Annotated in this window: 208 protein-coding genes, 1 tRNA gene and 1 other RNA gene (2 of these 210 only partly in view); 127 read left to right on the top strand and 83 right to left on the bottom strand. The window is 59.3% G+C overall.

Features of this window, described 5'->3' with window-relative positions; all coding sequences use genetic code 11:
• Positions 1-1,334: the 3' portion of an ABC transporter ATP-binding protein gene (locus ACP90_RS26420; protein ID WP_062490987.1), read on the top strand. Its footprint begins 319 nt before the window's first position; the window shows 1,334 of its 1,653 coding nt (coding positions 320-1,653); its start codon lies off the left edge, out of view; the stop codon is at positions 1,332-1,334.
• A 95-nt stretch (positions 1,335-1,429) separates the two neighbouring features.
• Here ACP90_RS26420 and ACP90_RS28855 read toward each other — a convergent pair whose 3' ends face one another.
• The gene (locus ACP90_RS28855; protein WP_022999159.1) at positions 1,430-1,552 is read right to left on the bottom strand and encodes a hypothetical protein; all 123 of its coding nucleotides are present in this window, start codon (positions 1,550-1,552) and stop codon (positions 1,430-1,432) included.
• A gap of 242 nt (positions 1,553-1,794) precedes the next feature.
• Here ACP90_RS28855 and ACP90_RS28470 point away from each other — a divergent pair, with 242 nt between their 5' ends.
• The 3 genes from ACP90_RS28470 to ACP90_RS26410 are packed head-to-tail and all read left to right on the top strand — an operon-like array spanning position 1,795 to position 4,329.
• Positions 1,795-1,947: a hypothetical protein gene (locus ACP90_RS28470; RefSeq protein ID WP_158514224.1), complete on the top strand. Its 153-nt coding sequence runs from the start codon at positions 1,795-1,797 to the stop codon at positions 1,945-1,947.
• On the top strand, positions 1,944-3,041 hold the full coding sequence (gene nspC / locus ACP90_RS26415) for a carboxynorspermidine decarboxylase (protein WP_062490984.1): 1,098 nt from the start codon (positions 1,944-1,946) through the stop codon (positions 3,039-3,041). The genes ACP90_RS28470 and nspC overlap by 4 nt, the downstream gene beginning before the upstream one ends.
• A gap of 49 nt (positions 3,042-3,090) precedes the next feature.
• Positions 3,091-4,329 (top strand): saccharopine dehydrogenase family protein, encoded by a 1,239-nt coding sequence (locus tag ACP90_RS26410; RefSeq protein ID WP_062490982.1) that lies wholly within the window; start codon positions 3,091-3,093, stop codon positions 4,327-4,329.
• Positions 4,330-4,693: 364 nt separating this feature from the next.
• Here the strand turns inward: ACP90_RS26410 and ACP90_RS26405 are convergent, their stop codons facing one another.
• Positions 4,694-5,629 carry a site-specific integrase gene (locus tag ACP90_RS26405; RefSeq protein WP_158514223.1) on the bottom strand — a complete coding sequence of 312 codons (936 nt, stop codon included), beginning with the start codon at positions 5,627-5,629 and terminating at the stop codon, positions 4,694-4,696.
• A gap of 65 nt (positions 5,630-5,694) precedes the next feature.
• On the bottom strand, positions 5,695-6,018 hold the full coding sequence (locus tag ACP90_RS28570) for a helix-turn-helix domain-containing protein (protein WP_201030434.1): 324 nt from the start codon (positions 6,016-6,018) through the stop codon (positions 5,695-5,697).
• A 420-nt stretch (positions 6,019-6,438) separates the two neighbouring features.
• On the opposite strand from ACP90_RS28570, the gene ACP90_RS26395 reads away from it, so the two are divergent.
• From ACP90_RS26395 to ACP90_RS28465, 3 genes are all read left to right on the top strand, one after another.
• Positions 6,439-7,323 carry an Arc family DNA-binding protein gene (locus tag ACP90_RS26395; protein ID WP_062490976.1) on the top strand — a complete coding sequence of 295 codons (885 nt, stop codon included), beginning with the start codon at positions 6,439-6,441 and terminating at the stop codon, positions 7,321-7,323.
• A gap of 192 nt (positions 7,324-7,515) precedes the next feature.
• Positions 7,516-8,688: a Fic family protein gene (locus tag ACP90_RS26390; RefSeq protein WP_082809863.1), complete on the top strand. Its 1,173-nt coding sequence runs from the start codon at positions 7,516-7,518 to the stop codon at positions 8,686-8,688.
• A gap of 372 nt (positions 8,689-9,060) precedes the next feature.
• Complete coding sequence (locus tag ACP90_RS28465; protein ID WP_158514222.1) at positions 9,061-9,198, top strand: hypothetical protein; 138 nt, start codon at positions 9,061-9,063, stop codon at positions 9,196-9,198.
• A 188-nt stretch (positions 9,199-9,386) separates the two neighbouring features.
• On the opposite strand, the gene ACP90_RS26385 is transcribed toward ACP90_RS28465, so the two are convergent.
• Together ACP90_RS26385 and ACP90_RS26380 are read right to left on the bottom strand one after the other, a co-directional pair.
• Positions 9,387-10,304 (bottom strand): ImmA/IrrE family metallo-endopeptidase, encoded by a 918-nt coding sequence (locus ACP90_RS26385; protein WP_062490972.1) that lies wholly within the window; start codon positions 10,302-10,304, stop codon positions 9,387-9,389.
• Positions 10,301-10,627 carry a helix-turn-helix transcriptional regulator gene (locus ACP90_RS26380; RefSeq protein ID WP_062490970.1) on the bottom strand — a complete coding sequence of 109 codons (327 nt, stop codon included), beginning with the start codon at positions 10,625-10,627 and terminating at the stop codon, positions 10,301-10,303. The genes ACP90_RS26385 and ACP90_RS26380 overlap by 4 nt, the downstream gene beginning before the upstream one ends.
• Before the next feature lie 128 nt (positions 10,628-10,755).
• Here ACP90_RS26380 and ACP90_RS26375 point away from each other — a divergent pair, with 128 nt between their 5' ends.
• Genes ACP90_RS26375 through ACP90_RS26365 form a run of 3 tightly spaced genes read left to right on the top strand, consistent with a single transcriptional unit; the run spans position 10,756 to position 13,594 of the window.
• Positions 10,756-11,226, top strand: a complete 471-nt coding sequence (locus ACP90_RS26375; protein ID WP_062490968.1) for a hypothetical protein — start codon at positions 10,756-10,758, stop codon at positions 11,224-11,226.
• A 7-nt stretch (positions 11,227-11,233) separates the two neighbouring features.
• Positions 11,234-11,854: a hypothetical protein gene (locus tag ACP90_RS26370; protein ID WP_062490966.1), complete on the top strand. Its 621-nt coding sequence runs from the start codon at positions 11,234-11,236 to the stop codon at positions 11,852-11,854.
• A 39-nt stretch (positions 11,855-11,893) separates the two neighbouring features.
• Positions 11,894-13,594 (top strand): MazG nucleotide pyrophosphohydrolase domain-containing protein, encoded by a 1,701-nt coding sequence (locus ACP90_RS26365; RefSeq protein WP_062490964.1) that lies wholly within the window; start codon positions 11,894-11,896, stop codon positions 13,592-13,594.
• On the opposite strand, the gene ACP90_RS26360 is transcribed toward ACP90_RS26365, so the two are convergent.
• The 7 genes from ACP90_RS26360 to ACP90_RS26325 all read right to left on the bottom strand — a co-directional run bounded on the left by ACP90_RS26360 (position 13,540) and on the right by ACP90_RS26325 (position 22,853).
• Positions 13,540-14,664, bottom strand: a complete 1,125-nt coding sequence (locus tag ACP90_RS26360) for a nucleotide kinase domain-containing protein (protein WP_201030433.1) — start codon at positions 14,662-14,664, stop codon at positions 13,540-13,542. The genes ACP90_RS26365 and ACP90_RS26360 overlap by 55 nt on opposite strands.
• 126 nt (positions 14,665-14,790) lie before the next feature.
• A complete protein-coding gene (locus ACP90_RS26355) occupies positions 14,791-15,432 on the bottom strand; it encodes a restriction endonuclease (RefSeq protein WP_088665187.1) in 642 nt (213 codons plus the stop codon).
• 1,846 nt (positions 15,433-17,278) lie between these two features.
• On the bottom strand, positions 17,279-19,252 hold the full coding sequence (locus ACP90_RS26350; protein ID WP_062490960.1) for a PatA/PatG family cyanobactin maturation protease: 1,974 nt from the start codon (positions 19,250-19,252) through the stop codon (positions 17,279-17,281).
• A 522-nt stretch (positions 19,253-19,774) separates the two neighbouring features.
• Complete coding sequence (locus ACP90_RS28065; RefSeq protein WP_082809861.1) at positions 19,775-21,412, bottom strand: relaxase/mobilization nuclease domain-containing protein; 1,638 nt, start codon at positions 21,410-21,412, stop codon at positions 19,775-19,777.
• Positions 21,402-21,734 carry a plasmid mobilization relaxosome protein MobC gene (mobC, locus tag ACP90_RS26335; RefSeq protein WP_062490955.1) on the bottom strand — a complete coding sequence of 111 codons (333 nt, stop codon included), beginning with the start codon at positions 21,732-21,734 and terminating at the stop codon, positions 21,402-21,404. Before mobC ends, ACP90_RS28065 begins: the two co-directional genes overlap by 11 nt.
• Positions 21,735-21,859: 125 nt before the next feature.
• Positions 21,860-22,618, bottom strand: a complete 759-nt coding sequence (locus ACP90_RS26330) for a helix-turn-helix domain-containing protein (protein WP_062490953.1) — start codon at positions 22,616-22,618, stop codon at positions 21,860-21,862.
• A gap of 158 nt (positions 22,619-22,776) precedes the next feature.
• A tRNA-Arg gene (locus ACP90_RS26325) sits at positions 22,777-22,853 on the bottom strand.
• 311 nt (positions 22,854-23,164) lie between these two features.
• On the opposite strand from ACP90_RS26325, the gene ACP90_RS26320 reads away from it, so the two are divergent.
• Entirely contained in the window at positions 23,165-24,721 is a 1,557-nt protein-coding gene (locus ACP90_RS26320) for a cryptochrome/photolyase family protein (protein WP_062490951.1), read from the top strand.
• Positions 24,722-25,079: 358 nt separating this feature from the next.
• Here the strand turns inward: ACP90_RS26320 and ACP90_RS26315 are convergent, their stop codons facing one another.
• The gene (locus ACP90_RS26315) at positions 25,080-25,496 is read right to left on the bottom strand and encodes a septal ring lytic transglycosylase RlpA family protein (protein ID WP_062490949.1); all 417 of its coding nucleotides are present in this window, start codon (positions 25,494-25,496) and stop codon (positions 25,080-25,082) included.
• A gap of 341 nt (positions 25,497-25,837) precedes the next feature.
• Between ACP90_RS26315 and ACP90_RS26310 the strand changes: the two genes are divergently transcribed.
• Complete coding sequence (locus ACP90_RS26310; protein WP_062490947.1) at positions 25,838-27,931, top strand: GGDEF and EAL domain-containing protein; 2,094 nt, start codon at positions 25,838-25,840, stop codon at positions 27,929-27,931.
• Positions 27,932-27,996: 65 nt separating this feature from the next.
• Here the strand turns inward: ACP90_RS26310 and gyrB are convergent, their stop codons facing one another.
• The 8 genes from gyrB to mutM all read right to left on the bottom strand — a co-directional run bounded on the left by gyrB (position 27,997) and on the right by mutM (position 38,128).
• Positions 27,997-30,450 (bottom strand): DNA topoisomerase (ATP-hydrolyzing) subunit B, encoded by a 2,454-nt coding sequence (gyrB, locus tag ACP90_RS26305; protein WP_062490945.1) that lies wholly within the window; start codon positions 30,448-30,450, stop codon positions 27,997-27,999.
• Positions 30,451-30,582: 132 nt separating this feature from the next.
• Positions 30,583-31,731, bottom strand: coding sequence for a DNA replication/repair protein RecF (gene recF / locus ACP90_RS26300; protein WP_062490943.1), 1,149 nt, complete (start codon positions 31,729-31,731; stop codon positions 30,583-30,585).
• Between the two features lie 38 nt (positions 31,732-31,769).
• Complete coding sequence (gene dnaN / locus ACP90_RS26295; RefSeq protein WP_022999149.1) at positions 31,770-32,888, bottom strand: DNA polymerase III subunit beta; 1,119 nt, start codon at positions 32,886-32,888, stop codon at positions 31,770-31,772.
• A gap of 260 nt (positions 32,889-33,148) precedes the next feature.
• Positions 33,149-34,624 (bottom strand): chromosomal replication initiator protein DnaA, encoded by a 1,476-nt coding sequence (gene dnaA / locus ACP90_RS26290; RefSeq protein WP_022999148.1) that lies wholly within the window; start codon positions 34,622-34,624, stop codon positions 33,149-33,151.
• Between the two features lie 154 nt (positions 34,625-34,778).
• On the bottom strand, positions 34,779-35,189 hold the full coding sequence (locus ACP90_RS26285; protein WP_081713168.1) for a rhodanese-like domain-containing protein: 411 nt from the start codon (positions 35,187-35,189) through the stop codon (positions 34,779-34,781).
• A gap of 674 nt (positions 35,190-35,863) precedes the next feature.
• On the bottom strand, positions 35,864-36,130 hold the full coding sequence (gene rpsT / locus ACP90_RS26280) for a 30S ribosomal protein S20 (RefSeq protein ID WP_022999146.1): 267 nt from the start codon (positions 36,128-36,130) through the stop codon (positions 35,864-35,866).
• A gap of 175 nt (positions 36,131-36,305) precedes the next feature.
• Positions 36,306-37,079 (bottom strand): enoyl-CoA hydratase, encoded by a 774-nt coding sequence (locus ACP90_RS26275; protein WP_062490942.1) that lies wholly within the window; start codon positions 37,077-37,079, stop codon positions 36,306-36,308.
• A gap of 155 nt (positions 37,080-37,234) precedes the next feature.
• Positions 37,235-38,128 carry a bifunctional DNA-formamidopyrimidine glycosylase/DNA-(apurinic or apyrimidinic site) lyase gene (mutM, locus tag ACP90_RS26270; RefSeq protein ID WP_062490941.1) on the bottom strand — a complete coding sequence of 298 codons (894 nt, stop codon included), beginning with the start codon at positions 38,126-38,128 and terminating at the stop codon, positions 37,235-37,237.
• A 241-nt stretch (positions 38,129-38,369) separates the two neighbouring features.
• Between mutM and ubiE the strand changes: the two genes are divergently transcribed.
• Together ubiE and ubiB are read left to right on the top strand one after the other, a co-directional pair.
• Positions 38,370-39,173 carry a bifunctional demethylmenaquinone methyltransferase/2-methoxy-6-polyprenyl-1,4-benzoquinol methylase UbiE gene (gene ubiE, locus ACP90_RS26260; protein WP_022999142.1) on the top strand — a complete coding sequence of 268 codons (804 nt, stop codon included), beginning with the start codon at positions 38,370-38,372 and terminating at the stop codon, positions 39,171-39,173.
• A 3-nt stretch (positions 39,174-39,176) separates the two neighbouring features.
• Entirely contained in the window at positions 39,177-40,757 is a 1,581-nt protein-coding gene (gene ubiB, locus ACP90_RS26255) for a 2-polyprenylphenol 6-hydroxylase (protein ID WP_062490940.1), read from the top strand.
• 23 nt (positions 40,758-40,780) lie between these two features.
• Here ubiB and ACP90_RS26250 read toward each other — a convergent pair whose 3' ends face one another.
• Entirely contained in the window at positions 40,781-41,401 is a 621-nt protein-coding gene (locus tag ACP90_RS26250; protein WP_062490938.1) for a GntR family transcriptional regulator, read from the bottom strand.
• An 81-nt stretch (positions 41,402-41,482) separates the two neighbouring features.
• Here ACP90_RS26250 and ACP90_RS26245 point away from each other — a divergent pair, with 81 nt between their 5' ends.
• On the top strand, positions 41,483-41,953 hold the full coding sequence (locus ACP90_RS26245) for an OsmC family protein (RefSeq protein WP_062490935.1): 471 nt from the start codon (positions 41,483-41,485) through the stop codon (positions 41,951-41,953).
• Positions 41,954-42,014: 61 nt separating this feature from the next.
• On the opposite strand, the gene ACP90_RS26240 is transcribed toward ACP90_RS26245, so the two are convergent.
• From ACP90_RS26240 to ACP90_RS26230, 3 genes are all read right to left on the bottom strand, one after another.
• The gene (locus tag ACP90_RS26240) at positions 42,015-42,326 is read right to left on the bottom strand and encodes a hypothetical protein (protein ID WP_062490933.1); all 312 of its coding nucleotides are present in this window, start codon (positions 42,324-42,326) and stop codon (positions 42,015-42,017) included.
• A 97-nt stretch (positions 42,327-42,423) separates the two neighbouring features.
• A complete protein-coding gene (locus ACP90_RS26235; protein ID WP_062490931.1) occupies positions 42,424-43,047 on the bottom strand; it encodes an alpha-ketoglutarate-dependent dioxygenase AlkB in 624 nt (207 codons plus the stop codon).
• Positions 43,048-43,066: 19 nt separating this feature from the next.
• Entirely contained in the window at positions 43,067-43,900 is an 834-nt protein-coding gene (locus ACP90_RS26230) for a hypothetical protein (protein ID WP_062490929.1), read from the bottom strand.
• A gap of 355 nt (positions 43,901-44,255) precedes the next feature.
• Here ACP90_RS26230 and dnaK point away from each other — a divergent pair, with 355 nt between their 5' ends.
• The 29 genes from dnaK (at position 44,256) to pnp (ending at position 75,773) form a co-directional block, all read left to right on the top strand.
• Positions 44,256-46,178, top strand: a complete 1,923-nt coding sequence (gene dnaK / locus ACP90_RS26225; RefSeq protein ID WP_022999135.1) for a molecular chaperone DnaK — start codon at positions 44,256-44,258, stop codon at positions 46,176-46,178.
• 162 nt (positions 46,179-46,340) lie between these two features.
• Positions 46,341-47,471, top strand: a complete 1,131-nt coding sequence (dnaJ, locus tag ACP90_RS26220; RefSeq protein ID WP_022999133.1) for a molecular chaperone DnaJ — start codon at positions 46,341-46,343, stop codon at positions 47,469-47,471.
• A gap of 105 nt (positions 47,472-47,576) precedes the next feature.
• Positions 47,577-48,239, top strand: coding sequence for an rRNA adenine N-6-methyltransferase family protein (locus ACP90_RS26215; RefSeq protein WP_082809860.1), 663 nt, complete (start codon positions 47,577-47,579; stop codon positions 48,237-48,239).
• 125 nt (positions 48,240-48,364) lie between these two features.
• Positions 48,365-48,940 carry an NAD(P)H-dependent oxidoreductase gene (locus tag ACP90_RS26210; RefSeq protein ID WP_055657064.1) on the top strand — a complete coding sequence of 192 codons (576 nt, stop codon included), beginning with the start codon at positions 48,365-48,367 and terminating at the stop codon, positions 48,938-48,940.
• A 174-nt stretch (positions 48,941-49,114) separates the two neighbouring features.
• A complete protein-coding gene (gene hslV, locus ACP90_RS26205; RefSeq protein WP_006935406.1) occupies positions 49,115-49,675 on the top strand; it encodes an ATP-dependent protease subunit HslV in 561 nt (186 codons plus the stop codon).
• 6 nt (positions 49,676-49,681) lie between these two features.
• A complete protein-coding gene (locus tag ACP90_RS26200) occupies positions 49,682-50,200 on the top strand; it encodes a GNAT family N-acetyltransferase (protein ID WP_062490927.1) in 519 nt (172 codons plus the stop codon).
• A 3-nt stretch (positions 50,201-50,203) separates the two neighbouring features.
• The gene (gene hslU / locus ACP90_RS26195; protein WP_062490925.1) at positions 50,204-51,508 is read left to right on the top strand and encodes an ATP-dependent protease ATPase subunit HslU; all 1,305 of its coding nucleotides are present in this window, start codon (positions 50,204-50,206) and stop codon (positions 51,506-51,508) included.
• Between the two features lie 89 nt (positions 51,509-51,597).
• Entirely contained in the window at positions 51,598-52,092 is a 495-nt protein-coding gene (locus ACP90_RS26190; RefSeq protein ID WP_031268712.1) for a universal stress protein, read from the top strand.
• 190 nt (positions 52,093-52,282) lie between these two features.
• Entirely contained in the window at positions 52,283-52,840 is a 558-nt protein-coding gene (locus ACP90_RS26185) for a NifU family protein (RefSeq protein ID WP_031268711.1), read from the top strand.
• A 180-nt stretch (positions 52,841-53,020) separates the two neighbouring features.
• Positions 53,021-53,698, top strand: a complete 678-nt coding sequence (tsaB, locus tag ACP90_RS26180) for a tRNA (adenosine(37)-N6)-threonylcarbamoyltransferase complex dimerization subunit type 1 TsaB (protein ID WP_062492022.1) — start codon at positions 53,021-53,023, stop codon at positions 53,696-53,698.
• Positions 53,695-54,183, top strand: coding sequence for a ribosomal protein S18-alanine N-acetyltransferase (rimI, locus tag ACP90_RS26175; RefSeq protein WP_022999124.1), 489 nt, complete (start codon positions 53,695-53,697; stop codon positions 54,181-54,183). Before tsaB ends, rimI begins: the two co-directional genes overlap by 4 nt.
• A 54-nt stretch (positions 54,184-54,237) precedes the next feature.
• Positions 54,238-54,687, top strand: a complete 450-nt coding sequence (locus ACP90_RS26170) for a Fur family transcriptional regulator (RefSeq protein ID WP_062490922.1) — start codon at positions 54,238-54,240, stop codon at positions 54,685-54,687.
• Complete coding sequence (locus ACP90_RS26165; protein WP_062490920.1) at positions 54,680-55,546, top strand: lysophospholipid acyltransferase family protein; 867 nt, start codon at positions 54,680-54,682, stop codon at positions 55,544-55,546. The genes ACP90_RS26170 and ACP90_RS26165 overlap by 8 nt, the downstream gene beginning before the upstream one ends.
• Before the next feature lie 234 nt (positions 55,547-55,780).
• A complete protein-coding gene (miaB, locus tag ACP90_RS26160; RefSeq protein WP_286145773.1) occupies positions 55,781-57,196 on the top strand; it encodes a tRNA (N6-isopentenyl adenosine(37)-C2)-methylthiotransferase MiaB in 1,416 nt (471 codons plus the stop codon).
• An 84-nt stretch (positions 57,197-57,280) separates the two neighbouring features.
• Positions 57,281-58,342, top strand: coding sequence for a PhoH family protein (locus ACP90_RS26155; RefSeq protein WP_022999120.1), 1,062 nt, complete (start codon positions 57,281-57,283; stop codon positions 58,340-58,342).
• A gap of 16 nt (positions 58,343-58,358) precedes the next feature.
• Positions 58,359-58,874, top strand: coding sequence for an rRNA maturation RNase YbeY (gene ybeY, locus ACP90_RS26150; RefSeq protein ID WP_062490915.1), 516 nt, complete (start codon positions 58,359-58,361; stop codon positions 58,872-58,874).
• Positions 58,875-58,909: 35 nt separating this feature from the next.
• Positions 58,910-60,106: a hemolysin family protein gene (locus ACP90_RS26145; protein WP_022999118.1), complete on the top strand. Its 1,197-nt coding sequence runs from the start codon at positions 58,910-58,912 to the stop codon at positions 60,104-60,106.
• 157 nt (positions 60,107-60,263) lie between these two features.
• Positions 60,264-61,880: an apolipoprotein N-acyltransferase gene (lnt, locus tag ACP90_RS26140; RefSeq protein WP_208993408.1), complete on the top strand. Its 1,617-nt coding sequence runs from the start codon at positions 60,264-60,266 to the stop codon at positions 61,878-61,880.
• Between the two features lie 190 nt (positions 61,881-62,070).
• Complete coding sequence (locus ACP90_RS26135; protein ID WP_023014432.1) at positions 62,071-62,475, top strand: helix-turn-helix transcriptional regulator; 405 nt, start codon at positions 62,071-62,073, stop codon at positions 62,473-62,475.
• Positions 62,476-62,587: 112 nt separating this feature from the next.
• Positions 62,588-63,760 (top strand): methionine adenosyltransferase, encoded by a 1,173-nt coding sequence (metK, locus tag ACP90_RS26130; RefSeq protein ID WP_022999115.1) that lies wholly within the window; start codon positions 62,588-62,590, stop codon positions 63,758-63,760.
• Positions 63,761-63,840: 80 nt separating this feature from the next.
• Complete coding sequence (locus ACP90_RS26125) at positions 63,841-64,527, top strand: tRNA (guanine(46)-N(7))-methyltransferase TrmB (RefSeq protein WP_062490913.1); 687 nt, start codon at positions 63,841-63,843, stop codon at positions 64,525-64,527.
• A 301-nt stretch (positions 64,528-64,828) separates the two neighbouring features.
• Positions 64,829-65,422 carry a ribosome maturation factor RimP gene (gene rimP, locus ACP90_RS26120; protein WP_031268707.1) on the top strand — a complete coding sequence of 198 codons (594 nt, stop codon included), beginning with the start codon at positions 64,829-64,831 and terminating at the stop codon, positions 65,420-65,422.
• 67 nt (positions 65,423-65,489) lie between these two features.
• Entirely contained in the window at positions 65,490-67,145 is a 1,656-nt protein-coding gene (gene nusA, locus ACP90_RS26115; RefSeq protein ID WP_062490911.1) for a transcription termination factor NusA, read from the top strand.
• Between the two features lie 140 nt (positions 67,146-67,285).
• Positions 67,286-67,921: an RNA-binding protein gene (locus ACP90_RS26110; protein WP_062490909.1), complete on the top strand. Its 636-nt coding sequence runs from the start codon at positions 67,286-67,288 to the stop codon at positions 67,919-67,921.
• 29 nt (positions 67,922-67,950) lie between these two features.
• Positions 67,951-70,683: a translation initiation factor IF-2 gene (infB, locus tag ACP90_RS26105; protein ID WP_062490907.1), complete on the top strand. Its 2,733-nt coding sequence runs from the start codon at positions 67,951-67,953 to the stop codon at positions 70,681-70,683.
• A gap of 243 nt (positions 70,684-70,926) precedes the next feature.
• Entirely contained in the window at positions 70,927-71,352 is a 426-nt protein-coding gene (gene rbfA / locus ACP90_RS26100; RefSeq protein WP_055657070.1) for a 30S ribosome-binding factor RbfA, read from the top strand.
• A 515-nt stretch (positions 71,353-71,867) separates the two neighbouring features.
• Complete coding sequence (gene truB, locus ACP90_RS26095; RefSeq protein WP_062490905.1) at positions 71,868-72,812, top strand: tRNA pseudouridine(55) synthase TruB; 945 nt, start codon at positions 71,868-71,870, stop codon at positions 72,810-72,812.
• Positions 72,813-73,021: 209 nt separating this feature from the next.
• Positions 73,022-73,291, top strand: coding sequence for a 30S ribosomal protein S15 (gene rpsO, locus ACP90_RS26090; RefSeq protein WP_006935430.1), 270 nt, complete (start codon positions 73,022-73,024; stop codon positions 73,289-73,291).
• 352 nt (positions 73,292-73,643) lie between these two features.
• Positions 73,644-75,773, top strand: coding sequence for a polyribonucleotide nucleotidyltransferase (gene pnp, locus ACP90_RS26085; RefSeq protein ID WP_031268705.1), 2,130 nt, complete (start codon positions 73,644-73,646; stop codon positions 75,771-75,773).
• Between the two features lie 81 nt (positions 75,774-75,854).
• Here the strand turns inward: pnp and ACP90_RS26080 are convergent, their stop codons facing one another.
• A complete protein-coding gene (locus tag ACP90_RS26080) occupies positions 75,855-78,611 on the bottom strand; it encodes an EAL domain-containing protein (protein WP_062490903.1) in 2,757 nt (918 codons plus the stop codon).
• A 500-nt stretch (positions 78,612-79,111) separates the two neighbouring features.
• Between ACP90_RS26080 and dapB the strand changes: the two genes are divergently transcribed.
• The 6 genes from dapB (at position 79,112) to ACP90_RS26050 (ending at position 84,979) form a co-directional block, all read left to right on the top strand.
• Entirely contained in the window at positions 79,112-79,924 is an 813-nt protein-coding gene (gene dapB, locus ACP90_RS26075) for a 4-hydroxy-tetrahydrodipicolinate reductase (protein ID WP_201030432.1), read from the top strand.
• Between the two features lie 29 nt (positions 79,925-79,953).
• On the top strand, positions 79,954-80,574 hold the full coding sequence (locus ACP90_RS26070) for a 2,3-bisphosphoglycerate-dependent phosphoglycerate mutase (RefSeq protein ID WP_022999102.1): 621 nt from the start codon (positions 79,954-79,956) through the stop codon (positions 80,572-80,574).
• Positions 80,575-80,856: 282 nt separating this feature from the next.
• Positions 80,857-81,780 carry a hypothetical protein gene (locus tag ACP90_RS26065; RefSeq protein ID WP_062490901.1) on the top strand — a complete coding sequence of 308 codons (924 nt, stop codon included), beginning with the start codon at positions 80,857-80,859 and terminating at the stop codon, positions 81,778-81,780.
• Between the two features lie 14 nt (positions 81,781-81,794).
• A complete protein-coding gene (locus ACP90_RS26060) occupies positions 81,795-83,780 on the top strand; it encodes a VWA domain-containing protein (RefSeq protein ID WP_158514221.1) in 1,986 nt (661 codons plus the stop codon).
• On the top strand, positions 83,777-84,454 hold the full coding sequence (locus ACP90_RS26055; RefSeq protein ID WP_145915849.1) for a hypothetical protein: 678 nt from the start codon (positions 83,777-83,779) through the stop codon (positions 84,452-84,454). The genes ACP90_RS26060 and ACP90_RS26055 overlap by 4 nt, the downstream gene beginning before the upstream one ends.
• A 132-nt stretch (positions 84,455-84,586) precedes the next feature.
• Positions 84,587-84,979 (top strand): hypothetical protein, encoded by a 393-nt coding sequence (locus ACP90_RS26050; RefSeq protein ID WP_022999097.1) that lies wholly within the window; start codon positions 84,587-84,589, stop codon positions 84,977-84,979.
• Positions 84,980-85,022: 43 nt separating this feature from the next.
• Here the strand turns inward: ACP90_RS26050 and ACP90_RS26045 are convergent, their stop codons facing one another.
• The 4 genes from ACP90_RS26045 to ACP90_RS26030 all read right to left on the bottom strand — a co-directional run bounded on the left by ACP90_RS26045 (position 85,023) and on the right by ACP90_RS26030 (position 89,404).
• Positions 85,023-86,762: an alpha/beta hydrolase gene (locus ACP90_RS26045; RefSeq protein ID WP_286145772.1), complete on the bottom strand. Its 1,740-nt coding sequence runs from the start codon at positions 86,760-86,762 to the stop codon at positions 85,023-85,025.
• Between the two features lie 218 nt (positions 86,763-86,980).
• A complete protein-coding gene (locus ACP90_RS26040; protein WP_062490895.1) occupies positions 86,981-88,000 on the bottom strand; it encodes a hypothetical protein in 1,020 nt (339 codons plus the stop codon).
• On the bottom strand, positions 87,997-88,572 hold the full coding sequence (locus tag ACP90_RS26035; protein ID WP_062490893.1) for a LemA family protein: 576 nt from the start codon (positions 88,570-88,572) through the stop codon (positions 87,997-87,999). The genes ACP90_RS26040 and ACP90_RS26035 overlap by 4 nt, the downstream gene beginning before the upstream one ends.
• A 121-nt stretch (positions 88,573-88,693) precedes the next feature.
• Positions 88,694-89,404 carry a LuxR family transcriptional regulator gene (locus tag ACP90_RS26030; protein ID WP_158514219.1) on the bottom strand — a complete coding sequence of 237 codons (711 nt, stop codon included), beginning with the start codon at positions 89,402-89,404 and terminating at the stop codon, positions 88,694-88,696.
• Between the two features lie 148 nt (positions 89,405-89,552).
• Here ACP90_RS26030 and ACP90_RS26025 point away from each other — a divergent pair, with 148 nt between their 5' ends.
• On the top strand, positions 89,553-90,878 hold the full coding sequence (locus tag ACP90_RS26025) for a hypothetical protein (protein ID WP_062490889.1): 1,326 nt from the start codon (positions 89,553-89,555) through the stop codon (positions 90,876-90,878).
• A 114-nt stretch (positions 90,879-90,992) separates the two neighbouring features.
• Complete coding sequence (locus ACP90_RS26020) at positions 90,993-91,460, top strand: hypothetical protein (RefSeq protein ID WP_062490887.1); 468 nt, start codon at positions 90,993-90,995, stop codon at positions 91,458-91,460.
• A 42-nt stretch (positions 91,461-91,502) separates the two neighbouring features.
• On the opposite strand, the gene ACP90_RS26015 is transcribed toward ACP90_RS26020, so the two are convergent.
• The 3 genes from ACP90_RS26015 to ACP90_RS26005 form a co-directional block, all read right to left on the bottom strand.
• Positions 91,503-92,225: a transporter substrate-binding domain-containing protein gene (locus ACP90_RS26015; RefSeq protein WP_077291034.1), complete on the bottom strand. Its 723-nt coding sequence runs from the start codon at positions 92,223-92,225 to the stop codon at positions 91,503-91,505.
• A 131-nt stretch (positions 92,226-92,356) separates the two neighbouring features.
• On the bottom strand, positions 92,357-94,531 hold the full coding sequence (locus ACP90_RS26010; RefSeq protein WP_062490882.1) for a xanthine dehydrogenase family protein molybdopterin-binding subunit: 2,175 nt from the start codon (positions 94,529-94,531) through the stop codon (positions 92,357-92,359).
• A gap of 1 nt (position 94,532) precedes the next feature.
• Positions 94,533-94,994: a (2Fe-2S)-binding protein gene (locus ACP90_RS26005; protein ID WP_062490880.1), complete on the bottom strand. Its 462-nt coding sequence runs from the start codon at positions 94,992-94,994 to the stop codon at positions 94,533-94,535.
• Between the two features lie 300 nt (positions 94,995-95,294).
• Between ACP90_RS26005 and ACP90_RS26000 the strand changes: the two genes are divergently transcribed.
• Entirely contained in the window at positions 95,295-96,014 is a 720-nt protein-coding gene (locus tag ACP90_RS26000) for a response regulator (protein ID WP_062492018.1), read from the top strand.
• Positions 96,011-97,417, top strand: coding sequence for a HAMP domain-containing sensor histidine kinase (locus tag ACP90_RS25995; protein WP_201030431.1), 1,407 nt, complete (start codon positions 96,011-96,013; stop codon positions 97,415-97,417). Before ACP90_RS26000 ends, ACP90_RS25995 begins: the two co-directional genes overlap by 4 nt.
• Positions 97,418-97,441: 24 nt before the next feature.
• Here ACP90_RS25995 and ACP90_RS28850 read toward each other — a convergent pair whose 3' ends face one another.
• The 5 genes from ACP90_RS28850 to ACP90_RS25975 form a co-directional block, all read right to left on the bottom strand.
• Positions 97,442-97,570: a hypothetical protein gene (locus ACP90_RS28850; RefSeq protein ID WP_286145711.1), complete on the bottom strand. Its 129-nt coding sequence runs from the start codon at positions 97,568-97,570 to the stop codon at positions 97,442-97,444.
• The gene (locus tag ACP90_RS25990) at positions 97,567-99,813 is read right to left on the bottom strand and encodes a xanthine dehydrogenase family protein molybdopterin-binding subunit (RefSeq protein ID WP_062490878.1); all 2,247 of its coding nucleotides are present in this window, start codon (positions 99,811-99,813) and stop codon (positions 97,567-97,569) included. The genes ACP90_RS28850 and ACP90_RS25990 overlap by 4 nt, the downstream gene beginning before the upstream one ends.
• 12 nt (positions 99,814-99,825) lie before the next feature.
• Positions 99,826-100,272 carry a (2Fe-2S)-binding protein gene (locus ACP90_RS25985; protein ID WP_062490876.1) on the bottom strand — a complete coding sequence of 149 codons (447 nt, stop codon included), beginning with the start codon at positions 100,270-100,272 and terminating at the stop codon, positions 99,826-99,828.
• Between the two features lie 294 nt (positions 100,273-100,566).
• Positions 100,567-101,934 carry an MFS transporter gene (locus ACP90_RS25980; protein ID WP_062490874.1) on the bottom strand — a complete coding sequence of 456 codons (1,368 nt, stop codon included), beginning with the start codon at positions 101,932-101,934 and terminating at the stop codon, positions 100,567-100,569.
• The gene (locus ACP90_RS25975; RefSeq protein ID WP_062492015.1) at positions 101,918-102,631 is read right to left on the bottom strand and encodes a dihydrofolate reductase family protein; all 714 of its coding nucleotides are present in this window, start codon (positions 102,629-102,631) and stop codon (positions 101,918-101,920) included. Before ACP90_RS25975 ends, ACP90_RS25980 begins: the two co-directional genes overlap by 17 nt.
• A 439-nt stretch (positions 102,632-103,070) precedes the next feature.
• Here ACP90_RS25975 and ACP90_RS25970 point away from each other — a divergent pair, with 439 nt between their 5' ends.
• Entirely contained in the window at positions 103,071-103,913 is an 843-nt protein-coding gene (locus ACP90_RS25970) for an alpha/beta hydrolase (RefSeq protein ID WP_228148114.1), read from the top strand.
• Between the two features lie 48 nt (positions 103,914-103,961).
• On the opposite strand, the gene ACP90_RS25965 is transcribed toward ACP90_RS25970, so the two are convergent.
• From ACP90_RS25965 to ACP90_RS25955, 3 genes are read right to left on the bottom strand one after another with little or no spacing between them, the layout of a single operon-like run.
• On the bottom strand, positions 103,962-106,058 hold the full coding sequence (locus ACP90_RS25965; RefSeq protein WP_062490870.1) for a PAS domain S-box protein: 2,097 nt from the start codon (positions 106,056-106,058) through the stop codon (positions 103,962-103,964).
• A 14-nt stretch (positions 106,059-106,072) separates the two neighbouring features.
• The gene (locus ACP90_RS25960; RefSeq protein ID WP_022999083.1) at positions 106,073-106,444 is read right to left on the bottom strand and encodes a response regulator; all 372 of its coding nucleotides are present in this window, start codon (positions 106,442-106,444) and stop codon (positions 106,073-106,075) included.
• Complete coding sequence (locus ACP90_RS25955; protein ID WP_062490867.1) at positions 106,434-107,096, bottom strand: response regulator transcription factor; 663 nt, start codon at positions 107,094-107,096, stop codon at positions 106,434-106,436. Before ACP90_RS25955 ends, ACP90_RS25960 begins: the two co-directional genes overlap by 11 nt.
• Positions 107,097-107,260: 164 nt before the next feature.
• On the opposite strand from ACP90_RS25955, the gene ACP90_RS25950 reads away from it, so the two are divergent.
• From ACP90_RS25950 to ACP90_RS25925, 6 genes are all read left to right on the top strand, one after another.
• Positions 107,261-108,121 carry an alpha/beta hydrolase gene (locus ACP90_RS25950; protein WP_062490866.1) on the top strand — a complete coding sequence of 287 codons (861 nt, stop codon included), beginning with the start codon at positions 107,261-107,263 and terminating at the stop codon, positions 108,119-108,121.
• Between the two features lie 228 nt (positions 108,122-108,349).
• The gene (locus tag ACP90_RS25945; protein WP_055657103.1) at positions 108,350-108,799 is read left to right on the top strand and encodes a DoxX family protein; all 450 of its coding nucleotides are present in this window, start codon (positions 108,350-108,352) and stop codon (positions 108,797-108,799) included.
• A gap of 127 nt (positions 108,800-108,926) precedes the next feature.
• Entirely contained in the window at positions 108,927-110,036 is a 1,110-nt protein-coding gene (locus ACP90_RS25940) for an alpha/beta fold hydrolase (protein ID WP_201030430.1), read from the top strand.
• Between the two features lie 102 nt (positions 110,037-110,138).
• Positions 110,139-111,026, top strand: coding sequence for a DMT family transporter (locus ACP90_RS25935; protein ID WP_062490864.1), 888 nt, complete (start codon positions 110,139-110,141; stop codon positions 111,024-111,026).
• 308 nt (positions 111,027-111,334) lie between these two features.
• On the top strand, positions 111,335-112,426 hold the full coding sequence (locus ACP90_RS25930; RefSeq protein ID WP_158514218.1) for an efflux RND transporter periplasmic adaptor subunit: 1,092 nt from the start codon (positions 111,335-111,337) through the stop codon (positions 112,424-112,426).
• A 15-nt stretch (positions 112,427-112,441) separates the two neighbouring features.
• Positions 112,442-115,609, top strand: a complete 3,168-nt coding sequence (locus tag ACP90_RS25925) for an efflux RND transporter permease subunit (protein ID WP_062490860.1) — start codon at positions 112,442-112,444, stop codon at positions 115,607-115,609.
• A 118-nt stretch (positions 115,610-115,727) separates the two neighbouring features.
• Here ACP90_RS25925 and ACP90_RS25920 read toward each other — a convergent pair whose 3' ends face one another.
• The 6 genes from ACP90_RS25920 to ACP90_RS25895 all read right to left on the bottom strand — a co-directional run bounded on the left by ACP90_RS25920 (position 115,728) and on the right by ACP90_RS25895 (position 120,154).
• On the bottom strand, positions 115,728-116,123 hold the full coding sequence (locus ACP90_RS25920) for a cupin domain-containing protein (protein ID WP_022999075.1): 396 nt from the start codon (positions 116,121-116,123) through the stop codon (positions 115,728-115,730).
• A gap of 28 nt (positions 116,124-116,151) precedes the next feature.
• Positions 116,152-116,790, bottom strand: coding sequence for an NAD(P)-binding domain-containing protein (locus ACP90_RS25915; RefSeq protein WP_062490858.1), 639 nt, complete (start codon positions 116,788-116,790; stop codon positions 116,152-116,154).
• Between the two features lie 50 nt (positions 116,791-116,840).
• Positions 116,841-117,602, bottom strand: coding sequence for a carboxymuconolactone decarboxylase family protein (locus ACP90_RS25910; RefSeq protein WP_022999073.1), 762 nt, complete (start codon positions 117,600-117,602; stop codon positions 116,841-116,843).
• A 112-nt stretch (positions 117,603-117,714) separates the two neighbouring features.
• Complete coding sequence (locus tag ACP90_RS25905; protein ID WP_062492011.1) at positions 117,715-118,611, bottom strand: LysR family transcriptional regulator; 897 nt, start codon at positions 118,609-118,611, stop codon at positions 117,715-117,717.
• A gap of 87 nt (positions 118,612-118,698) precedes the next feature.
• Positions 118,699-119,709 carry a PQQ-dependent sugar dehydrogenase gene (locus ACP90_RS25900; RefSeq protein ID WP_082809855.1) on the bottom strand — a complete coding sequence of 337 codons (1,011 nt, stop codon included), beginning with the start codon at positions 119,707-119,709 and terminating at the stop codon, positions 118,699-118,701.
• Entirely contained in the window at positions 119,699-120,154 is a 456-nt protein-coding gene (locus ACP90_RS25895; RefSeq protein ID WP_062490854.1) for a cupin domain-containing protein, read from the bottom strand. Before ACP90_RS25895 ends, ACP90_RS25900 begins: the two co-directional genes overlap by 11 nt.
• 277 nt (positions 120,155-120,431) lie before the next feature.
• Between ACP90_RS25895 and ACP90_RS25890 the strand changes: the two genes are divergently transcribed.
• Together ACP90_RS25890 and ACP90_RS25885 are read left to right on the top strand one after the other, a co-directional pair.
• Positions 120,432-120,887 (top strand): cyclophilin-like fold protein, encoded by a 456-nt coding sequence (locus tag ACP90_RS25890; RefSeq protein ID WP_208993406.1) that lies wholly within the window; start codon positions 120,432-120,434, stop codon positions 120,885-120,887.
• A gap of 185 nt (positions 120,888-121,072) precedes the next feature.
• Entirely contained in the window at positions 121,073-121,825 is a 753-nt protein-coding gene (locus ACP90_RS25885) for an SDR family oxidoreductase (RefSeq protein WP_062492006.1), read from the top strand.
• Between the two features lie 64 nt (positions 121,826-121,889).
• On the opposite strand, the gene ACP90_RS28485 is transcribed toward ACP90_RS25885, so the two are convergent.
• Positions 121,890-122,117: a hypothetical protein gene (locus ACP90_RS28485; protein WP_062490852.1), complete on the bottom strand. Its 228-nt coding sequence runs from the start codon at positions 122,115-122,117 to the stop codon at positions 121,890-121,892.
• A gap of 318 nt (positions 122,118-122,435) precedes the next feature.
• Between ACP90_RS28485 and ACP90_RS25875 the strand changes: the two genes are divergently transcribed.
• The gene (locus ACP90_RS25875) at positions 122,436-123,788 is read left to right on the top strand and encodes an amidase family protein (protein ID WP_158514217.1); all 1,353 of its coding nucleotides are present in this window, start codon (positions 122,436-122,438) and stop codon (positions 123,786-123,788) included.
• Positions 123,789-123,837: 49 nt separating this feature from the next.
• Here ACP90_RS25875 and ACP90_RS25870 read toward each other — a convergent pair whose 3' ends face one another.
• Genes ACP90_RS25870 through ACP90_RS25860 form a run of 3 tightly spaced genes read right to left on the bottom strand, consistent with a single transcriptional unit; the run spans position 123,838 to position 126,538 of the window.
• Entirely contained in the window at positions 123,838-124,839 is a 1,002-nt protein-coding gene (locus ACP90_RS25870) for an adenosine kinase (RefSeq protein ID WP_022999064.1), read from the bottom strand.
• Positions 124,840-124,871: 32 nt separating this feature from the next.
• Positions 124,872-125,762: a prephenate dehydratase gene (locus tag ACP90_RS25865; RefSeq protein ID WP_022999063.1), complete on the bottom strand. Its 891-nt coding sequence runs from the start codon at positions 125,760-125,762 to the stop codon at positions 124,872-124,874.
• A gap of 29 nt (positions 125,763-125,791) precedes the next feature.
• On the bottom strand, positions 125,792-126,538 hold the full coding sequence (locus ACP90_RS25860) for a 3-deoxy-manno-octulosonate cytidylyltransferase (RefSeq protein WP_022999062.1): 747 nt from the start codon (positions 126,536-126,538) through the stop codon (positions 125,792-125,794).
• Between the two features lie 185 nt (positions 126,539-126,723).
• Between ACP90_RS25860 and ACP90_RS25855 the strand changes: the two genes are divergently transcribed.
• The 7 genes from ACP90_RS25855 to ACP90_RS25825 all read left to right on the top strand — a co-directional run bounded on the left by ACP90_RS25855 (position 126,724) and on the right by ACP90_RS25825 (position 136,838).
• Positions 126,724-127,275, top strand: a complete 552-nt coding sequence (locus tag ACP90_RS25855; protein WP_022999061.1) for a cytochrome c family protein — start codon at positions 126,724-126,726, stop codon at positions 127,273-127,275.
• Positions 127,276-127,432: 157 nt separating this feature from the next.
• Positions 127,433-128,854 (top strand): diguanylate cyclase, encoded by a 1,422-nt coding sequence (locus tag ACP90_RS25850; RefSeq protein WP_208992167.1) that lies wholly within the window; start codon positions 127,433-127,435, stop codon positions 128,852-128,854.
• A 109-nt stretch (positions 128,855-128,963) separates the two neighbouring features.
• Positions 128,964-130,844, top strand: coding sequence for an extracellular solute-binding protein (locus tag ACP90_RS25845; RefSeq protein WP_062490848.1), 1,881 nt, complete (start codon positions 128,964-128,966; stop codon positions 130,842-130,844).
• The gene (locus ACP90_RS25840; protein ID WP_062490846.1) at positions 130,841-132,736 is read left to right on the top strand and encodes an extracellular solute-binding protein; all 1,896 of its coding nucleotides are present in this window, start codon (positions 130,841-130,843) and stop codon (positions 132,734-132,736) included. The genes ACP90_RS25845 and ACP90_RS25840 overlap by 4 nt, the downstream gene beginning before the upstream one ends.
• 63 nt (positions 132,737-132,799) lie before the next feature.
• A complete protein-coding gene (locus ACP90_RS25835) occupies positions 132,800-133,924 on the top strand; it encodes a microcin C ABC transporter permease YejB (protein WP_022999057.1) in 1,125 nt (374 codons plus the stop codon).
• A gap of 3 nt (positions 133,925-133,927) precedes the next feature.
• A complete protein-coding gene (locus ACP90_RS25830; RefSeq protein ID WP_022999056.1) occupies positions 133,928-135,196 on the top strand; it encodes an ABC transporter permease in 1,269 nt (422 codons plus the stop codon).
• Between the two features lie 10 nt (positions 135,197-135,206).
• Complete coding sequence (locus tag ACP90_RS25825; RefSeq protein ID WP_055659277.1) at positions 135,207-136,838, top strand: ABC transporter ATP-binding protein; 1,632 nt, start codon at positions 135,207-135,209, stop codon at positions 136,836-136,838.
• A 93-nt stretch (positions 136,839-136,931) separates the two neighbouring features.
• Here ACP90_RS25825 and ACP90_RS25820 read toward each other — a convergent pair whose 3' ends face one another.
• The 7 genes from ACP90_RS25820 to ACP90_RS25790 all read right to left on the bottom strand — a co-directional run bounded on the left by ACP90_RS25820 (position 136,932) and on the right by ACP90_RS25790 (position 143,295).
• The gene (locus tag ACP90_RS25820; RefSeq protein WP_145915847.1) at positions 136,932-137,570 is read right to left on the bottom strand and encodes a hypothetical protein; all 639 of its coding nucleotides are present in this window, start codon (positions 137,568-137,570) and stop codon (positions 136,932-136,934) included.
• 90 nt (positions 137,571-137,660) lie between these two features.
• Positions 137,661-138,275 carry a hypothetical protein gene (locus ACP90_RS25815; protein WP_145915846.1) on the bottom strand — a complete coding sequence of 205 codons (615 nt, stop codon included), beginning with the start codon at positions 138,273-138,275 and terminating at the stop codon, positions 137,661-137,663.
• 182 nt (positions 138,276-138,457) lie between these two features.
• The gene (locus ACP90_RS25810) at positions 138,458-139,723 is read right to left on the bottom strand and encodes a SulP family inorganic anion transporter (RefSeq protein ID WP_022999052.1); all 1,266 of its coding nucleotides are present in this window, start codon (positions 139,721-139,723) and stop codon (positions 138,458-138,460) included.
• Positions 139,724-139,903: 180 nt separating this feature from the next.
• Entirely contained in the window at positions 139,904-141,118 is a 1,215-nt protein-coding gene (locus ACP90_RS25805) for a lytic murein transglycosylase (protein WP_062492004.1), read from the bottom strand.
• Positions 141,119-141,184: 66 nt separating this feature from the next.
• Positions 141,185-141,763, bottom strand: a complete 579-nt coding sequence (locus ACP90_RS25800; RefSeq protein WP_062490842.1) for a histidine phosphatase family protein — start codon at positions 141,761-141,763, stop codon at positions 141,185-141,187.
• A complete protein-coding gene (gene nudC, locus ACP90_RS25795) occupies positions 141,763-142,713 on the bottom strand; it encodes an NAD(+) diphosphatase (RefSeq protein WP_062490841.1) in 951 nt (316 codons plus the stop codon). Before nudC ends, ACP90_RS25800 begins: the two co-directional genes overlap by 1 nt.
• A 162-nt stretch (positions 142,714-142,875) precedes the next feature.
• The gene (locus ACP90_RS25790) at positions 142,876-143,295 is read right to left on the bottom strand and encodes an HIT family protein (RefSeq protein ID WP_022999048.1); all 420 of its coding nucleotides are present in this window, start codon (positions 143,293-143,295) and stop codon (positions 142,876-142,878) included.
• A 131-nt stretch (positions 143,296-143,426) separates the two neighbouring features.
• Here ACP90_RS25790 and ffs point away from each other — a divergent pair.
• The 3 genes from ffs (at position 143,427) to ACP90_RS25775 (ending at position 144,304) form a co-directional block, all read left to right on the top strand.
• Positions 143,427-143,524: signal recognition particle sRNA small type (gene ffs, locus ACP90_RS25785), an RNA gene on the top strand.
• Between the two features lie 134 nt (positions 143,525-143,658).
• Complete coding sequence (locus tag ACP90_RS25780) at positions 143,659-143,919, top strand: hypothetical protein (protein ID WP_022999047.1); 261 nt, start codon at positions 143,659-143,661, stop codon at positions 143,917-143,919.
• Positions 143,906-144,304 (top strand): hypothetical protein, encoded by a 399-nt coding sequence (locus tag ACP90_RS25775; protein ID WP_062490840.1) that lies wholly within the window; start codon positions 143,906-143,908, stop codon positions 144,302-144,304. The genes ACP90_RS25780 and ACP90_RS25775 overlap by 14 nt, the downstream gene beginning before the upstream one ends.
• A 13-nt stretch (positions 144,305-144,317) precedes the next feature.
• Here the strand turns inward: ACP90_RS25775 and ACP90_RS25770 are convergent, their stop codons facing one another.
• Positions 144,318-144,638: a hypothetical protein gene (locus ACP90_RS25770; protein WP_062490839.1), complete on the bottom strand. Its 321-nt coding sequence runs from the start codon at positions 144,636-144,638 to the stop codon at positions 144,318-144,320.
• Between the two features lie 215 nt (positions 144,639-144,853).
• On the opposite strand from ACP90_RS25770, the gene ACP90_RS25765 reads away from it, so the two are divergent.
• The 3 genes from ACP90_RS25765 (at position 144,854) to recR (ending at position 147,884) form a co-directional block, all read left to right on the top strand.
• Complete coding sequence (locus tag ACP90_RS25765) at positions 144,854-146,713, top strand: DNA polymerase III subunit gamma/tau (RefSeq protein ID WP_208993634.1); 1,860 nt, start codon at positions 144,854-144,856, stop codon at positions 146,711-146,713.
• A gap of 89 nt (positions 146,714-146,802) precedes the next feature.
• Positions 146,803-147,123, top strand: coding sequence for a YbaB/EbfC family nucleoid-associated protein (locus ACP90_RS25760; RefSeq protein ID WP_006935456.1), 321 nt, complete (start codon positions 146,803-146,805; stop codon positions 147,121-147,123).
• Between the two features lie 152 nt (positions 147,124-147,275).
• Positions 147,276-147,884, top strand: a complete 609-nt coding sequence (gene recR / locus ACP90_RS25755; protein WP_022999043.1) for a recombination mediator RecR — start codon at positions 147,276-147,278, stop codon at positions 147,882-147,884.
• 48 nt (positions 147,885-147,932) lie between these two features.
• On the opposite strand, the gene ACP90_RS25750 is transcribed toward recR, so the two are convergent.
• The gene (locus ACP90_RS25750) at positions 147,933-148,679 is read right to left on the bottom strand and encodes a class I SAM-dependent methyltransferase (protein WP_062490836.1); all 747 of its coding nucleotides are present in this window, start codon (positions 148,677-148,679) and stop codon (positions 147,933-147,935) included.
• A 183-nt stretch (positions 148,680-148,862) separates the two neighbouring features.
• Between ACP90_RS25750 and ACP90_RS25745 the strand changes: the two genes are divergently transcribed.
• The 7 genes from ACP90_RS25745 (at position 148,863) to ACP90_RS25715 (ending at position 155,211) form a co-directional block, all read left to right on the top strand.
• The gene (locus ACP90_RS25745; RefSeq protein WP_022999041.1) at positions 148,863-149,543 is read left to right on the top strand and encodes a sulfate transporter family protein; all 681 of its coding nucleotides are present in this window, start codon (positions 148,863-148,865) and stop codon (positions 149,541-149,543) included.
• Positions 149,544-149,673: 130 nt separating this feature from the next.
• The gene (locus ACP90_RS25740; protein WP_062490835.1) at positions 149,674-150,609 is read left to right on the top strand and encodes a glutaminase; all 936 of its coding nucleotides are present in this window, start codon (positions 149,674-149,676) and stop codon (positions 150,607-150,609) included.
• A 277-nt stretch (positions 150,610-150,886) separates the two neighbouring features.
• Complete coding sequence (sdhC, locus tag ACP90_RS25735; RefSeq protein ID WP_055657171.1) at positions 150,887-151,285, top strand: succinate dehydrogenase, cytochrome b556 subunit; 399 nt, start codon at positions 150,887-150,889, stop codon at positions 151,283-151,285.
• Between the two features lie 10 nt (positions 151,286-151,295).
• Complete coding sequence (gene sdhD, locus ACP90_RS25730; protein WP_022999038.1) at positions 151,296-151,679, top strand: succinate dehydrogenase, hydrophobic membrane anchor protein; 384 nt, start codon at positions 151,296-151,298, stop codon at positions 151,677-151,679.
• A 5-nt stretch (positions 151,680-151,684) separates the two neighbouring features.
• The gene (gene sdhA, locus ACP90_RS25725; RefSeq protein WP_055657173.1) at positions 151,685-153,511 is read left to right on the top strand and encodes a succinate dehydrogenase flavoprotein subunit; all 1,827 of its coding nucleotides are present in this window, start codon (positions 151,685-151,687) and stop codon (positions 153,509-153,511) included.
• Between the two features lie 12 nt (positions 153,512-153,523).
• Positions 153,524-154,369, top strand: coding sequence for an FkbM family methyltransferase (locus ACP90_RS25720; protein ID WP_031268686.1), 846 nt, complete (start codon positions 153,524-153,526; stop codon positions 154,367-154,369).
• A 59-nt stretch (positions 154,370-154,428) separates the two neighbouring features.
• Positions 154,429-155,211 (top strand): succinate dehydrogenase iron-sulfur subunit, encoded by a 783-nt coding sequence (locus ACP90_RS25715; RefSeq protein WP_031268685.1) that lies wholly within the window; start codon positions 154,429-154,431, stop codon positions 155,209-155,211.
• Between the two features lie 335 nt (positions 155,212-155,546).
• On the opposite strand, the gene ACP90_RS25705 is transcribed toward ACP90_RS25715, so the two are convergent.
• Both ACP90_RS25705 and ACP90_RS25700 read right to left on the bottom strand, forming a co-directional pair.
• Positions 155,547-156,371, bottom strand: coding sequence for a methyltransferase domain-containing protein (locus tag ACP90_RS25705; protein WP_208993405.1), 825 nt, complete (start codon positions 156,369-156,371; stop codon positions 155,547-155,549).
• Positions 156,332-157,522 (bottom strand): S-adenosylhomocysteine hydrolase, encoded by a 1,191-nt coding sequence (locus ACP90_RS25700; RefSeq protein ID WP_022999032.1) that lies wholly within the window; start codon positions 157,520-157,522, stop codon positions 156,332-156,334. Before ACP90_RS25700 ends, ACP90_RS25705 begins: the two co-directional genes overlap by 40 nt.
• A 249-nt stretch (positions 157,523-157,771) precedes the next feature.
• On the opposite strand from ACP90_RS25700, the gene creD reads away from it, so the two are divergent.
• The 5 genes from creD to ACP90_RS25675 all read left to right on the top strand — a co-directional run bounded on the left by creD (position 157,772) and on the right by ACP90_RS25675 (position 161,822).
• Positions 157,772-159,238 (top strand): cell envelope integrity protein CreD, encoded by a 1,467-nt coding sequence (creD, locus tag ACP90_RS25695; protein ID WP_062490832.1) that lies wholly within the window; start codon positions 157,772-157,774, stop codon positions 159,236-159,238.
• A 178-nt stretch (positions 159,239-159,416) separates the two neighbouring features.
• Positions 159,417-159,800: a VOC family protein gene (locus ACP90_RS25690; RefSeq protein WP_055659285.1), complete on the top strand. Its 384-nt coding sequence runs from the start codon at positions 159,417-159,419 to the stop codon at positions 159,798-159,800.
• A 34-nt stretch (positions 159,801-159,834) separates the two neighbouring features.
• Positions 159,835-160,212, top strand: a complete 378-nt coding sequence (locus ACP90_RS25685; RefSeq protein WP_062490830.1) for a VOC family protein — start codon at positions 159,835-159,837, stop codon at positions 160,210-160,212.
• 354 nt (positions 160,213-160,566) lie between these two features.
• The gene (gene msrA / locus ACP90_RS25680; protein WP_209018020.1) at positions 160,567-161,163 is read left to right on the top strand and encodes a peptide-methionine (S)-S-oxide reductase MsrA; all 597 of its coding nucleotides are present in this window, start codon (positions 160,567-160,569) and stop codon (positions 161,161-161,163) included.
• Positions 161,164-161,300: 137 nt separating this feature from the next.
• On the top strand, positions 161,301-161,822 hold the full coding sequence (locus tag ACP90_RS25675) for a hypothetical protein (protein ID WP_022999027.1): 522 nt from the start codon (positions 161,301-161,303) through the stop codon (positions 161,820-161,822).
• 29 nt (positions 161,823-161,851) lie between these two features.
• Here ACP90_RS25675 and recQ read toward each other — a convergent pair whose 3' ends face one another.
• The 3 genes from recQ to ACP90_RS25660 form a co-directional block, all read right to left on the bottom strand.
• Positions 161,852-163,735, bottom strand: coding sequence for a DNA helicase RecQ (gene recQ / locus ACP90_RS25670; RefSeq protein ID WP_082809851.1), 1,884 nt, complete (start codon positions 163,733-163,735; stop codon positions 161,852-161,854).
• Between the two features lie 155 nt (positions 163,736-163,890).
• On the bottom strand, positions 163,891-164,784 hold the full coding sequence (locus ACP90_RS25665) for a 1-acyl-sn-glycerol-3-phosphate acyltransferase (RefSeq protein ID WP_022999025.1): 894 nt from the start codon (positions 164,782-164,784) through the stop codon (positions 163,891-163,893).
• A 117-nt stretch (positions 164,785-164,901) separates the two neighbouring features.
• Positions 164,902-165,279, bottom strand: coding sequence for an MAPEG family protein (locus tag ACP90_RS25660; protein WP_022999024.1), 378 nt, complete (start codon positions 165,277-165,279; stop codon positions 164,902-164,904).
• Between the two features lie 234 nt (positions 165,280-165,513).
• Here ACP90_RS25660 and ACP90_RS25655 point away from each other — a divergent pair, with 234 nt between their 5' ends.
• From ACP90_RS25655 to ACP90_RS25645, 3 genes are all read left to right on the top strand, one after another.
• Positions 165,514-165,969, top strand: a complete 456-nt coding sequence (locus ACP90_RS25655; protein WP_022999023.1) for a hypothetical protein — start codon at positions 165,514-165,516, stop codon at positions 165,967-165,969.
• Between the two features lie 100 nt (positions 165,970-166,069).
• The gene (locus ACP90_RS25650; protein ID WP_022999022.1) at positions 166,070-166,591 is read left to right on the top strand and encodes a protease inhibitor Inh/omp19 family protein; all 522 of its coding nucleotides are present in this window, start codon (positions 166,070-166,072) and stop codon (positions 166,589-166,591) included.
• A 74-nt stretch (positions 166,592-166,665) separates the two neighbouring features.
• Positions 166,666-167,448 (top strand): hypothetical protein, encoded by a 783-nt coding sequence (locus tag ACP90_RS25645; RefSeq protein ID WP_022999021.1) that lies wholly within the window; start codon positions 166,666-166,668, stop codon positions 167,446-167,448.
• A 302-nt stretch (positions 167,449-167,750) separates the two neighbouring features.
• Here ACP90_RS25645 and ACP90_RS25640 read toward each other — a convergent pair whose 3' ends face one another.
• On the bottom strand, positions 167,751-168,308 hold the full coding sequence (locus ACP90_RS25640; protein ID WP_062490821.1) for a GrpB family protein: 558 nt from the start codon (positions 168,306-168,308) through the stop codon (positions 167,751-167,753).
• Positions 168,309-168,480: 172 nt separating this feature from the next.
• On the opposite strand from ACP90_RS25640, the gene zapE reads away from it, so the two are divergent.
• The 11 genes from zapE to lpdA all read left to right on the top strand — a co-directional run bounded on the left by zapE (position 168,481) and on the right by lpdA (position 182,505).
• On the top strand, positions 168,481-169,638 hold the full coding sequence (gene zapE, locus ACP90_RS25635; RefSeq protein ID WP_062490819.1) for a cell division protein ZapE: 1,158 nt from the start codon (positions 168,481-168,483) through the stop codon (positions 169,636-169,638).
• Between the two features lie 173 nt (positions 169,639-169,811).
• A complete protein-coding gene (gene mdh, locus ACP90_RS25630) occupies positions 169,812-170,774 on the top strand; it encodes a malate dehydrogenase (protein ID WP_022999018.1) in 963 nt (320 codons plus the stop codon).
• A gap of 75 nt (positions 170,775-170,849) precedes the next feature.
• Positions 170,850-172,043 carry an ADP-forming succinate--CoA ligase subunit beta gene (gene sucC, locus ACP90_RS25625; protein WP_022999017.1) on the top strand — a complete coding sequence of 398 codons (1,194 nt, stop codon included), beginning with the start codon at positions 170,850-170,852 and terminating at the stop codon, positions 172,041-172,043.
• The gene (locus ACP90_RS25620) at positions 172,043-172,354 is read left to right on the top strand and encodes a hypothetical protein (protein WP_062490817.1); all 312 of its coding nucleotides are present in this window, start codon (positions 172,043-172,045) and stop codon (positions 172,352-172,354) included. The genes sucC and ACP90_RS25620 overlap by 1 nt, the downstream gene beginning before the upstream one ends.
• A 31-nt stretch (positions 172,355-172,385) precedes the next feature.
• Entirely contained in the window at positions 172,386-173,294 is a 909-nt protein-coding gene (gene sucD / locus ACP90_RS25615; RefSeq protein ID WP_022999015.1) for a succinate--CoA ligase subunit alpha, read from the top strand.
• 206 nt (positions 173,295-173,500) lie between these two features.
• Complete coding sequence (locus ACP90_RS25610) at positions 173,501-176,488, top strand: 2-oxoglutarate dehydrogenase E1 component (RefSeq protein ID WP_062490815.1); 2,988 nt, start codon at positions 173,501-173,503, stop codon at positions 176,486-176,488.
• A gap of 64 nt (positions 176,489-176,552) precedes the next feature.
• Complete coding sequence (odhB, locus tag ACP90_RS25605; RefSeq protein WP_062490813.1) at positions 176,553-178,073, top strand: 2-oxoglutarate dehydrogenase complex dihydrolipoyllysine-residue succinyltransferase; 1,521 nt, start codon at positions 176,553-176,555, stop codon at positions 178,071-178,073.
• Positions 178,074-178,197: 124 nt separating this feature from the next.
• Positions 178,198-178,812 (top strand): LysE family translocator, encoded by a 615-nt coding sequence (locus ACP90_RS25600; RefSeq protein WP_022999012.1) that lies wholly within the window; start codon positions 178,198-178,200, stop codon positions 178,810-178,812.
• Between the two features lie 47 nt (positions 178,813-178,859).
• Positions 178,860-180,278: a caspase family protein gene (locus ACP90_RS25595; RefSeq protein ID WP_022999011.1), complete on the top strand. Its 1,419-nt coding sequence runs from the start codon at positions 178,860-178,862 to the stop codon at positions 180,276-180,278.
• A gap of 22 nt (positions 180,279-180,300) precedes the next feature.
• Complete coding sequence (locus tag ACP90_RS25590; RefSeq protein ID WP_022999010.1) at positions 180,301-181,059, top strand: SDR family oxidoreductase; 759 nt, start codon at positions 180,301-180,303, stop codon at positions 181,057-181,059.
• 42 nt (positions 181,060-181,101) lie between these two features.
• Positions 181,102-182,505, top strand: coding sequence for a dihydrolipoyl dehydrogenase (gene lpdA, locus ACP90_RS25585; protein WP_062492000.1), 1,404 nt, complete (start codon positions 181,102-181,104; stop codon positions 182,503-182,505).
• Positions 182,506-182,669: 164 nt separating this feature from the next.
• On the opposite strand, the gene ACP90_RS28325 is transcribed toward lpdA, so the two are convergent.
• Positions 182,670-182,978: a hypothetical protein gene (locus ACP90_RS28325; RefSeq protein ID WP_145915845.1), complete on the bottom strand. Its 309-nt coding sequence runs from the start codon at positions 182,976-182,978 to the stop codon at positions 182,670-182,672.
• 21 nt (positions 182,979-182,999) lie between these two features.
• On the opposite strand from ACP90_RS28325, the gene ACP90_RS25580 reads away from it, so the two are divergent.
• Positions 183,000-184,262: a hypothetical protein gene (locus ACP90_RS25580; protein WP_145915844.1), complete on the top strand. Its 1,263-nt coding sequence runs from the start codon at positions 183,000-183,002 to the stop codon at positions 184,260-184,262.
• Between the two features lie 99 nt (positions 184,263-184,361).
• Here the strand turns inward: ACP90_RS25580 and ACP90_RS25575 are convergent, their stop codons facing one another.
• A complete protein-coding gene (locus tag ACP90_RS25575; protein ID WP_062490809.1) occupies positions 184,362-184,781 on the bottom strand; it encodes a helix-turn-helix domain-containing protein in 420 nt (139 codons plus the stop codon).
• Positions 184,782-184,865: 84 nt separating this feature from the next.
• On the opposite strand from ACP90_RS25575, the gene ACP90_RS25570 reads away from it, so the two are divergent.
• Positions 184,866-185,504: a cation transporter gene (locus tag ACP90_RS25570; protein ID WP_031268677.1), complete on the top strand. Its 639-nt coding sequence runs from the start codon at positions 184,866-184,868 to the stop codon at positions 185,502-185,504.
• Positions 185,505-185,526: 22 nt separating this feature from the next.
• On the opposite strand, the gene ACP90_RS25565 is transcribed toward ACP90_RS25570, so the two are convergent.
• The 3 genes from ACP90_RS25565 to ACP90_RS25555 all read right to left on the bottom strand — a co-directional run bounded on the left by ACP90_RS25565 (position 185,527) and on the right by ACP90_RS25555 (position 187,412).
• Positions 185,527-186,480, bottom strand: coding sequence for a metallophosphoesterase (locus ACP90_RS25565; RefSeq protein ID WP_062490807.1), 954 nt, complete (start codon positions 186,478-186,480; stop codon positions 185,527-185,529).
• 174 nt (positions 186,481-186,654) lie between these two features.
• Positions 186,655-186,888, bottom strand: a complete 234-nt coding sequence (locus ACP90_RS25560; RefSeq protein ID WP_145915843.1) for a hypothetical protein — start codon at positions 186,886-186,888, stop codon at positions 186,655-186,657.
• Positions 186,889-187,007: 119 nt separating this feature from the next.
• Positions 187,008-187,412 (bottom strand): hypothetical protein, encoded by a 405-nt coding sequence (locus ACP90_RS25555; RefSeq protein WP_062490803.1) that lies wholly within the window; start codon positions 187,410-187,412, stop codon positions 187,008-187,010.
• Between the two features lie 124 nt (positions 187,413-187,536).
• On the opposite strand from ACP90_RS25555, the gene ACP90_RS25550 reads away from it, so the two are divergent.
• Positions 187,537-188,046, top strand: coding sequence for a GNAT family N-acetyltransferase (locus ACP90_RS25550; protein ID WP_062490800.1), 510 nt, complete (start codon positions 187,537-187,539; stop codon positions 188,044-188,046).
• On the opposite strand, the gene ACP90_RS25545 is transcribed toward ACP90_RS25550, so the two are convergent.
• Together ACP90_RS25545 and fsa are read right to left on the bottom strand one after the other, a co-directional pair.
• Positions 188,043-189,002, bottom strand: a complete 960-nt coding sequence (locus ACP90_RS25545) for a tyrosine recombinase XerC (protein WP_062491998.1) — start codon at positions 189,000-189,002, stop codon at positions 188,043-188,045. The two genes, ACP90_RS25550 and ACP90_RS25545, sit on opposite strands and share 4 nt — an antisense overlap.
• A 262-nt stretch (positions 189,003-189,264) precedes the next feature.
• The gene (fsa, locus tag ACP90_RS25540; RefSeq protein ID WP_022999000.1) at positions 189,265-189,918 is read right to left on the bottom strand and encodes a fructose-6-phosphate aldolase; all 654 of its coding nucleotides are present in this window, start codon (positions 189,916-189,918) and stop codon (positions 189,265-189,267) included.
• Between the two features lie 277 nt (positions 189,919-190,195).
• Here fsa and ACP90_RS25535 point away from each other — a divergent pair, with 277 nt between their 5' ends.
• The 6 genes from ACP90_RS25535 to ACP90_RS25505 all read left to right on the top strand — a co-directional run bounded on the left by ACP90_RS25535 (position 190,196) and on the right by ACP90_RS25505 (position 197,829).
• Entirely contained in the window at positions 190,196-192,391 is a 2,196-nt protein-coding gene (locus tag ACP90_RS25535) for a primosomal protein N' (protein ID WP_062490799.1), read from the top strand.
• Between the two features lie 478 nt (positions 192,392-192,869).
• Positions 192,870-193,430, top strand: coding sequence for a F0F1 ATP synthase subunit delta (locus tag ACP90_RS25525; RefSeq protein ID WP_022998997.1), 561 nt, complete (start codon positions 192,870-192,872; stop codon positions 193,428-193,430).
• Positions 193,430-194,959: a F0F1 ATP synthase subunit alpha gene (gene atpA / locus ACP90_RS25520; RefSeq protein WP_062490794.1), complete on the top strand. Its 1,530-nt coding sequence runs from the start codon at positions 193,430-193,432 to the stop codon at positions 194,957-194,959. The genes ACP90_RS25525 and atpA overlap by 1 nt, the downstream gene beginning before the upstream one ends.
• Before the next feature lie 31 nt (positions 194,960-194,990).
• On the top strand, positions 194,991-195,875 hold the full coding sequence (locus ACP90_RS25515) for a F0F1 ATP synthase subunit gamma (RefSeq protein ID WP_062490793.1): 885 nt from the start codon (positions 194,991-194,993) through the stop codon (positions 195,873-195,875).
• Positions 195,876-195,891: 16 nt separating this feature from the next.
• Positions 195,892-197,325, top strand: a complete 1,434-nt coding sequence (gene atpD / locus ACP90_RS25510; protein WP_173013971.1) for a F0F1 ATP synthase subunit beta — start codon at positions 195,892-195,894, stop codon at positions 197,323-197,325.
• 93 nt (positions 197,326-197,418) lie between these two features.
• Entirely contained in the window at positions 197,419-197,829 is a 411-nt protein-coding gene (locus ACP90_RS25505; protein ID WP_022998993.1) for a F0F1 ATP synthase subunit epsilon, read from the top strand.
• A gap of 158 nt (positions 197,830-197,987) precedes the next feature.
• Here the strand turns inward: ACP90_RS25505 and ACP90_RS25500 are convergent, their stop codons facing one another.
• From ACP90_RS25500 to ACP90_RS25465, 7 genes are all read right to left on the bottom strand, one after another.
• A complete protein-coding gene (locus ACP90_RS25500; RefSeq protein ID WP_062490791.1) occupies positions 197,988-201,362 on the bottom strand; it encodes a PAS-domain containing protein in 3,375 nt (1,124 codons plus the stop codon).
• 396 nt (positions 201,363-201,758) lie between these two features.
• Positions 201,759-201,965 (bottom strand): hypothetical protein, encoded by a 207-nt coding sequence (locus tag ACP90_RS25495; RefSeq protein WP_022998990.1) that lies wholly within the window; start codon positions 201,963-201,965, stop codon positions 201,759-201,761.
• A 291-nt stretch (positions 201,966-202,256) separates the two neighbouring features.
• Positions 202,257-203,873 carry a molybdopterin-binding/glycosyltransferase family 2 protein gene (locus ACP90_RS25485; protein WP_062490788.1) on the bottom strand — a complete coding sequence of 539 codons (1,617 nt, stop codon included), beginning with the start codon at positions 203,871-203,873 and terminating at the stop codon, positions 202,257-202,259.
• Positions 203,870-204,565: an XdhC family protein gene (locus tag ACP90_RS25480; RefSeq protein WP_062490786.1), complete on the bottom strand. Its 696-nt coding sequence runs from the start codon at positions 204,563-204,565 to the stop codon at positions 203,870-203,872. The genes ACP90_RS25485 and ACP90_RS25480 overlap by 4 nt, the downstream gene beginning before the upstream one ends.
• Before the next feature lie 3 nt (positions 204,566-204,568).
• On the bottom strand, positions 204,569-205,195 hold the full coding sequence (locus ACP90_RS25475) for a LysE family translocator (RefSeq protein WP_062490784.1): 627 nt from the start codon (positions 205,193-205,195) through the stop codon (positions 204,569-204,571).
• Between the two features lie 17 nt (positions 205,196-205,212).
• A complete protein-coding gene (locus tag ACP90_RS25470) occupies positions 205,213-205,548 on the bottom strand; it encodes an XdhC family protein (RefSeq protein ID WP_022998985.1) in 336 nt (111 codons plus the stop codon).
• A 244-nt stretch (positions 205,549-205,792) separates the two neighbouring features.
• On the bottom strand, positions 205,793-207,403 hold the full coding sequence (locus ACP90_RS25465) for a phosphoenolpyruvate carboxykinase (protein ID WP_062490782.1): 1,611 nt from the start codon (positions 207,401-207,403) through the stop codon (positions 205,793-205,795).
• Between the two features lie 501 nt (positions 207,404-207,904).
• Between ACP90_RS25465 and ACP90_RS25460 the strand changes: the two genes are divergently transcribed.
• From ACP90_RS25460 to ACP90_RS25390, 15 genes are all read left to right on the top strand, one after another.
• Positions 207,905-208,603: a response regulator transcription factor gene (locus ACP90_RS25460; RefSeq protein ID WP_031268674.1), complete on the top strand. Its 699-nt coding sequence runs from the start codon at positions 207,905-207,907 to the stop codon at positions 208,601-208,603.
• Positions 208,604-208,706: 103 nt separating this feature from the next.
• The gene (locus ACP90_RS25455) at positions 208,707-210,524 is read left to right on the top strand and encodes a sensor histidine kinase (protein ID WP_062490780.1); all 1,818 of its coding nucleotides are present in this window, start codon (positions 208,707-208,709) and stop codon (positions 210,522-210,524) included.
• Positions 210,521-210,988: an aldolase gene (locus tag ACP90_RS25450; RefSeq protein WP_062490778.1), complete on the top strand. Its 468-nt coding sequence runs from the start codon at positions 210,521-210,523 to the stop codon at positions 210,986-210,988. Before ACP90_RS25455 ends, ACP90_RS25450 begins: the two co-directional genes overlap by 4 nt.
• Before the next feature lie 136 nt (positions 210,989-211,124).
• Positions 211,125-211,529, top strand: coding sequence for a PTS sugar transporter subunit IIA (locus ACP90_RS25445; RefSeq protein WP_022998980.1), 405 nt, complete (start codon positions 211,125-211,127; stop codon positions 211,527-211,529).
• Positions 211,530-211,536: 7 nt separating this feature from the next.
• On the top strand, positions 211,537-211,821 hold the full coding sequence (locus ACP90_RS25440) for an HPr family phosphocarrier protein (protein WP_022998979.1): 285 nt from the start codon (positions 211,537-211,539) through the stop codon (positions 211,819-211,821).
• A gap of 105 nt (positions 211,822-211,926) precedes the next feature.
• Positions 211,927-213,234, top strand: a complete 1,308-nt coding sequence (locus ACP90_RS25435; RefSeq protein WP_055657223.1) for a cyclopropane-fatty-acyl-phospholipid synthase family protein — start codon at positions 211,927-211,929, stop codon at positions 213,232-213,234.
• Positions 213,235-213,439: 205 nt separating this feature from the next.
• Positions 213,440-214,828, top strand: a complete 1,389-nt coding sequence (gene ahcY, locus ACP90_RS25430; RefSeq protein WP_062490777.1) for an adenosylhomocysteinase — start codon at positions 213,440-213,442, stop codon at positions 214,826-214,828.
• 312 nt (positions 214,829-215,140) lie between these two features.
• Complete coding sequence (locus tag ACP90_RS25425; RefSeq protein WP_022998976.1) at positions 215,141-217,585, top strand: PAS domain-containing sensor histidine kinase; 2,445 nt, start codon at positions 215,141-215,143, stop codon at positions 217,583-217,585.
• A gap of 8 nt (positions 217,586-217,593) precedes the next feature.
• On the top strand, positions 217,594-219,120 hold the full coding sequence (tsaE, locus tag ACP90_RS25420) for a tRNA (adenosine(37)-N6)-threonylcarbamoyltransferase complex ATPase subunit type 1 TsaE (protein ID WP_062490775.1): 1,527 nt from the start codon (positions 217,594-217,596) through the stop codon (positions 219,118-219,120).
• Positions 219,121-219,159: 39 nt separating this feature from the next.
• Positions 219,160-219,894 (top strand): nucleotidyltransferase family protein, encoded by a 735-nt coding sequence (locus tag ACP90_RS25415; protein ID WP_031268670.1) that lies wholly within the window; start codon positions 219,160-219,162, stop codon positions 219,892-219,894.
• Positions 219,895-219,896: 2 nt separating this feature from the next.
• A complete protein-coding gene (gene addB, locus ACP90_RS25410) occupies positions 219,897-223,043 on the top strand; it encodes a double-strand break repair protein AddB (RefSeq protein WP_062490773.1) in 3,147 nt (1,048 codons plus the stop codon).
• On the top strand, positions 223,040-226,546 hold the full coding sequence (addA, locus tag ACP90_RS25405; protein ID WP_062491996.1) for a double-strand break repair helicase AddA: 3,507 nt from the start codon (positions 223,040-223,042) through the stop codon (positions 226,544-226,546). Before addB ends, addA begins: the two co-directional genes overlap by 4 nt.
• 85 nt (positions 226,547-226,631) lie before the next feature.
• Positions 226,632-226,952 (top strand): thioredoxin, encoded by a 321-nt coding sequence (gene trxA / locus ACP90_RS25400; RefSeq protein WP_022998971.1) that lies wholly within the window; start codon positions 226,632-226,634, stop codon positions 226,950-226,952.
• Positions 226,953-227,097: 145 nt separating this feature from the next.
• Entirely contained in the window at positions 227,098-227,721 is a 624-nt protein-coding gene (grpE, locus tag ACP90_RS25395; protein ID WP_062490771.1) for a nucleotide exchange factor GrpE, read from the top strand.
• A 309-nt stretch (positions 227,722-228,030) separates the two neighbouring features.
• Entirely contained in the window at positions 228,031-228,651 is a 621-nt protein-coding gene (locus ACP90_RS25390; RefSeq protein ID WP_062490769.1) for a trimeric intracellular cation channel family protein, read from the top strand.
• Between the two features lie 418 nt (positions 228,652-229,069).
• Here ACP90_RS25390 and ACP90_RS25385 read toward each other — a convergent pair whose 3' ends face one another.
• The 3 genes from ACP90_RS25385 to ihfB form a co-directional block, all read right to left on the bottom strand.
• On the bottom strand, positions 229,070-229,978 hold the full coding sequence (locus tag ACP90_RS25385; protein ID WP_055657231.1) for an ornithine cyclodeaminase: 909 nt from the start codon (positions 229,976-229,978) through the stop codon (positions 229,070-229,072).
• A gap of 15 nt (positions 229,979-229,993) precedes the next feature.
• On the bottom strand, positions 229,994-230,359 hold the full coding sequence (locus ACP90_RS25380) for a lipopolysaccharide assembly protein LapA domain-containing protein (RefSeq protein WP_022998966.1): 366 nt from the start codon (positions 230,357-230,359) through the stop codon (positions 229,994-229,996).
• A 64-nt stretch (positions 230,360-230,423) separates the two neighbouring features.
• On the bottom strand, positions 230,424-230,686 hold the 3' portion of the coding sequence (gene ihfB, locus ACP90_RS25375) for an integration host factor subunit beta (protein WP_006940254.1). Its footprint extends 37 nt past the window's final position; the window shows 263 of its 300 coding nt (coding positions 38-300); its start codon lies off the right edge, out of view; it ends in the stop codon at positions 230,424-230,426.

Here is a 230,686-nt window from a genome sequence, read left to right as displayed (position 1 = left end):
TCAATCCGGCACACCGGATTATCGACCAGCACACGGAAGCGCCGATCCAGTACCGCATTCAAAAGCGGGTCGAGGCGCAGGAAGACGCCATGCAGCTGTACGAGCGGCTGCGCCTTCCCAACCCGAACGAAATCGGCTTCCGCTATCCCCACCAGGTCTCCGGCGGCCAGCTGCAGCGCGCGATGACCGCCATGGCCATGGCGTGCCGGCCGGATCTCATCATCTTCGATGAGCCGACCACCGCGCTGGACGTAACCACGCAGATCGAGGTTCTGGCGGCGATCCGGGACATTGTCGACCAGTTCAACACCGCGGCGATCTACATCACGCACGATCTGGCGGTGGTGGCGCAGATGGCCGACACTATCAAGGTGCTGCTCAAGGGCGAGGAAGTCGAGGAGGCGCCGACCGAGCAGATGCTCGGGTCTCCCAAGGAGGACTACACCAAGAGCCTTTGGGCCGTCCGCAGCTTCCAGCGGCCGCAGAAGCAGCGGCCGACCGAGGCAGGTGCCATTCCGATCGTTTCCGTGCAGGGAATTGATGCGGCCTACGGCAAGACCAAGGTGCTGGACGATGTCTCCTTCGACATCTATCCGGGCATGACGGTTGCGGTTGTCGGCGAATCCGGTTCCGGCAAGTCAACGACTGCGCGCTGCATCACCGGTCTGCTGCCGCCCACCAAGGGGCAGATCCTGTTCAAGGGCGAGCCGTTGCCGCCGCGCTATCAGGATCGCAGCAAGGATCAGCTTCGCCAGGCGCAGATGATCTACCAGATGGCCGATACCGCACTGAACCCGAAGATCAGGATCAGCGAGATCATCGGCCGGCCTGCCCAGTTCTATGGCGGGCTGCACGGCGCGAAACTGAAAAACCGTGTCGACGAGCTTTTGGACCTGATCGAGCTGGACCCGTCAAAATTCTACAATCGTTATCCGCCGGAGCTTTCCGGCGGCCAGAAACAGCGTGTGGGCATTGCCAGGGCCCTGGCGGCCGATCCGGCCTTCATCATCTGCGACGAGGTAACGAGCGCGCTCGACCAGCTCGTGGCGGAAGGTATCCTGAAGCTGCTCGATCGGCTGCAGCAGGAGTTCAACCTGGCCTACATGTTCATTACCCATGACCTGGCGACGGTGCGCTCCATCGCGGACGAGGTTGTGGTGATGCAGCGCGGCAAGGTGGTGGAGCAGGGGCCAAAGGACGAGATGTTCACGCCGCCGCATCATCCCTACACGGATCTGCTGCTGTCTTCGGTTCCCGAAATGGATCCGAACTGGCTGACGACGCTTCTGGAAGAGCGTGGCACCGATGCCATTGGCGAAGCCGCCGACGTCTGATCGCAGGCGGTTTGCTTGCCTCAAAATGCAATCACCCCCGGAGGTCGCTCCGGGGGTGATTGAAACTCTGCCGACTTTTCGTCAGGCGTGCGGGATCAGCCGACCATCAGGTAGCCGGAAAGAGCCATCGCACCCACGATAACGGCGTAAACGCCGACAAGCGCCGGCCAGGAGCCGCTCTGTGCCTTGTATTCGCGAATGAGATCGTCCCGGGTCATGCCGACCTCCAGAATTTGCCCAACTCTTGAGCGGGCTGGTGAATATTTGATCTGCCGGACAAATACGGGAGGAAAGTTAAGATTTCAATGAGTGAAAGCACGAATCTCCCTCCTATTTTTGCATAACTGTTCTGCGTTCCATTCACGTAAAGCATAGCAACTCGGTGAAACCGGGAGATTGCGGTTCAACCGGCTGACTGGCAGTTGAAAGAAAGACGCCTCGGGCCCTTGCAAGGTCCTGCATGGAGACGGTATCCGTCACGCCGACAGCGAAGCTGGAACGCCTTGTGGCGAACCGGCCGGTCCGGACAACCGGGCAACCGGAAATCGCTCCCAATCACCTGTCCGCGCGGCCCGAACCGGTCGCAGGCAACGACGGCGACGGAACCAGATGATCGAGACACCCTACTATCTGATCGACAAGGCGAAGCTGCTCCGCAACATGGAGAAGATCGCCTACGTTCGAGAGCGGTCTGGCGCAAAGGCCCTGCTGGCGCTCAAGTGCTTTGCGACCTGGTGTGTATTCGACTTCATGCGCGAGTACATGGACGGCACCACTTCGTCTTCGCTGAACGAAGTCCGGCTGGGGCATGAGCGCTTCGGCAAGGAAACCCACGCCTATTCCGTGGCCTATGCCGACTACGAGATCGATGAAGTGATCTCCCATGCCGACAAGATCATCTTCAATTCCATCAGCCAGCTGGAACGGTTCGCGGACAAATCCGCAGGCATCGTGCGCGGGCTGCGCCTCAACCCGATGGTCAGCTCCTCCAGTTTCGACCTTGCCGACCCGGCCCGGCCTTTCTCCCGCCTCGGAGAATGGGACGTCGCCAAGATTGAAAAGGTCATGGACCGGATCAGCGGTTTCATGATCCACAACAACTGCGAAAATGCCGATTTTGCGCTGTTCGACCGCATGCTTGGCGATATCGAGGAAAAGTTCGGCGGGCTTTTGAGCCGGGCGGAATGGGTCAGCCTGGGGGGCGGTATTCATTTCACGGGGGACGACTACCCACTCGACCTCTTCGCCGACCGCCTCAAGGCCTTCGCCGAAAAATACGGCGTTCAGGTCTACCTGGAACCGGGCGAAGCCTCGATCACCCGGTCGACCACACTGGAGACAACGGTGCTGGACACGCTCTTCAACGGCAAGAATCTGGCTATTGTCGATGCGTCCATCGAAGCTCATATGCTCGATCTGCTGATTTACCGCGAGACCGCGAAGGTGACCCCCAACGAAGGGCCGCACAGCTACATGATCTGTGGCAAGTCCTGCCTTGCCGGCGACATATTCGGCGAGTTCAACTTCCCTGCCGAACTCAAGACCGGTGACCGGGTTTCCATTCAGGATGCGGCGGGTTACACGATGGTCAAGAAAAACTGGTTTAATGGCGTGAAAATGCCCGCGATTGCGGTCAAGGAAGTGGACGGAACAGTCCACGTTGCTCGTGAGTTTTCATACCAGGACTACGAGCAAAGTCTGTCTTGAGACTTGAACCCCGAACACCCCCAAGGTCCAAGGAAGGTATCTTTATCAAATGAAAAAGACTGTTCTCATCATCGGCGCCGGAGGTGTCGCCCAGGTGGTGGCGCATAAGTGCGCTCAGAACAATGATGTTCTCGGCGATATACATATCGCCTCGCGCACCAAATCCAAATGCGACGACATCATCGCAACCGTGCATGCCAAGAAGGCGCTGAAGCAGCCGGGTGTTCTGGAAGGACACGAACTCAACGCTCTGGACATTGCCGCCACCAGTGCGCTGATCCGCAAAACAGGTGCGCAGATCGTCATCAATGTAGGCACCGCCTTCCTGAACATGTCCGTCCTCAGCGCCTGTCTGGAGACGGGAGCGGCCTATATCGACACGGCCATTCACGAAGAGCCGGGCAAGATCTGCGAGACCCCGCCCTGGTATGGCAACTACGAATGGAAACGGACCGAGGAATGCGCCGCCAAGGGCGTCACCGCCATTCTGGGCGCCGGTTTCGACCCGGGCGTCGTCAACGCCTATGCCCGCCTTGCCAAGGACGACTATCTCGACAAGGTGACTGAGGTCGATATCGTCGACATCAACGCCGGCAGCCACCAGCGCTATTTCGCCACCAACTTTGATCCGGAGATCAACTTCCGGGAGTTCACCGGCACGGTCTATTCCTGGCAGCAGGGCAAGTGGCAGGAAAACAAGATGTTCGAGATCGGCAAGGAATATGACCTGCCGGTGGTCGGCAAGCGCATGGCCTATCTGTGCGGCCACGACGAAGTGCATTCCCTGGCAAAGAACATGGACGGTGCGGACGTCCGGTTCTGGATGGGCTTCGGCGAGCACTACATCAACGTCTTCACCGTTCTGAAAAACATCGGCCTTCTGTCTGAACAGTCGGTCAAGACGGCCGAAGGACTGGAAGTCGTACCGCTGAAGGTGGTCAAGGCATGTCTGCCGGATCCGTCTTCGCTGGCGCCTGAATACACCGGCAAGACCTGCATCGGTGATTTCGTGAAAGGCACCAAGGACGGCAAGGAGCACGAGGTGTTCATCTACAATGTTGCCGACCACAAGGAAGCTTATGAGGAAGTCGGCAGCCAGGGCATTTCCTACACCGCCGGCGTTCCGCCGGTCGCGGCCGCCATGCTGATCGCCACCGGCGAATGGGACGTGAAGAAGATGGCCAACGTGGAAGAACTGCCGCCGCATCCCTTCCTCGGTATCCTCAACCGCATCGGCCTGCCGACCCGCATCAAGGACGCCCACGGCGACCGCGCCCTGGAGTTCTAGGTCCAGGCCTTTTCCAACTTATCAACCTGCGCAGCCCCGGTTACCACCGGGGCTGTTTGCGTTTCAGTCAACCGCAAACGGGCTGAAAAGTGCCCTCAGGCCCCGCCCACGAACAGAAAGCCGTCCTTTCGCAAAAATATCCCGCAGCCTGCCTGCCCAGGCCGGTCCTCTGAGCGCCCGATTTGGTCGCTTTGAAATTCAGGTCGGGAAGGGTGTTCAAAGAAAGGCAAAAACGCCCATCGCAGCGAGCCAATGCTCTACGGCAGATTTCGATACTGAAAGTCAGAAAAATGGCGCACCCGACAGGATTCGAACCTGTGACCTCTGCCTTCGGAGGATTGTGTAAACCCGTAAGATATTGAATTCATGCGATTTCTCGATTGTCGATGTTCTCAGAATTTTCCGATTTTTCCCGGATTTCTCGTTCCGTGGAATTGGTTCCGCGAGCATTTCGCGAACGTCCCAATCGCTGCGCCATTTCCCGAATATGGTCGTTGTTGAAATGGGAATAGACCTTCTCCAGGGTCTGGAAGCTCATCGCCATGTACTCTGAGACGTCGGAGATCTTCTCGCCCGCCTGAACCAGAAGACTCACACGGGTATGGCGAAGGGTGTGCGGGGTGACCTGCTTCAAACCTGCTTTTTTGGCAGCTTGCCGAAAGCCTTTGTCGATGCTTTTGACGCGTCTGGTCGGGTCGTGTTTTTGATGAAAGACGAAGGGGGTCTTGCCGCCATAAAGGTCGAACCTGCGTTTCAGGTGCCGCGATAGCTCCGGCGGCATAGGGATGTAAGATCGGGGTTTGCCACCCTCTGAATCATCTTCCTCATCGAACTCCGCCCCGTCCTTGTTGAAATTCAGCATCCCGGCGTCGAAATCGATTTGCGCCCATTCCAGTTCCATGATCGCGTTCTTACGGGCTCCCGTGTAATAGGCAATCATCAGAAACAGCCGCAAAGTGAATTTGCTTCGGTACTCGTCGCCAGCAGCCCAAAACAGGCGGACATACTCGGACTGTGTCAGCCACCGCTTCCTGGGTTTGCCGTCCTTAGGAAGTTCGGGAAAGCGAAACTCCTGCAAGCGGTTCATTCGGATTGAATGATTGACTGCGGACCTCAGGTCCGTGAGCTCGCGGCGGCAGGTCGACCGCTTGCGAGAACTCGACCTCCAATACTGCTCGACCGTCTCCGGGTTGATCTGATCAACGGTTTTATCCTGCCAGAAGGTAAGGAGATTGGATAACGAGTAGCTCAAGCGTTCTGCCGCTTTCTTTCCCATTTTGAAGTTTGCGTAGTCGTCCAACGTTTGAGCAATCTTCATTTTGTGCGGCGGAACGGGGCGCCCTGTTCGTTGGGTACGCCTATCCCTCAGGAAGTCTTCGAGCTTTTCCTCAGCTTCGTCACGGTTCGAAGTACCTGTTGAACACTCACGTCTTTTTCCAGTCTCGGGATCGTGGAAGACAATGAAGTAGAATGGCCGATTCTTGCGCTTTTTGAGTTTTGGTGGGTCTGCGGGTCTTGGCATGGCTCAATCGTGTTTCGTTCAATCAACTCTTCAATTGCTCCTTCTGGAAGGAACAGGCTCCCATCGATCCTCACGTGCCGGATCTTGCCCTGGCTGATCCAGGCGCGGATGCGTTTCTCGGTGAAGATTGTGCGTTCAGCGGCTTGTTTTGGGGTTTCCAGATTCATTTCAGCCTTTCCCTTGAACGGAATAGGTAGGAGTGGCGCCACACAACGAATATGGACACCCATTCTTCGGCTGCTTTGGCTTTGCGGAGGACAACTGGTGAGCTCAATTGAACGGCTCCCTTAGCGAGAGGTCCGAGAAGACTTGGTTGCGGAGTGAGTGGATCTACCGAGTTCCTCCATTCGATGCCGGATGCATCGCACGATTTCGCTGTTCAACGAGGAGGCGTTCTTCTGGGTTTCCCACTCTAAAAATTGCTTGGTTTCAACAGGCAGTCGCACGAGGATCCTGGGCCAGTTTTGTTTATTCATTTGATGCTCTCCTAACTAGTAGCATTGTGCTATCTGCAGGTGCACCATATGCCAGAAAGATCGCATTGTGCTAGTATTTTCTGTATAGCACTTTGCGAGTATCAACAGGCCATGACGAGCCAGACCAAAGCCAAAGATAAAGATCAATTTGTCGTTCGCCTGCCGGACGGCATGCGCGATCAAATCGCCGAGGCAGCAAAACTCAGCAATCGCTCCATGAACGCTGAAATCGTTGCCCGGTTAGAAGAGACGTTTTTGTCCAGCGTTTCAGCTAGGTACAAATGGGCGCTTGCGCAGATCAATGATGCGGTCCATGCGAAAATATCTGTCTCGAAAGTCGCTGAAGCTGTTTCGGAAGAGACAGCAGAGCAATTAGAACGAGTCTTTGGAGGGAGCGCTTATCCACCTTTCGAGCTTTCCGACCGTGTCGCCAAATATCTGAATGTTCGGCCGGACTGGCTCAAGCATGGCGAAGGGCACCCTTTTGAAGTGCATGACTTGTACTCGTATGGCGTGAAACTAGCGGAAACGCTCGCAAAGCAGCGCCCGAAGAGAATTGCATTTATCCGAAGCATGGCGAGAGAAGGCAACGTGGCGATTGTTACGATGCATGACGGGTTCACATGCCAAATCTTCAAAACCACGCTGAATCTAAGCGAAGTGGTCGGCGGCTCGGGTGAATATGATCAAGTCAGTTTCTCAAACACATGCAGAAAGCTGAGTGCGGACTATAGGCGGTTGGACTCTTCCGGGTATCTCTTGGAGCCGGAGTCATTTGTTCAGCTCATACATGGAGATCTTAATCCCCTTCTTGCAGTCAAGCAGGCCCGCTCGTCATCCTGGTTTTCAGATTGGTGGCAACCGTCTAGTTTTGAAAAACAGGTAAATGACCATGGCTATTGGGCCGGCTATCAGGACCTTTGCAAAAGGGTCTATCGCAATCTCGAACTCAACGAGGCCTTGCGATCAGAGCGTGACCAGATTTTGAGCGAGTAGCTGCAGCGGAATTCAATCCAACTAAACTCCTCGAGTGCGATGCGCATAAGCCATCTGAAGGCGTTCCATTACAAGGAGCGTTATTTTCATCAATTTAATTAGCGATGGCGCTTATTTAACAAAATCGCTGTTTCTTTAATTAACGGGCTCCGTTATTTAAATCTACGTACTTAACGCCCAGGAGCCATTGTCGTGCCTGAAACCCGCGAATTTGATGGACGCTTAGGCAGGTTTGTCGAAACTTCGGTAGCCGGTGAGAACGTGCGCGCCTTTGTGCCCCCGCCATTGCCGCCGGAGCCGCCCATCGACCTTTCGAACCTACTGACACGCATGAGCGCTGCGGAGCGAGCATTGGGGCGACTCGATGGAGTTTCCGTGCTTCTGCCGAACAAGGAACTCTTTCTCTATATGTACGTCCGCAAGGAAGCGGTTTTGTCCTCGCAGATCGAAGGTACACAATCGACGCTGTCCGATCTCTTGCGGTTTGAAACGGAAGCTGTCGCCGGTGCACCGCTAGATGACATTCGAGAGGTTTCCAACTACGTCGATGCCATGATGTACGGCCTTGATCGGATGGCCACGTTACCAATTTCCCTTCGCCTTATTCGCGAGATGCACGGAAGGCTGCTTGACAGCGGCCGAGGTGCTACACAAAACCCTGGTGAATTTCGCAGCTCCCAAAACTGGATTGGCGGAACGCGTCCAGGCAATGCAATGTTTGTTCCCCCACCTCCAAATGAGGTGATGAACTGCCTCGGCGATTGGGAGCGCTTTCTTCATTCTGAAACTCAGGACATTCCGCCGCTCATCAAGGCGGGCTTGCTCCATGTGCAATTCGAGACGATCCATCCGTTCCTGGATGGCAACGGCAGACTAGGCCGTCTGTTGATTACGCTGTTTCTCTGCGCCGAGGGTGTCCTACAGCAGCCGCTCCTCTATCTCTCGCTCTACCTGAAAACCCACCGTTCAGATTATTACCGCCTTTTGCAGGAAGTGCGCGAACGCGGCGCCTGGGAGGCCTGGCTCGAATTCTTCCTGGATGGTGTGGCGGATACTGCCAATCAGGCTTTCGAAACCGCGAACCGGATTGCTGCTCTTTTGAGCGAGAACCGCGAGCGGATCGTCGCAGAAGCGGACCGGACCGGTTCGGTGCTCCAGGTCCACGATCTGATGCGAACGCGCCCATTCTTGACTGCGACCGCAGCCGCCGCGCAAAGCGGGCTTGCGATGCCAACGGTCAACGCTGCCCTTGCGCAGTTGCAATCGCTCGGGTTGGTGGAGGAAGTCACAGGCCGTAAGCGTGGTCGTGTTTTTGCCTACCGAGCCTATCTGGACATTCTGAGCGAAGGAGCTGCGCATCAGTAATGGTGAGATAAACTCAGCGATAACGCCTTGAGAGAAAACGATTTAGAGCCTGCTTTGGTAGACCAAGCAGTTGTCGCGATATAACCTACTGACTGACGTATCCGTGGGTGGTTGCGCATTGACGGCGACAAAAACTAAGATGAACTCGAGGACGAATAGGAACCCTTATGATCAGTATTTTTGATCGCAATATGGAACTTATTGCATGGCTCGACAACAATGCGGCGCACCTATTTGATACGCAAATGAGCTGGCTTGCCTACGTTTCAGGGGGGCATTTGTGGTCGGCCGAGACGGGAAATTGGCTCGGCCCACTTCGGGGTACTACCCTCCTGGACCAAGCCGGTAGACCGGTCGGATGGCATCCTGGTGATGGGGTTACCTCGTCTTCGCGGCCTGCGAGACCTGCCCGCGCAGCCCGCGCGGCTCGGCCTGCGAGACCTGCCAGACCAGCTCGCCCGGCTCGCCCAGCTCGACCTGCGATACCCGCTGGCGGTTGGTCTCCGATGACGTTCCCAGGCTGGTGCACGCAGTAGGTAACTGCTGCGTTCAAGGTCGCGGCTGCGCAGACAGAACGCAGCGTGGCGATCGCGACCTGGGAACAGGGTCCCAATTGCAGAACTTCCGCATGAAGTCGGAAGGACAATCGCTCGATCCGGTTGAGGAACTCAATTCCAAGGACACAATCATATCAGTGTTTAGCTATCACCGAAGAGCCCGCGTTTGCGCGGTAGGAATTGGTCAAACGTGTCGTGTTCGGCCAGCGTCTCGCCAAAATCTCGAACACTAGGCCGGTTGTTCAGATGTATTAAGGAGATTGTAAAATCAAAACGGTCAGACTGCAGCACCTGCTCGCGAGCAGGTTCGCCAAACCATACGGTAGCATCGCAATCGATCGACTGGTTTTTTCCGAAAAGCGCGTCAGCGGTAGCAGCAAGTGAGTTTGCAGGAACAGGTACCGGGGGAACATTTCTGGTACGGAAAAATGCCCCTGTCTGCAATGCCGCTTCACTTGATCGTGCCCACTTCACGAACCCATCACGAGAAACAACAAGCACAGCTCTGCGGTCTGTATATTCCAGCCAACGAAGAGTAGCTGCGAGCAGAGAGACATCGTAACGGGAAGCGCAACTGCCAATGTCATCGAGTGAAGGTTGGACGTCCGCTGCAATCTGTTGACGAAAATCGTGGAGCGGCATCAATAACCCCGCAGCGAACGCGTTGGCCTCAGATTCTACTTTAGCGTATTCGCTGTTCCAACTCATCAAAGCCTTCGGGTCACACTGGATGCCCTGGGGAAATTTTGTTCGATGGGCAAGATAGTGGCCTAATTCGTGGCCGAGGGTGAAGTTAACACGGCCGGTAGATTGGACGGAATTATTGTATAAAATCGCCCATCCTTTGCCCTTACCCTTCGGAGCGGGAAAAAGACCTCCCTCGAAGCCGGGCAAATCGGCCCCTTTGACCAATTTGATTGGACTATCTGGAAAAACTTGTCGGGAATACTCTATTGCGACTTCGGCAACCCGAACTGGATACCGGTCGTCTGCTCGAACAACGTCCAAAAGTTTCGTTAGTTGATTAGCCCATCGATGAACTGACCAATTCTGTTTCATGCGTCATCATCCCAAAGGTCGATCATCCGGCGAATTCTGGCCTTTGTTTCCGGCTGCATCTCTCGATATTTTCGATAGAAGTGCGCGTCAACCGCGTCTTCTTCGTTGAGTTTTCCGGACTCATCTAAAAGAAGTTCGACCGTGGTACCTAGGACGTCGGCGATCTTAAAGAGTTTTTCCGCAGAAGGTCTAGGAGCGGAGTCCCGATTTTCTAGCTCCCAGATATAGCTCTTACTTGATCCTGTAGCGGCAGCGAGCCCTTCTAGCGTTAGTCTTTTTTCCTTTCTTAAGCGTCTGATCTTGTCTCCCAGTCGCTCGATCACTGCGGTTCTCCTTCGCGAAATTTTCGTTCGGTATATCGGTACATAGGGTACTTGAAAAGCGAATATAAGTTGCATATGTTCGGTGCAGCGAACTTTTTGTCTGATTCTAGCGAGAAGGAGTGCGGTTCATGAGTGACGAAGCAACGGCCGGGTCTTCCGGTAAGGGATTGAGCATTTTGATCATCCACGCGGCCGGTCGTAAGCCCAATAAGGCGTCAGTTAGCAAGTTGCTCAGCGATGCCGGCGTGAAGGCGGCTTCTTTGACGTTTGCTACGCCAGCCGAGATAGCGAACGGATCAATCAATCCGAGCGACTTTGATCATGTCATAGTCCTTCTCGATGATGATCTTTCGGGTGACGATCATCTCGAAGAAGGGATGAAAGGCCTGGTTAACTGCGGCTTTGGAGCCATTGGCATTTGGGCTGAAGAGATGGACTCGGAGGACATGCATCCCGCGGTTCAGAAATATGGAGCCAAACAAATTCCTTGGGATGCGAAGGAATTGTCCCAGGCGCTAAACTCGGAAGCGCCTGAGACTTTTCAGTCAACTCGTGGCGGGAGCTCAGCGTCGCACGAAACTACCCACAATAAATGCTGAGGTCTTCATGAGGATTCACACCTATGTCGTGCAGCATGATAAGGGTTTCGCTCCGAACCCATTCTGGGGGATTTGTACGCTTGCTTGCTGCAAGCCCCGTATCCGGAAACGTGTCGACGTAGGCGATATAATAATCGGATTCGGGTCTGCCTCTAAGGAAGTCGGGCTTGAAGGACGCGTCGTTTATTGGATGCGCGTAGACGACATAATTACCTTCGATGAGTATTGGAACGATCCGCAGTACGCCGTCAAACGGCCAGTCGCCGGATCTAGCCTCATGGTTTGGTATGGCGATAACATCTACCATCGTGAAGACGACGGTGATGGATGGGTGCAAGCCTTTTCCTTCCATTCCGATGGTATCGGGCTTGGAAGTGGCAACCTTGAACGAGACACGAGCACAACCGACCGAGTGTTGATTAGTCGAGAATACGCCTACTGGGGTGGCGCTGGCCCCTTTTTCCCAGGCGAGCTTAGCTGTTTAATTCCGTCTTTTCAGGCGGAACGATGCAATTACACCGACGATCAAAAGGCGGAAATCCAAGCATGGATTGGCAGTTTGCCAGAGCGAGGCTTTCTCTCGGAGCCCGCAGATTGGGTTCGCGATCATGCCACTGATCCAGTTTGAAATTCCGAGATCCTCTAGAGCCAGTAGGGAACGCATGACATGCTGATTGCACGCTACGCGAAGCGGGTTGCTGAAACCGATCAATTTAAAGGGCGGTCATCAGAGGACCACCGAAGGATCTCTATTTATGGGCTCGTCAGCGAAATAGGTTCCGTCATTTCGGCGGTGAAGAAACAAAAACTCGGAGAAGGTGGGCAACGCGATACGACTGAAGGCATTCTCACACGGCATGAACTAAAAGAAGAACTCGGCGATGTTATCTGGTACTGCTTCGCTCTGGCAACGCAAGAGGAAGGTTCACAGGAAAATATACTCGCACAACAGCTCCAGAATTTACTTGATCAACTTCAAGGGGATGATCCCAATACCGCATTTTTTATCGAGCAGCTCGATGAAACCTCTCTGGAGGAATTTCGCAGGCAAGCTGAGATGTTTCCTTCAAAGAAGCGCCGCACCTTCGCAGATTTTCAAAAAATAGCTTATTTAACCGCCAGAACTAAATCAGATGAGCTCGTCGAGATATGTCTTGCTGTACTGATGCAACTCGGTGCTCAGCTCATGCGGCTCCTGTTGCCGGAGTCAGAACGGCGTTTGCATGATCAAGTCCAAGATCGGAAGGTATTGGATATTCTCGGAGAGATTGCTTGGCATTTGGCCGCGATTGCAACCGTTTACAAGATATCGTTGGACGAAGTTGCCGCAGAGAACATTCAGAAGGCCCAGTTGAGGCGCCCCACGACAAAGCCAACTCCACTTCATGACGAGAACAGCCCGGAATCTCAGAGGTTTCCACGTTTCTTTGAAGTAAAGTTCCTGACAGTGGGCCAAGGCCGATCACGAATGTATTTGAATGGCCGTCAATTCGGCGATGATCTAACCGACAATGCCTATGAGGAAGATGGTTACCGGTTCCACGATGTGCTTCATTTGGCAAATATTGCACATCTTGGATGGTCCCCTGTGTTTCGTGGCTTGATGAAAAGAAAACGTAAAGATCCGAGCAATCCGAAGATTGACGAAGTTGAGGACGGTGCACGCGCAAAAATTGTAGAAGAAGCACTTCTGAAGGTGATCCATTCGGAGGGGAATGACATTGCTGCAATTGTTCACCCCAATATAGCGCCTAAAAATCGTCCGATGTTCACCGACGACGTTGATATTCCACTATCGTTCTTCAAGCTCATTGCGCGATATGTGAAAGGCTTGGAAGTCGAGAAAAATTCCTTCGAAGAATGGAAGGCAGCAATAAGAGACGGCTACCGGATTTATCGGCAGTTGGCAGAACACGGCCAAGGTACCGTCGCGCTGAATCTTGAAAACAGAGAAATAACTTTTCGACCTGAGGTCTATATTGATCTTGTCGGTGCGGTCGCGGGCATTGGATCTTACGCGATACCACTTGCAGAATTCGATGAAAATTACCAGGCAAAGGCGAGGTCTGCGCTGACAAAAGCCGAGTGCGAGCGGCTTTCAGATTCGGACACTGTTCGCTTGGCTAAACACTATGCGGCCAAAAGGGCGATACTTCATTCGCTAAATATTGATGAACCAACCACAGAGTTCTTCTCGGCGCTTGATCTGACGGAAACTGAGCATGGAAAATACAGTGTTAGATCAGCTGCGCCGCTTCAAGACATGATGTGGGAAGGGAGGATAATCGCGTTTAAGACCTCAGTCGTTCGTAGTCAAAACAGCGTGTACTGTACTGCTCTCGCCTCTTCTGATATCGTGACAGGCTGATTGAGCGCAGGATCAATTTCATCGTTGATACCCCATTTGGGAGGATACCAAGGCTGCGGTGGTCGACCACTTGACGAGTACTTCTGCTTGATACGTGTCCGTCCGGAAATACCTTGAACTTCCGGAAATGCCACTCGAGCGTATTTTGAGATTTCACAAAATAAGTTCTGGCAGTCGATCAATTGAAGTGTCCGTCCCCAAAGCGAGGCAAACGGAATCTCCAAGTTGTCAAACCACTCCTCTTGATGATCTGCCATGTAGCTTATGATTGCAACGGGATCGAGTTTTTCACCATTTTCGAAACACTTACTAATGCCGTCCAGAGCACCTGGTCCCGCCACCACAAAATCCATCTCCGAAAAGTCCGTGAGCGGGCCATAATTGAGATCGGTAATAAACTGATAGGCTAGAAATGGGCCGATTGAGGGCGCTTCGGATATTATGCCAAACGCATCAGCCATTGTAGCCGCCGAGGCAATGCGTTCAGGGAAAAGCTCAGCAATCATGTGCTCGAGTAGTTTCAAATGGTTTTGATGCTTGTATCGCTTGCCGAAAATGCGCCCCGCCGACGGCATAATGTACGCTGCGGAGTAAATTCTTTCCCCCGACTCCAAGGCTGAAGTCAGAATATTGTCGAAGGCTTCATACTCGTAGCTAGCCAGGCAGAGGTGCCCGATCTCGCGCTCGAGCATTTGCCAAGTCTCGATTTTGTTGAATAATTTGAAAAGAATTGTTCGAAAAAATGTGTCAGCAGGGTCAGTGGATGCCTCGCGGTCATAAATTACTCGACGTATCAGGTATTGGCTTACCCGGTCGGACGCACGATAGCTGTTCGTGAACTTAAATGATCTTAATATCTTATCTTCGGTGAGAGGATTGATGTTTGCGCCCGAGATGCGGCGAAAGAATATATTCTGTCGCTCGGCAGCAAAATGCCAGTAAGCATAGAATACTGGTGTTAGACGGACTTTTTCGCCGCATATTTGAATGTGATGGTCCACGTCACCAACTGCATGTTTCTTGAAATAATCCGGTTGCAATTGATGAAGCAATTCAACCGGGCGACTCACACTGTAGAGGATTTGCCATTCCGAGGGAATCCACTGATTCTTAAGTTTGACAATTAGGCGAGTTTGTTCGGAGCTAACTCAAGGAGCCTCCTGTTGAATTTCTCTTTCCCCTCCGTGTCGAAAAGTTCATGAGATTGTACTACGAAGGCTTTCAAGCCTTTTTTCCAGATCATCAATAATTGGAGTGACAAAAGTCTGAAGTTCTTCTTTGTTCTGGATTAGATCGGGAATTGGAACGCCAAGTGAATGGCCGAAGTTAAGCGGATAGATAGGGAATTTATTCAAGAATGCGGCTGAAAACAGGTCCTGGCAAAACAGAATAATAACGCCGCCGGAGTAACTTGGCGCGCCGGTGTCCTGTCTAAGGCCGACTTCAATTCGTTTTGCTTTCGGCATGTCGTAGTATAGACAATTTAGTTTTGATATTCTTTCGTTTAAAATTCTTAATCGCAACTCGAATACATCTTGAGATACTTGGGACTGCAGGTCTTTCAAAGAGGTTACTTGGATGTTTGTCAGGTGAGCAGCTTCAATGGCTCCCGACTGAAAACCCGACTCTGCGATTATGATGCCTCGATCAGCTCCCACGTCGGAGACCATCGTTCGAAGCGCTAAAACGTGCAACTTATTTACTGGAGTATTCCAGCACTTACACTCAACAATCCAGGTAACGTCAAAACCAATGTGCTTAAATGTTACGAGAACGTCGATGTCATGTGATGTTCTAGTTCCTTGGAAATTAACATCAGTATCCGCATTATGCCCGATAGATCTAAAAAATTAGCTGTTTCTTCTTGGTAGGTTTTCCATGATTGCGTCAACTTGGTCACCACCGAGCAATTTCAAAGGTTGTTGTTGGATGTCTACTGCTCCGATGCGGGCGGTCAGACTTTGATTGCTAGTTGAGCTGACCTCGAGTTCGATTTCAACACAAGATCGCATTCGGCCCAGCACTAACGCTCCAATTCGTCAACGATACGTCCTTTCGTGATACCTTGGGACAGACGCACTAGAGATCGCCTTCGACTTTGCTGAGCCTTTCCACCGATCTGCTTGAAGAGCCCGGCGCACTGGGCAATTCGAGCAAGGCCTCGAGCTCGGTCAGCCACTTTTCCAGCAAACCGGTCGAGCGTCTTTCCAAGTACTCCAGCTGAGCGGTCGAATGTTCGAACTTTAATGCAAAGCAAGGGGCGGCTCCTTGACAACATCAACCCGATCAGCAGGCGCAGAAAGTAGCTTAAATTGTGCAGGAGGTTGTCCGACAAGTGGGAGTAGCTCAGCCTTTCAAGAATAACCAAAAGCCAACAGGGCGCAGGAATTGTCTGAAAGCTACTGCGTCCCGCTACTCATGCACTGCAGACCTTCGTGCTATCGTACCGCAAGCAAACGGCGCTTACCGCGAAATATTTCAAGGATTTTATCGCGCGGAAATCCAGAGAAAATCTGATGACAGCATCTCTTTTAGGTGGAAAATGTAGTTAATTGAAGCAAACAAGGATTTTTTACCTTTCTTTTTTTGGGGCGAGCACCTTTATTCGAAGTTGACGTACTCTTTCTTTTTTCGAGCATAGGCTCGAGTCGTTTGAACAAGTCTGTAGGGAACTGTCTGCTGAGCTGATTTTCATAAACTTCCGGTATCCACTCTCGCCCAACAATGAGCTGCATGAACTCCCGCGGACATGGCGGAGCTTGGTGTGGGACATTTCGCATTGCAGAATTCTCCGAGAAGCACAGCTGGCAAGAGCGGGGCGATAACGCAGTATGCTCAAGTCGGCATTTTTCTATTTAGTGACCGGCGAATTGTTGGTCGTAGCGCCAGAACAATTTGACGTGCCAACGCTACGGTTCCAAATGTTCAGAAGCAGTCTTTGCAGCTGAGGTAAGCTGGGCCGAGACAAGAGATGCAGGCAGCAGTGCCGATTCCACTTATACATGCGGCACCGCACGTAAGGATTGCTCCTGCACACTCAATCGGATTGCATCCGCTCTGCCTCACGGCGTGTATCGCACTTATCTGTGAAAGACCGCGTAAGGCAGGCGTGGATTGTATGGGGGTCTTCATGTTACCTCCTCTGAATAGTTCAGGTACCCTACAAGGGTAATCGTGGATATGGTAAATCGGTCATACGCAGATGCCCTGACAATGACCAAAGGCGCATGCTCCAAGGCAAAGATTTGGACAACCGCATTGGCTGAGCTGCTTTACCGCCAGTGTCGCGGCATTTGCATCAGGATTTCGCTTTGCAGGCGCTGATTGAATTGGCGATTTCATAAGGAAGTCTCCCTCTTCATTACACCGGATGTGTTGTAGCAATTTCAACGGGCAGCAGGGATCGACTGCTGCCCGCAAGTTCTGTCAGCAGAATGGACTTGAAATTACACAAGGAACTCCAGGAGGGGTTGGGTGACAACAGCCAAGTTGCAATACAGCAGCCGGCAGTTTGCTCAGTCCACGGGGGCTAGGCTTTGCTTGAATAGGTGATTTCATATCTCAGGTCTCCTTCTCGATGAATTGGCACCGGTTGAAGACGGTACCAATTTCGTTGATCTGTAAGATCAACACCTATTGTGAAGAAGATGCCGTTGCCGACACCAACCTCCCAATTCGCGCAATTCACAAAATGCCACGCAATGGGGCGGACCACGCCCTCATCGGGCCGACCGTGACTGGCAACGTCTCGCTAACATCAACTGTGTAGCGATAGACCCTCCCAGCGCGGCGCTCGTTCTCGGGATCAAACATTTGCAACTGCACATCCCAACAATCCGAGTCGGGTCGACAAATCGGGCTCTTTTTTACATCGATGCCTAGAAGCTCCATGTTTCGAGCAAGAGCGTCTCCAAATGCTGTTGCAGCTTGGTAAGCATTTGTCGCAGCGAAATTGATAGCGCGATCTTCCGGACTCATTCCCATGTTCCGGAGCTCGTCGTATACGCGCATGAGGAAATTGAAGATCGGGTCTTCGTCAATTTCTTCAACATTTGCCGCCAACTTGGCTGCCTTGACGAGTTCGGGAGCGAGCCATTGTGACATTCCTCGCAGATCCGGGTACAAGATAGGCAAAACCATGCCATTCATAAGGCGTGTGGTGCCTGCCGTAAGGCCGGGGATCGCTACCCTCTGCATGTCACCAGGTGTCTTTAGTGACGACTTTAGACCGTCCAGTATTCCTCGGTAAGCGTCGAGAGCAAACGGACCCGAAGGTTGTATAGCGTAGAGCGGGATTTGATCCTGCATCAGGATGAACGTGATCCCAGACGCGTATTCCAAATTGTTGCTGAGAAAATCGAAGAGTTCAGATGGCGTGTTCGCGGCGACGGAATCACCCATCGCCTGAACTATCGCATCGTAGCGTGCCTCAGTTCCAAAATCGAACCAAAGTGCGCCAAGAACATATACAATCTGCGGAGGCTGTTTGCCGCTACAGCCGCAGCTACATTTCGACTGTTCAACAGTGGATTTGGTCACTGTTTCCTCATCGGCACCGCAACTGCAAGCAGACTGATTCACGTAGTTCTGGCTGGCCACCTCCGTGCGCAGGGGAGGGGCTCCAGCGATGGGTGCGTTTCCAGGATATGATGAAGGTTGCTCAGCACTGACGGTCGATTTATCGGCACCGGCCGATAATTGAACCGAAGTGGTGGCATCGCGACCATCAAAAGGTGAGGTTAAAGTTGCTGAACCTGCTGTCTCTTGCATCGCTAATTTCTCCCTGTCTTTTGCAGATTGCACATGACAAACTTCATCGTCAGATATTGAAGCGCGTGTACTGCCAAGCTCATGAAGACGCGCTAGCGCAGCCTCCACGTTTAACCGTCCGGCAAGCACCCGCTGGCAGTTAAGGTCCGTGTCCGCGTGACAAGGATCTGCGGTTTCCAGAAGGATCGACCGGATATTGAGGGGGTCCAAGTCATAGCCGGCGCTCTTAGCAGTGCCAAGTAAATGCCCTGCAACCTTCGACACCACAGCAGCGGCATAGCTCGTCCCGGAGCGATTTGATTTCTGGTTCTTAGGGCCGATCACTTCGAGATCTGCGCCGGGAGCGAGAATACCGTTGTCAGAATAGCTGTCGCCCCAATTGCTGGTATCTAGGGGTAGACCAACATCATTCATCGCGCCCACGGCAAGTACTGTTGGTACGGCCGCGGGTACATGCAAGCACGCGCATCCATCGTTGCCAGCAGCAGCCACAACTAGAATACGTCGCTTCTGGCAAAGTATTAAAGCGTCTTCAAGGTGCCGACCACCTTCGTTCGTTGAAGATTTTTGTCCCGCGCTTACGTTGACAATGTCCGCAGACCTCTCAGCAGCAATTGTGAGCGCGCGTGCTATATCTACTTGAGATGCTGCTCGTGCTGATTGCCCTTCTCTATTGGAAAAAAAAATGGGAAGACAAAGGCCCTGCACATCGTAATCGAGCAAGACCGTATCTTTTGTGCCGAATATGAGGCTGAAAATCTCGGTTCCGTGTCGGTCGGGCAGCTCGAAACCTTCAGGTATCATTGATCGTTCGATGTCAATTGAGGCGCCCGAGAAGACCTCACACTCCAAGTCCGGTATGCCATCGATGACCGCAATTTTCGTCACAGTTCGGCCCCACTAAAAAGAAGAGAATACAATTTCGCGGATTGTTTTTCTATTTAGAAAAACAAGCATTTAATTTTGAGAAGATGTAGAGTCGTCTTCAGATTGTAAAAACATCTACGTAATCATGAGTTGGTTACGTAGGGTAATATAAAGATGCGCCATCGCGCAACTGGAGTCAACATCTTTGGTTGTAGATTCTTTAAAGGCTTACTGAAGGGGTTGTGAGAGATCACGCTTCTCTTGGCTGTACGCCGACTAAACTGCGTTGCAGAGCCGACGAATTGAGTGTTGTTGACTGATGGGGCTCCAATCAGCGCAAGGCGATACCTTAATGGCTAGGGATCTTGCAGATGGCCTTGCGAGTAACAGATTCAAACACCTCGAGATCGCACCAAAGCGGGTGTTGAAACTGCGCAATTCCGCTCGATTGTCAAAGACAACGATTCAGCTGAACTGATAGAAGATCTGGAAATTGGTTCGACCAACCGTTCGAGATTTGTTCGATCATCGACTGTATCGTTGTTAGCTACCTCTCCAATTCAGATGCCGTCTGGTTTTCGTCTTTTTCACTGGTTCAACGCGCCTTGAATCATTTTGAGTTCGTCTACGGCACTGCAGAGTTCTTCCACTGATCTGCCGGAGGATTCCGGCACACTGAGCAAGTCGAGTAATGCCTCGTTGAAGGCCCGTTGTGAGCTGATGGACCTTTCGAGCAACGTTTCGAGCTCGGTCAGTCGTTCTTCCAGCAAGCCTGTCGAGCGTCTTTCCAAGTACTCCAGCTGAGTGGTCGAATGTTCGAATGCGTTGGTCAAGCGTTCGACCAAGCTCAGCAAACCGCGCTCGAGCGGCGTCAGGGTTTGTTGGGATGGCAGGTTCGGTGAGAGGATATTGGTGTCGGTCATGAGGCTCTATTCCATCGTTTGGCAGGCGAGTTGTCCGGCTATGTCCCGGCAACGCTGGTAGGTGCCGGTCTTGGTGTCGAAGATCAGAACCGGAAATTCCGTGTAGGTTGTCTGATTGAAGGCCGAAGTAATCAGGGCCCATCTCAGCTGATGGTTCAGGAACATGATCCCGCCGAGCGTCAGGACGGCCGAGATCAAGACCGCTGCCGACAGCTTCAGAAATCGGTTCTTCGCGGCCAATCTCTCGTTTTCCGCCATGCCTATTTTCAGCTGATGGATCTGTTCCTCGCTCGACCTCAGGTGCCTTTCTAAGGTCGCGCTCAGTTGCTGCTGCGACGAGCGGATATCTTTGCTGATTGTAGAGCCTGCGCTTTTCAACATGCGCTCGATATTCGTCTCTGAGGTCTGAAAGGCTTCGAGCAGCGAGGCGTTCTGATCTTGGTGCATCTGCTCGATGTTCTCGCTCAGCCGCTCTCTGAGCGGTCTTCTCTCTGGTCCAATCTGCATGGAAAATGTCTCCCTTGAGCCGCCAGCGGGTGTCGCTGTCCGGGTCCTTGACTGTGAGATAGGTTTTGCCCAGGCGGGGCAGTTCGAAGCCGGCGCCTTCCAGCACGGCGACCATGTCCGGCCGGGATGAGATCTGGCCGGCGACGATCAGGTCTTCAAGCCAGTTCTGGATGTCCTCGCGGCCCTGGGCCCGAAGTTTCTTTTCCGGAAGTTGCTTGGTGTCCTGTGACCTGGCCGGATCTTGTGGATCCGCCCAGCCATGCTCCTTGTTGAGCATGTCGCGCAGGCTATCCATGGCCTTCTGGTAGCCAGGCGGGGCGATGTTGAGGCTCTTGCCGGACGTGAGCTCCATGCGCGGCGTGCAGAAATGCAGCTCCACGCGGCCCTCGTGGGTGTGCCGCACCCAGAGCATGTCGACCTGGTCGCGGTCCAGACCAGCAAAGGCGAGCTCGTCGAAGGCGTCCATGACGGCTTGCTGCTGCTCTTCGCTCGGATGATCGTCCTTATCGAAGCTGATTACGCCCGCCCGGTACGTCCAGGCGTGGGGGCAGGCGTCGATCAGGGCACGGGTGTGGTCCGGATCGCCCGCGAGCACTTCCGGCAACGGATCGCGGCTCTTCATCAGCGGGATGCCGTTGTCGTCACGGATGAGATTGCGATTGCCGTCGTAGGCGAGCACTTGCGGGGCGATCAGATAATCGACCGGTGCCGCGCCGCCACCCTTGCCACTGCGGAACAGCTTAATCAGCATGATCCGCGTCCTGCTGGCGATGGCTGGCAAGAAGGGCCGACATTTGGCGCTCAATGCCGATCAGCTCGGCAAGCAGCTGCAGGCCATCGAGCTGGCGCATGTCACCGGCGGCCTGGGCGGAGTTCACGGCGCGGGCGATCTGGTTCAGGTTCGTGCCGATGCGGCTGAGCGCCGTCACGAGCTTCGGATCGGCCTGCGGCGTGGCACGGCGGCGAGGGGCTTTGATCTGCCCCAACGCCCCGCGCAACAGCTCCGAGACGGAGATTTTGTCCGCGGCGGCGCGGTGCTTGAGATGTCTCTTTTCCTCCGTCGTACAGCGCATTACAACCGTCTCGGCGAGACGGGCCGTTTGCGGTCCGGAGGGGTTCGAAGGGGAGGCTTGCCGCCCCTCGCAAGGTCCTGTGTCGTATGACACGGGTCGCCTTGCTCTTTTCAGATCCGCCGTAGTCATGCCGCTTGCCTATAGGCTGCTTGAGAGGCCGATTGGTGTGCGAACGCGGGCAGTCTGTTCAGGAAATACGAGAGGCAGGCTTGCTCTTTTTCCGTGTCAGCTTCCGGTGGCCACCTGAAGGGAAGTCGATATCCGGACGAGCCGTTCACACTCGTTGCGAGATCGAACCGCGCCAGGTCGGGCAGGGTCTTCTCGGCCAGCCAGGCGTTCCATTCGTCGACCTGCCTGGTCTGGGCTGTTGGAAGGACGACGACGGGAATGGAACGGCGGGGTGCTGCCTTCGCGCGCGCCTCACGCGCGTTAGGTTTTTTATTTATTTCTTTCTCTAAGTTTGTTGGACAGATTTGACCGCCTTTGCCGGACACATCTGACCGCCTTTCGGGACAGGTCTGTCCGCCTTCTGACCGGGTAAGGGGGACAGATTTGTCCGTCTTTTCTCTGAGCTCGGAGGCCTTTAGGATCGAGGCGTCGGTAGGGCAATACTCCGTATTGTGCCCGACGCCATTCCCGCGTTGAACGCCAAGCCAGCCACCTTCTTCCAGATCGCGGATGGCACGCTGGATGGATTTGACACTCTTGCCGGTTGCTTCGGCAATGGTCTTGTAGGACGGCCACGCCTTCTCGGTGTGGCCGTTCACATGTGCGGTCACGATATAGAGCGCGACGCACTTCGCATTGTCGTTGATATTGGCATCACAGCTCAGCAGTCTCAGCCACTGAAGCTTCACTTCCCGGAATGGACGGCGCTCAGCCATGTGCGCCTCCCTGGAACGACGTCGCTACCCGCAGACGCGCGGTGGTCGTGGCTGGGGAGAAAACGCGAACAAAAGTCGTTTCTCGTACATACTGCGAACAATGCCCGTTTTGGGTATATCGCAGACTTGTATAAGGTTTTGATTTTGCTGCAGATTTTTGGCGCACCCGACAGGATTCGAACCTGTGACCTCTGCCTTCGGAGGGCAGCGCTCTATCCAGCTGAGCTACGGGTGCTCTTCGCGCGCGCAATGGCTGCGTGGCGGATAGAGGGGTCTGATACAAGATCCGGCGATCCGGGGCAATCGCTTTCTGAAATTTTGGACAAGATATCGGCGGGGTTGTCGGGGCTGGATGAACGCCGGTTTATCTGCGCACACGCCGGTGGTTTTTTGGGTGCTCGAGCCTGGCCCGTTAGGGAGAAACTGGCCGGACAGAGTAGGGCGGGTAGCGTTTGATCCGGGAGCGCGAGGAAAAAATGGCCGCAGAGGTGATAGGGCGGCGGGGTTTGTGCGTAGGAAGGCCAGGACCGGATAAAACAGAGCCCCATGACCGAGACCAACCACTGCCGTTCGCTTGTACTTGTGCTGGGAGATCAGCTGAGCCTTGACCTGTCCAGCCTGAAGCGGGCCGATCCGGCCCACGACAGGGTGCTGATGGTCGAGGTGATGGCGGAGGCCACTTATGTGCGCCATCACAAGAAGAAGATTGCCTTCCTGTTTTCCGCCATGCGCCACTTCGCCGAAGAGCTGAAGGAAGCCGGCTGGACGGTGGATTACGTCAAGCTGGATGACCCTGCCAACAGCGGCAGCTTCAAGGGCGAGATGAAGCGGGCCTGCGAACGCCTGCGGCCACAGCGGATGGTGGTTACCGAACCCGGCGAGTGGCGGGTCTTGGAGGACATGCGCTCCTGGTCCGACGCTTTCAGCCTGCCAGTGGAGATCCTGACCGACACGCGGTTCTTCTCAACGCTGGCGGATTTCCGGGCGTGGGCGGACGGACGCAGGCAATTGCGCATGGAGTATTTCTACCGCGAGATGCGCCGTTCCACCGGCCTGCTGATGGACGGTGACAAGCCTGCGGGGGGCAAATGGAACTATGATGCGGACAATCGCAAGCCTGCGCAGCCGGACCTGTTCATGCCAGAGCCGAAACGCTTTAAGCCGGACGCAATCACGCAAGAGGTGCTGGACCTGGTCGCCAGTCGATTTTCCGGGCACATAGGCGACCTTGAACCATTCTGGTTCGCAGTGACCCGCAAGGACGCGGAAGAGGCCTGTGAGCACTTCCTGGCCGACATGCTGGCCGATTTCGGAACATATCAGGATGCCATGCTGAGCGGCCGGAAGTTTCTGTTCCACTCGGTCCTATCGGCCTATCTGAATGCCGGCCTGCTGGATGCCAAGGTGTTGTGCCGGAAGGTGGAAGAGGCATGGAAAGCGGACAAGGTTCCGCTCAATGCCGCCGAAGGGTTCATCCGGCAGATCCTTGGCTGGCGGGAATATGTGCGCGGCATCTACTGGCTGAAGATGCCGGACTATGTCGACAGCAACGCACTTGGCGCCGACCGTCCGTTGCCCGATTTCTACTGGACCGGACAGACACGCATGCGCTGCCTGTCGGAAGCGATCGGCCAGACGTTGGAAGAAGCCTATGCCCACCACATTCAAAGACTGATGGTGACAGGCAATTTCGCCCTGCTGGCGGGCGTCAGGCCGAAGGAAGTGCATGAATGGTATCTGATGGTCTATGCCGACGCCTATGAATGGGTGGAAGCGCCCAACACCATCGGCATGAGCCAGTTCGCCGACGGTGGGCTCCTCGGCTCCAAACCCTATGTATCGAGCGGCAACTATATCGACCGGATGTCGGACTATTGCGGCGCATGCTCTTATGACGTGAAGCAGAAGGCGGGGCCAAAGGCCTGTCCGTTCAATGCGCTTTACTGGGACTTTCTGGACCGCAACAAGGAGGTGCTCAAGGGCAATCCGCGGCTCGGTCAGCCTTACGCGTCCTGGGACAGGATGGGGCCGGAAAAACAGCAGCTACTCAAGGAAAGTGCTGCGGACTTCCTGAAACGTCTGTTTGAGGGGGAGGTGGTCTGAAACTGGCGCGTCCGCGTAAGCAAAAGCAGAGGCTATCGAGGGCAGTTTCGAGCCGGTTACGGCGGGATGAGGAATGTTACAAAAAAAACGCGCAGCCGTTAGACTGCGCGAATAAAGTTACTGTGCACGTGGCCCCATCGACCACGGCGGCAACTCTAGCGGCATCTTTCTCGATTGTCATTACCGTAAAATATTTTATTTTTTGATTCACTGTAATGCGACTGATCGTTATTCATACTGAGTCATATATGAAATAATGTGTCGTACAAATTAATTCATTAAATTCAGCGCTTTAAATTTGTCATGCAATTTGGAAGCGCCGTTGCGGCAAGGAAATGTTGTCTTTCCTGCCGCAAATTTATTGGCAAATTTGCTTATATTCGGAAGAAATTTTCCCGGCTTTGCTGGAAAGTTTTACGCGCGTGATGCCTCTGCGGACAAAACCGAGCTCTTTTGCTGCCGCCCAGGTCACATCTATAACACGGCCCTTGGCAAAGGGGCCCCGGTCGTTGATACGCACCGTGACAGTCTTTCCGTTGGCAAGATTGGTCACATCCACCAGCGTACCGAAGGGCAGGCTCCTGTGGGCTGCGGTCAGTTGGTTGGGGTTTGCGCGTTCACCACTGGCGGTGGTGCCGCCGAGCTTGTACCAGGACGCTTTCCCGCATTGTTGATAGACGCCCGCTTGAGCACTGCTGACAACACCTGCTGCTGCAAGCAAGGCACCCGCCAAGGCAACGCGCGATAAGTGCCGCGCGAGAACAATTCTCTTCATGATAGTCCCCCTGGGGCAAGTCAGCCCGCCCCGATCGATCTTGAACACAGTTTCGTGACGACGCTGGTAACATTCCGCAGCGGCGCCTTTGCGTCGTCAGGGTGATCAAAATGTGGCAGTTTTCGGGGCAAATGAGGCGTTAGTATAAAATAAACATAAAATTTTAAATACATTTGGAAGGTATCAATTAATTTTTGATTTACTATAAAAATTCTAAGAGTTGTGGGTAGTTTTTCTGTTTCGGTTTTGCCAACTGAACTGTGTTAGTAATTTTTACATAGGAGCGGCGCATGTGTGTATTGATTAGCGCCATTTTAACGGCAATTTGAAAGGGCGGTCTGGTGCAAGTCAGCCATCGGTTCTTAAGCGACCGGCTGGAACAATCCGGTCGTGCGGAAAATAATAATCTTACAGGCTTCCACACGTCCCTGCTGGAGGTTCTTCCCCATGCTGCGGCCTATGTCGCGCAGGATGGCAGCGTCCTTGTTCACAACAAGCAGATGAAGGCACTTTGCGCCGCAAAAGGCGTCTTTCCGGTGCCGGTCAGCCTGCCGTCGCTTTTGTCGGAAACAAGCTGGCGGCGGTGCGAGGCGGTTCTGTCGGCGGCTTTCAGCGGTGTTCCGGCGCAGGCGAGCGGGGCCATCCTGCTGCAGTCGGGCGAAACCTTCTGCCACCACATGATTTGCACATCCTTTGTCTCTCTCTCGGGCGAGCGCCAGGCTGTCCTGGTCCAGTTCGATCTGGAAGAACACGGCCAGGACGAGATCGTTACCCTGCCAGAGCCGGCGCGAAATGAAATCCGCTCCGCAAAGTCCGCAAGGGATCTCGATCTTCTGGAGCATTTTCCGGACGATGTTCTTGTGTTCGACGGTTCCGAAAGCCTCGATGAAATGGCGGGAAAGCTGCTGAAGCTGATCAACAGCGACTATGAAGTGGACCTCTTGGCCGAAGCCCTGGAAAACCTGGAGGGAGAACTGCCGCAGACCTTCTATATTCCGGAAAATCGAAGCTTCCAGGCAGCAGGGTACGTGACCGATCGCCAGATGTGCGAAGTGCGGCTCGTTCCCATTCCCGGTTTGGTGAAGAGTAAGCCGGGCATGGGTGCCTCAATGGCGGTTATCCGGCGCAATGTCGACTGCCCTCAGGAAACCGCCGAAAACAGGCGCCTGGCGTATCTCGACCCGCTGACGGGCCTGGAAAACCGCCGTGCCTTTACCAAGGCCTTGAAACGTGAGCTGACCCGGCTTGCCGCAGAAGACGAAATCGGCCTCGCCGTTCTTTATATCGATCTCGACGAGTTCAAGAAGGTCAATGATCTCGGTGGCCACGACGCGGGTGACGACATGCTCCAGCGGGTCGCGGCTTGCCTGCGCCTGACCTTGGGTGAATTCGGGACAGCCGCCAGGATCGGCGGTGATGAATTTGCCGGCATGGTGCCGGTGGTCAACGAGGAAGCCGCTCTCGATATCGCCGAGGAAATTCTGGCCGGTTTTGACCGTATCCGCCTGGAGGTGGGGGACCGGGTGTTCACCATTGGCGGGTCCATCGGTGTGGCGTTCCTCGACAGCAATGTGAAGCTGCGTGAAGGTGATGCGGCAGCTCTTCTGGGGCTGGCCGATCGGGCATGTTTGCGCGGCAAGCGATTTGGCGGCCGTTCCGTGCAGGTTCATTCGGTGCAGCCGCAGGATTGCGAAGGCGCAGGTGGTGAGCTGGCGGATCTACCCGAGCCGGGAAGTTTCCGCGGCAACGAGCTGACGCTCTATGCGATGCCCATCGTCTGCCTGAAACGGAACAGGGCCTGCGGTTCTGAAATCCTTCTGCGCCTGCAGGGAGATCGTGCCCGGGGCCTCTCGTCACGTGCCTGGATCTCGGCTGCCGAACGCTCCGGTTTCATTGCACAGGTGGATGCCTGGACCCTGGACAAGGTGCTGGACGCGGCAGAGCGCAATCCCGACCGTACCATCCTGACTATGAACGTCTCGGCTGAATCCGCCCGCGATCCGATCTTCCGTGACGGGCTCTATCATCGTTTGTCGGTCAATCCGCTGCTGGCATCCAAGCTCTGTCTTGAAATCGCGGAAAAGGATTTTCTGCGAGAGCCGGCGAGTGTTCAGGCGTTTTTCAAGTTCGTGAACGAACTGGGGTGCCAGACCGCCATTGACGATTTCGCCGGACACTGGCCGGTCCTGTCGCGGTTGACCAACCTGCGTGTCGAATGGCTGAAGCTTGAATCGAGCCTCACTCAGCAGGTGGTGGAAGAGCCCGCCAAGGCGGCCATCCTGAACGGGCTGGTACGCGCCGCCCACGAGCTCGGCATCAAGGTGATCGCCAAACATGTGGAAACGGCGGAAGAGGCCAGTCTGCTGAGGGAGCTCGATATCGAGGCTGCACAGGGCTTCTTTTTCGGTCGGCCCGAACCCTGGCCCGGCGGTTGAACGAAACCTGAAATCGTAAAAAAAAGCGGCGCAAAGCGCCGCTTTTTTGTTTGTTTGCCAAGGCGCTAGATGTCGAGGTTGGCCACGGCCAGGGCGTTTTCCTGGATGAATTCGCGCCGTGGATCGACCTCGTCTCCCATCAGTTTGGTGAAGATGTCGTCGGCGTCGTCCGCCTCGCGCACCTTCACCTGCAGCAGGGAGCGGACATTCGGGTCAAGCGTCGTTTCCCAGAGCTGTTCCGGGTTCATCTCGCCGAGACCCTTGTAGCGCTGCAGCGAGATACCCTTCTGGCCGGCGGCGTAGATCTGGCTTAGCAAGGCGCGAGGCCCCCGAATTTCCGTCGAGATATCCTTGCGCCGCAAGACGGCGGCCTTGCCGTAGATCTCGTTCAGATGGGCTGCGTGTGCTGCAAGACGGCGTGCGTCCGTGGAGCCGAGCAGGGCAGCGTCAATCGTGGCGGCTTCCTGCACGCCGCGAACCATCCGTTTGAACACAAGGCTGCCGTCGTCCCGCGCTTCGCCGGTCCAGCCCCGTTCGAATTCGTCGGCCAGAATGTCCATCCGGCGGGCGATATAGGCGGCAGCTTCCTCAGCCTTGCCCTGATCGTCCAGGATCTCCGGTGTCAATGCACCCGCAATCGCGGCCTGTTCGACAACATCGCGGTTGTAGCGTGAATGCAACCCGTCGAAGATGTCGGAAATGGTCCGTGCGGTTTCGGCTACGGCACGAAGGTCCTGGCCGGTGCGAACCTCGCCGTTGGCAAGCGTCAGCGAAGCTTCGTCCAGACCCTGTCCGATCAGATAGTCTTCCAGCGCCTTCTGGTCTTTCAGGTACTGCTCGGACTGGCCGCGCTTGACCTTGTAGAGCGGTGGCTGCGCAATATAGATGTAGCCGTTTTCGATCAGCTCCGGCATCTGGCGGAAGAAGAACGTCAGAAGCAGCGTGCGAATGTGCGCGCCGTCCACGTCAGCATCTGTCATGATGATGATCTTGTGATAGCGCAGCTTCTCGACGTTGAATTCTTCCTTGCCGATCCCGGTTCCAAGCGCCGTGATCAGCGTGCCGATTTCGTTCGAGGACAGCATCTTGTCGAAGCGTGCCCGCTCCACGTTGAGGATCTTGCCGCGCAGAGGCAGCACGGCCTGGTTTTCGCGGTGACGGCCCTGTTTGGCCGAGCCGCCTGCGGAATCACCCTCCACCAGGAAGAGTTCGGCCTTGGAGGCGTCGCGCTCCTGGCAATCGGCAAGCTTGCCGGGCAGGGAGGCGATGTCGAGGGCGCCCTTGCGGCGCGTCAGCTCGCGTGCCTTACGGGCGGCTTCACGTGCGGAGGCCGCTTCCACCACCTTGGAGACGATCGTCTTGGCCGGGGCGGGGTTTTCCTCAAGCCATTCGCTCAGGATCTGCGAGATCAGGTTTTCGACCACCGGACGCACTTCGGAGGAAACCAGCTTGTCCTTGGTCTGGGACGAGAATTTCGGATCCGGCACCTTGACGGAAAGAACGCAGGTCAGGCCTTCGCGGCAGTCATCGCCGGAAAGGTTCACCTTTTCCTTTTTCATCAGGCCGGTTGCTTCCGCATAGCCGGTAACCTGCCTGGTCAGCGCAGCCCGGAAACCGGCAAGGTGGGTACCGCCATCGCGCTGCGGAATGTTGTTGGTGAAGCACAGCACATGCTCATGATAGCTGTCGTTCCACCACATGGCGGCTTCGACCGTGATGCCGTCACGCTCGGCCCGCATGTTGATCGGCTCTTCGATCAACGGATGTTTGGCACGGTCCAGATAGCGCACGAACGCTTCCAGGCCGCCTTCATAGAACAGCTCCTCAACCTTGTCCTCAACGCCGCGCTTGTCCGTCAGGATGATGCGGACGCCGGAGTTGAGGAAGGCCAGCTCACGCAGCCGGTGTTCAAGCGTGCTGAAATCGAACTCGGTCTTTGTGAAGGTTTCCGGTGACGGCAGGAAGGTCACCTCGGTCCCTTTTCTACCGTTGGCCGGGCCAACCACCTTGAGCGGTGCCTGGGCATCGCCATGGGAGAAGGTCATGGAGTGTTCTTCGCCGTTGCGCCAGATGCGCAGTTCCAGCTTTGTCGACAGTGCATTGACCACGGAAACGCCCACGCCGTGCAATCCGCCGGAGACCTTGTAGGAGTTCTGGTCGAATTTACCGCCCGCATGCAGCTGGGTCATGATGACCTCGGCAGCCGACACGCCTTCTTCCGAGTGCAGGTCCGTCGGAATTCCGCGGCCGTTATCGGATACCGTAACCGATCCGTCCGGGTTGAGCGTCACGGTCACATGGTCGGCATGGCCGGCCAGCGCTTCGTCGATGGCGTTGTCGACCACCTCGTAGACCATGTGGTGCAGACCGGAGCCGTCATCGGTGTCGCCGATATACATGCCGGGCCGCTTGCGCACGGCATCGAGGCCCTTGAGGACCTTGATGCTGTCGGCGCCATATTCGGCACCGCCATTGGTTTCGGGGGTCGGGCTGCTCTCAGGCGTGGACGTGTCGCTCATGCGAATCAATCACCAATCGATTTATCTTTTCCACCCCCGTTATACGGGGTTCCGGCGGGGGTTCAACCACGTGCCGGCCATAGCCAAGCCAGCGAAGGGATTCTGGTGGAAAACCATAAGATTCCGGCGGATTTAAGGGGCTTCGCCTCGCTTCAGCAGGCGGCCCTGGTGCTCCCGGATCTCAAACACTTCGGCTTCCGCCGGCAAAGCCTCGAAAAGGGCCTCGTCCGTACCGGTCATGAAGACCTGTCCGCCAAGGGAATCCAGCTTCGAAAACAGGGCCGAACGACGGTCGGGATCGAGATGCGCGGCGACTTCATCAAGCAGCAGGACAGGCGTCATTCCGGAGACTTTCGCCGTCAGCTCGGCATGGGCCAGGATAAGGCCTATCAGCAGCGCCTTCTGTTCCCCGGTTGAGGATTGCGACGCCGGCATCGCCTTGGCCGCGTGATGAACGGTGAGATCGCTCAGATGCGGTCCGTTGAGCGTGCGCCCGGCGGCCCGGTCGCGGTTTCGGCCGTCCTGCAGCATCTGGCGGTAGCGATCCTCCCGGTCCGAGGCGCTCAACCCGGCGGTTTCCGCCTCGAAGGCACCGTCAAGGGAAACCGAAGCATGGGGAAACGGCAGGTCCTGGGCTGCCTGGCCGGCAATCATCCGGCTGAGCAGGTCGACGGTCTCTGCCCTGGCGATGGAGACGGCGGTGCCGAGCTCGGCGACCTGCTGTTCCAGCGCGCTGAGAAAGGCATCGGAGCCGCCCTGATCGAGAAGGCGATTGCGTTGACGAAGGGCGTTTTCGAAGTCGCTGACCCGGCGGCCGTGGGTCGGGTCGATCGCCAGCGTCAGCCGGTCAAGAAAACGGCGACGGTCGGAGCCGGGGCCGGTGAACAGCCCGTCCATTGAAGGCACGAGCCAGAGCACCCGCATGTAGTCCAGAAGACTTTCCGAGCCGCGAACTTCCTCGCCGTCGATACGCACCTTGCGCCCGGAGGTGCCGGCCACCAAGCCTGTGCCGATTTTGGTTTCGAACCCATCCAAGAGAACTGTTGCGGCAACACTCCAGCTGCCATCGCCGTCCTTGCGCGCAATGTCGGCAAGGGCCGCCCGGCGCAGGCCGCGGCCGGCAGTCAGAAAGGATATGGCTTCCAGAATATTGGTCTTGCCGGCGCCATTGGGGCCGACGAAGGCGACCATCCTGGCCGCCATCGGCAATGTCAGCGTGCTGTAGTTGCGGAAGCCGGTCAGCGACAGACGGGTCAGCCGCGCCGTCCGGTAATCTGTCATGACCCCACTTCCGCTACTGTTTGGGCGTGCCGGCTAGATCAGACCCGCATCGGCATGAGAACGAACAGGCAGTCGTCGACCGTGTTGTCCTGAATGAGGGTCGGCGAGCCGCTGTCCGCCAGACGGAACAGGGCCGTATCGCTCGACAGCTGGTTGGCAATGTCGAGCAGGTAGCGGGAGTTGAAACCGATTTCCAACGGATCGGCATCATATTCGACGGCAAGTTCTTCCGTCGCGCTGCCCGAATCCGGGTTGTTCACGGTCAGCACCAGGCGACCTTCGGTCAGTGACAGCTTGACGGCGCGGCCGCGTTCGGAAGAGATCGTCGACACGCGGTCGACAGCTTCCTTGAACTCGTCCCGGTCGACGCGCATTTCCTTGTCGTTGTTCTGCGGGATCACCCGGCCGTAGTCCGGGAAGGTGCCGTCAATCAGCTTGGACGTCAGGATGACGGAGCCGGTCGTGAGGCGGATCTTGGTATCGGAAAGCTCGACCTGGACATTGGCTTCCGGGTTCTCGAGCAGTTTCTGGATCTCGCCGACGGTCTTGCGCGGCACGATGATGCCAGGCATGCCGGCCGAACCGGAAGGCGCCGGCACTTCTGCCTGGGCCAGACGGTGGCCATCTGTGGCAACAGCGCGGAACTGGAGACCGGAGCCCGCGTCTACCGTGTGCAGGTAGATACCGTTCAAATAGTAACGGGTCTCTTCGGTCGAAATCGCGAACTGGGTCGCGTCGATCAGCTTGCGGATATCGGCGCCTGTCAGTGCGAAACCGTGACTGAAGTCGCCCGCGGTCAGGTCCGGGAAGTCGGTTTCCGGCAGCATCTGCAGGGTGAACTTCGAGCGACCGGCGCGGATTTCCAGCGTGGCGTTGTCGCTGGTGGTTTCCAGAACCACCTGCGAGCCTTCCGGCAGCTTGCGAACGATGTCGTAGAACATGTGTGCCGGAACGGTGGTCGCGCCCGGCAATTCAATCATTGCCGGAACGCTTTCGACGATTTCCAGATCGAGGTCCGTTGCCTTCAGGTTGATCGCGCCGCCATCGGCGCGCAGAAGAACGTTCGACAGGATCGGAATGGTATTCCGGCGTTCGACCACGCGGTGAACATGGGTCAAGGACTTGAGGAGGTCGGTCCGCTCGAGGGTCGCTTTCATACTCTCGTTCCGTACTCATGAAGCGCCTGGCTGAACTGCCGGGCTGATTGAATATTCTTGGCTCCGGTGTGGAGCGGGGTGGACGACACTGCCCTTAACCGGCTCCAAAAGCAAGGGGGCGTTCTGTCCGAACGCCCCCAATTTTGGTAGAATATCGTGTATTTTAACCTTGGTTTAGCGCGATCCGGGATCAGGCTGGCGGATGCCGGTTTGAATTCAGGCAGGCATCCGCAAAAGGCCCGTTTCCGAAGCTTGCCGCCTCAGGCGTCAAGCATGCGCTTGAGCAGTTCCAGCTCCTGCGCCAGGGCATAGTCGGCTCGCGCCATTTCCTCGATCTTGCGGACAGCGTGCAGAACCGTTGTGTGGTCCCGGTTGCCGAACCGGCGACCGATTTCCGGCAGCGAGCGCGGGGTCATCACCTTGGCAAGATACATGGCGATCTGGCGCGGGCGAACGATGGTCCGGGTACGCCGGGCCGACAGCAGATCAGCCTTGGTGACATTGTAGTGTTTGGAGACCACCCGCTGGATGTCCTCGATCTTCACCCGGCGCGGCTCGCTGGAGCGAACCAGGTCGCGCAGGGTCATCTCGGCCATTTCCTGCGTGATCGGCTGGTTGGTCAGCTGGTTGTGCGCGATCAGCCGGTTGAGCGCACCTTCAAGGTCGCGGCCCGAAGAGGCAACATGGCGCGCGACGTAATCCAGCACACCTTCCGGAACGTCGAACTGCGGGTAGGTCTTGCGGGCCGTATCGACGCGCGTGGCCAGGATGTTCCGGCGCAGTGCGAAATCCGGTTCCTGAATGCCGACCACCAGGCCGCCGGACAGGCGTGAGCGGACACGGTCGTCGAGAGTATCAAGTTCGGACGGCGCGCGGTCTGCGGCCACGATCACCTGGCGGGCCCCGTCGATGAGGGCGTTGAGGGTGTGGCAGAACTCCTGCTGCACCTGCTTGCCGTGCAGGAACTGCATGTCGTCGATCAGCAGAAGATCGATCGTGCGCAGGTTCTCCTTGAAGGCCAGTGCGGACTGGGACTTCAGGGCGGCAACGAATTTGTACATGAAGTGCTCGGCCGTCAGGTAGAGCACCTTGCGACCGGACGCCCGTGCCTTTGCGGCCACGGCTTGCATCAGGTGGGTCTTGCCCAGACCGACGGAGGCATGCAGGTAAAGCGGATTGAATGTGACCGCGCCGCCGGCAGCAACCTGCCGGGCCGCAGCCAGGGCCAGGTTGTTGGACTCGCCTTCGACAAAGGTCTCGAATGTGTATTTCGGATCGAGCGCCGCACCTTGCAGGACGTCACGAGCGTTGTCCGAGCTGGTCTCGCCTCGGCCGAGAGCCGCGGTTGCCGCCTGGGCCCGGGTTACCTGTGCCGCGTCGGAAAGTGCGTCGGAACGGGTTTCTGCAGCCGCCGGCTTGCTGCCCTGGGGTGCTGCGAGGCTCGGCTTGGCAATCGGGGTCTGACGTGGGCGGATTGCGCCGCGTACCGTCAGTTCGATGCGGTGAACGTTGTCACATTCACGCTGCCAGAGACCCATCAGCTGATCGTTGTAATTGTTCTGAATCCACTGCTTCAAAAACCGGGTCGGAACAGACAGACGAACGGTGCCGTCCTGATGTTCCTCGAGGTCTACACGTGCAAACCAGCTGGTAAAAACATCATCGCCCAATTCTGCGCGAAGCTGCTTCTTCACCCGTTTCCACTGTTCGGAGCCGCCTGCCTCCTGAACCTGCATGTCATCTGCCTCCTGTAAATGTGAAGAACAGTCCGCCACAGCCGTTCTTCGACGCCTTGCTGCTTTTGCAGCATTATAATGTCCCTTTTGGGACGGTTATTTATATGGCGAAGGAAAATCTCCCTTCACCTGACCCTGTCGATGGGCAGGGTAACTAACTTTGAATCCAGGGCAATCCGGCGGCCTTCCAGCCGGACTGGGTCCCACGGTGGCCATCCGGGCCGAGTGGGCCCTCGAAACCATCGGAGATATTGAAGCACTGCGTGAAGCCGGCCTGCGTCAGGGCGATCGCAGCTGCCTGGCTCCGTGCTCCGGAGCGGCACAAGAAATAGATTGGCGCGTTCCGGTCAAGTCCTTTTTTGACGAGAACATCAGAAACCGATTCCGCGAATGCCGGATTGGGTCCGGTCGACGGAAAGCTCTGCCATTCGGCCAGGATCGGCTCCTTGCCGAGCGGACGGAGGTCCGGCACCCCGACAAAGGACCATTCGGCCTGTGTGCGCACGTCGACAAGAATTGCTTCCTGCTGCTCGGCAAGACCGTCAAAGGCCTCCTGCGCAGTCACATTTCCTGCATATCCACCCTGAAATTGCAAAGCCGCCCCCTTCAATAGCGTGACGCTATTGATCAAAAGTATTCTTCAAGATTTTCTTGAGAAAGAAGTAGGTTACTTCAGGCTAAATGCCCGAGTGTTCGAATACGCTAACGTATTCATTCCGTGAACTGGATTTGATGTGCTCAGCGATGGTCCGGTTTAACTTTTTCATTGTTTTCCAAGCACCGTCTTTAAGTTGGTCGCTGGTCTTACCCGCCAGCCGTATTGTTAATATACAGACCGCGACCGAAGGGGCAACAGCGGGTTTTTGCGAATGGCGGAAAGTGCCGGTTTCTCCCCCCGCGTCACTGTGTTTTTGGCCCCTGCTGGCGAGCGAGCAAATGTGTTTTACCGCAATGACTTTTCGCTCTGAAGCGCCCTGTCACATTTCAAAAACAACAATTTCAAAAAAAATTTCGGAACTGATAGCTTGACTCGTATCGAATCCGGATTGATCGCCTTCTCTCAATGGTACATGTGCGTAAATATCTGAAAAATAAACGTTTTTCCTGACACTATTATACTCGGTAGAAATTGCAATATTGCGCGTATGAGTTGTCAAATTTCGTCATCCACAAAATTGCGTGGCTAAAAAAAACCCGGCACTGTGGCCGGGTCTTTTTAACGGTCGTATGACGGGTCGGTTACGCGCTGAGTGCCTTGATACGGGCATTGAGGCGGGAAACCTTCCGGGAGGCCGTGTTGGCATGCATCGTGCCTTTGCCGGCAGCGCGCATGATTTCCGGCTGCGCAACCTTGAAGGCTTCGTTTGCAGCGGCCTGATCGCCGGAAGCAATTGCTTCCTCAACCTTGCGCAGGAACGTGCGCACGCGGCTGCGACGGTCTTTGTTCGTGGCCGTCCGGCGGGCAATCTTGCGGGCCGCCTTCTTGGCCGATGGTGTGTTGGCCATGGGCTCTATCCTGATCGGTAATTGGGACTAGTGTCCGGTGGCGATCGGGACAAGGGAGCCAAAGCTGCAAGACCCGATCAAAAAACAACGGCGGCGGAAAACCGCCACCGATTGGGCGCTGCTTATAATCGCGCTTTCGGACGCCGTCAACGGCTTTATCGTTGAACGCCGTAGTTTATTTGTTCCGGAACTGCGGCGTACGTTTCTCGGTGAAGGCGCTCATGCCTTCGTTCTGGTCTTCCAGGGCAAAGAGGGCCTGGAACACGCGCCGTTCGAAGCGAACGCCTTCCGACAGGGTGGTTTCATAGGCCCGGTCGACACTTTCCTTGGCCATCATGACGACCGGCAGAGAGAAATCGGCGATCTTTTCAGCGGCCTTCAGCGCTTCTTCAAGCAGGTCGTCCGCCGGCACGATGCGGCTGACGAGACCGCTGCGCTCGGCTTCTTCCGCGTCCATCATGCGGCCGGTCAGGACCATTTCCATGGCTTTGGACTTGCCGACGAACCGCGTCAGACGCTGAGTGCCGCCAGCGCCCGGAATAACGCCGAGCGTGATTTCCGGCTGGCCAAACTTGGCCGTGTCCGCGGCGATGATGAAGTCGCACAGCATGGCCAGCTCGCAGCCGCCGCCAAGCGCATAACCCGCCACGGCGGCGATGATCGGCTTGCGGTTGCGCGAAACCCGGTCGAAGGGCGTGATCAGGTCCGTCTGATAGGCGGACGAAAAATTGTGCGGCTGCATTTCCTTGATGTCGGCACCGGCGGCAAAGGCCTTTTCCGAGCCGGTGATGACGATACAGCCGATCCGCTCGTCCGCATCGAACCCGTCAAGCGCCGTGCCGAGTTCGGCAATCAGGGCCGAATTGAGTGCATTCAAGGCTTTCGGCCGGTCCAGAGTGATCAGACCGACTTTTCCGCGTTTTTCGACGCGGATGTTCTCATATCCCATGTTGCCCGCTCCCAGTGCTGGAAACCGCGGCGGGCCGGATGACCAGGTCTTTTTCGAGCCCGGCTCCTGGTGCCTGCGGTTTCCTGGACGTGTACTTCACCGGCAATGCCTACCCGAGGTCGGGCGGGTCTGGCAAGCTTGACCGATAGGACAAGTCAGCTCTGGCAGGCCGGGCAGTGGAAGGTTGACCGGTTGGACTGGACCAGCCGGGCGACGGTACCCTTGCAGCCTGGTGTCCGGCAGGCCTCGCCTTCGCGGTCGTAGACGGCAAACGAGTGCTGAAAGTAGCCAAGTGTGCCGTCCGCCTGGGTGTGATCGCGCAGCGAGGACCCGCCCGCCCGGATGGCGTCTTCCAGGGTGGCGCGGATATTGGCGGCCAGTTCTTCCGCCTTTTTTGTCGGCTTGCCTGTTTTCGTCACCAGCGTGTCGGCAGCCCGTTCCGGGCTGAGCCCGGTGCGCCAGAGCGCTTCGCACACATATATGTTGCCAAGGCCCGCAATCAGTTTCTGGTTGAGCAGGGCCGCCTTCAGCGGTGTCTTCCGGCCATTGAAAAGCCGCGCCAGTGTTTCGCCGCCCAGGTCGTTGCCGAGAGGCTCCAGGCCGAGCTCACGGAAAAAGGGATGGTCTGCGAGCAAGGGACGGGCAATGAGATCCATGAAGCCGAACCGGCGCGGGTCGTTGTAGACGATCCGGGCTCGCCCGCCGTCAACGGTCTCCAGATGGAAGACGACGTGGTCGTGTTTCGGGTCCTTGCTGCGCGCATGGGCAAAGGCGCCTGGCGTATCCGCGGAAAGATCGTTTTCGATCCGGAACGATCCAGACATGCCAAGGTGCATGACCAGCACATCGCCGCTGTCGACATCGCCCAACAGGTATTTCGACCGGCGAGACAGCACGGTCAGCCTTCGTCCGGTCAATCGGTCGGCGAAACCGTCCGGAAAAGGAAAGCGCAGGTCCGGCCGGTTCTGGTCGACCTTGGCAATCAGAGCCCCTTCGAAAGTGGGGGCAAGGCCGCGCTTGACGGTTTCGACTTCCGGGAGTTCGGGCATGAGGGGTCTGGTATCCGCTGTCATGGCAGGCTATAGGCCTGCGGCATATGGTTTTTGGTGGCCGGCACAGATAGCGCTCGCCAATGGCTTGTACTATGGTCCGGCGCACTTTGAAGATAGTTTCGAAACGGCAATCCGCCAGCTCTTTCAACAGGTGGCTTGTCCAACGGGTAAGAAGTGATCGAACCCGCCGCCGCCTGGCAGTCTTGTCGCGGCGCGGGGTGATCTTGGAGGCGCTTTCATGACGCAACAGGCACAGGGGCATTCGGCCAGGTCGAACCGCGCACCGGAAGAAATGCCGACCAGTTTCGGCTTCACCAAGGTTGCCGAAGGGCAAAAGCAGGCACTGGTGGACGATGTGTTTCACAAGGTTGCCGAGCGCTACGACCTCATGAACGACCTCATGTCCGGCGGCCTTCACCGGGTCTGGAAGGATGCCATGGTCTCGTTCCTGGCACCGCCCAAGACAGCTGCCTCCAACTGGCGGCTGCTGGATGTGGCCGGCGGAACCGGCGATATCGCCACCCGCGTGGTTCGCCGGTCCAACGACACGGCCCGTGCCGTGGTGTGCGACATCAACGAAAGCATGCTCGGCGTCGGCCGCGACCGGGCCGAAAAGGCAGGTCTGTCGGATCTCATCACCTTCAGCCAGGGCAATGCCGAGGAGCTGCCGTTTCCCGACAAGAGTTTCGATGCCTATACGATCGCATTCGGCATTCGCAACGTGCCGGATATTCCCAAGGCGCTGCGGGAAGCGCGCAGGGTTCTGAAACGGGGTGGCCGCTTCATGTGTCTGGAGTTCTCCGAAGTCGACGTGCCGATGCTCGACAAGGTCTATGACACCTTTTCCTTCAACGCGATCCCGGCCATGGGCCGCTGGGTGACAGGGGACGGTGACCCTTACAAGTATCTGGTGGAATCGATCCGCAATTTCCCGAACCAGGAACGTTTTGCGGACATGATCCGCGAAGCCGGGTTCGAGCGTGTCGGCTACCGCAACTACTCCGGCGGTATCGCCGCCCTGCATTACGGCTGGAAACTCTGATACATGGCCCTTCCCGTGATGCCTTTTCTCCGCCTGGCGCGGGCGGGTTTCGTGATGGCGCGCGAGGGCGTTTTCGGCCTCGTTTCGCTTCCGGACCTGCCGGCCGGGCCTCGGTTTGCCATTGCCATGGCGCGGCTTCTGGAGCGTCGGTCGGTTCGCAACAAGCGGGCAGACCTTCGCCTGTCCGACGCGCTGAACAAGCTTGGGCCGTCCTATGTGAAGCTTGGCCAGTTCCTGGCGACCCGGGCCGATGTGGTCGGCAAGGAAGCCGCACGCGAACTGTCAGCCCTTCAGGACCGGTTGCCGGCGTTCGATCATGATGCGGCCTGCGCCGCGGTAGCCGAGCAGCTTGGCAAGCCGCTCGATGAGGTCTTCGTGTCCTTCGGCGAAGCCGTTGCCGCTGCCTCGATTGCCCAGGTTCATCCGGCCGTGATCCTCGATCAGGACGGCACGGAGCGAAAGGTTGCGGTCAAGGTGCTGCGGCCGGGCGTTTCCCGCCGCTTCCAGCGCGATCTCGAAAGCTACTACCTCGTCGCCCGCCTGGCCGAACGGTTCCATCCGCCCTCGCGGCGCCTTCGGCCGGTTGCGGTCGTGGATACGCTGGCCCAGTCGGTCGCGATGGAAATGGACTTCCGTCTGGAGGCCGCGGCGCTGTCGGAAATGGCCGAGAACACCGCTGAAGATCCGGGATTCCGCGTTCCGGCTGTCGAGTGGCTGCGCACCGCCAAGGGCGTGTTGACCATGGAATGGATCGACGGCCGCAAGATGTCGGACGTCGAGGGCCTCAAGGAAGATGGCCATGACCTGGAAGCGCTGGGGGCTGCCGTCATCCAGAGCTTCCTGCGCCACACACTGCGCGACGGCTTCTTTCATGCAGACATGCACCAGGGCAATCTCTTCGTTGAGCCCGACGGCACCCTGGTTGCCGTCGACTTCGGCATCATCGGCCGTCTCAACAAGCGCGAACGCCGGTTCCTGGCAGAAATCCTGTTCGGCTTCATCACCCGCAACTACCGACGGGTGGCGGAGGTGCATTTCGAGGCCGGCTATGTGCCCGCGCATCAGGATGTCGACATGTTCGCCCAGGCGATCCGTGCCATCGGCGAGCCGATCCACGGTCACGATGCCAGCGAAATCTCCATGGCCCGCCTGCTGACCCAGCTGTTCGAAGTGACGGAACTCTTCGAGATGAGCACCCAGACCCAGCTGATCATGTTGCAGAAGACCATGGTCGTGGTCGAAGGCGTGGCGCGTTCGCTCAATCCCAATCTCGACATGTGGCGGACGGCGGAACCTGTTGTCGGCACCTGGATCAAGGACAACCTTGGTCCGGTCGGCAAACTGCGTGATGCCGGTGATGCGCTGTCGGCACTGGCGCGCATCGCCAACGACATGCCGCTCTTTGCCGACAGGATCGGTCGGATGTCGGAAGAGCTGGAAAGGATGACACAGGGCGGCCTCAGGTTCGACGACGAGACCGCAGAAGCAATTGGCCGTGCAGAGGCACGTCACACCCGCTCGGGGCGGGTTGCCTTGTGGGTCATTGCCGCCTGCGCGGTCGTGGCGACCTACATGCTTTTCTGAGGCTCGGCTGGCACTCTGAAGGTTCAGCCGGGCATTGCTTGCAGCAATGTCTGTCGCGCGTCCGCGATATGGCGGGCCAGAATGTCTGCCGCCTGGTCCCCCGCGCGTGACTTCATCGCTGCCACCAGGTCTTCATGGTCCTTCAGCCACCTGTCGGTGAGTGTCGGCAGGACGCCGTAGCCGGCAATATGAATGCGGCAGGTCCGTCGAAGATCCTCGATCATTGCCAGCTCTCTTGGGCGTCTTGCAGGCATGTAAAGGCTCTTGTGAAAGGCCCAGTCGCCGTCGGCCCAACTGTTGGTTGCCGCGTCGATGCTGGAGTGGGCAAGGGCTGCTCCAATCTTCGCAAGATCGTCTGCTTCCAGCCGCCGGATTGATTGCCGCAGGCAATCGGTCTCCAGAAGCACGCGCAGATGGTAGACCTCATCAATCTCCGCGTGGGTAAGACTGATCACTCGAGCCCGTCGATTGCGCTCAAGGTCGATCAGGCCCCGGGCGGCCATCAGCTGCAGGGCATCGCGCACGGGAATGCGACTGACCGAAAAGCGAGCAGCAAGCTCTCCCTGTTTCAGTTCCTCACCCGGCCGGAAGATCCCGGAGACGATATCGGTTTCGAGCGTGGCTGCGATTTTTTCTGCGGACATGGCGCCTCCCGAAATTTCAATAGAGCCTTGACAGCAGCCTGTAAATCAAAAATGTATAAATGTATACATTTCGGAGGAAGCATGAGCAAAGAGCACGGCTACACATCCCTCATCCACTGGACGGGAAACCGGGGCGAGGGGACGAAGAGTTACAGGTCCTATGACCGAACCTGGGAGATACGAACGGCTGGAAAGCCTCCGGTCTCCTGTTCGAACGACCCGCTACTGGGCGGAAATCCCACGCTCCATAATCCGGAGGACTTGCTCCTGTCCTCCCTGGCGAGCTGCCATATGCTCTGGTACCTGCATCTGGCAAGCGATGCTGGCATTGCCGTCATGGGATACGAGGACGCGCCGGAAGCGACGGGGGAAACCGAGCCCTCGGGTGCTGGCCGTTTTCTGCGCGCTGTGCTGAAGCCGGTCATCACCGTGCCCAAGGGCACGGACCTGGCAACGGCCGATGCGATCCACCACGAGATCCACAAGGTCTGCTTCATCGCCCGCTCGGTAAATTTTCCGGTGAGCTTCGAGGCGACTTATCGTGAAGCCTGATGGCGTATGCCGAAAGGCCGCAGAAGAAGCCCATTTTCAAGCAAACCCGGAGGTTGGAAACCTATCTGTTCTGCTTTTTGTGGGCAGCGCTCTGCCTGCGTGCCTTGCCGCCACGAGGCAAGTGTTCCCGTTGTGCAAGCAGTCGCTTCACTTCTTCAAAGGCGGTTGACCAAAGTTCAGTATTCTTGAAGGCAATCAGTCCGGCTTGCTCGACCGCATTGCGCTCCTCAAGCAGCCAGTCGCTGGCTTCAAATGTGGCGTGCAAGCTTCTCAAGCGCTTCAAGCGGCTGAGAAGCCTGCCGGTATGCATCTTTTCCAATTCCTCGATTGATACCGGCTTGAGCGTCTTCAAATGAGCGATGTTCACGTTCATGAATTTGTGCCTTCAAGACAATCAGCGGTGCAATCCGGACTTCCTGGCAGAACGATAAAAACCGTCTCGAGTTGGCTGACTGGTTGATCCCGCATTTCTATTCCGCCGTGACCCGCCGAAGGGTCAGGTTGATCCGGCCGCCGTTTTTCAAAAGCGTCGAAGTTCCCTTTAACACGCGGTCGATACCGTGAAAGACCAGTCGAGCCTCACCGCCAAGTACGACGACATCACCGGATTGAAGGCGGAAGGATTTGGTCGGATCCTTCCTGTTCACGCCGCCAACACGGAAGGTCGCAGTGTCTCCGAGGGAAATCGAGACGACCGGGGCTTCGAACATCTGTTCATCCCTGTCCTGGTGCAGGCCCATGCGGGCGTTGGGATCATAGAAATTGATCAGGCAGGCTTCGGGTGGTGGCGCCGTGCCGGCAACTTCCTTCCAAAGGTGCGTCAAGGCATCCGGCATGGCCGGCCATGGCCGGCCGGTTTCGGGGTGCGCGGGCTGGTAGCGATAGCCTTGGATATCCGACACCCAGCCGAGCGGCCCGCAGTTGCTCATGCGCACCGAAAAGGGCTTTCCGGTTTTCGGCATCACCGGCTGAAACAAGGGCGCTTCGGCGACGATCGCACGAATATGTGCCAGGAGCTGTTCCTGGCCCTCGCGGTCGAAATAACCCGGCAGATAGTAAAGCCCGCTCAGGCCGTTTATGGGAATTTCCTGCATGGTCAATTTTCGCCGGTCGTCAGTCGCCCCCACCGCAACCGCTGCAGCCGGAGCTGCCACCGCCGCCTCCGTCACCGCTGCTGCTGGTGCCGCAGCCTGAACTGCATCCGGAAGAATTTCCACCGGTCGATTTCTTGAAGAGGATGATCAGCACTACGGCGATGATGAACAGGGAAATAAGGAATTCGGCCGTGTGCATGGTGGCCCAGTGCCAGACCATGTTGCGCAGTCGCTCGATGAGGGTATCGCCTTGCGCCTCGCCATGGGCAAAGGCCAGCCTGGTGCCCAGAAGCAGTGACATGACGGCCAGCAGGGCGCAGTGGACGGCGGTGGGCGCATTCGCAACCTTCCCGGCCAGTCTTGCGAGCTGGTTCGGCCAGTCCGGCTTGCGGATGATCCACACATCCTGCGCATTCACGCGGACAAAGCCCGGCGCCTTGCCGAACCGGATTTCCTCCGGTGGCCAGATGTCCACAGGCGGGTCGCCGAATTCCGACCGGTAGAGCCGGAGCGTTCTTGCATAGGCCTGCCGGAACCGGACTTCCTGTTCCGGGCCGCCTTTTGTCGGCATGTGATGCAGCGGACCTTCGAGCGCTTCCTTGAATGGGCCCCAGTAATGTCTGGTGTAGGTCAGGTGCAGATGCCAGGCCTGGTCCACTTCGTCGCTCGGCGTCACGATGCCTTCACCAAGCCGGCTGAGATAGGCAAACCGCAGATATTCGACAACGACCCGTCCCGCAAAGCTTTTGCTCCAGCCATTGTCTCGGGCAAGGCGCGCGGAGAACGGGAAATCCGCTTCCACATCGTCCGGGTGGCAGGCTTGAAGCCGATTCCAGAGGCTGGGATCTCGCAATTCGGGTCTCCTTTCCGCGTTGCCATTGCGGTGACGGGGCGATGTTAACCGTATTGTCTGCAAGGTTTGAGCAAAACCTCGCCTCCATGTGCCGATTGCATGTGGAATTCGCAAAGCTGACAATGCTGGTAACGATCTGGGAAGAAATATCGGCGAAGAACGGAAGGTCTGTGAAATGTCAGTGGACAGATGTCTTGCAGGCAAAGTTTCATCCACCTATATAGCGGTCAAGCTTCGCGCCAAATCATGAGCCTAGCGTTCTGGCGCGATGTCCGGGGGAACCCGGAACCCAACTGAGAGGAGCCGGAATGACGCCTTTTTGGGTCTATCCGGTTTGCTAGAAAGAGAGGCAGATATGGCAAAGGTCATTGGTATCGACCTCGGCACGACGAACTCGTGCGTCGCCGTCATGGACGGCAAGGATTCCAAGGTAATTGAAAACGCAGAAGGCGCCCGCACCACCCCGTCGATGGTGGCCTTCTCCGACGATGGCGAGCGTCTCGTCGGCCAGCCGGCAAAACGCCAGGCGGTCACGAACCCGACCAACACCCTTTTTGCAGTCAAGCGCCTGATCGGTCGCCGGTACAGCGATCCGACCGTCGACAAGGACAAGAAGCTTGTCCCGTTCGAAATCGTCAAGGCCGACAATGGCGACGCATGGGTGGAAGCCAACGGCGACAAATACTCCCCGTCCCAGGTGTCCGCTTTCATCCTTCAGAAGATGAAGGAAACCGCAGAGAGCTATCTCGGCGAAAAAGTGACCCAGGCGGTCATCACCGTTCCGGCATACTTCAACGACGCGCAGCGCCAGGCAACCAAGGATGCCGGCAAGATCGCGGGTCTTGAAGTCCTGCGCATCATCAACGAGCCGACGGCAGCAGCGCTTGCCTACGGTCTCGACAAGAACGACGGCAAAACCATCGCGGTCTACGACCTTGGTGGCGGTACGTTCGACGTTTCCGTCCTGGAAATCGGCGACGGTGTCTTCGAAGTGAAGTCCACCAACGGCGACACCTTCCTCGGCGGTGAAGACTTCGACATGGTTCTCGTCGACTACCTCGCGTCCGAGTTCAAGAAGGACCAGGGCATCGACCTGAAGAACGACAAGCTGGCCCTGCAGCGCCTGAAGGAAGCTGCGGAAAAGGCGAAGATCGAACTGTCGTCCTCTTCCCAGACCGAAATCAACCTGCCGTTCATCACGGCGGACGCTTCCGGTCCGAAGCACCTGACGCTGAAACTCACCCGCGCCAAGTTCGAGTCGCTGGTTGAGGATCTGGTCAAGCGCACCATCGAGCCGATGAAAGCCGCTCTGAAGGACGCAGGTCTTGCTCCCGGTGAAATCGACGAAGTGGTTCTGGTCGGCGGCATGACCCGCATGCCGAAGATCCAGGAAACCGTGAAGACCTTCTTCGGCAAGGATCCGCACAAGGGTGTGAACCCGGACGAAGTCGTGGCCATGGGCGCTGCGATCCAGGCCGGCGTTCTGCAGGGCGACGTCAAGGACGTTCTGCTGCTCGACGTGACCCCGCTGTCGCTCGGCATCGAAACGCTTGGCGGTGTCTTCACCCGTCTGATCGACCGCAATACGACGATCCCGACCAAGAAGAGCCAGGTGTTCTCGACCGCTGAAGACAATCAGACGGCCGTGACCATCCGTGTCTTCCAGGGTGAGCGCGAAATGGCTGCGGACAACAAGATCCTCGGTCAGTTCGACCTGGTCGGCCTGCCGCCGGCACCGCGCGGCGTTCCGCAGATCGAAGTCACCTTCGACATCGACGCCAACGGTATCGTCAACGTGTCCGCGAAGGACAAGGGCACCGGCAAGGAACAGCAGATCCGCATCCAGGCCTCCGGCGGCCTCAGCGACAGCGACATCGACCAGATGATCAAGGACGCTGAATCCCACGCCGATGAGGACAAGAAGCGGAAGGAACTGGTGGAAGCCAAGAACCAGGGCGAATCCCTGGTCCATTCCACCGACAAGTCCCTGAAGGACTATGGCGACAAGGTTTCCGAGGACGACAAGTCCGCGATCGAGACCGCGCTTGCCTCCCTGAAGTCTGCTCTTGAAGGTGAAGACCTGGAAGACATCAAGGCCAAGACCCAGGCTCTGGCAGAAGCTTCCATGAAACTTGGCGAAGCCATGTATCAGGCAGCTCAGGCTGACGCCCAGGCAGAAGACGGCGAGGAAGCCGATCCGAAAGCCAAGGCCGAAGACGATGTCGTTGATGCGGATTTTGAAGAAGTCAAAGAAGACGACGACAAAAAATCCGCATAACCGAAAAATATCAGCCAGCCGGGTTTCGGCTGGCTGGTCCAATCCTGGCGCCGGTCGCTCGACTGCCTGATGAAAGGGCACTTGTGCGCGGCGCCTTCGCCGTAATTGGCGCCGGCATTTGCCAGGCCGCCAGCGGTGCAACAACAAGACCGGAAGATCTTGATGTCGAAACGTGATTTCTATGAGGTGCTGGGTGTTTCGCGTGAGGCGGACGAAAAAGCGCTGAAAAGCGCCTACCGCAAGATGGCCATGCAATTTCACCCGGACCGCAATCCGGGCGACGAGGCCGCCGAAGCCAAGTTCAAGGAAGTCAACGAGGCCTATGACACGCTGAAGGACAGCCAGAAGCGTGCGGCCTATGACCGTTTCGGCCATGCGGCCTTCGAAAACGGTGGTTTTGGCGGCGGCGGTGCCGGTGCCCACGACTTTTCCTCCACCATGTCCGATATCTTCGAGGAATTCTTCGGCATGGGTGGCGGCGGTGGCCGCCGGTCGGGCGGACGCGAGCGCGGTGCGGACCTGCGCTACAATCTGGATATCACGCTGGAGGATGCCTTCACCGGAAAGACGGTGGAGATAGAGGTTCCCACCAGCGTTACCTGCGACGACTGCTCCGGTTCGGGCGCAAAGCCCGGAACCAGCCCGACGACCTGCCGCACCTGTGGCGGGGCAGGCCGTGTGCGTGCCGCGCAGGGCTTCTTCACGCTGGAACGCACCTGTCCAAGCTGTCAGGGACGCGGCCAGGTGATTACCGATCCGTGCGAAAGCTGTAGCGGCTCCGGACGCAAGACCCAGGAGCGCACGCTGTCGGTCAACATTCCGGCCGGTATCGAGGACGGAACTCGTATTCGGCTGGCAGGTGAAGGTGAAGCAGGCGTGCGCGGTGGCCCCGCGGGCGATCTCTATATCTTCCTCTCCATAAGGCCGCACGAGCTTTTCCAGCGCGACGGCGCCGATCTTTACTGCCGCGTGCCGATTTCCATGTCGACCGCGACCCTGGGTGGTCAGTTCGACGTGCCGACGGTCGAAGGGTCTACCAGCCGCGTGAAGGTGCCCGAAGGCACTCAGACCGGAAAGCAGTTCCGGTTGCGCGGCAAGGGCATGCCCATCATGCGTTCCAGCCAGCACGGCGACATGTATATTCAGGTCACGGTCGAAACACCGACCAATCTGACCCGACGCCAACGTGAGCTTCTGGCGGAATTCGAGAAGGAATCCTCCGGTGAAAACCACCCGGAATCGGCTGGGTTTTTCTCCAAGGTGAAGGATTTCATCGATAATCTCGGTGCATAAGCAGTCTGCAAAGGGTGACGTATGCGTGCAATATGTGCGCTTGCCCATGGCATCTTATTGCAATCACTCCTATATTCCCCGCATGGGGGATGTGAGTGAGGAAAGATGCTGAAACGCAATAGCTCGCGCCGGGAAGCTTTTCGGGAAAAGCTTGAGAAGGCAAGTGCCGTTCGGGCGAAGGTGCTCGATGAAGTCAAATTCATCCGTTCCTGGGCTCAGAACCCGCTTCGAACCGGTGCCGTCGCCCCTTCCGGGCCAGAGCTCGCCGCCAAGATGGCGTCCTTTCTGACACCGCGTCCCCATTCAAGGGTTGTGGAACTCGGGCCGGGAACCGGCGTCGTCACGAAGGCGATTCTGGACCGTGGATTTTCCTCCCAGCAGCTCAGGCTCATCGAGTATTGCCCGGAATTTTGCGAACTGCTGACCCGCAGATACCCCGGCCTGAAAATTGTCCAGGGTGATGCCTACGCCCTTGGCGCCACCCTTTCGCGCGCCGGCGATACGCTGTCGGCTGCGGAAGACCAGCGTCATTCGCTTGACGGCATCGTCTCGTCCCTGCCGCTGCTGACGCGACCGGAAACGGTCCGCAAGGCGCTGCTGGCGGAAGCTCTGGAAATTCTGAAACCGGGCGCGCCCTTCATCCAGTTTTCCTACGGGCTGGTCGCTCCGGTGAAGCTGGACAACCGCTCTGTCTCCGTCTTCAGTTCGGACTGGGTCTGGAAAAACCTGCCTCCGGCACGCGTCTGGGTTTACCGCAAGGCCCATTGAGGGCTCAGACGGCAGGGGACAGCGGGCAGGAAGCACTCCCATTTCCCGAAAAGCGCCCTAAACTTGCTCTCAGGCGGTTCATCGCGGTGCTACGCGCGAGCCGGACATTTGTAGGGTAGGTTCTGATGCGCAATCCGAAGATCCTCGTTTGCTCGGGCTCGGTCCGAAGCGGTTCCTTCAACGGCAGACTGACGGCGCTGGCCGCCAAGAAACTTGCGATCCTGGATGCTCAGGTGACGCATCTGTCGCTGAAGGACTATCCGTTGCCGATCTACGACGGCGATCTGGAGGATACGAATGGCGTTCCTGAAAATGCCAGGAAACTCAAACGCTTGTTCCTGGCGCAGGATGGTATTTTTCTGTCCTGTCCGGAATACAACGCCGGCATCTCGCCGCTGCTGAAAAACACCCTGGACTGGATCAGCCGCGTGAAGGAACCGGGCGATCCCTACAAGACCAAGGTCTTTGCGCTCGGTGCAGCTTCGACCGGCGCGTTCGGCGGCATGCGCGGTCTGATCGGCATGCGCACCATTCTGGAAGTCGGCCTTGGAGCAATGGTCCTGCCGCAGATGGTGGCCGTACCCAAGGCGGCGGGCGCGTTTGACGACAAGGGCGAACTTTCCGATGAACGGGCAGGCGGCCAGCTCGACAAGCTGGTGGACGCACTTTTGCGGGCAACCCGGATCGAGATGTCGCACTGAGGCTTCGAATTGCCGGCAGAAATCGCCCTGAAAATGTGTGTCTTGAGCCGATTTCGGCCGGCTTCATAACCCGGCTCAACAAGGCCGCATCCCATTGACTGCTTGGAAATACCGGATTTGCCGCCTACATAGGGCGGCAGACAAGATGACCATGAAGATTGCCAAGAGGATTGAATGAGCGAAACGCGCGAACCGGCCCAGTGGCACGGTACGACGATCATGATGGTGCGCAAGGGTGGCAAGGTGGTGATCGCCGGTGACGGCCAGGTCTCCCTCGGCCAGACCGTGATCAAGCACACCGCCCGCAAGGTACGCCTGCTGGCCAAGGGTGAGGTTATTGCCGGTTTTGCCGGCGCAACCGCCGATGCCTTCACCCTGTTCGAGCGCCTTGAAGCGAAGCTGGAACAGTACCCCGGCCAGCTGATGCGCGCCTGCGTGGAACTTGCCAAGGACTGGCGGACCGACCGCTATCTGCGCCGGCTGGAAGCGATGATGCTGGTGGCCGACAAGAACGTGTCGCTGGTGCTGACCGGTACCGGCGACGTTCTGGAGCCCGAAGGGGGTGTCATGGGTATCGGTTCTGGCGGCAACTATGCACTTGCGGCCGGACGTGCCCTGGCAGATACCGACTATGACGCAGAAACCATAGCCCGCAAGGCGATGGCGGTTGCAGCCGAAATCTGCGTTTACACGAACGCCAGCGTGACGGTCGAGTCGCTGGATACGGCCGAGTAAGGGCCGATGATTTCGTTTCGCCCCGTCACCGCCGACGATTTGCCCATGCTGGCGAATTGGTTGGCGCGGCCGCACTGGCGGCAATGGTGGGGCGATCCGGACGAAGAGTTGAGCAACATCCGGGACATGGTCGAAGGCAGGGATACGACCCGGCCCTTCATCTTCCAGGAAGACGGTATCGACAAGGGCTATATCCAGGTCTGGTTTGTCGGCGATCAGCAGGGAAGCGCATTTGCGGCGGATTATCCCTGGCTGGAGCGGCTGCCGGCCGAGGCCGTCGGTGTCGACCTCTCGATTGCATTCGAGGAAGATCTGTCCCGGGGACTTGGAACAAGAACTTTGCAGGCGTTTGTCCGCCAGTTGCGCGAGGAGGGTCACGAGCGGATCATCATCGATCCGGATCCGGCCAATCTCAGGGCCCTGAAGGCTTATCGCAAGGCGGGCTTTCAGGAGATCGAAGCGCTTCTGGGACGCACCGGCGACTGCCTGCTGATGGAACTCGTAAGTAAAGAAGGCGTGTCTTAAACAATGTCCGATTTTTCTCCGCGTGAGATCGTTTCCGAACTCGACCGCTACATCGTCGGCCAGAAAGATGCCAAGCGCGCGGTCGCAATTGCATTGCGCAACCGCTGGCGCCGCCAGCAGCTGCAAGGCCAGATGCGCGAGGAAGTTCTGCCGAAGAACATCCTGATGATCGGCCCGACAGGCGTCGGCAAGACCGAGATTTCCCGCCGTCTGGCAAAGCTGGCAAATGCCCCCTTCACCAAGGTGGAAGCCACCAAGTTCACAGAGGTCGGCTATGTCGGCCGCGACGTGGAGCAGATTGTCCGTGATCTGGTGGAAGCCAGCATTACGCTGGTGCGTGACCAGAAGCGCGAAGCGGTGAAGGCAAAGGCACACATGCTGGCCGAGGAACGCGTGCTGGATGCGCTGGTCGGCAAGAACGCAAGCCCGGCAACCCGGGACAGCTTCCGCACCAAGCTGCGCAACGGCGAGATGGACGAGAAGGAAATCGAGGTCGAGGTCCGGGCCCAGGCACAGATGCCGAGCTTTGATCTGCCGGGCATGCCGGGTGCCAGCGTCGGGGTGATGAATGTCTCCGATCTACTGGGTAAGGCGTTCGGCGGCCAGACCAAGACCAAACGCACCACCGTTCGCGACAGCTACCAGCTCCTGATCAACGAGGAATCCGACAAACTGCTCGACGACGACAAGGTGGTGGAAGAGGCAATCTCACTTGTCGAGAATTCCGGCATCGTCTTCCTGGACGAGATCGACAAGATCTGTGCCCGTGAAGGCCGTGCGGGAGCCGATGTCTCTCGTGAAGGCGTGCAGCGTGACCTGCTGCCGCTGATCGAAGGCACGGTCGTCTCCACCAAGCACGGACCGGTCAAGACCGACCACATCCTGTTCATCGCTTCCGGTGCATTCCACGTCGCCAAGCCTTCGGACCTTTTGCCGGAGCTGCAGGGCCGCCTGCCGATCCGGGTCGAGCTGCGTGCGCTCGACAAGGACGATTTCCGCGCGATCCTGACCGAACCGGAAGCCAGCCTCATCAAGCAGTATGTGGCGCTGATGGAAACGGAAAAGGTCACGCTGAACTTTACAGAGGATGCCATCGACGAGATCGCCTCGATTGCGGTTGATCTCAATGCCTCTGTCGAGAACATCGGTGCCCGCCGCCTGCAGACGGTGATGGAGCGCATTCTCGACGAGATTTCTTTCACGGCGCCGGACCGTCCGGGTGAAGAGGTGGAGATCACGGGCAAATTCGTTCGCGACAACATCGGCGACCTTGCCAAGAACGTCGACCTGTCGAAGTTCATCCTCTAGGAGGCATGCGGAAAGACACCGGTTGAGCGCTCCGTGCGCGGCGATTTCGCCGCTTGCGGAGTGCGCGGACCGGTGGCAGCATGCGGCCCATGGTAGCTATCAGAAAAAGCAACGAGGAAGGCCACCGCCGGAAGTTTCTGGTCGTGGTCGACGAGACGCCCGAATGTGACCGGGCGATCGTATATGCCGCAAAACGGGCGGCCCGGACCGGCGGCGTCGTGACGCTGGTCTTCATCATTGCGCCTGGCGACTTCCAGCATTGGCTGGGGGTTGAAGACATCATGCGGGCGGAAGCCCAGGAAGAAGCCGAGGCGGCGCTTGCGAAAGCCGCCGAGCGCGTGCGGTCCGTTGCCCGTACCGAACCGGAATCGGTGGTGCGGGAAGGGACAAAGGCCGAGGAGATCATGGAGCTGATCGAGGCGGATGCCGACATCGCGATCCTGATCCTGGCGGCCAGCACGGGCTCTGAAGGGCCGGGACCTCTGGTGTCGTCGATCGCCGGAAAATCCGCGGGAACCTTCCCCATTCCGGTGACGATCGTGCCGGGTAACCTGGATGATGATTCCATCGCCGCTCTGGCTTGACGAGCGATCGCAGGGCTGCCGGATTCAAGAAGACGGCTTGACCAGGCAGGATCTGCACCTATCTAGTTTTTAACGGTTCCAAACTGCCGAGAGATACGTTAGAAACATTCATCGGCGTTTTGCGATGGAGGTGAGGCGCAAAACGAAGCCGGCAACATGGGCGCGACCTGAAGCGCAAGGACGAGACAAGATGTTCATTCAAACCGAAGCCACTCCCAATCCGGCGACACTGAAATTCCTGCCGGGACGGGTTGTCCTGCCGGAGGGAACCTACGATTTCCGCTCCAGGACCGACGCCGGGGTGTCGCCTCTTGCACAGAAACTGTTTGACGTGCCGGGCGTGGTGGCGGTCTTCTTCGGCCACGACTTCGTGACCGTGACCAAGGACGAAACCGACTGGCAGCACATGAAACCCGCCATCCTGGGCGTGATCATGGAGCAGTTCATGTCCGGACAGCCGGTCATGGCTACCAGCGAAGCGGAAAATATCGAGGAAGGAGAATTCTTCGAGGCAGGTGACGCGGACACTGTCAGCACCATCAAGGAACTCCTGGAAACGCGGGTGCGTCCGGCTGTGGCGCAGGATGGTGGCGACATCACCTTCAAGGGCTTCAAGGAAGGCGTGGTCTATCTGTCCATGCGCGGTGCCTGCGCCGGCTGCCCGTCATCCACGGCAACACTGCAGCACGGCATCCAGAACCTGCTGCGTCACTTCGTTCCGGAAGTCGAGGAAGTCCGCCCGATCTGATCGGAGCATTCCTGAAGAATTTCAAAGGCCCGGCCTCTTGTCCGGGCCTTTAATATTTTCGACTCCCATTCTTTGTGGAAGGCAAGCCCCCCTTTGGACTTAGGTCCAAAGCCCCGCTCGACTCGCGGGCCGGGGCGGGGTAGTGGCATGTGGGACACGAAAACCATGAGCCAAACCGGAATGCGCGTCCTCGCCATCGATACAGCCCTTGCCAATTGCGCCGCCGCCGTTCTCGACGACGGTGTCGAAACCGCGTGTTTCGAGGCGTGCGGCGAGGAGATCGGCCGCGGCCATGCCGAGAAGCTGATGGACATGATCGGTGAGGTCATGGCCGAGTCGTCCACCACCTTTTCCGAGCTCGACCGCGTTGCCGTGACCATCGGACCCGGCAGCTTTACCGGCCTTCGCGTCGGACTGGCGGTTGCCCGCGGCTTTGGTCTCGTGCTCGGAAAGCCGGTTGTCGGCGTAACGACACTGGCAGCCATTGCCCGTTCCGCCGTACCAGGGGATGACGGCGGTCCCGTGCTGGTGGCACTGACGGGAAAGGCAGACGAGGTCTACTGCCAGCTTTATCATGCGTCCGGCACCGCTGCCGATGAAGCCGGTGTCCGTACCATCGCAGATCTTGCGGCGAACTTGCCCAAGGACATAAGATTGGCAGGATCGGCATCGGAAAAAATCGCGAGGGAGCTTGGACTTCCGGAAAGCGCGATATTGTCCCGCAGCACTTTCCCGGGTATTCGGGATGTCGCGGAACTGGGGATCTCCGCCGATCCTTCGAGGTCATCCCCTTCGCCACTCTATTTGCGGCCGCCCGATGCGACGCCGCAAACGAAGGGAAGGATAGAACGGCAATGAGTTTTTGGTGGTTCTGGACCCAGCCGCCGGTGATAGAAGAGGCGCTGGACGAGGATCTACCGAAGATTGCCGACATCCACGCGCTTTGTTTCAAGCACAAATGGAATACGGACGAGCTTGCACGGATGAAAGCGCACGCGGGAACGATGTTTCTGGTGGCACGCCGGGCGAGCCCCTATGGCACGCGCGCACCGCTTGGTTTCCTGATCGTGCGCACCGTTGCCGATGAAGCCGAAGTCATCACCATTGCGGTTCACCCGCGCCAGCGCGGCCGTGGCATCGGCAAGAAGCTGATGGAAGCCGGCCTGTTCCGGCTATACGGTGAACGTTGCAAACATCTTTTTCTGGAAGTGGACGCAGCCAACGAACCGGCTCTGCTGCTGTATCGGGCGCTCGGCTTCAAGGAAGTCGGCAGCCGCAAAGGCTATTACAGCGACAGTGGAGGAGACGGCACCGCGCTTGTCATGCGCGTCGATCTTGGTTAAGCGCTGTAGCGGAAACGGATACGGTATCGGAAACAGACAGCGGACGGCATCGCAATGGCGGAAGAGCGGCAATCAACGCTAGCGGACTTGTGCATCGAAAAAGGTATGCGCATGACCGAACAGCGTCGCGTCATTGCCTCCGTCATCGAAGCCGCGTCCGACGAGCACCCGGACGTCGAGGAACTCTACCGCCGCTCCGTGGCGATCGATCCCGGCATTTCCATTTCGACGGTCTATCGTACGGTGAAGCTGTTCGAGGACGCCGGCATGATCGAACGGCACGATTTTCGTGACGGCCGGTCGCGTTATGAAACCGTTCCGGACGAGCACCACGACCATCTGATCGATCTGCGCTCCGGTCAGGTCATCGAGTTCCGCAACGAGGAAATCGAGGCCTTGCAGGAATTCATCGCCAAGAAGCTGGGTTACCGTCTGGTCGATCACCGGCTGGAACTTTATGGCGTCCCACTCGATGCCCCGAAGGATAGTCAGGGCGATGGCTGAGCTCAAGGCTGGGATTATCATCTTCCTTCTGACGCTGGTCTCGCTGGTGCTGATCCCGCTTCAGTGGCTGGCGGTGAAGCTCGGGCTGAAGATGCAGCGAAAACTGCCCCAGCTCTGGCACCGGATCGCCACCCGGCTTGTGGGCATCAAGATCGAGCAGATCGGGGCCCCGGCAGTGGACCGGCCGTTGCTGATCGCCTCCAACCACGCATCCTGGGTCGATATCACCGTGGTCGGCTCGCTGATGCCTCTCTCCTTCATCGCCAAGTCCGAGGTTTCCGGCTGGCCCATTTTCGGCCTGTTCGCCAAGCTTCAGCGCACGGTGTTCGTCAATCGCACCCGGCGCACGGAAACCGCCCAGGTGGCCGATGCCATCGCCGATCGCATGGCTGCCGGCGACGCGATGGTCCTGTTTGCCGAAGGGACCTCCAACGACGGCAATTGCGTCCTGCCGTTTCGCTCGGCCCTACTGGGCGCCGCCACCCGTGCGGTCGGCGAGGACGAAACCTCGAAAGTCTGGGTGCAGCCGCTTTCGGTCGCCTATCAGGGCTTCTACGGCCTGCCGATGGGCCGGGCCCATCGGCCGCATGTCGCCTGGTATGGCGATATGGAACTCGCCGGCCATCTGTGGGGCATCTTTTCGCGCGGCGCGCTCGACGTGGTGGTGCGCTGGGGCGAGCCGGTTCTGGTTGACCGGACAACAGACCGGAAAGCCCTGACCCGCCGTCTGGAAACGGAGGTTCGGGCGATGACGATAGCCTCGCTGCTGCAAAAGCCGGTCGACACCGAAGATTTCAGCGAAATCGAGACACTCGAGTTCTTCTCAAACGCGGAAAAAACCGCTAAAGCTGGCGCCTGAATTTGCAAGGTGCCGTCCGCCGCCGGTCTCAGGCGCGGGTCCCGGGCATGAAGGACGGATCGATCCTGTGCCTGTGCCGGGTGAACTGCCCGATGAAGGTACCGACATTCACGACATCCGGCCGCCTGAAAAAGGCCAGCGTATCAAGGCCATGAGGAGCCCCACGAGGAGCGAATGACAAGCCGCCCTGAACAAGACATGGAAACGAACGTCACCGTCGTTTCCGCCGCCGATATGACAGACGCCCGCAAGGGCGGAAACACCCGCAAGGTGTTCGTGCGTACCTATGGCTGCCAGATGAACGTCTACGACAGCGAGCGCATGACCGATGTGCTGGCACCGGAAGGATTCGAGGCGACGGACGATCTGGAAGACGCGGATCTTGTCATTCTGAACACCTGCCATATTCGTGAAAAGGCAGCCGAGAAAGTCTATTCGGAGCTTGGCCGCATCCGCAAGGTCAAGGAAGAGCGGGCTAAATCCGGCAAGGACATGATGGTGGGTGTCGCCGGCTGCGTTGCGCAGGCGGAGGGCGAGGAAATTTCTCGCCGGGCGCCGATTGTCGATCTTGTGGTGGGCCCGCAGAGCTATCATCAGCTGCCGTCCCTTCTGGAAAAGGCCCGCGCAGGCTCCAAGGTTGTCGAGACCGAGTTCGATATCGACGCCAAGTTCAATCACTTGTCGGAACGTGCCGAAAAGCAGGTTCTCAAACGCCCGCCATCCGCCTTCCTGACCGTGCAGGAAGGCTGCGACAAGTTCTGCACCTTCTGCGTCGTTCCCTACACGCGCGGGGCCGAAGTCTCCCGCTCTGTCGAACAGATCGTCAGCGAAGCCGAACGCATGGCCGCGGCCGGGGTACGAGAGATCACGCTGCTGGGCCAGAACGTCAACGCGTATCACGGCACTTCGCCGGACGGTGCCGTCTGGGGTCTTGGCCGGTTGCTGCGTCGTCTGGCGGAAATCGACGGTCTGGACCGGCTGCGCTACACCACCAGCCATCCGCGCGACATGGATGATGACCTGATCGAGGCGCATCGGGACCTGAAAAGCCTGATGCCGTATCTGCACCTGCCGGTGCAGTCCGGGTCCGACAAGATCCTGAAGGCGATGAACCGCCGGCACACGCGCGATGAGTATTTCCGCCTGATCGACCGCATTCGCGAGGTCTCTCCCGACATTGCGCTCTCAGGCGATTTCATCGTCGGTTTTCCGGGCGAGAGTGACCAGGATTTCGAAGACACGATGGATCTGATTCGACAGGTCGGCTATGGCTCGGCCTTCTCGTTCAAATACAGTTCCAGGCCTGGTACGCCCGGCGCAACCATGGACGAACAGGTACCGGAGGACGTCAAGTCCGCACGGCTGGCCGCGCTTCAGGCGCTGGTTGCCGAGCAGCAGAAGGCGTTCAACGCCTCGCGTCTGGGCATGATCTGCGATGTGCTTCTGGAGAAGACCGGCCGCAATCCCGGACAGCTGGTCGGCAAGTCGCCGTGGTTGCAGCCGGTGCAGCTGGATGCACCTGAAGATCTCATCGGGTCGATACAAGCGGTGGAAATCGTCGACATCGGGTCCAATTCCCTGTTCGGGCGGCTGATTGCGGGGCAAGATGATCTTGGAAGGTCCGGACGCATCCCGGCTCCGGCGGCCTAAAGGAGACGTCATTTGACGCGCGACAGCCACTCTTCATCCCGCAAGTCTTCGGTACAATCCTCTGCGGCCGGTTCGGCCTCCGACATGACCCATATTGTTCTTGCCTTTGAAGATAACCGGCTGATCGGAGATCTGTTTGGGCAATTCGACCAGAACCTTGCGCTGATCGAGCAGCGTCTTGGGATCGATGCGATCGCCCGGGGCAACCAGGTGACACTGAAAGGCAGCCAGGTTGGCTGCGCCCAGGCGCGCACGGCTCTGGAAGCCATGTATCAGCGCCTGCTGCAGGGGCAGGAAATCCACCCGGGTGATGTCGACGGCGCGCTGCGCATGGCAGCAGCTGCGGAAGCGCAGCTGCCGTTGCCGACGCTGGAGCCGAAGTCCCGGCTGGCCTTCGCCCAGATCGCGACCCGCCGGAAAACGATCGTCGCCCGCACACCGACCCAGGATGCCTACATCCGGTCGATGGATCGGGCCGACCTGATTTTCGGAACCGGCCCGGCCGGTACCGGCAAGACCTTTCTGGCGGTTGCCTATGCAGCAGCTCTTCTGGAGCGCGGTGATGTGGCCCGTCTGATCCTGTCCCGTCCTGCCGTGGAAGCCGGTGAGCGCCTCGGCTTTTTGCCGGGTGAAATGAAGGACAAGGTCGATCCGTACCTGCGGCCGATCTACGATGCGCTTTACGAGATGATGCCTGCCGAGAAGGTCGACCGTGGCTTGCAGTCCGGCATGATCGAAGTGGCGCCGCTCGCCTTCATGCGCGGCCGCACGCTCTCCAACGCGGTGGTGCTGCTCGACGAGGCGCAGAACACGACCTCCATGCAGATGAAGATGTTCCTGACGCGTCTTGGGGAAGGCTCGAAGATGATCGTCACCGGCGATCCGAGCCAGATCGACCTGCCGTCAGGGCAGATGTCCGGTCTGCGCGAAGCGCTGGGGCTTTTGACGGACATTCCGGAAGTTGCCCATATCCGCTTCAACGAGAAGGACGTTGTCCGTCACGAGCTGGTCGGACGGATCGTGACCGCTTACGACAACGCCTCTCGGGAAGAATCGGAAGCGCGCGAGCGCCGCTTTGCCGAGCGACAACGTGGTGCGGACCGCGACGGTGCCTCTGCGCGCCCTCGTGAAGCCGCAAATTCCTGAAAAGCCCTTGCCGACGATGCCAGACCGATTGCCTGATAGATTTCAGATAGACCTGTCGATAGAAGCAGGCGATTGGCCGGCGGAAAGCCAGTTGGAGGCGATAACTGCAAAGGCCATCACCGCTACCTTTGCAGGGGCGGATCTGGAAGTGCTGGAGGGAACCGAAGTCTCGCTGCTGTTTACCGATGACGCGTCGATCCGGCAGCTGAACGCGAAATGGCGCGACAAGGACAAGGCAACGAACGTCCTGTCCTTTCCCGGCAGCGATCCGCAAGGCGACGTTTATGGCCCCCTTCTGGGGGACATCGTTTTCGCCTATGAAACCGTCGCGGCGGAAGCTGCAGACCTTGGAATTGAATTTTCCGATCACCTTACCCATCTGACTGTTCACGGTTTGCTTCACCTTTTCGATTATGATCATCAGGAAAGTGAAGAGGCGGAACTGATGGAAAGCCTTGAGAAGTCCATTCTGGCGTCTCTTGGCATCGATGACCCTTACGCGGACAGGCCACTTGTGGCCGACGGCGGTTAAGTGGCATCATGGGATGTGATGTTCTTGATTGATGGATGATGAACTCAATTGAACCGCAAAGTCCGGCAACCGGGCAGAAGCCTGCCAGCACCGGACAGGACCAGGACGGGGAAGACCCGCAACAGCTGAAGCCGCAGAAACCTGCGGCCTTTCTCGATCTTCTCAAACGCTTCCTGCGCTTGGGCCGCCAGTCTTCGAGCTTGCGCGAGAACCTGGAGGACGAGCTTGCTCGCGAGGGCGGTGATGCTGCCTTCTCGCCGGAGGAGCGAATGCTCCTCGGAAACATTCTGAGACTGCGCGAATTGCGCGTCGACGACGTCATGATCCCGCGTGCGGATATCGACGCGGTCGATCTGGAAACCAGCCTCAGCCGCGTCATGGAACTGTTCCAGACGAGCGGGCATTCGCGCATGCCGGTTTACGAAGAGACGCTCGACGATCCGCGCGGCATGGTCCACATCAAGGATTTGATGGCCTATATCGCGGAACGTGGTGCTTCGAACCGTCCTGCAACTTCTGTGGACAATGAAAACGATACAACCGGCTTTCAACCGTCCAATTCGAATGCGCCTGCGCGGAACGGTCACAACATGCCCGACCTGGACCTGTCCTGTGTCGACCTGTCGGTCTCGCTGAAGGACACGGATCTGCTGCGCAATCTCCTGTTCGTGCCGCCGTCGATGCCGGCGACGGACCTGATGGCGAAAATGCAGGCCGATCGTATCCAGATGGCGCTGGTGATCGACGAATACGGCGGAACCGACGGACTTGTGTCGCTGGAAGATCTTGTCGAGGAAGTTGTCGGTGATATCGAAGACGAACACGACGAGGACGAGGAAGCCATGCTGGCTGCCGCCGGCGAGGGCGTGTGGATCGCAGATCCGCGTCTGCCGCTGGAGGAACTCGACGAAGCGCTCGGCACGCAGCTGAACGACGGCGAGATTTCCGAGGACGTCGATACGCTCGGTGGTCTGCTCTATGTCTCCGTTGGCCGCGTACCGGTCCGTGGCGAGCTGCTGCTGGTGCCGGATGAAGTGCCCGGGTTCGAATTCGAGATAATGGATGCGGATCCGCGCCGCATCAAGCGCCTGAAGATCCGCCGCCGCCGCGCCGACGCCCGCCCGCCGGATCTTCGCCGCCGTCCAAAGCGGACCGATTCCGTTTCCGGCGAGAGCAGCCAGGACAGCGAAAGCACCAAGACCAAGGTTGCTGCGTCCAGCGGAAACGGATGAGCGGTCGGACGCAGAAACCAGCCAAAAGGATGCTTGCCAACGGTGCCGATGGCCCGTCGTCTCGAAGCCACTTCTTCGCGCGCCGTTGGTATTAACCCTTGACCCCACTGCGGCGAGCCGACAAATCTCCTGACCGCAAGTATGGGGAAGCTCTTTGATGCAATGGTTGTCACACCGCCTGTCGGCCCTGCCAAATACCTTTCTTCTGGCATGGGGCTGGCAGCGCCGTCTCTTGTGCGCCGCCTGCGGTGCGCTGACGGCCTTTGCGCTTCCCCCTTATGACTTCACTTTCGTGCTTCTGGTCACGTTTCCCTGTCTGGTCTGGATGCTGGACGGAGCGGTCGATCCCGCACCCGGCAAGCGGGTTCAGCGGTTTCGCACGGGCTTCGCGCTCGGCTGGTTGTTCGGCTTCGGCTATTTTCTCTCGGGCCTTTGGTGGATCGGCGCGGCGTTTCTGGTGGAAGCGGAGCGCTTTGCCTGGCTGATGCCCTTTGCCGTGCTGGCAATGCCTGTCGGACTGGCGCTGTTCACGGGTCTTGGGGTGGGATTGGCCGCGATATTTTGGAGTGACCAGTTTCGCCGCACCCTGGTGCTTGCTGCCGGCCTGACCCTGACGGACTGGCTGCGTGGCCATGTCCTGACCGGGTTTCCCTGGAATGCCTTCGGCTATGGCGTGTCCGGATCGCTGAGCGTGTCGCAGGCGGCAAGTCTTGTCGGGCTCTATGGTCTCACCTTCTTCGTGGTTGCGGTCTTTTCGACGCCGGCCGTTCTGGCCGACGCTCGCCCGTTTCGCCAGCGTGCGACGGCCGTTGTCGTTGCGGCGGTTGCCCTGGTCGCGGTTGCAGGTTATGGCGCCGTCAGGCTCTGGCAGACGGCATTGCCCGTTGCCGATCTCGACATCCGAATCGTACAGCCATCGATCGATCAGAAAGACAAATGGCGGCCGGAGCTGCGCGACGAGATCTTTCAGACCTTCCTCGACATGACCGAAGCGCCGCTTGGCGGTGCCGCGCGCGTCGGACAGCCGCGCATGGTGGTCTGGCCGGAATCGGCCGTTCCCTTCCTGCTGACACAGGAGCCGGGAGCCTTGTTCCGGATCGGTCAGTCGCTCGGTGACAAGACCGAACTGGTGACCGGTGCGATCCGGGCCGAGCCCGGCATGAGAGGGGCTGATTACTTCAACAGCGTCTTCGTCATCGGCACCGAGGGTACCGTTCAGGGCATCTACGACAAGGTTCGGCTCGTGCCTTTCGGCGAATACGTTCCTTTTAAACCCCTGCTTGAATCACTGGGAATTTCTAACCTTGCGGGCCCCATGGATGGGTTCGAGGCCGGGTATCAACCGCGTGTACTGACCACCTCCGAAAGTTTTAGTTTTCTACCCATGATTTGCTATGAAGCAATTTTTCCGGGATCTCTGGACGGTGTTTCCAGAAGGCCGGACTTTCTGCTGAATGTGACCAACGACGCCTGGTTTGGCCGGACGCCCGGCCCTTATCAGCACCTCGCACAGGCTCGTTTACGTGCCATCGAAACCGGTCTGCCGCTGATTAGAGCAGCAAATACAGGCATTTCAGCGGTGATTGATGCCAAAGGTCAGGTGGTCGCGAAACTCGCGATATTCGAAAAAGGTCTGATCGATTCCAAGCTTCCGCAGAGACTAGACAATACTCTCTACGGCATTTTTGGCGATCTGCCGGTGCTCGTTATCTCGTTTCTTATCGTAGTATTTGCCGGGTTTTACCAATACAACCGCGATTCGCGTGTAAATTGATATTTTTTGTTTGAGTTGAGTGAAGAAACTGTGATACAACCGTGAAATAGCCGATTGAAGGCTGCTTCATGTACAAGTGAAAGGTTGCGGGCAAACTTCGGTCTCTTGAGCCTGTGGGGGGATGTCAGGAGAGCTTGTGCAAACGAAAACGAGCGGGCTTTTTCCGCGAGAAAAAGAAAGAGCGACACAGATGCCCAGTAAAAAGTCTCCGAATCCGATCGATATTCATGTTGGCAGCCGCGTTCGGCTTCGCCGCATGATGCTAGGCATGAGTCAGGAAAAGCTTGGCGAAAGTCTGGGCATCACCTTCCAGCAGATCCAGAAATACGAAAAAGGCACCAACCGTATCGGTGCCAGCCGGTTGCAACACATCGCAACCGTTTTGAAAGTCCCGGTTTCCTTTTTCTTCGAAGATGCGCCCGGTACGCCTGAAGAGGCGGAAGGCTTCGGCGAAACGCAGCCGACGTCTTATGTGGTCGACTTCCTGTCTTCTTCCGAAGGCCTGTCCCTGAACAAGGCATTCGTGCGGATTGAAGACCCGAAAGTACGCCGCCGGATCGTCGATCTGGTCCGGTCCCTGGCTGGCGACGACTGACAAAATTCACGCGCGCGCTTGACGCGGCGAAGAACTTCTAAGATTGATGCAGACGGAGCGGCGATGACAATCGCCGCTCCTGTCATATTCATTCCCAGAAGGACGATCGCCAATGGCACGTCAGAATTACCTGTTTACCTCCGAGTCCGTCTCCGAAGGGCATCCGGATAAAGTATGCGACCGTATTTCCGATGCGGTTGTAGATGCCTACCTCAAGGAAATGCCGGAAGCGCGCGTTGCCTGTGAAACCCTGGCAACGACCAACCGCATCGTGATCGCCGGCGAAACCCGCGGTCCGTCAACCATCACCAACGATTACATCGCTCATCTTGCCCGCATGGCCGTCAAGGATATCGGCTACGAGCAAGACGGTTTCCATTGGGAAAACTGCGATATCGCCGTTCACCTTCACGCGCAGTCCGCACACATCGCCCAGGGCGTTGATGCTGCCGACAACAAGGACGAAGGTGCTGGCGATCAGGGCATCATGTTCGGTTACGCCTGCCGTGAAACCGAAGAATTGATGCCGGCTCCGATCCTGTTTTCGCACAAGATCCTGCGTCTTCTGGCCGACGTCCGCAAATCCGGTCAGGAGCCTGCGCTCGGCCCGGACGCAAAGAGCCAGGTAACCGTCCGCTACGTCGACGGCAAGCCGGTCGAGGCAACCTCGATCGTTCTGTCGACCCAGCATCTGGATCCGGCCCTGACCTCCTCCGACGTGCGCGCCATTGTCGAGCCCTACATCCGCACTGCACTGCCGGAAGGCTTCATCACCGGCGACACCGTCTGGCACGTCAACCCGACCGGTGCTTTCGTTATCGGCGGCCCCGATGGCGATGCCGGCCTGACCGGCCGCAAGATCATTGTCGACACCTACGGTGGTGCCGCTCCGCATGGTGGCGGCGCATTCTCCGGCAAGGATCCGACCAAGGTGGACCGTTCGGCAGCCTACGCGGCGCGCTATCTTGCCAAGAACGTCGTCGCGGCCGATCTGTCCGACCGCTGCACCATTCAGCTTTCCTACGCCATCGGCGTTCCGGAGCCGCTGTCGGTCTACGTCGACCTGCATGGCACCGGCCGCTGCGATGAAGCCAAGCTGGAAAAAGCGTTGCGCGATGTCATGGGCCTCAGCCCGCGCGGCATTCGCCAGCACCTGAAGCTGAACAACCCGATCTATGAGCGCACCGCCGCTTACGGCCACTTCGGCCGCGAACCTGAGGCCGATGGCGGCTTCAGCTGGGAAAAGACGGATCTGGTTGACGCGCTGCGCCCGCTTGCGGGATAAGCTGCGCCTACGCTGAACATGGAAGAAGTGAAGCAGATCGCCGGTTCAGTGCCGGCGATCTGTCGTTTTGAAGTTGAATTATGACTGACCGCTACGAAGGTTCCTTTTACGGCCGCCGCAAGGGCAAGCCGTTGAGCCCGCGCCGTGAGGCGCTGATGGAAAACGAACTGCCGCGCCTGGCGCTGGACCTGGCAACACCCGCTCCGGAGGATCTGAAGACCCTCTTTGACGCGGATGTCGACGAGGTGTGTCTGGAGGTCGGTTTTGGCGGCGGTGAGCATCTGCTTCACCGGGCCAGAACCAATCCGCGTGTCGGCTTCATTGGCGTCGAACCTTTCGTCGGCAGCATGGCCAAGGCCGTGAATGCCGTCGTGGGGGAGGGGTTCCGCAATATCCGCCTTTACGATGATGATGCCGTCAATGTTCTGGACTGGTTGCCCGAGGCAAGTCTCGACCTGGCCTATCAGCTCTATCCGGATCCCTGGCCGAAAAAGCGCCATTGGAAGCGCCGGTTCATCAACGAACAGAATCTCGATCGCTATGCCCGGGCCATCAAGCCCGGCCACGAGTTCCGTTTTGCCAGCGACATCGATACCTACGTCGACTGGACACTGCGCCATTGCCGCGACCATGCGGCGTTCGAATGGGCGGCGGAAACAGCGTCCGACTGGAAAACACCCTGGGAGGGCTGGCCAAGTACACGCTACGAGGCGAAGGCCATCCGCGAGGGGCGTATCGGACGGTACCTGACTTTCTGCAGGGTGTAGCGGCACATCGCGGAGAACGGCGCGTTTGCTGCCGTTTATCGGGGGATTCCGGACTGGCGCTAACTTCTTTGAGGAATTTGGCCCGGCCTCTTGCCTTTTTGCCCCCTTTGGCGTTATACAGCCCGTGTTTCACCTCAAACGGCTTATCTGAGCACTTTGAGAGTGGGCCCGCCGGGGACCCGCTCTTTTTTGCTTACATAACCGGAAACCAACGAGTTCGAGCAGGACTGCCCTATGTAAATCGACAATCAGGTGCATCTGATGCTCAAGAGCCGGTAACGGCCGCCAACAGGAGCCAAGTGTGAGCGCACACGAACCGAGAATTGTTACGGAACAGGGTCTTGATGCCCGTGTTGCCGCAATTGTGGAGCCGGTCATCGAGGACCTCGGCTACCGACTGGTGCGTACGAAGATCAGTGCTCAGAACGGCTGCACCCTGCAGATCATGGCGGAGCGCCCGGACGGCACCATGACGGTCGAGGATTGCGAAACCATCAGCCGGGCCGTGTCGCCTGCGCTCGACGTCGAAGACCCGATCAACCGGGCATATCATCTAGAAGTTTCATCTCCAGGTATCGACCGTCCGCTCGTGCGGGCCGGCGATTTCAATCGCTGGGCCGGCCATGAGCTGAAGGTCGAGATGGCCGTCATGCTGGATGGCCGCAAGCGGTTCCGGGGCAAGCTCCTCGGCGCGGAAGACGGCAAGGCCAACCTTCGGCTGCCCGATGTGCGGGAAGGCGAAGAGGACACCGTGGCACTGCCGCTGGAGAACATCGGCGAAGCCAAGCTGGTTCTGACCGATGACTTGATTACCGCAGCTCTTCAGGCGGAAAAGGCGGCGCTCGCCGCCCGTGGCCAGGATGACGAGCTGTCGCAGGATAACATGCCCAACTGAGCCACAGGCTCTAAGGGAAAGAAGAAGAACGCGCCCGAACCGATCCTTGGCGCAAGAGGAGTGGAATATGGCAATCAGCGCGAACCGGCTGGAACTGCTGCAAATCGCTGACGCGGTCGCACGGGAAAAATCCATCGACCGGATGATCGTCATCAATGCAATGGAAGACGCGATCCAGAAGGCAGCCCGCTCCCGCTATGGTACGGAAACGGAAGTCCGTGCCGAAATCAATCCGAAGACCGGCGAGATCCGTTTGCAGCGCCTGCTTCAGGTCGTTGACACTGTCGAGAACGTTTCCACCGACATCTCTCTTGATGACGCGCAGGCCCGCAATCCGGAAGCCAGCATCGGCGACTTCATTGCCGAACCGCTGCCGCCGCTCGATTTCGGCCGTATCGCCGCCCAGTCCGCCAAGCAGGTCATCGTGCAGAAAGTGCGCGAAGCCGAGCGTGACCGTCAGTACGAAGAATTCAAGGACCGTGTCGGCGAAGTCGTCAACGGTGTCGTCAAGCGCGCCGAATACGGCAACGTCATCGTCGATCTTGGCCGCGGCGAAGGCATCGTCCGTCGCGACGAGCTGATCCCGCGCGAAATCTTCCGCACGGGCGACCGCATCCGCGCCATCATTTACGACGTTCGCCGCGAACAGCGCGGCCCGCAGATCTTCCTGTCGCGCACGCATCCGCAGTTCATGGCGAAGCTGTTTGCCCAGGAAGTTCCGGAAATCTACGACGGTGTCATCGAGATCAAGTCCGTTGCCCGTGACCCGGGTTCGCGTGCGAAGATCGCCGTGATCTCCAAGGACAGCTCCATCGACCCGGTCGGCGCCTGCGTGGGTATGCGCGGCAGCCGCGTCCAGGCCGTTGTTGGCGAGCTCCAGGGCGAAAAGATCGACATCATCCCGTGGAACGAAGAAGCGGCAACCTTCATCGTCAACGCCCTGCAGCCGGCCGAAGTTGCCAAGGTTGTTCTGGACGAAGACGCCGAACGTATTGAAGTTGTCGTTCCCGATGACCAACTATCACTGGCGATCGGCCGCCGCGGCCAGAACGTGCGTCTGGCCTCACAGCTGACCGGCTGGGCCATCGACATCATGACCGAGCAGGAAGAAAGCGACCGCCGCCAGAAGGAATTCCTGGAGCGCTCGCAGCTGTTCATGGAAGCCCTCAACGTGGACGAGATGGTCGGACAGTTGCTGGCGACCGAAGGCTTTACCTCGGTTGAGGAAGTTGCCTATGTGGAGCTCGATGAGATCTCGATGATCGAAGGCTTCGACGACGACACCGCCGTCGAAATCCAGGCACGTGCCCGGGATTACCTGGCCGAGCTGGAAGCAAAACTCGACGAAGAGCGCATTTCGCTCGGCGTTGCCGACGACTTGAGGTCGATTGATGGCCTGACAACGGCTATGATGGTTGCCTTGGGCAAGGACGACATCAAGACGATGGAAGACCTCGCCGGTTGCGCTGCTGACGATCTCGTCGGCTGGACCGAACGCAAGGACGGTGAAACCAAGCGCTTCGAAGGTGCTCTTTCGGAATTCGACATGTCCCGCGCTGAAGCGGAAAACGTCGTGATGGCCGCCCGTCTGGCAGCCGGCTGGATCACCGAGGAAGAACTCGCAGCTCAGGCTGAGGCAGAAGAAGCCGAAGAAGAAGACGAGGCCGAAATGGCCGAGACCGTTGGAGAAGAGCCGCAGGGCGGCGCGATCCTGAACGGGTAACGAGAGAGGCAAAAGCCTCCTGTATGAAGCTTCCGGTATGGCCCCGGCCGATCGGCAGCTTTGAATTCGCAAGTTCGATCAACTTTTCTGCGCCGAAGGTGTTCGCACCGGAAAGCAGGTTGATCTAAAGGAGTGGCAGCGTGCCCAGGAAGAGTGAGCCGACCGAACGGCAATGTGCCGTGACCCGGGAGGTTCAGCCCGTCAGTGCGCTGATCCGGTTCGTCCTCGACCCGCAAGGCGAGGTGGTTCCGGATCTGAAGCGGGTTCTTCCAGGGCGTGGTGTTTGGATAACCGCCACGAAAGAAGTCGTGGCTGTTGCCGAAAAGGACCGGAAAAAGGTCTTCGGCAGGGGTTTTAAAGGGGAAGCCTCTGTCGAGCCGGGACTGGCGGATCGGGTTGATGCGCTCATGGAACGATCGGCGCTGCAAGCGCTCTCCATGACGCGCAAGGCCGGCGAGCTGGTAACGGGATATGCGAAAGTTGAAGCAGCTCTGCGGCAGGAAGATGTCGCCGGGCTGGTCCATGCCTCGGACGCTGCAGAAGACGGGGTAAGGAAGCTGGTGGCACTGGCTGCCGGCACTCAGGAACACGCAAACGGATGCCAAATCGTCCGTTTGTTCGATTCGGACCAATTGGATTTGGCATTGGGCCGGTCAAATGTGATACATGCTGCACTGCTTGCGGGGCAGGCGAGCGAAAACTTCCTGTCGCGGGTGCGTGACCTGGAGCGTTTTCGCAACTCCTCCGGGGCAAGCAGCGATAATGGCAACGCTTGAAAAGGCGGTTGCGCAGGACTGAAGGCAATATGAGCGATACGAAAAATCCAGGCGACAAGACAATCAGCGTTGAGCGTGGCAAAACGCTTGGCCTAAAGCGCGGCGGTGGCGATCAGGGAACTGTTCGGCAGTCCTTCTCGCATGGCCGGACCAAAGCCGTCGTCGTGGAAAAGAAGAAGCGTCGTGTTGTACTCCCGGGGCAGGAAGCGAAAGCAGAAGCTCCTGCGCCGACAACACAGCGCCTCGAGCGGCCGGCTGAAGCGCCGCGTACGCCGCCACAGCCAGATCCACAGGCGACCAAGCAGGCTCGCCGGTCTGCCTCCGGCCAGCGCCAGAAGGGCAACGGCAACGTTCTGCGCACCCTGACCAAGGAAGAAGCGGCAGCACGTGCGGCAGCCCTTCAGATGGCGAAGGTGCGCGACGAGGAAGACCGCAAGCGCCGCGAAGAAGAAGACAAGCGCCGGGCTGTTGAAGCCGCGCAGCGTCAGGCCGAAGAAGAGGCCCGCGCCAAGGTGGAAGCGGAAGAGCGCGCAAAGCGTGAAGCCGAAGAAGCTCTCCAGGCTGCGGAACAGGCCAAGGCCGAACCGAAGAGCGAACCTGTTGCCGAAGCGGCAACGGAAGCTGCTGCGCCTGTGCGCAAGGAAGCAACCGGTCGCGCCGTGGTTCGCAAGCCGGCTCACGCCGACGGCGGCAAGCCGCCGAGCCTTGACGACATGGGCAAGCGCAAGGCGCCGGAAGCTCCGGCCGCACGTGCGAAACCCGAGCGCGGAGAATCCGAAGAAGACGATCGCAACAACAAGAGCGTTCGTGCGGTCAAGCGTCCGAAGCAGGCTCCGGCTCCCGCCGCGCGTCCGCGCACCGGCGACGACCGCCGCCGCTCCAAGCTGACCATCTCCGCCGCCACCGGTGGCGACGACGGCCAGCGTGCGCGGTCTCTGGCCTCCATGCGCCGTCGCCAGGAAAAGGCGAAGCGCGGGCAGCAGCAGGTCGTGCGTGAGAAGATCATGCGTGAAGTCGTTCTGCCGGAAGCCATCACGATCCAGGAACTCGCCAACCGTATGGCAGAGCGCGCCGTGGACGTGATCAAGCTTCTCATGAAGCAGGGCCAGATGCTCAAGATCAACGACGTTATCGACGCCGATACCGCCGAACTGATCGCCGAGGAAATGGGCCACACGGTCAAGCGCGTGTCTGAAGCAGACGTCGAAGAAGGTCTGTTCACCACGGAAGACGAACCGTCCACCCTGCTGCCGCGTCCTCCGGTCGTAACCATCATGGGTCACGTCGATCACGGCAAGACCTCGCTGCTCGATGCGATCCGCAAGTCGAAGGTTGTCACCGGCGAAGCCGGCGGCATTACCCAGCACATCGGCGCCTATCAGGTCGATCAGGACGGCAACAAGATCACTTTCATCGATACCCCGGGCCACGCTGCGTTCTCGCAGATGCGTGCTCGCGGTGCAAAGTCGACCGATATCGTGATCCTTGTTGTTGCTGCTGACGATGGCGTCATGCCGCAGACCAAGGAAGCCGTTGCGCACGCCAAGGCTGCCGACGTGCCGATCATCGTGGCCATCAACAAGATGGACAAGCCGGAAGCCGATCCGAACCGCGTCCGTACCGAACTTCTCAGCGAGAGCCTCGTTGTGGAATCCATGGGCGGTGACGTGATCGATGTGGAAGTCTCGGCCAAGAGTGGCCAGGGCCTCGACAAGCTTCTGGAAATGATCCTGTTGCAGTCCGAAGTTCTGGAACTCCAGGCCAATCCGGACCGCAAGGCGGAAGGTATCGTCATCGAAGCGCAGCTCGACAAGGGCCGCGGTCCGGTTGCCACCGTTCTGGTGCAGAAGGGGACCCTCAAGCCGGGCGACATTCTTGTTGCCGGTGCCGAGTGGGGCCGCGTCCGCGCCATGCTCGACGAGAATGGCAACCAGGTGAAGGAAGCCGGTCCGGCCAAACCGGTCGAGGTTCTGGGCTTCCAGGGCACTCCGGAAGCCGGTGACATGGTTGCGGTCGTCGACAACGAAGCCCGCGCCCGTGAAATTACCGATTACCGTCAGCGCCAGATCCGCGAGAAGGCCTCCGTGGTCGCCTCCGGTACGCGTGGTTCGCTCGAGCAGATGATGAACCGTCTGCAGGAAACCGGCAAAAAAGAGTTCCCGCTGGTGCTCAAGGCCGACGTGCAGGGCTCCGCGGAAGCGATTGCCCATGCGCTCAACGAACTCGGCAACGAGGAAGTCGGCGCACGCATCCTGCTCTCCGGTGTCGGTGGCATCACCGAAAGCGACGTCACGCTGGCGCTCGCTTCCAAGGCTCCGATCATCGGCTTCAACGTGCGTGCCAACAAGCAGGCCCGTGAAGCGGCAAGCCGCGAAGGCATCGAGATCCGTTACTACAACGTGATCTACGACCTGGTCGACGACATCAAGGCGGCCCTGTCGGGCATGCTGTCGCCGGAGCGCCGCGAGACCTTCCTCGGCAACGCGGAGATCAAGGAAATCTTCCACATCTCCAAGGTCGGCAAGGTTGCAGGCTGTCTGGTCACCGAAGGTGTCGTGGAACGTGGCGCCAACGTTCGCCTCATTCGCGACGACGTGGTCATCCACGAAGGCGAACTGGGCACGCTCAAGCGCTTCAAGGACGAGGTCAAGTCTGTCGAATCCGGTCAGGAATGCGGCATGAACTTCGTCAAGTACCAGGACATGCGTCCGGGCGACGTCATCGAGTGCTTCCGCGTCGAGCAGATCGCACGGACACTCTGATCGAAGTCAGAAATCTACTTGAAACTGATGTCAGCGGCTTATTCAATTAAGCCGCTGACATCGTATCTGGTCGCAGGTAACGCCGTCATGCCAAGGCTTCGCCGTGGCAGCCGCGCCATCCGGGTAGTTTGGCCAATGTCTGTGCTTGGGGCACGGCAAAGGCGTGGATAGCCTGAAAAGGTCCGGCAACGGCACCCGAAACGTCGGGACGCATTGCGCTGCCAGAGATGCAGGAACAACAAAATGGCAAGACAACACGGACAGGACAGCCGCGGCCCCTCCCAGCGCCAGTTGCGCGTTGGCGAGACGGTTCGCAAGGAGCTGTCCGATATTCTGACCCGGGGACGGTTCTCCGATCCTGATCTCGACGGGGTGATCGTCACGATCCCCGAAGTGCGCATGACGCCGGACCTTCGCCTGGCCACCTGCCTGGTAATGCCGCTTGGTGGCGTCAACGCCGAAAATGTCGAAAAGGCCCTGAACCGCAGCGCCAAATATCTGCGCGGCCAGGTGTCCCGCCGGCTGACCATGAAATACATGCCGGACCTGCGCTTCGTTCTCGACACACGGTTCGACGACGACGACCGCATCGGCACGCTGCTGCATTCCCCGGAAGTCTCCCGCGATCTCGACGCGGACGAAGAGGACGGCGATCCAGCCAAGGATTGATTGCCGCGCTGAAACCACAATTCACGGTTCAATTTGAAATTGCGTGAATTCGAGTTCTTGGCCCTCGGTAATTGTAGCCTCGCCGGGAAATGGAAAACTGAATTTGTCTGGTCGGTCGACTTGAATGTGTGCCGTGTCTGCAAGTCACTTGATGTGAAAGAAGAAGGCGCTCTTCAGAACTATCGCAGCAATCGCACTTGGTGCAGCGACCTCTGCATGTGTCGTGTTTCCCGTTCCACGCGTCCTCGCGCCTGAGGTTTCGGGCGTGCTGTTAAACGATGGTATGCCGGTTGCAAATGCAGATATTGAGTTGGTGGCAGCATTGGCTCCATCAGACGCATAAAGTTGGAAACCAGGTGACTTACTGTGACCACAACAGACTTGAAAAACTCAAGAATGATCGCTGACGAAAGCTGATGTCTTCAGGGTCTCGCTGTTGCGCATGGATGGTGGGGCCGACAGTCAATGTTTCTTTTGTCGCCGTAAAACAATTGCAATCGTATTGAAACGCACTCATGGCACGCCAAAAACAATTCAAAAGAAAAAAGAACGCAATCAACGGCTGGCTTGTGCTGGACAAGCCCTATGGCATCACCTCCAACGACGCACTCGGCAAGATCAAGCGGATCTTCTCGCCGGAAAAGGTTGGCCATGCCGGAACGCTTGATCCACGCGCGTCCGGCCTTCTGCCGGTTGCCTTCGGCGAAGCCACGAAAACCGTCCCCTTCGTCATGGATGGCCGCAAGGTCTACCGTTTCGAGGTGACCTGGGGCGTGGAAACCAACACGGACGACACCGAGGGCGAGGCGGTTGCCACGTCCGACGTGCGGCCGAATGCGGAAGAAATTTCGGCAGTCCTTGGCGAGTTTGTCGGCACGATCATGCAGGTTCCGCCGAAATTCTCCGCCATCAAGGTCGCCGGTGAACGGGCATATGATCTGGCGCGCGACGGCGAAGAGGTCGAGCTGGAAGCCCGGCCCATCGACGTGCACCGGTTGGATCTGGTCGAATGTCCGGACGAGAACTGCGCCGTCTTCGAGGCTGAATGCGGCAAGGGCACCTATGTGCGGGCCATCGCCCGCGACCTTGGCCGTCGTCTCGGTACCTGTGGTCACGTTACCGAACTGCGCCGGTTGCTGGTCGGGCCCTTCGGCGAAGACGACCTGATCGGGCTGGACGAAATCCTGGAAGCAGCCGAGGCGCTTGAGGAAGGCGCCGGCATTGAGCCTCTGGTCGAGGAGTTCGTCCTGCCTGTTCGCGAGGCGATGGACAATCTCATCGAGGTACCCGTTTCGCTCGATGACGCGGCCAAGATCCGCAAGGGCATGGCGGTGCTGCTGCGCGGCCGGGATGCTCCGCTCAACACGGAAGTCGCCTTTGCGAGCCACGCCAGTGTGCCGGTTGCCATCGGCTCAATTGACAAGGGCCGGTTCCAGCCGACCAGGGTGTTTCACCTGTAAATTCGGGTGTGGCGAAAAAACCTGAGAAACCTCTGGATTTTCGAAGGGTTTTCCGCCATATTCCGCCGCCATTGGGCACTGATGCCCAATTCGTCCGGAAGGATCCTTTGCTGAACGACATCTCGGCTCTGGAAACGTCCGGATCAGGCCGGTCTCCGGCATTTCAACGTGTCCGGTCAACGGACCCCACTCTTTGAAAGGAAAGAGCGATGTCGATTACTGCAGAGCGCAAAGCTGAGCTCATCAAGGAATACGCCATCAAAGAAGGCGACACCGGTTCCCCGGAAGTACAGGTCGCGATCCTCACCGAGCGGATCAACAACCTGACCGAACACTTCAAGGGTCATGGCAAGGATAACCACTCCCGCCGCGGTCTTCTGAAAATGGTTGCGCAGCGCCGGTCCCTTCTGGACTACACGCGCGGCAAGAGCGAAGAACGCTACAAGTCGCTGATCTCGCGTCTTGGCATTCGCCGCTAAGAACTCAGAACCTGAAAGCGCGGTGGGTGAGAACCCGCCGCGTTTTTGTATTGTGTAACGGCATTTGCCGGACGCAGCTCTTGCGGGCAAAACACTGATCCACTTCGGGTCTTTGTTCCGCGAAAGAGCTTTGAGTGTTTCAAATTCGAGTGGAACGCTCTATAGAGACCTCGTGACACGTCATGGGGCAGGATTGCCGGCTTCTTTCCGTCTTGAGCCGAAAGCAGCTCGTCGTCTTGCCCGTGACCTGTCCGCCGGTAACCGGCCCATACGGGGCCGACCGGGAATGTGTCTGCCATGACCGTGCTGTACCGAAAGCAGCCAAAGGCAGGCAAAGCTGTAAGGACAGATGATGTTTGATATTCATCGTGTAGAAGTCGAGTGGGGCGGACGCCCGCTCGTCCTCGAAACGGGCAAGGTTGCCCGTCAGGCCGACGGCGCCGTCATGGCGACCTATGGCGAAACGAAGGTTCTGGCGACGGTTGTTTCCGCCAAGTCTCCGAAGCCGGGCCAGGATTTTTTCCCGCTCACCGTGAACTACCAGGAAAAGGCATTTGCCGCTGGTAAGATCCCGGGCGGCTACTTCAAGCGCGAAGGCCGTCCGTCGGAGCACGAGACGCTGACGTCCCGCCTGATCGACCGTCCGATCCGCCCGCTGTTCGCAGACGGCTACAAGAACGACACCCAGGTGGTGATCACCGTTCTGTCGCACGATCTGGAAAACGCTCCGGACATCCTGGCGATGGTGGCTTCTTCCGCTGCTCTGACCCTTTCCGGCGTTCCCTTCATGGGCCCGATCGGCGGCGCGCGCGTTGGCTACATCAACGGCGAATACGTGCTGAACCCGCTGGTTGATGACATGCCGGAATCCTCTCTGGATCTGGTTGTTGCCGGTACCAATGACGCCGTTCTGATGGTTGAATCCGAAGCCAAGGAACTGAACGAAGACATCATGCTCGGCGCTGTGATGTTCGGCCACAAGGGCTTCCAGCCGGTGATCGACGCGATCATCAAACTGGCTGAAACCGCTGCCAAGGAACCGCGCGAGCTGGTCCTGCCGGATCATTCCGAGCTGTTCGGCAAGGTCAAGGCTCTGGCCGAAGCCGAGCTTGTTGCCGCTTACAAGATCACGTCCAAGACCGACCGCAAGAACGCAGTCGACGCTGCCAAGGCGAAGGTCGTTGAAGCGCTGATCACCAACGCTGCCGAAGGCGAAGCCGTCGAAAGCACCGTTCTGGGCGAGCAGTTCAAGAAACTGGAAGCGGAAATCGTTCGTGGCGCGATCCTCGACACCGGCACCCGTATCGACGGACGTGACCTGTCGACTGTCCGTGCGATCTCGTCCGAAGTCGGCATTCTGCCGCGTGCGCACGGTTCCGCACTCTTCACCCGTGGTGAAACCCAGGGCCTGGTCGTTGCCACCCTCGGCACCGGCGAAGACGAGCAGTTCATCGATCTTCTGGAAGGCACCGTGAAGTCTCACTTCATGCTGCACTACAACTTCCCGCCTTACTCCGTCGGTGAAACCGGCCGCATGGGCTCCCCGGGACGCCGCGAAATCGGTCACGGCAAGCTGGCATGGCGTGCGATCAACCCGATGATGCCTCCGCATCACGAGTTCCCGTACACCGTCCGCGTCGTTTCCGAAGTCACCGAATCCAACGGTTCGTCTTCCATGGCAACCGTCTGCGGCACTTCGCTGTCGCTGATGGACGCCGGCGTTCCGCTGAAGGCACCGGTTGCCGGTATCGCCATGGGCCTGATCAAGGACGGCGACCGTTTTGCGGTTCTGTCCGACATCCTGGGCGATGAAGATCACCTCGGCGACATGGACTTCAAGGTCGCCGGTACCCAGGACGGTATCACCTCGCTGCAGATGGACATCAAGATCGACGGTATTACCGAAGAGATCATGAAGGTCGCTCTGGGTCAGGCCAAGGACGGCCGTATCCACATCCTCGGCGAAATGTCCAAGGCCATCACCGAGGCTCGTGCCGAGCTCGGCGAACATGCTCCGCGCATCGAAGTGATGAAGATCCCGGTCGACAAGATCCGTGAAGTCATCGGTTCGGGCGGCAAGGTCATCCGCGAAATCGTGGAAAAGACCGGCGCGAAGGTCAACATCGAAGACGACGGCACCGTCAAGATCGCATCTGCCGACGGCAAGGCGATCAAGGCTGCCGTCAACTGGATCAACTCCATCGCCGCTGAGCCGGAAGTGGGCATGATCTACGAAGGCACCGTCGTCAAATGCGTTGATTTCGGCGCATTCGTGAACTTCTTCGGTGCGAAGGACGGTCTGGTCCACATCTCCCAGCTGGCTCCGAAGAAAGTTGCCAAGGTCACCGACGTGATCAAGGAAGGCGACAAGGTCTGGGTCAAGCTCATGGGCTTCGACGAGCGCGGCAAGGTCCGCCTGTCCATGAAGGTTGTCGACCAGGAAACCGGCAAGGAAATCGAAAAGAAGGAAGAAGCTGAATAAGCTTCCGTCCGACTGATGCAAGATATGAAACGGGGACCGAAAGGTCCCCGTTTTTGTTTGTCTTGAAGCGAGAAAGGCTGGTCAGCCGGCCCGGGCCGCAACTGAATCGACGCCGTTCATCTTGGCGAGATAGCGGTGGAAGTCGACGCCGGAAAGCGGGCGCGAAAAGCTGTACCCCTGGATGAGCGAGCAGCCGAAGGAATGGATCAGCTCGCATTGTTCGTGCGTTTCGGCTCCCTCGCACACGACTTCGATATGCAGCGAGCCGGCCATTGAAATGATCGCCTGAACCAGTGCCTGGCCGCCCACATCCCGCTCCAGGCCCATGATGAAGGTCCGGTCGATCTTGAGCGTGTCGATCGGCAGGCGCTTCAGGTAGCTGAGCGACGAATAGCCGGTGCCGAAATCATCCAGGGAGATCTTGATGCCGAGGTTGCTGATGGCTTCCAGAATTTCGACCGGGTTGACGCGCTGGTCGTCGAACATCACGCTTTCGGTGACTTCCAGCTGCAGGCGGGCCGGGTCCATGCCGGTCTCGTCGAGGATTTCTCTCAGACGAGGCAGGAAATCCGCATCCCTGCACTGGCGCGGCGATATGTTGACGCTGATCCCGTCGAGCTGCAGGCCGTTACGGTTGCAGGACTGGAAGAATTCGCAGGCCTCGCGCAGCACCTGTTCGCCAAGCGGCACGATGAGCCCGCAGTCTTCGGCCACCTTGATGAACTCGGTCGGCGGGACGACGCCCAACTTGGGATCGGTCCAGCGTGCCAGGGTTTCGCAGCTCACCACGCGGTTCTTTTCATAGTCCACGATCGGCTGGAAATTCAGGTGCAGCTCACCCTTGTCGATGGCTTGCCGGAGGCAGATCTCGATCTGGCTTGCGCGGGCGGCCTGTTCATTCATGCGCGTGGCAAAGAACCTGTAACTGGCACCGCTATCGGCCTTGGCCTGCAGCATGCTGGTGTCGGCCTGCATCAGCAGCGCTTCCTCGTGTGTGCCGTCGTGCGGACAGACGGTAATGCCGAGACTGCCGGCAAGCACGGCTTCATTACCGTCTTCCAGTTCGATCGGGTCACCGATCGCCTTCAGAATGTCACGGGCGGTCTGTTCGATCTGCCAGCGGTCTTCCGGGTTCGACAGGATAATGGCGAATTCGTCGCCGCCCATGCGGGCCACGGTCTGGTCCGGACCAAGGGTCCTGGTCAGACGCGCGGCTACGGTTTCGATGACCTTGTCCCCGGCCTTGGGGCCATAGGTTTCGTTGACGGTCTTGAACCTGTCGAGGTCGAGGATCATCAGCGCCGTCAGGTCGCCCATATGTTTGCCGCGCTGGATGGCCTGGCGCAAACGGTCCATGAACAGACGCCGGTTCGGCAGACCGGTCAGAATGTCGAAATTGGCATTCTTGGTTGCCAGTTCTTCCTGGCGCTTGCGCTCGCTGATGTCCGTGATGGTAGCGTAATAGGCGCGTTCCCCGCGCCATTCGGTCAACCGGACATGCTGCTCCAGCCAGATGGTCTCGCCATCCTTGCGGATGCCCTTGACCTCATAGGCGCGCGGAGCGCCTTCGCCGTTTTCACGCATGTTGTAATAGCTGCGCAGCCGGCTGTGCTCTTCCGGCGCGTAGATCACCAGTGTGGGGGACTCGACAAGCTGCTCGGGTTCACCGGGGGCGTAACCGCACATTTTCAGTAGGGCGTCGTTCACATAAAGGATGCGATGATTGGCATGGACGAGCACGCCGTGCATCGAGCCGTCGATCATGTCCTTGAACTGGGCGTCGCGGTCACGAACGGATTCAAACGCCGCCTGGAACATGGTCGCCAGTTTGTTGAATTCGAAGATCAGCCCGGGCGGCGGCGGCGACACCACCTTGTCCTGCCGCAGGCTCATCGCGTAGTTCAGCAGCCTGCCCAGGCCGGCCGTGGTGATGCGATTGACCAGAAGCGCGGCACCGATTGCCAGTATCGCCGTATAAAGCAGGAACGGCGTGAACAGCTGGCTGTAGGTTTCCTCGACCTTTTGCAGGGTGTCCACGGGCTGCTTGATCACGGTCGCAAGCATGTGGCCGTCCAGGCCCTGCATCAGCGGAGCAAAAACGAAAAGGTTCTCTCCGTTCAGCGCGTAATTGACGTCGTCGGGTGTGGCGTAGAGCCGTTCGGGAAGCACTTCCGTGGTCAGGTCACCCATGCCCGCCACAACATCCTCATGGTGATAGAAGGCGATATCTTCCACCCGTAACGCCTTGGCAAGGACACCCGGCAGGGAGAAGGAATCGGTGATAGTCGTCCCGCCATAAATCCTGCCGAGGACTCGGCCGGTATCGGGATCGAGAACCAGAACAGAGAGCGCTGCGGTGATCTGTATGGGATCGGAATCATGGTCCGCGTAAGTTACCCAGATGTCGGGTGGCATGGCCGCACGTATCTTCACCGGCAATTGGTGGCTCAGGTCGATCAGGCCGAGACTGCCGTTTACCCAGCCGTCTTCACCTGGAAGATCGATCAGGAGAATGTCCAGAACCGCACTGGTCATACCTTCGGAAGCGCGTTCAATGATGACCTTGGCGGTCTCCTTGTCGTTGTCCACCAGTGCCTGCCGGATATCCGGATTGGCCGCGACCGCGCGGATCTGCGTTTCGAGTTTGTCCAGATGCTGGGTGAAGACGAGCCTTGCGAGCGTTGCCTTGGATTTTGCGCTGCGGGCAATTTCATGTTCGGCAATCGACAGGCTGCCAAGGTACGTAATCCAGAAGAGTGCGATCGCCGTTCCCATGAGGCCGAACGCAAACAGAGCCATGACAAGGCGGCTGAAGGGAATGGAAAAACTGGCCTTCAACGAAGCGCTCCTGAACCGGCGGGCATCATCTGACGGGATAATGGGACGTGACGGGAAGCAAGGCGGGGCGGGGTCCTTCTCGGTTGGAACAACAGGTTGTTGCTGGTCTTGCAAGTACAAGGCACCCGGCGGCGGGTGTGGACAGCTTCGGGAAAAGACAGGTGGTGACGAACCGATGCGTCCATAAGCACAGTATCATGAAACATGGTCCTCGTTTTGCAATTGTAAGAAAAAACACTTGCAGACTTAAACGTAACTGCTCGAGGTTTACCTTTGGTGAATTGGAATGGTGAAGATGTTGCGACTTTATTGTCAATTTAACTTGCTGTTCATTAATAATGTCGCGGTTGAATATAGTAATATTTGACAAGAGCTATTTCTATTGAGTGCAGCAGTCCCCTTGCATGATCGGGCGTTTGCCTCCCCCGGCGAAACTGGTATACCCCCATCGTGAAGTGAATTGGGGTCGATTGGCCTATTGAGGAAGACGGAGCCACTTGATGGGGCAGATGCGCTTGGTAGTCGTTGGAGCCGGTGGCCGAATGGGCCGGGCATTGACGTGGGCGGTCACGGAAACAACAGGTGCTACCGTCGTCGCGGCGATCGAACGCGAGGGCTCCGAGTTTCTTGGCAAGGATGTAGGCGACCTGGCAGGAACAGGTTCCTTGGGCGTTCCTGTTACCGACGATCCCTTGACCGCCTTTGCCGCCTCGGACGGTGTCCTGGATTTCACGGCTCCGGCGGCAAGCCTCTGGTTTGCCGAGCTGGCCGCGCAGGCTCGCATCGTCCATGTCATCGGCACCACCGGTTGGGCTGAAGGGCAGGACGAACCTCTGAAGGCGGCTGCCCGCCATGCCCGGATCGTCAAGTCCGGAAACATGAGCCTGGGTGTCAATCTGCTGGCGAGCCTGGTGCGCAAGGCTGCCGCCGCGCTTGATGCGGATTTCGACATCGAGGTTCTGGAAATGCATCACAAGCACAAGGTGGATGCCCCCTCGGGCACGGCGCTGTTGCTTGGCGAAGCGGCTGCACAGGGCCGGGGCCTGGATCTGGCCGCCCATTCGGTTCGTTCGCGCGACGGTATCATGGACCCTCGCAAGACCGGCGACATAGGCTTTGCAACCCTGCGGGGCGGGTCGGTCATCGGGGAGCATTCAGTGATTTTTGCAGGTGAGGGCGAGCGCATCGAACTCACTCACCGGGCGGAAGACCGGCAACTGTTTGCCCGCGGGGCCGTCAAGGCGGCACTGTGGGGATTTGACCAGAAGCCCGGGTTTTATTCGATGGCCGATGTCCTCGGCCTGGATTCTTGAAGATACGCATTTAGCTTGAGGAGAATGGCATGGACCGCCTTCTTGTGCTTGTCCGTCACGGACAGAGCGACTGGAATTTGAAGAACCTGTTCACCGGCTGGAAAAATCCGGACCTGACCGAGCAGGGCGTGGCGGAGGCTCACAAGGCCGGCGAGCAGCTCAGGGATCTGAAGCTGTCCTTCGATGTTGCTTTCACCTCCGATCTGTCGCGTGCACAGAAGACGCTGGACATCATCCTGGAAGAACTGGGCCAGACCGGCCTTGAAACCTTCAAGGATCAGGCTCTCAACGAGCGTGACTACGGTGACATCACCGGCATGAACAAGGACGAAGCGCGCGAGAAATTCGGCGAAGAGCAGGTCCATATCTGGCGCCGCTCCTACGACATTCCCCCTCCGGGCGGTGAAAGCCTGAAGATGACCGCAGAGCGCGTTCTGCCTTACTACAAGTCCGAAATTCTGCCGCGCGTCCTGGCTGGCAGTCGCACGATCGTTGCCGCGCATGGCAACTCGCTGCGGTCGCTGATCATGGATCTGGAAGACCTTTCACCGGAAGAAATCCTGAAGCGCGAACTGGGCACCGGAACGCCGATCATCTATCGCCTCGATGAAAACGGCGGCGTGGTCAGCGTCCAGGATCTCGCCGACTGAGGCCTGTCTGCATTGCCGAAATTCAAGTCCCGCTGCTTCCATGAGGCAGCGGGACTTGTTTTTGAAAGGCAGCTTGCAGCCCACCCTGTGCCTGCGTTGCCCGGGGCGTTATCGAATGAGCCTTTGAAGCGGGCATGTACCGTCTGCAATCCCCCTGCAATTTCTTTGCAAAAACAGTCCTGAATAGTGATTTACATTCGACGTCTCTCCCATTTGAGGGAGGGCCGATCTGCCACGCCTCTATAGGCTTCCAGCCGTCGACCACGGTTGGAGCATTTTTAGATGGCCGAATGCACGAAAGTTTCTTCCCGCTTGCAGAAGCTGGTGCGCAGATCAGGAAAATCGGGACGTTCGCTATTTCAGGCAACTGCAGTTTTTCTGCTCGGCGCGGTTTCGGCGCAGGCCCAGAAAAACCTGACAGCTGAAGAACAGGCCAGGCTGGCCGCAGCCGACAGCGGCCAGGCACCGACTGCCACCGCGATCGAACTTCCATTCGAGGAGCCGTTTGACGGCAAGGATCTGGCCGGGCACTGGCAGCTCCTGAATACTGACAAGGACTCCTTCGTTGTAGAGAACGGCATCCTGCTTGCGCTCACGAGTGGCGGCAAGAACAGTCTGCGAAATGCGGATACGAGCAACATCTTCGAGCTGCAAGGCGTGCCGCCTGAGGGAGACTTCGATCTTGCCATCAAGGGCAAGCTCGATCCGAAAACCGGTTACGACGAAGTCTGGCTGGGACTTCGGGAAAGTCCGGACAATTTTATTGCAGCCCATCTTTATGTGCTCACCAAGGGGTGTGGTCCTGCACTGTTCCTGCGGACTGTCGCCAATCAGCCGGTAATGCCGGAAGGCGAGCCGGTTTTGACTGCCGCCAACCACAGCCTGTTTGACGGTCCCATCATCAAGTCTGTTTGCGACAAGGCCGGCCGGCCCCTCGGGGATCAGATCTTGTCGAACCTGTTTGCAGAAGGTTTTGAGCTGACCCTTTCCAGAAGAGGGTTGCGCTACCGGACCTCCCTGACATTGACCGTTCCGGACAGAGGGGCGCAAAAGCCCGCCGGCCTCGAGACCGTTCACACCAACTGGATTGCCCGCATGGCGCCTTTCGGCAAACCGGTTTTCCTGCTTGGCCAGGGCGGCCGCGCCGGCAGCGGTGAAACGCTGGCCGAGTTCGACCACTTCAGCATCCGCCGTCCGCAACAATGAACCCGGAGTTTCCCATGTCTGCTCTTCCCACTCGGGCGCGCGTACTGCGGCTCGTGGTTCCTTTCTCGCTCGCCCTTTGTGCAGCTTTACCTTCTCATGCTCAGCAAGGTGATGTCGCCGCCGCAGAGAAACTCGTGCGGCTGTTTTATGCCGAACATTCCAAGCGGTTCAACGACGGCGATACGCCGCTCCTGAACGACGCTCCGGCCGCAAAGGAGTTCCTCGTCGACGGTCTCGTGCAAGGGGAACTTCAGGGGATTTTGCAATTCGACCCGGTCTATGATGCACAGGACGCGAGTATTTCCGATCTCAGCATTCAGCCCGATCCGGACGCCCCCCTCTTGCAGGGCGCTGCCCGGATAAAGGTGACTTTTACCAACTTCGGAATGCCGATCCGGCACATCTACACGCTGATAACCGTGCCGGACGGTTCCTGGCAGATCAACGACATCTATTCCGAAACAAACGACTGGTCGTTGTCTGATCTCCTGCAGTCCGCCGGTGTGGACATCAGATCGGATCCAGGTTCCGAGATCACGCTCAAGGGCAGTTCAGCGGCCGGGTCCACTGTTGGATCGGGGCAGACACAGGCAGCAAACGGCGGAGACGCCGTGGTACCCGGCATGGAGGAAGGAGACCTTCCCGGAAACGGCCTGTCCTCTGAAGGGAGCGACCTTCTGTTCGTTCTGGACGGTTCAGGCTCCATGTGGGGTCAGGTCGACGGTGTTGCCAAGATCACCACTGCGAAGCAGGCGCTGACAGGTCTTATCGGTGACCTGCCGGCTCAGACCAACGTCGGCCTCATGGCCTACGGACACCGCCGGGAAGGGGATTGCGGAGACACCGAGATCCTGTATCCGGTTTCCAACTTCGATACCGAACGTCTGAAGCCGGTCATCGACGCGATTACCCCTCGTGGAAAAACTCCCATCGCAGCCGCCCTGCAACAGGCGGCTTCCGCCATGCCCGCCTCCAACCGGCCGGCAAACGTGCTTCTGATTTCAGACGGGCTGGAAACCTGCGGCGGTGACCCATGCGCCGCGGCCAAGGCATTGGCCGAGCGCGGTATCAACACCCGCGTCCATGTGGTCGGGTTTGACCTGACGCAGGAGGAGAACCAGGCCCTTCAGTGCATCGCCGAAAATGGCGGCGGCAACTATTACGCCGCCAACAATGCCGAAAGCTTCACCGAGGCCGTCAAGCAGGCTGTCGCGGACGCAGGCAAGGCAGCGGAACCTCCCGCACCGGCGCCGGAAGCTGAAGAGGTCGTTCCGGCCAGCACCCTTGTGTTTGAAGAAACGTTTGACGGCCCGGAGCTGGCAGCCAGCTGGCAGACACTGAATGGAACCGACAGGCTGACCAGGTTTACCGGAAGCGGCACCCTGTTTGTCTCCGCACTGGGGGGCGACACGATCTACGACAACAAGAACGCGCTGAACCGGCTCGTTCTTGACGAGCCACTGCCTGACGGTGATTTCGACCTGAGTCTCAAGTTCAAGCTGCATGAACAAAGCGGCCATGAAAGCGTATCGTTGTCGCTGCTGGAGGATACGAACAACCAGATCGGCGCAATGGCCTGGATCTGGACAAAAGGCTGCGGTTCTTATCTGAACCTGTCCTTGACCCGCCTCTCCGGAGATCCCGAAGGCAAGCCTGAAGTCTCGCGTTTCGATGTCAATCTGTTCAGCAAGCAGATCGTCAAGACCGTGTGCGACAAGGCGGGCAGGGCTTATGGCAACAAGGTTCTGGAATCGCTTTCGACCGATGGTGCTCTGCTGCGTCTGAAACGGCGAGGACGTGCGCTCTCCGCTGCCATCGAACTGGAATTGCCCACTGCTGACGGTCAGGAGGGCGGCCCCTACGTTCTTGAGACCGATCCGGTTACCGTGCTGCGCCTTGCCGGCAAGGCGAGCGTGCTCGCCGGTCAGTGGAACAAGGCAAAGTCTCAAGAGAGCCATTTCGAGTTCGACAGGTTTGCAATCGAGCTGGTTTCGCAATGAGGTCTCGTCCTCGCCGTGCTTGTCTGGCCTTCGTAATCCCCTGGTTCCTGTCGGAAGCGGTCTTCGCGCAAGGTCCCGGGGTCCAGGCCCCAGGTGTCGAAGACCTCGCTTGTGCGGCGGGATATGGCTGCCAAGGCGTTTCATCTTCGCAATGTGACGTCCTGGCGATGCTGGGCTTGATGACGACGGGAGAGGCCCGGGACCTGTTCGCCCAGGCTTATCCCGCAAGGTTTACGGAGGTGGCAAGAAACGTATCCTTGCCACCGTCCGAATGCCTGCAGGCTGCCGGTTCCGGTATAGGCATCGGCGCGGGCAGCCTTTCAAGTTCGGGTACCGAGGACACCGGCGCATCGCCGAATGACAGCGGTGCACAAGCCTTGCCCGACTTCGCAAGTCTCGACGGATTTTCCGAGACACCATGCCCGGGCAATGTGTCCGTCGATCCGATCTTCGTGCAGGGGCAACCGGACATCCGGGTGCTCGCCTGTTTCAAGGGAGCGGACAATCGCTACAGCGAATGCGGCAAGGCACCCGCCCGTGCCTATTGTCTGAAATTCGGTCAGCCGGACGTTGCCTGTTTCGGCGACATCAAGCTCGTCGGCAAGGCCGCCACTGTCGACGCCTATTGCGAAGCTGGCGGGTGTCCCGCTTTCGGTTTCATTGTCTGCAAATAAGCGCCGTCCGGTGCCGGAACCGCATCGATGCTCACCCAAATGGGAGAGGCTTCAGCCGGACCGAAACGTCAGTCTTGCGGCATCGACATGTCTCGCCAACAAGACCGGAGACTGAAAATGTGGAAGATTTGGATGATACTTTTTCTGGCGCTGGGGACGAGTTTCCTGCTGCCAACCTTTTCGGCGCAGGCCAAGACGATCTGCACGATCCAGGCGGAGAGCGCTTTCAGCAAGGGTCACAAGACCCGGGCCGGTGCCGAGGCAAGAGCCTGGGTAAACTGGCAAGGCAAGATGAGGAACAGCCATGGCCGCCGGTTTGCCGTTTCCATGGCCCGGGTGACAAAAGGATATCCCAAGTTCGATGGCACCCGGTTTAACCACAGGGTGGTGGTTCGCGCCCAGGGTTGCTACGTCAAAGGCGTTTCCTGCCTCACCGGCACCGGGATCACCCCTTCCTGCGAGTGCCAGAGCGACCGTCGCGCCGCCTTGAAGCAGGGATGTTCCGTCTACGCTGCTGGCAGGTGACAGGCGGTACGAATACTTCCCGAATGGAATGCGTGCGGACGGTCTATTTCAACCAGCCGACAGGCCCGGCCATCAGCCGGGCCACAAGCTCCGACTGACTGTGCACGCCGATCTTCTGGAAACTCTTTTTGAGATGCCCGCGTGCCGTGCTGACCAGAATTCCCTGGTTGTCTGCAATCTGGTCCAGCGATCGTCCCTCGGCGATCTCGAGGGCAATCTCCGCTTCCTTGCCGGTCAGGCCATAGGCCAGTTCGATCAGGGTCTTTCGGGTTTCGGAGGTGTCTTCGCCGGTCTGCACCCTCAACAACACCAAGCTGGCAGGCCCGTGCCTTTGAAGGCTGGTCTGTTTGAGGGCGGCCGGAAAAAACTGAAAGCCGACAGGCTTGCCCTCATGGACAATCAGTCTTTCCCCGTTCTGGCGAGAAATGACTGCCGCTTCGTTTTCTGCCAGAAGCGACTTTACCCGCGCTTTCGCGGTTTCTTGAATTTGACAAGCGTCGTCCTGCGGCAACAGGCTCGAGAGCGATGTTTCGAAGGCGCCGTTGCAATGCAGGAGGTCGTTTTGCCTGTCCAGCAGGGCAACACCGATCTGCAGCCGCTCGATCACGCTTTCCAGAAGAACGCCGAGCGTCGCGCTCATCATGACCTGCTTGTTCAGGTTGAACGCCCGTTCCCAGTGCGGCATCAGCCGGCTGATGCGCTCGTGCAGTTCCTCCTCGTTGACGTTCCCGGAGAGTTCTGCCTCATGGATCATCCGGTAGATGATTTCCGTCCATCGGCTGTCGTCGTCGATGGCGTTGTAACAGAGCTCGACAAGTTCATCCGGCTCCAGCTGCCGTGCGCCGGTTTCGCTGATCCGGTTGAGGATGTCCGAGGCAAGCTCTTCCACGCCGACTTCCCTGATATCGGCCTCAGGGCGTCTGTTTTTCTGGACCCAGTCCAGGATCCGTCCGCTGATCGAGAATTTGTCCTCTTCCAGAAACAGCGCCGACCGGGCTCCGTCGACACGTTCGGAGGCAACGTCCTCAATGCCAATCCGCGACAGGAAGCGCTCGATGGGCGGCAGGAAACCGCCGTCGCGGAGCATTGCATCTTCGCCGCCGAAGACGACAAGGCACCGCGTGCCTGGTTTCATCTGAGCGTCACGCGGCCACGACCACGCACTGAGCATGCCTTCGAAAATCTGCTTCCAATATGCGGGTGTCGGTGTCGGCCAGCCGTGCGGGTCTTCCAGAACCTGCTGAATGACACGGTGATCCGTACTCATGACATCGGCAAGGTGCCTACGATCCCTCAGGTGCGCGCCAAGGAAGGAATAGAGATGGTGCAGGGTCTGTTCGTCGGGCGTATCCGCGCCTTTCAGGCGGATTCGAACCTCGGAAAAAGTCTTGCCGAACAAGGCCAGCGTCTTCTGGTTGGGCGGCGGCGAGATGAACACGATGTGCCGGGCAAGGTCCGGCCAGGTCTTCATGACTTCCAGGGTCAGCAGGGCGGTGATATTGGGAACGACGATCAACCGGTCCTGCCAGGGCGTGTCCTCAAAGCTCTGCTCCAGCAGGTGCCGCATGTCTTCTACAGCCGATTTCCAGCCGTCTCGCGGATCCAGATGCCCGGCAACCGAGGTCTTGTCGAAGCTCTTGCCGTGTCCCCGGATATCACCGGAGTGGACGTCCCAGCCGGAGGCACGGAACCCGGCTGCGAGTGGCTGCAGCATTCCTGAATGCGTTGGTTGGCTGTGGCCCAGGAAAACGGTTCTCTTTCCCGAATAGAGACGGCGCGTCATGTTGACGGGCCAATGACGGTAATAAAGCGAAGGCCCGTCAGGTCTCGGTAGGTATTTTGCTTCCATGCGCAGATCTCGTCTCAGAACCACATCTGCCCAATGTGTCAAAAGTCCCCTTGCAGACGCCCGCCGCGAGACTGCAGCAGAAAGCCGCCGTTGCAAATCTATGAAAATCCATAGGGTCTGGCTGCATAAGCGGCGTTTCATGCCGAGTGCCCCTATTCGACGGTAGTCTTGAGAGAGAACTTTGCGGCCTCGAACTCGGTCAGCAGGTCGGCGAGATGTGCATCGACCCGGTCCGGATGCGCGTTGGCACCGACAAGCTTGTCCTGCGCCAGAAAGAACAGGACATCGTCGTCAATCACGAAGCCGACAGTATGATACCGCTGAAGCAGATCGAGCAGGGTGGTCTGAGTAGCAGGTGTCAGGATGCTGAGAACGGCAAGGTCTGCATCCGCTCCGGCATCGTTTGAACAGGAAACATGGAATGCCTCGTTAAAGGCGATGGACTCCGTCTTGATGTCCCGATCCAGAGGGCCCTTGTGGAAGAGGTTCTCCGGTCGCACTGCGGCCCGGACGCCTGTCTTGCGGCCAAGTTTATAAGCTCCCAGGAGGGAGTAGAACACGCCGAAGCCCCCTCTGCCGCCACGGGCGTCACGCCTCAGGGCAGGATTCGCCGCAAGGCCGGCTTCCATTTCCATGGCACCGATTGCGACCCAGAACGGCAATCCGTCGCTGCTGCTTGTGCCCCAGAATTCGCCATCGAATTGGGCACCGACAAAGGACCCGACCTGAAGCCTGGTCAGTTCCGGGACGCGGTCTTCCACGGCAAGCGCCCTTTCGGATTTGACCAGGCGCGTTCGGCGATCCGCGCCGTCCGATGTCATGACGGTGCCGAATTCGCGCACGCGCTCCATGAGCTTGCCGGTGTAGCTCCAGCCTTTCCTGCGTGCGAGTTCGACCCGGCGCTTCAGCTGTCGGCCGTCCCTGTTTTCAAGCTCCCCCGCCAGAAACATGAGCGCGAACATCACTGTCGTGACCGCAACAGGCACAAACGGAAAGTCGTCCGTCCAGAAGCCCTGCACCATGGTCCACAGAAGGGCAAGGATCGCCCCTATCGGCAGCATGCGCCGGACCGGAGCCGGCAGAACAACACCGGATCGGATGTCGGAGACGTCGGGGGTCTCAACGGAGATTTCACCCTTGATCGGGTCCCAGTGCGTGACGCGCCCACTCATGACGGCGCTCTTGTCAGGTCGATTGGCGGTACGGCTTCAGCGGATTTCAACTGGTCTGCATCGAGTGCGAAAAACGCTGCCCGCTCGAAGCCGAGGAGCGAGCCGACCCAACACGAAGGGATGGCATCCAGCAGCGTGTTGTAGCGATCCACATTGCCGTTATAGAGCCGACGTGCCGCACTGATCTGGTCCTCGGTTTCCTCCAGCTGTTTTTGCAGTTGAAGGATGTTTTCCGTCGAAGTCACATCAGGATGATGTTCCGTATAGCCAAGGAAAGTGCTCAGCCCCGCGGTCAGGTCGCCTTCGGCCCGTTCGATGTCCTCCAGGCTGCCCTGCCGGACCGCAATCGCCTTCTCCCGCACGTCCAGAAGACGGTCGAAGACATGGTTTTCCTGACGGATGGCGGAGCGGACCGCACTCACCAGCCCGGGAACAAGGTCATGCCGCCGCTTGAGTTGAACCTGAATGCCCGAACGCCCGTTCGCAACGGCATTTCTGGCCGCTGCCAGGCGGTTTTGCAGGTAGACGAACCCGCCAAGGCTCATGATCAGTAGGATGAAAAGCGTCGTCATGCATGTCTCCGGAAAACCCATGTCCGGAAGACAACAGAACAGTTGGGGTGACACGCGCCCTCTCCCATTTAAGGGAGCTTGAAAACGTGAAAGGCACAGGACACCTTTTCCACATTCCTGACTAAGGGGAAATCAGCCCGTTGAGCAGCGCGATGGCAATTGCCTGTTCGCGGGTCGCGGCGCGAAGTTTTGTGCGGGCGTTCTTGAGATGAAGTTCGACGGTAACCGGCCGGAGGCCGAGCTTGTCTGCAATCTGCTTGCTGCGCAGGCCTTGCGCGACCCAAAGGAGGCATTCCTTTTCCCTCGGGCTCAGCGCGATGTCCCTGTGCTCGTTTTCCAGCGCGGCCTGCAGGCGCTGGTGCGCAAAGAAGGCTGTCAGGCGGAGCAGGTCGGCATGTTCTGAAAATATCTTCTCGATTTCGTGGCGCGGCAGGCTTGAACCGAGGTTCCAGCCACCAGCTCCACCAGGCCCGGCTTGCCGCACGATACAGGACATGCCGGCACGCATGCCGGTTTCTCCAGCTTCCTGAATGAGTTGGCGCTGGGCGGCGCACAGATACGGGTAGTCCGATAGATAGTCGATACCCGTCCCCATAGGAGTAGTCGAGGTGCAGCAGTAGGCAAAGAAGGGGTCGATCCGCTCATAGGCGGCGGCGCGGTAATGAGAGGTCCAGCTTTCCGGAAAGGTGGTGAACATCGACAGACCGGCCATCGTGCGGTCGATGTAAATGAGCTTGTCGAAGCCAAAGGATTCGAAGAATTGCGCACTGGCTGTCCAGGCACTGTTGGAAGAAATTCCTTCAGGCAATTTCTCGATCAAACTGGGCGGCACTGCGTCTGTCCAAGCATAAACTATGGTTTTCCATATATTGGAGATCATAGGGTGCCGGGTTACATCGGACAACGGTTAGAGTTCACGGGGATTTTTACCTGACCAGGGCCCGTCGGACGGAAAACGTTTTCGAGGGGCTGCTTCTGGCGTGACAGGCACGGGATCACAGACAATCGTCCTTGGAACGCTTCTGTTGGGGCCATTGGTTTACGCGTTCTGGCGCAGCCGCAAGGGAACGCGTGCAGACTACATTTTCAACTCGGGCCGAACGGGTTTACTGGCCACGGTCGCCGGTATCATCTGCGGTAACATCGGCATCGGTACATTCGTTGCACTGGTGCTGTTTTCCGCGGCAAGCCCGGTCATCGGCCTGTCACTCGCGCTGGCTTACGGCACCGGGCTGCTGATGTGTGCCCTTGTCGCTCCGGGTGTGCACAGACTGTCGCAAAAATACGGGGTGAGGGGACTGATCGACCTCATCGTGGTCACCCACAAGGTACGGCATCCGATCCTGATATGGGTGCCGGTTGCCTTTGTCTTTCTTCTGCGGGCCTCGGTACAATTGATTGCCCTGGCCGTTATCCTGACGGCTGTCCTTCCAATTCCCCCGCTTGCGGCAGTCGTGCTCGCAACATTCTTTGCAGGGGCCTATACGGCGATTGGCGGCTACAGGGTGGCCACGGAAACCGACATTCCGCAGGCTGTGGTCATTCTCGTCGGCATTGCGATCCTCGGGATGTGGAACATGGAAGCGCCTACGCGGGAGCTCGTGTTTTTCGACCTTGGTCCCTACCGCTTTCCGATCCTGATCGGCATCTGGCTGTTCATACCGGCAAGCGCTGTTCTGGCAGTCGACAACTGGCAGCGGATGGCGACCGCACGCGAGCCGTCGGTTGCCCGGAGCGCATTCCTGCTCGGAGCCCCGATATGCCTTGCGGGATACCTCATTATCGTCTGGCTCGGGCTGCACAGCATGCCTGGCGGGGACGTGATGCAGATCCTGCACACGTCGGTGCCGCAGACCTGGACATGGCTTGTCGACCTGATGCTCATCGCCGTGGTGATGTCGACGATGGACACGTTCGTGATGCCGCTGATGGCCGGTCTGGAGCGGACGGAGCTGTCGCTGCGGAGATTGCAGCTGATCGTTGCCGCGCTGTTCACGTTGCTCGGTCTTTCAGCGGCCTTGTTCGCGGATGTCCTGAACTCGATCATTTCCGCCTTCAGTTCGCTGGCGGTGTTCTTGCCGGTTGTCTGGGCGTCGGTTCGCGGCCGACGTGTGAGTGCGCCGGCGGCGATCGTGTCGCTGAACGTCGGGATCGCGGTCACCGTGCTGCTGACAACGGTGGACCTGAATTCCGCGGCTTTGGCTGGCTGTCTTCTGTCCTGGTTGCTGTATGAGACAGTGTCACGCTTTGCCCCGGGTCAGTCCCTGGCGCTTCGCAAGGTTGCTGAAAGAGACGCGAGAGCTTGACGCTTCGCCGCCTGAGTAACTGCGATTTCCGTTCAAGCTCTCCCATATGGGACATTTGCAGTCTGCAAGGATCGCCTACTCCTTCCCGAGTTTCGGTTCAAAGGAGACAATCTGATGAAATACGCCTACGCTCTTGCAGTTGGCCTTCTGCTGGGTTTGCCGGCAGAATTTGCGACAGCACAGTCGCGCTCCAATGAGGGAGTGACAGGTCAACCACAAGCCTGTCCGTTCAACCATCCTGTTGGTTGCTTCATCAAGACCGGTTCCAAGGGGCCGGTGAAGTCCGTCTACTTCTTCAACGACTACAAGCAAAACCGGTGCGGGGTTCATATGCAGGTTTGCCCGGAGGGGCGCAAATGCTTCACGCGCACGGAGAAACTGAGCCTGAACAGAGCGACGGGAGAATTCTATTCAAGCCGGATCAATGGAGCGGTCACCGTGACGAACAGTTATGGGTTCTCCACCAAGACGATTGGGGCCGGTTATCCCGCCTTCATGCGGGCGAAGGTCAAATATGTCGGGAAAAACGGCAAGGCGAGAACCAGCACATTGTCCTTCAAGGCGTCGTCTGAAGGGTGCTGACGAGCCTCTGCAGCAAGCCCGGAAAGTTTGCGAAACCTTTCGTCAGTTCAGCCTTTGAACCTTGCTCAGCGCACCTTCCGTCTGCAGCCGGGAGACCGCTTCCTTGATGCGGGTCCTGACCGCTCTTCCCACATCGCATTTCGGTGTCCAGGCAAATACCGACACCTTTCTGACGGGAGTTGCGTGGAAGGTCTTGTCGAGATCGACACAATTCTCGGCGTCCTGGCTTTGCAGCAAGTTGCAGTTCGGCCGGAGGCCAACGATGGCGCTTACGCTTTGCCGGGACAGCATGTCGACCATCTGGTCCGGATGCTCGACCTCGACCTTCGCAATCTTTTCGTTGGCGTTTATTTCCGGTAGGAGCTCGGAGCCGAGCAGCAGGCCGACCGAATTGCCTTCAAGCTCTTTCAAGCTGCCGACGGGATCCAGTTTGTTCGAGTAAAGAACGACTTCCATGTCCCAGAGGCGTGCAGCCTCCTCCGAGCTGGCCCGGATTTCGGGGTGATCCGGCATCACCACAAATCCCTTGAAACAGCCACTAGCCACCGTGTGCACGCGCTTGTAGGGCATGACGATGAACTCGGGTGTAGCTCCCATCTCATCTGCGATCATTGCGGCGACGTCGACGAGCAAACCGCTGGGAGGGTTCGAGTTTTTTCCCCAGGGAGGCACTTCTATCGTCGGTACCTTGATAGTGTCGGCAATGGAAACGCCCGGGAGCAGAAAAACGCTCATGGCGACCAAAAACGCCGATAGACCCCGCATGCCGCTCCTCCTCACCCGGTTCCGAGCCGATTACAGCGAGATCATTGCGTAGTGGACCTTCCATGACAATTGTCGAAACTCTGAAGGTTTGGCAAAAAAGGCCGCCATCTCTGGCGGCCTACGGAGCATGTTTATGCGGATATGCCTCTTGTGAAGGGAAGGGTCCGAATGCGGGAACCGGTGAGCTTTTTCCAGGCATTGGCGACAGCGGGAGCAACAGGCGGTACACCCGGTTCACCGACCCCGGTCGGGTCGGCCTGCGATTTGATGATCGAAACCTCGACTTCCGGCATTTCGGACAGCCGCAGCGACCGGTAAGTGTCGAAGTTCGACTGTTCCGGCTGCCCGTTCGCATCAATGGTGATTTCGTCATACATGGCAGCGCCTAGAGCGTAGCCGACCCCGCCTTCCAGCTGAGCCCGGATCAGGTCCGGGTTGATGGCAACGCCGCAGTCGATCGCGCACCAGACCTTGTGCACCTTTGGCAATCCGTCCTCGCCGCGCGAGACTTCGGCGATTTCTGCAACGTAGCTGCGGAAACATCTGGCGATTGCAACGCCCATCGCCCTGTCGTCGCCGCTGCTGGCATCGGACCAGTTTGCCATGTCGGCGACCTGCTCGAGAACTCTACGCAACCGCGGCTCTTCTTCGGAGATCAAGGCAAGGCGACCGGCAACAGGGTCGCGCCCGGCAAGTTCCAGAAGATCATCGAGGAATGTCTCGACCGCGTAGCACGTGTGACTGCTGCCGACAGAACGCCAGAAATTGGCGCTGACCCCGTTTTCCATCAGATGCAGCCCGACACGAAGATTTGGGATTGCATAAGGCATACCCATCGCACCTTCGACGGCGGATCTGTCGATCCCGTTGCGCACGGCTCCATCAAAGGCTGTCCCTTTCAGAAAGGACTGAACGGCGATGACCTGGTCCCAGGTCGAGATGTTGCCAGCATCGTCCACACCGCCGCGCAATTTGTGAACGCACATCGGCCTGTAGCGTCCGCCTCGGATATCGTTTTCCCTGTCCCAGAGATGCTTGACCGGTCCCTGACCCCAGACCTTGGCAACGCCTACGGCTTCGGCAGCGAATTCCGCATCCGGTGTTCCAAGGCGCCCGAAGCTGCCGCCGGCAAGCATGGTATGAATTTCGACCTGCTCCGGCTTGAACGCGAGCACTTTCTCGATCTCGCGCTGGTCACGTGTGACGAGCTGGCTGGCCATCCAGATGTCGACCTTTTCCGGTGTCAGGTCGACCACCGCACCCATGGGTTCCATCGGCGCATGAGCGAGGAAAGGGAACCGGTATTCCGCTTCGATCTGCCGGGCGGCGTCCTTCAGTGGCATGTCACCTTCACCACGCTTTTCAGCTTCTGCACCGGGGGTCTGGGCAGCCGCGGCATAGGTAGAGAACATCTCTTCGCTGCTGCGCGTTTCAGCCTTCGTCAAATCCCATTCGACCTCCAGAGCCGCCTTGCCCTGCATGGCCGCGTAGCGCGTGCGGGCAATCACCACGACGCCGCGCCCGACCTCGTGAACGGCCAGCACGCCCGGCAGGCCGAGCGCGGCCGCGGCATCGACGCGTGATACCGTTGCGCCAAAGACCGGCGGGTGCAGGATGGAGCTGTGGACCATTCCGTCCAACGTCATGTCGATGGTGTAGATTGCCTGACCGGACGATTTTTCGAGACCATCCACACGCCTGAGATCGCTGCCGATCAGCGTGAAGTCGGCAGGATTCTTGAGAACCGGCTCAGTGACGGGCGGCATCTGCGCCGCGGTTTCGGCGAGGGCTCCGAATCCGGATGTCCGGCCACTGGGTGCGTGACGCACGATCCCGGATTTCACGTCGATTTCCTTTTCCGGTACGTTCCAGAGGCGTGCGGCAGTGGCAACAAGCATCGCCCGGGCAGCCGCGCCTGCCTTGCGCATCTGGTAATAGCTGTTGGCCATCGCCGATGAGCCGCCCGTTCCCTGCATGCCCATGTTGAGATTGGCATAAAGCTCGACATCCGCAGGCGCTGCCTCGACGCGCATCTGGTCCCAGTCCGCATCCAGTTCTTCGGCAGCGAGTGTTGCCAGACCGGTGAATGTTCCTTGTCCGAATTCGATATGCTTGGAAATCACGGTGACGGTGTTGTCGGGAGCGATTTTCAGGAAGGCATTGGGTGCTGCCGGCAAATCCCGCATCTCTGCGGGGCTCATCCGCCGGATCGCCTGACCGAAGCTTTGGGTCGGAAGCACCATGGATATGACAAGTCCGCCGCCGATGCGGGACAGGAAGGACCGTCGTGTCAGGGGTGTGTTCATCTCAGGTCCTCAGGGTTTCAGCGGCACGCTGGATTGCATGGCGAATGCGGACGTAGGACGCGCAGCGGCAGATGTTGCCGGACATGGCGTCGTCGATATCCTCATCGCTCGGGTTCGGATTGTGTTGCAGCAGATCGATGGCGGACATCACCTGACCGGACTGGCAATAGCCGCATTGGGGAACGTTGAAGTTGCTCCAGGCATCCTTGACCGCCACGGACACCTCGTCGACGAGACCTTCGATCGTCCGCACGGACTGACCGTCAATGCTTTCGACCGAAGTGATGCAGGCCCTCTGGCCCATGCCGTCAACGTGAACGGTGCAGGCGCCGCACTGGGCAATGCCGCAACCGAATTTCGTTCCGGTGAGACCGTATTCGTCCCGGATCACCCAGAGAAGAGGCGTTTCCGGGTCGCCGTCATACGTCACCTCTTTGCCGTTGAGTTCGAATGTCACAGCCATCCAACAACTCCTTTGCTCTCGTTGATGCCAACGCCTGGCCGTTGCCGGCGTGGTCATCGACAAAAACTGAGGGAGAGACGTCGCAGGGATGTGCCGGGAGAACGAGCGTTTGTATCGTTTGTATCGTGGCGGACGCGCAGCCACCTGCGCCGACGAGGATGACCGGGCAAGCAAAGCTGCTCTCTGTTGGCACCCGGAACCGGCATCAACCGGACATGTATGCCACATTTGATACATTTGCCGACGTGGCCGGCGCTTCGATCTGGGCTATTCATGAGGTGTTCTGCCGGGATGAGCATCATGAAAGACAAGCCGCATATCGTCATCGTCGACGACCACCGGGAAATCCGCGACCTGATCGGGGACTACCTGACAGGCCATGGCTACCGGGTCAGCCTTGCCGACGGTGGGGACGCGCTCAGAAAGGTGCTGAAGTACAACGCCCCGGATCTCATACTGCTCGATGTGATGATGCCGGGCGAAGACGGACTGGAGATCTGTCGCAACTTGCGGTCTGAAACGCAGGTTCCGGTCATCTTCCTGACCGCTCTTGCCGAGGATACGGACAGGATCCTGGGTCTGGAAATGGGGGCCGACGATTATGTCGTCAAACCTTTCAACCCGCGGGAAGTTCTGGCCCGTATCAGGGCGGTGCTGCGCAGAGTGGACAATATACCCTTCAATCGTGGCAAGTTTTCCAAGGAGACAATCCGTTTCGATCAGTGGACGCTCGACCTCGGCAGGCGTGAGCTGGAGCGGAGTGATGGTCTGACGGTTGCATTGAGCACGGTCGATTTCCGGCTTCTGAAAGTGTTTCTGGAAAATCCCAAAGCGGTGCTGACTCGGGAAAAATTGCTGGACCTTACGGTGGGCAAGGAAGCCGAACCCTTCGATCGCAGCATCGACAATCAGGTCAGCCGGCTGCGCAAGAAGATCGAGGCCAATCCAAAGAACCCGAGGATCATCCAGACCCACTGGGGCGGTGGCTACAGCCTCGGCGTGGACGTGGAAATAACATGATCAGCTGGTGGAAACGCAGTCTCGGCCGGCAGATCATCGGCCTCATGCTGATCGCGCTGGTTCTTGGTCAGTGCATCGGCTTCGCGCTTTCCTGGAACAGCCGCAGGGCGGCCCTCAAGGAAGCCGCCGAAAGTGAGTTCGTCAGCCGTACGTCAGCGCTTTGCGAAGTGATCCAGTCGATGACGGAGGACTTCAAGACAAATGTCCTGCTTGCCAGCGCGACGACCTACACAAGGTTCTGGCGAAGCGCCGAAGATCCGAGACCGGAAGGACGGAACTGGTACATCGTTGCCCGAAACGAGCTTCTGACGCCGCTCTCCGATATACTGAAGACACCCCCTCAGGCAGCAACGGTGAGCAATACGGCTTCCGAGGAATTCGTGCAGCGAAAATCCTTCGAGGGCTGGTCTGCCATGGAAAGCCCGCTGTGGACCTGCCCGCAAGCGGCAAGCGTCCTGCCGTTCAGGGACCAGATCGGTCTTGGCATCGTCGTGGAGCTTGCCGATGGAAGCTGGCTGAACGCGGTTTTCTACAAGACCCACATCCCCAACGACGGCACTTATCAATCGCTCGTCTCGACTGTTGCGACAGGGATTGCTCTTTGTCTGTTCGGCATCTTTGCGACCCGCCGCATTGCCCAGCCTCTGAGTGCGCTTGCCGATGCGGCGGAAAAAATCGGCCGCGGTGAGGAAAGCGCACCTGTGCCGGAACGCGGGCCCCGCGACATTGCAAGATTGTGTGGCACCTTCAACCAGATGCAGGATCGGCTGCGCCGGTTCGTCGAAGACCGGACACAGATGCTGGCGGCAATCGGCCATGATCTCAGGACCCCGCTCACGACGATGCGGTTGCGTGTCGAACAGATTGGAGACCCGCAACTGCGTGACCGGCTGACCGAAACCATCGACGACATGAAATCGATGACCGATGCCACGCTGTCTTTCGCCAGGGCGGATGCCGCCACCGAAAAGACAAGGCTGGTGGACATGGGCTCGCTCCTGGAGAGCCTTTGCGACGACATGAGGGAACTCGGGTTCGATATCGACTTTGAGGAAGCTGACGGGATCTCCTGCCGGTGCCGCCCGGACGGCATCAGGCGCGCCGTTCGTAATCTCGTCGAGAACGCCTGCCAATACGCAGGCAAAGCTTCCGTTTCCTGCGAAAGGACACCATCGGCAGTCGTGATCACTGTCGCCGACACCGGGCCGGGGATTCCGGACGCGGATCTTGAACAGGTCTTTCTGCCTTTTTTCCGGTTGGAACAGTCAAGAAACCGGGACACCGGTGGCACCGGCCTCGGCCTGTCGATTGCCCGCGCCGTTGCCCGCCAGCACGGCGGCGACATTCGGCTGGAACCGAACAAGCCGGGCCTGCGTGCCGTTTTGACCGTACCTTGTCAGTAGGGACCCATGCCTGGCGTTCCGTCGTCACGGTGCGTGCCTATCCACATTCTTGACGTCAACAGGCAGGGGGTGGTCGCCCCCCTGCGCAAAAGCGCAGGAAGCACCATAAATCATCAGCGAGATGCCGATGGCTGCAATGATCTTGCTGATCATCCGTTTGCTCCCGAAAAATCAAACCTGGAAAGCGGCAGGCTCCGGATCCGTTCGCCGGTGAGAACAGCTACGGCATTTGCGACTGCCGGCGGCACGCCTGGAAGCCCGGGTTCGCCGACACCTCCCATCGGTGCACCGCTCTCCACGATACGTACATGAACGCGCGGCATGCGCTCAGGAGGCAGGATCGGATACATGTCGTAATTGCGGGCTTCGGGCATACCATCGGCGTAGACGACCTCTTCCAGCAACGCGGAAGAAAGACCCAGTGTCACGGCGGAGTTTACCTGAGCTTCGATAATCGCAGGATTGACGATGCTGCCCGGATCGATTGCAACCCAGACATCGTGAACGACCACTTCGCCGCCATCCAGAGAGACTTCTGCAATCGTTGCCACCTCGCTGCCGAAAGGAGAGGCCATGGCAACACCGCGGGCGCGCCGCGTTCCGTCTTCCGCCTCAAAGGGGCCCCTTTTCCAACCGCCGGACAAGTCACCAACCGTCTGCAGCAGTGTCTTGTGGCGTGGGCTGTGGTCCAGTAACTTGAGACGCAGTTCAAAGGGATCCTGCTCGCCCGCATCAGCCATTTCGTCGAAAAAGGACTCATAGAAGAAATCATTCATAGAATGACCGACGGAACGCCAGAAACCTATGATGGCCGGATCGTCGACATGGATCTGGCCCACACGCTTGTTTGCGATCGCGTAGGGCTTGCCGGCAATTCCTTCGACCGATGAGCTGTCGACCTTGTCCGGTTGACGACCGTACCAGCGTCCGGTGGGGCCTTCGCCGACGACAACCGCATCGAACGCCAGGGGATGGCCATCCGGGCCGATCGCAGCCCTGAACCGCACCGTGCCAATTGGCCGAAGAGCATCGCGCAGGAATTCTTCCTCGCGGCTCCAAAGGAGTTTTACCGGGCGGCCTGCCGCCTTGGACAGCAGGATTGCCTGCGGATAGGGATTTGCCGTCTGATAGAGGAAATGACGGCCGAAGAAGCCCCCGAGCATCGGGGAATGAACAATGACCTTGTCCGCAGATATCCCGGCCACCTTCGCGGCATCGGCCTGGAACATCTCTGGAGCCTGGTTCGGGACCCACATTTCCAGGGTGCCGTCGTCATTCCAGCGTACAAGCGCAGAGGGCGGCTCAAGCTGACCGTGTGCCAGATAGGGGGCGTCATAGGCGGCTTCGATCACCTTGGCGGAGGATGCTAGCGCGGCATCGGCATCTCCTTCGGTTTCAAACGCGATCCCTTGACCAGCCGTCGCCTTGAGCATTTCCTTGTGCGCTTCGGAGGAGAAGGTGTCCTGCATGGCGCGAGCGGTACCTGGGGGAGCTTCTGTCCACTCGACTTCCAGCTTCTCAACGGCCATCCGGGCGCGCCACCAGCTGTCGGCCAGAACCGCGACGGCACCGGGCAATTTGTGAAGGGAATGCACGCCGGGCATCGTCGCGACGTCTGCCTCATTGGCGAATGCGCCAGGTTGCTGGCCAAGACGTGGCGCATGTTGTACCGCACCGTAGAGCATACCATCGACCGAAAGATCGATCGCGTATTGCGCCTGTCCCGTGGACTTGTCGAGAACGTCCAGCCTGTCGTGTGGCTTTCCGATCCAGCGGAATTCATCCTTCAATCGTAATTCGACAGTTTCCGGCACCGGAAGGTCCGCCGCAGCTGTCGCAAGGTCTCCATAGGGGATCGACTGCCCGGAGGCCGGATGAACCACTTTCCCGGGTTCGGTCGTGAGGGTTTCAATCGGCACGCCAAGGCGCTCAGAGGCGGCTTGCAGCAGCATCTGACGGGCAGTCGCACCAAGCTTGCGCATGGCGTCATAGCTCATGCGCACGGACATGCTGCCGCCGGTAAAGCGAATTTGCCCACCGATCAGCAGGTAGTCAGATCCCGGGGGCGCCGTTTCAACTTGAAAGTTGCCCGGCTCGACATCCAGTTCCTCACCGACGATCTGGGCCATTGCGGTGTAGATACCCTGCCCACCTTCCACAAAAGCGCTGCGGAATTTCACCGTGCTGTCGGCCAGAATTTCCAGGTAGGCATCGATCCGGGTACCCGGCGTGGTCTGGCCGGTCTGCGCAATCGCCCGCCCGGTTCCAGCAGGAAGAGATACGGTCAGAACCAGCGCGCTGATAGAACCGGCGAGAAAGCCACGGCGTGAGACGTTCAGCGGGCGTGCTGTGTTTATATCGGCGCGCGTGAAACCGGAATTTTCATCAATATTCATGGGAGCGCCTCCTTAAGCTTCCGCAGCCTGACGCACGGCTCTCGAAATCGCATTGTAAGTGCCGCATCGGCACAGATTGGTCATTGCTGCGGCAATGTCGTCTTCCGATGGGCTGGCGTTTTCCTTGAGAAGGGACGTGGCAGCCATGACCTGGCCAGACTGGCAATAGCCGCATTGCGGCACCTGGTTTTCCACCCAGGCGTCGACCACTTTCCTGCCGATCGGATCTTGTTCAATTGCTTCGATGGTCGTGATCTCGGAACCGGCGACACTTTCGACCGAGGTGACACAGGTACGGGTCGCGTAACCGTCGACAAGCACCGTGCAGGCTCCGCATTGAGCAAGGCCACATCCGTATTTGGTACCGGTCATTCCGAGCGTGTCCCGCAATACCCACAGCAACGGGGTGTCGGGTTCAACGTCAACCTGGTGCCGGGATCCATTGATGTTCAGTTCCATGGTGCCTCTCCTCGAGCTTTCATGAAGGCGTGCCGACGACTGATTGCCCAACGCGGCAACATGCTTGCGTCCGTTTCGCTTCAGGCAGCGTCATGCCCGGCGCGTCACGGGTAATATGAAGTCATCAGGCCGGAGGATTAAGGCGCGTCTCTTGAAACGAGTTATGATCTGACCTCATGAAACGAACCGGGCGAACCAAGTGGATGTCCCTGGCCTGCACACAGCGACAGCCCGCTGACAAAGCAGGCAAGGTCTGGTCATTGAGCGATGTCGAGGGCGCTTCTGCCGCCAGGGTCACACTGTCGGTCGGGTCCCACGACGACTGACGAACAGCATGGCTGCAACGCCGATCAGGCTGCTGACGGTGCTGACAATGACCGCCCCATGCCAGCCGGCAAAAAAGCCCTCGACCGTCGGTTCTGCAATCAGAAGGGAGACAAGTGCAATGCCGATGGCCGAACCGAGGTAGCGGGCCGTGTTGTTGGCGGCGGACCCCATGGCACTGCGTTCTGGGGGGACCGTCTGCACAGCTTCGTGGCCCAGGGAAGCGTTCAGGACGCCATTGGCCAGCCCGGCGATGAACAGACCGGGAAGAACGGCCGCCCAGGTCTTATCGGCATCAGCGGCAATCAGCAGGAACTGGGCAAGTGCACAACCGAGAATGGCCCAGATAACCCTTTGTCTAGAAGTGAACCGGTCCGGCAGCAGGCGTGCCGCAAGAGCGGCGATAACGGTGACCCCGGACCAGGCGACAAGAACAACGGCAGCAAACAGCGGTTCCATTCCAAGGCCGCGGACCAGAACGGTCGGAACCATGGACATAAGGGCAAGCACACCTGCGCCCGAGGCGAAGGCCGCAATTGTGGCTCCCGTGAAATTGGCATCGCCGAAAAGATCCAGTGTCAGGATCGGATTTCTGACCCGTTTTTCGATCGCCACGAAAATCGCGATGAGCAGAAGACCGGAAGCCGAAAGGGTTACGACCGTCATCGCTGACCCGACCCGCGCCTCGGTCAATGCCGAAAGAAGGCACCCGAGCCCGGCCATCAGGACGACGCTTCCCGCCAGATCGACCTTCTGACCGCTGGGTTGGCTTTCCGGAAGGCGTGCCCGGGCCGCGAGGGCGAGCAGGGCCGAGGTTACCGCTATCAGCCAGTGTATCGCGGCCCAGCCCGAAACCCCGAGCAGGAGTGATGCGATGATCGGGCCTGCGGCCACACCGCCGCCAAGTGCCGCCGCCCAGATTGCCGCTGCGTGCCGGCGCGCTTCGCCCTGGTAGATCTGTCCGAGCAATCCGAGGCCACAGGCCATGATGCCGGCACTTCCAAGGCCCTGTACGATGCGCATGAGGATCAGAAAGAGGCCGCTGGTGGCAAGCGCTGCGGCAACCGACGACAGAACCGTGAGCCACAGTCCGCCGGTGAACGTCATTCGCCGGCCAAGTGTGTCACCGAGGGCGCCTGCGGTCAGCAGGCCGCAGGCCGCCCCAAGTGGCATGCCGCCCATGACCCACGCCTGACCGGCCGACGACAGGTGCAGTTCACGTGTCATCGCTTCCAGCGTCGTCAGCGGCGCGGTGAAGACGACGAGTGCAAGGAACGTCGCGAAGGCTATGATGATCAGGGCCCCGGCAGGGGGATGAGATTCAGATGTCACTGTCATTCCGGTCTCGATGGGATGTCTCCCGGATCACCTTGTGGCGGATCCAGATGGTTCCGTCGTCAAATGTGCTGGAGGAGATGAGTTCGAGCCTGCGGGCATCACACGGTTGCGTATGCTCGTAAATGGCTGGAATGCCGCTCTGTCCATCAATAACCGGGAAGACGAGTGTGCTGGTTTCATCGATCATGTCGGCTGCCAGAAACGCGCCGTTGAGAGTACCGCCGCCTTCCAGCAACAGACGCCGGCAATCGAAGGCTTCCGAAATCCTTGTCAGCGCACCGGACAGGTCGGTTCCCTCCGCACCGGCAAAGAAAACGGAAATACCGCGGGCGTTCAGGTCCTGGACATGGTCGTCCGCAACTCTTTCCGAGAGCACGATCACGAGATGATCGCCGTCGAGGTCTCCGGTTTCGGGGCGTAGACGCCCGGAGCGGTCAAAGCAGATTGCGACCTTGTTTCCAGAAGAGCCGGCTATGAGATCCGGACGCGGAACCGGACCTGTAGAGATGCAGGGTTCAGCTGAGGCAATGAAATCTTCCATTGTGCGCCGACCGACAATCCAGCCGTCACTGTCCAGACGTTCGGCAGCGCTTTCATAGGCTGTCATGACTTCTTCCTCGCTTACCGGCCAGCGACCGGGAAGGAGGCGGCCGTCGAGAGAGGTGATCATGTGGCAGATGATGAAAGGTCGTTGCATTTGATGCGTTGCTTCCGGTTTCAAGGCGCTTGGGAGGCAAGTCGAATTTGGAGCTGACACATTACCCCGCAGACCGGATGGAAAATATGCCCTGAGCCCAGCTTGCACTGATGAGAAGGACTCATGAAACAAGCCGGCTTTCGTCGACGAAATTGGCTCAGCACCAGCTTCAATCAAACACGAGGTTAAATACAACCATACCGATGTATGAGCGGTAAGACCTGCCGTACAATGGTTCCACGGTGCCCTTTCCCGCAGGCTGATGACGTCACCGCAGGCACCGCCTGCATCAGCTACGGGGAACAACATGTCCATGAAATCTGTCACGCGACGCTTCGTTCTTGAAGGACTGGCATCGGCCCCCGCGATCGGCGGGGCCGTATCCATCGTTATGCAACCGACCCCCGCCACGGCGGAAGAAATCAGGGGAACAAGCCAGATGACCGCGCAATTCGTTACCACCGCAGACGGCACCGAAATCTTTTACAAGGATTGGGGTCCGAAAAACGCCCAGCCGATCCTGTTTCACCACGGCTGGCCGCTTTCTGCCGATGACTGGGACGCCCAGATGATGTTCTTTCTGGCGAAGGGGTACCGGGTGCTGGCGCACGACCGGCGCGGCCACGGCCGTTCGACCCAGACCTTCGACGGCAACGAGATGGACACTTACGCCGATGACGTGAAGGCGCTGGTGGAAGCGTTGGACCTGCAAAACGTCATCCACGTCGGCCACAGCACCGGCGGTGGCGAGGTGGCCCGCTACCTCGGCCGTCACGGCACTGCCCGTGCTTCAAAGGCCGTGCTGCTTGGCGCTGTGCCGCCGTTGATGGTCAAGACGGCGGCCAACCCGGGCGGTCTGCCGCTGGAAGTGTTCGACGGTTTCCGGGAAACCTTTCTGGCCAACCGTTCGCAGTTCTTCCACGATATTCCGGCAGGCCCGTTTTACGGTTTCAACCGGCCGGGTGCCGTTGTCAGCCAGGGCATCGTCGACAATTGGTGGCGCCAGGGCATGATGGGGGGAGCAAAGGCTCATTACGACTGCATCAAGGCGTTTTCCCAGACCGACTTCACGGAAGACCTGAAAAAAATCGATATTCCGGTTCTGGTCATGCACGGCGACGACGACCAGATCGTCCCGATCGGGGCCTCGGCGCTGGAAAGCATCAAGCTGCTGCCGAAGGGCACGCTGAAGGTCTATGAGGGGTTGCCGCACGGCCTTGCAACGACCCATCCGGACATCGTCAATCCCGATCTTCTGGAGTTCTTCGTCCAGCCGGCGTGAGGACTTGGTTTCAGCCAGATAAACGGGAGGACGGCAGCGTCCTCCCGATCATGTTTGCACCGTTGCAGAGGCAACGGGCAGCTCCACCTGCAACCGTGCCCCGCCGAGCGGTGAACCGTCCGCCAGGATCCTGCCGCCATGACCTTCCACGATATTGCGGCAGATGGACAGGCCGATGCCAAGTCCGGTCTGTTTGGTGGTGTAGAAGCTTTCGAATATACGCTCGCGCATCTCCGCCGGAATGCCGGCACCGGTATCTTCCACGCGGATGACAACCCTGTTGTCCACCTGCGAGGTCGTGACTTCGATCAGCGGGAAGGGAATGTTCTTGCGAGCAAGTTCCTGGACGGCGTTGAGAATGAGATTGACCACCACCTGCTGGATCTGCACCCGGTCGACAAGGACATCCGGCAGGCCGTCCTTCAGCGCGGTTCGTGTATTTGTGCCGTGGGCTTGCAGCTCGTGGGAAAGAAAAACCAGAGCCTCCTCGATGATCCGATTGACTGATGCTGCAAGCTGCTGGGTCTCCCGCTTGGTGGCCATGGAGCGGATCCGGGACACGATGTCGGCCGCGCGCCTTGCGTCGCAGACCATCGCCTCGTTGATGGCCATCAGTTCCTCAAGATCGGGGTCGGGCCGCTTCAGCCAGCGGCCGGCGGCTGACCCGTTTGCGGCGATTGCCGCCAGCGGCTGGTTGACCTCATGGGCGATGGAGGCTGCCAGTTCCCCGAGCACCGAAAGCCGGGAAGCATGCGCGAATTCGGCCTGAAGCTTTTGCAGGGCGGACTTTGCCTCGACTTCATCCGTGATGTCCACGAGCCCGACAAGCGTCATCTTCCTTGCCCGCAGGATCGGCGAGGCATTGACCAGGAACATCGTGTCGAACTCGCTTCCGTCGAGGCGGCAGTTCCGGGCGCGGACTTCGAACGGGGTTGCCGAGGCGAAGCTGTGCTGAAGCACGGCCCGGAAGGCCTCTTCACCGGACGCTGGCCAGAAGCGGGATACTGTCTGGCCTATGAGGTCCTCTGCCGTTTCCGCACCAAGTATCTTGAGAGCAGCTGTATTGACCTCAACGATGAGGCAGCCCTCCATGGCGCGCCTGAGATCCTCCGGATGGTCGTCAAGATGAGCGCCCATGTCGGTAATGCCTCGGGCATGCAAGTCGTCATAGAAGCCAAGCAAGCCCGCAGTGTCGAGCTGGAACAAGGCCGTGGACATGGCCTGGAAAAGATCGCGGAAACGCAGTTCCGACTGTCTCAGTTCCTCTTCCACCTTGACGCGGTCGGTAAGGTCAATGACACCGACCAGAACCGAGCCACGACCATGATGGCCCTCCGGCCAACACACGGTGAAGAGCGCATCGATCAGCTGCCCGTCGAGCGTCGACAGCCGGGTTTCAGTCTGCAGGTTCGGTTCACGCCGCAGGGCGGCCAGCAAGGATCGGGCATAGATGGTCCGGCTTTCCTGCGGCCAGAATGGCGAAATGTTCCGGCCGATCATGCCGTCCCGGTCCTTGCCCCCGAACAGCCGCACTGTCGCATCGTTGACATCCAGGATCGTCGTGCGGGCAATGGCCTCGTCGATAAACTCGGGATGGTTTTGAAAATAGGCCGCGAAATCGGTGACGCCGGATTGCAGCAGGCCGCCTATCATCTGGCGGACTTCGGTGAAGTCCAGTTCCCAGAACGAGGCGGCCATGGCCTGGAACACGTTCGTGTACTGGTGGGTGAGTGTGCGGACGGAGATTTCCGCATCACTCAACGCGGTGATGTCGCGTCCGTATTCGATGATCCACTCGGACTGCCCGTCTGCCGCTGGCACCATCGCCCAGGTCGTTTCCACGGTGAGAGTGTTGCCGGAGGCGGTGGTGCGTTCCAGATCACCGTCCCAGGCCCGGTGCGTTGCGAAAGTCTGCTGCAGGGCCTGGACGGGTTGAGGATGCCGGCTTTGCAGCAGCGTGTTCAGCTCCTGTCCGAGTACTTGAGCCGATGTCCAGCCATAGAGCGTTTCGCTCGCCCGGTTCCAGTAGGCGATGCGCCAGGTTCCGTCGCACAGGACGACGCTTTGCGGGGCATGGTCCAGAAGGGCGGTTGCTGCCGCGTCAGGGCGCTGCAATTCAGAAAGAGGGATAGGTCCTTCCAGCATGCGGCATCTCCCGTTCAGTCGGCAAGGGCCTGCTCGATCGTGTTGAGTAAGTCGTCGGTATCGAAGGGTTTCCGGAATACCGAGTAGGCTCCCGAGGCCTCCGCCCGGTCAAGCAGATTCTGCTCGGTCTTGGCGGTGATCATGATCACGGGTACCTGGCAGTCCAGATCGTCGAGCCGGTCTTTCAACTCGATGCCGGACATGCCCGGCATGTGAATGTCTGTAATGATCAGATCTGTGTCGCCAAGCACCGCGCGGTTCAGGAAAAGGTCGGCGGTGGCAAAGGTTGAAACGCGCATTCCCACTGAACGCAGCAGCGACGAAATGGCGTTGCGCAGCGATTCATCGTCATCGATGACCGCCACGCAGGCTGCCTCAGAGGTCATGACTGTCGAGCCTCGCCAATCCGGAGGCATCCACATGAGGGTCTTTCAGACCGAGGATCTGGGCCATGCGCACAAGGTCGGCCAGGGTTCTGGCTCTCATTTTTTTCATCATCGTTCCACGGTGGATCTTTACTGTGATTTCGCTGAGGTCGAGATCCGCTGCGACCTGCTTGTTGAGGCGTCCGGCACAGACACGCGTCATCACCTGACGTTCGCGCCGGGTCAGGCTTTCGTACAGAGCCTGCAACTGGTCTTTTTCCCGATTGTCGGTCCGATTGCGGCTGTCGCGTTCGATTGCAATTGCCACCGCATCCAGAAGGTCCTGATCCCGGAAAGGCTTCGGCAAAAAGTCGACTGCACCCGACTTCATCGCGCTGACGGACATCGGGATATCTCCGTAGCCGGTCATCATGATGGCCGGCATACGGATCCCGAGATCCTCCAGTTGGCGTTGAAAGTCGAGACCGCTCATGCCGGGCAGGCGCACATCGAGCAAAAGACACCCCGGAGTGTCGTTGTTGCCGGCCTCAAGAAAAGCCGCGACGGACACATAAGGCCTCGCCTCAAGACCAACGGACCGGAACAGCCGGACCAGGGCTTCGCGTAGCGAGGTGTCATCGTCGATGATGTGAACAATCGGATTGTCAGTCATGGCCAAGTCCTCGCATGGGCCTGCAGTCCGTTCAATCATACGCCAGTATGAGTGCAGCATCCTGGCAGATAATGGTTCCGGGACCCGTCTTGGCTCACCTTCTAGCCATCAGCCGGAAAGGCAAGCGATCCGGCGCTATTCGGCAAGGAGCAGAGGAGACGGACATGCTCGACAAGATTGCAGAAAACGATGCCCTGACGGCACCGACCCACTTCATCGAAACCGGTGGCAGAACTCTGGCTTACAGGTCCATCGGCAAAGGCAAGCCGATCCTGCTGGCAACGCGCTTTCGCGGCACTCTGGATCTTTGGGATCCGGCCTTCCTGAACGGGCTTGCCGAAAGAGGCTTTCGTGTCATCACCTTCGACTATTCCGGCCTTGGCCTGTCCACCGGCACACCCAGTTACAATCCCCTGGAGATGGCCGCGGATCCGCGTGATCTTATCCAGGCGCTGGGCCTGAAGGACGTGATCCTGCTCGGTTGGTCGATCGGCGGCATGGCGGCCCAGGTGGCGCTGACGCTTTATCCGCAGGAGATCAGCCACCTTGTGCTCTTGGGCTCGACACCTCCCGGCGATCTGGTGAAACCGGCAGAGCAGCTTTTTTACGACCTTGCCGGCAAGGACGTGAACGACTTCGAAGACGTGGTTGCCCTTTTCTTCGAACCGAAATCGGCTTCAAGCCGCGCGGCCGCAAGCCGGTCCCAGGCACGCATCGAAGCGCGTGAGGGCGATACCAGCCCGGCAGTTCCGATAGATTTTGCACGGGCTCGCATTGCCGGTGGTCCGGCCAATCCGGCTTTCCCGGCTCCGCCGGTGATGGAGATGCTGAAGACGACCAGCGTGCCGGTCCTGCATATCGGCGGAGATCACGACATCATCTTCCCGGTCGAGAACTGGTACGCGCTGAACGGGGTCCTGCCGACAGTCACACTGGTGACTTACCCCAGCGCAGGCCATGGGCCCCAGCATCAGCATCCTGAACTGACGGCGGATATCATCGCCAGTTTTGTCCGCAACGCCTGATGAAGGTTGAAACTTCGGCGCCGGCAGATTTCGGTTCGAAATTGCCGTCGCTGAAGCTCCCGGGCGCACAGATCTCATCCCGCCGCTCACGGCAGGTCGGATTGGATTGTTCAATAATCGATTACAATGTGATCCGATTTTGGTGACTTATAATCAGTTAAGTAGACGATATCTTTTAACCAGGCCCGGACGAACAAGGAAAGGTCCGGCAAAACAGGAGTACTGAAAATGGCAAATCTCGATGTATCGGCCGCACCTGAAGGCGGCTCCGCACTCACCCGCAGTCTGGACGGCGCCGTGCCGCTGGCCGCACGCCTGCTGATCGCCCCTTTGTTTCTGCTTTCCGGCATTTCCAAACTTGGGTCTGCAGAAGCTACCATCGCCTGGATCGATGCGGCAGGCCTGCCTTTCGCAACGCTTGCCTATATCGGCGCAGTTGCGGTTGAAATCATCGGCAGTCTTGCGCTGATCGCGGGTTATCAGACCCGTCTCGTTGCCGCAGTCATGGCACTCTTTACAGTTGCAGCAGCTCTGGCCTTCCACAATCAACTCGGTGATCAGAACCAGTTCATCCACTTCTTCAAGAACATATCGATCGCCGGTGGACTGTTGCAGATCGTAGCCTATGGCGCCGGCCGCTTTAGCGTCGATGCCCGGATCGGCACTCGACTGCAGTAATCGCGTCCCTGTAAAAACTGAAAAACGCTTCACGGCCTCCGCCCATCCCGGAGGCCGTGCGCGTTTGTGCCGGGTGCAATGGGGCGTGAAATGAACCGCAATCGCGCCAAGGCAATACTGTGCCCCCATGCGAAGAGATGTCATACTCCTGCCCATGATGCGGCGTGGAGTTCCAAAACAAGACATCTTCTTTGTCACCGCCAAAGATGGTGCGCGCATTGCCTGCGCCTCGTCAGGGCGTGGGCCGACACTCGTTCGAGCCGCGCACTGGCTGACCCATATCTCCCGCGATCTTGACAGTCCCGTCTGGCAACACTGGCTTGCCGAGTTGACTGGCTTCGGACGTCTCGTGCGATACGACCTTCGCGGCTGTGGTCTTTCTTCGCGAAACGTTTCCGAGATCAGCTTCGAGGCCTGGCTGTCGGACCTGGAAGCCGTGACCGAAGCAATCGACGAACCCTTTACCCTGCTCGGCATGTCTCAAGGTGCCGCGCTTTCCATCGCTTACGCGCTTCGCCATCCGGACAAGGTGGAACGACTGGTCTTGATCGGCGGTTACGCGCGCGGACTAATGGCTCGCGACACCAGCGACAGGGCGAGACTGGAAGCGGCCACGCTGACCAACCTGATGCGGCTGGGGTGGGGCAGGGACGATACTGCTTTCAATCAGGTTTTTACGCATCTCTTCATTCCGGACGGAACGCTTGCGCAGCACAAATGGTGGCGGTCTCTTGAACAAGACACCGCATCTGCAGACATTGCAGCCCGGACCATGGAAACGTTGCATCGTATCGACGTCCTGAATCTGGCTGCGCAATTGAAAGTGCCGACGCTGGTGCTGCATGCAAATGGCGACGCACGCGTTCCCTTCGCTCAGGGACGCGAGCTTGCCATGACCATCCCCGACGCCAAATTCGTGCCCCTGGACAGCAACAATCACGTATTGCTGGACACGGAACCTGCGTGGAACGTTCTTCTTTCATCCTTGCAGGATTTCCTCGGAACCAGTGCCGACCTCGCGGTATCCGACACGGACTTCGGTCTCACCACCGCGGAGGAACAGGTGCTGACTTTGGTAGCGAAGGGGCTGAGCAATTCGGAAATTGCGGAGCTTCTGGACAAGAGCGAAAAGACCGTGAGAAATCAGGTTTCATCGCTCTTCGACAAGGTTGGGGTGCACACCCGTTCCGAGTTGATCGTGCGCGTTCTGTCAGCACAGACGGGACAAACACCCTAGGCAATACGTCACTTTTTCAAGCGCAGCGGGACATCGATCTCATGTGCGCCGGTCGGTTTTGGCGTCTGATCTCCACAGATCAAGCCGAAGGATGACCGAAAGATGAGACAAGCAATCCAAAAAGACACCACGGCGGCAATTGCCGCGCTCGTTTTTGCGACCCTGTTCTGGTCGGGAAACTTTATCGCCGGGCGTGCGATCCGCGGTGAGATCACGCCGCTGGAACTCAACATGATCCGATGGGGCCTTTGCCTGGCGATGATGCTGCCTTTCACGTTGCGAGGCCTGGTCTCCTATCGCCGAGAGCTTGTTGCCTCATGGCGCGTGGTCGTATTGCTTGGGATCACCGGCATCGCCGCGTTTCACACGATGGTCTACCAGGCGCTCTCACAGACTGCCGCGGTGAACTGTCTCCTGATCCTGGCGCTGGCTCCGGTCGCGACAGTTGCCGGTGGAATGATCTGGAGCGGGTTCCGGCCGACCTTGTTCCAGATCGCCGGGCTGCTTGTGTCGCTGCTGGGTGCCTCGGTTCTGGTCCTGGCTGGCGGGAACGTCGGCGTGTCCCTTCTTCAGGTCGATACCGGCAAGGTCTGGATGCTCGGCGCGATTTTGATCTGGGCCTGGTATACGCTGTTGCTGCGCCACAAGCCGTCCGCCGTGCCGCAGAGCGTGACGCTGGTGGCAAGCATTCTGGTGGCGCTTTGCGTGATGGCGGCTTTTCTCCTCGTACGCGGGGTGGAACGGCCTGAGTTCACCGAAGAGTCGCTGCTGGCTGTCGCCTATATTGCGGTTTTTGCGTCGGCGATCGGGTTTCTGCTCTGGTCCTACGGCATTGGCGTCATCGGCCCGGAACGCGGCGGGCAATTTGTCCACCTGATGCCAATCTTCGGCAGCATCCTGGCAGTGCTCCTGCTGGGGGAGCAGCTGACTTTTTCACTTCTTGCAGGAGCGGCATTCGTCGTCGCCGGGATCGTACTTGTCAATCGATGAGTGACCCGGAACTTGGGGAAGTCCAGCCTTTGCACGGTGATGTGGCACGCGGAAAGTGATCGATTTGAAGAAGCCGAAATTTGTCCTTGACCTCAACTTAGGTTGAGGTCTTAAGAAGGCGTCCGGGTCTGCGTCCACAGGCTCATCGGCGTGCCCAAACCTGCCGCCGGTACCTCGTACTCATTACCGGATAACCAATGCACGTCAGGCTCTTTCCCGACTTACTCCCGCTCCTTGCGGTTCTGATAATACTCAGTGGCTGCAGCCCTTCCGAAGAAACTTCGCATGCCAGTTTTCCGCCGCCGGCCGTGAAGACGATCACGGTGGCCGGCGAGGACATGCCGCTCAAGAAAGATTATCCGGGTCGACTGGTGCCCATTCGTCTGGCCGAAGTCAGGGCGCGGGTTTCCGGCATCGTACTGGAACGACAATTCGAACAGGGTAGCGACGTCCACAAGGGCGACGTGCTGTTCGAAATCGACCCGGCCAAATTCGCGGCCGCCGTGGCTTCCGCAAAGGCGCAGCTTTCGCGGGCGGAAGCAGCGCTCAGCCTGGCGAACCAGCGGGCAGACCGGGTGAAGCGTCTGCTCGCGCGAAATGTCGCCAGCACGGAGCAGCACGATGTTGCCCTGGCGGACCGCAAGCAGGCCCAGGCGGAAGTTGCCGTTGCCAAGGCCAATCTCCAGACCGCGGAACTTGAACTCAGCTATGCCTCGGTGCGTTCGCCGATTGACGGTCATATTGGCGCTGCGCTGGTGTCCGAAGGCGCTCTGGTTCGCCAGGAGGACGGAACGCAAATGGCGATCGTGCGGGATATCAGTTCACTCTATGTGGACTTCATCGCGCCGCTCGCGGAATTGTCCAGGGTCCGCCGCGAAATCGATGCTGGCGACATGCAGCCGGTCGAAAGCAGCAATGCCATCGAGCTGATCCTTGACGACGGCAGCACCTATGAACATCCGGGCCGACTGCTGTTTTCGTCTGCCGTGGTCGATGAAACCACGGGTCAGGTTCTACTCCGCGCCGAGTTTGAAAATCCGCAGGGCAAACTGTTGCCCGGCACCTATGTCCGCGTCCGTGTGACGGAAGGCGTCGCTCACCAGGCGGTGCTCGTTCCGCAAAGGGCCGTCCAGTGGGACACGCTGGGCCAGGCGAGCGTGATGACAGTCAGGGACGGCAAGGCGGCCGCACAGCCTATCCTGACAAGTCGTTCCGTCGGCAACCGTTGGCTTGTCACCCAGGGACTGAAGTCAGGCGATCAGGTGATCGTCGACGGCCTCGATCGTGCGATGCCCGGTCAGCCCGTCTCGGCCGCTCCGGCAGAGGCTGCAGAAAAGGCCGCCGAACGCGGCACGGCATCAGACTGCAGTGCCGCAGAACCGTGCGATATCCCGAGCTAGAACAGGTCCTTCCAAATGCCGCAGTATTTCATCGAACGGCCCGTTTTTGCCTGGGTCATCGCACTTGCCATTGCCCTGGCAGGTGCGATCGCAATTCCGTTCCTGCCCATCTCCCAATATCCGAACGTGGCACCAACCACGATTGCGGTGACAACCAGCTATCCCGGCGCCACACCAGAAAATCTCTATGACAGTGTCACCAAGCTCATCGAACAGGAGATGAACGGCGCGACGGGAATGCTCTATTTCGATTCCGTCAGCGATGCGCAAGGCAGCGTGACCATCAACATCACGTTCGAAGCGGGCACCGATCCGCAGGTCGCGACCGTGGATGTGCAGAACCGGATCAGCCGTGTGGAGGCGCGCCTGCCGCCTTCAGTTCGCCAGCAAGGGGTGCGGGTCGAGGAAACCAGCAGCTCCTTTCTTCTCTTTGTCGGCCTTGTCTCGACGGATGGCCGTTTGAACGCTGTCGACCTGGGCGAGTTCGCAGCCAGGAATGTCATTGATGAATTGCGACGTCTGCCTGGTGTCGGCAAGGCGCAACTGTTCGCAACAGAACGGGCGATGCGCGTCTGGATCGACACGAAAAAGCTCGTCGGCCTCAACCTGACAGCCAGGGACGTGACTGGCGCGATTGCTGGACAGAACGCCCAGGTGTCGTCCGGCAGCATTGGAGCCCAGCCCAGTGCGGCTGGCCAGGAAATAACGGCCACCGTCTCGACCACGGGTCAGTTGTCGACCACCGAGGAGTTTGCGGAAATCGTATTGCGGGCCAACCCCGATGGATCCGTGGTGCGCCTCGGAGACGTGGCGCGCGTGGAATTCGGCGCGCAAAGTTATGCGATCTCCTCGAGTATCAATGGTCAGGAAGCCGCGATGATCGGCATCCAGTTGAATGCGAGTGGAAACGCGCTGGTGACCGCCGACGCTGTCAAGTCGAGGATGGCGGAACTGGCGGCAAACTTTCCCCAGGGTGTCAGTTTCGAGATCCCTTATGACACCACGCCCTTTGTTTCGATTTCCATCGAGAAGGTCATTCACACGCTGATCGAGGCGGTGGTGCTGGTCTTCGTCATCATGTTCCTGTTCCTGCAGAACCTCCGCTACACGCTGATCCCGTCGCTTGTCGTGCCGATCGCCTTGCTGGGAACATGTGCCGCGCTGCAGCTATTCGGGTTCTCGATCAACGTGCTGACCATGTTCGCGATGGTGCTTGCGATCGGTATCCTGGTCGATGATGCGATCGTGGTTGTCGAAAACGTCGAGCGCATCATGGCCGAGGAAGGTCTTCCGCCGAAAGAGGCGACCGTCAAGGCGATGAAGCAGATCACGGGTGCCGTCATCGGCATCACGGTCGTCCTGATTGCGGTGTTTGTTCCGATGGCGTTCTTTCCCGGAGCCATCGGGATCATCTACAAGCAGTTCTCCGTGACGATCGTCATGTCGATGGTGTTTTCAGCCTTCATGGCTTTGACCCTTACGCCGGCGTTGTGCGCGACGATCCTGAAACCAATCCCCGAAAGCCATGCCCATCACAAGAACTGGTTCTTCCGTGGGTTCGACTGGTTGATCGGCAAGACGACGAATGGCTACGGCCGCGTCGTCGGCGGGGCGGTGAAACGCAATTACCGCATGATGGTGATCTACATGGCGATCCTGGCGGGCCTGGGTTACACCTATGTTCGCCTGCCTTCGGGCTTTCTGCCGGTGGAAGACCAGGGATATGCTATCGCCGCAACGCAATTGCCGGCCGGGTCTACCGCGCAGCGCACCGCCGGTGTTCTCGATCAGGTCGATGACTTCTTCATGAACAGGTCAGGCGTCAGGAAAATCGTCTCGATCCTTGGCTTCGGGTTCAACGGCAACGGCCAGAACGCGGGGATCTCCTTCGCAACCTACGAGGACTGGTCGGAAAGGGGACCGGGCGATTCTTCCGAAGCCATCGTCGGTTCGGCCCTGGGAGCACTTGCCGGCATTCCGGAAGGCTCCGTGTTCACCCTGACGCCGCCGCCCATTGCAGCGCTTGGCAATGCCAGCGGGTTCAGTTTTCGTTTGCAGGACCGTGCCAATCACGGAAATGACGCGCTTGTGCAGGCTGCCAACGCCCTGTTGGGCATGGCCTGGCAAAGCCCGATCCTGCAATATCCTTACATCGAAGGTCTGCCGCCTGCTCCGCAGATCATGCTCGATATCGATCGCCGGCAGGCGAACGCCTACGGGGTCGCCTTCGATGAAATCAATGCGGTGTTGTCCACGTCGATCGGATCGAGCTATGTCGCGGACTTTCCGAACGCTGGCCGGATGCAGCGTGTCATCGTTCAGGCCGAAGCGGCCGAGCGGATGGACGTTGCGAGCCTGCTTGACCTGAACGCCCGCAACAGCCGCGGCGAGATGGTGCCGCTCTCCGCCTTCGCGAGTGCGCGCTGGGAACTGGGGCCGACGCAAGTGGTCGGGTACAACGGTCTCCAGGCGACCAAGATCAGCGGCAGCCCTGCGCCCGGCCACACCAGTGGCGAGGCGATGGCAGAAATGGAACGGCTTTTCCAGTCTTTGCCGCATGGTTTCGGCTACGAATGGACGGGCTTGTCGTACCAGGAAAAGGCTTCAGGCAACGCAGCTCCCTTCCTGCTCGGCCTGTCGCTCGTCTTCGTGTTCCTGTGCCTTGCCGCGCTCTACGAAAGCTGGTCGGTTCCAATCGCCGTCATGCTTGTCGTTCCGCTTGGCGCAGTCGGGGCCATCGTTGCGGTCACCATGCGAAACCTGCCCAACGACATCTATTTCACGGTGGGGCTGATCACGATCATCGGACTGTCTGCCAAGAACGCCATCCTGATCATCGAGTTCGCCCGGGATCTCAGGAACGAGGGACGTTCCCTGCTGGAAGCAACGGTCGAAGCGTCGAAACTGCGCTTCCGTCCTATCCTGATGACGTCATTCGCCTTCATACTCGGCGTGGTTCCGCTTGCTTTTGCGACGGGCGCCAGTTCGGCCAGCCAGCGAGCAATCGGTACGGGTGTTCTTGGAGGAATGATATCGGCAACGGTGCTTGCGGTGCTTCTGGTGCCGACATTCTACGTCGTCGTTTCGAAGCTCTTCGGCCGCAGGTCCAAGGCCGCCGATTCCACTCCCCGGAGTGCCCATGATAAGGAATTGCCTGACGGGAACAGCCGGCAATCGGCGTGAATACGTGAACGTCCTCCAGCCGTTGGTGAACAGCACGGGGGACGTCAGTCGCAGGCGTCGGAAAACGGACATTCTCCGAGGCACGGCAGCCGGGCCTTTGGGCCCGGCTGGCGGTCGTTCAGCCGGTGTAATCTTCGTCCGAGACCTTCTCCATCCAAGTGACGGGTGAGCCGTCGATGCTTTCCTGAATGGCGATGTGGCTCATGGCTGTGTCGGGTGCGGCACCGTGCCAATGCTTTTCTCCTGCGGGAAACCAGACGACGTCACCCTGGGAAATCTCTTCCACGGGGCCGCCTTCGCGCTGAACCCGGCCACGGCCGAAGGTCACGATCAACGTCTGTCCGGCCGGATGGGTGTGCCAGGCCGTGCGTGCGCCGGGCTCGAAGGTGACATGGGCACCGCCGGTCCGGCCGGGTTCTTCGGCCTGGAAAAGCGGGTCGATGCGCACAGTGCCAGTGAACCAGTCGTCTGGCCCCTTGACGGACGAAGCAGTCCCGGAACGGATGATTTTCATTTTCAACTCCCTGATGCTTGTTGCGCGGTCAGCCGCGCAGCTTTTCAAAACGGTAGGTTAAGGCAGGCCCCCCGGGTTGGCTGTAGGCCAATTCCGCGGTGACCATGGCAAAAGGCTCTGCAAAGCGGGCCGTGCGAAGTGGGCCGGCTTCAAGAGGATCGAAACCGATGTCCCGGATCAGGAGACCGGCGACTTCCTTTGCACCGGCATCGTCCCCGTAAACCAGGACTTGCGGCCTTGGTGTCCGTTCCTTTTGCGAAAAAACCGGCATGAAAGCCTCGGAGGGAACCGTGTTGAAACAGGAAACCCAGCGGGCCTGCGGCCGCATGGCAGCCAGCTCTTCGGCTCCGGACGACTGGATACCGACCACCAGATCCGTGTTCGTCGGATCAAGGGGCACGCAGCAGTTCAGGACCACGGCTCCGGATAGATCCCCGGCTTGCGCGAGGACGTCGTTCACCCGCGACCAGTGCACGGCCAGCAGCAGCGCGTCCGAATTCTCGACCGCATCCGCCACCGACCCGTGCGAGGCGCCTGCCGCCTGGGCGAGACGTTCGAGCTTCGAACGGCTGCGGGAATAGGCGAAGGTCACATCATGGCCGCAACGCGCCCAGAGCTGTCCGAGCTTGGCGCCCATCAGACCCGACCCCAGAATGCCTATCTTCATGTCTCAGTTCCGATCTTTCGTGCGGCAAGGCCGGCTCCGGCGGGAACCGGTTACTGCGCGCGTTTTTCGAACACGGCCTTGGCAACCGGCAAAGCCGAAAACACTTTCGGCCAACCGGCATAGAATGCCAGGTGAGAAAGCATGGCACCGGCTTCTTCCTGTGTCAGGCCATTGTCCATGGCGCGGTTGAGGTGAAATGTCATCTGTTCGGGCTGACCGGCTGCAATCAAGGCGGCCACCGTCACGAGGCTCCGGTCGCGGGGCGCGAGATCGGGACGCAGCCAGAGATCGCGGAACAGCAGCTCACGCGTGTTGTCCACAACACCCATGCTCACATCCGCATAGTTGCCGCGTACGAGGTTTTCACGGGCAGCTTCGGCCTCTTCGTTGAGCGGCAGCAGGTCCGGGTCGGAGGCCGGCAGGTCTTCAATGGTGATCTCCCTTTCCTCAAACACCGGCGCGGCTGCTTCGGCGGCCGCGGTGGCATTGCCCCAGCCTGTATAGAAGGCGAGATGGGTGATGGTTTCGGAGATCTCTGCCGGGGTAACGCCTGAATCGAGAGCCAACGATACATGGCTTGCAAGATTTCCGGTCTCGTGCCGCGTCATGAGGGCAGCAAAGGTGACCAGTGCCCGGTCTCTCTTGGAAAGGCCTGCCCCGTTCCATTCCGCACCGAATAGATCATCCTTCGCATAGGCTTCAAGTGCCGGGGCAACGCGGCCAACGGCTGCAGGCAAGGTTCCTGCCGCGTCCTGAGCGGCTGCAGTCGTGGCCATCAATGCCAGACCGGCTGCGGTGAGAATGGATTTCATCGGGAGCTCCCTTTCGGCAAGTGGGCAATTACCCTGCTAATCTGGAGCGCAAAAAACGTATCTTAATAACCGGGTCTTTCAAGCCACTCATGACGTCACCTCATGAGTGGGCTCAACCGCGATCCCGCAGGGCATCCAGGACGACCTGGAAGGCGAACGAGGGCTTTTGCCGGCTGGGGTAATAAAGGTGAAAACCGGGAAACGACGGGCTGAAGTCATAAAGACATGTGCGCAAGGTTCCGGCCGCAAGATGTTCCTGCGCCAACCTTTCGGGAACCAGTGCCAGTCCATGACCGTCCACGGCCGCACGCATGACCGGGTTGATCGTATTGAAGCAGGCTTGTCCCTTTACCTTCACCCGGATTTCGTTGCCGTCCTTGTCTTCGAACTCCCAGGCATAGAGTGCGCCATGGGTGGAAAGCCGCAGGTTGATGCAACTATGGTCCGCGAGATCCTGGGGTGTTTCCGGCTCGCCAACCCTACCCAGATAGTCGGGTGATCCGACACAGACCATGCGCTCGTCCGGACCGATACGCATCGAGATCATGCCCTCACTGACCTGTTCGCCATACCGCACACCTGCGTCACATTGGGAATCGGCAAGGTCCGTGTAACCGTAGTCCATGACGAATTCGACATTGACCAGCGGATGGGCCTTGAGAACCGGAGACAGCTTCGGCCAGAGGAGGCTTTCTATGGCGTATTCCGTCGCGACAATCCTCACTGTTCCTGTGGGCTGGTCACGTGCATCGTTGAGTGCCTGAAGCCGGGCTTCGATCTTTTCGAGGCATGGTGTCAGGGTAGCCAGAAGGTCTTCACCTTCGATCGTGGGAGCGACCGAGCGGGTCGTCCGCGTCAAAAGCCTCAGGCCCAGGCGTTGCTCCAGTCCCTTGATCGTGTGGCTCAGGGCGGACTGAGACACGTTCAACCGCGCTGCGGCCCGCGTGAAACTGCGTTCCTCCGCAACAGCCGCAAGCGCGATGAGATCATTGATATTTTCTCGGAGCATGTGGGAGGTCCCGTTCTGATCATCCAGAATCATCACTGTCTCTCCCACATATATGTGCCGGGCTCATGAGGTCCATCGATTATGCAATCAGGGATCAAGCCGGATCAGCCTGTCTTCAGAAGCCCCTTCCCGCCGGGGAGACCGATTTGTGGTAATTGCATAGATCACGCCATCCGACACAAGCACGTCCCGGATACGTTCTCCGGCCTGGTAGGCTTCGGATACCCGGCCTTCGGTGGTCACTTCCAAAATTCCGTTCACTTTCAAGCCCGCAAGAAGCAGCCGGTCACCGTCCGAGGTCAGGCCTGAAGGCGCCCAGGTGCTCTGGCCCGAATGCGCCAGCGGTGCGAGCAGGCCGTCGCGGGTTTCATCGCCCTGGATCAGCGGCCAGCCGTAGTTGCCGCCCCGCTCAATCCGGTTCACCTCGTCATGGCCGGACTGCCCGTGCTCGGCTGCGAAGAGCTGCCCGGAGGCGTCCCAGGCAAGGCCCTGGGGATTGCGATGGCCGAGCGACCAGACCGGTGAACCCGCGAACGGATTGTCCGAAGGGATTTCGCCGTCCGGCGTCACACGCAATATCTTCCCGGCAAGGCTGCCGAGGTCTTGCGGACGCTCCCTGTTTTCGGTCCAACCGGTGGTGACATAAAGCATGCCGTCGGGACCGAAGGCCACGCGTCCGCCGTTGTAAAGCGGGTGGCCCGGAATGGCGTCGATAAGAACACGTGTCTCTTTCCATCGATCCCCGAGGCGTTCGGCCTCGATGACACGGTTCATCCGGGCGTCCGGGGTGCCGTAGTGCTGGTAGAGCACGATGCGGCCGGTGTCCGGGAAGTCCGGGCTGATGGCCAGACCAAGCAGGCCGCCGCCGCGGTCATCCAGGATCGGCTGACTGGTCTCGACGGGAAGGCGCGTGAAGGAACCCTCGGCAAGAATGCCGACTGATCCGCTTTTCTCTGTCACATAGATCTTGCCGCCATGGGCTTCGATATCCCAGGGATAGTCGAGGCTGTTCAGCACGGTGTCCGCTGCAGAAGCGGACACCGGCATCAGCATCGCAAACAAGACGCCACACAAGTGGACGGCAAGCTTACTGGCCATATTCTTCGTCCGTCACATGATCGCCCCAGGCAACGGCGGACCCGTCAACCGTCGCCTGAATTGCGTAATGGGAAACGGACGTGGTGTCGGTCGCGCCGTGCCAATGCTCGACATCAGGCGGGCACCAGACCACATCACCGGCCTGCATGATCTGCTTTTCCTGGCCGCGCTCCTGCACCCAGCCTGTCCCCGATGTCACGACCAGCATCTGGCCCGCAGGATGCGTGTGCCAGGCGGAGCGGGCTCCGGGCAGAAACGTGACGTGACCGGCGCTGACATCGTTCATGACAGGCGGGAAAACAGGGGCGACATAGGCTGTACCGGTAAAATAGTCGCCGCTTCCCAATTGGCCCGCCAGGGTTTCGGAGCGGGTTATTTCCATGGATTGTGCAAATGCAGCCGGAGCCGCAAGAACGAGTGCGAGCGTTGCAAGGGTGCGTTTCATCTCAGATCGTCTCCATCAGTCGTGAGGCGGCCTTTCGGCCTTCCTCAAGAACGTAGGCAAGACGCACGCGTGGATAATGGTGGCTTTGTCGGAAGCAGTCATGAGGATCACTCATGAACCCGGTGGGGCTGTCCGTCTGTCCACGAGCTCCCGTCCTGCCGGTGTCCTCCGGGCGCGGATTAATGAGTGCTGCTCATGAGAGGCAGTACCTGGAGGGGGCTTAATCCTTGTCGGTCTGACGCCTAGATTGGACGCAATAGAACGGAGGAACCCCGCAATGCCCGCTTTCAGGTCAAGAATGCTCTCGTTGGCACTGACGCTGTTTTGCGCCGGGGCGGGGGCTTCCGGAAACGCAACCGAACCATCGAACGAGGCTCGCATGATCCGCATCAAGGTGATCGTAGAAGACGTTGTGCTTCCGGCCACGCTCGACGATACGCTCGCAGGCAGGGACTTCGCGGCCCTGTTGCCGCTCGACCTGACCCTGACCGACTATCACGGGACAGAAAAGGTCGCGGACCTGCCACGCAAGCTCGATATCTCCGAAGCCCCGGCAAGCTACACGCCCAAAAAGGGTGACATCACGCACTACGCGCCCTGGGGAAACATCGCGATCTTCTACAAGCCGTTTCAGAATTCCCGGGGCCTCGTGAGGCTCGGTGCATTCGACGGGTCGATCAATGCCCTTCTGGGTGATCGACCGCTTTCGGTCCGCATCGAAGCGGCCGACTGACACGACCCAAAATCGGGAAATTGTGGAACGGGCTGTCCACCTGTCGGGATTGCCCGACTGCAGGTGTCTTCATTTTCGGCACCTTTGAAAACGCTTTCGCTTCGGCAGAACGGATCTGTCTGGTCCCGGTGAACCGGGCCATTCCTCTGCCTGAACAAAAACACTCAGAACCCAAGGAGACAATCATGTCCGACAACATCAAGGGAAAAGTCGTCATCATTACCGGAGCCTCCTCCGGCATCGGCGAAGCAACTGCGAAGCTGCTGGCCAGCAAGGGGGCGAAGGTCGTGCTGGGTGCACGGCGCACCGACAAGCTCGAAACCATCGCGAACGAGATCAAGGCTGCTGGCGGCGAAGCCGTCTATCAGGCGCTGGACGTCACCGTACCGGCTGAAAACGAGGCTATCGTCAAACTGGCGAAGGACACTTACGGAAAACTCGACGTCATTTTTCTGAACGCGGGCCTCATGCCGTCCTCGCCGATTTCCGCACTCAAGACGAACGAGTGGGAGCAGATGGTCGACGTCAACGTCAAGGGCGTACTGAACGGTGTTGCTGCCGTCATGCCCACCTTTGCCGAACAGAAGTCCGGCCATGTCATCGCGACTTCTTCCGTTGCTGGTCTGAAGGCTTATCCTGGCGGCGCAGTTTATTGCGGCACCAAGTGGTTCGTGCGCTCGTTCATGGAAGTCCTGCGGATGGAATCTGCCATGGAAGGCACCAACATCCGCACGGCAACCATCTACCCGGCGGCAATCAACACCGAACTTCTGAACACGATCAGCGACAAGGGCAGTTCCGAAGCGTTCCAGGCCCTTTACGACCAGTACGGCATCTCCGCCGACCGGATCGCGGCCGTCGTCGAGTTTGCTGTGTCGCTGCCGGAGGACACGACGGTCAACGAATTCACCGTCGGTCCGGCCAATCAGCCCTGGTAAGACCTGGTGAAATGACCGGTGGCGGCGGCAAACATTGCGCTGCCGTCACCGGTCTCATACGCGGTTAAAAACCATGCGCATCCAATGAGGCATCTATACGGGCACGCCATTGCGGATCCTTGAAGGGAAAAGCCTCCAGAAACATTTGCCTGGTCGCGTCGGCACGTCGGGACCGCACATCTTTCGCCCAACGCTCGGCCCGTTCGGTTTGTCCGGCCAGGGTTGCAAATGAAACGACGATCATGCTGACAAGGTTGTGGGCTTCCGGTGTCAGCACACTGCGTTCGGCCACTTCGCCTTCAGGAGGACGGCATTGCAGCGCTCTCGGATACCACTGTCAGGGGCCGTCACAGCCTTCGCGTCGCCATTTGCAACCACCGTACACGAAGCAAAGACCTCGAGTTGCTTGTCAGGGAAATTTTGTGCGTTACAGACGCGATTGAAGCTGCCGCCTAACCGGGTAGGCCAACTTCATTATTTTTGAGAACAGCAAGTGACAAGGGCTGCAAACCCGCCATGATACGAAGGTTTCGATGCTTGGGGTGAAACCGACATGGATTTTTGGCGGCTGACAGTTAATGAAGCAGTTGAGATGTTTCGAGGCCGCAGAATGTCTTGTCGAGACTATGTCGAGGCGTTGATTGAAAGATCGGAACGGTTCGTTGACCTGAATGCCTTCACCCAGTTTGCCCCGGAAAATATACGCAGCGCTGCGCGCAAGGCCGATGAGCACCAGGCGGATGGTGGGTTTTTGGGGCCGCTGCATGGTATTCCCGTTGCCATCAAGGACTGCATCGACGTTGCCGGCATGGCGACGACTGCTGCAACGCCAAGCCTGAAAGATCACGTGGTCAACAGGACCGCATCGGTGGTCACGAAACTGGAAAAAGCCGGGGCACTGGTCTTCGGCAAGACCAACATGTACGAGCTCGCCTTCGGCATCACCAGCAACAACGATCACACAGGCCCCGTTCGAAACCCGCACGATCCTTCTCGCTCAGCGGGGGGAAGCAGCAGTGGTTCTGCCGCTGCCGTGGCCGCGGGTCTGGTTCCGGCTGCTCTTGGCACGGACACGGCAGGCTCGGTGCGAATTCCGGCATCATTTTGCGGGGTTTTCGGCTTTCGCCCCACAAGTGGCCGCTACAAGACTGACGGTGTCATGCCCTTGTTTCCAACGCGCGATGTGCCTGGTTCATTTGCGCGATCTGCAGAAGATCTGCTGCTTCTGGATGCCGTTTTGTGTGAGCAGAGTGAGCGGCCTGCCATCGACCTTCGAAGCCTGCGGCTTGGCCTGCCCGGAAAGTATTTCCTGTCCGGCCTGGAAAGCGGCGTCGCCCGGGCGTTTGCGGAAACCGTTGACCAGCTTGTCTCTTGGGGTGTCTCGGTCGTTGAGGCAGAGATGCCGGAGGTTTCAAGCTGGCTTGGCGAAATGTCGGAGCCAATCCGTGCGTGGGAGCTGGAAAGAGCGCTGGAAGAGTACTTGTCGGTTTCTGGCGCTGCCGTCGATGTTCGGTCGCTCGTTGCCGGCATAGCCGGGCAATACGTTCGTGAGGAATTTGACGGGGCTTTGCGTGGTGCGGACGCCAAGGACCTGGCAGCACGATACGAGCATGCGATTTCCATATCGCTCCGCCGGTGTCGCAAGCAATACTGCGTGCATTTGGAGCAGTACAAACTTGACGCGATCATTTTTCCAACGACACCGATTGCGGCAACGGCACTGGGTGAAGAAGGGCGTGTCGTCGTTGACGGCAAGGAAGTGTCTGTCTGGAAGACCATGCGCAACACGGTACCGGCGACATTCTTTGGCGCCCCTGGCGTGAGTTTGCCAATGGCACGGAGTATTCGCGGCGTACCCGCAGGCCTGGAAATCGATGGGCTACCGGGGGCAGATCGAAAGGTGCTGGCAATCGCGGCGGCGATTGAAGCAATGCAATCGAAGGAACACGGCATGCGTCGGTAGCAATTGCCGGTTCCGAAAAGGGCGGCCCGAAGGCCGCCCCTGAAAAGGTTCAGATCTCGAAGCCGCTCTGGCCGGCGATGTTTTTCAAGGCCCGTTCCGGCCGGGCGCCGACGTGGCTGATGACGCTCGCGGCGCACAGGCAACCAAGCTCGGTGGCTTCCGCGAGCTTGTAGTCGCGGGCAAGTCCGAACAGGAAGCCGGAGGCGAACAGGTCACCGGCACCGGTTAGGTCAACCACGTTGTCGACGGTCTGCGCAGGAACCTTGACGGTTTCCTCGCGGCTGATTGCCATCGCACCGTTCTCGCCGAGGGTCAGGGCGGTCAGGGCACCGGAGTCCCGGGCCGCATTTACCGCACTGTCCAGATCCGATGTTTCGTAAAGGGCCTTCAGCTCATGCTCGTTGGCGAACATCAGGTCGACGACACCATCGGTCAGAAGGGCCTGAAATTCGCTGCGGTAGCGGTCGACACAGAACGAGTCGGACAGAGTGATCGCCACCTGACGCCCGTTAGCATGCGCGATTTCCGCAGCTTTCAGGAACGCCTTCTTGGCGTCTGCCGGGTCCCACAGATAGCCTTCCATGTAGGTGACGGCTGCGGCGGCAACGACTTCCTCGTCAACATCGGCGATGCCGAATTCGGTGCATGCACCCAGATAGGTGTTCATCGTGCGTTCGCCGTCCGGCGTGATCAGGATCATCGACCGGGCGGTCGGCTTGCCTTCCTTGAGGCGGGGCGTGTTGAAATAGACGCCGGTGCCGTTCATGTCGTGATAATAGCTGTCGCCCAGTTCGTCCTCGGCAACCTTGCCGAAATAGGCAGGGCGTCCGCCGAGCGAGGCAATGCCAGCCGCCGTGTTGCCGGCGCTGCCGCCGGAAATGCGGACGGTCTGTCCCATCTTGTCGAACAGGCGTACTGCCTCGTCGGTATCGATCAGGCGCATGGAGCCTTTGACGAGGTTTTCCTGAAGCAGGAAATCCTCTTCGACATGGGCGAAGACGTCGCAAATGGCATTGCCGATGCACAGGGCATCAAATCTTGTTTCAGTCATAGAGTTCCTCTGGTGGTGTCGGGTAGCCGCCGTTACGAGTAGGGATTGGGCCGGAGAGCACGGTTGGATTCCGGCTCCCTGATCTTGTCCCTGAACGGGCTTGCCCGGTAGACGCCGAGCATGTTCAGCTCGGCACAGAAGAAGGCCAGCTCCTCGAGCGCCAGGGCCACCTTCGGATCTTCCGGATGGCCTTCGACGTCCGCATAGAACATCGACGCGAAAAACTGCCCTTCAAGCTGATAGGATTCCAGCTTGGTCATGTTGACCCCGTTGGTGGCAAATCCTCCCAGGGCCTTGTAGAGCGCTGCCGGAACGTTGCGAACCCGGAAGATGAAGGTCGTGATGACCGGCTGGCCGTTGTGCGCGGCCTCCATCTTGTCGCGCGAGAGAATGACGAAGCGGGTCGTGTTGTGCGCCTCATCCTCCACATCCCGGCGCAGAATGTCCAGACCGTAGATTTCGGCGGCCATTTCCGGCGCAAGGGCGCCGACGCTGGGATCACCCAGCTCGGCGATCTGCCGGGCGGAGCCCGCGGTATCGCCGCCGACGACGGCCGTCAGGCCGAGTTCACGGATCACGTTCCGGCACTGGCCAAGGGCATGCACATGGCTTTGCACCTTTTTCAGGTCTTCGATCTTTGCACCCTTGACCGCCATGAGCTGAAACCGGATCGGCATGAAATATTCGCCGATGATGTGCAGGTCCGATTTGGGCAGCAGGTGATGAATGTCCGCGACGCGGCCGGCAACGGAGTTCTCGATCGGGATCATGGCAAGGTCTGCCGACCCGTCGGCCATGGCCGAAAAGCAGTCCTCGAAGGTGGCGCAGGGGATGGCTTCGTAATCGGGATAAACGCTCCGGCAGGCCATGTGCGAGTTGGCACCGGTTTCTCCCTGGAACACGATTCTTTTTCTGTCGGTCATATGTCTTTCCGCCTTTCGGCAGTCTTTCGTCAGTTTGTCTGATAGGCCGCCCGGGCTCGTTCCAGATCTTCGGGCGTGTTCACGTCCATCGGCGCGCTGTCGATGACGGAGGCATCAATCCGCATGCCCGCTTCCAGGGCCCGCAACTGCTCCAGCTTTTCACGCTGTTCCAGCGGCGAAGGCGGCAGCTGGACGAATTTCGCCAGGGCTGCCCTGCGGTAGGCATAGATGCCGATGTGGTGGTAGTACGGGCCGTCACCGTGCGGGGCGACGGCCCTGGTAAAGTAAAGCGCGCGATGATGGCCGTGGCCGTTGGGTGTGGTGACTGCCTTGACGAAATTCGGATCGTCCCGGAAGGCGGTATTGGTGAACTCGGTCATGATGGTGCCCAGGTCGACATCGGCAATGGCGAGCGGTGCAAAGGCCGCCCGGATGGCTTCCGGTGCGATCAGCGGCACATCACCCTGCACGTTCAGGATGACATCGTGCTTTCCGTCCGGATCGATCAGTCCCGCTGCCTCGTGAATGCGATCGGATCCGGAAGCGTGGTCGGCACGCGTCATGACTGCCTTGCCGCCATGGTCCTGCACCGCTTCGAAAATGTCCTTGTCATCACAGGCAACGGCCACCGGACCGATATCCGCGTTGCGGGCCTGTTCCAGAACACGCACGATCATGGGTTTTCCGCAGATGTCGGCAAGCGGTTTGCGCGGCAGTCGGGTGGCAGCGAGGCGGGCCGGGATAATCACAAGAGCAGCGGTCAATCGGGTCTCCATGGAGCCGGACGGGCGGAAGAAATGCAAAAAAACACGTGCCGCGTCCGTTTGTCGTATCAGATGCCCTTTTAAAGCTATGGACAGCAAGGTCAAAAAATTTGTAGGTTCCGGCAAAATTCGAAAAGCTGATAGGGGTCGCAGCGACGCTGCGGGCCCGGACGCGTATGAGCTTGGAGCCGGAGAGAATGGATTCCTTCACGCTGAACAAGGCCGCTGGTGCGGTACTGATGGTTCTGATTCTGACTATGGGTGTCGGCATTGTCTCCGACATCATCTTCCATCCGACGATCCCGGGTAAACCGGGTTATGAAATCGTCGTGGCGTCTGCAGAGGATAGCACCTCGGAAGTCGGCGCGGTTCCGGAAGTGGTGCCGATCTCCGAGCGTCTGGTCGAAGCATCTGCTGAAGACGGCGCGAAGGTGGCCAAGAAATGCGCCGCCTGCCACGACTTCACGCAGGGCGGTGCCAACAAGGTTGGCCCGGGTCTTTGGGATGTCGTCGGCCGCAAGCCTGGTTCTCACGAAGGTTTCGGCTATTCTTCCGCAATGACCGCATTCGGTGAAGAAAATCCGGAGTGGACCTACGAAGAGCTGGATCACTTCCTGGAGTCCCCGAAGAACTTCATCTCCGGCACCACGATGGGTTTTGCCGGTCTGCGTAAACCGGAAGACCGGGCAGACCTGATTGCCTACCTTCGTGAACAGGCCGATTCGCCTGCACCACTGCCGACCGAGTAAAATCTCGTCGACATCGCAGACGTGACTTGAATTGTAGAGAAGCCGGGTTAGCTACCCGGCTTTTTTATTTGATTTATAAGAAAAATTAACAAATCTTACGTTACGTAGTGCTGTTGAAAGTGGGCTAAGGTCGGGCAAGGACCCTATGGGCATCAACTTGACGAGGAATGTATTTTCTAAGTCGAATGGAACGTGGATCGCTTCCATCGTTGCTGCCGTCTGTTTTCTCGCTGGTATCGCCGTCACTGCGCACGTCGGTCAACTGGTCCGCAACGAACTTGTTTCCCAGCACAAACGTCAGGCCGTCGCCTCGCTCTCCGAAGCGCGGGCGCGCCTTGAAGGCGAAATCAACCGGACAGTGGCCCACGGTCTCGGGATCCGGGCCTATGTGTCCCAGTTCGTCGAACAGCCATTCGATATGGAAGACTACCGGGAAATCGCGGTCGAACTGATCGAGGAAAATCCGTCCATCCGCTCTATCGGCCTGGCACCCAACAACATTCTTCGCGCGGTGTTTCCGCTGGAGCCAAACCAGGCGGCGCTCGGTCTGAACTACCGCATGAACACTGCGCAGTGGCCCGCAATCCAGCAGGCGATGGTGACGCGTGAAGTCGTTATTGCAGGCCCACTGGAACTTGTGCAGGGGGGCAGGGCCCTCCTGATCCGCATTCCCATCTTTCCAGCCAGCTTCCTTGGGCAACCGCTCAAGGAGCGCAGTTACTGGGGTGTCGCCACCCTGGTGCTGGACGAAGAGGGCATGATGAAGACTGCCGGCATCACGGATGTCATCAACGGCATCCGCATCGGCCTTGTGAACCGGAGCGCGGTTGCCTCCAACAACATGATTTTCGGCAGCCAGTCTCTCCTTGAAAAGGACCATGTGTCCCTGCCGCTGCATCTTCCCGGCGGTCTGAACTGGGAGCTTGTCGGCCTTCCGGAGGCCGGCTGGTCGAGCACGGGCAACCAGGTCTGGATCACGCAACTCGTCGGCAGCCTGATCTCGCTCGTCTTTGGCGCCATGGCGTTTCTGTTGATCAGCGAGGTCTACAAGGTTCGCTCCATGGCGCTGCATGACCCGCTGACAGGACTGGCGAACCGGCGCCTGCTGGAAGACCGCATGCACCAGCTTGCCGCCATGTGCGAGCGCAGTGGCGCGGGCTTCGAGATTTTTTACGTCGATCTGGATGCCTTCAAGCCGGTCAACGACAACTATGGTCACGCAGTTGGCGATCAGCTTCTGATCGAGGTCGGGCAGCGACTGCAGAACCAGATCCGGCAGACGGATACCGTCGCCAGGGTCGGTGGCGACGAGTTCATCGTATTGACGCCAGGCAACATGCGGCGCCAGGAGAAGGACACCTTTCTCAATCGACTTGGTGAGCGTGTGACCGAGGCTTTCGAGTATTCGGGTGCCCGTATCGACGTGAAGGCCAGTATTGGTTCTGCAAGCTATCCCGGCGATGCCGCTACGGTGGAAGATTTACTTAGGGTTGCCGACGGTAGAATGTACGCGCAAAAGGCAAAGTCCAAGAGAAATTCACAGGATATTCCCGGAAACGGCCTCCCCCAGACAGGTTAAATTTCTGTCATCTCTGCAGCCAGCAGGTGACGCAGGGCCAACAGGTCCCTACACTGATTCTCTAAACCCGTGATTTGGGTTCAGGAACCGGAAGGGGACGGAGAAGCCGATGGTGTTCAAATGGCATGTAGGGAAGCGGGCCGCAGCTGGGCTTGCACTGGCAAGTGTGGTGGTGATGTCGGGGATCGGATCCGTACCGGCATTCGCGGCTGAACCGGAATGGCATCACGCGGCCGCCCTCAACGGAACACCCAAATACGGCGCCGATGCCAGGCATTTCGATTACGTCAACCCCGATGCCCCCAAGGGCGGCACGGTTCGGCTAGCCGCCAGCGGCGGTTTCGATACGTTCAACATTCTGGCGCAGAAGGGGAATATCGCCCCCGGCATCCTGAATATCTACGAAAGCCTGATGGAGCCATCTCTGGACGAAGAGGACATCAGCGCCCAATACGGCGTCTTGGCCGAAGCGGTCCGCTTTCCCGACGACTATTCCTGGGTCGAATATAGGCTCAACCCGGATGCAAGGTGGCATGACGGCGAGCCGGTAACCGCCGACGATGTCATCTGGTCGTTTGAAAAGTCCATCGAGCTGGACCCGCAGCGCAAGTACTACTTCCAGAATGTCCAGAAGTCCGAGATTGTCGGCGACGGCACCGTGCGTTTCACCTTTGATGTCAGCGGAAACCGCGAGCTTCCCAAGATCATGGGCCAGCTGACTGTCCTGCCCAGACATTGGTGGGAAGGCACGAACAGCAAGGGAGAACAGCGTGACATCTCCCGCACCACCCTGGAGCCGCCACTCGGTTCCGGTGCCTACAAGATGAAAGAGTTCTCGCCCAACCGTCAGGTGATCTACGAGCGCGTGCCGGACTATTGGGGAAAGGACCTGCCGATCCGCGTCGGCACCGATAATTTCGAGGAGATCCGTTACATCTCCTTCCTCGATGATTCCGTGCAGTTCGAAGCCTTCAAGGGTGACCAGTACGACTTCCATACCGAGCGCAGCTCGAGCCAGTGGGCCAAGCGCTACGACTTCCCAGCCATCAAGGATGGCCGGGTGGTGAAGGAAATCTTCCCGGACAAGTCCAGGGGCGTCATGCAGGGCTTCTTCCTGAACCAGCGCCGTGAAAAATTCCAGAACCCTGATGTCCGTCAGGCATTGAACTATGCCTACGATTTCGAAACCACCAACGAGATCGTTTCCGCCAATCTTCTCAAGAGGGTCAATTCCTATTTCGCCGGCACAGAGCTGGCATCCAGCGGTCTGCCGCAGGGCAAGGAGCTGGAGATCCTGGAGGAAGTGCGGGACATGGTGCCGCCCGAAGTCTTCACGGAAGAATTCAAGAACCCGGTTGGCGGCAATCCGCAGAACGTGCGCGCGAACCTGCGTGAAGCCGTCAAGTTGCTCCGCAAGGCCGGTTATGAGCTGAAAGACCGCAAGATGGTCGATCCGAAAACAGGCGAACAGCTCAGCATCGAATTCCTCTACCGTGACAAGGCCAGCGAACGCACTCTTCTGCCGTATTCGCAGAACCTGGAAGCCATCGGCATCAAGCCGATCCTGCGTCTGGTTGATACCTCGCAGTTCGTCAATCGTGTCCGCAGCCGTGATTTCGACACCGTGGTCCTGGCGATCGGTCAGTCCCTGTCGCCCGGAAACGAGCAGCGGGAGTACTGGGGGTCTGAATCTGCTGATAACGAAAGTTCGGCCAACTATGCCGGCATCAAGAACCCCGCGATCGACAAGCTGATCGACAAGGTCATCTTTGCCGAAGACCGGGAAACGCTGGTGGCTGCCACCCGCGCGCTCGACCGCGTGTTGCTGTGGAACCATTATGTGGTGCCGCAATTCTATTCCGACGAAACTCGCACGGCACGCTGGAACCGCTTCGGCCATCCGCAACAGATGCCGGAATACAGCACCGGGTTCCCGACCATCTGGTGGTACGACGAGGCCCTGGCCGCCAAAACGGGAGCCGCGCGATGAATGGGGCTCTGACGACTTCCCGGCGTCGTTTCCTGCAAATGAGCAGCGCCGCGGCGTTTGCGTCGGCAGCGCCCTGGCCGGTGTCCACGGCCTTCGCGTCACAAACCTCCTATCCGGATGGTCCCGTTCACGGCCTGTCCGTGTTCGGCGATCTGAAGTACGGACCGGATTTCACCCAGTTCGACTATGTCAACCGGCTGGCTCCGAAAGGCGGGACCTTCTCGTTTCAGGCGCCCTACTGGTACTTCAACCAGAATGTCCTGACCTACAACACTTTCAATGCCTTCATCCTGAAAGGCGATGCCCCGCCCCGCATGGAGCTGTGTTTCGACACCTTGATGGTGCGCGCTTACGATGAGCCGGACGCGGTCTACGGCCTGCTGGCGGAAACGGTAAAGGTGTCGGAGGACGGCAACGTCTTCACGTTCAGTCTGAGGCCTGAAGCCAGATTTCACGACGGCTCCAAACTGACTGCAGAGGACGTCGCCTTTTCGCTTCTGCTTCTGAAGGCCGACGGTCACCCCATGCTCAGCCAGCCGTTGTCGTCACTGAAGGACGCGGTCATTCTGGACGATCACAAGGTCGCGCTGCAGTTCGACGGCTCGCAGTCGCGCAACCTGCCGCTTGTCGTTGCAGCCGATTATCCGATTTTCTCCAAGCGGTATTACACCGCCTACGATTTCAAGCAATCGACCCTGACACCGCCCCTGTCCTCCGGTCCCTACAAGGTCGGAAAACATGCCGTAGGTCACTATGTCGAATACCACCAGGTCGAAAACTACTGGGCAAAGGATCTGCCGGTCAGGGTCGGGCACTGCAATTTCGCGGTTATACGGGTGGAGTTCTACCGTGAACGCCAGACGGCATTCGAAGCCTTCAAGAAGGGCAAGACGTTCTACCGCGAGGAATTCACGTCCAAGAACTGGGCAACGGAGTACAATTTTCCGGCTGTGGAAGAAGGCAAGGTCATCCGCCGCGAGTTTCCCGATGGCCGGCCGTCAGGGGCGCAGGGCTGGTTCATCAACACCCGGCTCGACAAGTTCAAGGACCCGCGCGTGCGCGAGGCTCTTGGATACGCCTTCGATTTCGAATGGTCGAACCAGAACCTGTTCTACGGGCTTTATACGAGAACCCAGTCCTTCTTCGAAAACTCCGACATGAAGGCGGAGGGGATGCCCTCGGCCGCGGAACTTGCTTTGCTGGAGCCCTTCCGGGACCAGTTGCCGGAGGCTGTCTTCGGCGAAGCGGTTATGCAGCCCGTCAGCGATGGGTCCGGCAATGACCGCAAGCTGCTGAAACGGGCGAGCGAACTTCTGGCCGAAGCCGGGTTTACCCGGAAGGGGACCGACCTGATCGGACCGGACGGAAATCAGCTGACGATCGAGTTCCTGAACAACACCGCCGCTTACGAACGGATCGTCAATCCGATGATCAAGAACCTGGAACGGCTCGGCATCAAGGCGAGCCTGCGGATCGTCGATCCGGCGCAATATGAGGCCAGGCTCAACGATTACGACTTTGATATCGCCAGCCGCAGGCTCAGCCTTTCGCCGACACTGTCAGATACCATTCGCGAGATGTGGGGCTCCAAGGCGGCGACAATTCCGGGCACCTACAACACATCCGGCATATCCAGCCCGGTTGTCGATGCACTGATCGACAAGGCCATCGCGGCGACAACGCGCGATGAGATGACCAACGCGGCGCGGGCCCTCGACCGCGTGTTGCGGGCCGGTCATTACTGGATCCCGCAATGGTTCAAGAACGTCCACACTGTTGCCATGTGGGATGTCTACGGCTTTCCCGAAGAAACTCCGCGCTACTTCTTCCCGGTTGAAGAACTGTGGTGGATAGACAAGGAAAAGGCGGAAAAACTCGGCAAAGCCGGGTAATATTTCCAGCGAAACCTCGGGCCCGCTCCAGAAGGCCAAGACAAAAGGGACTGCACACACTCCATGGGCGCCTACATCCTCCGCCGCTTGCTGCTGATGATACCGACGCTGGTCGGGATCATGGCAATCAACTTCGTCATCATCCAGTTTGCGCCAGGTGGTCCGGTCGAGCGGGTCATTGCCCAGTTGCAGGGAACGGACGTTTCGGCGACATCACGCATCAGCGGTGGTGGCAGCGACATGCTGGGGGGCGGCAACGACGCCTCCGGAGGCAGTGGTGGCGCAACTGCAGACTCGGCCAGTTCGAAATATCGCGGTGCCCAGGGGCTTGACCCGGAATTCATCAAGGAACTGGAAGCGCAGTTCGGTTTCGACAAGCCTCCGCTGGAACGCTTCCTGAAGATGCTGGGCGACTATGCCCGCTTCGATTTCGGCGAAAGCTATTTCCGCGACATCAAGATCATCGATCTGATTGCCGAAAAACTGCCGGTTTCAATCTCGCTCGGCCTCTGGATGACGTTGATATCCTATGCGGTGTCGATACCGCTCGGGATCCGCAAGGCCGTTTCCGACGGTTCGCGGTTCGACGTCTGGACCTCCGGTGTCATCGTCGTGGCTTACGCCATACCAGGCTTTCTCTTTGCGGTTCTCTTGATCGTGCTTTTCGCCGGTGGCTCCTTCTGGGATATCTTTCCCTTGCGGGGGCTGGTGTCTGACAATTGGGAACAGCTCTCGTGGCCTGCCCGGATCGCCGACTATTTCTGGCACCTTGCCCTGCCTCTGACGGCCATGGCCCTGTCCGCCTTTGCCACCACCACCTTGCTGACCAAGAACTCGTTCCTGGATGAAATCCGCAAGCAATACGTGATCACCGCAAGGGCAAAGGGACTGACGGAAAGCCAGGTGCTTTACGGACATGTGTTCCGCAACGCCATGCTGATCGTGGTGGCCGGTTTTCCGGGGGCCTTCATCTCGTCCTTCTTTGCCGGCTCGCTCCTCATCGAGACGATCTTCTCGCTCGATGGCCTGGGATTGCTCAGTTTTGAATCGGTGATCAACCGCGACTATGCGGTTGTTTTCGCAACCCTCTACATCTTCTCGCTCATGGGCCTTCTGGTGAACCTCATTTCCGACCTGACCTACACCTGGATCGATCCTCGGATCGACTTCGAAAGCAGGGAGGTCTGATCGATGGCGACCGATTCAGACAGTGATGCAGGAAGTGCAAACTACGAGACCGGCAGTGGCGGACATGAGGCTGGCGGATATGAAGCCGAAAGCCGAGAGAGGTCCAGGGCGGCCTACTTCGAGGCAGCTGTAACGGATGATCGCGAAGCGTTTGTCGTCCCGGCAAAGGGTTCCAAGGCACGCCTCTCGCCGATAAACCAGCGGCGGCTGGTGAACTTCAAGGCCAACAGGCGCGGATACTGGTCGCTTTGGATCTTCCTGGTGCTGTTCGTTATGGCCATGCTGGCAGAATTCCTGACAAATGATCGACCGATCCTTGTTTCCTACAACGGCGAATTGCTTGCGCCGGTCTTCGTCGATTACCCGGAAGAAAAGTTCGGCGGCTTCCTGGCGGTGACCGACTACCGCGATCCGTTCATCCAGGAAGAGATCAGCGCCAACGGCTGGATGCTGTGGCCGCCGGTGCGTTATTCCTACCGATCGGTCAACAATGACATTCCGGTCCCGGCACCTGCACCTCCCTCCTGGACGATGGACAAGGAAAAGCGTTGCTCGCGCTATCCGCTTGGCGCGGAAGATCCCAATTGCGTCATGGGCAACTGGAACTGGCTCGGTACGGACGACCAGGGCCGGGATGTGCTTGCGCGTCTCGTCTACGGCTTCCGGATTTCCGTGCTGTTCGGCCTGGCGCTGACGCTGGCATCCTCCGTCATCGGCATCGCGGCAGGGGCCGTGCAGGGCTATTATGGCGGCTGGACCGATCTCCTGTTCCAGCGTTTCATCGAGATCTGGACGGCGGTGCCAACACTTTACCTCATCCTAATCGTGTCGTCGTTTCTGGTGCCCGGCTTCTGGACCCTTTTCACCATTCTGCTGGCATTTTCCTGGGTGGCGCTTGTGGGTGTCGTGCGCGCGGAATTCCTGCGCGGCCGGAACCTGGAATACATATCCGCAGCCCGGGCACTCGGCGTTTCCAATCCGGTGATCATGTGGCGGCACCTGCTTCCCAACGCCATGGTGGCGACGCTTACCTTCATGCCGTTCATTCTCAACGGTTCGATTTCCACCCTGACGGCGTTGGATTTCCTCGGCTTCGGCCTGCCGCCAGGGTCGGCATCACTTGGCGAGCTGCTGGCACAGGGCAAGAACAACCTTCAGGCGCCCTGGCTCGGGATCACCGGCTTCATGGTCATTTCACTGATGTTGAGCCTGTTGATCTTTATCGGCGAGGCAGTGCGTGATGCGTTCGACCCGCGCAAGAGTCTGGGGTGAGGAACACAAGATGACAAAAGAAACGCTCCTCTCCGTAGAAGACCTGTCCGTCGCCTTTTCCCAAGGCGGCAGCAAGAACCTTGCCGTCGACCGGATCACCTTCGACATCAAGAAGGGTGAGACCGTCGCACTGGTGGGGGAAAGCGGCTCGGGTAAGTCCGTAACCGCTCAGTCGGTCTTGCGGCTTCTGCCTTATCCCGCAGCCTCGCACCCCTCCGGCAGGATCCTGATGAACGGTCAGGATCTTCTGGCGGTTGAAGAAGCCGAACTGCGCAAGGTGCGCGGCAACGGCATCTCTATGATTTTTCAGGAACCGATGACCTCGCTCAATCCGCTGCACTCGGTGGAAAAGCAGGTTTCGGAAATTCTGAAGATCCACCGGGGCATGAGCGATACAAAGGCGCGTGAGCGCGTGCTGGAACTGCTCAACCAAGTGGGCATCCGCGATCCTGAAAAACGTCTCAACTCCTATCCGCACCAGCTTTCCGGCGGCCAGCGCCAGCGCGTGATGATTGCCATGTCGCTGGCCAACGAACCGGATCTGCTGATTGCCGACGAACCGACGACGGCGCTCGACGTCACGGTTCAGGCGCAGATCCTGGAGTTGCTGAAGGACCTTCAGCGCCGCCACGGCATGGCAATGCTGTTCATTACCCACGATCTCGGGATCGTACGCAAGTTCGCCGACCGGGTCTGCGTGATGACCAAGGGCAAGATCGTCGAGCAGGGACCGGTTGCCGATATCTTCGACCGGCCGCAGCACGCCTACACCAAGCACCTTCTCACCGCGGAGCCCAAGGGCGAACCACCGGCGACGGACAAGAGCAAGCCGATTGTCGTTCAGGCCGACGATCTGAAGGTGTGGTTCCCGGTCAAGCGGGGCTTCCTGCGCAAGACAGTCGACCACATCAAGGCGGTGGACGGAATCGATGTGGAAGTGCGGCAGGGCCAGACGCTCGGGATCGTCGGCGAAAGCGGATCGGGCAAGACAACACTCGGGCTTGCGATCCTGCGCATGATTTCCTCCACCGGGCGGATTGCCTTCAACGGTGCCGAAATCCAGAAGAATTCCTGGAAGGAAATGCGCCCGCTGCGCCGGGACATGCAGATCGTGTTTCAGGATCCCTTTGGTGCGCTGAGCCCGCGCATGTCGGTGGCTGAAATCGTCGGTGAGGGCCTGCAGGTGCATTTCCCCGGTATTTCGGCCGATGAGCGCGACCGCAAGGTCGCCAAGGCCCTGGAGGAAGTCGGGCTTGATGCGTCCACCCGGCATCGCTATCCGCATGAATTCTCAGGCGGCCAGCGTCAGCGCATCTCCATCGCACGGGCCATGGTTCTTGAGCCGAAGTTCGTCATGCTGGACGAGCCGACTTCAGCCCTCGACATGAGTGTCCAGGCCCAGGTGGTCGATCTGTTGCGAGATCTGCAGAAGGCGCACGGTCTCGCCTATCTGTTCATTTCACACGACCTGAAGGTTGTCCGCGCCCTGGCCAACGAGGTTATCGTCATGCGGCAGGGCAAGGTGGTGGAACAGGGTGCCTCCGAACAGATCTTCGATGCGCCCCGGACCGATTACACCAAGGCCCTGATGGCCGCCGCCTTCCGCCTGGAAGCCGCACCGGAAGGTGTGGTGAGCGCGTAATCCTGTTGGACCGGGCAGGGCACATGCGCTGCCTCGTCCAAAGGTGTGCCGTTTGCCGATCTCGAAGGACGGACAGTGCACTCGCTTGAGCCGTTATTCTTCAGTAGCGGCGCGGGCGTCCGTACAGCGCGGCAGGCCACCATCGACGCCGTTCTTGCCGTCAGCCATCTGTTCCTCAAGATCGACATCGCGCAGCAGTGGTATGTAGCCGCCCAGCTCATCCGCTTTCAGATAGGTGCTGACGAGGATACGCGCGGGCCGGTGCTCGAAAGCAAGGCAGCCGTCGACGCCGACTTCCATATTGCCTTCGATCTTGTCCCGTTCCTCCTTGTCCATTGTCAGAAGGTACGCCTGAAAGGCCTTGAAGGCGGGGATCCTGTCGTCCGGTAGCCGGTAGATCGCAATCCGCCGGCCTTCCTGCAGTTCGGCGCTCAGCTCCGCCCGCTCGGCTTTGGACGATACGCGGACGAAAGCAAGTTTCTCCTCCATAACCAGTTTGCCGGTCTTCTTGTCCTTCACCGTCAGCATCATGCGTGCTCCGCCTTTCGGGATGCGGATGCTGGCCGGATATCTGACTGCAACCCGCAGGCCTGCCGGGTTGGTTTTCAGAAGGTCGAAGTTTGCCAGTTTGACCATGGTGGCAACTGGAACATGACTGCAGGCAGTCAACAGAAACAGGGGCAGGAAAAGCATAACCGCAAGCCGCGAGCGGCTTGAAAAAGGGTTCGACATGGGAAGTGCGTTTCGATCCGAAGACAGGTAGGGGTGATTGTCCGTGGCAGGGGCGGGCAAGGTCTGAGGTGACCTTGCCCGGGTCCCCGGTCATGAACAGGGCGGGATCGAGTTCTCGAGGTCGTTGCGGCTTGAAGCCTGCGTGTTTCGCAGGTCGAAATTCTCCGCCAGAGCCACGAAGGTCTCCAGTTCCGATGTCTTGAGATAAGTCGAAATCAGCATTTCGCCGGTGTCGGCCGCATCGAGCTTGCAGCCGGTGACGTCGATCGACAGGGATCCGCCAATCGTTTGCTGACGAGACTGGGGCATGGCCAGATACTTGGCCTGCAGTGCCCGCAGTTCAGCCACCTGTCTTGCCGGGATCCGGTACACAGTCACCACGTTTTCCGGTGCCTCTGCACGCACTTCAGCTGCCTGTTCGCCGGTTGTGGTCCTTTGCAGCTCGATCCGCTTTTCCTGGACAACGCGCCCGGTTTCCTTGTCGGACAGGACAACATGAACCTTTGCGGCTCCATCCGGAACCTTCATTCTGTCCGGGTGACGGACCGCGAGCCGGAAGAGGTCAGGGTCGGTTGTGGCGGGATTGAACCCGTCGAGTGGGTCCGCAAAGGACGATGCGGTGCCAAAGGCCATCAGAAAAAGAGCAATAAGAAGGGTTCTCGCGCGTACCCGAAGGTCCGCGCCGCAAGACGACAAAACAGACATGTGGAGTGGCTCCAATTTAAGTTGCAGCGATTAATTATCGTAAAACAATAAAAAATAAAAGCAAAAAATATATGTCGCGCACACGGCATCAGGCCTTTGGCTGGTCGCGACCAAAGGGGAAACTGGAAATTCCAGCTGAAAACCTTGTGTTTTGAATGTCCTGCAGTCGGTGACCGGGCGTGTCAGCGTTCCGGCATCGACCAGTCGTCCGGCTGCTTCTTGCGTTCGCGCAGCCTGAGGGCAAGACCGATTGAAACGCCCACGCCGATGGCAACGGTCAGATCGATCAGGACCGTCAGGATCAGCGTGGTCAACAGCAACATGCGGTCGGCCATCGGGGCGCTCAGATAGGATTTCCACTTGTGCGGTTCGCTCATGCTCCAGGCTGTGAGAACCAGCAAGGCCGCCATGGCGGGCAATGCAAGGTATCCGGCCAGTGGAGCCGCAACCAGCATGATCAGCAAGATGGCAAGCGCATGCACCAGCCCGGATACCGGCGTCTTGCCACCGGCACGGACGTTTGTGGCCGTGCGGGCAATGGCACCGGTGGCTGGAAGGCCGCCGAAAAGGGCAGACGCGATATTGGCGGTTCCCTGTGCCAGCATCTCGGCGTTGGGGCGGTGGCTTCCTTCGATCATCCTGTCGGCCACCATCGCGGACAGAAGTGATTCCACACCGGCAAGGAACGCGATCACGATGGCGGAGGGAAACAGCTCCACGACCCGCTCGACAGTGACGCTCGGCAGCGCCGGAAGTGGCAGCGTGTTGGGCAGGGCACCGAAGCGCGAGGCTATGGTCTCTACCGGCAGGGTGGCCAGAACGACAGCCAGCGAGGCCAGTGACACGGCAACGATCAGCCCCGGAAAGGCCGGAGCCATCCGGCGCAGGGTGACGATCATTACCAGCGTGACCAGGGCAAGTCCGCTGGCGGCCAGCGAGGCGGTGTCACGTGCCTCCCAGAGAACCGGAAGTTTTTCCAGAAAGTCCGCCGGTACCTCGGAGATCTGAAGGCCGAAGAAATCCTTGATCTGGCTGGAGGCGATGATGATCGCGATGCCGATGGTGAACCCGTTGACCACGGCTTCCGGCACATAGCGGATCAGTCTGCCGATCCGGAAATACCCGCCGATCAATAGCAGTATGCCCGCCATGAAGGTTGCCAGCACCAGCCCGTCGTACCCGTGATCGGCAATGACGCCGTAAACCACCACGATGAAAGCGCCGGTCGGCCCGCCAATCTGCACCCGGCTGCCGCCGAGAAGCGAGATGAAGAACCCGCCGACAATCGCCGTTACCAGCCCTTTCGCAGGATCGGCCCCCGAAGCAATGGCGATCGCCAGGCTGAGCGGCAGGGCAACCATGGCAACTGTGATCCCGGCGACGAGGTCGGCACGGAAGAGCGGCAGGGAATAATCCTGCAATGTGGTAACGATCTTGGGGAGCCGCATGAAGGCACCGGAGAAGCAGTAAGGAAGGATGTGGATACAGTCTTCCGCACTGCACGCCCAAAATCAACTGTTTGTTGAAACGGGCATCCCGCGGCGCTTGGTCACGGGAGACTTCTACCTGGAAACAGCAGTTTTGCGGGCACCTTGAAACACAACCCAGGAGAGCGGCCAGGGTGTGTTCTAGCCGACCCAGCAAGTCGCGAAGAAGCCGTTCTTCTCCTGGTCCTTGCCGATGGATCGACGGGTCTTGAAGCCGATCAGGCCATCGGCGCCGCCAACGTCATGCCCCAGTCCCTCAAGCCTCTGCTGAAGGTTTCGCACCGCGCCTCTGGTTGTTTCCTTCGTCGGTTTCCAGTCGCCGACAAAACCGTTGTTGTTGCCATACCTGTCCGCCAGGTGACCGACGAAGAGCGCATAGGTGTCGCTCTCGTTGTAGTCCTTGATTACGTAGAAGTTTTCCGTGGCAATGAAGGCTGGGCCGTAGCGGCCGGCAGGCAGCAGGATGTTGCCCGGCCGGTTGACCTCGTTGGCCGGAAAAGGCTTGCCGCTGACGCGCTTGACGCCTTCACGCACGAAGTCGGAAATCTTCTGGCGGTTGTCCGGACCTTCCCGTGTACATGAGACGTTGTCGGGAAGATGGACTTCATATCCCCAGTCGCGGTCAGCTACCCAGCCATGTGCCGAGAGATAATGGGCAATGGAGGCCATCGTGTCGATGTCGGAGGTCCAGATGTTGCGCTTGCCGTCACCGTCGAAATCGACCGCATACTTCCAGAAGGAAGACGGCAGGAACTGCGGTTGACCCATGGCGCCTCCCCAGGAGCTTTTCATGCCCTGCCTGGATACGTCGCCATTTTGCAGGATCTTCAATCCGGCGATCAATTCGCCTTTGAAGAAGTCCGGCCTCTGGCCCATGAAGGCCTGCGTCGCCAGTACGCGGATCGCGTCATAGGGGATCTTGGCCCCGCCATAGCCCGATTCCCTTGCCCAGATTGCCAGGATGATCCGGCTGGGCACACCGTATTTCGCTTCGATCCGCGACAGCACGGCCGCGTGTTTCTGCATCAGCGATCGCCCGCGCGGCACAAGGGCGTTGAATTGGCTGTCCCGGAAGTAGCGGCTTGGGGAACCGAACTCGGCCTGAAAGTTGATCTTGGGCGGCGTGCCCTTGCCGCCCGGCCCGACCAGCCCCGGCAGGGAGGTGTCGGGTGTCAGACCTTTCAGTTCCCGGTCGAGAGTTGCCTGGGAGATGCCTTGCTGGCGCGCCGCCGGAGCAACTTCCGAAGACAGGAACTGCCGGAATTGGGCATCATATTGGCCCGCGTTGGCGGGCAGCAAAGTAACGGCGAGGCAGCTCAGGGTCGCAAGAACAAGCTTCGGCAAACGGCAGATCACATCGGGCTCCCGGATCACGACAGGTCTGGGCAGCCTAACATGTTCCGGGTCTTCGTCCGACCGTGCTTAAAGTTCTGTCCAAGCCAAATTGCGCCCGGCCTGGCTCATCAGCCAGGATTTCTCGAAGCGGTACCAGCTGCCGCCGCGTCTCTGGTCATGATGGCGGGAAATCGGTGCGGCCATCAGATGGCACATCAGCAAGGTGCCGACGGCGCCATGACCGACGAACAGGACCGGGTCTTCCTCGGGAATGTGGCGCAGGGCGCTTTTGACGCCATTGACGATCCGGTCCTGGGCGTCGATCGCACGTTCCCAGCCGCGAACGGAATGATGGGGATTGGCAAAGAAAAGATCTGCAGTCGGCTCGAACTCTTCAGGTGGCAGAAAGCCGGTCGCACTCCGGTCATTCTCGTGCAGGAACGGAAGCGACCGCTGAAAGACGCGGAGGCGGCCGGAGAAGACCTGCGCGGTATCAAGCGCCTTCTTTTCGGCACTGGAGATTACCTGTCGGATGTCCTTGGCAAACGGCAGGACGGTGGCTTTCGCCGCACGCTCCCGGCCCGTATCCGACAGGCCCCACTCGGGAACGGGAACGTCCGGATCGACAAGGACTTCCGGATGGGTCAGGTAAGCGCACCAGGTCATCAGAGCGTTCCGTCGAGCCAGCCCTTGATCAGTTCAAAGGCGATGGAAATCGAAGGCGGTATCTTGTGGCCCTCGGGATGCGTATCGGCCAACATTTGCCGCACTTCGTCCCGGTCGCACCATTTGCAGGCTTCAAGCTCGTCGTCCTCGATGGCGATGTCGAAGGAGGTCGCCTTGCCGATACAGCCGAGCATCAGGTTCGCCGGAAACGGCCAGGGCTGGTTGGCGATCAGTCGGACGTCGCCAACAATGATCCCGCTTTCCTCCAGCGTTTCGCGCCGCACGGCCTGTTCGATTGTTTCGCCCGGTTCCATGAAACCGGCAAGGGTGGTGTAAATGCCCTCAGGAAGCCGGGCCGGGCGACCCAGCAGGGCCTTGTCTCCGCTCTCGTCGGTAATCAGCATGATCACACAGGGGTCTGTGCGCGGAAAATGCTGGCCGCCGCAGGATGGGCAATCGCGACGGTATCCGGCTTCGGACAGATGGCTTTTCTCGCCGCAGCGCGAGCAGAACTGATGCGTGCGATGCCAGTGGATCAGGGCGCGGGCCTGGGCAAGTGCGCCCATGTCCTGCGGTGCAAATGCGTTCTGCAGGGCAAGGGTGCGCAAGTCGATAAGCTGAAGGTCCGTGCGATCCGCAAGGTCTTCGTCTGTCGCGGGCAAGGCCGTTGCGAACAGGGCCTCGCCGTTTTCCGGGCGCAGTCCCAGGAAAATCATCTCCTCCCGCACGGCCCCGAGCGAAAGGGCGACCTCCAGACGATGCCCGGCGGCAAGGTTTTCGCCCGCGGCAAAGACCAATGTCCGGTCCGTCGATAGCACGATGCGCGTATCGGGCTTTTCCAGAAGACTTGCCAGATAGGCGGTATCGCCACGCCGTGTCGATTGCCGGTCAAGCGTGTTGCCGAGGAAACTCATTTCCATGGCCAGGGAACCGGCGGGGTTGGCGTTCATGTCAAAGTCCTTGGAAGAGAAAGGGGCGGGAGGTCAAAAGATGCTGGTTCTTCACGTAGTGCATTTTCCAGCTTGGAGAAACCGCTTCCTGCCGATGCCGCCGATCACATCTGAATGCAGATTGAAACAGCTACGAGGCAGGATGTTGGACCGGTCCGGCAATCAGTCGTCGTCACCGGCAAGGGTATCCCGCAACTTCTCGATCAGGGTTTCCACCCTGTCGTGGGAATACTCCTGCGCCGGAACCGCTCCCCAGACCGGCCCGGGCCAGGCCGGATCGTCCCGGTAACGGGCGATCACGTGGACATGCAGTTGGGACACCTGATTGCCGAGAGCGCCGACATTCAGCTTCTCGCAGTCGGTCACTTCGCGCAGCACCCGGCTGGCCAGGGCGATTTCTCGCATCAACTGCATCTGGTCGGCCTCTTCCAGATCGATGATCTCGACGAGGTCCGACTGGCGCGGAATTAGCAGCAGCCAGGGATAGTTGGCATCTTTCAGCAGACGGACGGTGCACAGCGTCAGGTCGCTGACGAAATAACTGTCGCCTTCGAGACGGGCATTGAGGGCAAAGGATGACATGAAACACTCCGGGCAGAATTTCCCGAAGGCTACACGCTTCGTGGCGGGTTTGGGAGTGTGATTTCCCGGCGAACAAAAAACCGTGTTGCCCTCTTGCCAAACCCCATCCTTCTTCTGATATAAGGCCCTCGGGAGGTTGGTGGTGGACGAGCCACTCGCCAACCGGGTCAGGTCCGGAAGGAAGCAGCCCTAACGAGCCTCGGCACGGGTCGCCGTGCCAGCCTCCCACCCTATCCAAAGCATCAGCTTTACCAAAAAGCACCGCCGGTTCTCCGCGGTGCTTTTTTGTTTTTCGGGCTCGGGCTCTCCGCATCTCAAATCAACAAGTTGACTTACATGGTACATTGGTACCATGATAACAGCATGGAAAAATCAGTTGAGCGCGTTCAAACCGGTGTGCGCCTGGAAAAACGGTTGCTGAAGGTCCTGAAAGGGCTCGCCGAACATCTGGACATCAGTCTTGGCGACCTGATCGAGGGCATGGCGCTGCATGCTTTTGAGAACAAGCCGCCGTTTTCGAAGGAGACGCTGGACAAGATCCGGCAACTCAAGAGCGTTTACGACCTCGATCTGAGCGCGGCCGACAGCCACAAACTGAAGGATGAAACAAATGCCGGAGCTTAGGGATTACGCGCAGCTTTCCGATCGCTTCGAAGCTGGCCAGCTGGATGCAAAAGGCTTCAGCCATGTGGACCATATCGGCGTTGCCTGCCAGATGCTGCAGAAGTACGAGTTTCTGGAAGCGGCGTGCCGATATGGCAACGCCTTGCGTGGCCTCGCCTCAAGAGCAGGCGTGCCGGAGAAGTACAACACCACCATCACCCTGGCCTTCCTGGGCATCCTGTCGGAGCGGATGGCCGAGACACCGCATGAAACCTTCGGCGAATTTCTTGCCAAGAACCCGGATCTCAGCTCAAGGGCGTTGATGGCAACGTGGTATTCGGACGCGCGGCTCGGGTCGCAAGGCGCAAGGCAACGGTTTTTGTTGCCGGACAGATATCAGGGCTGAGGAAATCGGGTAACTACCGCGGTTTCCTGCTCAGGCGCTTGGCGTTTGCGCGGACGCGCTTCGCATAGGGCCGTGTGCCCTTTGCCGCGATTGATTGCCCACCCAGCCAGTGCCGCTGAAACGATGTCATTCCATCACGTAGCAGCGCCCTGTTCATGGCAAGCGCGCTTTCCGTAGCTGCTGCAGCCTTTTCGCTGATCATCCGATGAAGCTCCGGATTGGTCCAGGCCGTGCCTGCCGCAAGGTTTGCGGTCCAGTTCTGGCAGCGCAGGGCGATGACGACAGGCGCCTGGAACCAGAGGCTGAACAGGTCGTGCGAGAGTTTTCCAGACATATCGTCTCCCTGATGAAAACCGGCTGAAAATAACGGCCGGCAGTTACTCAATGCGAGGCTTGGGCAAAGGGTTCCCTGAAGGTATTGCGGCCCGGGGCAGTCCGACGCACAAAAACTTTCAAAAGCCCGTCCCACTTTTCGAAAAAATGGTTATGGTGCGGCTCATGGACGAGACAGGCTTTTCCGAAAGTGACGGCGGGCAGACGCCGGGGTTGATGGCGGATCAGGGCGCGGTGAAACCGGCTACCGACGATGGCGCTTACCGCGTTCTTGCGCGCAAGTACCGGCCGAAGACGTTTGAGGATCTGGTCGGCCAGGAGCCGATGGTTCAGACGCTGGAAAATGCGTTTGAAACCGGGCGGATTGCGCAGGCCTGGATGCTGACCGGGGTGCGCGGTGTCGGCAAGACCACCACCGCCCGCATCCTCGCCCGCGGCCTCAATTACGAAGTGCCGGGCGTTGCCGACAAGCCGACGGTGAAGCTCACGCAGGAAGGCACGCACTGCAAGGCCATCATGGAAGGCCGCCATGTCGACGTCATCGAGATGGACGCCGCCTCCCACACCGGCATCAACGACATTCGCGAAATCATCGATGCGGCCCGCTACCGCCCGGCAACGGCGCGCTACAAGGTCTACATCATCGACGAAGTGCACATGCTTTCGAACGCAGCCTTCAACGGTCTGCTGAAGACCCTGGAAGAGCCGCCGGAGCACGTGAAGTTCATCTTCGCGACGACGGAGATCCGCAAGGTGCCGATCACGGTCCTGTCGCGCTGCCAGCGTTTCGACCTGCGCCGGATCGAACAATCCAAGCTGATCGGTCTGCTGCGCCGGATCTCCGATGCCGAGGGCATCCAGATTTCCGACGAAGCCCTGATGCTGATTGCCCGTGCGGGGGAGGGGTCGGCACGCGATTCCCTGTCCCTGCTCGATCAGGCCATGGCCCATGGCGCCGGCGCCATCGAGGCGGAAGACCTGCGTCAGATGCTGGGTCTTGCGGACCGTGCCCGGGTGATTGACCTCTTCGGCCACATCATGGCCGGCCGGATCGAGGACGCCCTGGGCGAACTGCAGGCGCAATATGAGGTCGGTGCGGATCCGGCCATCGTGCTGACGGACCTGGCGGACTTCACGCATCTTGTCACGCGGATGAAGGTTGCGCCGAAATCGGCTGACGAAGCGTCCGTGACCGAAGCTGAACGGGCGCGCGGCCGTGAGTTTGCAGAGCAGATTTCCGTTCGGCTTCTGTCCCGCGCCTGGCAGATCCTCTTGAAGGGTGTCCAGGAAGTTCAGGCCGCGTCCAAGCCACTGGCTGCTGCCGACATGGTGTTGGTGCGCCTTGCCTATGCCGCCGATCTGCCGGATCCGGGCGACCTGATGGCGCAGATCAAGAATGGCCAGAACCCGTTTGGCGGTGCGGCACCATCTGGTGGTGGCGGAGCACCTGCCGGTGGTGGCGGTGGTACATCCGCCATGGCTGTCGGCATGAACTACGCGCCCGGCAGTTCGGGCGGTGGCCCAACCATGCAGGCAAGCGCCCGTCCTCAGCTCTCGGCCATCCAGGGCGGCAGGCCCGTGCCTCAGGGAGTGCCGCAAGCCGCGCCCGAACCGCAGGCTCAGCCGGCGTATAATCTGAAGAGCCTCTACGATTGCGCCGCCCTTGCTTCCGAGAAGGGCGACATTCCGTTCAAGGTCAAGATCCAGCGCCTCATGCGACTGGTGAAATTCGAACCCGGCAAGATCGAGATCCAGCCGACGGACGACGCCCCGGCCGATATCGCCGGCGAGTTCGGCCGCAAACTGACCGAATGGACCGGACAGCGCTGGTTTGTCGTGGTTTCCCGCAATCAGGGACGCCCGACAATCCACGAGGAGCAAGAAGCCAACCAGCAGCAACTCCTGTCCGACGCGAAGTCGCACCCAACCGTTGCTGCCCTGCTGGCGCAGTTCCCGGGTGCCCGTGTTGTCGACGTGAAGGTTCAGGTCACCGAAGAAGACGACGCTGCTCTGGCCGACCCGATGGTCAGCGATCCGCTCCTGAGCGAAGCGCTCGGGGATGACGAAGACGATTGATCCGCGCTTCTTGTTCTTCTAAATGCAGTTCCCAGATAGGTAAGGTCGCGGAAATCCGCGCCATGTGAGGGTTTGGAAGGAGTCGTTCCATGGATTTCCTCAAGATGATGAAACAGGCCAAGCAAATGCAGGAGCAGATGGGCTCGCTGCAGGAGCAGATCGTTGAGATCGAGGCCGAAGGCTCGGCCGGTGGCGGCCTGGTCACCGTACGTCTCAACGGCAAGAGCGATCTGAAGTCGCTGTCGATCGATCCGTCTCTTCTGAAGGAAGAGGAAAAGGAGATCCTCGAGGATCTGCTGATTGCTGCCCACACCGAAGCCCGTGCCAAGGTCGAGCAGGCAATTCAGGAAAAGACCCAGGAACTGATGGGTGGTCTGGGCCTGCCCGCCGGCATGAAACTGCCGTTCTGATACCAACTGAAGTGCGTGGCGGCCATAAGGGCCTCGCGCCATGCCTCGTAAGCCGGCCTCTTGGTCGCTTCCTGGAAATCAGGGGAGCGGTCCGGCCGGTTCGACGCGGCAGGTCTTTCAGGTGGTCGTCAACGCGCGCTGAAGAGAAAACCATGGCACAGAAAAGTGTGGCAGGACCGGAAATCGAACGGCTGATCCAGCTCCTGGCGAAACTGCCGGGTCTTGGCCCGCGTTCGGCACGCCGTGCCGCGCTGCATCTGATCAAGAAAAAGGATCAGCTGCTGGTGCCGCTGGCGGACGCCATGGGCATTGCTGTTCGGGAAATCGGCATCTGCTCGACTTGTGGCACTGTCGATACGTCCGATCCCTGCACCATCTGTTCAGATCCGAAACGCGACCAGAGTGTTCTGGTGGTGGTCGAGGATGTTGCCGATCTGTGGGCGCTGGAACGTGCCGGCGCGGTCAATGCCCGTTATCACGTCCTGGGCGGAACCCTGTCGCCTCTCGACGGCATCGGCCCGGAGGATCTCAATCTCGCCTCGCTGATCGACCGTTGCGGGTCGGAAGGCTTTTCGGAAGTCATTCTGGCGATCAACGCCACCGTCGAAGGGCAGACAACGGCCCACTACATCATGGACCAGCTGTCTCATCTTGAGGTCAATGTCACCCGGCTCGCCCATGGGGTGCCCGTCGGCGGCGAACTGGACTATCTGGACGAAGGCACGCTGGCGCAGGCGCTGCGCGCCCGGACGCGGTTCTAGAAACACGCTGGAAACCAGGCACCTGGCACACTGCCGAAACCGACAGCCTCACTTCTCATACAAAAACGCTGCGCAAAACAGATCGCCGGGAAACCGGAAGATCTCCCGTCTCGATGTAAAACCAGCTGTCTCGCCCATCGCCAACCAGTCTTCCGGGGTTTCGGGAAAGTCGTGCGTGCTGATGTGTTCCCAGAGGTGGTCGTATTCGGCGTCGGTTAGTGAACGAAACCGATGGCGCAGTTCTTCCTGCCAGCGGTGTGTGTAATCGGCTCGTGTTTCGCCGGGCAGACACACAGGCTCCGCGCAGACGAAGACGCCGCCCGGCTTGAGCGCGTTGCAGACCGCTGACAGCATTTCCTGTTTTTGCGCGCGCTGAAGATGATGGATGGAATAACCGCACCAGATGAAGTTGGCGCTGGCCGGACGGCTCACGATGCCTTCCACCATGTCCTCTTCGGCAAGTTCCACATCATACGGCACGTCCTTCATCACCCGGGCGGCGCATTGCAGCGCCGGGCGTGACAGGTCGAGGCCCTCGTAGGTCGCGACCTTGCTGTCCTGAAGCACCGTCTGCGCAAGACTGGCGTCGCCGCAGGCCAGATCCAGAAAAGCGAAAGGCCTGTCAAAACGTCTGCCGATCTCGTCGCGCAAGAGCTGGCCGATTTCCCTGTGGTGCATTTCGTTGGCACGCACCAGCTTGTGATAGATGTTCCACTCGAACTGGAATATTTTCAGGGCTTCGGGTGCCAGCCCCTTGGTGATGTCGGTGTCGGGGGCAAAATGAAGATGCAGCATCGTGCGGTCCGAACCTGGGGTGTAAAGTACCGGCAACGAACAACCGTTTACCAAATGCTAGTTTCAGAAGCTGGTTTGCACAACATTAAGTTTAGTTTTCGGGCAGCTATCGTCCGCGGGCTTGCACATGATCGGCGCTGCACTTATGTCGAGGCGGTCGTTCACGAGAAATTTGAAGGTGTCATGTTCCAAGCTGCTTCCCGTGCCATGTCCGAGGTGTTCGAACCGCCGTTCCGGGCAATTTTCTGGAAGATGCTTGGCTTTACACTTGGCGTGCTGGTTGTCATCTGGATCGCCCTGCAGGGCGTGATCGCGGCCTTCGTCGCGCTGCCTTATGCCTGGATGGACACGGCGATATCCGTTCTGACGGGCATTGGCGCAATTTTCGTACTCGGCTTCCTGATTGCGCCTATTTCAGCGCTTTTCGCCGGCCTCTTTCAGGACGAGATCGCGGATATCGTCGACAAGAAAGACTATCCGCACGACCAGCCGGGCCGCGCACTGCCGCTGTCGCAGTCGATCGTGCAGACCATAAAGTTCACCGGCGTCGTGATTTTGGGCAACCTGTTTGCCCTGGTGCTGCTGCTTGTGCCCGGTGTCAATCTGGTCGCCTTCTTCATCGTGAACGGTTACCTGCTCGGCCGGGAATTCTTCGAATTCGCCGCCATGCGTTTCCTTCCGGCGGCCGAGGCGAAGGCATTCCGCAAGGCGCGGGGCGGAACCGTTTTTCTCGGTGGTCTCATCATCGCCGGCTTGCTTGCCGTGCCGATTCTCAACCTGGTGACGCCGATCTTTGCGACCATCTTCATGCTGCATCTTTTCAAGCTGCTGGCAGCGCAGCGGCAGAATGTGGCGCGCGCCTGAAGACTGTCTCGCTCTTGCGGGGCGGGAGACGGTACCCTGCAATTGAGGCTGCCAGGATGGCGTCACGTCACCCGACACTTGCATATCCCATGGCAATCTGACCAAGTGCCCCTCCGAACCGGAGGAGCACATGCAGGAATTGCTGACGGAAATCGCGGAAACCGCTGCGGCCAATCCCGACAAAGGCAATGTCGCGACCTATATTCCCGAACTGGCAGGCATCGATCCCAACCAGTTCGGCATAGCCGTCGCCCTGGCCGATGGCAGGGTATTCACAGCCGGCAATGCCGATGTGCCGTTCTCCATCCAGTCCGTCTCCAAGATTTTTGCCCTTGCTCTGGCGCTCGGCCGGGTCGGAGATCAGCTCTGGTACAGGGTTGGGCGCGAACCCTCCGGACTTTCCTTCGATTCGATCCTGCTTCTGGAGCGGGAAGATGGCATTCCCCGCAATCCGTTCATTAATGCCGGTGCGCTGGTGACGACGGATACCTATCTGGCCGGATCAACGCCACGGGAAGCTCTGGGCGAATTGCTGCGCTTTATTCGCGCCGCCTGCGACGACGACAGCATCCACATGAACGAGAAGGTCGCGAAGTCGGAACTGGCCACCGGACACCGCAATTTCTCGCTTGCCCATTATCTGGCGTCCTACGGCAACCTGCGGGCTTCCGTCGACAAGGTGCTTGGCACCTACTGCCATCAATGCGCCATTGAAATGTCCTGCCGGCAGCTTGCGCTTGCCGGCCGCTTTCTGGTGGATGCGCCCCGGATGCCGGGCCTTGTTTCGATCGAGCGCCGGAGGCGGATCAATGCCCTCATGATGACTTGTGGCCATTACGACGGTTCGGGCGATTTCGCCTTTCGTGTCGGCATGCCGGGCAAAAGTGGTGTCGGCGGCGGCATTCTCGTGATTTCACCAAGTCGGGCGTCGATCGCCGTCTGGTCGCCGGGTCTCAACAAGTACGGCAATTCCAAGCTGGGCACGGAAGCAATGGAGCATTTTGCTCACAAAACCGGCTGGTCGGTGTTCGGCGTTCCCCACGGGGGCGAAGGGGCTCACGTTTAGGTCACTTTCTGTCACCGGATGAATTTAAACGATATAGAAGTAGTTTCCTTGCAATTAGGCCTATAGGATATTTTGACCTTTTGAAGCGTTGGCGCTATTACGCACCTAGACAACGCTTTGATTTGCTTACGTTTGCGTAAACGTAAACTGGGGTGAGGTGAGTTGAGGTTGGGTCGTTTGGCCAGAAGGCTGCGCCGGTTCGTCCGGGGTCGGAACCAGGTTCAAACGGGTCATCTTAAGCGCATTTCGCTCTAGCGTCGTACGGGAGAGGAATTCCATGTCGAACGCCGATCTGCGGGGCAACCGCCCGCTGTCGCCCCATCTTCAGATTTACAAGCCCATTCTGACGATGGTCATGTCGATTCTGCACCGCATCACTGGCGCGGCGCTCTATTTCGGCACTGTCCTGCTGGCCTGGTGGCTGATCGCCGCTGCGGCGGGCCCCAGCTACTTCGATTTCGTCAACGGCATCTACGGCTCGATCATCGGCCGTCTGATCCTGTTCGGCTTCACCTGGGCGCTTGTGCATCACATGCTCGGCGGCCTGCGCCACTTCATCTGGGACATGGGTGCGGGCTTCGGCAAGGAAGCGCGCGAGTGGCTCGCCAAGGCGACCATCATCGGGTCCGTTGCCGTCACGCTGATCCTCTGGATCATCGGCTACGCGGTTCGCTAAGGAGAGTGTCATGACAGATATGCGCACGCCCCTGAACAAGGTACGCGGCCTTGGCTCTGCCAAGGAAGGCACCGATCACTTCTGGAAGCAGCGTCTGACAGCTGTCGCCAACGTGTTCCTGATCTCGTTCTTCGTGATCCTGGTGATCGCGATGCAGGGCTCCTCCCACGGCGACGTGGTCGAGACCCTCAAGAACCCGCTCGTTTCGATCATCCTGCTCCTGGTTATCCTCTCCGGCGTCTATCACATGAAGCTCGGCATGCAGGTGATCATCGAAGACTATGTGCATGGCGAAGGCATCAAGTTCCTCACGTTGATGGCGAACACCTTCTTCTGCGCCTTTATCGGTTTCGGCTGCGTCTTCGCAGTGCTCAAGATTGGCTTTGGAGGCTGACCCGAATGGCCAAGACCTATGAATTTGTCGACCACACCTATGATGTGGTGGTCGTCGGCGCCGGTGGCGCAGGCCTGCGGGCCACGCTCGGCATGGCCGAGCAGGGCCTGAGAACGGCCTGCATCACCAAGGTGTTTCCGACCCGCTCCCACACCGTTGCTGCCCAGGGCGGCATCGCCGCGTCGCTCAAGAACATGACGCCGGACTGCTGGGAATGGCACATGTACGACACGGTGAAGGGATCCGACTGGCTCGGTGACACCGACGCCATGGAATACCTGGCCCGTGAAGCGCCGAAGGCGGTCTACGAACTGGAACACTATGGTGTGCCGTTCTCTCGGACCGAAGACGGCCGCATCTATCAGCGCCCGTTCGGTGGTCACATGCAGAACTACGGCGAAGGTCCTCCCGTTCAGCGCACTTGCGCTGCAGCCGACCGGACCGGACACGCCATCCTGCACACGCTGTACGGCCAGTCCCTGCGCAACAATGCCGAATTCTACATCGAGTATTTCGCGCTCGACCTGATCATGTCCGAAGACGGCGTGTGCCAGGGCGTGATCGCGTGGAACCTCGATGACGGCACCATGCACCGTTTTGCCGCCAAGATGGTGGTTCTGGCGACCGGCGGTTACGGCCGCGCCTTCTTCTCGGCAACCTCCGCCCACACCTGCACCGGTGATGGTGGCGGCATGGTGGCCCGTGCGGGCCTGCCGCTTCAGGACATGGAATTCGTCCAGTTCCACCCGACCGGCATCTACGGCTCCGGCTGCCTGATCACCGAAGGGGCACGCGGCGAAGGCGGTTATCTGGTCAACTCCGAGGGCGAACGCTTCATGGAGCGCTACGCACCGTCGGCCAAGGACCTTGCCTCCCGTGACGTGGTCTCGCGCTGCATGACCATGGAAATCCGCGAAGGCCGCGGCGTCGGCAAGGACAAGGACCACATCTTCCTGCACCTGGATCACCTCGATCCGGCTCTGCTGGCCGAACGTCTGCCGGGCATTTCCGAAAGCGCCCGCATCTTCGCCGGCGTGGATGTGACCAAGGATCCGATCCCGGTCCTGCCGACCGTTCACTACAACATGGGCGGCATTCCGACCAACTACTGGGGCGAAGTGCTGAACGCGGACGGCAATAACCCGAACCGCATCCAGGAAGGCCTGATGGCCGTCGGTGAAGCCGGCTGTGCATCGGTTCACGGTGCCAACCGTCTCGGCTCCAACTCGCTGATCGACCTTGTGGTGTTCGGGCGCGCGGCGGCGATCAAGGCAGGTGAGGTCGTCGATCCGAAATCGGCCGTTCCGGCGCCGAGCGAAGCTTCCTGTGAAAAGATCATGGACCGCTTCGACAAGCTGCGGAACGCTTCCGGTTCCATCCCGACCGCGGATCTGCGCGACAAGATGCAGCGCGCCATGCAGGAAGACGCTGCCGTCTTCCGGACCCAGGAAAGCCTGGAGCAGGGCTGCAAGCGTCTGACCGAGATCTGGGGCGAAATGAAGGACCTCAAGGTCTCCGACCGTTCGCTGATCTGGAACTCCGATCTGGTGGAAACACTGGAGCTGGAGAACCTGATGGCCAACGCCATCACCACGGTCTACGGCGCGGAAGCCCGCAAGGAAAGCCGCGGCGCCCATGCCCGCGAGGACTACAAGGACGGTCCGTTCGCCGGCCGCGACGACGAGAACTGGCGCAAGCACACGCTCTCGTGGGTCGATGAAGCCGGCAACGTCAAGCTGGACTACCGTCCGGTGGTGCTCGATCCGCTGACCACCCTTGAAGAGGGTGGCATCGATCCGAAGAAGATCGCGCCGAAAGCGCGCGTCTACTAAGGAGACGGCACGGTGAGCCAGGTGGCAACCCTTTTGGACACGAGAAGTCCGTTCGGCACATATCCCGCCGAGCGGATGGTCCGGGCTGCCTGGCGTCTTGCCGACCGGCACGACCTTTCCAAGGGCCTGCGCAAGCGTATCCGGTCCCTGGTGGCGCGGTTCTTCAAGGGCCCTTACGACCTGGAAGCCGACGGTCTGAAGTTCCGGATCTATCCGGGTGAAAACTATGACGACCGCAAGATCCTGGCCAAGGGCCGCCTGCCGGAGCGCGAAGAGCACAAGCTGATCGAACCGCATCTGGGCAAGGGCAAGGTGTTTGTCGATATCGGCGCCAACATCGGTTCCTATTCGATCTTTGCCGCCGGTCTCGGCGCGGAGGTTGTTGCGATCGAAGCCAACCCGCAGACGGCAACGAAGCTCGGTTTCAACGTACGTGCAAACGACCTGGACACCGTGACGGTGGTCAATTCAGCCGTTGGCCCGCGCGACGATACGCTGCCGCTGTGGCAGGAACCGAGCAACTGCGGCTTTGCCACCTTCGTGAAGGACCTGACCACCGGCGAATGGGCTGGCGACTGGACACCGACCTTCGTCAAGGTTCGTCCGCTGACGGCCATAGCCGACGATCAGGGCCTCACCCGGATCGATGTTTTGAAAGTTGATGTGGAAGGCTTCGAGGACCGTGTGGTCCTGCCTTTCCTGAGGCACGCGGACCGGAGCCTCTGGCCCCGCGTGATCCTGCTTGAAACCAATTGCCGGCCCTACTGGACCGAGGATTGCCTGAGTGAACTGGCAAACCGCGGCTACGGGGTAACCGGCCAGACGAATGACAACATGGTCTTTGAGCTCTCTGCCTGAGCGAAAGACGATTTGGCCCTGGACGCGAAACCAAGGGCCCAACGCGGAGCAGTAACGAGATGGTTCAGCTGACGCTTCCCCGGAACTCCCAGGTGACGGAAGGCAAGGTGTGGGACAAGCCGGAAGGCGCCACCAACCTGCGTGAATACCGCATCTATCGCTGGAACCCGGACGATGGCCGCAACCCGCGCGTCGATACCTATTTCATCAATGCGGACGATTGCGGGCCGATGGTGCTCGACGGCCTCATCTACATCAAGAACAAGATCGATCCGACACTGACCTTCCGCCGGTCCTGCCGCGAAGGTATTTGCGGGTCCTGCGCGATGAACATCGACGGCACCAATACTCTGGCCTGCACCAAGGGCATGGACGAGATTGCCGGCGACGTCGTCAAGATCTACCCGCTGCCGCACATGCCGGTGGTCAAGGACCTTGTTCCGGATCTGACCAATTTCTATGCCCAGCACCGTTCGATCGAGCCTTGGTTGAAGACAGTATCGCCAGCCCCGGAAAAGGAATGGCGCCAGTCGCATGAAGACCGGGTGAAGCTTGATGGCCTGTATGAGTGCATTCTGTGTGCCTGCTGCTCCACCTCCTGCCCGAGTTACTGGTGGAACGGCGACCGCTATCTCGGCCCGGCCGTCCTTCTGCAGGCCTATCGCTGGCTGATCGACAGCCGTGACGAGGCCACCGGCGAACGTCTGGACAATCTGGAAGATCCGTTCCGGCTTTACCGCTGCCACACCATCATGAACTGCTCGCAAGCCTGCCCGAAGGGTCTGAACCCGGCCAAGGCGATCGCCGAGATCAAGAAGATGATGGTCGAACGCAGGGTTTAAATTGCGCGGCACCAAAAAATCGAAAGGCCGTCCCATGGGGGCGGCCTTTTTTGTATTGGTTCCGAACGACCTTGCCACCGTCATTCCGGACAAGCGCAGTGAAGCTGCGCACCGATCCGGAATCCAGATATCAGCGTGAGCGGAGCGAACACTCTGGAAAGATAAGGCAGCGCTATTCGCGCAGCATATTTCTGGATTCCGGATCTGCGGTCGGCTGCGCGCCTTCCTTGTCCGGAATGACGCGGGAAAACGCTTTTGCGTTTCCCGGTGCCCTGTTCTGGTAGGACCGAAGCTGAGCCGGGATTACCGCGTTCTCAAGAAAAGCTCCACCGGCATCACCCCTTAGCCCGGCACACCAGAAGCGAGCTGTTGCACCAGCCCCTGAACCCGGGAACACGACCAAGTGTGCGGGTGAGGGCGATTTCAGCGGGTTTCAGCGGGCCCCATTCGAAGGTCTTGCCACGCAGTTGGTGGAACAGTTTCCCGTGGCGGTTGGTTTCCTCGTACCAGGGGCTGAGCATCGGCAGATAGGGCAGGCACGAGAGATAGCCGATGCCGTGAACCGACTCGATCGTGACCGCGCGGCCGATGATCTCCGACCATTCGTTCAAGGTCATGCGGACCTGGTGCTCGGCGTAGTGCAGGTGGCCCAGCTTCAGCCGGTCGAGGCGATAAAGCTGCGGGACCACGGCAAGGATCAGTCCACCCGGTGCAATGACCTCACCACATTGACGCATCACGGATTCGATCGCCGGGCCACGGCCTGGCAGATGCTCCAGCACGTCCAGAAGGGCGATCACATCCGGTTGCCAGGGCAGGTCGTCGCGGTGTTCGGAAAGAAGGGTGGCATCCAGCACGATGTCCGGTTCGAACGCCGCTTCATAATCGGCACCGCAATAGTCGAAATCCAGGCCGGTGTCGGCGAGGTATTCTTTCGAAATCGAGGTTGAGCAACCGATATCGAGAATGCGCGGCGGCCGACCAAGGTCTTGCGCCCAGTCCCGGATGGTGCGGGCGACAATGTCGAACTTCACCGTTCCGTACAGGTTCCTCTGGGCGTTCGCGAGCTTCTTGACCAGATACTGCGAATGGACCGTAACTTCGGATTGCTCATCATCCGCTAGGTCTGGTCTCTCTGTTCGATCCAGAGTTTGGTGCACACTGCCTCTCCTTCTGTCGCCAAGCGGTGAATGCCGGGTTCGTAGGTGTAGGTGGTCAGGTCGGCCATCAGCACGATCAGTTCGCCGAGGATCAGCTCGACCACTTCATCGGCAACGCTGCCGGAGCCGGGAATGAAATTGGCCGGGTAGCCGTCGTTGACGAGGCAGATCTGCTTGTCCGCCCCCTGTTGGCCGGGAAGCTGGAAAGCCTTGATTGACGGATGAATGTCGCAGGCTGGCGACTGTTCCAGAAAATCGACGTCGATTTCGATACGCCGGGAACTAGCGCTCGCCACCAGGCAGCCGTTGCGAAGCTGCTGCAGCACGTCCCGGGTTATCGACAAGCGCCCTGCCGCCCCGACAACCAGGTCGCATTGCTCGAGATCCGTGGGATGAAGGGTCGCCGGATAACCTGACAACCTTGCTTCTGCGATTTTCAGCGGGTCGACATCGATCAGCGAGACGATGACATCCAGCCGGCGCAGGGCCTTGGCCACGCCGAACCCGATCCAGCCTGCTCCGAAGACAGCAGCGCGCCGGCCGGCCAGGGAGTTGCCGAGGTCGCGCATGAGCCCATCCAGGCATCGGGCAATGGTCTCGCCGCAACGTACCGCTTCCAGGCGCTTCAGCTCGCTGTCGGCACAGTGGAGCACAGGCACCCGCAGCCGTGTCTGCCCGGCCCGCCAGACGCCTTGCTTGGTGATCTCCACCACGCCTTCGACAAGGTGCAGCTGATCTTGAAACCGCTCGTGCAGCAATTCGACGGCATAACCGCCGACTTCCTGAATAACGAGCTTCTGGTCGGAGGCCCGGCATGCATCCAGGCTCTTCTGCAAGGCCTTGGCCAGGACTTCTTTGAATTCTGGCTCGGTCTTCGGGCACTGGACCTTGTCGCCGTATACGGCCTGCCATTTCAGCCGTGTCACATCACTGCCGGAGGAATACGGGATGCCGATGATTGCATCGAAATCCATGACCCCTTCCAGCGCATCGATCATGCGCCTTGTGTCGTCAAACAGATGCGCCACCAGCAGATACCGGTGCGCTTCACTCTTGAAGAGATCGAGCCGCTTGACCAGCGCCGGCAGATAGTCCGCACGTCGGGCATAGGCGGGCGCGGCCGCAGTAGATATGTCGCTTAATGGATGCATTGTTAGTTATTCCGAGGGTTCTGCCATTCTGGCACTGCGCCGCCGGTACGCACAAGTGCGAGTTGTGAAATAGACAGGAAAAATGAGGCAGCAATCCAACAACTTTTGAGCCACTGCACAGGAACTGCACAAACAATACTGAAAAGCCGCTCGGCCACGCCCTTTTGTGTCCTGTTCTGTCTTCAATGATCGCCCTGTTGACCGGGTGCCCGCCTGACGGGACATCCTTCTGGCAGAGGGTTGATTTGCATGACAAGCGATACTGAAAACGACACCATTGAACAACCGCAGGAGCGACCTCAATTTTCGCAGCCCCGCTCACCCCGTGAACAGCCGGTGCGCCGAACGTCTTTTCTTGGGTCTCCGGCAGTCAAGTTCGTGATCATCGGGATGTTGACCGTGATGCTGCTGGTGCCGAGCCTGTTTGTCTGGGTGCTGGTGGAAGAACGTGCCGAAAGGGCCCGGGATGTCGCTCAGGACATCGCCCGGTCCTGGGGTGGCGTCCAGGAGATCAACGGACCGTATCTGGTTGTTCCGTTCAGCGAGACCTTCACTGTTTCCACCGGAGAAAACGCCAAGACCGAAATTCGCTGGCACACTGCCATCCTGTTTCCGGAAAAGCTGGATGTGAGTGGCGACATCTCCGTTCAGGAGCGCAGGAAATCGATCTATTCGCTGCCCGTCTATCATGGTGACGTGACATTGAAGGGCCGGTTCGCCGCAACGTCGTCCGAAAACTTTCAGCCGCAGTTCGGTGGGCAAATCGACATTGCCGGGGACAAGGCGGTTCTTGTGGTCGGCATCGGCGACATCGCAGCACTGAAAAGCGAGGTCGCACTGGTCCTGAACGACGGTGGTTCTGTGCCGTTCGAGCCTGGGCTCGGGCCGCTGACCATGGAGCCGATACGGCGGTCTGTTGCCACGATCAACGCGTCCGGTATCAACGCACCTGTCGCTGCGGGTTTGTGGCGAAACGGGTTTTCTTTCGACATCCCGATGCAGCTGAACGGCTCTACCGCCTTCTACGTTGCCCCGGCCGGTCAAACGACCAGCGTATCCCTTCAATCCGACTGGCCGCATCCCGGCTTTACCGGCGCATTCCTGCCGGAAGCACGAGAAATCGGCGATGCCGGTTTCAACGCATCCTGGACCATCCCCTATCTTGCCCGCGGCATTCCCAAACTGGTGCTCGGCCCGCAAATGCCGTTGCAAAACAAGGTTCTGGGAGTGCAATTCGTTGAACCAGTCAATTTTTATCAGACCATTTCCAGGTCGTTGAAATACGCAGTCTGCTTCATCAGTCTGACCTTCCTGGCGGTTTTCGTTCTGGAAATGCGCTCCGGATGGCGGGTCCATTGGATCCAGTATGGCCTGGTCGGACTGTCCCTGATCGTCTTCTACGTCATGCTGCTCGCCTTTGCAGAACATGTTGGCTACGGCCTGGCCTATCTTGTGGCCGCTGCCGCCGCGACGCTGCTGAACGCGCTCTATATCGGGACTTCGCTCAAGAGCCGTCTTGCCGGAAGCGTGATGCTTGCGGTCCTGGCTGCGATATTCGGCGTGCTTTATGCGCTCATGCAGGAGCAGGACTACGCGCTCCTGATCGGTTCGATGATCGGGTTCCTGTCACTTGCCGTTACCATGTTTGCCACCCAGCGGATCGACTGGTCCGGGCAACAACAGGTCGGCACGAGGCCGCAGGCCGAAGCGGTCTGACGGTCATTCTGTCATTCCGGCATGTCGCCAATCCGGTCGGCGGTGTGGCTTCGCTGCGCCGCCGATTTTGCTTGGCATTTGCCGGTTGAGCGCATCGCAGCTCTAAAACGAGGCTTGCAATTTCTCCTTGAATGTTCTTATTTCGTTCTATTGAGGTGAGTGGGAGGACGTGATGTCCATTCTTGATCATATCGGTTTTGCGGTCAGCGATTTTCCGGCGTCTCGTGCGTTCTACGAAAAGGCCCTGGCGCCACTTGGCATCAAGGTGTTGATGGACGTCACCGCTGAAATGACGGGTGGACCCGCCTATTGCGGTTTCGGCAAGGACAAGCCGGACTTCTGGATTGGTGAAGGCAAAGCCCCCGGAACACCGGTGCATGTCGCCTTTGCAGCTTCGAACCGGGCGCTCGTCGATGCCTTCTACGAGGCTGCGATCGCAGCCGGCGGCAAGGATAACGGCGCACCGGGCCTGCGGCCGCAGTACCACGAAAATTACTACGGTGCTTTCGTACTCGACCCGGATGGTCTGAATATCGAGGCGGTCTGTCATCTGCCTGAATAAGTCTTTGTTTCCTGATTTCAATTTGGAGAAAAAAATGCACAAGAGCCGGCTGGGAGATCTGGTGATCGACTGTGAAGGTGGCGATATCGACCGCCATGCGGAATTCTGGGCCGGTGCGCTCGGGCGCACTGTTGAAGCTGAGCCGAAAAACCCACGCTATCGCCGCCTGATCGGCACGGAAGATGAAATCGGCATCCTGCTCCAGTCGGTCGAGCATCCCTCCCGCGTGCACCTGGATATCGAAACCGACGATCCGGAAAAGGAAGTTGCCCGGCTTGAAGGTCTAGGCGCGACCATCGTTCAGAAACTGGACGGCTGGACAGTGATGCAGGCAACCAGCGGTCACCGGTTCTGCGTCGTCAAACCGCAACTCGCCGGTTTTGAGGAGGCAGCCAAGACCTGGGAGGCCTGAGAATGGCCTGATCAGTCATGGCTTTGGCTGCCCGAAACGAGGGGCCTCACGCCAGGCTCACGGGCATGTGCTGGTTTGGCGAGCGGAGTTGAGTTTGTCTCAGCCGCCGGGCGCGTTACCTCTTTCGGGTAGAATTCGAAATGTCTTCACGGGTCTTCCAACCCATGAAGCGCATTTCAAAGTCGAAGACCACAGCTCGAAACCCAAGCGCGCTGGTCGTCTTTCCGGTCGGGGTTTCGCAATCATCACCAGGTTGGTGATCCCTCCGGAAAGGTCGACCACAACCAGCTCCCTGGAGGACCTGACATGAAACGCCTGCTCCCGCTCACTTTCGTTGCCGCGCTCGTGGCGTCGATGCCACCGGGTACCGCACAGGCCGAAACCGCAGTGCTTGCCGGAGGATGCTTCTGGTGCGTTGAATCCGATCTTGAGAAACTTCCCGGCGTGCGCGATGTCGTTTCCGGCTATGCCGGCGGGGAGACCCAGAACCCTACCTACAAGGACTATGATCGTGGCGGTCACCGGGAGGTCGTCAGGGTCGATTTCGACGAGAACAAGATCAGTTACGCCGAACTTGTCGGGATCTTCCTGCGCACCGTCGATGTGACGGACGCCGGCGGTCAATTCTGCGACCGGGGACATGCCTATTCCACCGCCATCTATCCTCTGGACGAAACCCAGGCGAAACAGGCCAGGGCGGAAATCGCGAAGGCGGAAAAGGCACTCGGCGGAAAGATCGTAACGCCGGTAGAGGCTCCGGCCGTTTTCTGGCCCGCCGAGGACTACCACCAGGCCTATTACAAGAGCCAGGTTCGTACGCTCACCCGCTTCGGCTACGTCACCCGCGCCGACGCCTACAAAGGCTACAGGAAAGGGTGCGGCAGGGATGCACAGGTCAAGGCCGTGTGGGGCAGCGAAGCCTTCAAGGGGCTGCCCAAGGCAGGATCATAACATTCGAAAATGGGCCGTTTCCGCGGGGAACGGCCCAAAAGAACAGCATTTTCGTCGAATTTTCAGGCATCAATTTGCCGTAGGGTAAGGTGTACACTACATACTCTCAGTGGGCTTACGTCTGAAAGGACGCTAACATGCTGAGCTTGTTTGGAAGTCGCGTTACAGCAGAGCCGGAATTTATTTCTGAATTGAGAGCCGTCGAGACGGAAGACCGCCTTCGAAGATCCACCGCCGCCATGCTGGAAGCAGCAGGGTTGGAGATCTGTGACACCAACACACCGACCGAATTTGCGGCAGCTGCCACCGTGTCGATCATGAAGCTCGTGCTGAAAGTGGTCGAGCGCGACTTTGACGAACTGTGCTTCGAAAACCGATTTGTCACCGGCCTGTTCGGGTTCCTGATTGCCCATAATCTGACGCGGCGCACCAATGCTGATCTTGGTGTCGTGCTGGGTATTGCGGGTCTGGACCTCTTCTCGCATGAGGAAATCGAACAGATCTACAAGCTCGGCTCGTCCTACAGGCGTCTGCGCCAGCACCGGAACATGCATCTGGCGCTCAGGGACATCATCGACAGTTTCCTGTCGCATCCTGATGAAGAAACCTTGTCGGATCTTGCCGGGGTGTATCAGCTCTGCCTGCAGCAGGACGGTTGACCGGATTTCATCGGCAACCATCGTGGCGGTCATACGCCGGCTTCAAATGCCTCGACCAGCTCGAGGAACGCCTCGCCGTATTTTTCAAGTTTGGACTGACCGACACCGGAAACGGCCAGCAGCGCATCTTCGGTCACCGGGCGCGCAGCGGATATCCCGGCCAGCGTCGCATCCGTGAACACTACATAGGGCGGTACGCCCTGATCGCGGGCAATCTGGGTCCGCAGCCTGCGCAAGCGTTCAAACAGCAGCCTGTCTTCATGGTCCAGTTCATCGGCGATGGAGGCCGTACGTGAAGAACTCGTCCGTTTCAGGCCTGCCGCGCTTCGGTCCTTGCGCAAGGCGAGCTTCTCGTCACCGCGAAGGACGCTCCGCGCCTTTTCCGTCAGAACCAGAGCACCGAACTGGGCATGGTCGACATCGACGTAGCCTGCGGCGACAAGCTGACGGGCAATCGACTGCCAGGTCTTCTGCGGCACGTCCTGGCCAATTCCGAAAACCGACAGCGTGTCATGGCCGAAGCGGGTGCTTTTCTCGTTGGTCTTGCCCAGAAGCACATCTATGACATGCGCCGTGCCGAAACGTTGGCCAGTACGATAGATCGCCGACATCAGCTTTTGGGCAGCTTCCGTGCCGTCCCAGGTCTCCACCGGGGACAGGCAGGTGTCGCAGTTGCCACAGGGTTTGGGGTAGGTCTCGCCGAAATGGGCCAGCAGGGCCTGACGACGGCAACCGGCCGTTTCACAAATGCCGAGAAGCGCGTTCAGCTTGGCATTTTCCGCACGCTTGACCTCCTCGGGAGCATCGCCCTCGGCAATCATGCGCCGGCGCTGCACCAGATCTGCCATGCCGTAAGCCATGAAGGCTTCGGAAGGAGCGCCGTCGCGGCCTGCGCGGCCGGTTTCCTGGTAATAGGCCTCGACCGAAGACGGCAGATCCAGATGCGCGACATAGCGCACATCCGGCTTGTCGATACCCATGCCGAAGGCAACCGTCGCCACCAGGCACAGCCCTTCTTCCAGCAGAAACGCATCCTGGTTGGCGGAGCGCTGTTCCGCGGGCAATCCGGCGTGATAGGGCAGGGCCCTGATGCCCTTAGAGGTCAGCCATTCGGCGATGTCCTCGACCTTTGCCCGCGACAGGCAATAGACGATGCCGCTCTCGCCGGAGTGCTTCTTCAGGAAATCCAGCAGCTGCTGGCGCTGGTTGGTGCGCTCGACAATCTCGTAGCGGATGTTGGGCCGGTCGAAGCTGGTGGAAAAGACGGCGGCGTCTTCCAGTTGCAGGCGGGCCAGAATGTCTTTTTGGGTGTGCGGGTCGGCAGTCGCGGTCAACGCCACACGCGGCACGCCCGGATAGCGGTCGCGCAGACAGGACAGCGACATGTACTCCGGACGGAAGTCATGTCCCCACTGGCTGACGCAATGCGCTTCATCGATGGCAAAAAGGGCAATCTGCAGCGTGTCCAGGAACTTGCGGAAGCTCTCGGTGCCCAGCCGCTCCGGTGTCACGTAGAGCAGGTCGATTTCACCGCGGCGCAGGGCACTGCGAATGCTGTCCTGTTCTTCAGGTGACAGCGTGGAATTGAGAGCCGCGGCCTGAACGCCAGCGGCGCGAAGCGCACCGACCTGGTCTTTCATCAGCGCGATCAGCGGCGAGACGACAATGCCGACCCCACGCCGGCACAGTGCCGGGATCTGGTAACAGAGCGACTTGCCTGCGCCGGTGGGAAAAAGAACGACAGCGTCGTTGCCGTCCACAAGCGTTTCGATCACCGCCTGCTGTTTGCCCCTGAAGCTGCTGTAGCCGAAAACCTTCTGCAGAACCGCAAGCGGCTTCGGACGCACGGTCGGAGCAACGGCATGCTGCACTGGAATGACTTCCTCCGCGGCAACAGCGGGCGAAACGGGCATGGGTGAGACGGGTCCTTTGATTCTCCCGCACAATGTCTTATTCGCGGAAGAAGGGCAATGAAGGCGGAACCGCGCCTGTGGATGACGTGCAGGCCCTGGTCAGAGCATCAAAAAATCAGATGCTTAGGAGACGCGTGGAGGCGGTGCGTTGGCACCTAGAACTCGGCGTCCGGATCCGTCGCCAGCGTTTCGGCGCAGTGAATGCGCATCTGTTCGGTCAGATCGCCAAGGTCGCCTTCAAGTTTTTCCGGCCGGATCGGCTTGCCGAAATGCACGTTGAACTTGGCATGTTCCTTGTTGAGCAATTCGTTGAAGACCGTCATGTCGCGCAATTCGGTCGACACTCTCGCAAGGAAATAGAACAGACCGGAATTGCGCCCGCCCATGTGCATGGGAATGATCGGGGCCTTGTTCTTGCGTGCCAGCGCCAGGGCTGACGTCATCCAGGGCCGTTCTGTCAGCTTGCCGTCGTGCCAATAGGCCAGGCGCCCTGAGGGAAAAAGCACTACCACCCGCTCCTTGGCAAAGGCGGAGGAGGCGAGCTTGATCGTTTCCTTGGATTTTTCGCGGGTCTTGAAGTCAGCACGCCATTCGACCGGAATGATCATGTCGGCAAGGCGCGGGTTGATGCGGATGGCATCGCGGTTGGCAAAGATCGCAAGATCGTTCCGGCGGGACTTGATCGCATCATAAAGGACGATGCCGTCGGCAATGCCGGTCGGGTGGTTGGACACCAGAACGACGGGGCCTTCCTGCGGAACCCGTTCAAGGCCAAGCGTGGTGACGTCAAGCGACAGCAATCCGCTCAAATGGGCAAAAACCTCCAGCGCTTCCATCTGCGCAATGGTGTCGGCCATTTCGACGGCGGACTTGTAGCGAAGGATCTTGTGCGCGAAGGGTCTGATGAAGGGCCACCACGGGCTGGCCATCACCAGCTTGCCCCGTTCGGCAATCAGAAGGTCGACGATATGCTGCTCAGAAATCTGCCTCTGTGCCGCGGCCTGACGGCGCGTCGGCAAGGTGTCTGTCGTCTGGTCGGTCGTCCGCACAATGCACCTCTGCCCACGAGATTACTGCCTCACTCCGATGCATCGTTAACGAAATCAGCCTCTTGGTGCAAATGATCGTTGTACGAATTTCAGGATCGGAATCCACCCATCGGCGGCTCAGCTCCATAGGGAACTGGTGAAAATTGCCAGCGATGTCAAGAAGGAGGCTGCCCAGGCGAGCGAGCGCGGCGAGGCGCGGTCCGCCCAGTAGCAGCCGATATAAATGATCCTCAGTAACACGAAAAGCACGGCGAGCCTGTCGATCCAGTGCGGGTCGCCGCCCTGGTTGAGGCCAACGAAAACGGCAACCGCAAACAGGGGAAATGCCTCGAAGCCATTCGCCTGTGCCCCCTGTGCGCGGGCGCGGAAACCGTCTCGCCAATAGTCCGGGTCACGTGGGCGGGCGTTGTCGAAGGACTTGTCTAGTTTTGCCGGAAAGACGGAAAGCAGCGGCAGAATGGCGGCGGCAAGGACACACCAGAAGGCGACGGGCATGTGGGCTCCTCAGGAACGTGTTGCAGGTCTTGCGCGCGAATACCCGGAATGAGGCTGCAGCGAGGCACCGGGCTGCACGCGAGCGTTTGTGCGCATATCTATCAGGCTCGTGGAAGATATCCTCATGATTTTCGATGTTGCCCCGGGTTTGTCATAAAGTCTTCCCGTCCCGGCGCTAGGGGGAGGCCGCCCATGGCGTGATTGGCATGGGCTGCAGCCGCGAAGGAATGCCCCTTGTCGAAAACAACCGTTCTGTTCGTCTGTCCGGACAACAGCCTGCTGTCGCCCCTGGCCGAAGCCTATCTGAATTTTCGGGCAGGCGGTCTGATGCGGGCGTTCTCCGCAGGTGTGGCTCCTTCCCAGGAACTGAGCCGGCATGTGCGCCGGATATTGTCGGCACGGGGAATTGATGCCAAAGGGCTTGCGCCCAAGCCGATCGACATTTTCCTGATGCCGCATGCTGAAATTCCCGACAGGGTCGTCTATCTCGCTGACCAGGCGCCGGTGGCCTTGCCGCCGCAGTGGAAGACCACGACATCGAGTCATTGGTGGAACATTGCCGCAAAACCGCCTTTTCCGGATGGTTTTGGTGCCTGCGCCACTTATTTCGAGAAGATTGCGGAGGCGATCGACAGGCTTGTGGAGCCGCCAAAAACAGCAGGCAAGGCCGTCTCGAACCGGGTTGCCTGAGCGATCAGAAAACGGTCGATTCTCAGGATTTTGGATTTTCGACAAATTGTGGGCTAAGAGTTGCTCCCATATTGGGACGAAGGTGAGGGATTGATTCGTCATGATGCGCGCGGGAAAGTTTGTTTTGATCGTCGGCCTGGTGGTCCTGGCAGCTGGTTGCCAGAGATTGTCCGGAGGCCGGAATTATGCCGAACCGCTGCCGGCGACCCCGACGACACCCGTAGGCTCGGGACAGCTTGCACCGCTTGATCCCAACGCGCCGGCCGGCGGTCTCAACGATCCGTCGGCTCAGCCGACCGACCTGGCCAGCAACCCGGTTGCAGCGCCTGCCGATGCCAAGGAAGTTGGCCGGACAGACCTTCTGGGTGGCTGGAAAATCACCTCCGCTGGCGACAACTGCATGGCCTTCATGACGCTGACAACATGGTCCGGCGGCTACCGTGCAAATACCAGAGGTTGTGCTTCGCCTGTACTGTCCGGGATCTCTGCATGGGACCTGAGCGGCAATCAGGTGGTCCTGAAGGACGGCACCGGCCTGATCGTTGCGCAGCTTTACTCCAGCGCTTCCGGCCAGTTCAACGGCCAGACCTCTACCGGATCGCCGATCTCGCTGTACCGTTAAGGCCCCTCCGTATTTATGCTGGACAGCTCGCGCTATAGGTGTATATTTGCATAGCTACCGGAAAGGCTGTGCAAATGTCAAAATACGAACCACTGCGGGAACACTTGGCACGACTGGAAGATGTTGTCTGGGCGGCCAAGCTGAACGAAGTCGAAGATATCATAGGCTCGTCGCTGCCCAAGAGCGCCCGGGAACACCGGACCTGGTGGGCAAACTCCGGCGGCAGTCTCGTTCACCAGAACGCCTGGCTTGATGCCGGCTGGCGGGTAGAGCGAACCGATCTCATGCGCGATGTCATCGTCTTCCGCCGGTTGCGCATCGGCGGAACCGTGGCCGGGGTGTCCGCCCGTATGGATCGGACCGCCAAGAATCCGCAGAAAACCGCAGAAAAGCGGCTCACCAAGGAAATGGCGGCCCTTCGTCAGCCTGCAACCGTAACGTTGCGCTCCGAATGGACCACGCTTGGCGATGTCCAGCGCACGCCCTGTTCCAATTCCATCATTCCGCAGGAAGGCGGCGTTGTGCGCTTCGCAGCCATGGAAGGCGACGAAGTCGTCACTGCCATCGTCGCAACCTTGTCGGTTCACAAGGCCTATCGCAGCCTGCGCATGGCGATGAAGGGTCTGGACGACGATACCGGCAGCCGTGTCGGTACGGAGCTGTTCAAGAAGGCCGGTTTCGATGCCGCCGCACCGATCGAATGCGATGTCGTCAAGTCCGGCAATGCCTGGCTGCTGACCGACGGTCGTGGCCGCAAGGCCAATCTGGACGACCAGTCCGAGTGTTATCTGGTTGCCCAGCTGCTCTATCTTCAGGAAGTCCAGAACGGTCGCAAGACGGCCCTTTACCTGCGCTAAGCGTTGTCTGAGTGCTTTTGCGCTCAGCCGGGCACAGGCATGATGGCCGGGTCCAGTCAGGCCGAGCCGTTTGGGCGTTCATGATTGCGTTCCTCCCGCACAGGACCCCTCCCTGTGCCCTGCGCCCGTAACCCTCCCACCGGTTGCGGGCGCTGTTTGTTCAGAGGGCGTGCTGCGTTCCTGTTTCGAGTTCACCAAGGTTTGGCCTGTGCTTCTCTGCCCCTAATCAGTGAATTGCGAACCGGACTGCTGGGTGCAGTGTTCCGTTAAGGGGGGCAGTGATGGCGGCGCCGGAAGGAGCGTCATCGCTGGATCAGTCGCATACCTTCCCCCGAGAGCACGCCTTCGATGAAAGATGTCTTGCCGGAATTGTATGTTTCCCAGTCGGGGGGCGAACCGGCCTTGAGGGCAAGGTCCCGTTTCAACACGGCATAGCGCCCGGCAAGGCTGGCATCGCCTCGCAAGGCGTCGCGAAATTGGCGCCGCTGCGCAGGTGAGGGGCAATCGGATGCACACAGACACAGCCGATGCGCGATAATCAGCTCGTGATTTTCCCTCTCCTTCCACTGGAGGACTGGTCCGGCTGGCCGGGTCGTTTGCACTTCGTCTTCCCGAAAGCGGGCGCCGAGATCATGGTAGCCATACAGCAGGAGATCGTTGCTGAGTGCAGCCGGTGAAAATCCGGGAGCCAGCGTTACATCGATATGAAGTTTGGGTTTGGCAATCAGCCCAGGGACGGCCGTGGACCCGACATGGTCCAGGCGCAGGGCCCTTGCTCCCAGAAGATGTCCGAGGTCGTCGATCAGCAGGTCAGCCTGGCGAAACCAGTCCGGATTATGTGGGAGCAACGGAATGGACATGAGGTCTGAAATCCTTAAATTTCAAACGGTTGAAAAACAAATCCGTAAGAATGTGTGATCGTATGCAACCATATCATGACTTGCATCTGCGACGTTTTGACCTTATTCCGCCGTGCAAATAGATACGTCCAAGACCCCATGAATTCTCATGGAGGGAGCAGCACCCTTGAAGATGGAACTGCCGGTCAACCGCGCCCTGAGCGCCCGCTACGACGCGCTCATAGCGTCGGGTGAGATCAAGGAAGACCCCGTGCAACGGGAGGCGGTGCGCCAGCTCGATCTCCTGAACACCCGTCTTGCCGAAACCCGCCTGGCCTCCAAGAAGAGTTCACTTGGCTGGCTGTTCGCCAACAAGAAGAACCAGCTCTGGGCCTCCGTACAGGGGTTGTACATGTGGGGCGGTGTTGGGCGCGGCAAGACGATGCTGATGGACCTCTTTTACGAGGTCACGGTCATCCGCCGCAAAAGGCGTGTACATTTCCACGAGTTCATGACCGACGTGCACGAGCGCATTCATGCCCACCGCCAGGCGCACAAGCGCGGCGAGGTCAAGGGTGACGATCCGATCCCGCCCGTGGCGAGCCAGATTGCCGAAGAAACGCGGCTGCTGCTGTTTGATGAGTTCTCGGTGACCGACATCGCCGATGCCATGATCCTCGGCCGCCTGTTCACCCAGCTTTTCGAGCGCGGTGTCATCGTTGTCGCCACGTCCAACGTCGAGCCGTCTCTCCTCTACAAGGATGGGCTCAACCGCCAGCTGTTCCTGCCCTTCATCAAGATGCTGACCTCCAAGGTGGAAGTGCTGCATCTGGATAGTCCGACGGATTACCGGCTGGAGAAGCTTGCTGGTGCGCCGGTCTATGTCACGCCTCTGGGGGAAAGTGCAAACGCCCAGATGGATGAGCTCTTTGCCAAGCTGACGCACGGCATGACACCGCATGCCGAAGAGCTGGAGAACAAGGGCCGCAAGATTGCCGTTCCCTGTGTTGCGGCGGGAGCGGCCAGGTTCACCTTCGATGACCTGTGCATGCAGCCGTTGGGGGCAAGTGATTATCTGCGCATCGCTCATGCCTTCGGCACAGTGTTTCTGGACAACGTGCCCGTGCTGTCCAAGGCGCGGCGCAACGAAGCCAAGCGCTTCATCAATCTGATCGATACGCTTTACGATAACGGCATCAAGCTGGTGGTATCGGCTGAGGCCGAGCCGCAGGATCTTTACGTCGGCGAGGTCGGCACGGAAGCCTTCGAATTCGACCGGACGGCCTCCCGGTTGATCGAGATGCGGTCCGAGGCGTACCTTGCGGGAGAAAGACGACAAGTACACGCATAGGTCTGCATTCCCTATAGGTGAATTATGCAGACGGGAAGATCTGAGAAAATTTGTCCGGCATCGCGCAATATTCTTTTGGCGAGGTTGCGCGGGCGGATCAAAGGGAGTAGTGCCATCCTCAGTCATCAGAGGATGGCATGGAGTTCCATCTTACGTAAAGGGAAACTTTCGAAATGGCGCGGAACAAGATTGCCTTGATCGGCTCTGGTCAGATCGGCGGCACGCTCGCACATCTGGCAGGTTTGAAGGAACTGGGAGACATCGTGCTCTTCGACATCGCGGAAGGTGTTCCGCAGGGTAAGGCGCTCGACCTGGCCGAGTCCTCCCCGGTCGATGGCTTCGATGCCAAAATGGCAGGTGCCAACAGCTACGAAGCCATCGAAGGCTCGGACGTTGTCATCGTTACCGCCGGTGTTCCGCGTAAACCCGGCATGAGCCGCGACGACCTTCTGGAAATCAACCTGAAGGTTATGGAGCAGGTTGGCGCCGGCATCGCAAAGTATGCCCCGAACGCATTCGTCATCTGCATCACCAACCCGCTCGACGCGATGGTCTGGGCCCTGCAGAAGTTCTCCGGTCTGCCGAAGAACAAGGTCGTCGGCATGGCAGGCGTACTGGATAGCGCCCGTTTCCGTTACTTCCTGGCAGACGAGTTCAACGTCTCCATCGAAGATGTGACCGCATTCGTTCTCGGCGGTCACGGCGACACCATGGTGCCGCTGACCCGCTACTCCACCGTTGCCGGTATCCCGCTCACCGACCTGGTCAAGATGGGCTGGTGCACTGCCGAGCGTCTGGAAGAAATCGTCCAGCGTACCCGTGATGGCGGCGCGGAGATCGTCGGCCTCCTGAAGACCGGCTCCGCTTTCTACGCTCCGGCGGCTTCCGCCATCGCAATGGCAGAAAGCTACCTGAAGGACAAGAAGCGCGTTCTGCCGTGTGCTGCTGCTCTCGACGGCCAGTACGGCCTGAAGGACACCTATGTGGGCGTTCCGGTCGTGATCGGCGCCGATGGCGTCGAACGCATCATCGAGATCGACCTGCAGGGCGACGAAAAGGCCAACTTCGACAAGTCTGTCGCTTCCGTCGACGGTCTGGTCGAGGCCTGCAAGAAAATTCAGCCGGCGCTCGCCTGAACCGGGCCCGCCTAAGGGAATTTGCGGCCGTTCTTCCTGCCGGGAAGAACGGTCCTCCGACAACGGGGGAAACACATGAACATTCATGAATACCAGGCCAAGGCCGTTCTGAAGGAATACGGTGCACCGGTGGCCGAAGGCGTTGCCATCTTCTCCGCCGACGAAGCCGAAGCAGCCGCCAAGAGCCTTCCGGGCCCGCTCTGGGTCGTGAAGTCGCAGATCCACGCAGGTGGCCGCGGCAAGGGCAAGTTCAAGGAACTGTCCGCTGATGCCAAGGGCGGTGTCCGTCTGGCTTTCTCGCTGGACGAAGTCACGTCCAACGCCAAGGAAATGCTCGGCAACACGCTGGTCACCAAACAGACCGGTGCCGCCGGCAAGGTGGTCAACCGTCTCTACATCGAAGACGGCGCCGACATCGAACGTGAGCTTTACCTCTCCATTCTGGTCGACCGGACCGTTGGCCGCCCGGCTTTCGTTGTCTCCACCGAAGGTGGCATGGACATTGAAGCGGTGGCCGAAGAAACCCCCGAAAAGATCGTCACCCTGCCGATCGATCCGGAAACCGGTGTGACCGAAGCCGATGCCGCCAAGCTGTGCGACGCGCTGGAACTGACCGGTGCGGCACGCGAAGACGGCATGAAGCTGTTCCCGATCCTGCACACGGCTTTCGTCGAGAAGGACATGAGCCTTCTGGAAGTCAACCCGCTGATCGTCATGAAGGACGGCCGCCTGCGCGTACTGGACGCCAAGGTTTCCTTCGACGGCAACGCCCTGTTCCGTCATCCGGACATCATGGAGCTGCGCGACGTCACCGAGGAAGACGACAAGGAAATCGAGGCCTCCAAGTACGACCTCGCCTATGTCGCTCTCGACGGTGACATCGGCTGCATGGTCAACGGTGCCGGCCTTGCCATGGCGACCATGGACATCATCAAGCTCTACGGCGCCGAGCCGGCCAACTTCCTCGATGTTGGCGGTGGCGCTTCCAAGGAGAAGGTGACGGCCGCGTTCAAGATCATCACCTCCGATCCGAACGTGAAGGGCATCCTGGTCAACATCTTCGGTGGCATCATGCGCTGCGACGTGATCGCGGAAGGCGTGGTTGCAGCCGTCAAGGAAGTCGGCCTGCAGGTTCCGCTCGTTGTTCGCCTGGAAGGCACCAACGTGGAACTCGGCAAGAAGATCATCAACGAAAGCGGTCTGAACGTGATCGCCGCTGACGATCTCGACGACGCCGCCCAGAAAATCGTGAAAGCGGTCAAGGGTTAATGTTCAAACTGGCACCAATTGCTGCCCTGTTTGGTCTGGGGATTTTGCTGACGGCCTGTAGCGGTGAATTGTCACCAACTACGGAAGAGCTATCAGCTTGTGCTCAGGGAATTCTCAAACACGGCAGTGTAGGTGTCCGAGGTGATGAGTACGGTTACCGTTCGTTTTCCGGCACCTCAGGCCGTTCCGTTCAAATCAACTATCCCTCCACCAACAAGAGACCAGGCTTCACCTGTACGATTGTTGATGGCGAAATCGTTGAGATTGTGCGGTTTGATCTGATTTTTCCGACGGACGGCAAAGAGCTTTGACCCTGCGATTTCGAGCTGAGGAAACTAAAATATGTCGATCCTCGTCAATAAAGACACGAAAATCATCGTTCAGGGCCTGACCGGCAAGACCGGCACGTTCCACACGGAACAGGCGCTTGAATATTACGGCACCAAGATGGTCGCCGGTGTGCACCCGAAAAAGGGTGGCGAGACCTGGTCTTCCGGTGTCGACAGCGCGGCCTCTCTGCCGATCTTTGCGAGCGTTGGTGAAGCCAGGGAAGCAACCGGTGCCGACGCCTCCGTGATCTACGTTCCGCCGGCAGGCGCGGGCGCCGCGATCATCGAGGCCATCGAAGCGGAAGTTCCGTTCATCGTCTGCATCACCGAAGGCATCCCGGTTGCCGACATGGTCAAGGTCAAGGCCAAGCTGGAGAAATCCAAGTCGCGCCTCCTCGGTCCGAACTGCCCCGGTATCCTGACCCCGGAAGAATGCAAGATCGGCATCATGCCAGGCTCCATCTTCAAGAAAGGCTCCGTCGGTGTTGTTTCCCGCTCCGGCACCCTTACTTATGAAGCTGTCTTCCAGACCACCAATGCCGGCCTCGGCCAGACGACGGCTGTCGGTATCGGTGGCGACCCGGTCAAGGGCACCGAGTTCATCGACGTCCTGGAAATGTTCCTGGCCGACGACGAAACCCAGTCGATCATCATGATCGGCGAAATCGGTGGCTCCGCGGAAGAAGACGCGGCGCAGTTCCTGAAGGACGAAGCCAAGCGCGGCCGGTCCAAGCCGATGGCTGGTTTCATCGCCGGACGGACAGCGCCTCCGGGCCGCACCATGGGCCACGCCGGTGCCGTTATTTCAGGCGGCAAGGGCGGTGCAGAAGACAAGATCGCTGCGATGGAAGCTGCTGGCATCAAGGTGTCACCGTCTCCTGCGAAGCTCGGCGAGACCCTTCTCGAAGTCTTGAAGGGCTGATTCTGCAAGAATCTTTAGCGATGGGGACGGAAACTGTTTACGTTTCCTGTCGCATGATGAAAGGATGGGTTCCGGCGCGGTTGACGTGCCGTAACCATTTTTCGAGGGGTCGGTGGAAACCATCGGCCATTGTAGGGAAACCGGCCGCGGGTCAATTTTTCGGGCCCGCCTAAACAAAAGGGCGGAGGATACCTCCGCTAAAGGACATGGCACGGCAGGAAGCGAACAACGTATTCGCACTGACGTCGTTGCTTTACGGCGCCAACGCAGCCTATATCGAAGACCTCTACGCACAGTACAAGACAGATCCGAGCTCGGTCGACGCCGAGTGGCAGGACTTCTTTGCGGCCTTCCAGGACGAGAAGGAAGCAGTGCTGAAAGAGGCTCGCGGGGCGACCTGGAAACGCAAGGACTGGCCGATCGAGGCCAATGGCGACCTCGTCAATGCATTCGACGGCAACTGGGGCCCGATTGAGCAGAAGCTCGGCGACAAACTGAAGAAGAAGGCTGAAGCCAAGGGCGAGCCGGTTTCGGATCAGGAAGTTCATCAGGCGACCCGCGATTCCGTTCGCGCCCTGATGATGATCCGCGCCTATCGCATGCGCGGCCATCTTCATGCAGATCTCGACCCCCTCAGCCTGGCCGGCAAGGGCGACCACGAGGAACTGCATCCCTCCTCCTACGGCTTCACCGAAGCCGACTGGGACCACAAGATCTTCATCGACCACGTGCTGGGTCTGGAATACGCCACCATCCGCGAGATGATGGACATCCTGAAGCGGACCTATTGCTCGACGCTGGGTGTCGAGTTCATGCATATCTCCGATCCGGCGGCCAAGGCCTGGATCCAGGAGCGCATCGAAGGTCCGGACAAGCAGGTTGCCTTCACCACGGAAGGCAAAAAGGCGATCCTGAACAAGCTGGTCGAAGCCGAAGGTTTCGAAAAGTTTCTGGACGTCAAATACACCGGCACCAAGCGCTTCGGCCTGGATGGTGGTGAAGCGCTGATCCCGGCGCTGGAGCAGATCATCAAACGCGGCGGCTCCATGGGCCTTAAGGAAATCGTGTTCGGCATGGCCCACCGCGGCCGCCTGAACGTGCTTTCCCAGGTGATGGCCAAGCCGCACCGGGCAATCTTCCACGAGTTCAAGGGCGGCTCCTACGCGCCGGACGATGTGGAAGGCTCCGGCGACGTGAAGTATCACCTCGGCGCGTCTTCCGACCGGACGTTCGACGGCAACGATGTGCACCTGTCGCTGACGGCAAACCCCTCGCACCTGGAAATCGTCAACCCGGTGGTTCTGGGCAAGGCGCGCGCCAAGCAGGATCAGCTGGCTGCCGACGAGAACGGCAATTTCGTCGACACGACCGAAATCGACCGTGGCACGGTTCTGCCGCTGCTGCTGCACGGCGACGCCGCATTCGCCGGCCAGGGTGTTGTTGCGGAATGCTTTGGCCTGTCCGCGCTGCGTGGCCACCGCACCGGCGGTTCGGTCCATGTGATCATCAACAACCAGATCGGCTTCACCACCAACCCGCGCTTCTCGCGGTCTTCGCCCTATCCGTCGGATATGGCGAAGGTGATCGAGGCGCCGATCTTCCACGTCAACGCGGATGATCCGGAAGCCGTCGTCTTTGCGGCCAAGATCGCGATTGAATATCGCCAGACGTTCCATCGTCCGGTGGTCATCGACATGATCTGCTATCGCCGCTTCGGCCACAACGAGGGCGACGAGCCGGCGTTCACGCAGCCGATCATGTACCGCAAGATCCGCAAGCATGCGACGACGCTGCAGCTCTACTCGGAACGCCTGATCAAGGAAGGTGTTCTGACGCAGGACGAAGTCGAGCACATGAAAGCCGACTGGCGCAAGCATCTGGACGACGAGTTCGATGCCGGCCAGGCCTTCAAGCCGAATAAGGCCGACTGGCTGGACGGCAAGTGGGCAGGCATGAAACGGGCCGACGACGAAGACGATCCGCGTCGCGGTGAAACCGGTCTGCCGATGGATGAACTGAAGTCGATCGGCCGGGCTCTGACCCACGTGCCGGACGGTTTCAACATCCACCGCACGATCGCGCGCTTCATGAACCAGCGCGAGCGCATGATCGAGACCGGCGAAGGCATCGACTGGGCTACCGCTGAAGCGCTTGCCTTCGGTTCGCTGCTGAAGGAAGGCCACCCGGTGCGCCTGTCCGGTCAGGATTGCGAACGCGGCACGTTCTCGCAGCGCCATTCGGTTCTGTACGATCAGGAAGACGAGAGCCGGTACATTCCGCTCAACAACGTCTCTCCCGATCAGCAGCGCTACGAGGTCATCAACTCGATGCTCTCGGAAGAAGCCGTGCTCGGCTTCGAATATGGCTACTCGCTGGCAGAGCCGCGTGCTCTGACCCTTTGGGAAGCCCAGTTCGGCGATTTCGCCAACGGCGCCCAGGTGGTGTTCGACCAGTTCATCTCTTCGGGTGAGCGCAAGTGGCTGCGCATGTCCGGCCTCGTCTGCCTGCTGCCGCATGGCTACGAAGGTCAGGGACCTGAGCACTCTTCCGCCCGTCTGGAGCGTTACCTCCAGCTTTGCGCTGAAGACAACATGCAGGTTGCGAATTGTTCGACGCCGTCGAACTACTTCCACATCCTGCGTCGTCAGCTGCGCCGCGATATCCGCAAGCCGCTTATCCTCATGACGCCGAAATCCTTGCTGCGTCACAAGAAGGCGGTATCCACGCTGCAGGAACTCGGTCCGGAGTCCTCCTTCCACCGTCTGTTGTGGGACGACTGGGGGCCCAACCTGAATTCGGAAGGCAAGCTGGTTTCAGACGACAAGATCCGGCGCGTCGTGATGTGCTCGGGCAAGGTCTACTATGATCTGTTCGAAGAGCGCGAAAAGCGCGGCGTCAACGACGTCTACCTGCTCCGCGTCGAACAGCTCTATCCGTTCCCGAAAAAGGCGCTGATGCTGGAACTGGCGCGCTTCCCGCAGGCCGAAATGGTCTGGTGTCAGGAAGAGCCCAAGAACATGGGCAGCTGGTTCTTCGTCGAGTCCTACATCGAATGGGTCCTGGAGCAGATCGACGCCAAGCACAAGCGCCCGCGCTATGCTGGCCGCAATGCGATGGCATCGACCGCAACCGGCCTGATGTCCTCGCATCTGGCGCAGTTGCAGGCGTTCCTCGAAGAGGCTCTGGGAAGTTAGTCACAAGAGGGCCTTCGGGCCCTCTTTCAAAAATTTGGCCAGGTAATTTTAAGAGAAGGCGACCATGGCAACCGAAATTCGCGTCCCCACGCTGGGTGAATCCGTTTCCGAAGCGACTATTGCGCAGTGGTTCAAGAAACCGGGCGACGCCGTCAGCCAGGACGAGCCCCTTGTGGAACTGGAAACCGACAAGGTAACCGTCGAAGTTCCGGCACCGGCCGCGGGCACGCTGGAAAGCATCGTGGTCAAGGAAGGCGACACCGTTGAAGTTGGCGCCCTGCTCGGTCAGATCGCAGAAGGCGCCGGTGCTCCGGCCGCGAAGGCTGAAGCGGCTCCGGCAAAGGCTGACGCCAAGGCCGAAACCAAATCCGAAAAGGCCCAGCTGGTTGATGTCGTCACGCCGAGCGCAGGCGAATCCGTCACCGAGGCGGAAGTCGGCGAATGGAGCGTGAAGGTCGGTGATGTCGTCAAGGCCGACGACACGCTGGTGGAACTGGAAACCGACAAGGCGGCCCAGGAAGTTCCGGCCCCGGTTGCCGGCACCATCGTCAAGATCGCAGTCGAAACCGGTACGACCGTGGAACCCGGCGTTCTGCTCTGCCAGATCGATCCGTCAGGCGAAGGTGCTGCTGCTGCTCCGGCAGCCGCTGCACCGGCTGCGTCCGCTCCGGCCGCAAGCGGTGGGTCTTCCATGCCGCCGGCTCCGTCTGCTCAGAAGATGATGGCTGAAAACAACCTTTCCGCCGACCAGGTTGCCGGGTCCGGCAAGCGTGGTCAGGTACTGAAGGAAGACGTCATCAACGCGATCGCCTCCGGTGCAACCTCTTCGTCGTCAGCCCCGTCGGCTGCTCCCGTTGCCCGTGGCCCGGTTGCCGCCCAGGACGAAATTCGCGAAGAACGCGTTCGCATGACCAAGCTGCGCCAGACCATTGCGCGCCGCCTGAAGGACGCACAGAACTCCGCGGCCATGCTTACCACCTACAACGAAGTGGACATGGGCCCGGTCATGGAACTGCGCAAGCAGTACAAGGACCTGTTTGAGAAGAAACACGGCGTCAAGCTCGGCTTCATGGGCTTCTTCACCAAGGCGGTGACCCATGCGCTGAAAGAGATCCCGGCAGTCAATGCCGAGATCGACGGCACCGACATCATCTACAAGAACTTCTGCCACATCGGCGTCGCCGTTGGCACGGACAAGGGCCTTGTGGTTCCGGTTGTGCGCGACGCGGACCAGATGTCCATCGCCGAGATCGAGCAGGAAATCGGCAACCTCGGCCGCAAGGCACGCGACGGCAAGCTGGGCATGGCTGATATGTCCGGCGGCACCTTCACCATCTCCAATGGCGGGGTGTATGGTTCGCTGATGTCTTCGCCGATCCTGAACGCGCCGCAGTCCGGTATCCTGGGCATGCACAAGATCCAGGAACGTCCGATGGCTGTGAACGGCCAGGTGGTTATCCGCCCGATGATGTATCTGGCGCTCTCCTATGACCACCGGATTGTCGACGGCAAGGAAGCCGTGACCTTCCTGGTTCGCGTCAAGGAAAGCCTGGAAGATCCGCAGCGTCTGGTTCTGGATCTCTGATCCGGTTCAGTGCCTAGCTTGTGCCTTGCCGGGAGGTGCCCGGACATTTTAAGGTTGCCTGGCCAGCGGCGTTCCAGCTCTCGCGGTTGAATGCCCGTCGGTCTGGCCCAGGAGGAGCCGCATTGTGAGCCTGGAATTTCTGATTACTGCTCTTGTCGTGGTGCTTGTTCCGGGCACCGGTGTTGTTTATACGGTTGCCGTCGGACTTGGCAGAGGCCGTCAGGCATCCGTTGCCGCGGCCTTCGGCTGCACCCTCGGTATCATTCCCGCAATTCTGGCGTCCGTTGTGGGCCTGGCGGCGCTGATGCACACCAGTGCCCTGGTATTCCAGGGCGTGAAATACGCCGGTGTCGCCTATCTTCTCTACCTTGCCTGGCAGACGCTGAAAGACAGCGGACCGATGGAACTGAAAGCCGACAGGGGTTCGCGCAAGAGCTTCCTTGCAACGGCGCGCACCGGCTTCCTGATCAACATCCTCAATCCCAAGCTGACGGTTTTCTTCCTCGCCTTCCTGCCGCAATTCGTCAGCCATGATGCCGTCAATCCAACGCTCGACATGCTGCTGATGGGCGGCGTCTTCATGGCAATGACCTTCGTTGTCTTTGTCATCTATGGCGCGTTTGCTTCACTGGTCGGCGAGAAGGTGTTGAAGAGCGATCGTGTGATGGTCTGGATGCGCCGGACCGTGGCTGCAACCTTTGCCGGGTTCGGCTTGCGGCTGGCTCTGGCGGAGCAATAATCGGATCATCGCCGACACGGTGTGAGACGGTCAGGAGGAACAGGAATATGAACGCCATAAAGCGTTATGCCCTTTCGGTTGTTCTTGTTGTCTGGACCGTCCTCGGATTGATAGTCGCGTCGCACGCAAGCGAACAACGCACTGCGCTTGTGATCGGAAACGCGCAATACGGCTATGGCCCGCTCGCCAATCCGGTCAATGACGCTCTGGCCATCGCCCGCGCCCTCGACAAGGCCGGCTTCGAGGTCATCCTCCAGACTGACGCCAACCGCGATGCCATGGAGCAGGCAATCCGGGCCTTCGGTGATCGGCTGAAAAAGGAGGGTGGCGTCGGCCTGTTCTATTACGCCGGCCACGGTATCCAGATTAAGGGCGAAAACTACCTGCTGCCTGTGGCAGGGGATGCGCCGGCGGACGAGGTCCTGCAGCAGCAGTCGGTTGCGGTCAGCGAGGCCGTGGAAGTAATGACGTCGTCCCATGACGGGCTCAACATCGTCGTGCTGGACGCCTGCCGCAACAATCCCCTCGGTGGGGCATCGTCCGGCCTGTCGCGGATCGACAGCAACGCGCGCCTGTTTGTCTCATATTCGACGTCACCTGGCTCCGTGGCTCTGGACGGGCAGGGCAGCAACAGCCCTTTCACCAAGCATCTGGCCAGCGCCATCGCGACCCCGGCGCTCAATCTGGAAGAAACCTTCAAGCGCACGCTGAAGGGCGTCTTTCAGGAAACGAACGGCCAGCAAACGCCCTGGATTTCCTCGTCCTTCTTCGGAGATTTCACCTTCGTTGACGGCGGCACAGATAATCCGGCAGGATCGGTGCCCAAGATGGCCGCTCTTGCGGCAATCGGAACCGCGCTCAAGGAGAGCACCGCGCGCACCGGTCCGGCCCGCCAGATCTCGGGTGTCTACCGGGTCGAGGGAACCAACCCGAACGGAACGACCTACGACGGCATGCTGGCAATCACGCCGGAAGACCGGAATGTGCGGCTCACCTGGTGGATCGGGACCGACGTCTTCACCGGCGTCGGCGAGTTCGCTGGCCGCATGCTGGTGGTCAACTGGGGAGACAAGCACCCTGTCGTCTATTCCTTCACTGGCGCGGAAACGCTGGACGGTGAATGGGCGGACGGCTCGGCCAGCGAAAAGCTGACGCTCTATTCGCGCACTGCACCGGTCGAGGCGGAAGGGCTGACTGGCAATTATTCGGTTGCCGGCCGAAATCCGGACGGCACGACATATGACGGTACGGTCGTGTTGACGCAGCAGGGCCGGACATTCACGCTGATCTGGACAGTCGGCACCGACAGCTATCGCGGCGTGGGTGAACTGGACGGCAACGTGCTGACGGTGGACTGGGGCGACAAGACGCCGGTGGTTTACGCGGTCATGGCGGACGGGCATTTGAAAGGCCTCTGGGCCGCGGGCCGCGGCGCTGAAGAACTGACGCGCATTCAAGGGCAATAGGAACGGGAGCCGGTGGGAATTCATGACTGACACGGTTGTATTGGTAACGGGCGGAAGCCGGGGGATCGGCGCTGCCGTCAGCCGCAAGGTTGCGGCGCTCGGTCACAAGGTGATCGTCAACTACACGCACAACCAGGCTGCCGCTGATGCTCTCGTCGAAGAAATCAAGGCGGCCGGCGGCGAGGCCGTGGCAGTTCAGGGGGACGTCCAGAACGAAGCCGACGTGCTGCATCTTTTCGCCGAAGCCGACAAGCTCGGCACTCTCAAGGGTCTGGTCAACAATGCCGGTGTTGTCGACTATTCCCAGCGCGTCGATGAAATGACCCTGGAACGTCTGACACGAATGTTCTCCATCAACGTGATCGGCGCCTTCCTGTGTGCCCGCGAAGCGGTCAGGCGCATGTCGACCAAGCATGGCGGCACCGGCGGTGTGATCGTCAATCTCGGGTCTGCAGCCTCCAAGCTGGGGTCACCTTCCCAATATGTCGACTATGCTGCCTCCAAGGGGGCTATCGATACCATGACTGTCGGATTGGCGCTGGAAGTTGCCGACGAAGGTGTTCGCGTCAACGGTATTCGTCCCGGCATTATCGACACCGATATCCACGCCTCGGGCGGCCATCCTGACCGGGTGGCCCAGCTCAGGTCCAAACTGCCGATGAAACGTGCCGGAACCGCCGACGAGGTGGCCGAAGCGATTCTGTGGCTTCTCTCCGACCAGTCCAGCTATACGACCGGTGCCATCCTCGATGTCTCCGGCGGCCGGGCAATCCTTCCCTAACCCCCATTCAAACCAGAAATGAAAGAGGCAAAGGCGACCAAAATGTCCCAATATGATCTCGTCGTCATCGGAACCGGTCCTGGCGGCTACGTCTGCGCGATCAAGGCTGCGCAGCTCGGCCTGAAAACGGCTGTCGTCGAAAAACGCGCAACGCTTGGCGGCACCTGCCTCAACATCGGCTGCATTCCGTCCAAGGCGCTGCTGCATGCCTCGGAAATGTTCGAGGAAGCCGGCCACGGTTTCGAAAAACTCGGCATCAAGGTCGCAAAGCCCAAGCTCGATCTGCCGGCGATGATGGAACACAAGACCGGTGTGGTCGATGCCAATGTGAACGGCGTTGCCTTCCTGATGAAGAAGAACAAGATCGACGTTCACACCGGTACCGGCAAGATCCTGGCCAAAGGCAAGGTCGAGGTTACCGATGCCGACGGCAAGGCGAGTGTACTGCAAACGAAGAACATCGTGATTGCCACCGGTTCCGACGTCATGCCGCTGCCGGGTGTCGAGATCGATGAGAAGCAGGTGGTCTCTTCCACCGGCGCTCTGGAACTGGACAAGGTGCCCGGCAAGCTGCTCGTCGTCGGTGGTGGTGTCATCGGCCTTGAGCTCGGCTCCGTCTGGAATCGTCTCGGGTCGGAAGTGACCGTGGTCGAGTTCATGGACAAGATCCTCGGCCCGATGGACGGTGACGTTTCCAAGAACTTCCAGCGCATGCTGAAAAAGCAGGGCATGGAATTCAAGCTGTCCTCCAAGGTCACGGGTGTCGAGAAGAAAGGCAAGGGCCTTGCCGTGACTGTAGAGCCGGCAAAGGGCGGCGATGCGCAGGTTCTTGAGGCCGACATCGTTCTGGTTGCCATCGGTCGCCGTCCATACACGGAAGGCCTGGGCCTTGATGGGGCAGGTGTTGCCCTGGACGAGCGCGGCCGCGTCAAGATCGACACCCACTACAAGACCAATGTCGACGGCATCTACGCCATCGGCGATGTGGTCGTCGGTCCGATGCTGGCCCACAAGGCCGAGGACGAAGGCGTTGCCGTTGCCGAAATGCTGGCAGGCCAGGCTGGTCACGTGAACTATGATGTCATCCCGGGTGTTGTCTACACCCAGCCGGAAGTCGCTTCCGTCGGCAAGACCGAGGAAGAACTGAAGGCGGCCGGCGTCGAGTACAAGACCGGCAAATTTGTCTTCTCCGCAAACGGTCGCGCGCGCGCCATGAACAAGACCGATGGCTTTGCCAAGGTTCTGGCGGACGCAAAGACCGACCGCGTGCTTGGTGTTCACATCGTCGGCTTCGGTGCCGGTGAGATGATCCACGAAGCTGCTGTCCTGATGGAGTTCGGTGGATCTTCCGAAGACCTTGCGCGCACCTGCCACGCCCACCCGACCATGTCGGAAGCGGTCAAGGAAGCAGCCCTCGGCGCATTTGCGAAGTCGATCCACGCGTAATCAACGCTTGAACGATGTCTTTTCGATATCGGTCGGGGCATCCGGTCACCGGGTGCCCCGTACCATTTTTGTTTGATCGGCCGTCCTGCGGACCGGCTGATGTCATTCAAGTTTGAAGTTCTGCAAGTAAACGTAAAAAATGCCGCGCATCTGCAACTAATACGCTAGAGTGTTGTCCTGTCAGGGGTGGTGCATTTCAACAAAAGGCAGGAGATGCTTTGCTTGAAAGGCAACGGGGCAACAATCAAAATCTGAATTTCACCCGCGGCTGGCTGCCAGTCGTTGCAGGCGGCGTATTGCCGTTGGTTTGCGGCCTGGTGTTTTTCTGGCCGGAGCGAACCATCCCCTACGTGGATGACCTCTTCTTTATTCCCTGGGCATCCGAATTTGCGCAAACGGGCCGTCACTTGAATCCGCTTCTTGCGGTCCAGTTTCCGGGGCTGGAATCCTATCATCTCCAGCCAAGGCTTCATTTCATTCTGTCCGGATGGTTTTTGAAAGCCACGGGGATCAGCACCGCGACAATCGTCCTGTACGAATTCCTCTGTTACGTGGCAACCAGCCTGGTCTTCGTGGTGTTCTGCCTCAGATTGAACCTTCGCACCGCTGCGCTTTTCACACCGTTGATCTTTGCGCCCATGTATGTCGTTTCCGGCTTCCGGCTGGAACTGACGGGTTCATTCATCTGGATGCTCGGACTGCTGCTGGTCCTGCCGGTTGCAGTCAGGGCAGGTACGGGTGACACGCGGCAGACCGGTCCGGAAACCGTTTCCGCCGTTGCGGGTACCGCGCTTTTGGGAATTGCTCCGCTGACTGCACTGTCCATGCTTGCCTGGAGTGTTGGCGTCATCGCCGTTCTTCAGATCTGGAGGCTCAGGACGCGGCAGGCAAGTCTCGTGCGTGTGCTGAGTGAAGGCCTTGTCGCCCTGGCTATTGCCTTTGCCCTGTTTGCGGTCTCGGTGAACTTCGAGTTCGCCGAATTCTTCCGGCAGATCGCCTATCATTCCAGCCGGTCACATGGCTCCGGCAAGTTCAATGTGGAAGCGATCTTCCGGGCTGCCATGTTTGCAGGCGTATCTTGGTTTGTGTTCCGCAAGTCCCGCACCGCCGGGATGATCGGCTTTTGCCTTGCCGCTGGACAATTCTTCGGCGCCTTCGTGCACGACCGGCCGCTGATCCGGAATCTTGCGGCCGCAATGTTGTTTCTGTTGGCAGTCGACGTGCTGTTGAAAGACCGCTGGCACAGGCTGAAGCTTGGCCTTTGCGCCGCATTGGTGCTGGCGCTTTCCTCCAACTTCATCGTTTTCTATGTGCTGTCGGAACCGTTGCCGAACAGGCAAGCTGTGGTCGAGGCCTACCGGCAGGATCTGGCGGACGGAAAGCGGGTCTTTATCGACGAAACGATGGCCCACCATTTTCTGGATCAGAAAACGTCCGGTGCCCTGTCCTGGACCTGGGGAGGTACTTTTCCCAAGGGGCGGCCGACCAGTATGGCAGACCTGAAGGAAGGCGACGTCTGGTATGTCAGCGAATATACCCTGCTCGGCTACCTGAAAGGCAGGCATGACGTTGCTGAAAGGGTTTGGCCGAAGAACGACTATCCCCACGTCCTCCAGTTCTCCTGCATTCTGGGCCGTCATTCCTGTAATCTGCCTGCCAAACGCTGGACAATGATGCGTCTGGAAAGGCTAGGGGGAACGGTGATGGCAACGGAACTCGGCTCAGGCACCGAACCAAGACCGATAGACGAAAGCTAGCAGCACGCTCCCTGGCGGCTGCCATCGGCACGAACGTGCGTGCCGTAGGGGAGACACGGGACTGGACAAGGCTTGCCTGAAGCCGGGCAAAAAGGCGTGTCAGTGCTCCTTCAGGCAGAGGCCATGGTCGCCGAAAGCCTTCAGAACGTTGCATTCGGTCACCGTGTGGTCGCCTTCGCAGCTTGTTGCAATGCGCTTCAACTCCGCCTCCAGTTTGCGCAGGTGGGCAATCCGCTGGCGCACTGCCTTCAACTGATCTTCGGCAATCCGGTTGGCGGCTTCGCACGGTTTGTCCGGATGCTGGCTGAGGTCTAACAGGTCGCGGATGGCCGGCATTGGCAGGCCGAGGTCGCGGCAATGCTTGATGAAGCCAAGCCTTTCCAGGTCGCAGGACCGGTAGCGCCTCTGGTTGCCCTCGCTGCGGATCGGCGCTTCCAGCAGGCCTTCCTTTTCGTAATAACGAATCGTCGGAATCTTCACGCCGGTCCGTCTTGAAAGGTCACCAATTGAAAAATCCATAAAAAGCCTCTTGAAGCTCTAGTCGCTATAGCAATTACAAGGGACAGGAACCGAAAATCAAGCGACTCGAACAAGGAGTGCATCATGGGTGCCTGTTGCGGACATTCCCACGGAACATTTGACGGAATGTCGAAGGACTATCGCCGCCGGCTCTGGCTGGTGATCGCGTTGAACGGTGGCATGTTCATCGTCGAGATGATTGCCGGCCAGGCAGCCGGCTCAAAGGCGCTGCAGGCCGACGCCCTCGATTTCTTCGGCGACGCGGTCACCTACGGCATATCATTGGCTGTCATTGGCGCATCGCTGAAGACCCGGGCCCTGGCTGCGCTTGCAAAGGGCACAAGCCTGTTTCTGATGGGCGTCTGGGTGGCTGCCACCACGCTATATCAGGTGTTCGTGCTTGGCGTACCGCAGGCCGCGGTGATGGGCTCCATCGGCTTTCTGGCGCTGGCCGTAAACCTTGCCAGTGTCCTGCTGCTGGTCCGATACAAGGATGGTGATGCCAATGTGCGCTCCGTCTGGCTGTGTTCGCGCAACGATGCCATAGGCAACGTCGCCGTCATGTTGGCGGCCGCCGGTGTCTGGGGAACGGCAAGTGCCTGGCCGGACCTGATTGTCGCCGGTCTCATGGCGGCTCTCTTCGTCAGTTCCTCCGTCCAGATCCTGAGCCAGGCCATAAAGGAATACCGGCACAAGACGGAGCACGAAGTGGCGGCTGAATAATTCGCCCTTGCCAGAACATGACTCAAGCGGTGGTGCTTCCCAGATGCACCACCGTTATTTCCAGAGGAACACCGAATCGGACCGGCAGGATCGAGCAGCCAAGACCTCCGGAAACGATGAGGTGGCGGGGCTCCGTTTCAAGGCCCAGGTGCCTTGCCAGCTTCGTCCCTTCCGTTTCAACGATGTGGCCATAGGCGTAGCTTTTGACGCTGCGTTTCGGAAAGGCCGGTTTGTAGCCGAAACAGTTGACTTGCCCGCCATGGGTGTGACCGCTGAGCGTCAGGCTGACGCGGCCCGGCACTTCACGGATGATGTCGGGCTCATGTGCCATCAGCAGCACGGGGGCATCGTCCGTCACCTGGGCAAGCGTGCCGGTCAGGTCATCCAAACCTTTCCAGCGGTGCCGCTTGATCTTGCGGTGCGGTCTCAGCGCCAGCTGGTCGTCGATGCCGGCAAGCCAGAAAGCCTGGCCGTCCTTATCGAACCGTTGAGCCCGGTTCTGGTAAAGGGGAATGCCGGCGTTCAGCAGCGCTTGACCATATCTGGTCGGCCCACCACCAGTCAGCTGCGCGTCCGCGTCGTCCCACCAGTCGTGATTGCCGAGAATGGCGTGGGTCCCGAGCGGGGCCGACAGATCACCGAAGAGATCAGCCCACGCCTGTGGCGGGATCGGGTCGTATTGCCATTTGTGGCTGGCCACATAGTCGCCCAGCATCAGGATGATGTCGGGCTTCAGAGCGTTGGTCTGCCGGACGATGGAGCGAACTCGCTCCAGCCCCATCCAGGGATCGCAGACATGCGGGTCGGCTATCAGCGCGGCTTTCAGGTTCAGCCCTCTGGGCCATCGTGGAGGCGTCAGGTGATAATGCTTCAGGCTGAGCCGAAAAGGCTCAACGCCAATCGCATAGGCAGGAGCGGAAACGGCACCCAACATTGCGATGCCACAGGTTTGCAGGAAACGGCGTCTGGAAATCATGAGATTGTATCAACCGGTTCTTCAGGATAATCCCGAGTGAACCGGGCTATTGAGGCGTCGATACGGCCCGATAAAGGCAGGTTTCAGCAGATTTCGTGCAGACGGTATTCAGCCGAAAAAAAAGCCCGCTGCGGAGCAGCGGGTCTTGGTCTGGAGCTTGTTTGCCGGTGGGGGTCACTCCGATACGGTTTCGCCGGTGGTCGGCTGAATTACGGTCTCGCTTACGATTGCATCGCTGAGATCGTTGGTGGCGATGGCCACATCCGAGTCGGTGTCCGGGAGGACGGGCGTTTCCGCCACTGTCATCTGTTTGGACTGGGCTGTCTTGTTCCAGCTGCATGCAGCGGCCGGTGCAATTGCAAACGCGGTTACGGCAAGGGCCGCAATGCCGGTGCTCAATAGGCGCATGTTACATCTCCGTCCGTTGGCCTGCGCTACACTTGCGCAGTCTTACGTAAGGTAAGGGAAAATGGAGGTCTGACAAGGAAAAAGCGAAAGGCGATTGTCGTCGCACTGCCCCTGACCGGTTACTCGCGCTGGAGATTGTAGGTGGTCTCGGTTCGCGGTTCGGAGAGATCGTTGACGACGTTGATCACGTGAACATCCAGAAGCTCGCCAAAGGCCCGCAATGTCAGTTGCTTGCTGCTCAAGAAACCGATCAGCAGCACCTGGATGGCACCATCTGAGCGCAATTCCCCTTTGGTCCAGCCCCACTTGCAGTCACGCGGGATGCAGGAGGTGAACGCGCGTACGCGCACATGCACCGCTTCATTCTCGCAGCGGCTTTCCACCTCGACGCGCGAGATCTCCTTCGGTTTGGCATTCGGATTGACCCAGACGCCGTCTTCGGGAAGTGGACAGTAGACGCGCTGCGCCAGCGAGGGCGCTGCCGACAGTAGAAGAAGACCGGCTGCGAGTAGTATCAGACGCATTCGTTATCTCCCGGCGAAACAGGCTGTTTCAGCAACCTAACCGTTTGTGGCGGAAGCGGCTACAACGGAGTTGGAACTAACATGGGAATCGAACGAAATTCCCCGCAAACAACAGAGACTTATCATGCAATCACTCGAAACGCGGCGGTTTCGTCTGCGCTTGCCGGAAGAACCGGACTTTCCAGTCTACAAGGCGTTCTACGAGAACGGCGAGACCTCGCACTTCTATGGTGGACCGTTGCGCGCGGATTCCGCTTGGCGCGTGCTGGCAAGCCACCTCGGCCACTGGCAACTGCGCGGCTATGGCATGTGGGTTATCGAACCGAAAACGGGCGCAGATATCATCGGCGGTTGCGGCTTCGTTTGGCCCGAAGGCTGGCCGAGACGGGAGCTGACCTGGTGGCTGATGCCTCAGGCACGCGGCACCGGTGCAGCCGTGGAAGTCTCGCAGGCGGCAATCCGCCATGCTTACGAAGTCTATGGCTGGCCACTGGTCGAAACGCATATGAAGGATGACAACGAGGCAGCAAGGGGACTGGTGCGCAAACTTGGCGGCGAGCCGATTGCGCGCGAGATGTTTCCTGACGGCAAGGAACGGACGGTCTACGGATTTCCGAAACCTGAGGGATCCTAACGGCGCGGATGAGCCTTGTCGTAGGCGGACAGGAGATGGGCGCTGTCGATTTCCGTATAGATCTGTGTTGAGGCAAGGCTGGCGTGGCCAAGCAGTTCCTGGATAGTCCTGAGATCACCGCCGCCAGCCAGCAGATGTGTGGCAAAGGAATGGCGCAGGGCATGCGGGGTCGCGCTGTCCGGCAGGCCCAATGCACCGCGCAGGCGTGCCATGGCCAGCTGGATCATGCGCGGGTTCAGCGGACCGCCGCGGGCACCGAGAAACAGGGGGCCATCGGGCGAAATCGCATAAGGGCAAAGTTTCAGATAGTGCTCCACCGCCTGGCAGACCGCCGGCAGGATCGGGACAATCCGTTCCTTGCCGCCTTTGCCGACGACACGAAGTGTCTTCGTCCCGGTTTTGGGGGCCATTGCACCGGTCAGCGACAACGCTTCCGAAATCCGCAGGCCGCAGCCGTAAAGCAGGGTCAGGACAGCGGCGTTGCGGGCTTCCAGCCACGGCTCGCGTTCCATCGCCAGGTCACCGCTGGTCACGTCGATGGCGTCCTTGGAGGAGACCGGTTTCGGCAGGGATCGGGCCTGCCGTGGTGGCCGCACGGCGGAAGACGCCGCGGCGTTCACTTCGCCCCGCCGCTCCAGGTACCTGAGGAAGGACCGGATCCCGGCAAGGCCGCGGGCGAGAGATCGGCTCTGGGCGCCGTTACGGCGGCGGCTTGCCAGGAAGCCTCGGAAGTCGGCCGGGCGGAGCGCCGCAATTTCCTTGAGGTCCGGTGCCCCGCCCAGATGGTTGGTCAGGAAGCGCAGGAACTGGCGCAGGTCGCGTTCGTAGGCAAGCAGGGTCTTGTCGGAAAGGCGTCGCTCATCGGACAGGTGGTCAAGCCACTGGTCGATGCGGCGGTTGAGTTCCGGCCGGGCGGTGACGAGCAGCGATTCGGATTTGGAGGATGCGGCACACATGGTGCCAATGTGATGCCGGATCCCCAACGGTTCCGTTAACATCGCGCCACATGGCGGCTATTTTTCGTCAAACCGGCCGACAGGTGGTCCCACTCCCACCAGGAGGTGAACTGGACTGTCGAGATCTCCGAGCCTGATCGACTTGTCCCCCAACGCCAGGCAAAAGGTATTGGGCCGTCCTGTTGCCCTTGGCAGGCGCCGGTCACGGCAAACAAAAACGGCCCGGAAATCCGGGCCGTTCGTTTGTCTTAAAGGTAGGTGATCAGAGAATGCTCTGGCCGGTCTTGGCCCAATCGGCCAGGAAGGCTTCAAGGCCCTTGTCGGTCAGCGGATGCTTGACCAGGGCCTTCAGCGTTGCCGGCGGTACGGTCGCGACGTCGGCGCCGATGATGGCGCAATCCTTCACGTGGTTCGGCGTGCGGATCGACGCAGCCAGAATTTCCGTGTCGAAGCCGTAGTTGTCGTAGATCACGCGGATTTCGCGGATCAGCTCAAGCCCGTCGGCATGAATATCATCCAGACGGCCGATGAACGGCGAAATGTAGGTTGCACCGGCCTTGGCTGCGAGCAGGGCCTGATTGGCCGAGAAGCACAGGGTGACGTTGGTCTTGGTGCCTTCTTCGGTCAGCTGCTTGCATGCCTTCAGGCCATCGAACGTCAGCGGCAGCTTGATGACCACGTTGTTTGCGATCGCGCCAAGGACGTGCGCTTCCTTCATGATCGTGTCGAAATCGGTTGCGGCCACTTCGGCGGAAACATCGCCTTCGGTGATGGCGCAGATTTCTGCGATGACTTCCTTGAAGTCCCGACCGGACTTTGCGATCAGCGAGGGGTTGGTGGTGACACCGTCAAGGAGGCCGGTTGCTTCCAGTTCCTTGATTTCAGCCGTGTCGGCCGTATCGACGAAGAATTTCATCTGTCTTTACTCCCTGTAGGGCTACCGGAGCGTCGCCGGAAACCTGGTCCCGGCTAGCGGGACAAAACGATTGCGTGGTCAGCTGGGCTCTCTTTACCCTAGGATGATGACAAGAAGAACCCCTGATTCTCTGGTGGACGAAATTTTTGCGGTACGTACCTCAAGGATGGCGAGGCTTGATCCCGGTGACCGGACGGGCAATGTCTCGCCAGGGTTCGGGCCGTGCTTGGCGCATGGTTTCGCGGCCGTTCCCGGAGCGATGAGGACCTGACACCCAGTGCTGTTCGACGATCCAGACTTCCAGGAAACCATTGCCAGCGTGCTGGTGCCGGTCGCGGTTGCGGGGGCCTATACCTACAAGGTGCCGCCCGGCCAGTCCGTGGTTCCGGGCACCATCGTCAAGGTACCGCTCGGCCCGCGCGAGGTGATTGGAGCTGTCTGGGATATCGAGCCGGACGCGGCCATCAATCCAAAGAAACTGAAGACCATTTCCCATGTCTACGACAAGACGCCGCCGCTTGATGATGATCTGCGCCGGTTCGTCGACTGGGTAGCGAACTGGACACTTGGCGCACCGGGGATGGTGCTGCGCATGGTGTTGCGGTCCGAAGAAGCGCTGGAACCGGAGGCGCCCGTTCCCGGTGTCCGCCGTATCGAAGGTGCCGAGCCTGATCGTCTGACGCCGGCACGCGGGCGCGTTCTGGCGACCATGGAAGACGGCTTTGCCTGGACGAAAAGCGGCCTTGCCCACGCTGCCGGCGTGTCCGCTTCCGTCATCGACGGCCTGCTTCAGCAAGATGTCCTGGAAACCGTCCTTATGCCGGCGGCTCCTCCGCCGCCGAAACCGCAACTGGACTATGCGCAAAAACCGCTGACCCCGGCGCAGCAGGCCGCGGCAGACGGCCTGACTGCCTGTTTCGGCAAGGGTGGGGCCGTTGCCCTGATCGACGGTGTCACCGGCTCGGGCAAGACGGAAGTCTATTTTGAGGCGATTGCCGAAGCCTTGCGCAGGGGAAAGCAGGCGCTGGTGCTGCTGCCTGAAATCGCACTCACCGAACAGTTCCTGCGGCGCTTCGAACAACGCTTCGGGGTCTATCCGGCCGAATGGCATTCCCAGATCACGGTCAAGAACCGCTCGCGGGTCTGGCGCGGTGTGGCGTCCGGTGATGTGCGGGTGGTGATAGGGGCCCGCTCCTCGCTGTTTCTGCCGTTCAAGGAACTAGGCCTGATCATCGTCGATGAAGAACATGATGCAGCCTTCAAGCAGGACGACCGGGTGCCTTACAGCGCACGCGACATGGCTGTTGTCCGCGGCCATCTCTCCGGCTTCCCCGTTGTTCTGGCGTCGGCCACGCCATCCGTGGAAAGCATCGTCAACGCAGAGGTCGGCCGCTACAAGCTGTTCGAGCTACCCGAACGGGCATCCGGTGCTGCCCTGCCGGACCTCATGGCCATCGATATGCGCCAGGACGGGCCGGAACGGGGACGCTGGCTGGCACCTGGTCTGGTCCACGGCATCGCCGGCACCTTTGCCGAAGGGGGGCAGTCGCTACTGTTTCTCAATCGGCGCGGTTATGCACCGCTGACCCTTTGCCGTACCTGCGGCCACAGGTTCCAATGCGCTCATTGCAGCGCCTGGCTGGTGGAGCATCGTTTTCAGAAAAAACTCGTCTGCCACCACTGCGGCCATCAGGAGCCGGTCCCCAAGGCCTGTCCGTCCTGCCAGTCGGTAGACAGTCTGGTTGCCTGCGGTCCCGGCGTGGAAAGAATCGCCGAGGAAGTGACCGAGCTCTTTCCGCAGGCGCGTGTGCTCGTGCTTTCGTCGGATATTGCCGGCGGGCCGGATCGGCTGAAGCGCGAAATGAAGATTGTCGAGGAAGGCGGGGCCGACATCGTGATCGGCACGCAGCTGGTCGCCAAGGGGCATAACTTCCCGCTGATGAAACTGGTTGGCGTGGTGGATGCGGACCTTGGCCTTGCCCATGGCGATCCGAGAGCTGCGGAAAAAACCTTCCAGCTGCTTGCCCAGGTGACAGGCCGTGCGGGCCGCGTCACCGGCGGCGGCAAGGGGTTCCTGCAGACCTACAATGCGGATCATCCCGTCATCAAGGCGCTGCTTTCAAGCGACAAGAAGGCGTTCTATCAGGCCGAGATCGAGGCAAGGCGGGCAGCAGGTCTGCCGCCGTTCGGGCGTCTTGCCGCAGTCATCGTCTCCGGACCAGACAGAGGATTTGCGGAAGGCTTCTCAAGGGCCATTGCCCGTGCCGCACCGCCGGATCAGGCCGTCACGCTCCTTGGGCCTGCGGAAGCCGCCCTTGCCATGGTGCGCGGACGCTATCGTTTCCGCCTGCTGGCAATGGCCCCCCGCCAGTACGATCTGCAAGCGTATCTGCGGCATTGGCTAAGCATCGGCCCGAAGCCCACGAAGGGGCTGCGCCTGCAAGTGGACATTGACCCGCAGCATTTTCTCTAGGTGGTTTTTGCATCCATGGGGAAAAGCGCCTGCCGTTCATACGAGTCATACGAGTTCGGCGTGGGAGAATCGGGTGGAACCGCAGGGTCATTGTTTGCAATTGTGGCAACGCTGCTGACGGCAATAATCCCGCTGTCCGCGCAGCTGCGGCAAAAACGCCCTCCTGGCTTGCCCCTTTCAGCCCTGCGCAAAGGCCTTTTCGCCCGCTCTGCAGAAAACCGTCTAAAGGTTTATGACGGTGCGGAGACGTTGATCTGAAACGTTTTTTATCGACCTTTGACAAAAAACACCGAGGAATCGGCAATAACAGTCTTTAGGCGAAGTTGCACACTGAGAAACCCTGTGCTAATTGAGGCGCGGCTTTGGGGGCAGCGGTTTAACCGTCATACCTTCTGACCTTGAAATCATTCATTTTTTCAATGCTTTGCGAGCGCTGGCCGTTTCGCGGGCATGAAAAACGTCAGAGAGCACGGACCTGGTGACTGACAACGTATCTCTCGTATCCGGCGTGGCACAGCGTTATGCGTCCGCCCTTCTCGACCTCGCCGAAGGCGAAGGTGTAACGGCTGACGTGGAGCGGGATCTGACAGCTTTCGAAGGCATGCTTGCCGAAAGCGAAGATCTCGTCCGTCTCGTGAAAAGCCCGGTATTCAGTGTGGAGGAGCAGCTTGCAGCGCTTACCGCACTTCTCGACAAGGCAGGCATCAAAGGCCTGGCTGCTAATTTCGTGAAGCTGGCAGCCCGTAACCGGCGCCTCTTCGTTCTTCCCGGCATGATCAAGGCATTCCGCACCCTGCTTGCGCAAAAGCGTGGTGAGGAAACGGCTGAGGTAACTTCCGCAGCTGCTCTTTCCGACGATCATGTCGCTGCCCTGAAAGAAGCTCTCTCGGCTTCCACGGGCAAATCTGTAAACATCGTGGCAAAGGTTGATCCTGCCCTGATCGGTGGCCTCGTGGTCAAGGTCGGCTCCCGCATGATCGACACATCGCTGCGTACCAAGCTCAATTCACTCAAGTTCGCGATGAAAGAGGTCGGCTGATGGATATTCGGGCCGCGGAAATCTCCGCAATCCTCAAGGACCAGATCAAGAGCTTTGGCCAGGAAGCCGAAGTTTCTGAAGTCGGTCAGGTGCTCTCCGTCGGTGACGGTATCGCCCGTGTTTATGGTCTGGACAAAGTCCAGGCCGGTGAAATGGTCGAATTCCCGGGTGGTATCAAGGGCATGGCCCTGAACCTGGAAACCGACAACGTTGGTGTCGTTATCTTCGGCTCCGACCGTGACATTAAAGAAGGCGACACCGTCAAGCGGACCGGCGCCATCGTGGAAGTGCCGGTCGGCAAGGGCCTCCTGGGCCGCGTTGTTGACCCGCTCGGCAACCCGATCGACGGCAAAGGCCCGATCGAGGCAACCGAAAAGCGCCGCGTGGACGTCAAGGCGCCGGGCATTCTGCCGCGCAAGTCCGTGCACGAGCCGATGTCTACCGGCCTGAAAGCCATCGACGCCCTGATCCCGGTTGGCCGTGGTCAGCGCGAGCTGGTCATCGGTGACCGTCAGACCGGCAAGACCGCGATCATTCTCGACACCTTCCTGAACCAGAAGCCGCTGCATGCTTCTGACGACGAAGACGCCAAGCTGTACTGCATCTACGTTGCTGTCGGCCAGAAGCGCTCCACCGTCGCTCAGTTCGTGAAGACCCTGGAAGACGCCGGCGCGCTGGAATACTCCATCGTCGTCGCCGCTACCGCTTCCGACGCTGCTCCGCTGCAGTTCCTGGCACCGTTTGCCGGCTGCGCGATGGGCGAGTTCTTCCGTGACAACTCCATGCACGCCGTGATCGGCTACGACGATCTGACCAAGCAGGCTGTGGCCTACCGTCAGATGTCCCTGCTGCTCCGTCGTCCGCCGGGACGTGAAGCTTTCCCGGGTGACGTTTTCTACCTGCACTCCCGTCTGCTGGAACGTGCTGCGAAGCTGAACGAAGACCATGGCAAGGGCTCTCTGACCGCACTGCCGGTTATTGAAACCCAGGGCAACGACGTGTCCGCGTTTATTCCGACCAACGTGATCTCGATCACCGACGGTCAGATCTTCCTGGAAACGGATCTGTTCTACCAGGGTATCCGCCCGGCCGTGAACGTCGGTCTGTCGGTGTCCCGCGTGGGTTCCTCCGCTCAGATCAAGGCGATGAAACAGGTTGCCGGCCCGATTAAGGGTGAACTGGCTCAGTACCGCGAAATGGCGGCCTTTGCCCAGTTCGGCTCCGACCTCGACGCCACGACCCAGCGCCTCCTGAACCGTGGTGCACGTCTGACCGAACTTCTGAAGCAGCCGCAGTTCTCGCCGCTGAAGACCGAAGAACAGGTTGCAGTCATCTATGCCGGCGTGAACGGCTACCTGGATGCAATCCCGGTCAACCGCGTGAAGGACTTCGAAGAAGGCCTGCTTCTGTTCCTTCGTGGCGAGCACATAGCGCTGCTCGACGCCATCTGGGAGAAGAAGGCACTCGACGACGAGCTGACTGGCAAGCTGAAAGCTGCCATCGACGCGTTCGCCAAGAACTTCGCTTAAGACCACGCCGGGATAAGGAGCAGGGGCGGCCATGCCGAGCCTGAAGGACTTACGAAACCGCATCGCTTCCGTTAAGGCGACGCAGAAAATCACCAAGGCCATGCAAATGGTGGCCGCGGCGAAGCTGCGTCGTGCTCAGGAAGCTGCGGAGGCCGCGCGCCCCTATGCGGAACGCATGGGTGCGGTGCTGGCCAACCTCGCGGTGGCCTTCGAGGGGCGCGACGACGCTCCGAAGCTCATGTCCGGCACCGGCAATGACCAGGTTCATCTCCTGCTCGTTGCCACGGCCGAACGTGGACTGTGTGGGGGCTTCAACACCAACATTGCCAAGCTTGCGCGTGAAAAAGCGCGCAGCCTGCTGAAGCAGGGCAAGACGGTCAAGATCATCTGTGTCGGCAAGAAGGGCTACGACTCCCTGAAGCGTGAGCTCGGCCAGCACATCATCAAGACCATCGACCTGCGCAGTGTTAAGAACGTTGGCTTCAGCAACGCGGACGACATCGGCCGCGAAGTGCTCTCCATGTACGACAATGGCGAGTTCGACGTTTGCACGCTGTTCTATTCGACTTTCAAATCCGTGATCGCGCAGGAACCGACTGCAACTCAGCTGATCCCGGCCCATTTCGAGGCTGGCAGCACTGATGCAGGCGCAGGTGCCAACGCGGTTTACGAATATGAACCGGAAGAGACAGAGATCCTTGCGGATCTGCTGCCGCGCAACATCTCCGTTCAGATTTTCCGGGCACTTCTGGAAAATGCTGCGTCTGAACAGGGTGCACGTATGTCCGCAATGGACAACGCGACCCGCAACGCCGGCGAGATGATCGACAAACTGACGATCAACTACAACCGCCAGCGCCAGGCTCAGATTACGACGGAACTGATTGAAATTATCTCGGGCGCGGAAGCGCTCTAACGGGATCGAGACGAGGATTAGGGATATGGCTGACAAAAAGGTCGGACGGATCACCCAGGTCATCGGCGCCGTTGTCGACGTCAAGTTCGATGACCACCTGCCGCTGATCCTGAACGCTCTTGAAGTTGACAACCAGGGCACGCGTCTTGTGCTTGAAGTTGCTCAGCACCTTGGCGAAAACACGGTACGTACCATCGCGATGGACTCCACCGAGGGTCTGGTGCGCGGTCAGGAAGTGGTCGACACCGATGCACCGATCGTGGTGCCGGTTGGCGACGGCACCCTGGGCCGTATCATGAACGTGATCGGCGAGCCGGTCGACGAAGCCGGTGAGATCCCGCACGAAAGCAAGCGCGCGATCCACCAGGACGCTCCGGAGTTCATCGAACAGTCCACCGAAGCTGAAATCCTTGTGACGGGCATCAAGGTCGTTGACCTTCTGGCTCCGTACGCAAAGGGTGGTAAGATCGGCCTGTTCGGCGGCGCCGGCGTGGGCAAGACCGTTCTCATCATGGAACTGATCAACAACGTCGCCAAGGCGCACGGCGGTTACTCCGTGTTCGCAGGTGTTGGCGAGCGTACTCGTGAAGGTAACGACCTTTACTGGGAAATGATCGAATCCGGCGTGAACAAGGAAGGCGGCGGAGAAGGCTCCAAGGCAGCTCTGGTTTACGGCCAGATGAACGAGCCCCCGGGAGCCCGTGCACGTGTTGCTCTGACCGGTCTGACCGTTGCAGAACACTTCCGTGACCAGGGCCAGGACGTGCTGTTCTTCGTGGACAACATCTTCCGCTTCACCCAGGCGGGTTCCGAAGTGTCCGCACTTCTCGGCCGTATCCCGTCCGCTGTGGGCTACCAGCCGACGCTGGCCACCGACATGGGCGGCATGCAGGAGCGCATCACCACCACGAACAAGGGCTCGATCACGTCCGTGCAGGCCGTGTACGTTCCGGCCGATGACTTGACCGACCCGGCACCGGCTTCGACCTTTGCTCACTTGGACGCAACGACGGTTCTTAACCGCTCGATCGCTGAAAAAGGCATCTACCCGGCTGTGGATCCGCTGGACTCCACTTCCCGTATGCTTGATGCCCGCATCATCGGTGAAGAGCACTACGAAACGGCTCGTGCGGTTCAGGTTACTCTGCAGCGCTACAAGGCTCTGCAGGACATCATCGCCATCCTGGGCATGGACGAACTGTCTGAAGAAGACAAACTCACCGTTGCCCGCGCACGTAAGATCGAGCGCTTCCTGTCCCAGCCGTTCTTCGTGGCCGAAGTCTTCACCGGTTCTCCGGGCAAGCTGGTTGCCCTCGAAGACACCATCAAGGGCTTCAAGGGTCTGGTCGAAGGCGAATACGACCACCTGCCGGAAGCTGCTTTCTACATGGTTGGCTCCATCGATGAAGCCATCGAGAAAGCACAGCGCCTGGCTGCTGAAGCCGCTTGATCGGCGAATTGACCGGACGCCCGTTATCGGGCGTCCGTCTTCTTCATGCTTGATGGCTTGCCATCAGAATTAGACTGACAAGGAAGACGCCAAATGGCTGAACTTTTCCAGTTTGAGTTGGTCTCGCCGGAGCGCCAGCTCCTCTCCGAACAGGTCGCAGAGGTCGTTGTACCGGGCGCCGAAGGCGAGTTTGGCGTTCTGAAGAACCATGCCCCGTTCATCTCCACCATCCTGCCGGGCATCCTGAAGGTGCGCAGCAGCGAAAACGGTGGCTGGGACGAATATTTCGTCCGCGGCGGTTTTGCCGATGTTGCTGCAGGCGGTCTCACCGTTCTGGCCGAACAGGCCGTTCCGGTTGGCGAGATCAGCCGTGAGCAGCTCGACCAGGCGATCCAGGATGCGCAGGAAGATGTTTCCGACGCCAAGGACGATGCCTCGCGGCAGAAAGCCGAAATGACACTGGCTCAGCTCAAGGACGTCGCAGAAGCCCTCACCAAGGCCTGATTCGACCCCCTCAAGCTTCATTCAATGACGCGGTCCGGCAACGGACCGCGTTTTTTGTTTTTGGGGGAAGCGATCGGTCAAGTAAGCAAGAGGCACTGTTCCGACGTATCTGGCAGGCTACCTCTCAAACATTCGGCTCTCGATCAGAAAGCCGAACGTCAGGCGCGAGCAAACCGCGCGACGTCTTCTTCTTCGAAGAACTTGAACCCGTTACGCCCGTTATGCTTGACCTCGTATAGCGCCATATCGGCGCGCTTTATCACTGGACGAGGATCCAGTTCCGTGCCCGTTATCGGAGAAATTCCGACGCTGACACCAACCGAAATAATGTGATCCTGGACAGCGAACGGTGCCCCGATCTTGCGGACGATACGATCGGCGATCTCTGCCGTACTGGCGTTGCCGGAACCTGTTCCTGTCAGGATAATCCCGAATTCGTCGCCGCCGAGACGCGCGACAAGATCTGAGGACCGGACACACTCGCGCAGTCGCTGCGCGACTGTTTTAAGAAGTTCGTCGCCGACATCATGACCGAAACTGTCATTCACCGGTTTGAACTTGTCGAGATCAAGCAGCATCAGGTCGCCTGCAATGCCATTGGCCGATGCAGCATTCAGGGCTTCGTCCAGCTTTGCATTGAATAGCGTTCGGTTGGCGAGCCCGGTCAACGTGTCATGGTGAGCGGCAAACTGGATCTTTTCAGCCGCCAGTTCACGCGAAGTGACATCTTCATGCGTACCGATCCAGCCGCCTGCCGGCAAGGGCGCATGGACTGCGCTGACAATCCTGCCGCTGGGATGTTTGAACTTGGAACGGACCACTTCGCCGGCTGAAAGACGGATCATCAGATCCATGACGTGTTCCTGAACGTCGCCTTCGAATTCGCCGCGCTCCTTCTCGGCCTGGATCAATTCGATAAGGCTCACACCCTCGTAAACATCGCCCTCAGGCTTGTTGAAGATCTCGATGTACTGCCGGTTCCACAATGACAGCCGTCCACGCGCGTCGAAGACGCTGACACCCTGGCGCATATTGGCGAGAATGGCTTCCAGTTCCTGCGAGCGATGCCGTGCCAGCCGTTCGTTCGCAGCAAGTTGTTCTTCCAGGTTCTTGCGGTCGGTGATGTCGTAAAAATTATGGATCAGACCACCTGACGGTAGTGGCGTGCTCCGGGTTTCGATGTAGGTGCCGTTCGCGGCGCGCCGTTCGAACACCTGCGATTTTTTCAGGTCGTACTTCCGATACCGCTCCAGAGCGAGAGCCTCTGGGTCTCCAGGGCCATAGTCACCTCTTCGAGCGTTGAAGAGAAAGAAGTCGTAAAGATAAGGCCGCCCTTCAATCAACTCATCAGAATATTCGAGAAGGTCGCGGAACTGCTGATTGCTCGAAGCGAGCCGGAGCGTTTCATCGTAGTGAACGATCCCACCCGGAAAGTTGTCGAAAATGCTTTGCAGCGTGTCGGCCTGCTGCTTGGTCTCGGTAATGTCCGTCAGGGAGACGACGACACCGTCAAGATCGAACTCCTGATCGTCGTCGATTGGCATGGCGCTCAGGCGAAGCCACTTCCTCGGGCGCCCGTTGGTGGGGGAGAGACGGGCGATGACGTCCCTCAGTGATCCCGGGTCGCGGGCAGCAAGCTCCAGCGGTGCATCGCACGGACCCTTGTCTTCAAGATCACAGCGAAGGCCAAAATCAATGTCGGTTACGTTCAACCCGACCAGCTCCCTGCCGGTCACGCCCAGCAGGTCGATCGCAGCAGGATTGGCTGACTGGATCTCGCCGGTATGTGTCAGCAGAAGAATACCTTCGCTGAGAGACTCGAGCGTTGTCCTTTGGACGGCCTCGGAATACCGTAAGATGTTCTCTGCCCGTTTGCGCTCCGAAATATCAAAGAAACTGGTGATAAGGCCGCCGCTCGGCAGAGGGATACCACGGACTTCCAGATGTGTCCCATCGGGGCTGACGCGCTCGTAAATATGCGGTTTGGGATCATTGAAATACCTGAACCGTTCTTCCAGAAGCTTGTCCGGGTCTCCCGGACCGTAGTCTCCCCGCTTTGCCAGATATGTCGCCACTTCCAGCAACGGCGCCTTGCGATCAATAAATTCCTGCGGCAATTGCAGAAGGCGCTGAAAATCCTTGTTGCAGACCGCAAGCCGTCTGTCGGGGTCATAATAGACGAGACCACCCGGCAGGTTGTCGAAAATGGCTTGCAAAGCGATGAGCTGCCGCTTGGTCGCGGTGACGTCGGTCAGGGAAAGGACAACGCCGTCGAGGCCATACGCATTGTCGTCGCCAATCGATTTCGCATTCAGCCGCAGCCAGACGGACTGGTCGGTCCCGCGGCGGGTCACGTTTGCAACGACGTTACAAACCTTGTCCGGATTGACCGCAGCCTGTTGCAGGGGATTGCAGCCGGAAACGTGGCCGTCTTCTTCGCATTCGATATCGAGGTCGAGATCCTGAAGCTTTTGACCTTTCATTTCCCCGACGGTGTAGCCGAGCAATGCAGCTGCTGCAGGATTGAAGGACTGGATCTGTCCGGCTCTGTTGACGAGGAGAATCCCTTCGCTCAGGGATTCCAGGGTGGTGCGATGGACCGCTTCGGAATGAAGCACGGCCTGTTCGGATTGCTTGCGTTCGGTAATGTCCTGGAAGGCACCGATCAAACGGGTCGCGCGACCATCTTCGATGATGGGCCTGCCCGCGGTGCGAACCCAGATCTCACGCCCCTTGGCGGTCACGAACGGGAGTTCAAGATCCCAGGCAACGCCTTCCTTGACACTTTTGATGACGGCATCCGAGATCTGGCGACGGCAATCCGGTGCGTAGAAGGAAAGCGCCATATCGACAGTTGGAACGAAGTCGTCATCCACTTCATGGATTTCGCAGGTTTTTTCCGTCCAGGTTACCGTGTCGGTATCAATATCCACTTCCCAGCCGCCAACACCGGAAACGGCCGTGATCTCTTCCAGCAGATCGCTCTTGCGCATCGCAAGCCGTTGCTGTTCTTCGGCCGCCCGAAGGGCAGATTGCGTATCACTCTGGGCGCGATGAGACTTCATCAGACCGAGGACGATCGATCCCATACGCTGCAGTTGGCGGAGCTGTGTTTCGCTTGGCTGCCGTGGTTTGGTGTCGACGACGCAGAGTGTCCCAAGGATGTGCGTGCCATCCAGGCACAACGGCAAGCCTGCATAAAAGCGTGTGTAGGGTGGACCGGCAACGAGGCTCGTATCGCGGAAGCGGGGGTCTTCAAGGGCGTTGGGAACGACCATCAACTCACGCGAGAGGATCGCCTGATCGCAAAAAGTGCCTTTTCTTGGAGTGCCGTCGACGTCTATGCCGATCTTGGCCTTGAACCAGAGGTCATCCTTTCCGACGATGGAAATGAAGGCCATCGGGGCATCGAAGATCGTGGCAAGGGTCTCCACGAGATCGTCATATTCCGGCAGGCGTTCAGAATTGAGAATCTTAAGGGTCGCTAGTGCGTCCAGGCGGTCCTGTTCGCTGTCTCCCTGCACAGGGGTCATGATACACTGTGCCTCTCTGCCGAACGCGTCACTATCTCGGTTTTAGTTTGTTTACTCTTAGGTATAGAACTAAAACAAAGTATTAACTTTGCGAGATTGAATTAAATTGTCCATAAAGGCAGGGTTGTTTTGCGCAGTGAGGGTGATTGTATTTTAACGAAGAATCGCCTCTAGGTAATATTCAGTAAGAATATTTGCTTAGATCGAAAAAATCGCATGAAATCTTCAATTCACGCAGAGGTTGCTCGATGTTGACATGCCTTTCGTCTAACCATGCAGGCTTGAAATCCAGCACGGGAAAATCCGGGCAATAAAAAACCCGGCCTAGGGGCCGGGTTTCGAGGTACGTGGTGTTCCACGGAATATCTGCTTTTTTAGTTCAAGCAGCTTGTATTCTTATGCCGCGCGGCGGAAGGACAGGCTCATGCCACCACCGGAACGGTTGCGGCGGCGCTCTTCCGGCGGGATGTAGACGATGGCGCTATGTTCGGTGCAATAGGAGACACCTGCTTCGACGCGCGTGCTGCACGGGAAGATGTAGTTACCAGAATCACCTTCTGCCCATTTGCAGCAGCCCGGGCGCGGGAGAGACAAGTCAGCCATGACGTTTTCCTTCGTTCTTCTTTTAACCAAGCGACAAAAGCGCTCGAGCATCCTCGGGAGGGAGGATCCGAACAGCTTTCGACAGGAATCGGATGTAAGCGGCGCCCGGGACGTCATCCGTTGTCCAACCCAATTGGGTGCCCTTCAGCAAGCGCAGGCATTACATAAGCGGCATGTCACAAAATTGCAATAGAATAGCTGACAATTCCGGCCTGCACTCAGTGCATACCGGGTTAATGTAATGTTATCGTTTGGCTTTATTGCTTCGGCTTACTTTACCAGGCCAAAGGTTTAGCCTTTTGGCTCAGGCAACTTGCCTCCAGCCTGCCGAAGCGCATCGGGTGTATCAAGATCCAGTCTTGCGGCGGATCCGATCTCGACTTCGGCCACGAACCCGGGGTTTTCGCCAATGATGTGACGCGCTCCAACGTCGCCGTTCAAGGATTTCAGGGCTTCGAAGAAGCGTCGGTCCCACAAGACCGGATTGCCCCGTTTCCCATCCGCCGTTGCGGTGACGATCAGACTGTTGTCGTTTTCGCGGTAAGTGCCGATCAGCCTCTTCAGAACATCGCTGCCGATACGTGGCATGTCGCCCAGAAGAACGATCACCGCATCGGTATCTGCGGCGAGAGCATTCATGCCGGTGCGGATGGACCCGGCCATGCCGTCTGCAAAATCCGGGTTGTGCACCAGCGTAACATCCAGATCTTCGACCTGTGCGCCGACTTCTTCAGCCAGATGCCCGGTTACCAGAACGGTCTGTGACAGACCGGCGCCGGCGGCAGCTTCCGCGGCATGCCGGATCAGGGTCTTGCCGTCCAGCGTCGCAAGCAGCTTGTTCGGACCGCCCATGCGGGACGACTTGCCTGCGCCAAGGATCAGTGCCGCGATCCTGGCAGCTTCGCCCTTGCGTTTGCCTTCGCGGGGCTGCGGCCGTGTCCCGATTTCCATCAAAAGGCCTCCAACACCCATCGCGGTAATGTCGTCAGGGTGAACTTCCAGTCCGGCAAGCAGGCGGTCCAGAACCCAGTCGAAACCGTTCTCCTTCGGGCTTCGGGCGCAGCCCGGTGCGCCCAGCACGGGAATGCCGTCGAGACTTCCGAGCATCAGCAGGTTGCCAGGGTCCACCGGCATGCCCAGGTGGTGCACCGTCCCGCCGGCAAGATCCAGACCTGCAGGCAGCACGTCCTGCCTGTCGACAACGGCAGAGGCCCCGAACAGGATCAGAAAATCAGCGCCTTCTTCCTTCAGCGTGCGCAAGGCTTCAGCGACGGCCTCCCTGCTGTGGGCGACCCTGTGCTCGCTCAGGATGGTTGATCCGCTCGGCAACAGCCTGTCTTCCAGCACGCGGCGGGTCTTGTCCATGGTCGAGGGCTTGAGATGCGGCAGTTGCGTTGCGACAAGGCCAACCTTGCGCGGACTGAAGCCGGCAACACGGACTGCACCCCTGAGAGCGCTTTCGGCGGCTCCCAGTGGTTCTTCTGGAACGGCAAAGGAAATGATCTTCGCGGTTGCAACCATACGGCCGGCCAGAACCTTGCAGTAGTTCGGCAGCGTCGCGAAAGTGATGGCCGGATCAATCCGGTTGGCCGCGGTAACCGCATCCGCATCGACCACCAGGACGCCGTTGGTGGCGGCATAGAGGTTCATGCGCCCCGTAAAGGCGGTGTCGGTCTCAAGACCCGCACCTGCAGCAGCCGTGGCAAGCTGCTCGGCCGCGGCATCCTCGCCGATGTCGCCGGGTTCTATTCGGGCAACCATGAGGCTGTCGATACCGGCGGCGGCAATCTCGGCGCAGTCTTGTCCCGTCAGGCGGCGGCCTTTTTTCAGCACACGCTTCGGCAGGGCTGTCCGGTGCGCGAGAATACAGCCTTCGGCATCTTCCGGCGGACAAGGGCCGAATATCATGCGGCAGCCCCCGGAGCGGTCCGTAACGCCTTGATGATGGCGCCCAGCACGGCCACCGCAATTTCCTCCGGCGAAGCTGCTCCGATATCGAGACCGATCGGAGCATCGATCCGGTCAAACAGCTCAGGTGCCAGGCCGGCTTCGGTAAAGCGTTCCAGACGCTTGCCGTGGGTCTTGCGGCTGCCGAGCGCCCCGACATAGAAACATCCCGTCTTCAGCGCTTCCATCAGGGGGAAGTCATCTATCTTCGGATCATGAGTGACAGCGGCAACGGCCGTGAAGGCATCAAGGGGTGCATCCTTCAAGACCTCTTCGGGCCAGTCCGCCTTGAGTGCGCTTCCGGGAAAGCGGTCTTCGGTGGCAAAGGCCGTGCGCGGATCAATGACGGTCACATCAAGCCCCGCAATCTCCGCCATTGGAACAAGCGCCTGGCTGATGTGCACTGCGCCGATGATGACCAGGCGCGGCGCAGGCAAGGATACGTTCAGGAAGACTTCGCCACTTTCTGCGGTGATCATGCCGGATTTACCTGAGCGGAAACGCCTTGCAAGTTCCTCAGCCAGGGGATCGCCGGAAAAATCGTCGGATTTGCGGACGAGGCGTTGCTGCCCGTCCACCATGTCGGTCACCAGGATCGCCGCACGGCGCGCGGCACGGTCCTTGTTGAGGTCACTTAGCAGGGAAAAGTCCATGGTCTATGCGCGGTCCGTTGCCAGTTTCAGTCCAAGTCCCACCAGAAGCGATCCTCCGAGCCAGCGTGTGAGGCTCTGGAACCTTGATGTCCTGGTCAGCCGTTTCTTCACTTGGCTTGCAAAAAGAACGGTGACGATATCTGCCGAGGTGAAAGCGAAGTTCACGAACGTTCCCAGGATCAGGAACTGCGCCCAGATCGGCAGGCTTGCGTCAGGGGTGACGAACTGGGGCAGGAAGGCGATGAAGAAGATGGCGACCTTGGGATTGAGAACCTCCACCAGCACGCTGTCTGCAAAGGCTCGCTTTTCGGATTTTTGGGGCAAATTGGGTGTCGGTCCGGCCACTACGCGGGTCCGGATCATCTGGATGCCGAGAAAGATCAGGTAAAGCCCGCCAACCAGCTTCAGCGCAAAATAGAGTGTCGGCACGACACTGAAGATCGCCGACAGGCCAAAGGCTGCGGCAAAGACATGCACATAACAGCCCAGGTGAATACCCGCGGCAGCCATGAAACCGGCCCGCTGTCCGCGGGCGATCGTCTGTGCGGCGGTATAAAGCAGGGCCGGGCCAGGCATATAGGCAAAAAGAGCCGTAGCGGCGACGAAGGCAAGCAGGGTTTCCGTGGTCATCGAAATCAGGTCCGGGATCAGGTGACGGGTTCGACGTAGACGCGAATGCGGCCGCCGCACGAAAGACCGACACGCCAGGCTGTCTCATCTGCAACGCCAAATTCCAGCGTGGTCGGTTTGCCGGTCTCGATGACGTCGATTGCCTCGGACACCACCGCCCCTTCGACACAACCGCCGGAGACGGAGCCTTCGAAGTTGCCCTCAGCATCAATGACCAGATGGGACCCGACCGGACGTGGCGCGGAACCCCAGGTCTCGACCACGGTCGCCAGTGCAACGGAACGTCCCGCACCGCGCCAGCTTTCGGCTGTCTTCAAAACGTCGGGAATGGAAGTCGTCTCTGTGGCCGTCATGAGGTCGCCCCTTCAAGGTAGGACCTTCAATATAGATCTTTCTGAATTTGATGAAAGAGAGCAGGCGAGGGAAAGCAAGCGCAGCATCACCCTGTGCTCCTCGCGCCGCCGCCGGACTTTCTCAGCGATCATCCATCCGGCGGGACGTCGTGATCGGGAAGCACAAGAGCGTTGTCTACCCACGAAAAAACGGCTCCTCGAGGGGGAGGAGCCGTTCAGGTTTTGCGGGGTATTATTTTCGGGCTTATTCGGCAGCCATACGCACGGCGGGAGCGGCATTCAGCACGGCACCGTCGACATGGGCTTCAAAGGTCGCGAAGTTCTTGACGAACATTTGCACCAGCTTGGCGGCCTGAACGTCATAGGCATCCTTGTCCGTCCAGGTTTCGCGCGGGGTCAGGATCGTATCGTCGACACCTTCGACGGAAACCGGCACATCGAAGCCGAAGTTCGCATCGGTGCGGAACTCGGCGTCCTTCAGGCTGCCGTTCAGTGCGGAAGTGAGCAGCGTGCGGGTTGCCTTGATCGGCATGCGCTGCCCGGTGCCATATGCACCGCCGGTCCAGCCGGTGTTGACCAGCCAGCAATCCACATTGTGCTTGGCAATGAGGTCCTTCAACAGGTTGCCGTATTCGGACGGATGCCGCGGCAGGAACGGCGCGCCGAAGCAGGTCGAGAAGGTTGCCTGCGGCTCGGTAACACCCTTTTCCGTGCCGGCCACCTTGGCGGTGTACCCGGACAGGAAGTGATACATCGCCTGCGCCGGTGTCAGACGCGCGATCGGCGGCATGACGCCGAAGGCATCGGCCGTTAGCATGATGATGGTCTTCGGCATCGGTGCGCAGCCGGTGTCGCTGGCATTGGAGATGAAGTGGATCGGGTAGGCCGCGCGGGTGTTTTCGGTTTTCGAACCGTCGTCGAAATCCGGCACCCGGTTCTCGTCCAGAACCACATTTTCCAGAACCGTGCCGAAGCGCTGGGTGGTGGAGTAGATCTCCGGCTCGGCTTCCTCGGAAAGCTTGATGGTCTTGGCGTAGCAGCCGCCTTCGAAGTTGAAGACGCCGCTTTCACCCCAGCCGTGCTCGTCGTCGCCGATCAGTGTGCGGGACGGGTCGGCGGAGAGCGTGGTCTTGCCGGTGCCGGACAGGCCGAAGAACACTGCGGTATCGCCTGCATCGCCCAAGTTCGCCGAGCAGTGCATGGACATGACGCCCTTTGCCGGCAGCAGGTGGTTCAGCATGGTGAAGACAGACTTCTTCATTTCGCCTGCATAGGAGGTTCCGCCGATCAGGACGATCTTGCGGGTCAGATCGCAGGCGATCACGGTTTCTGTCCGGCAGCCGTAGCGTTCCGGATCCGCCTTGAAGCTTGGCAGATCGATGATTGTCATGTCCGGAGCAAAACCTTCCAGCTCGGAACTCTCGGGCCGGAGAAGGAGGTTGCGGATAAACAGCGAATGCCAGGCATATTCCGTATAGACGCGCACCGGCAGGCGATGGGTCTTGTCAGCGCCACCGTAAAGGTCCTGTGCGAACAGCTCCATGCCCTCGGCGTGGGCAAGGAAATCGGACAGCAGCAGGTCGAAATTGGCTTTCGACATCTGGGCGTTGTTGTCCCACCACACAGTGTCGCGGGTCTCGTCGTCCAGAACTACGAACTTGTCTTTCGGCGAGCGGCCGGTGTGAACACCGGTTTCGGCAACAATCGCGCCGCCGGCAGCTAGCTGCGCTTCGCCGCGGGAGAGGGAATATTCATAAAGAGCAGGCTCGTTCTGGTTCCAATAGAGCGCTTTCAGGCCTTTGAAGCCGAAAGTTTCGCAACCAATTGAGGGATTCCTGACACCTACTTCTTGCATGTTCCCGCAGTCCTCGTGATGGGGGCTAGTTTTGTCACGGCCGGAGAAAGTTAAGAAAAGCTAAATCTGGCTGTGAGGGCTGCGAACGTAGTGGAATGACTAAACGGCAGCAAGACTACCAAAGGTGCTATGTAATTGTTTAATCGATTAAAAATCACCATTAAATTGCCAATGATTAATTTGGACGTCGAACTAAAATTCGAAACTTTCGGAATGTTCGAAATGTTGATTGAATCGAAAGAAAGTGCGTTCATTTCGCACTTGTAGTAGAGACTCGACTGAGCCCCGCCACCAATGTACGAGACTTGACGTTAAGTTGGTCTCTTGAAATCTTTTACAGTGATCCCCACCAATGCAGCCGGCTGGGCGGTCTTTGTGTCATGCAAGCATATCCGGAGGCGGATTGCCTTAATTTATGCGCATTTAGCAGGCCAAAGGCTGTGTGTTACATTAATGCCGATGCGCGCCATCGGTGCGTTGCCGGAAATGGAAAAACAAAGCATGCCGACAATTGCCCTGGTCGATGACGACCGCAACATTTTGACTTCGGTCTCTATCGCATTGGAAGCGGAAGGCTATCGCGTTCAAACCTACACCGACGGTACATCGGCGCTCGACGGCCTGCAGAGCGACCCGCCGGAACTCGCGATTTTCGATATCAAGATGCCACGTATGGACGGCATGGAACTGCTGCGCCGCCTGCGCCAGAACTCCGATCTGCCGGTAATCTTCCTGACCTCCAAGGATGACGAGATCGACGAACTCTTCGGCCTGAAGATGGGCGCCGACGATTTCATCCGCAAACCCTTTTCGCAGCGGCTTCTGGTCGAGCGTGTGCGCGCGGTGCTGCGCCGGGCGCAGCCGCGTGACGCGTCCACGCCGCGCGACGATGCCGACAAACTGCTGGAACGTGGCCAGCTGGTGATGGACCAGGAGCGTCACACCTGCACCTGGAACGGCAAACCCGTCACGCTGACCGTGACCGAATTCCTTATCCTGTCCGCGCTCGCGCAGCGGCCCGGTGTCGTCAAGAGCCGTAACGCGCTCATGGACGCCGCCTATGACGATCAGGTCTATGTGGACGACCGCACCATCGATAGCCACATCAAGCGGTTGCGCAAGAAGTTCAAGGTTGTTGATGACGACTTCGACATGATCGAAACCCTCTACGGCGTCGGGTATCGTTTCCGGGAAGTCTGAAACGGACCGGTAGAGCGACTGTCCCGGTAAAACCTGGAAACGATCTGCTTTTGGCTGTTCAGTCGGTTTCGATTGAACAGCCTTTGATCTAATGTGAGCCCGAATGGCGGTGGAAAGCGAGAGCGCGGAAGAGATTGGTGCCTCTGAACCTCAGAACGGTTCGGATCGCTCCCGTCTGCGCCGACTTGGCAACAAGCGGATCCGTCGCCGTCTGCTCAGCCAGTTGGGCCGTATCTTCGGAACCTATGTTCTCTCGTCGCTGACGCGCCGGATCATCGCCATCAACCTCGTGGGTCTGCTGGCACTGGTGATCGGTATTCTGTACCTCAACCAGTTTCGCGCGGGTCTGATCGATGCACGGGTGCAGAGCCTTCTGACCCAGGGCGAAATCATTGCCGGCGCCATTGCCGCTTCCGCCACCGTCGATACGGGCACGATCACCGTCGACCCCGAACGCTTGTTGCAGTTGCAGGCGGGCGAAAGCATTACCCCGACCCAGGAAGACCTCGACAGTCTCGATTTTCCGATCAACCCGGAACGGGTCGGTCCCGTGCTGCGCCGCCTGATTTCGCCGACCAAGACCCGGGCGCGGATCTATGATCCGGAAGGCATTCTCATCCTCGACAGCCGCCACCTTTATACCAGTGCCCAGATCCTGCGCTTCGATCTGCCGCCTCCGACGGCGGAGGAGGAAGGCTTCTGGGATTCGACCTGGCAATGGATCAAGCGCTGGCTGCGCCAGGGTGACCTGCCGATCTATCAGGACGTAGGCGGCGGTGATGGCCGCGCCTATCCGGAAGTGGAGGCGGCGCTTGCCGGGTCCCCGGCCAGCGTGACGCGGATCTCGCAACGGGGCGAGCTGATCGTTTCCGTTGCCGTGCCGATCCAGCGGTTCCGCGCGGTCCTCGGGGCCTTGCTCCTGTCGACACAGGGCGGTGACATCGACGCCATCGTGCGGGCTGAACGTATCGCCATCATTCGCGTGTTCCTGTTTGCCGCCACAGTGACCATCCTTCTGTCGATCCTGCTGGCCGGGACGATTGCCGGCCCGGTCCGGCGCCTTGCGGCTGCCGCGGACCGGGTGCGGAGAGGCTCGACCTCTCGTGAGGAGATACCGGACTTTTCGGATCGGCAGGACGAGATCGGCCATCTGGCGCGTTCGTTCCGGGAAATGACCCACGCGCTCTACAACAAGATCGATGCGATCGAGCAGTTTGCCGCCGATGTCGCGCACGAATTGAAGAACCCGCTGACATCGCTGCGCAGTGCCGTGGAAACCCTGCCGCTGGCCAAGTCCAAGAATTCGCAGGACCGGTTGATGGAAGTGATCCAGCATGACGTGCGCCGCCTCGATCGTCTGATCAGTGACATCTCCGATGCTTCCCGCCTTGATGCGGAACTGGCCCGGATCCAGGCCGAGCCGATCGACCTGGCCGAACTGCTGCGCAACATGGCCGATGCCGCCAACCAGCGGTCCGGAGCGGAAGAGGCAAGTGTCAAGCTGGCCGTTGCAGATGCTCAGGGCAGCAAGCCTTATCAGATGCAAGGCCATGATATTCGTCTCGGACAGGTCGTCAGCAACCTTCTGGACAACGCCAGGTCCTTCTCGCCCGCCGGCGGAACGGTTCGGGTGGATCTCAGTCGGGACGGCCGGATGATCAAGATCATCGTGGATGATGACGGTCCGGGCATCCGTGCTGAAAACACCGAGCGCATTTTTGAACGCTTCTATACCGACAGGCCGGAAGGCGAAGGCTTCGGCAACAATTCCGGTCTGGGTCTGTCGATCTCCCGGCAGATCATCGAAGCCCATGGCGGGACCATCGTTGCCACCAACCGGCTGGTGCCCGGTCGGGACGGCAAGCAGAAGATTGCAGGTGCTCGTTTCACCATCTATCTGCCGGCAGGGCGGAGCAAGTGACGCCTCCGGCGGTTCATGCCAATTGCGTGATGGTGGGCACAGCCGGCCTTCTGATCCGGGGTGGTGCCGGAAGCGGCAAGACAACCCTTTCGGATATTCTCATTGAGGCGGCACGGGCCAAAGGCAATCTCGGCCTTCTGGTGGCTGACGACTACACGCATGTTGCTGCAGCCGATGGACGGCTCGAGGCGCATGCGCCGCGGACGATCGAAGGCCGCATGGAAGTGCGCGGTTTCGGTGTTGTCGAAACGTGCTTTCTGCCGCACGCGCAAGTGCATCTGTTGGTCGAACTGAAGCAGGCCGACGCCATCGAGAGGATGCCGGAGCAGGCTCTCGCGACGACCTGCCTGGAAGGCGTGCATTTGCCGGTGGTTATGTGCCCGCAAAACGACCCTGAGCACAGCCAGCGCCTGATCCGCTGGGCGTTACGGCACCTTTTCCCCAAAGGACCGGATTATATTTGAGGCAGCAGGGGCGTTTTTTGCTTGCAACTGACGAAGCGGTTGAAGAGAGTGCATCAGACTGATAAACGCCCGGCTCTTTCCGGATCTCTTTTGGGATCCTGAGCTTAACGCACTCGATAATCAGGCTAACTGACGCATGATCGGACTTGTACTTGTTACGCACGGGCGCCTTGCTGAGGAATTCAAAGCGGCGCTGGAACATGTTGTCGGTCCACAGGAACAGGTTGAAACCATCTCCATTGGTCCGGATGACGACATGGAGCAGCGGCGCCAGGACATTCTGGCCGCTGTGGAAGCTGCCAATTCCGGCAAGGGTGTGGTGCTTCTGACGGACATGTTCGGTGGCACACCTTCCAACCTCGCAATTTCCGTGATGGACAGCAAATCCGTTGAAGTGGTGGCCGGTGTCAATCTGCCGATGCTGATCAAGCTTGCCAGCGTGCGCGCAGATCGCGAGCTGGCCGATGCTGTCGACGAAGCCCGTCAGGCCGGCCAGAAATACATCTCGGTTGCCAGCCAGGTGCTGTCGGGACAGAACTAAAACAACAATGACAGCGCAGACCGTGTTGGAAAAAGACCTGACAATCGTCAACCGCCGTGGCCTGCATGCCAGGGCTTCCGCAAAGCTGGTGAAGCTGGTGGAGACGTTTGACGCAGACGTCCAGGTTTCCAAGGACGGCCAGACCGTCGGCGGAACGTCGATCATGGGTCTAATGATGCTCGCCGCCAGCCCGGGCTGCTTTATCACTGTCAGCGTCACCGGCTCTGATGCGGGAGACGCCATGGCGGCGATTGCCGAACTCGTCGAAAGCGGCTTTGGCGAAGAAGATTGATTTTGACATTTCGTGCCGCCACCCTGCGGTGCACATTCCTGCTGCGGTCGATCGAGTGAATTCCGGGCATCGGCCACACCCTTCCAAACCGAACCGGGGGCCGACATGGCGAGCCACACTCAGGACCGACTGATTTCCGCCGCGCGCACTGCACTTACCCATGTCCATGAGGCGTTGGAACTTCAATTCGCGTTCGAACTCTGGGACGGATCCCGGGTACCTGCCGATGCGCCGGCGGACGGTCTGCGGCTTGCTCTTTCCGAAACGGCGCTGACGCGTCTTCTTCGCCGTCCCGGCATCAAGACGCTGATCGATCTCTATGCAAATGGCGACGTCGACCCGCGCGGTGGCAGCATTTTCGACTTTGCCGAAAAGCGGCCGACACTCAAAAGCCGGGAAATTCGCAAACGCCTCAACAAGACCCTGCTGCTGAAAACCGGATTTTCGCTCTGGCGCGGTTCTGGTCGCAAGGCTGAAGCCAACCCGGACGGGCTTGATGCCGGTCAGTCAGCGGACCGAAGCTCCGGCAGCCGCAAGGACGACATCGCGTTCCATTACGACGTTTCCAACGACTTCTACCGGCTCTTTCTCGATCCGGAGATGGTCTACACCTGCGCCTATTTCTCCGACTGGTCGAACGATCTGGCAACGGCGCAGAAAGACAAGCTCGACATGATTTGCCGCAAGCTGCGGCTGAAGCCGGGCGACCGGATGCTCGATATCGGTTGCGGCTGGGGCGCCCTGATTTGCCACGCCGCCGAACATTATGGCGTGACAGCCGTTGGGGTCACACTGGCGGAAGAACAGCTGAAGCTTGCCGAGGAGCGGATCAAGGCGCGTGGCCTTGAAGACAAGGTCTCGGTCAAGCTGATCGACTATCGCGACATGGACGGCAAGTTCGACAAGATCTCATCCATCGGCATGTTCGAGGCGGTCGGGCTGGACAATTACGACAATTACTTCCAGAGCGTGCACCGCCTGCTGAAACCGCGGGGTGTCTACCTGCACCATGCGATCACCCGCCGTGGCAAAAAGGATCTGAAGGCGTTCCGCCGCAAGAAGCCGGAATACCAGGCGCTGGTACGCTACATCTTCCCGGGAGGGGAGGTCGACCACATTGGCTGGACGCTGACCAATCTGGAAGCGCACGGCTTTGAGGTTCACGACGTAGAAGCCTGGCGCGAGCACTATGCCCGCACGACACGGCTGTGGGCGGAAAACCTGATGAAGGTAAAGGACGCGGCTGTCGCGGAAATAGGCGAGCACAAATATCGTCTTTGGCTGGCCTATCTCATTGGCGTCTCGCTCGGCTTCGAACGCGGCTCCATCGGCATCTTCCAGACGGTCGCGACGCGTCGCACCAAGGGTCCATCAGGCATGCCGCCATCACGGGCGGATCTCTACCGGACGTGATTGGGACATATGATATAAAGAATTCTTTATATCTTTATTGCGTGATGACCCTGCTGGCGCTATAACCCCTTCCAACGATTTCCGGAGCCTTCCGGATTTCGGCTGTCGCCCGCCCCTGGTGCCGTTTTGGCACTGGTTCACGAGATGGCGGCGACACTCAAGGGGCCTTGCGCCTGAAGCTGGCTCAAAACAGCAGGACTTATTCATGACCGACTACATCGTTAAAGACATCGGGCTCGCAGACTGGGGCCGCACCGAAATCGAGATCGCCGAACACGAAATGCCGGGCCTGATGGCCTGCCGCGCCGAATTCGGTGACTCCAAGCCGCTCAAGGGCGCCCGCATTGCCGGTTCCCTGCACATGACCATTCAGACCGCCGTTCTGATCGAAACGCTGGTTGCGCTGGGTGCGGAAGTCCGTTGGGCGTCCTGCAACATCTATTCCACGCAGGATCAGGCAGCCGCTGCGATTGCAGCTGCAGGCATTCCGGTTTTCGCAACCAAGGGCGAAACCCTGGAAGAATACTGGGATTATGCCGACAAGATCTTCGACTTCCCCGAAGGTGCGAACATGATCCTGGACGATGGCGGCGACGCCACGCTCTACATCCTGCTCGGTGCACGGGTCGAAGCCGGTGAAACCGGTCTGATCGATAACCCGAAGTCGGACGAAGAAGTGTGCCTGTTCGCGCAGATCAAGAAGCGCATGGCCGCCAACCCGGGCTGGTTCACCAAGCAGAAAGAGCTGATCCAGGGCGTTTCGGAAGAAACCACCACTGGCGTTCTGCGTCTTTATGAAATGCAGAAGAAGGGCGACCTGCCGTTCCCGGCGATCAACGTCAACGACAGCGTCACCAAGTCCAAGTTCGACAACCGTTATGGCTGCCGTGAGTCCCTGGTCGACGGTATCCGTCGCGGCACCGACGTGATGATGTCCGGCAAGGTTGCCGTTGTCTGCGGTTACGGCGACGTCGGCAAAGGTTCCGCTCAGTCCCTGGCTGGTGCCGGTGCCCGCGTGATCGTCACCGAAATCGACCCGATCTGCGCCCTGCAGGCTTCCATGGACGGTTTCGAGGTCAAGACCATCGAACAGGCTCTTCCGGAAGGCGATATCTACGTCACCGCGACCGGCAACAAGGACATCATCACCTTCGACCACATGCGTGGCATGAAGGACATGGCGATCGTCTGTAACATCGGCCACTTCGACAACGAGATCCAGGTTGCTGCCCTCAAGAACACCAAGTGCCGCCCGGTCAAGGACCAGGTCGACATGTATGTGTTCCCGGATGGCAAGCGCATGATCCTGCTCTCGCAGGGCCGCCTTGTGAACCTCGGCAATGCCACCGGCCACCCGAGCTTCGTCATGTCCGCAAGCTTCACCAACCAGGTTCTGGCGCAGATCGAACTCTTCACCAAGGGCGATCAGTACAAGAACGAAGTCTACGTGCTGCCGAAGCATCTGGACGAGAAGGTTGCCCGCCTTCACCTGGAGAAGCTGGGCGTCACGTTAACCGAATTGTCGGAAGAGCAATCTCAATATCTGGGGATTAATAAGGCTGGTCCGTTCAAGTCGGAACACTACAAATACTGATTCCGGCGAGGCGGCCCACTAGATGTGGTGATCGCCTCGATTCGGGTCTGTGAACAAAAAAATGCAGGACCCTTTAATTTTAAGGGTCCTGTTAACTTTTCAATAACGGACTCTTCTGCGTGATTCTCAAAAAGGTTATGGTTTAGGCGAATCAAAGGCCACGAGGCGGATGTCTTTGATTTGCTCCCAGAAACCGGGAGCTGCGGCCCGCAAGAACAGGGCAAGGCGGCACAAGGGGATCACAATATGCCGATAAGCGGCAGGAACGACGCGCGGCCACGCGCGGCGTGGCGAGATTGGAGTCTGAAATCGGTGAAGCTCGGCGGAACGGCGCTGGCAGGCTGGAGCCTGTCTTGCGGTTCAGCGGCAGCCGACATGCTCGCCGACACGACTGCTGCCATTTCCCCCGATAACATGATTCTTTTTGGTGCGTTAGGCGGAATGTGCGCCTTTGCCGTCACCGCATCTGTCGCTCTCGTGCGTCATCGCAAACAATCCGGATTGCTGACCGACGCGCTGGAAAAGGAAAAGAGCGATCTCAAATTCCGGGTCGACCGCCTGGAGGCGATGCTCAATACCGACGAGCAACGCGTCATCGTCTGGACCGGCAACGGCGCCATGCCGCAGATCTGGGGCATTCTTCCCGAAAAATCTGGCGTGCCGCGCCCCCCGGCGCAACTGCTTGCGTTCGGCAGCTGGCTGACGGCGAAATGCGCCGGCGACCTGGAACGTCATCTGGACATGCTGTTCCGTACCGGCGAAGCCTTCACCACCACCTTGAAGACCCGCACCGGAACCTATGTGGAAGCGCTGGGGCGCACCACCGGCGGTGCTGTGGTCCTGCGTCTGCGCGATCTGACCGGCGAACGTCAGATGCAGGCGGAACTTGCTGCCCGCAATGCCAAGATCTCGGGCGAACTGCATATGCTGCACGCGCTGCTGGATGCGATGCCGGCACCGGCCTGGCAGCGCGATGCGGAAGGAAATCTCATCTGGGCCAACCAGGCCTATGCGGAAGCGGTCGACATGACCGACGCTGATCTTGCGATCAAGGAAGGGGCAACCTTCCTCGACGCTGCTGCGCGCACCGCCATGGCCGTCCAGCGTAACGAAGACGGCTGTTTCAACGCACGTATTCCCATCGTGGCCTCCGGTGAACGCCGGGTGTTCGAAGTGACCGATGTCAATGCCAATGTCGGCGGAGCCGGCATTGCCGTGGACATCAGCGAACTGGAACAGGCCCAGAAGGAACTCGGCCGCGCCGAGGACTTCCACGGCCGCACGCTGGACCAGCTGGCAGCTGCGGTTGCCATCTACAGCGCCGATCGCAAGCTACAATTCTACAACGCGGCTTTCCGCCAGTTGTGGGATCTCGATCCCGCTTTCCTGGAAAGCCGGCCGGAAGACAGCGCGGTTCTGGATGCCTTGCGCGCGGCGCGCAAGATCCCGGAACAGGCGGACTATCGCGTCTGGCGCAACAAGATGATGGAGAGCTACCAGTCTCTGGAAGCTCGCGAAAGCTGGTGGCATCTTCCCGATGGCCGCACCCTGCGCGTCATTGCCAATCCGCACCCGCAAGGCGGCGTCACCTATATCTATGAAAACGTCACCGAGCAGCTCGATCTGGAAAGCCGCTACAACGCGCTGACCCGCGTCCAGGGGGAAACCCTCGACAATCTGTCGGAAGCCGTTGCCGTGTTCGGGTCCGACGGGCGCCTGCGCCTTTGGAACCCGGCCTTCGGTCGTATCTGGGGACTGGAAGAGGATCAGCTTTCAGAACTGCCGCACGTCAAGGAAGTCGTCTCCGCCTGCACGCTCAATGAAACCGAGCGCGATGCCTGGGAACAGCTTGCCGGCAACGTGACGGGACTTCTCGACAACCGCACCCAGAAGGTCAGCCGTCTGGAACGCCACAACGGCGATGTCGTCGACTATGCCACTGTTCCGCTGCCCGACGGCGGTACGCTGGTGACCTTTGTCGACGTAACGGACAGCGTCAATGTCGAGCGGGCCCTTCTGGAAAAGAACGAGGCACTGGAACAGGCAGACCAGATCAAGAACGCCTTCATCCAGCATGTTTCCTACGAGCTGCGCTCGCCGCTGACCAACATCATCGGCTTCGCCCAGTTGCTGGCAGATCCGAAATTCGGAGAGCTCTCCGACAAGCAGAGCGAATATGCGGACTACATCCAGTCGTCCTCCTCGGCGTTGCTTGCCATCATCAACGACATTCTGGATCTGGCAACGTTGGATGCCGGCATCATGGAACTGGACCTGGGTGAAGTTGACGTCGCGCCGACCGTTGCGGCCGCCGTCGAAGGGTTGAAGGACCGGATCGCCGAAGCACGCATCAACCTGCGGACCCATGTGCCGGGTGATGTCGGCATGATGGTTGCCGACGAAAAACGCCTGCGTCAGGTCCTGTTCAATCTCATCTCCAATGCCGTGCGCTATTCCGAGCCCGACGGCGTGGTCGATGTCAGCTGCAGCCGCGAAGACGACAAGGTGACCTTCGTCGTTCAGGATCATGGCTATGGCATTCCCGCTGAAATCCTCACCCAGGTGTTCAACCGCTTTGTCGGGCATGACACAGGATCGCGCCGTCAGGGCGCAGGTCTCGGCCTTGCCATCGTCAAGAGCTTTGTCGAACTGCATGGCGGCACGGTCGATATTCAGTCCGCCGAAGGCAAGGGCACGACGGTGACCTGCGTTTTCCCCGCACGGCCCGAACTGGCGGACCAGGCGGCGGCCGAGTAGGACGCCGGATGGCAGACCACCAGCTGCAAGCCCTGTCGGGCGCCTTTCAGACAATCGAAATTGCCGACGAACACGGCACGCGGCGTCTTGCCAACGACATCGCGATGGTCCTGAAGCCCGGCGATGTCATTTGCCTGTCGGGCGATCTGGGCGCCGGGAAGTCCACGTTCACCAGGGCGCTGATCCGGGCCTTTGCCGGTGAGCCGGAGCTGGAAGTGCCGAGCCCGACCTTCACGCTCGTGCAGACCTACGATTTGCCGCGTTTCGACCTGTCCCACTTCGATCTTTACCGGCTTGAAGAGCCCGAAGAACTGGAAGAGCTCGGGCTGGATGACCTTCTGGAAACGGGAGCCGCGCTGATCGAATGGCCGGAGAAGGCGAACGAGCTGCTGCCCGGCAATGCCCTTTGGATCCAGATCACCCAGCCGACTGACAGCGATGACCATCGCCGGTTCAGCCTCTATTCGGACGCCCCGCACTGGCAGAACCGGATCGGGCAATCGCTGGCAACGCGGTCCTTTCTGGGGACCGCTGGTCTGCCTGATGCCGAGCGCCGTTTCCTGGCAGGCGATGCCTCCCTGCGAACGTTCGAGACGGTTGCAACAGGGTCTTCGACAGCTGTTCTGATGCGCTGGCCTTTCCAGGGGGACGCGGTGCCGGAAGCTGTCCGCGCCTACATGGAAAAGGTGCATCTGGCGCGCGACTGCCGGGCGATTGTCGCGGTAGGAACGGAACTCAGGAACCATGGTCTTCGCGCGCCCGATCTTATGGCGAGCGACCTGGAAAACGGGCTGATCCTCTCGTCCGATCTTGGCCGGGATACCATCGTGGTAGACGGCAAGCCGGTGCGCGAAAGATATTTTGCCGCCGTCGATGTCCTGGCGAAGATGCATGGTGAGGCCTGGCCAAAAACGGTCTCGCTCGCTGATGGTGGGCTGTATCAGGTCCCCGACTATTCAGCGGACGCGCTTGTTGCCGAAGCGGCACTGTTTCTGGACTGGTATGTTCCGAAGGTGTCCGGAAAGCCGGCCGACGAGAGCACGCGCTCGGAATTCGAACGGTTATGGCGCGAGGCACTTGAAGACATAAGCGAGGCCCAGACAGGTTGGGTGCTGCGCGATTTTCATTCGCCGAACCTTCTTTGGCAGGCGGGTGCTGAGGGAACCGACAGGATCGGCCTGATCGATTTCCAGGACACGGTCTATGGCCCGGTTGCCTATGATGTTGCTTCCCTGCTGCTGGACGCCCGCACGGACATGGACGAAGCTCTGGAAACGGCGCTCTACGATGCTTATCTCTCGGCAAGAAAAATGCAGTCCGCAGAGTTCGATGAAGTTGGTTTTTCGAAAGCCTATGCGGTCATGGCGGCGCAGCGGATCTCCAAGATCCTCGGCATCTTCGTCCGTCTGGCCGAGCGCGATGGTAAGCCGGCTTACTTGAGCCATCTGCCGCGCATGCTAGGCTATCTCGACCGGGTGCTTGACAGGCCGTTCCTGTCGGATTTGAAAGACTGGTACGCACGCTACCGGCACTGAACGCGCCGCGTTCAACCGGTCGCACATTTGAGACAGATGATGACAGACAAGCGGTTTCGCCCTTCCAAAGCCATGATCCTGGCCGCAGGCCTCGGCAAGCGCATGCGCCCGCTGACGGCAACGACGCCCAAGCCCCTGATCGAGGTCAACGGTCAGGCCCTGATCGACCATGGCATGGACCGGCTGGCAGCAGCCGGCGTGAAGACCTGTGTGGTCAACGTGCACTACCTTGCCGATCTGGTGGAGGTTCATGTCCGCCGCCGCCCTGATATGGAAATCCTGATTTCCGACGAACGCGACCAGCTTCTGGAAACCGGGGGCGGTATCAAGAAAGCGCTGCCGCTATTGGGCGAAGAGCCGTTCTTTCAGCTCAATGCCGACACCTGCTACTGGATCGAAGGCGTCAAACCCAACCTGGAACACATGATCGAAGCCTGGGACGAGAGCCGCATGGACGCCCTGCTTCTGGTTGCCGAAACCGTGAAAGCGGTCGGCTATTCCGGCCGTGGTGATTTCGACATGGCGAAGGATGGGGCGTTGACCCGGCGGCAGGAAAAGGGTGTGACGCCCTTTGCCTATGCAGGTGCAACCATTTTGCACCCGCGCCTGTTCGAAGATGCCCCGGACGGGCCGTTCTCCATGAACAGGCTTTTCGACAGGGCGATTGAAGCCGGACGTCTCTACGGCGTTCAGATGGAAGGCCTGTGGCTGCATATCGGAACTCCGGAGGCCATACGTGCCGCCGAATATGCCGTTCGCGAGAGTGCCGCCTGAGGATGGCCCGCAGCGCGCGCCTCTGGTCTGTCCCGCCGTCCGTCCCTTTCCTGAAAACGCTGGCCGACACACTGGTCGACGGCACCCTGATCCCTGGCTTTCGCCCGCTGGACGATCCACTGCTGCTGCCGTCGGTCACGCTGTATCTGCCGACGCGCCGCGCTGCGCGCCTGCTGCCGGAGCTTTTCCAGCAGCGGTTTGGTGGCCGGCCGGTTCTCCTGCCTGCCATCCGCCCGGTGGGCGATGCCGACGAGGATGCGCAGAGCCTGACCGCCAATGCGGATCTGGAACCTCTGCCGCCGGCAATGCCCCTTCTGGAACGTCATCTTGCGATGACGCGGCTGGTGAAGGCCTGGAAAGGCATGCTGCGCCGGGAAGCGCTCAGTCTCAGGTCCGACGAACCTCTCGGCCTTCCGGCGTCGACGGCCGATGCAGCCTGGTTGGCGGCAGACCTGCTGACGCTGATGGACGAGGTCGAGACGGAAGAAGCCGACTGGACGGAACTGTCCGGTCTGGTGCCGGAGGACCATGCCCGGTACTGGCAGATCACGCTCGATTTCCTGCAGATCGTGCGGGAGGCCTGGCCCGCGCATCTGGCCGAACTGAAAATGATGGACCCGAAGGCACGCCGCTCGGCCCTTATCCGGCGCGAGGCCGAGCGCCTGGAACGGACACCTCCTCGTGGCCCGGTCATTGTTGCGGGTGTCACCGGCTCGGTTCCGGCCACCGCCGAATTGCTGAAGGTTGTCTCCCGGCTTGAATCCGGTGTCGTCGTGCTGCCTGGGCTGGACCGCTATCTGGACAGCCGCTCCTGGGCCGTATTGGGAGAAAAGACGGGCAAGGCCTCTACCCGCAAGGGGCTGATGCAGAAAGACGCGTCAACCCTGCCTTCACATCCGCAGTATTCGCTGAAGCAGTTGCTTGATCGGCTGGGTGCCGGGCGGGAAGAGGTCGTAACACTCGGGCCAAACCCGGACCGGGGGCTCCTGCTGCGTGAGGAACTGGTCTCCGAGGCCCTGCGTCCCGCCGATACCTCCGATGGCTGGACAGCCTATCTGGACGCCCGTCCAGAAACGGACAGGGCGGAGGCATTGGATGGTGTCTCGATCATGACTGCCCGCAACGAGGCGGATGAAGCCTTGAGCGTGGCGATTGCCTTGCGCGAAGCGATCGAGCGGCAGGAAAGTGCGGCCCTAATTTCGCCGGACCGCATGTTGACGCGCCGGGTTGCGGCAGAGCTTGCCCGCTGGAACATACAGGTGGACGACAGTGCCGGCCGCCCGCTCGACCAGACCGCACCGGCCATTCTGGCGATCCTGGCTGCGAAACTCGCGCTCGGTGGCTGCGAGCCTATCGATCTTCTGGCGCTTCTGAAGCATCCGCTGACACGGTTGGGCCTGCCGGTGAAAGACATCCGGTCTGCCGCCCGCGCGCTGGAGCGTGGCGTGGTTCGCGGACCGCGCGCCCGGCCGGGAACGGCAGGTTTGCAACTGGCTGTCGAGGCGAGCCGGGAAGATGCGGGCAAGGCACATACGCCACGCTGGAAAAAGATCCACGACGAAGACTGGGATGTGATTGCGAACCTTGTCGACCGGCTGGCGAACGCACTGAAACCGCTGGAAGAACTTGCCGCAGAAGGCGGCACGATCCTTCTGACCGACCTCGCACGGCGTCATGTCGATGTGATCGAGGCGATCTCGATCGATCACGAAGGTTCGGTGGCAGAACTTTACGCCGGTGAGGCGGGCGAGGCGCTGGCCCAGTTCCTGACCGGTCTTCTGGAAGCAAGCTCCAGCGGACTGGAAATTCCCGCCGGCGAATGGCCGTCGGTACTGCCCGCGCTGATGTCCGGTCAGGCCGTACGGCGCAGGCTGCCGGGCGACCAGCGGGTGCAGATCCTCGGTCCCATGGAAGCACGGCTTCAGGCCTTTGATTTCGCGATCCTGGGTGGCCTCAATGAGGGCGTCTGGCCTCAACGCACGCGCAATGATCCGTGGCTGAACCGGCCGATGAAGCGTGACATGGGGTTGGAACCCCCGGAACGCCGGCTCGGTGCGGCCGCACATGACTTCGCGCAAGGCATGGGGGCACGGCGGGTTCTTCTGTCGCGTGCCGCACGCTCCGACGGCGCTCCCACTGTTGCATCGCGCTGGCTGCAACGCCTGACCACGCTTGCCGGGCCTGACCTGACGAAGAAACTGGAAGCGCAAGGGGCGGTATATTCCGCCCTTGCAGCACAGCTCGACCGGCCGGAAGGCGCGGTGCGGCCCGCGTCCCGGCCTCACCCTCGTCCGCCCTTGGCAGCGCGCCCGAAATCGCTCTCCATCACCGAAATTGAACGCTTGATCCGCGATCCCTACGCGATCTTTGCCCGTCATGTGCTCGAGCTGCAGCCGGTCGACCCGATCGGCGGCGAACCCGGTGCGGCCGATAAGGGCAACCTCATTCACGATGCGCTGGCAGATTTCCTGCTGACCTGGACCGGCGCATTCGACGACAGTGCCGTAAAGGCCCTGACAGAGATCGGCGAGGAGCTGTTTGAGCCTCTTGATGCGTTTCCGGCGATCCGGGCGCTTTGGTGGCCGCGTTTCCAGAAAATTGCGGCTGGCTTCGTTGCCTACGAAGCGAGGCGATCGCAACACGTCAGTCAGCGGTTCCTGGAAATCGGGGGCGGTGTTGAACTGAAGTTGCCCGGCTTCGATTTCCGCCTGCGCGGCCGGGCAGACCGGATCGACCTTCTAAGTGGCGGTGGGCTGTCCGTGGTCGATTACAAGACAGGGCAGGTGCCCTCGCAAAAGCAGGTCGATGCGCTCCTGTCGCCGCAATTGCCGCTGGAGGCCGCGATGGTCCGGCGGTTCGGGTTCAAGGATGTGCCGGCTGACGCGCCCATATCCGAGCTATTGTATCTGCAGCTGAAGGGCGGCAGCGAACCGGTGATCGAAGCGCCGCGAAACCCGAAGGACACGCCGCTGGAAGATCTGGTGGAAGACGCCTGGACGCGGCTGGAACAGTTGATCGCCCACTATGTCAGAGAAGACATTGGTTACCTGTCCCGTGCCCGCGTCATGCGCGAGCGGCAGATGGGCGGTGACTATGATCATCTTGCCAGAACGCAGGAATGGGCACTTGGATCGGAGGAGCCTTCATGAGCTTTCAGATCCCTGAAGTGACCAGGCAACGGCAGGACCTTGCCTCCCGCCCACGGGCTTCTGCCTGGGTGAGTGCAAATGCCGGATCGGGCAAGACCTTCGTTCTGTCCCGCAGGGTGGTGCGGCTGCTGCTGGATGGCACAGATCCCTCTCGTATTCTTGCGCTGACCTTCACCAAGGCCGCCGCTGCCGAAATGGCGACCCGCGTTTTCAAGATCCTCGGCGAATGGGTCACCAAGGATGATGCCGCACTCGCGGCCGAATTGCAGGATATTGAAGGCCGCAAACCAGATGCCGCGCGCCTGGCGATGGCACGCCGCCTGTTTGCCCGGGCACTGGAAACACCGGGCGGGTTGAAGATCCAGACCATTCACGGTTTCTGCGAATCCCTGCTGCACCAGTTTCCGCTGGAAGCAAACGTCGCGGGCCATTTTGCCGTACTCGACGACCGGGTGGCAGCGGAACTCATGGCGGCCTCGCGCGCGACCGTGCTTCATGTTGCCGAAACCGAGCCGGAAAGCGCCTTTGGCAGGGCGCTGGCATCTGTCATTGATCTGATGAGCGATGGCGGCGCCCAGAAGGCGCTGGACGAGTTGATCCAGAGCCGTGACGCTTTCCGCCGCTGGACGGTTGATGCCGGCGATCTGGAAACCGCGCTTGCCGAGCTTGCCGGTCTTCTGGAAACCGACCCGGTTCTGAGGCTGGCGGATTTCGACGAGCAGTTTCGGTCCGCATGCCCGTTTGATCTGAACACCTGTCTTGCCTATGCCGAGGCACTGCGAACCGGCACCAAGACCGATCAGGCGCGTGCGGACGATCTGGTTACCGCCGCGAGGCTCACGGACATAACCGCTTTCCGCGAGGCCTGGCAGGCGATTTTCCTGACAGCCAAGCTCGAGCCGCGAAAGTCGCTCGCCACCAAGAAGGTCGCTGAAACGTTTCCCCAGATGCTCGAGGCACTGGAGGCGGAACAACAACGCCTGTTGGAATTGCTTGACCAGCGCCGGAAGGTAGCGACCTATGAGGGAACCACAGCCCTGCTGCGTCTCGCCGACGCGGTGATCGGTCATTATGAGCGCGCCAAGACCGCCCGCGGGTATCTCGATTTCGAGGATCTGGTGGTCAAGACGGCAACACTGCTGCAGAAGTCGGACGCCGCGCTCTGGGTGCAATACAAGCTCGACCAGGGGCTCGACCATATCCTCGTTGACGAGGCCCAGGACACCAGCCCGCGCCAATGGGAAGTGGTGACTTCGCTAGCCTCTGAATTTTTCGCCGGGACCGGAGCAAGGGACCGGGTGCGCACGCTGTTTGCGGTGGGCGACGAAAAACAGTCGATCTACTCGTTCCAGGGCGCTGTTCCGGCCTATTTCGATGCCATGCGCCGGGCCTTTTCCGGAAAGGCCGAGGCGGCCGAGCTTGAGTTTCATTCCGTCAATCTGCAGCTCTCCTTCCGCTCCACGCCGGATGTTCTTGGAGCGGTCGACAAGGTGTTTCACGACGAAAGTGCCCACAAGGGTCTGTCGCAGGACGTGAAAGCGCCGGTCCATGAAGCCATCCGGCGCGATCCGGGGATCGTTGATCTGTGGCCACTGGAAGCCGAGGCGGAGATCGAGGAGCCGGACGACTGGCGCCAGCCGATCGACCACGTCGGTTCGGGCAGCCCGATGCTGAAGGTGGCCAGGCGTATTGCTGCCGAAATTGCCCAGTGGATGCGCGATGGCACGGCAAATCCCGGCGACGTGATGATCCTCGTGCGCAAGCGCGGGCCTTTTGTCGAAGCGCTCAACCGGGAACTGAAGGAGCTGGACATCCCGGCTGCCGGCAGTGACCGCCTTGTTCTGACGGACCATATCGCTGTTCAGGATCTTGCCGCTCTCGGCAGGTTCCTGTTGCTGCCGGAAGACGACCTGTCGCTTGCCTGCGTGCTGAAGAGCCCGCTGTTCGACCTGACGGACGACGACCTGCTGGAGGTTGCCCGGGAAACGCCGGAAAAGGTGCGCCCCGGAACGCTGTGGCAGATGCTGGTGAAACGGTCGGACAGTTCGGACAAATGGAAGGCCGTGCGCGCAAGGCTGGAAGACTGGCGCGCACGCGCCGACTTCGTGCCGCCTTACGAATTCTATGCCCGGCTGCTGGGGGCTGATGGTGGCCGGAAAGCTTTTCGCGCTCGCCTCGGCGTGGAAGTCGATGACGTTCTGGACGAGTTCCTGGCGCTCACCATTGCCTATGAGCAATCCGGCACGCCGGGCCTGGAAGGGTTCCTTGCCTGGATGGCAGCGGCACCGACCGAGATCAAGCGTGAGTTGACCAATACCAAGGGCATGGTCCGCATCATGACCGTGCATGGTTCCAAGGGGCTGGAAGCGCGGATCGTCGTTCTGGTCGATCCGGGGGCAGCACCTGTCAGCGCAATCCACGATCCGGCCTTCCTGCCGCGCAAGCGTCTGGAAAACGATCTTCTGCCACCGGCGCTGGTCTGGCTGCCGCCCAAGGCGGACCGGACGCCCTGGCACGACGCGGCGGTGGAAGCCCTGCGGGACGCGCAGGAGGAAGAATACCGGCGCCTGTTGTACGTGGCTCTGACCCGCGCCGAAGACCGGCTGATCGTCTGCGGCTGGGAACCGAAACGCGGTGCCCACGAGAACTGCTGGTATTCGATGGTCTCGCGGGCGTTGAAGCCTGAGGCGCGTGAACTGACAGCGACGGATGGATCCGTCTCCGCCTGGCGCTGGCAGAAGGACGGCGTCATCGCCGAGCCCGAGGCAGGCGCGGCGCCGCATACCTCCGCAGAGCCGCGCAGCGAAGAACCGCCGTTGCCGGACTGGCTCTCCAGTCCCGTCCGTCCGCTTGCCAGGAAGAAACGCCTTCAGCCCTCACGGGCATTCGAGGCGATGGAGGAAAAGGAAGGCATCGAACCGGTGCCTGCGGTGTCTCGCCTGCAGGCGGGCAGGGATCTTGCGTCCTGGCCCCTGGAGCGCGGTCGACTGATCCACCGGCTTCTGGAGCTGTTGCCGGACTTGGCTGAAGACGCCCGCATGGCAGCGTCGGAAGCCTACCTCAAGCAGGCCCTCAAGCCGGAATTTGCCGAGCGCATGCCTCACCTTCTGCGCGAGGTGGCTGCGATTCTCGAGATGCCGGAATTCGAGACGTTGTTTTGCGGTCATGCCCGCGCCGAAGTTCCGCTGGTCGGGACGATTCGGGCAAGCGACGGCACGGAAGTCGAGATATCCGGACAGATCGACCGGCTGGTGGTTGAGGATAACCGGGTGGTGATTGTGGATTACAAGACCAATTTCCATCCGCCGGCATCAGTTGCCGAAATCCCGCTCGAGTACCGCGCACAGCTTTGTGTTTACAGGGAAATGCTGAAGCAGATTTATCCGGACAGGGAAATTTCCGCCCAGCTTCTGTGGACCGCGGTGCCGAGCCTGATGGAAATCCCCGAAAAGGTGCTGGAAGAAACCTTCGCCGGACTGCGTCCTGACGGCACATCGGCTTGACGGCAGGCCCTCGGCTTCCTACGTTCTTGCCAACTGACGCGCTTACATCGGGTAGGCGCGATCCTGAGACCTACGAGATCTAGTTATGGCTACCACACAAGTTACCGACTCTTCGTTTGAAGCCGAAGTCCTGAAATCCGACGGCCCGGTCGTGGTCGACTTCTGGGCCGAATGGTGCGGTCCGTGTAAGATGATCGCTCCGGCTCTTGAAGAAATCTCCGAAGAGATGAACGGCCAGGTGAAGATCACCAAGCTCAATATCGACGAGAACCAGGACATGGCCATGAAATACGGCGTTCGGTCCATTCCGATGCTGATCCTGTTCAAGGACGGCGAGCCGATGGCAACCCAGATCGGTGCAGCGCCGAAGGGCAAACTCTCCGACTGGATCAAGAGCGCCCTTTAATTCCGAAATATATCTGCGGCTGACCGGCTGCGGTTCATATGAGCGCATCCGGCGGGTAAGCGAAAGCCTATCCGCCGATGCTCTTTGAAAAAACGCCAACCGGTCGTATAAGCACCCGCAAACAGTCTGAGCAAACGGATCATTCATGAGCGACGAAAACAAAACCCCGGAAGAGCAGCCGGCAGAAGCAACGCCGGAAACCGCAGCAGCGGAACAGCCGGAAGCTGTCGAGGCGGCCGGTGTCGATCCGATCGAAGTTCTGAAAGCCGAAAACGCGGATCTGAAGGATCGCGCGCTTCGCGTGATGGCGGAAATGGAAAACCTGCGCCGCCGCACGGAAAAGGAAGTCAAGGACGCCCGCCAGTACGCCGTGTCAGGTTTTGCCCGCGACATGCTGACGGTCTCCGACAACCTGCGCCGCGCACTTGAGGCGTTGCCGGAAGAGGACCGCAAGAACGCCGATGCGGGTGTTGCTTCGCTGATCGAAGGCGTCGAGATGATCGAGCGCGATCTGCTCAACCAGCTTGAAAAGAATGGCGTCAAGAAACTGGACCCGGAAGGCCAGAAGTTCGACCCGAACTTCCACCAGGCCATGTTCGAGGTGCCGAACACCGCAGTGCCGAACAACACGGTTGTACAGGTCATGCAGGCCGGCTACGTCATTGGCGACCGCGTGCTGCGTCCGGCCATGGTCGGCGTGTCCAAGGGTGGCCCGAAGGATGTTGCGGCGTCGGCTGAAGCCGGACAGACGGTCGACAAGAACGCCTGAGCTCAACCGACCCCAGAGCTTCGAAGGGGCTGCTCCGCATCCAGCGGAGTGGCCCTTTTCTTTGGAACAACCCTTTCGTCAACACAGCTGGCCGGAGCCAGTCCTGCCGTCGATGCGACGCGCGAGGACGACAGCCGGGAACGATCAATGTTTTTCCAGAAAGCGGTCTGGTCGGACTTCCCTAATCCCTTGAGCGAGATATGCAGGCCCTCAGACGTAGGGCAGAGCGCCGGCGTGGCATGCTACGGGATGACAAAGACCCGGACCTCAGGTACTGCCTTCGGAAAGAAAGTGGCCATGGGGGACGGAATGCTGCTGCAAATGCTGGACTATCTCGGGGTGGCGGTATTCGCCATTACCGGCGGCATCGTCGCTTCGCGCAAGCAGCTGGATATCGTTGCCCTGCTGTTCTTTGCCACGCTGACGGGGATCGGTGGTGGTACCCTGCGTGACCTTTTGCTGGGTGTACCGGTCTTCTGGGTGGAGAACGAATGGTATCTGCTGGTGTGCTTCGTCGTCAGCGCGCTGGTCTGGTATTTTGCCGAGTGGATCGAAAAGCTCAGCAAACCCTTGAGATGGGCCGATGCTATCGGTATTGCGGCCTATTCTGTCATGGGAGCTGCCAAGGCCCTGACTGTCGGTGACACGATCCTGGTGGCGATCCTGATGGGTGTCTCCACGGCAACTTTCGGCGGTATCCTGCGGGACACCATCGCCCGTGAACCTTCCTCCATCGTGAAGCCGGAAATCTATGTCGGTGCGGCCTTTGCCGGTGCGGGTGGATTTGTTGTGCTGGTGCAATTGGGCGCGCCGCAAATCCTTGCCGCGATCCTTGCCGCAAGCTGTGCGCTGATCTTGCGCGGCGGAGCGATCCTGCGTGGCTGGACCTTGCCCGGACACCGTTTTGGAACAGGTTCAGATCCCAGCTAAGCCGGGATGGCTTTCCGTCCCTTGGCCTCAGCGGACAGTCTTGGAACGACAAAAGCCGGCCCACAGGGAACCGGCTTCACGATTATCGTATGACGGGTTTGGCGCGATCGGCCGAACGTGCCAAACCCTTGGAGGCAGCCGGTCTCGCCCGTAGGGTGGAACGGCCAGGGTGCCATCAAGGCACTAGTAGACAAGCCCCGAGCAGGCCGACACATAGTACATCAGCCCAATTGCGATTGCCGGAAGGCTTGCCGAATAGGCAAGCGTCGTCAGCATGATATGCTCCTTCAAAATACCAATGAGAAAGCGAACCCATGGCGGCCAAGCCGTCATCCGGGCGACCCTTTTCGGGCGCTCGCTTTCATGGATTCCCCCTGCTGATCCGGGATATGGTGTGCGCAGGCACGAGTTCCAGAGGTCACGTCCTCAAAAAAACGTGTGCAGCCAGTGCGTAGTCTGCGAGCCCGGTACGCGGGGCAGGCAAAAAGAGCGTGCGCTGGCCATAGTAACGCCGGCCGGCTTTCGTGCCCTGTGTGAGGTCTTTCAGGTCGGCAGCCCATTCAAGATCCGGCCGTGGCGGTTCGCTCAGGTCGGTGGTGAACAGCCGTGCTTCCTGCAGCAGTTCTGTCGGCAATTGTGCTTCCGGATCAAGCACATCTACGTGACAGCCCGCAGGAGGATCCAGGTAGGTGAGGGCGTGATGGGTGCCTGTTTCGTTTTCCGGACCGGCAATGCAGATCATGTCGGCGCCTTCCTGCGCGGCATAGATCTCGTTCGTGATGCCGACATTGACCCCCTTGAGCGCGGGCAAGGCGGCGATCCTTTTCTGGATTTCCGGCGACACTCCGGCCAGAAGGATCGACGTCAGGTTGCGCACGGCCGCATAACCGCACACAAGCCGGGGCAACCTCGGGTCGTCGCCGATGACCAGCAGGCGGGACGTGTCTTCGCGGGACAGGTAACTAGCGCCGAGCGCATGCAGACCGGCCGTGCGCCAGACTGTAAGGCGCATGCCATCCAGAAGGGCGATCGGTTGTCCGCCGGAACCGGAAAACAATAGGTAGAGACTTGAGGACAGGCCCGTTTGTTCAGGAAGATCCAGCGCCAGGGAGCAGCCGATATAGCCGCGCTTGACGTCGCCCTGTTGGGTAAAGTCAGTCCAGGCCGGCTGTACGGTGAGCGCGCCTTGCTGCTGGTTCAGCCGGCCGATGGGCAAGGGGGATGCCTTGGGGGCGACTGTGCTGGAGCGATAGGCCCGGCGCAGCGTTTCAAGAACGGCCCTGTCTTCCAGGCAGGCATCGATCTCGTCGCTGGAGATAATACGCATGGTAATGTCGGCCGGTCAGGCGGCGTTGCGGTTGCCCGGTCCTGCCAGTCCCTTGAGATTGGATGCCGGCTGACCTGCGGTGTTCATTTCCCGCAGCTGGTCGGCTTCCTTGTGCCATTTCGCGGCTTCCCGGCGCTTCACGCGTGCTTCCTTGCGCCAGCGGCCCTGTTTGGCCCATGCGCCAAGTCCACCGACGATGATGCCGACACCCAGACTTGCGAAGATGATCCAGAACAGCGGAATGTCCGGGATCGTCAGGCGCGGGTCCTGCGGGTCGAGGGGATTGAGCGACAGGGAGACCGTGTGCCGGTTCGCCACCGACAACGGGATCAGGACAACCGCGATAACGAACAAGATCACGTTCTTGAGGAAACGGGTCACTGGGTTCTCCCGGTTTTGGCCAGATCAGAAGTCGATTTTAAATGGCGTGCCGTGGCAAACGCAATCAGTCGTCGCCGTGGTCCACACCATCGTTCAACCGTATACGCATTTCCTTGCCGGTTTTGAAGAAGGGCACGAACTTTTCGTCCACTTCCACCTTTTGACCGGTGCGCGGATTGCGGCCGACGCGAGCGGGGCGGTTCTTGACGGAAAACGCGCCGAAGCCGCGCAACTCCACCCGGTCGCCGCGCATGAGCGCTTCGGTAACCTCATCCAAGATGGCGTTGACGATGTTCTCAACGTCCCGCTGATAGAGATGCGGATTTT

It is taken from the genome of Labrenzia sp. CP4 (genome assembly GCF_001579905.1).
Taxonomy (GTDB): Bacteria; Pseudomonadota; Alphaproteobacteria; order Rhizobiales; family Stappiaceae; genus Roseibium; species Roseibium algicola.
The sequence above is the reverse complement of the archived record's forward strand: the minus strand, read 5'-3'. Positions and strand labels throughout refer to the sequence as shown.

Excerpts from the sequence above, each read along its gene's own strand:
- ACP90_RS28855 (WP_022999159.1), bottom strand. The coding sequence starts at position 1,552 with ATGACCCGGGACGATCTCATTCGCGAATACAAGGCACAGAGCGGCTCC.
- ACP90_RS28470 (WP_158514224.1), top strand. The coding sequence starts at position 1,795 with ATGGAGACGGTATCCGTCACGCCGACAGCGAAGCTGGAACGCCTTGTG.
- nspC (WP_062490984.1), top strand. The coding sequence starts at position 1,944 with ATGATCGAGACACCCTACTATCTGATCGACAAGGCGAAGCTGCTCCGC.
- ACP90_RS26410 (WP_062490982.1), top strand. The coding sequence starts at position 3,091 with ATGAAAAAGACTGTTCTCATCATCGGCGCCGGAGGTGTCGCCCAGGTG.
- ACP90_RS28570 (WP_201030434.1), bottom strand. The coding sequence starts at position 6,018 with ATGAATCTGGAAACCCCAAAACAAGCCGCTGAACGCACAATCTTCACC.
- ACP90_RS26395 (WP_062490976.1), top strand. The coding sequence starts at position 6,439 with ATGACGAGCCAGACCAAAGCCAAAGATAAAGATCAATTTGTCGTTCGC.
- ACP90_RS28465 (WP_158514222.1), top strand. The coding sequence starts at position 9,061 with ATGGGGTTACCTCGTCTTCGCGGCCTGCGAGACCTGCCCGCGCAGCCC.
- ACP90_RS26385 (WP_062490972.1), bottom strand. The coding sequence starts at position 10,304 with ATGAAACAGAATTGGTCAGTTCATCGATGGGCTAATCAACTAACGAAA.
- ACP90_RS26375 (WP_062490968.1), top strand. The coding sequence starts at position 10,756 with ATGAGTGACGAAGCAACGGCCGGGTCTTCCGGTAAGGGATTGAGCATT.
- ACP90_RS26370 (WP_062490966.1), top strand. The coding sequence starts at position 11,234 with ATGAGGATTCACACCTATGTCGTGCAGCATGATAAGGGTTTCGCTCCG.
- ACP90_RS26365 (WP_062490964.1), top strand. The coding sequence starts at position 11,894 with ATGCTGATTGCACGCTACGCGAAGCGGGTTGCTGAAACCGATCAATTT.
- ACP90_RS28065 (WP_082809861.1), bottom strand. The coding sequence starts at position 21,412 with ATGCTGATTAAGCTGTTCCGCAGTGGCAAGGGTGGCGGCGCGGCACCG.
- mobC (WP_062490955.1), bottom strand. The coding sequence starts at position 21,734 with ATGCGCTGTACGACGGAGGAAAAGAGACATCTCAAGCACCGCGCCGCC.
- ACP90_RS26330 (WP_062490953.1), bottom strand. The coding sequence starts at position 22,618 with ATGGCTGAGCGCCGTCCATTCCGGGAAGTGAAGCTTCAGTGGCTGAGA.
- ACP90_RS26320 (WP_062490951.1), top strand. The coding sequence starts at position 23,165 with ATGACCGAGACCAACCACTGCCGTTCGCTTGTACTTGTGCTGGGAGAT.
- ACP90_RS26315 (WP_062490949.1), bottom strand. The coding sequence starts at position 25,496 with ATGAAGAGAATTGTTCTCGCGCGGCACTTATCGCGCGTTGCCTTGGCG.
- gyrB (WP_062490945.1), bottom strand. The coding sequence starts at position 30,450 with ATGAGCGACACGTCCACGCCTGAGAGCAGCCCGACCCCCGAAACCAAT.
- recF (WP_062490943.1), bottom strand. The coding sequence starts at position 31,731 with ATGACAGATTACCGGACGGCGCGGCTGACCCGTCTGTCGCTGACCGGC.
- dnaN (WP_022999149.1), bottom strand. The coding sequence starts at position 32,888 with ATGAAAGCGACCCTCGAGCGGACCGACCTCCTCAAGTCCTTGACCCAT.
- dnaA (WP_022999148.1), bottom strand. The coding sequence starts at position 34,624 with ATGCAGGTTCAGGAGGCAGGCGGCTCCGAACAGTGGAAACGGGTGAAG.
- rpsT (WP_022999146.1), bottom strand. The coding sequence starts at position 36,130 with ATGGCCAACACACCATCGGCCAAGAAGGCGGCCCGCAAGATTGCCCGC.
- ACP90_RS26275 (WP_062490942.1), bottom strand. The coding sequence starts at position 37,079 with ATGGGATATGAGAACATCCGCGTCGAAAAACGCGGAAAAGTCGGTCTG.
- mutM (WP_062490941.1), bottom strand. The coding sequence starts at position 38,128 with ATGCCCGAACTCCCGGAAGTCGAAACCGTCAAGCGCGGCCTTGCCCCC.
- ubiE (WP_022999142.1), top strand. The coding sequence starts at position 38,370 with ATGACGCAACAGGCACAGGGGCATTCGGCCAGGTCGAACCGCGCACCG.
- ubiB (WP_062490940.1), top strand. The coding sequence starts at position 39,177 with ATGGCCCTTCCCGTGATGCCTTTTCTCCGCCTGGCGCGGGCGGGTTTC.
- ACP90_RS26250 (WP_062490938.1), bottom strand. The coding sequence starts at position 41,401 with ATGTCCGCAGAAAAAATCGCAGCCACGCTCGAAACCGATATCGTCTCC.
- ACP90_RS26245 (WP_062490935.1), top strand. The coding sequence starts at position 41,483 with ATGAGCAAAGAGCACGGCTACACATCCCTCATCCACTGGACGGGAAAC.
- ACP90_RS26240 (WP_062490933.1), bottom strand. The coding sequence starts at position 42,326 with ATGAACGTGAACATCGCTCATTTGAAGACGCTCAAGCCGGTATCAATC.
- ACP90_RS26235 (WP_062490931.1), bottom strand. The coding sequence starts at position 43,047 with ATGCAGGAAATTCCCATAAACGGCCTGAGCGGGCTTTACTATCTGCCG.
- dnaK (WP_022999135.1), top strand. The coding sequence starts at position 44,256 with ATGGCAAAGGTCATTGGTATCGACCTCGGCACGACGAACTCGTGCGTC.
- dnaJ (WP_022999133.1), top strand. The coding sequence starts at position 46,341 with ATGTCGAAACGTGATTTCTATGAGGTGCTGGGTGTTTCGCGTGAGGCG.
- ACP90_RS26215 (WP_082809860.1), top strand. The coding sequence starts at position 47,577 with ATGCTGAAACGCAATAGCTCGCGCCGGGAAGCTTTTCGGGAAAAGCTT.
- ACP90_RS26210 (WP_055657064.1), top strand. The coding sequence starts at position 48,365 with ATGCGCAATCCGAAGATCCTCGTTTGCTCGGGCTCGGTCCGAAGCGGT.
- hslV (WP_006935406.1), top strand. The coding sequence starts at position 49,115 with ATGAGCGAAACGCGCGAACCGGCCCAGTGGCACGGTACGACGATCATG.
- ACP90_RS26200 (WP_062490927.1), top strand. The coding sequence starts at position 49,682 with ATGATTTCGTTTCGCCCCGTCACCGCCGACGATTTGCCCATGCTGGCG.
- hslU (WP_062490925.1), top strand. The coding sequence starts at position 50,204 with ATGTCCGATTTTTCTCCGCGTGAGATCGTTTCCGAACTCGACCGCTAC.
- ACP90_RS26190 (WP_031268712.1), top strand. The coding sequence starts at position 51,598 with ATGGTAGCTATCAGAAAAAGCAACGAGGAAGGCCACCGCCGGAAGTTT.
- ACP90_RS26185 (WP_031268711.1), top strand. The coding sequence starts at position 52,283 with ATGTTCATTCAAACCGAAGCCACTCCCAATCCGGCGACACTGAAATTC.
- tsaB (WP_062492022.1), top strand. The coding sequence starts at position 53,021 with ATGCGCGTCCTCGCCATCGATACAGCCCTTGCCAATTGCGCCGCCGCC.
- rimI (WP_022999124.1), top strand. The coding sequence starts at position 53,695 with ATGAGTTTTTGGTGGTTCTGGACCCAGCCGCCGGTGATAGAAGAGGCG.
- ACP90_RS26170 (WP_062490922.1), top strand. The coding sequence starts at position 54,238 with ATGGCGGAAGAGCGGCAATCAACGCTAGCGGACTTGTGCATCGAAAAA.
- ACP90_RS26165 (WP_062490920.1), top strand. The coding sequence starts at position 54,680 with ATGGCTGAGCTCAAGGCTGGGATTATCATCTTCCTTCTGACGCTGGTC.
- miaB (WP_286145773.1), top strand. The coding sequence starts at position 55,781 with ATGACAGACGCCCGCAAGGGCGGAAACACCCGCAAGGTGTTCGTGCGT.
- ACP90_RS26155 (WP_022999120.1), top strand. The coding sequence starts at position 57,281 with ATGACCCATATTGTTCTTGCCTTTGAAGATAACCGGCTGATCGGAGAT.
- ybeY (WP_062490915.1), top strand. The coding sequence starts at position 58,359 with ATGCCAGACCGATTGCCTGATAGATTTCAGATAGACCTGTCGATAGAA.
- ACP90_RS26145 (WP_022999118.1), top strand. The coding sequence starts at position 58,910 with ATGATGAACTCAATTGAACCGCAAAGTCCGGCAACCGGGCAGAAGCCT.
- lnt (WP_208993408.1), top strand. The coding sequence starts at position 60,264 with ATGCAATGGTTGTCACACCGCCTGTCGGCCCTGCCAAATACCTTTCTT.
- ACP90_RS26135 (WP_023014432.1), top strand. The coding sequence starts at position 62,071 with ATGCCCAGTAAAAAGTCTCCGAATCCGATCGATATTCATGTTGGCAGC.
- metK (WP_022999115.1), top strand. The coding sequence starts at position 62,588 with ATGGCACGTCAGAATTACCTGTTTACCTCCGAGTCCGTCTCCGAAGGG.
- ACP90_RS26125 (WP_062490913.1), top strand. The coding sequence starts at position 63,841 with ATGACTGACCGCTACGAAGGTTCCTTTTACGGCCGCCGCAAGGGCAAG.
- nusA (WP_062490911.1), top strand. The coding sequence starts at position 65,490 with ATGGCAATCAGCGCGAACCGGCTGGAACTGCTGCAAATCGCTGACGCG.
- infB (WP_062490907.1), top strand. The coding sequence starts at position 67,951 with ATGAGCGATACGAAAAATCCAGGCGACAAGACAATCAGCGTTGAGCGT.
- rbfA (WP_055657070.1), top strand. The coding sequence starts at position 70,927 with ATGGCAAGACAACACGGACAGGACAGCCGCGGCCCCTCCCAGCGCCAG.
- truB (WP_062490905.1), top strand. The coding sequence starts at position 71,868 with ATGGCACGCCAAAAACAATTCAAAAGAAAAAAGAACGCAATCAACGGC.
- rpsO (WP_006935430.1), top strand. The coding sequence starts at position 73,022 with ATGTCGATTACTGCAGAGCGCAAAGCTGAGCTCATCAAGGAATACGCC.
- pnp (WP_031268705.1), top strand. The coding sequence starts at position 73,644 with ATGTTTGATATTCATCGTGTAGAAGTCGAGTGGGGCGGACGCCCGCTC.
- dapB (WP_201030432.1), top strand. The coding sequence starts at position 79,112 with ATGGGGCAGATGCGCTTGGTAGTCGTTGGAGCCGGTGGCCGAATGGGC.
- ACP90_RS26070 (WP_022999102.1), top strand. The coding sequence starts at position 79,954 with ATGGACCGCCTTCTTGTGCTTGTCCGTCACGGACAGAGCGACTGGAAT.
- ACP90_RS26065 (WP_062490901.1), top strand. The coding sequence starts at position 80,857 with ATGGCCGAATGCACGAAAGTTTCTTCCCGCTTGCAGAAGCTGGTGCGC.
- ACP90_RS26060 (WP_158514221.1), top strand. The coding sequence starts at position 81,795 with ATGTCTGCTCTTCCCACTCGGGCGCGCGTACTGCGGCTCGTGGTTCCT.
- ACP90_RS26055 (WP_145915849.1), top strand. The coding sequence starts at position 83,777 with ATGAGGTCTCGTCCTCGCCGTGCTTGTCTGGCCTTCGTAATCCCCTGG.
- ACP90_RS26050 (WP_022999097.1), top strand. The coding sequence starts at position 84,587 with ATGATACTTTTTCTGGCGCTGGGGACGAGTTTCCTGCTGCCAACCTTT.
- ACP90_RS26045 (WP_286145772.1), bottom strand. The coding sequence starts at position 86,762 with ATGACGCGCCGTCTCTATTCGGGAAAGAGAACCGTTTTCCTGGGCCAC.
- ACP90_RS26040 (WP_062490895.1), bottom strand. The coding sequence starts at position 88,000 with ATGAGTGGGCGCGTCACGCACTGGGACCCGATCAAGGGTGAAATCTCC.
- ACP90_RS26035 (WP_062490893.1), bottom strand. The coding sequence starts at position 88,572 with ATGACGACGCTTTTCATCCTACTGATCATGAGCCTTGGCGGGTTCGTC.
- ACP90_RS26020 (WP_062490887.1), top strand. The coding sequence starts at position 90,993 with ATGAAATACGCCTACGCTCTTGCAGTTGGCCTTCTGCTGGGTTTGCCG.
- ACP90_RS26015 (WP_077291034.1), bottom strand. The coding sequence starts at position 92,225 with ATGCGGGGTCTATCGGCGTTTTTGGTCGCCATGAGCGTTTTTCTGCTC.
- ACP90_RS26010 (WP_062490882.1), bottom strand. The coding sequence starts at position 94,531 with ATGAACACACCCCTGACACGACGGTCCTTCCTGTCCCGCATCGGCGGC.
- ACP90_RS26005 (WP_062490880.1), bottom strand. The coding sequence starts at position 94,994 with ATGGCTGTGACATTCGAACTCAACGGCAAAGAGGTGACGTATGACGGC.
- ACP90_RS26000 (WP_062492018.1), top strand. The coding sequence starts at position 95,295 with ATGAAAGACAAGCCGCATATCGTCATCGTCGACGACCACCGGGAAATC.
- ACP90_RS25995 (WP_201030431.1), top strand. The coding sequence starts at position 96,011 with ATGATCAGCTGGTGGAAACGCAGTCTCGGCCGGCAGATCATCGGCCTC.
- ACP90_RS28850 (WP_286145711.1), bottom strand. The coding sequence starts at position 97,570 with ATGATCAGCAAGATCATTGCAGCCATCGGCATCTCGCTGATGATTTAT.
- ACP90_RS25990 (WP_062490878.1), bottom strand. The coding sequence starts at position 99,813 with ATGAATATTGATGAAAATTCCGGTTTCACGCGCGCCGATATAAACACA.
- ACP90_RS25985 (WP_062490876.1), bottom strand. The coding sequence starts at position 100,272 with ATGGAACTGAACATCAATGGATCCCGGCACCAGGTTGACGTTGAACCC.
- ACP90_RS25980 (WP_062490874.1), bottom strand. The coding sequence starts at position 101,934 with ATGACAGTGACATCTGAATCTCATCCCCCTGCCGGGGCCCTGATCATC.
- ACP90_RS25975 (WP_062492015.1), bottom strand. The coding sequence starts at position 102,631 with ATGCAACGACCTTTCATCATCTGCCACATGATCACCTCTCTCGACGGC.
- ACP90_RS25970 (WP_228148114.1), top strand. The coding sequence starts at position 103,071 with ATGACCGCGCAATTCGTTACCACCGCAGACGGCACCGAAATCTTTTAC.
- ACP90_RS25965 (WP_062490870.1), bottom strand. The coding sequence starts at position 106,058 with ATGCTGGAAGGACCTATCCCTCTTTCTGAATTGCAGCGCCCTGACGCG.
- ACP90_RS25960 (WP_022999083.1), bottom strand. The coding sequence starts at position 106,444 with ATGACCTCTGAGGCAGCCTGCGTGGCGGTCATCGATGACGATGAATCG.
- ACP90_RS25955 (WP_062490867.1), bottom strand. The coding sequence starts at position 107,096 with ATGACTGACAATCCGATTGTTCACATCATCGACGATGACACCTCGCTA.
- ACP90_RS25950 (WP_062490866.1), top strand. The coding sequence starts at position 107,261 with ATGCTCGACAAGATTGCAGAAAACGATGCCCTGACGGCACCGACCCAC.
- ACP90_RS25945 (WP_055657103.1), top strand. The coding sequence starts at position 108,350 with ATGGCAAATCTCGATGTATCGGCCGCACCTGAAGGCGGCTCCGCACTC.
- ACP90_RS25940 (WP_201030430.1), top strand. The coding sequence starts at position 108,927 with ATGCGAAGAGATGTCATACTCCTGCCCATGATGCGGCGTGGAGTTCCA.
- ACP90_RS25935 (WP_062490864.1), top strand. The coding sequence starts at position 110,139 with ATGAGACAAGCAATCCAAAAAGACACCACGGCGGCAATTGCCGCGCTC.
- ACP90_RS25925 (WP_062490860.1), top strand. The coding sequence starts at position 112,442 with ATGCCGCAGTATTTCATCGAACGGCCCGTTTTTGCCTGGGTCATCGCA.
- ACP90_RS25920 (WP_022999075.1), bottom strand. The coding sequence starts at position 116,123 with ATGAAAATCATCCGTTCCGGGACTGCTTCGTCCGTCAAGGGGCCAGAC.
- ACP90_RS25915 (WP_062490858.1), bottom strand. The coding sequence starts at position 116,790 with ATGAAGATAGGCATTCTGGGGTCGGGTCTGATGGGCGCCAAGCTCGGA.
- ACP90_RS25910 (WP_022999073.1), bottom strand. The coding sequence starts at position 117,602 with ATGAAATCCATTCTCACCGCAGCCGGTCTGGCATTGATGGCCACGACT.
- ACP90_RS25905 (WP_062492011.1), bottom strand. The coding sequence starts at position 118,611 with ATGCTCCGAGAAAATATCAATGATCTCATCGCGCTTGCGGCTGTTGCG.
- ACP90_RS25900 (WP_082809855.1), bottom strand. The coding sequence starts at position 119,709 with ATGGCCAGTAAGCTTGCCGTCCACTTGTGTGGCGTCTTGTTTGCGATG.
- ACP90_RS25895 (WP_062490854.1), bottom strand. The coding sequence starts at position 120,154 with ATGAAACGCACCCTTGCAACGCTCGCACTCGTTCTTGCGGCTCCGGCT.
- ACP90_RS25890 (WP_208993406.1), top strand. The coding sequence starts at position 120,432 with ATGCCCGCTTTCAGGTCAAGAATGCTCTCGTTGGCACTGACGCTGTTT.
- ACP90_RS25885 (WP_062492006.1), top strand. The coding sequence starts at position 121,073 with ATGTCCGACAACATCAAGGGAAAAGTCGTCATCATTACCGGAGCCTCC.
- ACP90_RS25875 (WP_158514217.1), top strand. The coding sequence starts at position 122,436 with ATGTCTTGTCGAGACTATGTCGAGGCGTTGATTGAAAGATCGGAACGG.
- ACP90_RS25870 (WP_022999064.1), bottom strand. The coding sequence starts at position 124,839 with ATGACTGAAACAAGATTTGATGCCCTGTGCATCGGCAATGCCATTTGC.
- ACP90_RS25865 (WP_022999063.1), bottom strand. The coding sequence starts at position 125,762 with ATGACCGACAGAAAAAGAATCGTGTTCCAGGGAGAAACCGGTGCCAAC.
- ACP90_RS25860 (WP_022999062.1), bottom strand. The coding sequence starts at position 126,538 with ATGGAGACCCGATTGACCGCTGCTCTTGTGATTATCCCGGCCCGCCTC.
- ACP90_RS25855 (WP_022999061.1), top strand. The coding sequence starts at position 126,724 with ATGGATTCCTTCACGCTGAACAAGGCCGCTGGTGCGGTACTGATGGTT.
- ACP90_RS25845 (WP_062490848.1), top strand. The coding sequence starts at position 128,964 with ATGGTGTTCAAATGGCATGTAGGGAAGCGGGCCGCAGCTGGGCTTGCA.
- ACP90_RS25840 (WP_062490846.1), top strand. The coding sequence starts at position 130,841 with ATGAATGGGGCTCTGACGACTTCCCGGCGTCGTTTCCTGCAAATGAGC.
- ACP90_RS25835 (WP_022999057.1), top strand. The coding sequence starts at position 132,800 with ATGGGCGCCTACATCCTCCGCCGCTTGCTGCTGATGATACCGACGCTG.
- ACP90_RS25830 (WP_022999056.1), top strand. The coding sequence starts at position 133,928 with ATGGCGACCGATTCAGACAGTGATGCAGGAAGTGCAAACTACGAGACC.
- ACP90_RS25825 (WP_055659277.1), top strand. The coding sequence starts at position 135,207 with ATGACAAAAGAAACGCTCCTCTCCGTAGAAGACCTGTCCGTCGCCTTT.
- ACP90_RS25820 (WP_145915847.1), bottom strand. The coding sequence starts at position 137,570 with ATGTCGAACCCTTTTTCAAGCCGCTCGCGGCTTGCGGTTATGCTTTTC.
- ACP90_RS25815 (WP_145915846.1), bottom strand. The coding sequence starts at position 138,275 with ATGTCTGTTTTGTCGTCTTGCGGCGCGGACCTTCGGGTACGCGCGAGA.
- ACP90_RS25810 (WP_022999052.1), bottom strand. The coding sequence starts at position 139,723 with ATGCGGCTCCCCAAGATCGTTACCACATTGCAGGATTATTCCCTGCCG.
- ACP90_RS25800 (WP_062490842.1), bottom strand. The coding sequence starts at position 141,763 with ATGACCTGGTGCGCTTACCTGACCCATCCGGAAGTCCTTGTCGATCCG.
- nudC (WP_062490841.1), bottom strand. The coding sequence starts at position 142,713 with ATGAACGCCAACCCCGCCGGTTCCCTGGCCATGGAAATGAGTTTCCTC.
- ACP90_RS25790 (WP_022999048.1), bottom strand. The coding sequence starts at position 143,295 with ATGTCATCCTTTGCCCTCAATGCCCGTCTCGAAGGCGACAGTTATTTC.
- ACP90_RS25780 (WP_022999047.1), top strand. The coding sequence starts at position 143,659 with ATGGAAAAATCAGTTGAGCGCGTTCAAACCGGTGTGCGCCTGGAAAAA.
- ACP90_RS25775 (WP_062490840.1), top strand. The coding sequence starts at position 143,906 with ATGCCGGAGCTTAGGGATTACGCGCAGCTTTCCGATCGCTTCGAAGCT.
- ACP90_RS25770 (WP_062490839.1), bottom strand. The coding sequence starts at position 144,638 with ATGTCTGGAAAACTCTCGCACGACCTGTTCAGCCTCTGGTTCCAGGCG.
- ACP90_RS25765 (WP_208993634.1), top strand. The coding sequence starts at position 144,854 with ATGGCGGATCAGGGCGCGGTGAAACCGGCTACCGACGATGGCGCTTAC.
- ACP90_RS25760 (WP_006935456.1), top strand. The coding sequence starts at position 146,803 with ATGGATTTCCTCAAGATGATGAAACAGGCCAAGCAAATGCAGGAGCAG.
- recR (WP_022999043.1), top strand. The coding sequence starts at position 147,276 with ATGGCACAGAAAAGTGTGGCAGGACCGGAAATCGAACGGCTGATCCAG.
- ACP90_RS25750 (WP_062490836.1), bottom strand. The coding sequence starts at position 148,679 with ATGCTGCATCTTCATTTTGCCCCCGACACCGACATCACCAAGGGGCTG.
- ACP90_RS25745 (WP_022999041.1), top strand. The coding sequence starts at position 148,863 with ATGTTCCAAGCTGCTTCCCGTGCCATGTCCGAGGTGTTCGAACCGCCG.
- ACP90_RS25740 (WP_062490835.1), top strand. The coding sequence starts at position 149,674 with ATGCAGGAATTGCTGACGGAAATCGCGGAAACCGCTGCGGCCAATCCC.
- sdhC (WP_055657171.1), top strand. The coding sequence starts at position 150,887 with ATGTCGAACGCCGATCTGCGGGGCAACCGCCCGCTGTCGCCCCATCTT.
- sdhD (WP_022999038.1), top strand. The coding sequence starts at position 151,296 with ATGACAGATATGCGCACGCCCCTGAACAAGGTACGCGGCCTTGGCTCT.
- sdhA (WP_055657173.1), top strand. The coding sequence starts at position 151,685 with ATGGCCAAGACCTATGAATTTGTCGACCACACCTATGATGTGGTGGTC.
- ACP90_RS25715 (WP_031268685.1), top strand. The coding sequence starts at position 154,429 with ATGGTTCAGCTGACGCTTCCCCGGAACTCCCAGGTGACGGAAGGCAAG.
- ACP90_RS25700 (WP_022999032.1), bottom strand. The coding sequence starts at position 157,522 with ATGCATCCATTAAGCGACATATCTACTGCGGCCGCGCCCGCCTATGCC.
- creD (WP_062490832.1), top strand. The coding sequence starts at position 157,772 with ATGACAAGCGATACTGAAAACGACACCATTGAACAACCGCAGGAGCGA.
- ACP90_RS25685 (WP_062490830.1), top strand. The coding sequence starts at position 159,835 with ATGCACAAGAGCCGGCTGGGAGATCTGGTGATCGACTGTGAAGGTGGC.
- msrA (WP_209018020.1), top strand. The coding sequence starts at position 160,567 with ATGCCACCGGGTACCGCACAGGCCGAAACCGCAGTGCTTGCCGGAGGA.
- ACP90_RS25675 (WP_022999027.1), top strand. The coding sequence starts at position 161,301 with ATGCTGAGCTTGTTTGGAAGTCGCGTTACAGCAGAGCCGGAATTTATT.
- recQ (WP_082809851.1), bottom strand. The coding sequence starts at position 163,735 with ATGCCCGTTTCGCCCGCTGTTGCCGCGGAGGAAGTCATTCCAGTGCAG.
- ACP90_RS25660 (WP_022999024.1), bottom strand. The coding sequence starts at position 165,279 with ATGCCCGTCGCCTTCTGGTGTGTCCTTGCCGCCGCCATTCTGCCGCTG.
- ACP90_RS25650 (WP_022999022.1), top strand. The coding sequence starts at position 166,070 with ATGATGCGCGCGGGAAAGTTTGTTTTGATCGTCGGCCTGGTGGTCCTG.
- ACP90_RS25645 (WP_022999021.1), top strand. The coding sequence starts at position 166,666 with ATGTCAAAATACGAACCACTGCGGGAACACTTGGCACGACTGGAAGAT.
- ACP90_RS25640 (WP_062490821.1), bottom strand. The coding sequence starts at position 168,308 with ATGTCCATTCCGTTGCTCCCACATAATCCGGACTGGTTTCGCCAGGCT.
- zapE (WP_062490819.1), top strand. The coding sequence starts at position 168,481 with ATGGAACTGCCGGTCAACCGCGCCCTGAGCGCCCGCTACGACGCGCTC.
- mdh (WP_022999018.1), top strand. The coding sequence starts at position 169,812 with ATGGCGCGGAACAAGATTGCCTTGATCGGCTCTGGTCAGATCGGCGGC.
- sucC (WP_022999017.1), top strand. The coding sequence starts at position 170,850 with ATGAACATTCATGAATACCAGGCCAAGGCCGTTCTGAAGGAATACGGT.
- ACP90_RS25620 (WP_062490817.1), top strand. The coding sequence starts at position 172,043 with ATGTTCAAACTGGCACCAATTGCTGCCCTGTTTGGTCTGGGGATTTTG.
- sucD (WP_022999015.1), top strand. The coding sequence starts at position 172,386 with ATGTCGATCCTCGTCAATAAAGACACGAAAATCATCGTTCAGGGCCTG.
- ACP90_RS25610 (WP_062490815.1), top strand. The coding sequence starts at position 173,501 with ATGGCACGGCAGGAAGCGAACAACGTATTCGCACTGACGTCGTTGCTT.
- odhB (WP_062490813.1), top strand. The coding sequence starts at position 176,553 with ATGGCAACCGAAATTCGCGTCCCCACGCTGGGTGAATCCGTTTCCGAA.
- ACP90_RS25595 (WP_022999011.1), top strand. The coding sequence starts at position 178,860 with ATGAACGCCATAAAGCGTTATGCCCTTTCGGTTGTTCTTGTTGTCTGG.
- ACP90_RS25590 (WP_022999010.1), top strand. The coding sequence starts at position 180,301 with ATGACTGACACGGTTGTATTGGTAACGGGCGGAAGCCGGGGGATCGGC.
- lpdA (WP_062492000.1), top strand. The coding sequence starts at position 181,102 with ATGTCCCAATATGATCTCGTCGTCATCGGAACCGGTCCTGGCGGCTAC.
- ACP90_RS28325 (WP_145915845.1), bottom strand. The coding sequence starts at position 182,978 with ATGAAGCCTTGGCTGGAGATGATAGGATTCCAGCCCCGGAAACTGGAC.
- ACP90_RS25575 (WP_062490809.1), bottom strand. The coding sequence starts at position 184,781 with ATGGATTTTTCAATTGGTGACCTTTCAAGACGGACCGGCGTGAAGATT.
- ACP90_RS25570 (WP_031268677.1), top strand. The coding sequence starts at position 184,866 with ATGGGTGCCTGTTGCGGACATTCCCACGGAACATTTGACGGAATGTCG.
- ACP90_RS25565 (WP_062490807.1), bottom strand. The coding sequence starts at position 186,480 with ATGATTTCCAGACGCCGTTTCCTGCAAACCTGTGGCATCGCAATGTTG.
- ACP90_RS25560 (WP_145915843.1), bottom strand. The coding sequence starts at position 186,888 with ATGCGCCTATTGAGCACCGGCATTGCGGCCCTTGCCGTAACCGCGTTT.
- ACP90_RS25555 (WP_062490803.1), bottom strand. The coding sequence starts at position 187,412 with ATGCGTCTGATACTACTCGCAGCCGGTCTTCTTCTACTGTCGGCAGCG.
- ACP90_RS25550 (WP_062490800.1), top strand. The coding sequence starts at position 187,537 with ATGCAATCACTCGAAACGCGGCGGTTTCGTCTGCGCTTGCCGGAAGAA.
- ACP90_RS25545 (WP_062491998.1), bottom strand. The coding sequence starts at position 189,002 with ATGTGTGCCGCATCCTCCAAATCCGAATCGCTGCTCGTCACCGCCCGG.
- fsa (WP_022999000.1), bottom strand. The coding sequence starts at position 189,918 with ATGAAATTCTTCGTCGATACGGCCGACACGGCTGAAATCAAGGAACTG.
- atpA (WP_062490794.1), top strand. The coding sequence starts at position 193,430 with ATGGATATTCGGGCCGCGGAAATCTCCGCAATCCTCAAGGACCAGATC.
- ACP90_RS25515 (WP_062490793.1), top strand. The coding sequence starts at position 194,991 with ATGCCGAGCCTGAAGGACTTACGAAACCGCATCGCTTCCGTTAAGGCG.
- ACP90_RS25505 (WP_022998993.1), top strand. The coding sequence starts at position 197,419 with ATGGCTGAACTTTTCCAGTTTGAGTTGGTCTCGCCGGAGCGCCAGCTC.
- ACP90_RS25500 (WP_062490791.1), bottom strand. The coding sequence starts at position 201,362 with ATGACCCCTGTGCAGGGAGACAGCGAACAGGACCGCCTGGACGCACTA.
- ACP90_RS25495 (WP_022998990.1), bottom strand. The coding sequence starts at position 201,965 with ATGGCTGACTTGTCTCTCCCGCGCCCGGGCTGCTGCAAATGGGCAGAA.
- ACP90_RS25485 (WP_062490788.1), bottom strand. The coding sequence starts at position 203,873 with ATGATATTCGGCCCTTGTCCGCCGGAAGATGCCGAAGGCTGTATTCTC.
- ACP90_RS25480 (WP_062490786.1), bottom strand. The coding sequence starts at position 204,565 with ATGGACTTTTCCCTGCTAAGTGACCTCAACAAGGACCGTGCCGCGCGC.
- ACP90_RS25475 (WP_062490784.1), bottom strand. The coding sequence starts at position 205,195 with ATGACCACGGAAACCCTGCTTGCCTTCGTCGCCGCTACGGCTCTTTTT.
- ACP90_RS25470 (WP_022998985.1), bottom strand. The coding sequence starts at position 205,548 with ATGACGGCCACAGAGACGACTTCCATTCCCGACGTTTTGAAGACAGCC.
- ACP90_RS25465 (WP_062490782.1), bottom strand. The coding sequence starts at position 207,403 with ATGCAAGAAGTAGGTGTCAGGAATCCCTCAATTGGTTGCGAAACTTTC.
- ACP90_RS25460 (WP_031268674.1), top strand. The coding sequence starts at position 207,905 with ATGCCGACAATTGCCCTGGTCGATGACGACCGCAACATTTTGACTTCG.
- ACP90_RS25455 (WP_062490780.1), top strand. The coding sequence starts at position 208,707 with ATGGCGGTGGAAAGCGAGAGCGCGGAAGAGATTGGTGCCTCTGAACCT.
- ACP90_RS25445 (WP_022998980.1), top strand. The coding sequence starts at position 211,125 with ATGATCGGACTTGTACTTGTTACGCACGGGCGCCTTGCTGAGGAATTC.
- ACP90_RS25440 (WP_022998979.1), top strand. The coding sequence starts at position 211,537 with ATGACAGCGCAGACCGTGTTGGAAAAAGACCTGACAATCGTCAACCGC.
- ACP90_RS25435 (WP_055657223.1), top strand. The coding sequence starts at position 211,927 with ATGGCGAGCCACACTCAGGACCGACTGATTTCCGCCGCGCGCACTGCA.
- ahcY (WP_062490777.1), top strand. The coding sequence starts at position 213,440 with ATGACCGACTACATCGTTAAAGACATCGGGCTCGCAGACTGGGGCCGC.
- tsaE (WP_062490775.1), top strand. The coding sequence starts at position 217,594 with ATGGCAGACCACCAGCTGCAAGCCCTGTCGGGCGCCTTTCAGACAATC.
- ACP90_RS25415 (WP_031268670.1), top strand. The coding sequence starts at position 219,160 with ATGACAGACAAGCGGTTTCGCCCTTCCAAAGCCATGATCCTGGCCGCA.
- addB (WP_062490773.1), top strand. The coding sequence starts at position 219,897 with ATGGCCCGCAGCGCGCGCCTCTGGTCTGTCCCGCCGTCCGTCCCTTTC.
- addA (WP_062491996.1), top strand. The coding sequence starts at position 223,040 with ATGAGCTTTCAGATCCCTGAAGTGACCAGGCAACGGCAGGACCTTGCC.
- trxA (WP_022998971.1), top strand. The coding sequence starts at position 226,632 with ATGGCTACCACACAAGTTACCGACTCTTCGTTTGAAGCCGAAGTCCTG.
- grpE (WP_062490771.1), top strand. The coding sequence starts at position 227,098 with ATGAGCGACGAAAACAAAACCCCGGAAGAGCAGCCGGCAGAAGCAACG.
- ACP90_RS25390 (WP_062490769.1), top strand. The coding sequence starts at position 228,031 with ATGCTGCTGCAAATGCTGGACTATCTCGGGGTGGCGGTATTCGCCATT.
- ACP90_RS25385 (WP_055657231.1), bottom strand. The coding sequence starts at position 229,978 with ATGCGTATTATCTCCAGCGACGAGATCGATGCCTGCCTGGAAGACAGG.